This is a genomic window from Williamsia maris (assembly GCF_024171815.1).
Taxonomy (GTDB): domain Bacteria; phylum Actinomycetota; class Actinomycetes; order Mycobacteriales; family Mycobacteriaceae; genus Williamsia_A; species Williamsia_A maris.
On sequence record NZ_JAMTCJ010000003.1, the window covers coordinates 346,030 to 571,735 of the forward strand.

Genomic DNA, 225,706 nt, shown 5'->3' on the forward strand with positions numbered 1-225,706 from the left:
GTACTGCGGCGTGAGATCGGCGGTCGTGCCGAGTTCGAACGTCGCCAGGTCAGGGCCGTGGGCTCCGAACATGTTGTGCAGACTCGCCCCTCCCGGCAGGAAGCCCTCGGCCTTCGAGTCGTGGACGCCGTAGATCAGCCCCATGAACTCGGTCATCACGTTGCGGTGGAAGTGCGGCGGCCGGAAGGTCCTCTCCGCGACCATCCACCGCGGCGGGAACGACACGAAGTCGACGTTGGCCTGGCCCGGTGCTCCCGACGGCGAGGTCAGCACGGTGAACACCGACGGGTCGGGATGGTCCACGTTGGCGTTGGTGATGGAACTGAACGCCGCGAGATCGTAGACGTGGCATCCGTGGTTGCCGTGCCAGGCGACCACGTCGAGGGGCGAGTGGTCGAGTTCGGTGGCCCAGAGGTGCCCGCCGAACTTCACGACGCGTTCGGTCGTCCGGGTGCCCTCCTCGTACGCGGCCACCGGGTGACGGAAGTCGCGGGCGTGGGCCAGGCCGTTCGCGCCGATCGGGCCCAGGTCGGGCAGCACGAACGGCGCGCCGTAGTTCTCACAGATGTAGCCGCGGATCGGGCCGTCGAGGAGGTCGACGGCGAAGGTGATGCCGCGTGAGATGAGGGCGATCTCGCCCGGACCCGCCTCGAGGACACCGAGCTCGGTGCGGACACGGATCCGACCGGTCTCGGGGACGATCAGGAGTTCGCCGTCGTTGTCGGCGAAGTACCGGTCCCCCATCGACCTCGAGGCGGTGTAGAGGTGCACGCCGATCCCACTGCGCGCCAGTACGTCTCCGTTGGCGCCCATCGTGTAGAGACCGTCGACGAAGTCACCGGGTGCCGACTCGAGCGGCAACGGATCCCAGCGCAGCCGGTTGGGGTTCGCAGGGCCGCTCAGCGGTGCGGTCGCCAGGGTTCCGTCGTCGATGCGGTGGTAGGCGCCGTGGGCTGCGGTCGGCAGGATGCGATACATCCACGTGCGCCGGTTGAGGTCGCGGGGCTCGGTGAACGCGGTACCCGAGATCTGTTCGGCGTACAGCCCGAACGGTGCACGCTGCGGTGAGTTCTGGCCCCAGACGAGCGCCCCCGGTACGGCCTCGGAATGGTGCTCGTTACCGAAGCCCCGGAGGTAGTCGAGAGACGTGTTCGTCGGGGCGGTCGGCTCGTCGGTCGGACGATCGGCGATCTGTGTCATCGGGTGCCTCTCTGCGATGAAGTGGTGTCGGGGGTACGGGGCGTCAGCGACGCAGCGCGCCCGACGCGTCGAATTCGGCCTCGCGCCCGTCCATCTGGGCGTGGTACCAGCTCTCGCGGTGTCGGCGCATCCACTTCTCGTGGACCCGGCCGACGACGGGAATCCGCCGCGCCGTCTCGACCACCGCAACGAGCGGCACACGACCCACCACCCACAGCAGCCACGGGAAGGCCGAGGGCATGTCGTAGCGACGGTAGGTCTGCGGCATCATGAACAGCCGCGCGTAGGCGGCGTAGACGCCGCCGTTGTAGGTCTCGCGGAGTCGGCGGAACCCGGTGTGTCCGTCGCGGGGCGCGAATGCCCTGGGGAACGACGTGATCAGTTCGGCGCCATGATCTCCGGCGTCGTGGCTCCGGGCCACCGACACCAGCGCGAGCAGTCGCAACGAGTCGGCGATGGTCTGCGGGTACCAGCGGCTGCGCACCCCGACCACGTGTCCGAGGTACCGCTGGAACGCGATGAGCTGGTAGATCTCCGAGCGCGTGGTCTGGATACCGGTGGTCCACAACGCCAGTGCCGGAGCAACACTCCCACCGAGCAGGGTCATCATCATGTACGACTGGCTGATCGGGATACCCCACCTCGAGGTGTCCCATTCGGGGTGCTCGGCGACGCGTCGGCGTACCGAGACGTGCATGACGCGCACCATCATCGCCGTTGCTCGACCGGTCGAGCCCGGTGTCAGCAGAGCCCCGGGTTCGGAGACGTCGATCCAGAATCGCGCCGTCTCGAGGAACCGACGCAGTGCGTTGTCCCCCGCGTACCCACCCGCCAGTGACAGTGGGGTCGCGACCGCGGCCTCGGTGTACATCTCCAGGGTGATGCCACCGGCGACGCTGAACAGCATGGTCCCCCAACGCCGCCAGACGCGCGCCCCCGCCTCGACCACCTCCGGGTCCACCCAGTCGGGCACCTTCTCGAACTCGTCGAACAGCGCCACCATCGACGGTGGCGGATCCTGGATCGAGGAGAGTCCCTCGGCGAGCGCCTGTTTGAGCATCGCTCGGCCGCGCACCGGACCGATCTCGCCGTAGAACACCTCGTCGACGAAGCGTTCGGCCACCGGGTCCGCGGCGAACATGTCGGCGCAGAAGGCGTCGATCTGATCCTGGGTGGGGAAGATGTCCTTGCCCGTCACGCGACGTACGACCCTGCGTGCGCGGAGCATCCCCGGGGTGTTCATGCCCTTGCGGTACGGGAAGGCGGTGGCCACGTCCGGGTGGACGAGGTCGTCGAAACCCGAACGCTCGGCGGCGGGCTCGCCCGGCGCCGGTACTGCGGCTCGGGTCCCGGTGCTCTTCTCGGTGTTCGTGCTCATGAGATCTCCGCTCTACGGTGGTTCCGGTGCTCGCCGGTGGCGAATCCGCGGGTCGGGAGCCAGTCCCCGATGGTCTCGGCGATGCGGTCGACACCGTCGGGTTGATCGACGAGATAGTGGTTCAGACCCTCGAGTTCGACGTGCGACACCTCGGTGTCGGCCGACGCGGCCGCCATGTCGCTCGAGTCGCTGACGAACGCCGCCTGGTCGGCGCGCAGGCAGACGACCTGGGTGGGTGTGGTGACCGTCTGCAGGTTGCGCAGGGCGTCGGCGTTCGTGCGGTCGAAGCTCCACGTGCTCAACCAGCTGCGGACGGTCGAGAACCGCGCCAAACCTCCCGCGGCCGAGTTCGCCGCCTGCGGATCGCCGTGCATGCTGCCGACCTGCCGATCACTCGGGTCGAGAGTTATGTCGACGAAGCGCGGGTCACCCACGGTGCGGTGTACGACGAATGCGCGATCCGACGCCCCCACCCGATCGAGTCGGTCGATCTCGGCCTGTGCCCAGTCGTCGATTCGCCGTATGCGATCGAGTTGCGCGGCGCGGTAGGAGTCGACCCAGTCCCGGTCGAGGGGCACCGCACGTCCGGGTCGGTAGAGATCGAGCTCGGGATCGGTGGCGACGGGATCGGCCTCGTCGGTGACAGCGCCGTCGATCCAGTGCCGGAGCACCCGTGCCCGGCCCGGATGGGCGCCCACGAGAATCAAACCGTCGGCCGGGCCGCACTCGGAGAGATCGACCGGATCTCCGGCCGGGGTCCGCGTCACCGCCTGGCCCCGGGCCAGCGCCTGCGACTGGTAGAACGACGCCAGCGACCCACCCCCGGAGAACCCCAGCAGGATCACCTTCTCGAACCCGAGCTCCTCGCGCATCCACCGGACACCCCTGCCCAGGTCGTCGGCCGCACGCTCCATGATCAGGGCGGGTTCGTTGGTCGCGTAGCGGGTGTTGACGGCCATCGTCGGCAGTCCCCGCTCGGCGAGCCCACGCAGCAAGAAATGCGTGAGGAAGTTCGACGCCGGGTGCGCCATGATCAGACCCACATCACGGGAGTACGTCTGCCCGGCAACGAAATTCGCCGGAAGCGTCGGGTAGTGACGGGTCAGGCCCGAATGGCTCTCCACCCGTCCGTCCGTCGCGGGGCGGAAGGGTATGCGTTGAAACCGATCGACGACGTCTGCGATCACCGGCGAACCTCCTCGTCGGGTCGGAGGTCGCGCTGTACGACCACTGCCAGGGGTACCACACCGTACGGTCTGGTATGTATTTTGTTCCCCGGTGCGCCGATCATGCGATCACGCGGTAGCGCAGCATCATGTCGTGGTCCTCGTGGTCGAGGATGTGGCAGTGCCACACGTATCCCTGCAGGGTGCTCGGGTGCACGTGCGGTCCGGACGCCATGTGCATCCCGCCCATGTCGTCATGGCCCGGGTGCCCGGTCTCCGCGGGAGGCGGTGCGGGCATCGCCGTCGTCGCCTCCGATGCGGGTGGACTCGGCGGGACAGGCGGCTGCGGCACAACGGTTCTCGACGACCGCGCCGATCCGGTGGTGTCGAGCGTGCCGGCGAGCGGGTCGGCGGGGAACGTGGCGTCGGGATCGAATCCGAGTTCCTCGGCGGTCGGGAACCGCACGACCACCTGGGTCACCGTTCCTCCGTCGGTGCGAACGGTGTCCTTCCACCCGGCCTCCCAGGCGGCGGGCCCATGGGACGGCCCGCCGTAGAACCGGTCGGGTGCCGGTGCCCACCGCACGCCGATCGCCGGCTGCGGGTGTGCCGCCTGGTATTCGACGGTGCGCAGCGGACGCCGACCGAGCACCCGGAAGTTGACGAGGTGGATGTGGATGGGGTGCGGATCCGGCGTGATGTTGATGATGTTCCAGATCTCCGTGGTCCCCTGCCGCGGCTTCTCCATGTCCGGGTCGGCGTAGCGAAGATTGTTGAGCGACATGATCGCCGGGGGCAGTCGCAGCGCGTAGGGCTGACTCACGGTGACGTTGCGGACACGCGCGGTCCGCGCCAGGGGTGGCAACACGGACGGCCGGCCGGGCCCACCACGGAGCCGCCGGGGAACCGAGCCACGGAAGCCCCGGCGAGCCGACGCCACGAACCGACCGAACACCGGCATGATCACCTCGCCCAGCATCGCGGCCTGGAACGGTGGCTGCTCCCGATTGCACAGGTCGACCGACTCCCCGGGCCGCAGACCGGAGAAGTCGACGAGCACGTCATAGCGCTCGCCGGGCGCCATCCGGAACGACCGGACGCGAGCGGGCGCGTCGAGCAGACCGCCGTCGCTGCCGAGGATCCAGAACGGCATGTCGTTCGAGAAGTGCAGTGTCCAGACGCTGTAGGAGCCGGCGTTGAGCATGCGGAACCGGTAGAGACCCCGGTCGACGGTGATCTTCGGCCACGCCGTGCCGTTGATCATCCCGACGTCACCGACGGCGCCACCCTCCCAGCGCCCCTGCGGGACAACCGGGGTGGAGCGGATGCTCATGTGCCCGTCGTCGGTGAAGATCTTCTCCTGCAGGATCAGCGGGAACTCGTACTCCCCCGACGGCAGACCCAGGCGATTCGAGGCGTCTCCCGTGTCGAAGTCGTCGCGGAGCAGGAAGTTGCCCGCGAGACCGGCGTACACGTTCGTGCGCGTGATCCCCATCGAATGGTCGTGGTACCAGAGGTGGCCGGCCTCTTGCCGATTCGGGTAGTGATGAACCGCCGTGCCCACCCGCGGCATCAGCAACCGCTCGGGATTGCCGTCGCTGTCGGGTGCGGTGACCGCGCCGTGCAGGTGCAGGCTGTTCGGAGGTCGATCGCGGTAGTCCTCGCTGACCCCGTGCACCGTCGTGTCGATGTCCTTCGCGAACGGGTGGCGCAGCAATTCGTTCCGATACCGGATGGTGGTCGACTCGCCGACCCGCCCCTCGATGGTGGCGCCGAGGTAGGCCATGTCGGAGTAGCCGAACGACGGCACCGACGGGAGGTCCCTGTGCATCCGGGCGCGTCCGGAGCGCGCCGTGACGGCGAGCTCCCCGACCCCCGATCGCACGCCGGGCCGGACCATCTCGTCGACGAACTTCGCCAGCGGCGGTGAGTGGAACACCGAGGGCAGCGGGAACGGGAACGCGGGCGGATAGTCCGGACCGGCCACGGCACGGGGGGCCAGACCGCCCACCGCGGCGAGGCCGCCGACGGCGGCGACGCCGCGAAACAGCCTCCGCCGATTGATCTCTTGTGACACCGGTCCCTCATCTCGTCGATCCGAACTCGGCCGACAGTACCATCCGGTATGGTTTGTTGGTGACGTTCATCGAATTCGACATCGCTCGCCGGCCACACCGACCTCCCGCCCGCCGGTGGCCACGGGTCGCGGTGATGCTGGCGGTGATCGTCGCGACGGTGGCGGTTCCCGCGCCGTCGGCCGCCCGCCCTGATGACTGCGCCCGGCCGGTGGTGCTGGTGCACGACCTCGCCGCGGGAACCGCGAGCATGAACCCGCTGCGCACCGCACTGGAAAGATCCGGAGCGTGCGTCACCTCGGTGGCCTACGGGTCGACGCCTGCGGCGCGCGCACTCTCGCGAGCCGGCGGGCCCGACCTGGGCGGACTCACCTCGCTGGAAGAGTCGGGCGCGGAGTTGGCGCGTCGTCTCACGTCGTCATCCGCTCCCGCGGGACCACTGACCGTCGTCGCACACGGTGCGGGCGCACTCGCAGTGCAATACGCGCTGCAGCACGGTGTCCCCGGGACGCGCGTCCGGGCACTCGTGACGATCGGCCCGCTGTGGAACGGGACGAACCCGGCAGGACTGGCCGACGTCGAACAGATCAGCCGCCGCCTGGGCACCTTCGACACGATCCTGCGACTCGAACGCCCCGTCGTCGACCCGATCTGCGCGAGCTGCCGGGAGATCGTGACCGGCTCGGATTTCCTTGTCGCCCTGCGAAGGACGGCGTTCCCGACCCCTGGTGTGCGCTACATCGACATCGTCTCGCGCACCGACGGACTGGTCACCGACCCCGAGGCGTCGACGGCGCCGGGTGCGTCGGTGACGGTGCTGCAGAGGATCGACCCGCGGGCGGCCTCCGATCATTTCCGTCTCCCGGCCGATAAGCTGGTGCGGTCGCTGGTCGTCGACGCCGCGCGCGGGTGATCGGCCGGCGCTTAACGACCCGAGACCGAACAGAGTGACCACGATGCCGTCGACCCGTCGGAAGACCGCCCGCCTGACCGCGGACGACTGGATCGCTGCCGCCTTCGACCTGTTGACGAGCGACGGTGTCGCCGCGGTCAAGGTGGTGACCCTCTGTCAGCGGCTCAAGGTGACCAAGGGCAGCTTCTACTGGCACTTCACCGACATCAACGCTCTGTTCGAGGCGATGGCCGGGGCGTGGACGGACGAATCCGACTCCTACCTACGGGGTCTCACCGAGCTGGGGACGGCGCCGCCGGCCGAACGCATCGAACAGATGACCAAACGACTGGTCGATCACCGAACCTGGGCGCGCGAGTCGGCCGTCCGCGAATGGGCTCGGTCGAACCCCACGGTGGCGACCGCGGTTGCGGCACTGGACAACCGGATCTTCGAGGTCGTGCAGGACACCCTCGTCGAACTCGGTCTCGGTGCCGCCGACGCACGCATCCGCGCCGGCCTGCTGGTCTACGCAGGCATCGGGTTCGTCGAGAGCCGGGGCAGCCTGCCCACCCCGACCCCCGACCAGATCCACAAGATGATCGAGATCATCTTCGACTGAGCCGCCGCGTCTCGCGTCGACTAGGCCAGTCGGGTGATCTCCACGACCACGTCGAGGTCGGTGGCGCCGCCGCCGGTGTAGATGCCCTTCAGCGGAGGGACGTCGGAGTAGTCGCGTCCGATGCCCACCGAGACGTGCTGTTCGTTGATCGGGACGTCGTTGGTCGGGTCGTAGCCCCACCAGGCGCCGGTCCAGGCCTCGATCCACGCATGGCTCTGACCCTCGACCACCTGGTCGATGGCGGCGTCACGGCTCGGGTGCAGATAGCCCGAGACGTACCGGGCCGGGATCCCGAGACTGCGCAGCATCAACAACGTCAGGTGGGCGTAGTCCTGGCACACGCCCTTGCGCTCGCTCCACGCGTCGACCGCACTGGTGTGTACGCCGGTGGTGCCGGGGACGTACTGCATCTCCGAGTGCACCCAGCTGCAGATCGCCACGACCGCCGAGCTCGGGTCGAGGCCCTTCGACAGCTTGCGTGCCGTCGCCGCCAGCGGACGGTTGCGGGGCACGTAGTCGGTCTTGCCGAGCACCTCGTCGAAGCGGTCGATCACGTACTCGGTCTTGAGGTCGTCCCAGTCGGTCTGCTCGGCCTCGGTCGGCCGGTTGCCCGCCTCGGTCTCCACCACCGACGACCCCGACACCTCGAGCTCCTCGTGGGGCGCATGGAGGTCGAAGGCGGTGACCGCGGTACCCCAGTAGTCGGTGTAGCGGTACGAACGCGTGGCGGGCACCGTCTCGACGCGGTTGACGATCACGTTCTGGCGGTTGTCGCTGCGCGGCGTCAGACGCGCCTCGTTGTACGACGAGGTCACCGGTGCGTTGTAGGCGAATCCGGTGGAATGCACGACCCGCAGGCGCCAGCTCACAGTTCACTCTCCTCGATGAAGTGGTCCTCGGCGGAGCTCGCCCGGACGTCCGCCCATGCCACGTACGGAGTGACGTGGAAATACTGCAGTGTCACAGCCTCGTTCAGGTCCCGACAGGTCTCCTGCAGGGCCAGCAACCGGTCCTGGAGGTCGTCGAGCAGCAACCCGGGCTGCATGAACTCCAGCGAGCTGCGTGCGCGACCCAGGAGACGCTGCGCCTCGGCGCGTGCGCCGACTCGGCTGTTGGGGCGGTTGTCGAGCTCCATCAACGATTCCTCGGCGAGGGTGATCGCATGGAACACCGACCGCGGGAACAACCGGTCCAGCAGCATGAACTCGACCACGCGGCTGGCGTCGAGCGCACCGCGGTAGGTGCGCAGATAGGTGTCGTGGGCACCCGCCGAACGCAGCACGGTGACCCAGGCGGGCGATCCCGACCGGTCCCCGGCGCGCGACAACAACATCCGGATCGTCATGTCCACGCGCTCGATGGATCGGCCCAGCAACAGGAACCGGTAGCCGTCGTCGCGACTGAGCGTGGCGTCGGCCAGACCCGCGAACATCGCCGCCCGGTTCTTCACGTAGGAGAGGAACTCGTAGGGCCCCAGTTTGCGGGCGGCCCGCTCGGCCTCGGTGAGTCCGTTGTAGGTGGTGTTGAGGCATTCCCACATCTCGCTGGACGTGACCTCCCGTGCGCCACGGGCGTTCTCACGCCCGGCACCGATGCAGTCGACGATCGACCCGTGGCCCTTCTTGTCGTAGGCCACGCGTTCGGTCAGCGACCAGACGTCGAGCTTGTCGACGTCGGCGGGCGGCTCCATGCCCAGCACCTGCAGCACCAGCCGGCACGTACGATCCGGGTCGACGGTGGCGTCCTCGAGCAGCTGATGCACCGCGACGTCGAGGATCCGGGCGGTGTCGTCGGCCCGCTCGACGTACCTGCCGATCCAGTACAGCGACTCCGCGTTACGCGCCAACATCATTCGGTGCCCCCCTGAGACTGGAACTGCATGTCGGATCGACCCTGCTGCTGTTGTTGCTGCTGCTCTTTCTGCTGGTGGGCCGTGGCCTCCGGACCCTGCTCGGTCTGCTGGGACGGCGGCAGGTCCTTGCCGCTCACCAACTCTTCACCGCCGAGCTCGCGTTCGGATTCCGACGTGCGGGAGGCCAGCACCCAGGTGTCCTTGGAACCACCGCCCTGGCTGGAGTTGACCACCAGAGACCCCTCCGGCAGCGCGACGCGGGTGAGACCACCGGGCAACACCCACACCGACTCACCGTCGTTGACGGCGAACGGACGCAGGTCGACGTGGCGCGGTTGGAGCTTGTCACCGATCTTCGTCGGCACCGTGGACAGCTGGACCACCGGCTGCGCGATCCACCCGCGGGGGTCGTTGCGCACCTTGCGGGCCAGGGTGTCGAGCTCCTCGGAGGTGGCGTCGGGCCCGAACACGATCCCGTAACCGCCGGATCCCTCAACGGGTTTGACGACCAGCTCGTCGATCCGGTCGAGGACCTCCTCGCGCTCGTCGTCGAGCCAGCAGCGCAGCGTGTCTACGTTGCCCAGACTCGGCTTCTCGCCGAGGTAGTACTGGATGATCTCCGGCACGTAGGTGTAGACGAGCTTGTCGTCGCCGACGCCGTTGCCCACGGCGCTGGAGATGACGACGTTGCCCGCGCGGGCGGCGTTGAGCAGACCGGCCACGCCCAGCATCGAGTCGGGACGGAACTGCATCGGGTCGAGGAAGTCGTCGTCGATGCGTCGGTAGATCACGTCGACGCGCTGCTCACCCTCGGTGGTGCGCATGTAGACGACGTTGTCACGACAGAACAGGTCGCGGCCCTCGACGAGCTCGACACCCATCTGGCGCGCGAGCAGCGAGTGCTCGAAGTACGCCGAGTTGGCGACACCGGGCGTAAGCACAACGACATTCGGGTCGGCCTCGTTGAACGCGGCGGAGGCACGCAGCGCCTTGAGGAGCTGGCTGGAGTAGTCGGCGACCGCGCGGACCCGGTGGCTGGAGAACAGGTCGGGGAACACGCGCGCCATCGTGCGGCGGTTCTCCATCACGTACGAGACGCCCGACGGCGACCGCAGGTTGTCCTCCAGGACGCGGAAATCGCCGTGCTCGTCGCGGATCAGGTCGATGCCCGCGACGTGGATTCGAACCCCGTTGGGCGGCTTGATCCCGACCGCCTGCCGGTGGAAGTGCTCACAGGAGGTGACCAGGCGCTTGGGTACGACCCCGTCGCGGAGGATCTCCTGCTCGCCGTAGATGTCGTCGAGGAACATCTCCAGCGCCTTCACACGCTGGGTGATCCCGCGCTCGAGCTTGGCCCACTCGCTCGCCGAGATGACCCGGGGCACAACGTCCAACGGGAAGGGACGCTCCTGCCCGGAGAGCGAGAAGGTGATGCCCTGGTCGATGAACGCACGGCCCAGTGCGTCCACGCGGGTGTTGAGGTCGGCCCGGTCCGACGGCGCCAACGCCTTGTGGATCCCGCGGTAGGGCGCACGGACCTCGCTGTTGCCGTCGAACATCTCGTCGAAGGCCTCGGCGTAGGGGCCCTTGGTGTAACCGGAGAAGATGCCGGTGGCGCCGTTCGCGGCCTTCGTCGAGCCCGTCGACTTGGCCGCGGTGGACTTGGCCGGGGCGTCGGACGACTTGGCTGCCGACCGCGTGCTCTTCGCCCCCACGGTCCGGCGGGCGGCGGGTGCGGCGCTCGGCTTGCGGTCGGGCGCGGCGACCTTCCCCGCCTTCGCGGCCGGCGTCGCCTTCTTGGCGCCGCCAGACGACGACTTGGCAGGACGCGATCGACTGTCCGAGGACCGGGTGTCGGTGTTCTCGGAGGAGGTTCCGGGGCTCATAACCAACCATGTTGCCCCACATGGGCCGACTCGGCATGGGGTTGCCGGTGATCGCGTCGATCAGACGCAGGTGAGGGTGGTGATCGTCAGGGCCGGCGGCGGGCGCGGCGAGCAGCACGAACGCCGAGCAGTGGTCGCGCCGCACCGCGGAGGACGGCTTTGGCGCGGGTCCTCACCCGTGGCCGGTCGATGGGCAACGGCATCGTCGCGAGCACGTCGGCGAGCGCGGACACCGCGACGTCGAGGGTCTCCTCGATGCCCGGTTCACCGGTTCCCGCGGCCGTCACCCGTGCCACCCGAAGGTCCTCGATGTCGCCGACGACGTCCCATCCGGACGCCTCGATGTCGGCGATCATCGAATCCGACTGCGCCGCGGCCCACTCCGACTGCTCCGGCGACAACGACCGTCCCGCCCGTCCCGGCGTGCCGAACAACACCGAGCCGATCAGGATCCGTTTGACCGCCGTCTCGTAACGCGCCCACTCGACGCGGTCGGGCTGCAGGTGCTCGTTGAGTCGTCGCAGCAGTTCGACCTGGGCCGGTGACAGCGCGGCGTTGCTCGGCGGGACCGGACGGTCGAGGGCGTCGCCGTCCGCGTCGAGCAGACCGACGAAGCGATCCCACAGCGACGTCGGGTCCGATCCCCCGCCGGCCCGCGGCACCGTGACGAGATGGACGTTGCCCGGGGGCAGATGGGCGCCCCACGTCCGCAGTATCCGACCGTGATCCTGGAACTCCCAGAACGGTTCCTGTTCGGCGAGGGGCCGGGTGCGCAGCGAGTCGACGAAACCGTCGAGTGTGGAGCGGTGTTGGTTCTTGATGTTCTCCTGCCACACCGACGGGATCTGGCGGGCCAGGTCACGCACCGTCACCACCACGTGCACGTCGGCGAAGTCGAGATCGGCGATGACCGAGGCGGCCTGGACGTCGGTCGCGGTCGAGAACAGTTCGTGGGAGACGACCGAGGTGCCCGGCCACGCACGCATCTGTTCGACGAGGGCACGCCACACGCCGGCGTGCGCGGGATCGACCCAGTCGAGGTAGCGGTCGGGTTGCAGGTGCACCGCGGCGTGGAAGTGGTCCTGCATCGTCGTGCCCGGATAGAGCAGTCCACTGGTCCGCATCGCGATGTCGCGGTTACGCCAGAGGCGGTCCTGCAGATAGGTCGTCCCGGTCTTCGGCAACCCGACGTGGACGAAGATCCGGGGCCTGTCCGGTGCCATCAGTGGCAATCGAGCGGTGGGGCGACCGAGGTGACTACGTTCATAGACGTCCGACTGTATCGGAGCGTGTCCAGATCTGCGTTCGCACTGATCGCAACCCCGGACCGCCTGGACGGGCCCGCGACGATTTGGGTGGGTTCGGGCCGTGGGGTAATATCCATCGCTGGTGCTCGTGACGGTTTTTCGGTGACAACCCGATCATCTCGCGAGCAGGTGCGAACTCGACCATCGAGGGACCGCCGACAACACTTTTCCCACAGATCAATGCGGGGCCCTCGGGGTCGTGCACAACCGAGCAAAGAGGTACCCAGGCGTGGCAAACATCAAGTCGCAGATGAAGCGGAACAAGACCAACGAGATCGCGCGTCAGCGCAACCAGTCGGTCAAGTCGTCGCTCCGCACGGCCATCCGCAACTTCCGCGCGGCCGTCGCCGCCGGCGAGAAGGACAAGGCGTCGGAGCTGCTCGTCAGCACCGCCCGCAAGCTCGACAAGGCCGCCAGCAAGGGCGTCATCCACTCGAACCAGGCCGCCAACAAGAAGTCCGCGATGGCGGTCGCGGTCAACAAGCTCTGAGCTGATCGCTCGGCCTGAGGGCCGCGTGCAGATCTCACCCCGGTGACGTGTGATGTCACCGGGGTGATCTGTCTGTGCCCTCGGGGCAGCTCAGCGGTGGCGGGTGGGTTTGAGATCGGCGACCAGGCCCACCGCGCGCTGCAGGCTGTAGTCGGCGTCGGCCGCCTGGCCCTTGACGTCACCGTTGAGGGTCGAGACCACCATCAGTGCACTCGCGATCGACTCCGCGTTCCACGCGCGAGCCTGCGACTGCACCCGCTTGAGACGCCCCGGGGACATCCCCACCTCCGATGCCGCCGAGTACTGGTCCATCGTTCCCAGACCCTTGACCCGGGCGATGGCGTGGACGGCCTCGCCCAACGCGTCGGCGATGACCACGTGCGGGACACCGTGGTGCTCGGCCCACGAGAGGGTCTCGAGCGCTCCCGCCTTGTCCCCGGTGATCGCGCGGTCGGCGACGTCGAATCCCTTGGTCTCGGGGCGACCGGAGTAGTAGGTCGCGATGGCGGCCGCGTCGACCTTGCCGCCGGTGTCGGAGACCAGCTGGCCACAGGCGGCGGCGAGTTCCCGCAGATCGGCACCCACCGATTCGACGACCTGCGCGACGACCTCGGCCGACACGCGCACCTTGAGTCGGGCGAACTCGGCCTTGACGAAACGGACCCGCTCCTCCGGCCACTTCAGCCCGACACATTCGTGTACCTGGGCGCCCGCGCTCTTCAACGCCCCGACCATCGACTTGGTCCGTCCGCCACCGGTGTGCGCCACCAGCAGGGTGATGCCCTCGGGCAGCGACTGGGCGGCGGAGGTGATCAGCGCGGCCGGCTCCTTGCCCGCGTCGGCCGCGGACTCCACGATGACCATCCGCTCGTCGGCGAACAGCGACGGGCTCAGCATCTCGGCGAGCTCGTATTCGCTGACGTCACCCGCCCGGACCCGGGTGATCGGCACGTCGGTACCGGTCTCGGCGTTCACCTGCTTGCGGATCGCCGCGGTGGCGCGCTCGACCAGGAACTCGTCGTCGCCGAGCAGGAGGTGGAGTCGGTCGGTCACGTCGGCCATCGTGCCAGACCCCACCGACGACACCGGCCCGGCCGTGGCCCGTCCTGCGCCACAGCCACACCCCCACGGCCGGTGCGGCGACGACCAGCGCGACCCACAGCGCCCCGCCGACGCCGTCGGGCACCGACACCGATGCACCCGGGACACGGGCGAGAACGTCGGCGGTGCGCACCATCCACCACAGCTCGGGCTCGCAGAACCGGATCAGGAGCTCGCCGACCCGCGGTGACAGACCCACGATCGCGGCGGCGACCGTGCCGAGAACTGTGATGGGCGCGACCGCGAGGGCGACGGCGAGGTTGGCCGCCACCCCCACCACGTTGACCGTGCCCGCGATCATGGCGATCAGGGGTGCGGTGACGATCTGCGCGGCCAGTGCGATGGCCAGCAGGTCGGCCACGCCGCGTGGGATCCCGGCGGCGCACAACCGATCCCGGAGGGTCGGCGCCAGCAGGATCAGGGCCGCGGTGGCACAGACCGACAGGGCGAAACCGGGATCGACGGCGAGCGCGGGCCAGACACCGAGCGCCATGATCACCGCGGCACACAGTGCCGGGATCGCCGCGGAGCGCCGCCCGGCGACCAGGGCGAGAAGTCCGACCGCACCCATCACCGCCGCCCGCACCACGCTCGGCGACGGACGCACCAGCACCACGAAGCACGCCAACACGATCGCGGCGAGGACGGCCGAGGTCCGACGTCCGACGCCGACCGCCTGCAGCACGAGGAGCACCGCACCACAGACGATCGCGAAGTTCGCACCCGACACCGCGGTGAGGTGGGTCAGGCCGCAGCGCGTGAAGTCGTCGGCGACGTCGGCACCGAGTCCGGACACGTCGCCGAGCACCAGGCCCGGCAGCAGGCCCGACTCGGCTGCGGGCAGGGCGCGTCGGGACCTCTCGGCGAACCGGAGTCGAACGGTCGACGCCCAGCGCTGATACCCCGGTGGTCGCGACACCGCGCGCGGCGGTCCGGTCGCCCGCAGCGACGCGACGGTCAGGTCGGCGCGATACGGCCGGTCGACGGTGACCACCGCGGTGACACGTTGTCCGGGAACCAGATCCGACCATCCGTCGAGCGGTGCGGTCAGTGTGGCCGCCGCGCGGTCCGACGGCGGCGACAGGACCGACGCGGCGACCGGCACCCGGATCCGGGGCGGTCCCGGTCCGCGCAGCACGCGCGGGTCGTCACCGATGAGCAGCTCCGCCGTCGTCTTGTGTCCGACGAGGTCGGCCGCGGCCATCGGGTGCTGCTGCAGGTCGATGACGCGGGCGGTGACAGCCGCACCGAAGCCCGCCGACACCCCTGCGGTCGCGATGACCAGCAGCATCACCGGTCGTAGGGCATGCGCACGCTCGCCACGGCGCACCACGAGGACCGTCGTCGTGAGGACCACGGCGCACAGGGCCGTCGCGACGCCGCCTGCCCACACCCCGCCGACCGCGCCGGTGATCGTGACCGCCCAGCACCCGGCCGCGGGCGCGAGCAGGCGGAGATCCGCTCCGACCGCGTCAGACCGTGACGCGATCACGCAGCTTCGCCAGGCGTCCAGGGCCGATTCCGTCGACCTCGGCGAGCTGATCGACCGACGTGAATCCGCCGTTGCGCGAACGCCAGTCGATGATCGCCTTCGCGGTCACCGGCCCCACACCGGGCAGGGTGTCGAGCGCCGCCTCGTCTGCGGTGTTGAGGTTCACCGGTGCGCTGTCCCCGGCGGACGCCGGGCCGGGGGCACCGCTCGTCGCGGGTGGCGCACCCGGGGACGCCGCGGCTCCGGCAGCGCCTGGCCCGGACGACGACGCGGAGACGATCGCGCTGCGCATGCCCGCTCCCCCGGCCGGGTCGGCGAACCCGACCAGGATCTGATCGCCGTCGCGGACCGGTTGCGCCATGTTCAGGCTCAGCAGGTCGGCGCCCGGTCGGCCGCCGCCCGCGCGGGCGATCGCGTCGGCGACCCGGGCCGTGCCGGTCAGTCGCACCAGGCCCGGCGTCCGGACCAACCCGACGACACTGACGACCAGCTCGTCGGCCGGCGCGGGCCGGGCGGGCGACGACGCAGAGGCCGACGACGAGCTCGGCTCCGCGGACGAGCCGTTGTCGGCCGGACGCCCGGACTGCCCGGGTGTGGTTGTCGAGGGGGCTGCGGCGCCGGCCGAGGCCGGGAACGCCACCCGCGCGGCCGCGGGGGAATCGTCGGAAGGTCCACTGAACACGGTGTAGGCGGTCACGACGCAGGCCAGCACGCCGACCGCGATCAGCGCTATCGCGGCGGGCGGTGCGACGACCGGCATCCGCCGTGTGGGCGGTCGGCGCACGGAGACCGACCGATCCGACTGCGCCGCAGCGACATCGCCGTCCGATGATTCGTCGAGCCATCGCGGCGGGGGCGTCGTACCCCACAGTGGCTCGTCATGGACGGTTCGGGGCACGGCCCCGACCGCCCGCTCGGGTGACACGGCGAGGTCGTCATCGCCCGGGACACCGACACCCACCTCCGGGACCCAGGGCGCCGGCTCCGACCGCAGGCGCGACAGGGCATCGGGTCGACGGTCACGCCCAGAGCTGCTTGCCATGTCGTCACGGTAGGCAGCACCCCGGACGCGACCTCACGATCAGGGGTCGGTTCGCCCTCGAGCTGTGCAGAGGGCCGCACCTGTGGAGAAGGTGTTCAGTCGGCGTCGGGTGCGAAGCCCTCGATCGGTCCGACCTCCGAGCACACCGCGATCCCGACCGCCCCCGAACCGACGTGACAACTCAGGACCGGGCCCATGTCCGAGGTGATCAACGAGGTGATCGAGCGCAACCGTCCGCGCAGTCGTGTGGTGATGTCGGCAGCCGCCTCGGGCGCCTCACAGTGCAGGACACCGACGGTCACCGGCCTGCCCTCGGTGGCCTCGACGGCGGCGTCGACCATCTTGCCGACGGCCTTGGAGAAGGTGCGCTGTTTCTCGGTGAGGACCAGCATGCCGTCGACCATCCGCAGGACCGGCTTGATGGACAACGCCGATCCGAACAGCCTGGTCGCCGCGCCGATCCGACCGCTGTTGCGCAGGTTGTCGAGCTGGGCGACACACAGCAGCGACTCGGTGGTCGAGCCCGCGCGGATGGCGGCCTCGTACACCCGGTCGCGGTCGGCGCCGCTCTGCGCGGCCTGCGCGGCGGCGATCGCGCCGAACCCGACGGCGATGCCCACCGACCGCGAGTCGACCACCCGGATCCGTCCTGGATGGCGGTCGGCAGCGAGTCGGGCCGAACTCCAGGTGCTGCTGAGTCGGCGACTCATGAGCACGGCCACGACACCGTCGCCGTCGCTGTCCTCGACCGCGCGACCGAACGCGGCCTCGAGGTCTGCGGGGACGGCCCCGGAGGTGGTGGTGCCGGGATCGTCGAACAGTTCGGGACCGATCTCGTCGACGTCCTCGGCGAGGTCCTGCTCACCGTTCAGAACGTGCAACGGGACCTGCCGGATGTCGTACATGTCTCTGATCGACGCGGGCAACCGCGCCGACGAATCGGTCACAACGACGACGGCCACGCCGATCAGCGTAGGGGGTCGTCGCCGCGAACGGCACCGGCGGTCGGGACGTCGTCGCCGATCCCGAGCGCCGAGCGCAGACCGGTGATCGTCACCTCGGCGACCTCGCGGTGACACCCGAAGCCCCAGTGGATGCCGTCGGGGTTGTGATCAGCGGCGATCAACCGTTCCGCGGGCGCGCTGCTGTCGAAGTCGGCGAAGTGGGCCGCGGTCGGCGGGTAGAAATCGACGGTCGGGACGTCGTGCTCGGCGGCCCAGCGTCGGGCGGCCGCGGTCGCCGGGGCCCGACCGGTGTGCACGTGCCCGTAGTACGGACTGCGGTGCGTCGGCGACAGGCAGAGGATGACCGGCAGATCGGGTCGGACCATGGCCAGCGCGGCGCGGATCTTCTCGAGGTAGTCCACCGTCACCGCGGGCGGCAACGCGACCGGCCACCCGAGCGGCGACAACCGCGGCTGCAGCCATTGGTAGGCGGTGCGCACGGCCTGGCGTAGCGGCGCCGGGCGCAGATAACGGATCTGTTCGCGCAGCGCGGTCGGCAGCGGTGACGGCAGCGTGTCCATCCCGCCGATCGCCAGCACCACCACCCGGGCGTGCGGGACCGCCGCCCAGATCCGCGGGTCCTGGGTCAGCGCCCACCAGACGTCGCGCGTCGTCCATCCGATGCGGCCGAAGAGTTCGGCCCGCCCTCCCACCGCCGACGCGGCGATGTTGGGCCAGATGCGGTCGTCGTCGGCGGGCAGTCCGCCCTCGGGACCGTAGTAGGCGAGCGAGTCCGACAGCACCAGGACGGAACCGGGCCGTGTGTCGGTCACTGCACCCCTGCGTCGGCGACCTCGGCCGAGGCGTTCCACACGTCGAGGCGCCATGTCGGGGTGTCGCCGTGGCCGCTCAGCTGGACCCAGCTGGTGTTGGCCAGGCCCCCGAAGACGGGCCAGTTGCGCACCGGCAGATCCAACAGTCCCGCGGTGAGCGCGGCGATGGCACCACCGTGGGCGACGAGGACGACCGGGGTGTCCGCGTCGGGTCCCCTGCCCCAGTCCGGCAACCCTTCGACGAGCTCGGCGACCAGCGGCACGCTGCGAGCGGCGACGTCGACGCGACTCTCGCCGTTCGGCGGACGCCAGTGCGCGTCGTCGCGCCACTGTCCCCGCGCACCCGGCATGGCCTCGTCGACCTCGAGGTGGGTCATGCCCTGCCAGTCGCCGAGATGTGTCTCCCGCAGTCGGGTGTCGGTCGTGACGGTCAGGCCGCAGCGGTCGGCGAGGGCGACCGCGGTGTCGCGGGCACGGGTCAGGTCCGAGGAGATGATCAACCGCGGCGCACGCCGGGCGAGGACCGCGCCCGCGGTCGCGGCCTGCTGCACCCCCAGCGCCGACAACTCGGTGTCGAGTTGCCCCTGCATGCGGCTCGCCGCGTTGTACTCGGTCTGTCCGTGCCGGAGGAGGATGAGACGCCGGACGACCGGGGTCATCCGTTCGACACTGCTGTCATGGGTGTCGGGACCACCCATCAGGTGAGCTCGACATCGACGACCGGGCAGTCCTTCCAGAGTCGTTCCAGCGCATAGAAGTCCCGCTCCTCGGAGTGCTGGATGTGCACGACGATGTCGGAGTAGTCCAGCAGCGTCCACCGTCCCTCACGGGTTCCCTCGCGCCGCAACGGCTTGCGCCCCACCTCGCGGAGCTTCTCCTCGATGGCGTCGACGATGGCTCCGACCTGACGTTCGTTGCCCGCCGAGGCGATGACGAACAGATCGGTGATGACCAGTTGTTCGGAGACGTCGATGACGACGACGTCGTCGGCCAGCTTGTCGGAGGCCGCCTGCGCGGCCACCTTGGCCATGGCCAGTGCCTCGGATGTGGCTGTCACTGTGGTCCTTTCGATGAGAGATGATCGTCGGCCCCGGGGAGAGGCTCCGGCTGCGCGGACGGACCCGAGACCCCGGGTGATTCCGGTTGGGGTGTCCGATAGAGCCTGCGTTTGTTGATGTACTGCACCACGCCGTCCGGCACGAGATACCAGACCGGTCGGCCCTCTCCTGCGCGCGTGCGGCAGTCGGTCGACGAGATCGCCAGTGCCGGAACCTCGATGAGGTGCAGGGCGTCGGGCGGCAGGGTCGCCAGGTGCGCGCCCAGATGGCCGGCGTCCAGGTCGTATCCGGGTCGGCTGACGCCGACGAAGCGGGCGAGACCGAACAACTCCTCCCAGTTCTGCCAGGTCAGGATCGAGCTCAGCGCGTCGGCGCCGGTGATGAAGTACTGATCGGCGTCGGGGTGCAGACGGTGCAGGTCCCGCAGGGTGTCGACGGTGTAGGTGTCACCCCGGCGTTCGATGTCGACACGACTCACCGAGAACCGGGGGTTGGCCGCGGTCGCGATGACCGTCATCAGGTAGCGGTCCTCGGCCGGGCTCACCGCGGGGGTGCGGGCACCGTCGTCGACGAGCTTCTGCCAGGGACGCCCGGTGGGCACGAAGACGACCTCGTCGAGATCGAACCGGTCGGCGACCTCGTTGGCCGCGACCAGGTGGCCGTTGTGGATGGGGTCGAAGGTGCCGCCCATCACGCCTATCCGCCTGCGCCGGGCGGGACGGCCGCTCACGTCGGGCGATCCGGTGTCGGGCATGTCTGAGGAGTCTACGGGGCCACCTGCGCGTTTCGACATCTGCTGCGGACGGGGCACTAGACCGGCAGCAGTTCGGCGACGACCCGCGCCAACTGCGCCGCGTTGCGACACTCGTGCATCTCGATGATCGTCGCGTAGTCCGACGCCACCGAATCCCCCGAGTTCCAGATGCTCTCCGCCTCCGGGTTGAGCCAGTAGGCGTGGCGGGCGCGGGTGACCAGTTCGCGCAGCGCACCGAAGCTGGGGTCGTGATAGTTGTTGCGGCCGTCGCCGAGCACCAGCAACGCACCTCGGTGGGTCAGCGAGTCGATGTGGTCCTCGACGAACCCCGACAGGGCGTGACCGTAGTCGGAGTGACCGTCGCGGGTGATCAGACGTGCGGAGCTGAGGATCTGCGCCACCGACGACCCGATGTCGATGTCGTCGGGCCGTCGACTGAAGTACTCGGTCACCTCGTCGACGGTGTCGACGAAGGCGAACACCCGCACGGCCGAGAAATGTTGGCGCAGCGCGTAGACCAGCTGCAGGGTGAACTGCGAGAAACCCGACACCGATCCGGAGACGTCGCACAGGATCACCAGCTCCGGTCGTCCCGGTCGGGGACGGGCGTAGGTGAGCTCGATCGGGACGCCGCCGGTCGACATCGACGCCCGCAGGGTCTTGCGGATGTCGACGACGCCGCGACGGGCGCGACGCCGACGGACCTCGAGCTTGGCCGCGAGCAGACGCGCGAGCGGGTCGACCGTGCGTCGCATCTCGATCATCTCGGCGCGTCCGGCGGAGAGGAAGTTGATGTTCTCGGGAAGGGTCGGGACCGCGTACTCCCCCACGCGGTCACGACCGGCGCGATCGACCATGCGCCTGCGGGTCTCCTCGGAGATCATCGACCCGAATCTCGTGACGCGATCGGCGGCCGAGCGGCGATAACGCGGCTCGGCACCGTCCTGGTCGGCCGAACCCGCCGCCGCCATCGCCGCGGCGATCTTCGCGATCAGCGTCTGCGGCCGGATGGTCGACATCGCCTGATAGGTCGAGAACGCGTCGCCACGGGTGGATCGGTATCCGCCGATCTGGTCCACGATCAGCGAGATGAGTTCGGCGAGCCGACCGTCGTTCTCCGCGTCCGGATCGGCCAGCATCTCGGCGACCATCTCGCGCACGGCGTCGATGTCGACGGCACCGTCGGCGTCGGTGGGCAGTTCCTGAGTGGTGGTCCGCATGCCGGATCCGACCGGGAACCACAGGTCGAACACGGCGTCGAAGACCGCCCGGTGCCCGTGGTCGGTGACCAGCGTGCAGGCCAGTCCCTCGCGAAAGCTGTTGCGGTCGAGCAGGTTCAGCACCTCGGTAGCCGAAGCGGCGTCGATCAACGACGCCGGGCCGACCACGATGCCCCGGGCCCGCAGGTCGTCGACGAAACCCGTGAGGTGGTCCACGAGGTGGTCGGGTGCGACCGTCGACGAGCGCAGCGGCGAGGTCATCGGTCCAGCTTCAGCTCCCTGGCCGCCGTCGCCAGATCGGGTCGGTGCTTGAGGACGACGCCGAGGGTCCGCTTGATCAGTGCGTCGTCGAGACCGCGTCCCGGCTTCTCCCCGATGCCCAACGCCAGCAGGGTGTTGCCCCAGTCGATGGTCTCGGCCACCGACGGCTTCTTGCGCAGATCGAGGCTTCGCAGCACGCCGATGATGCGCACCATCTCGCGGGCGAGCGAATCCGAGAGACCGGGCACCCGCGACGAGAGGATGTCGTGTTCGCGGGCCGCGTCGGGGAAATCGATGTAGAGGTACAGGCAGCGACGTTTGAGCGCCTCGGAGAGCTCGCGGGTCGCATTCGAGGTCAGGAGCACGATCGGGCGTCGCACCGCGGTGACGGTGCCCATCTCGGGGATGGTGACGGCGAAGTCGCTGAGCACCTCGAGGAGCAGTCCCTCGACATCGACGTCGGCCTTGTCGACCTCGTCGATGAGCAGCACGGTCGGCTCGGTGCGCGAGATGGCCCGCAGCAGCGGACGCGGCAGCAGGAACTCCTCGGAGAAGATGTCGGCCTTGGTCTCGTCCCAGCCGCGCTGCCCGGTCGACTGGATGTGCAGGATCTGCTTGGCGTGGTTCCACTCGTAGAGTGCGCGGGCCTCGTCGATGCCCTCGTAGCACTGCAGCCGCACGAGTTCGGCACCCGCGGTCTGCGAGATCGCCCGTGCCAGTTCGGTCTTGCCGACGCCGGCGGGTCCCTCGACGAGGAGGGGTTTGCCGAGTCGGTCGGCGAGGAACACCGCGGTGGCGGTGGCCACGTCGGCCAGATATCCGGTCTCGGCCAGGCGGTCCACCACGTTCGTGGTGTCGGTGAACACCGGTTCCACGCTCGGGCCGCCGAGGGCGATGCCGGGGTTGTCGGTGGGTGTCGGTGTCATGGGCGCGTCTGCCCCCGGCCCCACACGATCCACTTCGTGGAGGTGAGCTCGGGCAGGCCCATCGGGCCACGGGCGTGCAGCTTCTGGGTCGAGATGCCGATCTCGGCACCGAAACCGAACTGCTCGCCGTCGGTGAACGCGGTCGAGGCGTTGACCATCACCGCCGCGGCGTCGACCCGGTCGGTGAACTCCGTCGCGAGCGCGAGGTCGTCGGTGATCACGGCCTCGGTGTGCCCGGTGCCCCAGGTGTCGATGTGGTCGATCGCGGCGTCGACCCCGTCGACGATCTTGATGGCGATGTCGAGGCTGAGATATTCGTCCGCCCAATCAGATTCGGTGGCCGGCTCCATCCCCGGCTCGTCGCCGTGGATCACCACGCCATGGGCCTGCAGCGCCGAGACCAGTCGCGGCAGGGCGACGTCGGCGACCGCGGCGTCGATCAGGACGGTCTCGACGGTGTTGCAGACGCTCGGGCGGCGGGTCTTGGAGTTGACGACGACGTCGGTGGCGATGTCGAGGTCGGCCGAAGCGGAGACGTAGATGTGGCAGTTGCCGGTGCCGGTCTCGATGGTCGGCACGGTCGCGTCGCGGACCACCGACGCGATGAGTCCGGCTCCCCCACGGGGGATCACGACGTCGACGAGGCCGCGGGCCCGGATCAGCGCGGTCACGCTCGATCGGTCGGCGCTGGGCAGCAACGTGACGACGTCGGCGGGCAGGCCGTGGTCGACGAGGACGTCGCGGAGCACCGCGACGAGGGCGGCGTTGGAGTCCGCGGCCGACGATGACCCGCGCAGCAGTACCGCGTTCCCGGACTTGCAGGCGATGCCGAACGCGTCGACGGTCACGTTGGGGCGGGCCTCGTAGACCATGCCGACGACACCGAGGGGGACACGGACCTGGCGCAGGTGCAGCCCGTTAGGCAGCGTCTTGCCGGACACGATGTCGCCGATCGGGTCGGGCAGGGTCGCGACCTGCCGCAGTCCGTCGGCGATCTGGCCGACGCGGTCCGCGGTGAGACGGAGGCGGTCGAGCAGGCTCTCACCGGTTCCGGCGGCCCGGGCGCGGTCGATGTCGCGACCGTTGGCGGCGAGGATCGGCGCGGCCTGGGCGACCAGTGCGTCGGCGGCGGCGAGCAGGACGGTGTTCTTGGTGGCCGTGGTCTGCCGGGCCAGGATTCGCGATGCCCGCCGCGCGGCCCGCGCGGCGTCGGTGACCTGCACCTCGATCGACGGGCCGGGATCCGACGCATCGGCGTCCGCCCGATCCGCGACCGCTGTGTCTGCGGTGGTTGCGCTCATCGGACCAGACTAACGCCGCACCCCGGTGGACCCGCATCGCGCCGTCGCAGGGCAGCACGGGTGCGCCGGGCGCGTCAACACCGCCGCAGGGACCGTCGTAGGACCGGTACCGACGGCGCGTCGACGGACAGGCGGTACGTCGCCACGACCCGTACGAACTGCACCGCGTACTGGCAGGCGAACGCCGCCCGACGCGGCATCCACGCCGACGGCGGCGAATCGCTCTTGTACTGGTTCGACGGACCGTCCACGGCGACGAGGTTGGCGGGGTCGTTCGCGAACCGCAGGCGGGTGGCCGGCGCCCACTGCGACGCACCCATGTCCCATGCGTAGGCCAGCGGCACGATGTGGTCGATCTGGATCGCCGTCCCGCTCGTGCGGCCGCGCCGGAAGTCGATCCACTCCCCGCTGTAGGGGCTGCGCAGTTCCCCGGTCGCCACGGCCCGGGGACACGACGCGACCGCCACGTAGGTCTTGTCGTGCAGGTCGCGGTCGAGCACGTCGTTGCGGGTGTCGCACCCGTTGCCCGCGTCCTGGGCGTCGGACGAATCGGCCCACGCCGAGCCGAACGCGGCGCGGTCGTACCCGCCGGGACGCGCACGTTGCGGCAGGACCGGCACCTGCGCCAGCGCCGCCACCGCGCCGGTCACGTCGACGTCGATCGGTGCACGCGTCTGCGGGGTCCGCGCGATGACCGCCACGAGGACGCAGACCACCGCGAACGCGACGATCGCCACCCACGTCCGTGCCGGCAGCCGACGGCGAGCCCTCACCGACTCACGCCCGACGGGTCAGGACTTCTCCAGGTAGCTGATCCGGCCCGGGCCGAGGACGGCGTCGACCAGGTCGGCCATGGGCCGGTGGTCGAGAAGTGTGAGGTCGCCGGAGACGACCTCGGCGGCCAGCTCCCTGGCGTCGGCGATGACGTCGGCGTCGTCGAGCAGGGAGAGGAACCGCAGCGAGGAGTTGACGCCGGACTGCACCGCACCGAGGACGTCTCCTTCCCGTCGTTGGATCAGATCGATCCGTGCGAGTTCGAATCCGTCATTGGACGCCTCGACCGCCCGTAACCGTTCCATCGCCGACGAGGTCGGTGACACCGCGGTGCGCAGGAAGCATCGACCCGGGAGCCCACCACGGCCGACGCGGCCGCGCAGCTGGTGGAGCTGGCTCACGCCGAAACGTTCGGCGTCGACGATGACCATCGCGTTGGCGTTGGCGACGTCGACGCCGACCTCGATGACCGTGGTCGAGACGAGGATGTCGATCTCGCCACGGGTGAACGCGTCCATGGTGGCCGTCTTGTCGTCGCCGGACATGCGGCCGTGCAGCAGCTCCACACGGTGTCGGCCCAGCGGGCCGCTGCCGATTTGGTCGAACATCTCGACCACCGAGGTGGTCTGTGGGCCCTGTTGCTCGGCGGCACGCTCCTCGGATTTGGCGCCGGCGGCGGTGCCGTCGTCACCGATGCGGGAGCAGACCACGTAGACCTGCCTGCCGAGCCCGACCTCCTCGTCGACGACCTGCCACAGCCGGTTCTCCCACTTCTCCAGCTGGGTGGGCACGACGTTGGTGGTGATCGGTTGCCGGCCCGCGGGCAGCTCGCGCAGCGTGGAGGTCTCCAGATCGCCGTAGACCGTCATCGCGATGGTCCGCGGGATGGGCGTGGCGGTCATCACCAGCATGTGCGGGATCAGGTCGTCGCGTCCCCGGGAGCGCAGGGTGTCCCGCTGCTCGACGCCGAAACGGTGCTGCTCGTCGACGACGATCAGGCCCAGGTTGAAGAAGTCGACGTGGTCCTCGAGCAGCGCGTGCGTGCCGATGACGATGCCTGCGGTGCCGGTGACCGCCTCGAGCAGCGCGGCTCGTTTGCCCGCCGTCTTCATCGACCCGGTGAGCAGGGCGATGCGCGTGGCCGACTCCTCGGCCCCGAGCTCCCCGGCCTGGGCCAGGCCGCCCAGCATCGTCGTCAGACTGCGGTGGTGTTGCGCCGCGAGGACCTCGGTGGGCGCCAACAGGACGCACTGGTAGTCGTTGTCGATCATCCGCAGCATGGCGATGAGCGCCACCAGCGTCTTGCCCGAGCCCACCTCCCCCTGCAGCAACCGGCTCATCGGCTCGCCCGATCCGAGCTGGGTGCAGATCTCGTCGACGACGGTGTGCTGACCGCCGGTCAGCTCGAACGGCAGCCGTCCGAGCAGCGCGTCCTCGAGTCCGTCGTCGACGTGGACCGCGGCCGGACCGCGATGTCCCAGATCGGCGAACCGGCGCTGCGCCAGGCTCAGCTGCAACGCCAACGCCTCGTCGAACTTCAGACGCGCACTCGCCGCCTCGATGTCCTCGGCCGTCTCGGGCAGGTGGATCGCCCGTAGCGACTCGTCGGATCCGATCAACCCGCGCGTGTCCCGATCGGCGTCGGTCAACGGGTCCTCGATGCGCTCGACGACGTCGAGGGCCTTGCGGACCGCGCGCCAGATGTCCCACGTCTGCAGAGCTTTCGTGGCCGGGTAGACCGGGAGGAAGGGGCGATGGAAGTCGGCGAGGTCCGTCGAGTCGACACCGGCGGCGCCACCGTCCGGACCATCCCCGGCCGCGGCGTCGCCACCGGCCATCGACAGCATCATCGACGAGCCCACGGTCTCGATGTCGGCGCCCTCGTCGGGCAGCACCATCCAGTTCGGATGGGTCAGCTGCATCTGCTCGCGGTAGTACGACACCGTCCCGGCGACCATGAAGCGCACGCCGGGTCGCAGGGCGCGCTGGATGGCGTACGGGTTGAAGAACGTGACGCCGAACGAGATCGTGCCGTCGGTTGCCTTGATGGACAACAACTTCCCGCGCTTGTTCCGCATCGGGCGCAGATCGGCCTTCTCCACCCGTGCGACGAGGGTGACCCACTCGCCGTTCTCCGGGCGTCGCGTCGACGACAGCTGTCCCTGCCGCACGTAGCGCATCGGGAAGTACCGGAGCAGCTCACCGATGGTGTGTACCCCGATCTCCTCCCCCAGGATCGTCGCGGTCTTCTCCCCGACCACCTCGGCGAGCGACTCCGCCTGTGCCGCCATCAGCCGACCACCGTCACTCGACACCCACCTGCAGGACCTCGTCGGCCTGTCCCGACTGATAGGCGACGAACTCCACACCCGGATGTGCCGCGGACACATGGCGTTCCAGCCGTTCGAGCACCCCGTCGGCGATGTCGGCGCCGGCCAGCACGGTGACGAGTTCGCCACCGGTGCTGAGCATCAGGTCCACCAGCGCGGTCGCCGCCTCCGCCTGACCGGGCCCGATGACCAACACGTCCATGCCGATCAACCCCAACAGGTCGCCGGCATCGCACGCACCGGCCAGGGTCAGCGCGGGTTCGGTCGCCGTCATCACCGATCCACGACGGGTGGACGCGGCCGCCTCGGCCATGGCGTAGGCGTCCGCGTCGGGAGCGGCGGCGATGTCGTGCACCGCCAGCGCCGAGAGGCACTGCACCATCGACAGCGTCGGCAGGAAGACCACCGTCCGATGCCTCGACCGCGCGTCGGCGGCCACGGTGACCAGATCCTGGGCGGGCAACGCGCCGTTGGCCATCACCACCACGTGTGCGGCGTCGACGGCCAGGATCGCCTGGGCGAGCGCGGCCGCGTCGAGTCCGTCGTCGGAGCGGACGACACTCGCCCCCTCCTGCTCGAACAACTCCGCCGCGCCGTCACCGTCGACCACGGCGACGACCCCACGGGCACGGGCGGCGGGACGATCGTCGGGATCGTGCGAGGCGCGGTGGGCGTCGAGGACGAAGCAGGAGATCCGGATCGCACTGACCCGACCGACCTCGATCCCCGCCTCGACCGCGTCGCCGGGTTCGCAGGTGTGCACGTGGACCGAGAACCGCTCCCCGGCGGTGTTCGAGCTGTCCCCGACGATGACCACGGCGTCGCCGAGACCGTCGAGACGTGCCCGCAGCACCGGAATCTGTTCGGCGGGCGCACCTTCGATGGTGTACATGACCTCGAAGTCCATCTCCGAGGAGTTCGCATCACAGGCCTCTCCCGCCGAGGGGTGCCCGATCGGGTCGCCGCCGCCTGCCAACGCGCCCTGGTACCGACGACGACGGGCCGAGACACCGGTGAGCACCCTGACCATCGAGTCGACGAGCACGAGGAGTCCGCGCCCACCCGCGTCGACGACCCCGGCGCGGGCGAGTTCGGGCAGCTGCTCGGTGGTCCGCTCCAGGTCGTCGGCGCATCCGTCGGCCACCGCGCGCGCCAGATCACCCGGGGACGCGTCGATCAGGTCGGCCGCCGTGGCCGCCGCCTGCCGCAACAGCGTCAGCACCGTGCCGTCGCGGGGCTCACTGACCGCGCGGGTCGCGGCGAGGGCGGCGAGTCCGAGGCCCGACGCCCACAGCCGGTTGAACGGCACCGCGCCGTCGACGGCGTTGATGTCGGCCGCATCGGCGAGACCGACGAGGACCTGCGACAGGATGATCCCGGAGTTGCCGCGGGCCTGCCCGGTGGCGCCGTCGGCTGCCGCGCGGATGACCTGGGTGAGGGTCGCGTCGGGGGCGGTGTCGGCGCAGGCGGTCGCCGCCGCGGTCATCGTGTGCAGCATGTTGCTACCGGTGTCGGAGTCCGGGATCGGGAAGACGTTCAGGTCGTTGATCTCGCCGCGGACCGCGGTCAGCCCCCGGACACACTCCTGGCTCCAGTCGCGCAGCAGCCCGGGATCCATCGGCGCCTGCCGGGTACCGGGTCCGGGCGTATTTGGCCCGTCAGCGTTCATGCCGCTATCCTTGCAGGGTTGTCGTGAGCGGTGTCCGAGAGTGTCGGCGGCCGCAGAAGAGACAACCACCAAACTGTTTCCAACATGAGGAGTTCGACGATGGCTGCCGTCTGTGACGTTTGCGCCAAGGGACCCGGCTTCGGTAAGTCGGTCTCGCACTCGCACCGACGCACCAACCGCCGGTGGAATCCCAACATCCAGACCGTTCGCGCCCAGGTTGCCCCCGGCAACCGCAAGCGCATCAACGTCTGCACGTCCTGCCTGAAGGCGGGCAAGGTCGTCCGCGGCTGAGTGGTTCGCGTCACATAGTCTGCAGTGATGACCTCACTGGCAGACATGAACACCGTCGACATCGTCGACGGTGTTCTTTCTATTCGCATCTCCACCGAGCGCGGTGGTAACTCGCTGGCACCCGATGCCCTGCTCGAGGGCACCGAGGTGCTGCGCGCGGTGGCGGCGGGCGAACACTCGGTCGGGGCCGTCCTGCTGCTCGGGCCGGGCGCGAACTTCTGTGCCGGCGGCGACGTGCGTGCGTTCGCCTCCGCACCCGACCGGCCCGCGTTCGTCGCGGACCTCGCCGATCGGTTCCACGCCTTCATCAGCGCCCTCGCCGAGGCCGACGTGCCCGTCGTCGCGGCGGTACGCGGGTGGGCGGCCGGGGCGGGAATGAGCATCGTCTGCCACGCCGACGTCGCCATCGGCGGACCCGGCACGTCCCTGCGGGCCGCGTACTCGGCCATCGGGTTCTCGCCGGACGGCGGGATGACGTGGGCACTGCCCCGACTGGTCGGTGCTGCCCGGGCCCGCCACATCATCCTCACCAACAGGGTCGTCACCGCGGCGGAGGCGCTCGAGATCGGACTGCTGGCGCAGGTCGTCGACACCGACGAGGAGGTCGTCACCGCGGCCACCGCGGCGGCCCGCGCGATCGCGGCCGGTCCACGACAGTCCCTCCGTGCGACCCGACGACTGCTGACGACAAGCGACGGGGCGACGCTGACCGAGCAGATGGCCGCCGAGGCGGCGTCGATCTCGCAGCTGTCCGGACTGCCCGTCGGCATCGAGGGCGTCGACGCCTTCGTCGCCAAGCGATCGGCCGACTTCAGCGCGAGCAACGACACCTGACCCACGCGGAACCGGTCAGGGCAGGGTCCAGTCGATCGGGTCGGCCCCGAGTTCGCCGAGAGCCGCGTTCGCGCGGCTGAACGGCTTGGACCCGAAGAAGCCCCGACTCGCCGACATCGGCGACGGGTGGGCGGAGGTGATGGTCGGGATCCCGGGCATCCACTGCTGCAACGACCCGGCGTCCTTGCCCCACAGGATCGCGACCAGCGGGGCGTCACGGGCCACCAGCGCCTTGATGGCGCACTCGGTCACGTCCTCCCACCCCTTTCCGCGATGCGACGCGGGAGCGCCCGGGGCGACGGTGAGCACACGGTTGAGCAGCAGCACGCCGCCCTCGCTCCACGGGGACAGGTCACCGCTCGTCGGTCGGGGCAGGCCGAGGTCCTCGACGTACTCGGTGAAGATGTTGCCCAGCGAACGTGGGACCGGTCGCACGTCGGGCGCGACGGAGAAACTCAGCCCGACGGCGTGACCGGGCGTCGGGTAGGGGTCCTGCCCGACGATGAGGACCCGCACCCGGTCCATCGGGGTGGTGAAGGCGCGCAGCACGTTCTCGCCTGCGGGCAGGTAGCGCCGCCCGGCGGCGATCTCCTCGCGGAGGAAGGTCCCCATGGAGGTGATCGTGTCGGCCACCGGTTCGAGGGCCTGCGCCCACCCCGGGTCGATGAGGTCGGTCAGGGGCCGTGGCCCGTCGGCGGCCATCAGTCGATCCGCCGCAGGTGGTCGCGGTAGTACTGGGCGTTCTGGAAGTACATCTCGACGTTGAGGTCGACGTGGCCCTCGGGCACCTCGTGGCCCGGACGGATCTTGGCGGGCACACCGAGTGCCATCGCACGGGCGGGCACGGCGAAGTCGAACGGCACCACCGCACCCGCTCCGACGATCGCCCCGTCGCCGATCGTGGAGCCGTTGAGCACCACCGACCCCGACGCGATCAGGCAGTTGTCGCCGACCGTCGCGCCCTCGACGTGCGCGTTGTGGCCGACGACGCAGTTCGCACCGATCGTCGTGGGATGGATCGGCGTGCAGTGGATGACGGTGCCGTCCTGGATGTTGGTCATCGCGCCGATCGTGATGGTCCCGTAGTCACCGCGGAGCACCGCGCCCGGCCACACCGAGACCCCCGCGGCGAGGGTCACCGCCCCGATCACCGTGGCGTCGGGGTGCACGTAGGCCCCCTCGCCGAGTTCGGGAACGCGATCGTCCAACGCATACACAGCCATTCCGACAATCTAGTGGGCCGTTCTCAGAAGCTCTGCCACCCGGGGACGGCGGGCGCGGAACCGTCGATGCGCACGGGGCGGTCGTCGTCACGGGCGAGGACCGACCCGATCACCGTCCACCCCGCGGGCGGGGCGCCTCCGAAAGCGGCGAGGAGTTGGTGATCTTCGCCTCCCCCGATCGCCCACCCGGCCGGGTCGACGCCGAGTTCCGCGCCGGCCTCGGCGAGTCCGGCGGCCATCGGGATCGACGCCGCCACCACCTCCAGCGACACCCCCGATGCGCGCGCCATCGTCTCCAGTTCGGCGCCGAGACCGTCGGACACATCGGTCATCGCGTGCGCACCGTGTTCGGCCGCGATCACCCCGACGGCGAGGTCGACGACCGGGACCCGATGCGCGGCAACGAGATCCGGATACGAATCGGCCCGGCCGGCCATCAGCAGGGCGAGCCCGGCGGCCGAGGAGCCCAGCGGACCGCTCACGGCGAGACGGTCACCGACCCGCGCACCCGAGACCGGCACCGCGGCGCGGCCGTCCGTCGAGCCGAACACCGTGACGGTCAACACGATCTGATCCGCCGACACCACGTCGCCGCCCACCACACGGGCACCGACGGCGACGGCCGCGCGGTTCAGGCCGTGATTGACGGCGAGAACCCAGTCGACGCCGGTGGACGGCGGGCAGGCGATCGAGACCACCAGCGCCGACACCCGGCCACCCATCGCGGCGATGTCGGCTGCGCTCTGGATCGCCGCGCGGCGTCCGATGTTCTCCGGTGTCGACCACTCGAGGCGAAAATGCCTGTCCTGCACCAAACTGTCGGTGCTGACGATCAGATCCGACGACATCGCGATGACGGCAGCATCGTCGCCCGGACCGATGAGCAGCCGATCCGAATCCGTGGGGAGATCGGCCGCGGCCCGAGTCGACATGGCGGTCAACCGACCGATGAGTGCCTGCTCACCGAGGTCGGCGACCGTGGGACCCGAGCCCGCCGAGACGGATGATCGCGACGTGTCGCCGCCGGAATCATTGGCGCCCACCACCGCGGTTCCTCCGGTCTCGTTGATTCGCGCACCGGCCGGTTCGTCGGTGACAATGTGTGCCAGTCTATTCACCGGCGTGTCGGGTGGGACCTACTGAGGAAGGGGAAGGCCGTGGTTCAGGCATACATTCTGATCCAGACCGAGGTGGGTCGTGCAGCCCAGGCCGCCGCCGCCATCGCGGAGATCGCCGGTGTCGCATCGTCGGAAGAGGTCTCGGGCCCCTACGACGTCATCGTTCGAGTGAGCGTGGACGATGCCCATGACCTCGCGGCCACCGTGGTCCCCCGGATCCAGGAGGTCGTCGGCATCACCCGGACCCTCACGTGTCCCGTGGTCACCGACGTCCGCGCCGTCTGACCCGTGAGCACCGACGAGCCCGACGCAGGCGACCCCGGGAAGTACGACACCGAGCACCCGGATACCGACACCGCGGACACCGACACCCACACGACCGCTGCCCCCGCCGCGCCGGCACGACGCAGCCCGGCCCTGATCGCGACGATCGTCGCGATCCCGGTGATGGTCGTCGTGCTGTTCATCGTCTTCGCCGCCGCCAAGAACACGAGCTCACCGGGGCCGTTGCCGCTGCAGTCGGCGGCCGCTCCGCAGTCGGGCGACCAGGGCTGCGCGCGGCTGATCGCCGCACTGCCCCAGACGTTCGAGAACTTCGGTGAGCGCACCGAGTCCGACGGACTCGTCCAGTGGGCCAAGGGTGGCGACTCGCCCGGTCCGGTCCAGCTGCGCTGCGGCGTGCCCCGACCCGACGATCTCGCGCCGACCTCGGCCCTGCAGACCGTCGACCCGGTGCAGTGGTTCCAGCGTGCGCCGAAGGAGGGCGAGAAGGGTGCGCTCTGGTTCGCCGTCGATCACCGGCCCTACGTCGCGCTGTGGCTGCCGAACAACTCCGGCAACGGCGCCATCTCCGACGTCTCGAAGATCATCGAGCAGATACTGCCGCTCGCACCGATCGATCTGGGTTCCTGAGGCGACGACGCCCACGCCTCACTCCGGCTTGGTGCTGCGACTCAACAGCGCGATGATCGCGTCGCGGACGCCGAGTCCCTCGTGGCATACCCGGTGCACGGCGTCGGTCAACGGCATCTCCACACCGTGACCCGCCGCCAGCGCACGCACCGACGAACACGACTTCACGCCCTCGGCCACCTGACCGTTGGTGGCCTCCTGGGCCTCGGTGAGACTGCGTCCCTCGCCCAGGCGTGACCCGAACGACCGGTTGCGTGACAGCGGCGACGAGCACGTGGCGACCAGATCGCCGACACCGGCCAGACCGGCGAACGTCTCCGGTTTCGCGCCGAGCGCCTCCCCGAGCCGGATGGTCTCGGCCAGTCCGCGGGTGATGATCGAGGCCAGCGTGTTCTCGCCGAGTCCGGCCCCCGAGGCCATCCCACAGGCCAGCGCGATGACGTTCTTGACCGCCCCACCGATCTCGCAGCCCACCACGTCGGTGTTGGTATAAGGACGGAAATAGGATGTGCTGCAGGCGTTCTGGATGTCCATCGCGCGCGCCTCGTCCGGGCAGGCCACCACGGTCGCCGCGGGCTGTCGCTGCGCGATCTCCCGCGCGAGATTGGGCCCGGACAGCACCGCGATGCGGTCGGGATCGGCGCCGGTGACCTGCGCGATCACCTCGCTCATCCGCATCAGCGAGTCGCTCTCCACACCCTTGGCCAACGACATCAACGTGGCGTCCGGCGCGATGGACCACCCGGCGAGGTTGGCGCGCAACGACTGCGACGGCACGGCGCACACGACCAGGTCGGCACCGTCGAGCGCCTCGTCGACCGAACTCACCGCGCGCAGGGACTCGGGCAGTGTGATGCCCGGCAGATAGTCGGGGTTGACGTGGTCGTCGGCGATCGAGCGCGCCAGTTCGGGGCGACGTGCCCACAGGACGGTGTCGGTGCCGGCGTCGACCAGCACCGCGGCCATCGCCGTTCCCCACGACCCCGAACCCATCACGGCAGCACGCACGACGACCTCCTCGACCGGGGCCGTCGACTCCGGCCCGCCACCACCCTAGTGCCCCGCCCGCACCGCGCGACCGTCTCCGAGATCCACCGCGGGGCCGACCTCGGATGACGGGCGGGACCCGGGTTGTCGCATAGTGGGGTGATGCAGCACGGGACACGCGAGGGGACCTCGGCCGCGCCGCGGGCGCGGCCGATCGCCGCGGTCCTCGCGGTCAAAGGGCTGGCCGACGCCAAGACCCGCCTGTCTCCGGTGGTCCCGGCCGACGCACGTCGCGCCCTGGTGCTGGCGATGATGAGCGACACGATCTCCGCCGCCCGGGCCGCCGGCGTCGACGACATCGTCGTGGTCACCCCGGACCCCGACGTCGAGGACACGGCCCGTCGACACGGCGCACGTGTCGTCGCCGATGCGCCCACCGACGCGGCCGATCCCACGACGAGTTCGCTCAACCGCGCCCTCACCCGGGGGATCGACGCCGCGATCGGTCTGCGCGACGCACGCATCGTCGTGTTGCAGGCCGATCTCCCCGCCCTGCGCGCACAGCATCTGAGCGCCGCGCTCGCACGCGCCGACGGTCATCGGCAGGCCATCGTCACCGACCGGTCCGGGTCGGGTACCGCGATGCTCATCATCGGCGACACCACCGACGTCACCCCCCGGTTCGGCGTCGGATCCGCGCAGGCGCACCGGGATGCAGGTGCGGTCGATCTCGTCGCCGAGACCGATGACCTCTGGCCGGACCTGCGCACCGACGTCGACACCGTGGACGATCTCGCCGCGGCCATGACCCTCGGCGTCGGACGCGCCACAGCACAGGTCCTCGCCGACGTCGGACTCGGCTCCCTCGCCTCCACACCGACGCCGCATGCGTCATGATGGTGGCGTGGCTTCCCAGGACAGTTCACCCGTAGATCCATCCGCCGACGCCGACGTCACGACGCGACCGCCGGAGGTCGTGACCCCGGCTCTGCCGGTGGCGCCGCCCGCCGCGACACTCGTCCCCGACGAGGGCGCCGATCTCCCCGAGGACCGCTACCTCAACCGCGAACTGAGTTGGCTCGACTTCAACTCCCGCGTTCTGGCCCTCGCCGAGGACACCTCGCTCCCCCTGCTCGACCGGGCCAAGTTCCTCGCCATCTTCTCCTCGAACCTCGACGAGTTCTTCATGGTCCGCGTGGCCGGGCTCAAGCGTCGCGACGAGACCGGGTTGTCGGTGCGATCGGCCGACGGCCTCTCCCCCCGCGAACAGCTGTCGATGATCGCCAAGCGCACCCAGCAGATCGCCGAGCGGCACGCCCGTGTGTTCATGGACTCCGTCCGGCCCGCACTGGCGGACAACGACATCCACGTCGTGTCCTGGGATCAGCTCGCCGACGACGAGCAGGCCCGGATGTCGGAGTACTTCCACGAGGAGGTGTTCCCGGTCCTCACCCCGCTGGCGGTCGATCCGGCGCACCCCTTCCCCTACATCAGCGGCCTGAGCATCAACCTCGCCGTCACCGTGTCCGACGTCGCCGAGGGCGGCGAGCACTTCGCCCGGGTCAAGGTGCCCGACAACGTGAGTCGCTTCGTCGAGGTCGACAAGCTGATGTCGCGGTCGGGTCGGTCGCAGAGCGACGACGACGGCCCCGCGGCGACGATCCTGCTGCCGATGGAGACGCTCATCGCGGCCAACCTCGGGCACCTGTTCCCGGGGATGGAGATCGTCGAACACCACGTCTTCCGGATCACCCGCAACGCCGACTTCGAGGTCGAGGAGGACCGCGACGAGGACCTCCTGCAGGCCCTCGAACGCGAACTCGCCCGGCGTCGCTTCGGATCCCCTGTGCGACTCGAGGTCGCCGACGACATGAGCGAGCACATGCTCGAACTGCTGCTGCGCGAACTCGACGTCAACCCCGCCGACGTCATCGAGGTGCCCGGCATCCTCGACCTCTCGTGCCTGTTCCAGGTGTTCGCGCTCGACCGCCCGTCGCTCAAGGACCGTCCGTTCGTCCCCGCGACACATCCGGCCTTCGGCGAGCGCGAGACCCCCAAGAGCGTCTTCGCGACGCTGCGTGAGGGCGACGTGCTCGTGCACCACCCGTACGACTCGTTCTCCACGAGCGTGCAGCGCTTCATCGAGCAGGCGGCGTCGGACCCACAGGTCCTCGCGATCAAGCAGACGCTCTACCGCACCTCCGGTGACTCCCCGATCGTCAACGCGCTGATCGACGCCGCCGAGGCGGGCAAGCAGGTGGTCGCCCTGGTGGAGATCAAGGCCCGGTTCGACGAACAGGCCAACATCAAGTGGGCGCGGCAGCTCGAGCAGGCGGGTGTGCACGTGGTCTACGGACTCGTCGGCCTCAAGACCCACTGCAAGACCTGCCTCGTCGTGCGCCGTGAGGGGTCGACGATCCGCCGCTACTGCCACATCGGTACCGGCAACTACAATCCCAAGACCGCGCGGCTCTACGAGGACGTGGGCCTGCTCACCGCGGCCCCCGACATCGGCGCCGACCTGACCGACCTGTTCAACACGTTGACCGGGTACTCGCGCAAGCACGAGTACCGCAACCTGCTGGTTGCACCGCACGGTGTCCGGGCGGGCATCATCGCCCGCATCAACGCCGAGATCGACCACCACCGCGCCGGTGACGAACGCGCCCGAATCCAGTTGAAGGCCAACGCACTCGTCGACGAGCAGGTGATCGACGCCCTCTACCGCGCATCGCAGGCGGGCGTGCCGGTCGAGATCGTCGTGCGCGGCATCTGTGCGCTGCGCCCCAACGTGCCCGGGATCAGCGACAACATCTCGGTCCGTTCGATCCTGGGCCAGTTCCTCGAACACTCCCGGATCCTGCACTTCGGGGCGCTCGACGAGTACTGGATCGGCAGCGCCGACATGATGCACCGCAACCTCGATCGGCGTATCGAGGTGATGGCGCAGGTCCGCGATCAGCGCCTGACCCGGGAGATGGGCGAGATCTTCGCCTCTGCACTCGATCCGACGACACGCTGCTGGGTCCTCGAGGCCGACGGCGGGTGGACGGCGTCCCCCGCGGCCGGCGAAGAGGTTCGCGATCATCAACGGGAGATGATGCGCCGACACCGCAGCAGGGCCGACAACTCCGCATAGCGACGACCCAACGTGATGACGTCACACAGGAAATCGGTGTACGCGGCCGGCGGCGTGGTCTGGCGACCGGTCGTCGACGGCGAGCCCGCGATCGAGGTCGCGGTTATCCACCGACCCCGATACGACGACTGGACCCTGCCCAAGGGGAAGTGCGAGAACGACGAGACCTTCGTCGCGACGGCGGTCCGTGAGATCGCCGAGGAGACCGGCTATTCGGTCCGCCTCGGTCGCCACCTGCGTCGGGTCGACTACGACCTGGGTTCGTCGAGCCGCAAGTACGTGCACTACTGGTCGGCGCGGGTCACCGGCGGTGAGTTCGTCCTGAACGAGGAGGTCGACGAGATCGAGTGGTGCACGCTCGCGGCCGCTCGTGACCGGCTCAGCTACGGCGCCGACCGGAAGGTGTTGGCCGAGTTCGCCCGTCTGCCCGCCGACCTGCACACCGTGCTCGTGGTCCGCCACGCCAAGGCCGGTCGGTCGGCGCGGTATCGGGGCGACGACCGCCTCCGACCGCTCGAACCGTTCGGATGGACCCAGGCCGAACGGCTCGTCGAACAGTTCACCGCCTTCGGCGGTCGGTATCTGCACGCCGCCGACCGGACCCGCTGCCTCCAGACCCTCGAGCCGCTCGCCGTGGCACTCTCGGCGCCGATCCGGGTGGAGCCGGCGCTGTCGGAGGAGAGCTACAAGGAGGATCCGGAGTCCGCTCTGACGCGTGTCCGCGAGATCGCGCGCGCCGACGGTGTGCACGTGATCTGTAGCCAGGGCAAGGTGATTCCCGGCTTGTTGGCGTCGTGGGTCGGTGCCGGGCCCGCGTCGATGCCTCGGACCCGTAACCGCAAAGCGGGGATGTGGGTGCTCACCCTCGACGGTGATGACGTCGTGTCCGTCGACCACATCGACAGTCCGCTGCGCCGCGCCGACTCCGACTGATCCGAGCGCGAACAGCCCCGGACAGCAGGCAACCCCCGACGGCGGGAAGTCCATCGGGGGTTGTCAGCTGGTCGTCACTGCCGATCGTCGAGGACGATCAGCGAGCGCGTGCCTTGCGGGCCGGAGCCTTCTTGGCCGCGGTCTTCTTGGCGGGAGCCGCCTTCTTCGCTGCAGCGGTGGCCTTCTTGGCCGGAGCCGCCTTCTTCACCGCAGTCGTCGCCTTCTTGGCGGCGGCGGTGGCCTTCTTGGCCGGAGCCGCCTTCTTCACAGCGGTGGTCGCCTTCTTGGCGGCGGTGGTGGCCTTCTTGGCCGGAGCCGCCTTCTTCACAGCGGTGGTGGCCTTCTTCGCCGGAGCCGCCTTCTTGGCCGGTGCCGCCTTCTTGGCCGCGGTCTTCGCCGGGGCCTTCTTGGCCGCGGTCTTGGTCGGGGCAGCAGTTCCGCTGCCGCGCTTGACCGCCGGTCCGGAGGCACTCAGCTTCTGCTTGCCTGCGACGACGGCCTTGAACTGAGCGCCGGGACGGAAGGCGGGAACCGACGTCGGGCGGACCTTCACGGTCTCACCGGTGCGCGGGTTGCGCGCGACCCGGGCGGCACGCTTGCGCTTCTCGAAAACACCGAAGCCGGTGATGGTGACGCTCTCACCTTTGTTCACCGCGCGAACGATCGTGTCGACGACGTGCTCGACAGCGTCTGTCGCCGTGCGACGGTCGGTGTCCAACTTCTTCGTAAGCTCTTCGATGAGCTCTGCTTTATTCATGGGTTCAACCTCCGCAAGCTGGTGGCCCACGTTGAGCCAGCTACAGCACACGGTAAACGTGAAAATCGAAAAGTTCCACGTCCTACGTGGATAAAGTTTCGGTGTCGCGATGTACGTAGTCCTCCAAGGACATACGATGTCGACCCTCAGCAGATCCTCAGGCGGGCTTCACAGGGTCACCGGTTTCCATACGGGCCTTGCCTTTTCGAACTCAGAAATGGCCTCTACCTGCCGTAATGTCAATCCGATGTCGTCGAGACCCTCGATCAGACGCCACCTCGTGTAGTCGTCAATCCCAAAGCGCACCACCAGGTCATCGACCGAGACGGTTCGATCCTCAAGGCTGACGGTGATTTCCGTCCCGGGCGTTTCTTCGAGCCTTTTCCAGATCAGATCGACGTCGGACTGCTCCACCTGGGCCGCCACCAGACCCGCTTTTCCGGCGTTCCCGCGGAAGATGTCGGCGAAACGGGACGAGATGACGACCCGGAATCCGAAGTCCGAGAGGGCCCAGACGGCGTGCTCGCGCGACGACCCGGTGCCGAAATCGGGGCCGGCCACGAGGACCGAGCCCCGCGACCACGGCTCGTTGTTGAGGATGAAGTCCGGGTCGTTGCGCCAGGCGGCGAACAGGCCGTCCTCAAATCCGGTGCGGGTGACCCGCTTCAGATACACCGCCGGGATGATCTGGTCGGTGTCGACGTTGCTGCGACGCAGGGGTACGCCGATTCCGGTGTGGGTGGTGAACGGTTTCATGATTCCTCGCGGGTCGTGTGGCGGAACTGGTCAGGCGTTCAGATCGGCGGGGGCCGAGAGCCGCCCGCGAATGGCGGTGGCTGCGGCCACCTCCGGCGAGACCAGATGGGTCCGGCCGCCCTTGCCCTGACGGCCCTCGAAATTGCGGTTGGAGGTCGACGCGCAGCGCTCCCCCGGGGCCAGCTGATCGGGGTTCATGCCCAGGCACATCGAGCAACCCGCCTGTCGCCACTCCGCACCTGCGGCGGTGAAGATCTCGCCCAACCCCTCGGTCTCGGCCTGCGCACGGACCCGCATCGACCCCGGGACGATGAGCATCCGCATGCCCTCGGCGACGGTTCGACCGCGCAGGATCTCGGCAACCGAGCGCAGATCCTCGATCCGCCCGTTGGTGCACGAGCCGACGAAGACGGTGTCGATCGAGATGTCGCGCAGCGGCGTACCGGGGATCAGATCCATGTACGCGAGCGCTTTTTCGGCCGACGTCGCCGCCGACGAGTCGCCGAACTCGGCGGGGTCGGGCACGGTCGCGCTCAGCGGGGCACCCTGCCCGGGGTTGGTCCCCCAGGTGACGAAGGGGGACAACGTGGTGGCGTCGATCCGCACCTCCTCGTCGTACACCGCCCCGGGATCGGTGCGCAGGCTCTCCCAGTGCTCGACCGCGCGATCCCAGTCCGCACCGGTCGGCGCGTTGGGGCGCCCCTGCAGGTAGTCGTAGGTCGTCTGGTCCGGCGCGATCATGCCCGCGCGGGCCCCCGCCTCGATCGACATGTTGCAGATGGTCATTCGCGCCTCCATCGACAACTTCTCGATGGCCGAGCCGCGGTACTCCAGGACGTATCCCTGACCGCCGCCGGTGCCGATCTGGGTGATGATCGCGAGGATGAGGTCCTTGCTCGTGACGCCGAAGGGCAGTTCGCCGTCGACCGTGATGGCCATGGTCTTGAACGGACGCAACGACAACGTCTGCGTGGCGAGGACGTGCTCGACCTCCGAGGTGCCGATTCCCATTGCCAGCGCACCGAATGCACCGTGCGTCGAGGTATGGCTGTCGCCGCACACGATCGTCATACCCGGCTGGGTCAGTCCGAGCTGCGGGCCGATGATGTGGACGATGCCCTGCTCGGCGTCTCCCATGGGGTGCAGGCGGATCCCGAACTCGGCGCAGTTGCTGCGCAGCGTGTCCACCTGGGTCCGCGACACCACGTCCGCGATCGGCTTGTCGATGTCGATGGTGGGGACGTTGTGGTCCTCGGTGGCGATGGTGAGATCGGGTCGACGGACCGGGCGTCCGGCGATCCGCAGCCCCTCGAAGGCCTGCGGGGAGGTCACCTCGTGGACGAGATGGAGATCGATGTAGATGAGGTCCGGATTGTGCTGTCCACTGGCATCGGCCTCGCCGTACTGGACGACATGTTCGGCCCAGACCTTCTCGGCCAGAGTCTTCGCTGTACTCATTGCGTCATCACCACATTCGCGTGCATATCAATATTCGGGAGTCTAGTATCGACCTGTGAGACATATTAGCGCACCGTCGGCGTCCGGTGGGACGGGTTCGGCCATGGTCGTCAGCGGGGTCGGTGTCCTGGACAAGTCGGTCGCGGTGCTGCGGTCGATCGCCGAGAGCCCCTGCAACCTCAACGAACTGTGCGTCAAGACCGGTCTCCCCCGCGCGACGGCCCACCGACTCGCGATGGGCCTCGAGACGCACCGCCTGTTGGTGCGCAACACGGCCGGACAGTGGTGTCCCGGCCCGGCGCTGGCCGAGCTCGCCGCCGAGGCGACCGACACGGTGCGTGAGGCCGCGATGATGGTGCTGCCTCGTCTGCGGGAGATCACCGGGGAATCGGTGCAGCTGTATCGCCGTGAGGGCACCCAGCGGATCTGTGTGGCGGCGATGGAACCGCCCACCGGCCTGCGCGACACCGTGCCCGTGGGCGCCTATCTGCCGATGACCGCCGGGTCGGGGGCGAAGGTCCTGCTGGCATGGGCCGATCCCGCGACCCAGCGGACACTGCTGACCGACAGTGCGTTCGGCGAACGCACCCTGCTGGAGATCCGCAGGCGCGGCTGGGCGCAGAGTGCCGGCGAGCGCGAGGCCGGCGTCGCCAGTGTCTCCGCGCCGGTCCGCGACGCCGCCGGCGACGTCGTCGCCGCGATCTCGGTCTCGGGGCCGATCGACCGCATGGGCCGCCGACCGGGATCCCGCTGGGCCGCGGACCTGCTCGCGGCGGCCGACGCGATCCACAAGCGCCTGTTGCACGCCTGAACTCCCCGCATCACCACCCCCGCAGCATCACCACTGACAGGAGCCCCTCCGATGGGAAACAACCAACGGTCGCAGATCGTGATGGGCGACGAGGAGATCGAGTCGTTCCTCGCGCGCAGCCGCACAGCGACATTGGCGACGCGCTCGGCGACGGGATCGGTGCACCTCGTGGCCATGTGGTACGCCCTGCTCGACGGCGAGATCTGGTTCGAGACCAAGGCCAAGTCACAGAAGGCGGTCAACATCCGCCGCGACCCGACGGTGTCGGTGATGGTCGAGGCGGGCGACACCTACGACACCCTGCGCGGTGTCGCCATCGAGGGACGCGCCGAGATCGTCGACGACCCGGACACCCTGCTGCGCGTGGGGATCAGTGTGTGGGAGCGCTACAACGGCGAGTACTCCGAGGAGGTCAAGCCGTTCGTCGACCAGATGATGAACAAGCGGGTCGCGGTGCGGGTCGTCGGGGAACGCACCCGCAGCTGGGACCATCGCAAGCTCGGTCTCCCCGAGATCCCGTTGGCCGGCAACACCGCTCAGTACCTCTAGGGACACTCGTCGATCGGTCGGTGTCGGTCAGCTCGCCGAACCCGAACCCGAACCCGAACCCGGAGCCGACGCACGTCGCTCGGTCGAACGCCGATCGACAGCGGCGCCCACCCCGTCGATCGCGGCGCGGATGAACCGTCCGTAATCCTCGTCGGGTAACGCCGACACCCGGTCGCGTGCGGCCGCGAGATGGTCGGCCGCCGCGTCGAACGAGGCCAACCGCCGGAGGTCGTCGGAGAGGTTCAGGTGCAGCGACGGATAGAACCCGGCCACCCGCAGGCTCGCATGGTGTTGCTGCGCGCGATCGTCGGTCAGCGCGTCCGCGGCGTCGAGTGCGCGCACATCCCAGATCAGTGCCCGGGCCGGGTCGTCGTACAGATCGGCCAGGTGGTGGGCGAGCGTGCACCGGTGCAGCGCGTCGCCGCCGGCGGTGATCTCCGTCCACAGATCCACCAGAGCCGCGCGCGGTTCGTCGGTGTCACCGGAACGGGCGGCGACGACCGCCATGGTGATCCTGTCCATGACGGGATCAGCAGCGTCGGCGGGGTGCGTGTCGGAGTCGGGCACGCGCGAATCGTAGGCAATTGCACCGACACCGGCGATCGGTGCAACGATGGAGCCGCACGCACTCGCGTCGCCCGGCTGTGAGGACCCACCCCCTGTCATGATCGATCCCCGGCCGCACGTCATCGGCTCCTTCGACGGCGAGTACTCCTACCTCGCGAGCGCGGCACCCGTGCCGACCCCGTTCCGGGGCAACGTCTTCTCGACCAGCGAGCACGCGTTCGCGGCCGCACGGGCCGCGAACCCCGACGACGTCGTCCACCTCCTGTCGGTCGACTCCGCCGAGGACGCCACCGCGTTCGGCGAGACCATCGAGGCCGTCGAGGACTGGGACGTCGACCGGTACGCGGCGATGGAGGTCATCGTCGCCGCCAAGTTCGCCCACAACGCCCACCTGGGTGTGCAGCTCGCGGCCACCATGGGCAGCGTGCTGGTCAACGGGAACACGGTCCACGATCAGATCTGGGGAACGTGTCTCTGTCCGCAGCACATCGACGTCGACGGCGACAACGCCCTGGGCGTGATCCTGATGTCGGTGCGGATGCGGCTGGCCGCCGAGCTGGCCGCTCCCGACCCCCTGGAAACAGAGAATCCGTAGCACTTCGGCTCGCTGAGCGAGACGAACTGCTACGGATTCCTTCTGGTAGCCCCGACGGGATTCGAACCCGCGCTACCGCCTTGAGAGGGCGGCGTCCTAGGCCGCTAGACGACGGGGCCAGGAACTTCATCTGTGTCGAACTCGGTCACGCATTCTCGGGAGAATTTGCAACCTCGCCAGATTACTCGGCAGACGATCGAGAACCAAAATCGATTCTCGTCACCACCGCTCGACGCTGGGGTACCAGGACTCGAACCTAGAACGACGGTACCAGAAACCGCTGTGTTGCCAATTACACCATACCCCAAGGTAGGGCTCCCGCTGCCGATCTACGCCAGCGAAAAGCGCCGAGAAGTAGACTAGCAAAGAGCTGGTCGGGAACCGCAAACCAGCAGCTCAGGCGTCAGATTTGCAATACTTCTCCCGGGCCGCGCGCAGCCGGGCGACGGTACTGTCGCGGCCCAGCAGCTCGATGGACTCGAACAGCGGTGGACTGATGTGCGATCCGGTGACGGCCACCCGGACCGGGCCGAAGGCCTTGCGCGGCTTGAGTTCGAGCCCGTCGACGAGCGCCTCCTTGAGCGCCGTCTCGATCGCCTCGGTGGTCCAATCCCCCACGCCGGAGATCGCGGCGATCGCGGCATCGACGACCGGACCGGCATCGGCACCCAGGTTCTTGGCCGCCGCGCCGTCGTCGATCGTGAGGTCGGCGTCGGAGGTGTACAGGAACGACATGAGCCCCCACGCGTCACCGAGCACCTGGATGCGTGTCTGCACCAGATCGGCGATCACCGGGAACGACGAGGTGTCGGCGGTGGCCGCCAGCAGTCCCCGGTCGACGAGGTAGCCACTCAGCCGGGCGGCGAAGTCCTCCGGTGCCAGCCGACGGATGTGCTCGGCGTTGATGGCCTCCGCCTTCTTGAGGTCGAACCGCGCCGGATTCGAGTTGACCTGCCGCACATCGAAGGCCGCGATCATCTCGTCGAGCGAGAACAGGTCGTGGTCGTCGGCGATGCCCCACCCGAGCAGCGCCAGGTAGTTGAGCAGACCCTCGGGGATGAACCCGCGGTCGCGATGGTGGAACAGGCTCGACTGCGGGTCGCGCTTGGACAGCTTCTTGTTGCCCTCCCCCATCACGAACGGGAGATGGCCGAACTGCGGCACGAACTCGGCGATCCCGATCCGGATCATGGCTTCGTACAACGCGATCTGGCGTGGCGTGGACGACAGCAGGTCCTCACCGCGCAGCACGTGGGTGATCTTCATCGTCGCGTCGTCGACCGGGTTGACCAGGGTGTAGAGCGGGTCGCCGTTGCCGCGGGTCAACGCGAAGTCGGGCACGGTGCCGGCCTTGCTGGTCGTGGGTCCGCGGACGAGGTCGTCGAAGGTGATGTCGTGATCGGGCATCCGCAGACGGATCACCGCCGGACGACCCTGCGCGCGGTACTCGGCGCGCTGGGAATCGGTCAGGTCCCGATCGAAGTTGTCGTAACCGCGCTTGGGGTCGCGACCAGCCGCGCGGTGTCGCTCCTCGACCTCCTCCGGGGTGGAGAACGCCTCGTAGGCCTCGCCCGCGGTGAGCAGTTGGGTGACGACACCACGGTGCAGTTCCGAGCGCTGCGACTGCCGGTAGGGCGCATACGGACCGCCCACCTCCGGACCCTCGTCCCAGTTCAGCCCCAGCCATCGCAGCGCGTCGAGCAGCGCCGCGTAGGACTCCTCGGAGTCCCGCGCGGCGTCGGTGTCCTCGATGCGGAACACGAACTGGCCACCGTTGTGCTTGGCGTATGCGTAGTTGAAGAGCGCGGTGCGGACCAGTCCGACGTGCGGGGTCCCCGTCGGCGACGGACAGAAACGGACACGGACGGCACCAGGTTGGGTCATGGTGGTCAGGTTATCGTCCGCTTCAGGAACTCGATGACGAGCCGGTTCACCTCGTCGGGCTGCTCGAGGTAGCCGTAGTGACCCGCCTTGGCCACCTCGCTGTACTGCGCGCCGGGGATGGCGTCGGCCACCTCTCTGGCCAGGTGCGGCGGCAGGGTGCGGTCGTCGGCGAAACCGACGACCAACGACGGCCGCGTGATGGCGCGGTAGGCCGACAGGCGGTCGGCCTCACCGGCGTGCAACTGCAACTGTGCCCGCACGCCGGGCGAGCGGTCCTGACCGGAGAACTCGATGATGTCGAGCCAGTCGCGGGCGTTGGTGTCGTCGGCCAGCGTGTGCGGCGACAGGTTGAGGTGCGCGGCGATGGCCGCGTGGTAGCTGTCCGGCAGCGTGATCCCCTGATCGATCAGGGCGCGCTCACCGGTCGAGATCGCCTCCTGCATCGGGCCGTTGCGGCCATAGGTGGCCAACATGACGGCGCACCGGACGAGGTCCGGTCGCGTCAGCGTCAACTCCTGGGTGATGCGTGCGCCGAGCGAGGTCCCGACCACCGCGGCCGATCCGGCACCGAGGTACTCGATGATAGCCGCGGTGTCGGCGACCATGTCGGCGAGCGAGAAGCCGTCCGCGCATTCACTCGACGGCGCGATGCCACGGTTGTCGAAGGTGACGACGCGGTACCCGGCCTTCACCAGGGCCGGCTGCTGATGCGCCTTCCACACCCGGCCGGGACTCCCCGTTCCCATCACCATGACGACGAGCGGGCCCGACCCGGCGTCCTCGTAGGACAGCCCGATCCCGTTGACACGCGCGGTCTTCGGTGCGACGACCATTCCTCAGCTCCTGTCCACGACGGGGTTGAGCAGGGTGCCGATCCCCTCGACGGTGACCGAGACCTCCTGGCCCGCGGTCATGGGTCCGATCCCCTCCGGCGTCCCGGTCAGGATCACGTCGCCCGGCAGCAACGTCATGATCGCCGAGATCCACTCGACGATCTCACCGACGTCGTGCAGCATCAGCGACGTGCGGCTGCGCTGCTGCACGACGCCGTCGAGCTCGGTGCGGATCTCCAGGTCGGACGGATCGATCTCGGTCTCGATCCACGGGCCGAGCGGGCAGAAGCTGTCGTAGCCCTTGCCGCGGGTCCACTGCCCGTCGGCCTTCTGCTGATCGCGTGCGGTCACGTCGTTCGCGACCGTGTACCCCAGGATCACGCCTGCGGCCGCGGACGCGGCGACGTCCTTGCAGGGACGGCCGATGACGATGGCGAGCTCGCCCTCGAAGTCGACCCGGTTCGAGCTCGGCGGCCGCACGATGGGGACACGGGGTCCGATGATCGAGGTGTTCGGCTTGATGAAGATGACCGGGTCCTCGGGGGCCACGTCGCCCATCTCGGCCGCGTGCGCGGCGTAGTTCTTCCCGATGCAGACGACCTTGCTGGCCAGGATCGGCGCCAGCAGTCGGACGTCGGACACCGGCCAGGACCGGCCGGTGAACGTCGGGGTGCCGAAGGGGTGTTCGGCGATCTCTCGGGCCTGTGCGGAGTCCCCGTCGCCGTCGATGGCGACGAAGGCCACTCCGTCGGGGCTGGCAATTCGTCCTAGACGCATGGTTGGAGACTATCTCACCAGCCGAGACGGACAGTTTCCCGGGACCGGTCTGCGGTACTAACATATGGGCAAGGCGTCTCACATTGTGAACACACAGACCCGAACGCTCACGCCCACAACGAGAGGGACGACATGGTCGAGGACACGACGGCGCCGTCGGTCGCACGCCGATGGGCGATGTTGGTCGCCTCGATCCTCGGTGCGATGTCGACGACCTGCGCCGTGAGCGGTGCCGGTTTCCTGATCCCCGTGCTGCACACCGACGGCGGCCTGTCGCTGGCCGCGGCGTCGACCCTGGCGACCTTCCCGACCATCGGGTTGATGCTCACGATCATCCCCTGGGGTGCCGCCCTCGACCGGTTCGGCGAACGCACCATCCTGCTGATCTCGCTCTCGGCCACGGTGGTCGCCACCGGGGCCGCCGCCGCGGCGTCCGCCGCCGGACTCGGATACGGGGTGATCGCCGCGACGCTGTTGATCGGGGGCATGGTCTCGGCGGCCACGAACGGAGCCAGCGGCCGGATCGTCGTGGGCTGGTTCCCCCCACGCGGACGGGGCACCGCGATGGGGGTCCGACAGACCGCCCAACCCCTCGGTATCGGACTGTGCGCGTTGACCATCCCCGTGCTCAGCGCCGATCACGGTGTGACGGCCGGCCTCTGGGTCCCGGTGGCGATGTCGGTGGTGGGCCTGATCGCGGTGGCGATCACCGTCATCGACCCGCCCCGCTCGGCCGCGGCCGACACCGGCGTCGACCCGGGCGTGAACCCCTACCGCGCATCGTCGTTCCTGCCTCGTGTGCACGCCGTCAGTGTGCTGCTGGTGATCCCGCAGTCGATGCTGTGGACGTTCGTACCGGCCTGGCTGATCGTGGCCCACCACTGGTCACCCGGGCCGGCCGGCGTCCTCGTCACCGTCAGTCAGATCCTCGGTGCGGCAGGACGGATCGCGGCCGGCCGGTGGTCGGACGTGTGGGGCAGCCGGATGAAACCGATCCGGGTCATCGCCCTCGGTGCCGGGGTCGCGTCGGCGGCGTTGGCCGTCACCGACTGGCTCTCCAGTCCGGCTGCCGCGGTGATCATGGTGTTCGCCACCGTGATCACCGTCGCCGACAACGGACTCGCCTTCACCGGTATCGCCGAGTTCGCCGGTCCGCGATGGAGCGGGCGCGCCCTGGCCATCCAGAACACCGGCCAGTACCTGGCCACCTCGGCCGCGACGCCGACGTTCGGGGCCCTCATCGGCGCCACGGGTTTCCCGGCGGCCTTCCTGGTCATGGCCGTCGCGCCGCTGATCGCGCTGCCCCTGGTGCCGTCCGACCCGCGGCCGATCGAGAAGGTGCCCGACCCCGTTGTCGGACACCCCGCGACGTCGTCACCCGGCCGGGGCGAAGACCACCACTGAGTTGTGTCCACCCATCCCCAGCGACGGCTTGACCGTGATGCCGTCGACCATCGGGGTGGCGCCGTCGAGCAGCAGTTCATGACCCGGTGCGACGCGGGGAGCGGCCGGCACCAACCCCGCCTCGGTTCCCAGTGCCGCGGCCGCGATCTCGACCGCGGCCGCCGCGCCCTGGCAATGGCCCGTCAGCGGCTTGACCGAGTACACACCCGGACGTGCGACACCGAAGATCTCCGACAGGATCGCCGTCTCCGCGACGTCGCACTGCTTCGTCCCGGGACCGTGGGCGTTGAGGTACGCGACGTCGTCGGCCCGCACGTTCGCGTCGGCGAGCGCGTCGGTCACGCATCGCATGATCTGGCCGTGGTCGGGATCCACCGACACGACGTGAAACGCGTCGTGACTCATCGCGCCGCCGAGGATGTCGACGTACCCCGTCGCCGGTGAGGTCGTGACGACGAATCCGACCGACGCCTCCCCCATCGCGAACCCGCGACTGCCCTCCTGGAACGGTCGGCAGGCGTCGAGTGGCTCGGTGTCGACGACCCCGGCGCCGAGCCGGACGAAGTGGCGGACGTTCTCGGGCGTCAACGAGAGGTCGGTCGCGACGCAGACCACGTCGTCGACGATCCCGGCGTCGAGCCACATCTTGGCGGTGATCAGCCCCACGTTCCCGGAACTGCAGGTCGCAGAGACGTTCATCGCGGGTCCGTGGAACCCGAATTCCTGCATGAGGGTCGAGATCGGTGTCGACGGGAGCAGTCGGAGGTAGTCGCGTACTCGACGCTCCCCGTTGTCGACGTGGTAGAAATCGCGCCAGTCCTCAACGTCACCGAGGACGACCGCGTGCACCAACCCCACGCGACGCCCCGGTTCCCAGCCGCGGGCGTACGCATCGGAGATGGCCTCGCGCACCGCGCCCTTCATCGCCCGGGCGAACCGGCTGGGGCTGTCCCCGACCTCACCGCCTGCGGGAACCCTTGCCAACCAGACGTCTTCGTCGGCGTCCTCGCTGTAGCCGCCGTGCAACACCGCCGCGGGCTTCCCACTCGAGACGCCGCGCCAGAGTGCGTCGGCACCCCATCCATAACCGGTGTTCGCGCCGATTCCCACGATGCTCGGAATGATTCTCGACATGATTCATCGCCTTTCTTCTCCGTGAGACGTCCCGTGCTGGAAATCCCCCCGAAGTCGATTAACCTCCATCACCACCGCGAGCACAAAATGAATTCGCTATCCAGATTTTCGATTAGCCAGTCGACACAAAACATGCGCTGGCCTGCACCGTTACTGGTGCACAACAAAGGTGGTTCAATGGTGTCTCCCGATGCGACGTGTGAGGAGGTCTCGGTGTCACCGACGAGTGAACGGTCCGCCCATCCCGCGGACCTCGTCCAGATCGACACCGACCGCGCCGAGCCCGTTCAGGTCGACGCGGACATGGCCGCCATGGGCCGCGAATACCGCATCCTGATCGACCACAGTCCCGACACGATCGTCGTGCACGAGGGCCGCGAGATCGTCTTCGTCAACCCGGCCGGTCTGCGATTGATCGGGGCGACCGACGCGACGCAGGTGGTCGGTCACTCGCTGGCCGAGTTCGTCAGCCAGGAGTCGATCCCGCCCATGGTGGCCCGGATCCGCGACCTCGAGCAGGTCGGCGCGGTCTCCGAACCCACCGAGATGGTCCTGCGCCGACTCGGCGGGCGCCACGTGGAGGTGGAGGCGGTATCGGTGCTCACGCGGTGGGCGGGACGGCACGCCTACCAGGTGGTGCTGCGTGATCTCTCGCCGCAGCGAGAAGCCGAGGCGGCGGCCGCACGGGCCGAACTGCTCTACACCAACGTCGTGTCGAGCCTCGTCGAGGGCGTGATCGTGATGAGTGCGACCGGCGTGATCGAGTCGATCAACCCCGCTGCCGCCGGCATCTTCGGGGTGGACGCCTCGTCGGCGGTGGGCGCGAACCTGACCGATCTGTGGGTCGGCGCGGAAGTCATCGACGCCGACGGCGTCGCCCTGTCACCAGACCAGCACCCCCATGTCCGAACCCAATTGACCGCTGCGCCGGTGACTTTCATGGTGGGTCTGCGATGGTCGGATCGGCCGATCCTGTGGACCTCGGGTACGTGCACGCTGCTCGACTCCGGCGTGAGCTCGCCGATGGTGGTGTCGTTCAGCGACATCACTGACGCGCGCGCCGCGACCGCGCAACTCGAGTACCAGGCCACGCACGACTCGTTGACCGGACTGCCCAATCGTCTGCACGTGGTCACCGACGTCCGGTCCACGTTGACCGATCCGCACCGGCGGACCGAGATGGCCGTGCTGTTCCTCGATCTCGACAACCTCAAGTCGGTGAACGACTCGTTCGGTCACAGCGTCGGGGACGAGGTACTGCGCGAGGTCGCCGATCGTCTGCGGCACACCGTCGACGCCGACAGCCTGGTGGGACGCGTGGGTGGGGACGAATTCGTCGCGGTGCTGGTAGGTGACTCGGCGAGCGTCGACGAGGTCGCAGACCGGATCCACCGCGCGCTGACCGCGCCCATCGAACGATCGGGTGGGACCGTCGCGGTGAGCGTGAGCATCGGCGCGGTGACCGTACCGGTCGGTGACAGCCGGACGATCAACGATCTGCTTCGCGACGCCGACGTCGCCATGTACGCGGCAAAGGCCGCGGGCGGCAACAGGACTCAGCGGTTCACCGAGGTGCTCGGCGAACCGCTGCCCGACGCAGCAGGTGGGCTACAGGCGTCCGCGGATGCGGGCGGCCGTCTCTGAGGTGGTCGACGTGGAGTCGCCGCGTTCGGCGAGATCGGCCGCGACGGCCTGCTCGACGCGAACGGCCGAGGCCTCCTCGCCCAGGTGCCGCAGGAGAAGGGCCACCGACAGGATGGCCGCGGTCGGATCGGCCTTGCCCTGGCCGGCGATGTCGGGCGCGCTGCCGTGCACGGGCTCGAACATCGACGGGTTGGTCCCGGTGGCGTCGATGTTGCCCGACGCGGCGAGTCCGATGCCGCCACTGATGGCGGCGGCGATGTCGGTGATGATGTCGCCGAACAGGTTGTCGGTGACGATGACGTCGAAACGGCCCGGATCGGTGACCATGTAGATGGTCGCCGCGTCCACGTGGCAGTAATCGGTTGCGACATCGGAGTATTCCGCGCCGACCTCGTCGACGGTGCGCTGCCACATCGACCCGGCGAACGACAGGACGTTGGTCTTGTGCACCAGCGTCAGCTTGTTGCCGCGGGTGCGGGCCAGCTCGAAGGCGTAGCGCACCACGCGCTCGACGCCGAAGCGGGTGTTCACGCTGACCTCGGTGGCCACCTCGTGCGGCGTGCCGACCCGGATGGAACCGCCGTTGCCGGTGTAGGGCCCCTCGGTTCCCTCTCGCACGACGACGAAGTCGATGTCGGGGTTGCCCGCGAGCGGCGAGGTGACACCGTCGAATCGGTGGCTGGGCCGCAGATTGACGTGGTGATCGAGCGCGAAGCGCATGGTCAGCAGCAGGCCGCGCTCGAGGATCCCCGGCGGGACCGAGGGATCGCCGATGGCGCCCAACAGGATCGCGTCGTGTGCGCGGATCGAGTCGAGGTCCGCGTCGGTCAGCAGCTCACCGGTCCGGTGGTACCGCCGGGCGCCGAGGTCGTACTCGGTACGTGTGACGTCGGGGTGCACGGCGTCGAGAATGCCGAGCGCCTCGGAGACGACCTCCGGTCCGATGCCGTCGCCCGCGATGACGGCGAGCTTCACGACAGGTCCACCTGCTGGATCAGCGTCGCCGACACCGATTCCCCGATGGCGGTGACCACATCGGACGGGATCTCTCCGTCGACGCGGAGCATGACCGTCGCACCCTTGCCGTCGGCGTCCTGGGACAGGCCGGCGGCAGCGATGTCGATGCCCGCGTTGCCGAGCAGCGTGCCGATCTTGCCCAGCGAGCCGGGCTGGTCGCCGTAGCTGACGACCAGGTTGCGCCCCTCGGCGCGCAGGTCGAAGTTGCGGCCGTTGATGTTCACGATCTTCTCGACCTCGCTGGGTCCGCTGAGCGTTCCCGCGACGTTGACCGTGGACCCGTCACCGAACACGGCCTTGAGGTCGACCAGGCTGCGGTGGTTGGGGCTCTCCGTGGCGGTGGTGACCTCGCTGGTCACTCCGCGGTCGGCGGCCACACCGGGCGCGTTGACGAAGGTGATCGGGTCCTCGAGGACCGCGGAGAACAGGCCGCGCAGTGCGGACAGGCCCAGGACGTCGACCGAACTCGCGGCGAGCTCACCGCGCACGTCGACGGTGATGGCGGTGGGTACCTGGCCGGAGATCGCGCCCACGAGCACACCGAGCTTGCGGGACAGTTCGAGCCACGGCGCGACGACCTCGTCGACGGCGCCGCCGGTGATGTTGACCGCGTCCGGCACGAAGTGACCGGCGAGCGCGAGACGAACGCTCTTGGCGACGTCGGTGCCCGCGCGGTCCTGCGCCTCGGAGGTGGAGGCACCCAGGTGCGGCGTGACGACGACCTCGGGGAGTTCGAACAGCGGGCTGTCGGTGCACGGCTCGGTCGCGAAGACGTCGAGTCCGGCGCCACGCACGTGACCCGACTTGATCGCCTCGGCCAGTGCGGCCTCGTCGATCAGGCCGCCACGGGCGGCGTTGACCACGATGACGCCGGGCTTGGTGCGGGCCAGTTCGGCGGTGCCGATCATGCCGAGGGTCTCGGGCGTCTTGGGCAGGTGGACGGTGAACAGGTCCGCTCGGGACAGCAGTTCGTCCAGTGATACCAATTCGATACCCAACTGTGCTGCGCGGGCGGGCGAGACGTAGGGGTCGTAGGCGATTATCTCGGTCTCGAAGGCCGCCAGACGGGCCGCGACGAGCTGTCCGATACGGCCCAGACCGACCACACCGATGGTCTTGCCGAAGATCTCCACACCGTTGAACTTGGACCGCTTCCAGGTGTGCTCGCGCAGTGTCGCGTCGGCGGCGGGGATCTGGCGGGCGACCGCGAACATCAGCGAGATCGCGTGCTCGGCGGCGGTGTGGATGTTCGACGTCGGCGCGTTGACGACCATGACGCCGCGCGCCGTAGCCGCAGGTACATCCACGTTGTCGAGGCCCACGCCCGCTCGCGCGATGATCTTCACCTTGGGGGCTGCGGCGAGGACCTCGGCGTCGATGGTGGTGGCCGAACGGACGAGGATCGCATCCGCGTCCACGACCGCCTCGAGGAGCTTGGGGCGGTCGGGACCGTCGACCCAACGCACCTCGACGTCGTCGCCGAGTGCCTCGACGGTCGACGGTGCCAGTTTGTCGGCGATCACGACGATCGGTCGGCCAGCTGTGCTCACGCGGATATCTCCTGTTGCTTGTCGGGAACGACTCAGCGATCAGCTTAGAGGGCACTCTGAATCACAATTCGCCCGACCACGGGCGGTCGCGGTCTTCCCGGAGTGGCGGTGTGACGGCGGTTACGGATACATTGCGTCTGGCTCGAGATCTCGGCCGGATTTTTCGTGGGGTCATGTGAAGTGAGAAGAAGTGGAGCACCGATGGTGAAGAAGCTGGTGGCCCTGTTCGCCGCGTGCGCGGCGATGGCGATGATGGTCTGGGGTGCGGGCACCGCATCGGCCAAGCCCGACATTTTCCTCGGCGGCGGTTCGGGGATCGTCGTCCTCAAGGGCGGCAACACCGCCTCCGCGTGCACGCTGACCACGATCGGTCGCGATTCCGCGGGACGCCTCGTCGGCCTCACCGCCGGTCACTGCGGTTCGGTCGGTCAGACCGTCCTGTCCGAGACGTTCAGCAACAAGGGCGCAGCCGGACGGGTCATCGTCTCCAACGACACCCTCGACTTCGACGTGATCCAGTTCGACGCCAACCGCGTCGTCCCGCTGCGCACGGTGCGCGGTGTCACCATCCGCTCCATCCAGACCGCCGCCCCGCAGTTCCCGTCGGTGCTGTGCAAGACCGGTCGCACCACCGGCCAGACCTGCGGCATCACCTTCTTCTCCGACAACCAGTCGCATTTCTCGGCCGTGTGTGTCGCCGAGGGTGACTCGGGCAGCCCCGTCGTCATCGGGGACCGCCTGATCGGCATGGTCAACGCCTACTACTTCACCGCGTGCATCGGCCCGGAGACCGGCTCGAACATCGCGCCGATCCTGCGCGCGATGTCGAACGCGGGCGTGAAAGGTTTCCGCGTCATCTGACGCAGACCACAGACGAGACGAAGGCCCCCACCGGATCCCGGTGGGGGCCTTCGCTGTTGGGCCCTCGTTCTCCGCTGTTGGGTCCTCGTTCTCCGCTGTTGGGCCCTAGTTTCTCTGCGTTGGGCCCTCGTTCTCCGCTGTTGGGCGCTTGTTCTACGCTGTCGCGCGCGGCCGGCGTCGGACGGAGTCGTCTTCGTCCAACCGACGCGAACGAAGACCCACCACACGAGAACCAGAGCCCAACACAGGCGCACAACGGCCCAACACGGACGGTGCGGCTACGGCGAAGGCCCCCACCGGATCCCGGTGGGGGCCTTCGTGTGTGGTGCGGTGGATCAGGCGGTCTCGGTGATCGGCCGATCGACCCAGCTCATCAGATCGCGCAGCTTCTTGCCGGTGACCTCGATGGGGTGCTCCGCGTTGCGCTTGCGCAGGTTCTCCAGCTCGGTGTTGCCTCCCTCGACGTTGGCGACGAGTCGCTTGACGAAGGTGCCGTCCTGGATGTCCTTGAGGATGCCGCGCATCCGCTCCTTGGTGCCGTCGTCGATGACGCGCGGTCCCGACAGGTAGCCACCGAACTCCGCGGTGTCCGACACCGAGTAGTTCATACGGGCGATGCCGCCCTCGTACATGAGGTCCACGATGAGCTTCAGCTCGTGCAGCACCTCGAAGTAGGCCATCTCGGGGGCGTAGCCGGCCTCGACCATGACCTCGAAGCCGATCTTGACGAGCTCCTCGGTACCGCCGCAGAGCACGGCCTGCTCACCGAACAGGTCGGTCTCGGTCTCCTCCTTGAAGGTGGTCTTGATGACGCCGGCGCGCGCGCCACCGATGGCCTTGGCGTAGCTCAGAGCCAGCGCCTCGCCCTCACCCTTGGGGTCCTGGTCGACCGCGATGAGACACGGCACGCCCTTGCCGTCGACGAACTGACGGCGCACGAGGTGGCCGGGGCCCTTCGGGGCCACCATCGCCACGGTGATCGACGCGTCCGGCTGGATCAGGTCGAAGTGGATGTTGAGTCCGTGGCCGAAGAACAGCGCGTCGCCGTCCTTGAGGTGCGGTGCGATGTCCTCGGTGAAGATCTGGGCCTGTGAGGTGTCCGGCGCCAGCAGCATGATGACGTCGGCCCACTCGGCGGCCTCGGCCGCACTGAGGACCTTGAGCCCCTGCTCGGCGGCCTTGTCACGCGACTTGCTGCCCTCGCGGAGACCGATCGCGACCTCGACTCCCGAGTCACGCAGGCTCAGCGAATGCGCATGCCCCTGGCTGCCGTATCCGATGACCGCGACCTTGCGGCCCTGGATGATCGACAGATCGGCATCGTCGTCGTAGAACATCTCGACTGCCACTTATGACTCTCCTTCGGTTTCGATCTTCATTGATCTCGTTGTACTGGGTTTCGTGATCTCAGCGGGTCGCCGAGATGGACTTCGGTCCGCGTCCGAGCGCAACCGCGCCGGACTGCGCGATCTCGCGGATGCCGTACGGGTCGAGCATCCGCAGCAGCGCCTCGAGCTTGTCCGACGTACCGGTCGCCTCGATGGTGACCGATTCGGTGGACACGTCGATCACCTTGGCACGGAACAGATCGACGACCCCGATGACGTCGGCGCGTGTCGAGGCGTCGGCGCGCACCTTGATCATCATCAGCTCGCGGGACACCGACATGTCGGGATCCTGCTCGACGATCTTGATGACGTTGATCAGCTTGTTGAGCTGCTTGGTGACCTGCTCGAGGGGGAAATCCTCCACCGAGACCAGGATGGTCATCCGCGAGACGCCCTTGAGCTCGGTCGGGCCGACCGCGAGCGACTCGATGTTGAACCCGCGACGCGAGAACAACGACGAGACGCGCGCGAGAACGCCGGGGCGGTCCTCGACGAGAACCGACAGGGTGTGCGTCGTCCTCATTCCGCTGCACCTCCGGTGGTCGGCGTGGCCGGATCCATGACGGCGTGGATGTCGATCGGTTCGGCGGCCGACTCGTCGTCGTCGAACAGCGGACGAATTCCCTTGGCCGCCATGATCTCGTCGTTGCCGGTACCGGCGGCGACCATCGGCCACACCTGCGCGTCGGCGCCGACGATGAAGTCGACCACGACCGGTCGGTCGTTGATCGCACGCGCCTGGGCGATGATGTCGTCGACGTCTTCCTCGCGCTCACACCGGAATGCGGCACATCCGAGGGCCTCGGCGAGCTTGACGAAGTCCGGGATGCGGTGCGAGTGGGTCGCGAGATCGGTACTGGAGTAACGCTTGTCGTAGAACAGCGTCTGCCACTGCCGGACCATGCCCAGGTTGCCGTTGTTGATCAGGGCGACCTTGATCGGGATGCCCTCGATCGCGCACGTGGCCAACTCCTGGTTGGTCATCTGGAAGCACCCGTCGCCGTCGATGGCCCACACCTCGGTGTCGGGGGCGGCCATCTTGGCACCCATCGCCGCGGGAACCGCGTAGCCCATCGTGCCGAGCCCACCCGAGTTCAACCACGTACGCGGCTTCTCGTAGGAGATGAACTGGGCCGCCCACATCTGGTGCTGGCCGACGCCGGCGCAGTAGACCGCGTCGGGTCCGGCGGCCTTGCCGACCGAGGAGATGACGAACTCCGGCGACATCGCACCGTCGGAGGGTCGGTCGTAGCTCAGCGGATAGGTGCGACGGATGCCGTCGAGGTAGGTCCACCACTGCGAGATGTCGACCGAGCCTGCGCTGGTCGCCCGCTCGTCGCGCAGGGCCTCGATCAGCTCGACGATGACCGCGCGGCAGTCACCGACGATCGGCACGTCGGCGAAGCGGTTCTTGCCGATCTCGGCCGGGTCGATGTCGGCGTGGATGACCTTGGCGTCCGGGGCGAACGAGTCCAGCTGACCGGTGACCCGGTCGTCGAAACGCGCACCCAGGGTGATGAGCAGATCGCTGCGCTGCAACGCCGCGACCGCCGCGACCGTGCCGTGCATTCCCGGCATGCCGAGGTGCAGGTCGTGGCTGTCGGGGAAGGCGCCGCGGGCCATCAGGGTCGTCACGACCGGGATGCCGGTGAGCTCGGCCAGCTCCAAGAGCTCCGCCGAGGCCTCGGCCTTGATGACGCCGCCGCCGACGTAGAGGACCGGCGAGTGCGCGGCGTTGATCAGTCGGGCGGCCTCGCGGACCTGCTTGCCGTGCGGCTTGGTGACCGGTCGGTATCCGGGCAGGTCGATCTGCGGCGGCCACGAGAAGGTGGTCTGCGCCTGCAGGACGTCCTTGGGGATGTCGACGAGGACAGCACCGGGACGACCGCTCTCGGCGAGATAGAACGCCTCGGCCATCGTCTGTGCGATGTCGGCGCCGTTGGTGACCAGGAAGTTGTGCTTGGTCACCGGCATGGTGATGCCGGTGATGTCGGCCTCCTGGAAGGCGTCGGTACCGATGAGCGCACGACCGACCTGACCGGTGATCGCGACGACCGGGACCGAGTCCATCTGCGCGTCGGCCAGCGGGGTGATGAGGTTGGTCGCGCCCGGACCGGAGGTCGCCATGCAGACGCCGGCACGGCCGGTGATCTGCGCGTATCCGGTGGCGGCGTGACCGGCACCCTGCTCGTGGCGGACCAGGATGTGGCGGACCTTCTTGGAGTCGAGCAGAGGGTCGTACACCGGGAGGATGCACCCACCCGGGAGGCCGAAGACGACCTCTACACCGAGTTCCTCGAGCGAACGGACGACGGCCTGCGCGCCGCTCACGCGCTCAGGGGCCACCGTTGCCGCACCGACGGTGCGGGGGCGGGCCGATAAAGGTGTCGGAGCCACGCGACCCCCCGACGGCGTGGAGCCGTCCTGGGAGCGTGTTGCTGGTGCGCTCACTGCAGTTTCCTCTGCTGGTCATTGGGTGGAGGGACAACAAAAAACCCCCGTCAGCTTCTCAGCTGTACGAGGGTGGCGCGTCGATGCTTGGTGAGGTTCTCGTGGCAAAAACCCGGTCAGGCGTTGACGCGCCGGCCGAGTACGAGAATTTCACTGTGCTTCACGTCTGCAAAGGTAGGACTGCGCAGTTGGTCCAGTCAACTCGCCTCCGAAGCACGTCCCACGATGTGGGACTTCGCTGTCCGGATGCCACAATGACGAGATGCCCGAGAGCGACCAGCCGACGCCTGCCCCCGTCGAGTTGCCCATCCAGTTCCGCATCCAGCCGATGGCGTACTTCGGCGTCTTCATGATGATGGTGACCGCGGTGATCCTCGCCGGTGCGTCACTGACCTACCTCGGCTGGACGCTGGCGCTGCCCGTCATCGGGGGCTACTGGATGTACCGCATCCGCACGGTGGTCACCGTCGACGGCCTACGCGCGGTCGGCACCGTACGCACCACGGAGATCCCCTGGGATCAGCTGAGCGGCCTGTCGTTCCCGCGCTGGGGCGCGGTACGCGCGGTGACCACCGACTCGTCGCGGGTACGCCTGCCTGCAATCGCGTTTCGCGACCTCCCCCTCCTCTCGGCCGCGAGCGCGGGACGCATCCCCGACCCCTACGCCGCCCGCAGCACCGACTGATCGGCCCCGCGGGACGGGAGTACGCTGGCCGGCGCAGATGCGTAGCCGGGGATCAGCCCGCCCGCTGCGCGACCCACCATCGGATCGAGGTACACCATGCCGCCGTTGAGGTCTCGGACCACCACTCACGGACGCAACGCATCCGGAGCACGATCCCTGTGGCGAGCCACCGGGATGACCGACGAGGATTTCGGCAAACCCATTGTGGCCATTGCCAACTCGTACACGCAGTTCGTGCCGGGTCACGTGCACCTCAAGAACGTCGGTGAGATCGTGGCCGAGGCGGTCCGCGCCGCGGGCGGCGTCCCGCGCGAGTTCCACACCATCGCCGTCGACGACGGCATCGCGATGGGACACGACGGGATGCTCTACTCGCTGCCCAGCCGCGAGATCATCTCGGACTCGGTGGAGTACATGGTCAACGCGCACACCGCCGACGCGCTGGTGTGTATCTCCAACTGCGACAAGATCACTCCGGGCATGCTCAACGCCGCGATGCGTCTGAACGTCCCCACGGTCTTCGTCTCCGGCGGTCCGATGGAGGCTGGGAAGTCCGTCGTCGTCGGCGACGTGGTGCACCCGTCGTCCGATCTCATCACCTCCATCTCGGCGTCGGCCAACGATGCCGTCGACGACGAGGCGCTCAAAGCCGTCGAGGAGGCCGCCTGCCCGACCTGCGGTTCCTGCTCGGGCATGTTCACCGCCAACTCGATGAACTGTCTCACCGAGGCGCTCGGACTCGCCCTGCCCGGCAACGGCTCCACCCTGGCCACCCACGAGGCACGGCGGGCACTGTTCAGTCGGGCAGGCACCGTCATCGTCGACGCCGCCACGCGCTTCTACCGCGACGACGACACGTCGGTGTTGCCGCGCAGCATCGCCACCTCCGCGGCCTTCCGCAATGCCATGGCCCTCGATGTCGCGATGGGCGGGTCGACCAACACGGTCCTGCACATCCTCGCCGCCGCGCAGGAGGGTGAGGTCGCCGATTTCGACCTCGACGTCATCGATCAGATCAGCCGCAAGGTGGCGTTCCTGTCGAAGGTCGCGCCGAACTCGGACTACCACATGGAAGACGTGCACCGGGCCGGCGGCATCCCGGCCATCCTGGGCGAACTGCGACGCGCAGGCCTGCTCGACGACACCACCAGCACCGTGCACTCGCCCACGATGGCGCAGTTCCTCGACGACTGGGACATCCGCAGCGGAACGGCCACCGACGAGGCGTTCGAGTTGTTCCACGCGGCGCCCGGCGGTGTCCGCACCACCACGCCGTTCTCCACCGCGAACCGCTGGAGCTCACTCGACACCGACGCCGCGGAGGGATGCATCCGGGATCTCGCGCACGCCTACACCGCCGAGGGCGGACTGTGCGTGCTCCGCGGCAACGTCGCCCAGGACGGCGCGGTGCTCAAGACCGCGGGCATCGACGAGGACCTGTGGCACTTCGAGGGCCCCGCTCGCGTCGTCGAGAGCCAGGACGAGGCCGTGCAGGTGATCCTGAGCAAGACCATCCAGGCCGGCGAGGTCCTCGTGGTTCGCTACGAGGGGCCCGCGGGCGGACCCGGGATGCAGGAGATGCTGCACCCGACCGCGTTCATGAAGGGCACCGGCATGGGCAAGAAATGCGCCCTGGTCACCGACGGACGGTTCTCCGGCGGATCGTCGGGACTGTCGGTCGGACATGTCTCCCCCGAGGCCGCGGCCGGCGGTGTCATCGGTCTCGTCGAGGACGGCGACCCGATCGTCATCGACGTGAAGACCCGTCAGCTGAAGGTGCTCGTCGACGACGAGGTGCTGCTCGAACGGCGGGCCAAGATGGAGGCCTCCGAGCGTCCGTGGCAGCCCCGTGCGGAGCGCGAACGCAAGGTCACCACCGCGCTGCGCGCCTACGCCAAACTCGCCACCTCGGCCGACAAGGGCGCAGTCCGACAGGTCGACTGAGTTCTCGCCGCTCAGTGTCCGGCGGTGACCAACCGCGCACCCGGGTCGTCGAACGTCACCGGCGACAGGTCGAGGTGCTCGCGCAGGGTGTCGGTGGTGTACTCGGTGCGGAAGAGCCCGCGCCGCTGCAGTTCCGGCACCACGTAGTCGACGAAGTCGTCGAACGTGCCCGGGGACTGCGCGGCCGAGAGGATGTATCCGTCGGCCTCTCCCCCGGTGAACCCCGCCTCGATCTCGTCGGCCACATCGCTCGCCGTGCCGACGAACTGGGGCAGCAGCACGCCCTGGGCGTAGAGCTTGCCGATGTCGCGCAACGTGAGGCTGTCCCGCTCGCTCAGCCGGCGGGCCACGTCGAACAGGCCCTGCGTGCCGCTGACCTCGATGTCCTCGACGGGCGCGTCGAGATCGTAGGTCGAGAAGTCGTGGTTGGTGTGCACCGAGAGTGTGATGAGACCCGAGATGGGGTCGGCCAGGTCGTTGTGGAAGGCCTGCTTCTCGCGGGCGATCGACTCCGTCTCGCCGACGAACGGGATGAACGACGGCAGGATCTTGACGTCCTCGGGTCGACGACCGTAGTTCACCGCACGCGACTTCACGTCGTCGTAGTAGGCGCGCCGCCCCTCCGGGGTGGGGTCGATCTCGAAGATCGCCTCGGCCCACCGGGCGGCGAAATCCTTGCCCTTGTCCGACGATCCGGCCTGGATCAGCACCGGGCGACCCTGCGGTGAGCGGGGCACGTTCAACGGTCCCTGTACCCGGAAGTACTCACCGTCGTGGTCGATGGCGCGGACCTTGTCCGGATCGGCGAACACGCCGCCCACCTTGTCCTGGACCAGGGCGTCGGTATCCCAGCTGGACCACAGCGCGAGCGCGGTCTCCACGAACTCCTGGGCCCGGACGTAGCGCAGGTCGTGCGCGAGATGCTCGGTGGCCCCGAAGTTGACGGCCTCGGCCGACGACAGCGACGTGACGATGTTCCAGGCGACCCGACCGCGCGAGAGGTGGTCGAGGCTGGCGAAGATGCGGGCGACCTCGTAGGGGTGGAAGTAGGTGGTCGACTTGGTGATCGCGACACCGAGTTTGGTGGTGACCGCGGCGATGCTCGCCGCGACCAGCGACGGGTCGAGGGTGGCGCTGGCCTGCGTGCCCCGACTCAACGACACGTCGATGCCGGTACCGAAGTTCGTGGGGGTGGCCAGCAGGTCGGCGAAGAAGATGAAGTCGAACTTCCCCCGCTCGAGTGTACGAGCGACGCGGTGGTAGTACTCCGCCGACAGGAAGTTCGGGTCCGAGGCGGGGTGACGCCAGGCGGCGTGTGAATGCGTTACGTGCGAGGCGATCTGGAAGCCGCCCAGGTGGAGTTGACGAGGCATGACAGCAGTTCTACGCACGTAGCCGCGGCTCGACAACGCTTGCGATCAGCGCGGTCGCAACCACGCGGATCGTCGAACTACCGTGGAGGGATGAACGCACCCACGACCACTCACGCCATCGCCTCTCTGCGCCCCGGCCCCGCCGACGCCGCCGACTCCTTCGTCGAGGTCGAGGTGCCGATCGGCGACATCAGGCCGCACGATCTGCTCGTCGAGGTCCGCGCGGTGTCGGTGAACCCGGTCGACCACAAGGTCCGCTCGTCGTTCGACGCCGCCGACTCCCCGAAGATCCTCGGGTTCGATGCAGCGGGAACGGTTGTCGCCGTCGGCGACTCGGTGAGCCGCTTCGCCGTCGGCGACGACGTCTTCTACGCCGGGGTGATCAACCGCTCCGGCAGCAACGCCGCGTTCCAGCTGGTCGACGAACACATCGTGGCCGCGAAACCGACGTCGCTGTCCTTCGGTGATGCGGCCGCACTGCCGCTGACCGGCATCACCGCGTGGGAGACGCTCTTCGAGCGCCTGCGCCTGACGGCCGACAGCGACGGCGTCCTGCTCGTCGTCGGCGGGGCCGGTGGGGTCGGCTCGATGATCATCCAGCTGGCCCGGGCCCTGACCTCGGTCACCGTCATCGCGACTGCGAGCCGGCCCGAGTCCTCGCAGTGGGCAACCGATCTGGGCGCCCACCACATCGTCGACCCGAAGGAGTTGGGCACCGCTGTCCCGGCCATCGCCCCGGACGGTGTCGACCACATCTTCTCGCCCTACTCGGCGGGCAACGTCGAGACCTACGCCGAGATCCTCGGCGTGGGCGGCGCGGTCGTGGCAATCGACGAGCCGGAGGGGCTCGACCTGCTGCCACTGAAGTCGAAGAGCCAGACCTGGCACTGGGAGTTGATGTTCAGCCGGCCGCTGTACACGCCGACCGACGACAGCCAGCACCGACTGCTCACCGAGATCGCCCGACTCGTCGACGCGGGCACCATCCGATCGACCGCGACGACCACCCTGTCCCCGATCGGCGTCGAGACGCTGCGCGAGGCACACACGCGGTCGGAGTCCGGGACGGTCGTGGGCAAGATCGTGATCGTCGCGGAGTAGGGCGCCGGGCCCGCCGCGGGGGTCGATAGGCTGCCGACATGACCGAGTGGAACGCATTTACCGTCGACATCACCGACCACGTCGCCCAGGTGACGTTGATCGGGCCCGGCAAGGGCAACGCGATGGGTCGCGATTTCTGGCGTGAGCTGCCGTTGATCTTCGCCGAGCTCGACGGCGATCCGCAGGTCCGCGCGGTCGTGCTCGCCGCCGCGGGCAAGCACTTCTCGTTCGGTCTCGACCTCGCCGAGATGGGCGGCGATTTCCTGCCGCTGATGGCCGACCGCGCGCTGGCCGGACCGCGGTCCCGATTCCACACCACGGTGAAGTCGATGCAGGCTGCGGTCACCGCCGTCGCCGACAGCCGCGTCCCGGTCGTGGCGGCCGTGCAGGGCTGGTGCATCGGCGGTGGCGTCGACCTGATCGCCGCAGCCGACATCCGCTACGCCTCCGCGGACGCCAAGTTCAGCGTCCGCGAGGCGAAGATCGGCATCGTGGCCGACATCGGTTCGCTGCAACGACTCCCGGCGATCATCGGCGAGGGTCACCTCCGCGAGCTGGCCTACACCGGCAAGGACATCGACGCCGCACGCGCCGCGCAGATCAACCTGGTCAACGAGGTCGTCTCCGACGCCGAGACCGCGCTGGCCGCGGCCCAGCGCACCGCCCGCGACATCGCCGCGAACCCTCCGCTCGTGGTGCAGGGCGTCAAGGACGTACTCGACCGGGAGCGGGCGGGCGTCGTCGCCGACGGCCTGCGCTACGTCGCCGCGTGGAACGCCGCATTCCTCCCGTCGGACGATCTGACCGAGGGCATCAGCGCCGTCTTCGAGAAGCGTCCGCCGAACTTCACCGGCGAGTGATCCCGGATCGCGCTCAGGCCTCGAGTTCGCCGGCCACCGAGCGTTCGATCTGCGCGTAGGCGACGACCGGGAGCGAGACCAGCCCGTCTAGTTCCTCCCGGGCCTTGCGGTAGGCGCTCTGCCGTTCCTGCGGGGTCGACGCGGAGTCCATCGCCATCCGCAACAGGCTCTGCGCCCGGGTCAGCCGATGCTGTTCGGCATCGCTGAAATCGCCCTGCCGCCGACGCTTCGCCTCGGATTCGGCGGCATCGAACGCGACGCCGTAGTCGTGCACCGCGCCGCGGTAGGTGCTCTGGGCGCTGTGGTTGCCGACCAGATCGCCTGCGGTGTCGGGCCGCAGTGAGTCCGCACCCCGCTTGGCACGATGGAACGCGATCGTCAGTGGATCGCGCATGTTCGTCATCAACGGGTATTCGAGCAGATTGATCACGTCGGTCTCGTAGGCGAACCATCGCCGGTCGATCTCGTCGTGTTCGGCGAGCACTTTCGCCATCGCCCGTGTCTCGGCCTCGCGGTCGACGCGTTGTTTGCCCTGCGCCTCGGCCGCGGCGATCTTCGCCTGCTGCTTGAGGCGGAAGCGCTCCTGACGGCGGTCGACACGCCGCGCGTTGGCGGCGCCCACCGCGCGGAACCCACCCGCGACCGTGCCACCGAAGACAAACGCCAGCCACCAGTAATGACCGACGAAGTCCCCTACCGCGTTCATGGGCGCACCATCACCCCACGCTACTGAATCGGCGGATTACCCGGCGACTGGAACGGATTGGTCCCGTTGAACACGATCCAGATCGCCACGGGTGCCGCGATACCCACGACCAACCAGGCCACCGACCCGATGTAGGGCCTCGTCGACCAGCCGCGTCCGAAGTCGAGGGCGATCTTGCCCGGCCCGACCAGGATGATGACCGCCGCGGCGATGCCGAGGAAGACCTCGTACTCGATGCCGGGGCCGTTCTGTCCGGCGGCGAAGAACCAGACGCCGCCCGCCAGCGTCGCCTTGTAGGTCGCCGCGATGATCATCACGCCCAACACAGCGGATCCGGCGATGGGCGTCAGCAGACCCAGCACGAGCATCAGCCCACCCAGCGATTCCGAGAGCGCGCCGACGATGGCCAGCGGCTTCGCGGCGTCACCGTGGAACCCGATGTCGGGGTTGGGCGAGTTGAGCAGGAAGTTCTCGAAGCCGCTGAGCCGCGGGCCGTTCCACCACCCGAACAGCTTCTGCGAACCGTGGGCCATGGCGATCAGCCCGACCGCGACACGGAGCACCAGCAGTCCGAGGTCGGTGGTGCCGCGGCGACCAGCCTTGGCCGCGGCGGCGAGCTCCTCCTCGACGACCGTCGGATCGGCGCGCTTGCGGCGGCGGGAGAACCGCCCACCGGACTCGGAGTCCAGCGCCCTGGTCTCGTCGTCGAAGTCGTCGTCGCGGAAGTCGTCGCGCGTCTGGCCGGACTGCGGCGAGAACACCGCGGTGTCGGTGTCGTCGTCGTAGCTGTCGGTGTCCATGTAGGCGCGCCGGTTGTGTTCACGGTGGAAGTCGTCCCGGTCGACCGCCGGGATGGCCGCTGTCTTCGGAGCGGGGTCGGACTTCGCCGTGTCGGACGCGGCCGCGGACTTCGCGGTGCCTGCCGTGGCGGTGTCGGCGGCCCCCTGCGCCGGGAGCGCGGTGGTCGCGGGAGCATCGTCGTCGCCCCAATAGGGACGCTCACCCGCGGCGCGTTCTCCGGCCGACGCCGTGAGGTGGCCGGGCTCGCCGTCGGCGATCGACCCGCGGGCCGACTCGGCGGACGAGTCGTCGTGATCACCGCGCCGGTAGGGCTGGTACCCGTAGACACCGGTGTCGCCGTCGTCCGGACCGGGCGGGGTCTGCGGGACGCGGAAGGTCTCGGTCGGCTCGTCGTACGGACTCGACCCCTGGGGCCGCTGGTCACGATCTCGTTCGCTCACGCGCACCACCCTATGCGGGAAAGCGCCCCTGTTCGGCGACGCGAACCCCAGCGCGCCGGGTGTGTTCGCGCCTCATCAGTAGGCTGGGCGCATGTTCGACGCCGCGCGCCGTTTCCGCGTCACCGCCGTGGCGCTGGTCGCGACTTCATTCATGCTCGTCGGCGCCGGATGCGCGGACTTCGGGGACGAGGACCGGGCCCGCTCGGCGGGCGAGTTCTCCCCGAACAGCCAGACGCCGGTCATCCCCACCCCGACCCCGCCGTCGAGCCCGTCGAACGGCCCCGAGGGGCCACCGCCGACCGGTCCCTGTGTCGATCCCGACCCCGCCGTCATCGCGACCTGTCTGGGCGCGACCAGCGCGGTCACCGCCGGCGACGCCCAGGGTGAGTCGACGGTCGTCGCCGAACGCACCACCGGACAGATCATCTCCACCCGGCGCAACGGCCCCCGACGCGTCGTCGCCACCGTCCCGGTCGACGCCGACTCCGACGGCGGACTGATGGACTTCGCCCCCTCGCCGACCTTCGAGCAGGACCAGCTGATCTACGCCTACATCTCCACCGCGTCGGACAACCGAGTCGTGCGCATCGCCCCCGGCGACACCCCGAAGCCGATCCTCACCGGGATCCCCAAGGGCGCGACCGGCAACGTCGGGTCCATCCACTTCAAGTCGCCGACCGAGCTCATCGTCGCCACCGGTGACGCCGGCGACCCGGCCGCGGCGGCGAACCCGTCGTCGCTCGCGGGCAAGCTGCTGTCGGTGACCGCGTTGAACAGCGGCAGCACGGCGCCGCCACGGGTGTTGGCCTCGGGATTGGGGGCCAACGCGGTCATCTGTTCCGATGCCGCCGACGGCAGCCTCTACGTCACCGACCGCGCGCCCACCGAGGACCGGCTGCAGATCATCGACACCACCGGAACGCTGCGGCCGCTGTGGACGTGGCCGGACCGGCCCGGCATCTCCGGATGCGCCGCGGCGAACGGCAGCGTCCTCATCTCGACCGCCCGCACTCAGCGCGTCGAGATGTTGAGCGCGCCGACCCGCGAGCGCCCGACCGTCGAACCGCCGGTCGTCGTCATGGAGAAGCGCTACGGCGCCTTCGGCCGCATGGCCGCCTCGGCGTCGGGGGTCTTCCAGGTCGGCACGATCAACAAGCAGGCGGGCCGACCGGTCCCGACCGACGATCGCGTCGTGCGGTTCATGCCGCCCAACGCCTCGCAGAGCCGGCTCTGACCGCCGGTCCTCAGCTGCAGGACGCGAGCACCAGTTCCTTCACTCGCGCCGGATCGGCCTGTCCGCGAGTCGCCTTCATGACGTCGCCGACGATCTTGCCCGCCGCGGCGACCTTGCCCGAGCGGATCTTCTCGGCGATGTCGGGGTTGGCGGTCAGGGCCTCGTCGACGGCCTTCTGCAGCGCCGAGTCGTCACGGACGACCTCGAGACCGCGATCGGCGACGATCGCCTCCGGCTCACCCTCACCGTCGAGCACCGCGACGATGACCTGCTGAGCCAGTTTGTTGGTGAGCTTGCCCGCCTCGACCAGGGCGATGACCGACGCCACCTGAGCCGGGGTGATCGGCAGATCCGCCAGTTCCACCGCGCGGGTGTTCGCCTGCTGCGCGAGGAAACTGACCCACCAGCTGCGCGCCGCCTCGGCCGGGGCGCCGGCGTCGACGGTCGCGATGATCAGGTCGACCGCCCCGACGTTCATCAGGTCACGCATCACCTCGTCGGAGACGCCCCACTCCTGCTGGATCCGCGCGCGACGCAGCCACGGCATCTCCGGCATCGTCGTGGCCAGCTGCTCGATCCAGGCCGGATCCGGTTGCACCGGAGCGAGATCGGGCTCGGGGAAATAGCGGTAGTCCTCGGCGGTCTCCTTGCGACGACCCGCGAGCGTGGTGCCGTCGGACTCCTGGAAGTGCCGGGTCTCCTGGATGATCTCGCCGCCGGTGCGCAGGATGGCGGCCTGCCTGCGCATCTCGTGACGCACCGCGACCTCCACGCTGCGCAGGGAGTTCACGTTCTTGGTCTCGGTGCGCGTGCCGAACTCGGTGGCGTCCTTGGCCATCAGCGACACGTTGGCGTCGCAGCGCAACGACCCCTGATCCATCCGCACGTCGGAGACGTCGAGCGCCTTGAGGAGATCACGCAGCGCGCTGACGTAGGCCCGGGCGACCTCGGGAGCACGTGCCCCGGTCCCCTCGATGGGACGGGTGACGATCTCGACGAGCGGGACGCCGGCACGGTTGTAGTCGAGCAACGAGTGGTCGGCACCGTGAATTCGCCCGGCGCCGCCGATGTGCAGCGACTTGCCGGTGTCCTCCTCCATGTGCGCGCGCTCGATCTCGATCCGCCACGGCGTGCCGTCGGAGAGGACGACGTCGAGGTGGCCGTCGTAGACGATCGGCTCGTCGTACTGGGAGATCTGGTAGTTCTTCGGCTGGTCCGGGTAGAAGTAGTTCTTGCGCGCGAACTGGCTCGACGGGCGGACCGTGCAGTTCAACGCCAGGCCGATGCGGATGGCCGACTCGACGGCCGCGGCGTTGACGACCGGCAGCGACCCGGGCAGCCCGATGCAGACCGGGCAGACCTGGGTGTTGGGCTCGGCACCGAACTCGGTGGGGCAGCCGCAGAACATCTTGGTCGCGGTACCCAACTCGACGTGCACCTCGAGACCCAGAACGGGGTCGAACTCGGCGATGACGTCGTCGTAGTCGATCAGGTCGGCGGTCGGAGCAGTCATGCGCACCAGTTTATGCCGGGCGAGATCGCCGCGCGGCCCCGCATCACCGGGCCGGATTCCAGGGTCGAGATCAGGGCGATCACCGATGCCGCCCGCGTCGGGGATCCCTACCGTCGGTGGTTCACCCCCGACCCACAGGAGCGCTCATGTCCTACTCACCCGTCCCGTCCGACCGCACTCCCCGACTGCGACGGTCCCGGACCCAGTCATGGTTCGGCGGCGTGTGCGGCGGGATCGCCGAACGCTTCGGCCTGAGCGCCGGACTGGTCCGGTTGCTGTTCGTCGTGTCGATCGTGCTGCCGGGACCGCAGTTCCTCGTCTACCTCGCGTTGTGGATCGTGATCCCGCGCGACTGACACCTCCGCACTCACCCGAAGATGACGCGGATCTCCTGATACTGGTCCTGCGGCACGGTCTTGTGGTTGGCGAGGGCCTCGCCGAAGTCGACCCGGACGATGGCCGTACCGCGCAGCGCCACCATGTGGCCCCAGTGCTTGTCGGCGACGAGGTCGGTGACGGCCATCCCGAGCCGGGTCGCGAGTACGCGGTCGAAACCGGTCGGTGATCCGCCGCGCTGGATGTGTCCGAGGACCGTCGACCGGGTCTCGATGCCGGTGCGTTCCTCGATCAACGGGGCCAGCACCTCCGCGATCCCGCCCAGGCGCGGGCGGTTGAAACCGTCGACGCCCTTGGTCGAATGCGCCTGGTCCATGTCCGGGAGGGTGAAGCCCTCGGCGACGACCACCATCGGCGACCGTCCGCGGTTCTTGACGCTGGTCACCCACGCACAGATCTGGTTGAGGCTCTCCGGTTGTTCGGGGATCAGGATCGCGTGCGCGCCACCGGCGATCCCCGAGTACAGCGCGATCCACCCCGCGTGACGACCCATCACCTCGAGCACCATGCAGCGCTTGTGCGAGTTGCCGGTGGTCCGGAGGCGGTCGATGGCCTCGGTGGCGATCTCGACGGCCGTGTCGAAACCGAACGTGTAGTCGGTGGCGTCGAGGTCGTTGTCGATCGTCTTCGGGACGCCCACGATGTTGATGCCGTCCTCGAAGAGGCGCTTGGACGCCGAGGCCGTGCCCTCGCCGCCGATCGCGATGACGCCGTCGATGCCCAGCTCGTCGAGGACCTTCGCGATGTTCTCGGCACCACCGTGGGGTTCGCTGTAGGGCCCGATCCGACTCGTGCCGAGGATCGTCCCGCCCTCGCGGGCCAGGCCGCGTACCGAACTGCGGTCGAGCGGCATCACGTCGCCCTCGACCAGGCCGCGCCACCCGTCGAGGAACCCGACGAACTCCTGTCCGTACACCGTCTCGCCCTTGAGCACGGCACCGCGGATGACGGCGTTCAGGCCGGGGCAGTCGCCGCCGGAGGTGAGAATGCCGATCTTGCCCACGTGGTCGGTTCCCTTCGCAGCGTCTGATGACTCGTGGCTCGAGCGCAGTGCGCCTATCAATGTATGGAACGTCGCGCCCCGGCGCGCAGCGACCGGTCACGAGCCCGGTGAACGTCACGCCGAGCCGGGTTTCGATGCCACCGGTATTGTTGTCGGGATGGGAACGGGACGGATCGACGCGGCACGCATCGCGATCGGCCGTCTCCTCGTGTCGGCCATCATCATCGCCGCCGGTCTCATCGTCACCTCGGTGCTCACCACATCGTCGTCCGCGACGATGTCGGTCCACTCGGCCACCGGGGCGTCCGGCAGCAGCACCCCCACCCAGATCGACGCCGCCGTCCGACTCGGTGACGACACCCCGGCGGGCGCGGCGATCGCGGCCCTCACCGGACCCGACCCGATCCGCGCCCTGGCCCTGATCCCGTCCGGCTTCGCCGCGACGATGGGGTACCGGCCCGTGGTCGACCTCGGGGTGCCCGCCAACCCCGATGGCGGGTGTTCGTCGCCGATCACGCTGCCCGCCTCCTTCGACGCGCCCTGCAAGACCCACGATCTCGGCTACGACCTGCTGCGCTACAGCGCGACCACCGACGAGCCGGTGGGACAGTGGGCGCGGCGCGCGCTCGACTCGCAGTTGGTGCGCCGCATGCATGCGAGCTGCCCCGTCGACAGTTGTTGGGCCGCAGCGGACATCGCCGCCGCGGGCGTCAACGCCAACTCCGAGCGACAGGCCGACGGGGTGCCGCGGAGCGAGACCCGCACCCAGGTGTTCACCTCGGTGATCCGCTGGCTCTGGCAGCCGGTGGTGCACGCCGCGGAGTTCCTCGGCTCGGCGTCGGGCCGCGCGGGTGTCGCCACCCTGATCGCGCTGATCGCGGTGCATCTGCGCCGTCGGTCGCGGCCGGTGTTCGCCGACGGCTGGCCCACCGTGTGGGCGATGCTGCGCCGGTCCTCGATCCGTATCCCCAGTCTGCGGATGCGCCCCGAGCCCGGGCACTGACCGCCACGCGACGCGCTCCTCCCCTTCCCCGCACCACCGTTCCGCGCCCGCGGTTCCGATGTTCCCTCTTGACCGAGCAGTTGTCTGGACTAGTGTCTGGTCTAGAGTTCAGCCGTCCGGTCGTCGCGAGGAGAAACCATGCCCATCCGGGTCGCCCACGTCGGGACCGGCAACGTCGGCCGGTTGGCCCTGCGGCAGTTGATCGACGACCCGCGTTTCGAGGTCGTCGCGGTCGGGGTGCACAACCCGGAGAAGGTCGGACGCGATGCCGGTGAACTCGCCGGACTCGAGGTGACCACCGGGATACGGGCGGTCAGCGGGATCGACGCGGTGCTCGCGAGCACGCCCGAGTGCGTCGTCTACTGCGCCATGGGCGACACCCGCATGGGCGAGGCCACCAAGGACTGCCTGGCCGTGCTCGAGGCAGGCGTCGACCTGGTCGGATCCGCCCCGGTCACCATGCAGTACCCGTGGGAGATCATGCCCGACAAGCTGATCGAGCGGATCGAGAACGCCGGCCGGACGGGCGACGCCAGCATGTACATCACCGGTGTCGACCCCGGCTTCGCCACCGACCTGATCCCCCTGGCCCTGGCGAGCACGTGCCAGAACGTCACCCAGATCACGTGCATGGAAATCGCCGACTACGCCACCTACGACGGCGCCGAGGTCATCTTCGACGTGATGGGCTTCGGCAGCCCGGTCGACGATCCCCCGCTGTTCCTGCAGCCGGGCGTGCTCAGCCTGGCGTGGGGATCGGCGATCCGGATGCTCGCCGACGGCCTCGGCATCACCGTCGACGACATCGTCGACGAGAACGAGAGAGAACCCGCGCCCGAGGATTTCGACATCTCGGCCGGGCACATCGCGAAGGGCACCACCGCCGCGGTGCGGTTCCGGATCAGCGGGATGGTCGACGGGCACGCCGCGATCGTCGTCGAACACGTGACCCGACTCCGTGACGACCTCCGGCCGGACTGGGCGCAGTCGGCGCAGCCGGGCGGGTCGTATCGGGTGGAGATCACCGGCGAACCCTCCTACGTCGTCGACATCTGCCCCACCAGCGTGCACGGCGACCACAACCACGCGGCGATCGTCGCGGCCGCCGGCCGGATCGTCAATGCGATACCCGCGGTGATCGCAGCCGCACCCGGTCTCCGGACCACGCTCGACCTGCCCCTGATCACCAGCCGCGGTGTCTACCGCGCGCCGGCCGACGTGAACAAGTGAGGAACGAAACAGTCATGGGACGTGTAGACGGAAAAGTGGTCCTGATCAGCGGAGGCGCGCGCGGCATGGGCGCCGCGCACGCCCGGGCGCTGGCCGCCGAGGGCGCCTCGGTCGTCCTCGGCGACATCCTCGACGACGAGGGGACCGCGCTGGCCTCCGAGATCGGCGACGCCGCCCGCTACGTCCACCTCGACGTCACCCAGCCCGAGCAGTGGTCCGCGGCTGTGTCGGCGGCGGCGGAGACCTTCGGGTCGCTGACCGGGCTGATCAACAACGCCGGGATCGTCAACGGCTCGACGCTGCAGAAGTTCCGGCTCGACAAGTGGCAGCAGATCCTCGACGTGAACCTGACCGGCACCTTCCTGGGGATGCAGGCGGCCGCGGATCCGATCATCGCCGCGGGCGGTGGGTCGATCATCAACGTGTCCTCGGTGGAAGGTCTGCAGGGCAGCCCGTGGGCACACGGCTACGTGGCCTCGAAGTGGGCGGTGCGCGGCATCACCAAGTCCGCGGCGTTGGAACTCGCCCCGCACAAGGTGCGGGTCAACTCGGTGCACCCCGGCCTCATCCGGACGCCGATGACCGAGACCATCCCCGACGGGATGGTAAAGATCCCGCTGCGGCGATCCGCCGAAGCCGAGGAGGTCTCCGCCATGATCGTCTTCCTGATCAGCGACGAGTCGTCCTATTCCACGGGCTCGGAGTTCATCGTCGACGGAGGCCTGACCGCCGGGGTCGACCCCACCATCTGACCTCGCAAGCACCTCCCCCGGTCGGGGTTCAGCGCACGCCGTTCTCGTACGCGAAGACGACCGCCTGCGCCCGGTCCCGGAGACCCAGCTTGGCGAGCACGTTGCTGACGTGGGTCTTGACCGTCTGCTCGGCGACGAACAGCGCCGTGGCGATCTCCGCGTTCGACTTGCCCTCGGCGACCTGCTCGAGGACCTCCCGCTCGCGGGCGGTCAGGTGCGACAGCACAGTCATCGCCGCGGGCTGCGGTCGGCGACGGCCGGTGACCTCGGCGATGAGCCGACGCGTCACCGACGGCGCCAGCAGGGCATCACCGGCCGCGACGACACGCACCGCGCGGACGAGCTCGTCGGCGGGGGCGTCCTTGAGCATGAACCCCGACGCCCCGATGCGCAGCGCCTCGTAGACGTAGTCGTCGATGTCGAAGGTGGTGAGCATCAACACCTTCGGGGCCGTCGCGGCGTCGGCGAGTACCGACTTGGCCGCGGTGAGACCGTCCATCTGCGGCATCCGGACATCCATGAGCACCACGTCGGGACGCAGTCGGCGGATGCCCGCCACGGCGGCCGCGCCGTCGGCGGCGTCACCGATCACCGAGATGTCGGGCTGTGCCGCCAGCAACGCACCGAATCCCTGACGGACCATCGCCTGGTCGTCGGCGATGAACACCGTGATCGACACCCGTCTCAGCCGATCGCCACGTCGGCGACCGGCACCCGCGTGGGCAGCATCGCCGACACCCGGAACGCCCCCACCCCGTCGGGGCCGGCAACCAACGCACCACCGACGGCCGCGGCACGCTCGGCCATGCCGGGGATACCGTGCCCGCCCGACGACTCCTTCTCCCCCGCGACCTCCACCAGCAGATTCACCACCGTCACCCGGACCGCCGACTCGTCGATCGCGACCTCGACGTCGATCCGTGCGCCGGGGGCATGCCGCGTCGCGTTCGCCAGACACTCCTGCACGATCCGGTAGGCGGTGAGGCCCACGGCTTCGTTCACCGTCTCGGGCGCGCCCCCGATCAGCCGGAGGTCCACGACGATGCCCGCGCCGCGCGTCGCCTCCACGATGTCGGCGATGTCGGCCACCCCGGGGTTGGGTGCCTGCGTGCTCACCTCACCGTCGACCCGGAGGACACCGAGCATCTGCCGGACCTCGTCGAGGGCCTCGCGCGCCATCACGGCGATCGCCTGGAACTCGGCGTCGGCGGCCGGCGTCACGCCGTCGACGCGGAACCTCGCGGTCTGCGCGGCCACGACGACCACCGACATCCGGTGCGCGACAACGTCGTGCAGGTCCCGGGCGATCCGGGTGCGTTCGGCGAGCACCGCGGTCCGCGAGGCCGCGACATCCTTGAGTTCGGTCTCGTGCGCGAGCTCGCGCCGCGACCGCAGCAGCACCCGCAGCAGCCAGCAGGTCACGAACAGCATCGTGACACCGACCGCCCAGCCGGCCGTCGCGCCCGGTGGCGTGGCCCCGACGAAGGCCACCAGCGTGCACAGCCAGTACAGCGCAATCCATCTGACCGGCCCCCGCAGGCACAGCATGACCGAGAGGACGAGGAGCACGATTATGTGGACGACCTGAATCGTCCACTGCCACCCGTGCACTCGGTCGAAGAACAGTCCGATCAGGATGGACGAGGTGATCGAGATCCCCCACCCGAGCAGTGGATTGGCCCACGCCAGCATGAGCGGCAGCGTGGCGAGCGCCGCGACGACCGGGAGCAGAATGGGCATGACGGAGTGCGTGAGGGGCAGAGTCGGCCAGGCGACGGCGAACATGATCAGCGCGATGACGGTGAACAAGATGTTCACGCGTCGACCCACGAAGGCAACTACCGTCGGGTCGGACACCAACTGTGTCTGCCGAACGCGCGCCATCACCTCGTCCCACTCCCTCTGCCCGATCATCATGTCGACCACGGTAGAGCGCCCACCCACTGATGTCCTCATACCTGAGAGGGAGACCCGGTAGCCCGTCGGCGGCAGTTCGACGACGCCGGGCGTGCCTCTCCCGAACCGCCACGGACACAACTTCTCTCCGATGTGGTCGGGTGCCGCACGTTCCTAACGTCAGCTCATGATCATCGCAGCTCGACGAATCACATTGACCCTGTTCACCTTCGGCCTGATCCTCGCGCTCGCACTGGTTGCCGTCCAGGCCCGGGGACTGCCCGGCGCCGACGCCGATCCGATCCCCGCCGACCTGACCACGCCGGCCGGTTCCGCGGTCATGGCGTTGACCGGTCCCCAACCGATGCACGCCCTCACCGATCTGGGCGCGCCGCCGCGCGTCGTGCTGGGCTATGACCCCGTGATCATCGACGGGGCACCGGCGAACCCGCGGGGCGGGTGCTCGACACCGGTACCGCTCCCCGACCGTTTCGAACCGCTCTGCAAGATCCACGACCTGGGGTACGACCTGCTGCGTCTGGCCGCGCGGTCGGGTCGGCCGCTCGGGCCGTGGGCGAGGCAGCGTCTCGACCATGCTCTCGTCGAGGCGATGCATCGCAGTTGCACCGACCCCATCTGCGAGATCGGTGCCGACCTCGCCGACGTCGGACTGCGCGTGAACACCTGGCGTCAACGTGCGGGCGCCCCGATCACACACGAGGGTGTCGGGGCCATCGCACTGTCGGTGGCCGTCCGCGCCGCGGAGACGACGGCGCGGTGACCGGCATGGAGGTGCCCCGACTCCCCCACCCCGCGGGGGTGATCGGCGCGCTCGTCGGCTCCACGATCGCCCTGGCTCCGGGGTCACTGCCCCGGGAGGTGTCGGTGCACGCCGCGCTGCTGGGAGCGTGCCTGCTGCTGGGTGCGGGGATCGGGAGCGTCGTCGGGCGACTGCCGGTGGACCGGGCAGCTGATCCCGCGGCCGACCGCGATCGTCGTGTCCGGGTCGTCGGCATCGCCGCGGTGCTGTTCACCGGCATGGTTCTCGCCAACCTCTGGTGGCAGGACACGCTGCGCACCGGTCTGGATCAACCGGGCGTCGGACTCGGCTGGATCGCGGCGTCGTTCGCGCCGGTGGCGCTGTACGCGGCCGTCGTCGCGGCGCCCGGTCTCACGTCCGTCGCCGTCGTCACCGCAGCGGCGGCGATCGCCGGCCTGGCCCCCGCGTCAGCTGATCCGCAGGACACGGACGTGATCAGAGCGGGGATGAGCAGGGCGGAGGCATTCGCGACGTCCGACGCCACCGCGACGTCGCTTCGTCTGTACTCGCCGCTCGACGGACGGACCGCCGAACGCCGCGCGACCGACCTGGTCGACCGGTGGTCGTCGGCGGGTGGTGCCCGACGCGCGGCGGTCGTGGTGGCCGTCCCCACCGGTTCGGGGTGGGTCGACCCCGATGCCGTACGCGGGTTCGAGGAACGACTCGGCGGCGACGTCTCGGTGATCGCGTTGCAGTACAGCGACATCCCGAGTTGGCGGGCGTTCGTCTCCGGTTCCGACACCGCCCGGACGGGGGCGATCGCCGTGACCGCGGCACTCACCCGGGCCGTCGGGCGTCTGCCGACGGCGGCCCGCCCGCAGGTCTACCTGTACGGACAGAGTCTGGGCGCGATCGGCGCCGACGCGGCGCGCGAGTGGGCAGCCACCCGAGCCGCTGAGGTCTCGGTCTGCGCCACCGTCCTCGCCGGAGCACCGGCGGGAACCGTTGCACCGCAGGCGTCGCGGCGGGTGGTGCTCGCGAACGCCAGTGACCCCGTCGTCCGGTGGTCGCCCCGGTTGCTCTGGCGACCGCCGACACGGTCGACCGCCCGGGCCGACCTACCGCGCCCGGTGTGGTTCCCGGTCGCCGGTTTCATTCAGGCCAGTACGGATCTGCTGGGCGCACTGTCGTTCCCGGCCGGACACGGCCACCAGTACGGCGCCGAGCAGGGCACCACGGCCCCGCTGTGTCCGACCCGGACCGGTGTCGATCAGACCAGCGGTCCGCGCGCCGCCTCGTACGCCGCACCGACGCGGTAGAGACGATCGTCGGCCTGGGCGGGTGCCATGATCTGCAGTCCGACCGGCAGGCCGTCGTCGGCCGAGAGCCCCGACGGCACCGACATCGCGCAGTTGCCCGCGAGGTTCACCGGCAGCGTGCACAGGTCGAACAGGTACATCGCCAGCGGGTCGTCGGCCTTCTCACCGATGGGGAAGGCGGTGGTCGGGGTGGTCGGGGAGATCAGGACGTCCACCGACTCGAAGGCGGTGGTGAAGTCCTGCGCGATCAACGTCCGGACCTTGAGGGCCTGGCCGTAGTACTTCTCGTAGTAGCCCGACGACAGCGCGTAGGTACCGATCATGATGCGGCGCTTGACCTCCGGGCCGAACCCCTGCGCGCGGGTCAGGGCCATCACCTCGTCGGCCGAGTGGCTGCCGTCATCGCCGACGCGCAGTCCGTACCGCATGGCGTCGAAGCGGGCCAGGTTCGACGACACCTCCGACGGGAGGATCAGGTAGTAGGCGCCGAGCGCGTACTCGAAGTGCGGGCACGAGACCTCGACGATCTCGGCGCCGCGCTCGCGCAGCACCTCGACGGCGGCGGTGAACGACGCGAGGACGCCGGGCTGATAGCCGTCGCCCTGCAGTTCGGTGACGATGCCCACGCGCACACCCGCGAGATCCTGTTCGGCGCCGCGGCGTGCGGCTCCGACGACATCGGGGACCGGGGAGTTCAGGGAGGTCGAGTCGCGCGGGTCGTGGCCGGCGATGACCTCGTGCAGCAGGGCCGCGTCGAGCACGGTGCGGGCACACGGGCCGCCCTGGTCCAGCGACGAGGCGCAGGCGACGAGTCCGTACCGCGACACCGCACCGTAGGTGGGCTTCACGCCGACGGTCGCGGTGACCGCAGCCGGCTGACGGACCGAGCCGCCGGTGTCGGTACCGATGGCCAGCGGCGCCTGGAACGACGCGAGTGCCGCCGCGCTGCCGCCGCCGGATCCGCCGGGGATCCGGTCGGTGTCCCACGGGTTGCGGGTGAGCTGGTAGGCCGAGTTCTCGGTGGAACTGCCCATCGCGAACTCGTCCATGTTGGTCTTGCCGAGGATCGGGATGCCCGCCTCGCGGAGCCGGCGCGTGACGGTCGCGTCGTACGGCGGCACCCACCCCTCGAGCATCTTCGACCCGCACGTGGTGGGCGCATCGGTGGTGGTGAAGACGTCCTTGAGCGCCAGCGGGACGCCGGCGAGCGAGGACGCGGGCTTCTCCCCAGCGGCGATGGCGGCGTCGACGGCCTCGGCCGCCGCGATCGCCTGGGTGGTCGTGACGTGCAGGAACGCGCCGAGATCGCCGTCGGTGCGCTCGATCTGCTCCAGATGGGCGCGGGTCACCTCGACCGACGACAGGTCACCGGAGTGGATCCTGGTGGCGAGTTCGGACGCCGACAGGCCCGTGATGGGCCCGGCGTCGCGGATCGCGGTCACTGCTCCTCACCCAGGATCTGCGGGACGGCGAAGCGGGACTGCTCGACCGAGGGGGCGCCGGAGAGCGCCTCGGTCGGGGTCAGTCCGGGGACGATGACGTCGGGGCGCAGGACGTTGGCGAGACCGGCCGGATGCGCGGTGGCGTCGACGCTGTCGGTCCGCACCTCCGAGATCTGCGCGACGTGGGTCAGGATCGAATCGAGCTGGCTCGCATACTGATCGAGTTCGTCATCGGAGAGCGCCAGGCGCGACAGGCGCGCCAGATGGGCTACTTCATCCCGGGAGATGGCTGACAACGATGCGTCCCTTCTACAGAGCAATCGGGTGGATGCCAGGCACGGCGACCACGCAACGAGCCTAGTGGTCGCGCCGTCGGCGGCGACTGTGGCCCGCTCAGCGCAGCCATCGATGCAGTCGGGCGGTGATCCACGGCAGGACGAGGTAGACCATCAGTGGCGTGTTGATCAGGGTCGCGATGAGTGTCTTGAGCACCAGCGGTACGCCGTCGAGATGGGCCACCACGGCAAAGTTGATCAGCAGGCTCAACGGGAAGAACCCGAGCCAGATCGTGATCGCCTGCTTCCAGCGCGCCGGGGGCGCCCCGACCACCCGGACCGCATTGGTCAGCGTCGACTGCGGCTCGAACCATCCCTCGATTCCGGACAACCGGTGCACCGCGGACTCGACGGCGACCCCCTCGCCACGCGAGAGCCACGCGCGCCGGACCGGTGAGCGGACCCAGTCGTCCATCTGCGCCTCGCCGTCGAACCGATAGACCACGTAGTAGTCCGACGAATCCTGCGCCGAGCGCAACCAGCCGCCACCGAGGAACCCGGGGAAGGTCCGGGCCAGGGCCATGCCGGCGTCGGTCCACGCGAGGAAGTCGTGTTCCCGACCGGGCTCGATACGTCGGGCGACCGATGTCGTGACGTGGTCGACGGTGTGCTCGGGGTCGGCGGACTGTTCGGTGTGCTCGGCCATGGGTCAATGGTGGCACCGCCGGCCGCATCTGCCCGACCGAGCGAACGACCACGTGCGCACGATCGGCTCACTAAGATCTGCAGACCATGATCATCGTCACATCCAACGACGTGCCGGGGTACCGCATCGGGTACACCTTCGGCGAGGTCTTCGGCCTGACCGTCCGCTCACGCAACATCGGTTCGAACATCGGCGCCGGGTTCAAGGCCATGGCGGGCGGTGAACTCAAGGGCGTCACCCAACTCCTGCACGACTGTCGCCAGGAAGCGTTGCACCGGTTGGCCACCGAGGCACAGCAGAAGGGCGCGAACGCCGTGGTCGCGTTCCGCTTCGAGACCACCGAGTTCGGCGGGACGGGCATCGAGGTCTGCGCGTACGGCACCGCCGTCGGTGTGGAACCGCTCGATCCGGCCAATCCCGGCGCCGTGCCGACGATCTGAGTGGCGTCGCGACGCCGTCGGCGCGGCGGCGATCCCCACCCGGTGGGACAATGACCAGCGTGTCGTACCTGCTGCGGGTCTACCTGCAAGATCGTCCGGGAAGCCTCGGCCTGCTCGCGGTGTCACTGGGATCGGTGGGTGCCGACATCCTCTCCCTCGACGTCGTCGAGCGCGGCGACACCTACGCGGTCGACGACATCGTCGTCGAGGTGCCGCGCGGGTCGTTGCCGGACACCCTGATCACCGCCGCGGAGAACGTCGACGGCGTCCGGGTGGATTCGATCCGGCCCTACACCGGCGTCCTGGAAACCCACCGCGAACTCGAACTCGTCGACCAGATCGCGTCCGCACCGGCGTCGGAGCGACTACAGGTCCTCGTCGACACCGCCCCGCGCGTCATGCGGGTGTCGTGGAGCACGGTGGTCACCCTCGGCGGTGGCGGGGTGTTGCAGCTGTTCGGCAGTTCCAGTGCTCCCGAGACCCGGCTGACCGAGGTCGACTGGCTCCCGATCGCCCAGGCGGGACAACTCGACCCGGACGCGACGTGGGTACCGCAGTCCTGGAAGGACTCCGACACCCGCCTGGCCGCGGCACCGGTCGGTTCGTCGTCGAAGGCGTTGCTGCTGGGCCGATCCGGCGGCCCGGACTTCCGTCCCTCCGAGATCGCCCGGCTGGGTTATCTGTCCCGGATCGTGACCACGATTCTCGCTATTCCGAAGTCTCGCTGACGCTGTCCGGGGGTCCGTCGGCCAGCAGGGCCTTGAACCCGTCCTCGTCGAGGATGGGGACGCCGAGCTGTTCGGCTTTCTCCGCCTTCGTCCCCGGGGAATCGCCGATCACCACGAAGGCCGTCTTTTTCGACACCGACCCCGACGCCTTGCCCCCGCGCACCAGGATCGCCTCCTTGGCGCCGTCGCGGGAGAAGTCCTGCAGCGAACCGGTCACGACGATGCTCAAGCCCACCAGCGTGCGCGGGATCGACTCGTCGCGTTCGTCGGCCATCTGGACGCCGGCGTCGCGCCACTTGTCGACTATCTCGCGGTGCCAGTCGACGGCGAACCAGTCGACGATGCTCTGCGCCAGGGTCTTCGCCAGACCACCCGTCTGAGCGAGTTGCTCGACGTCGGCATCGCGGATCGCCTCGAGGGTGCCGAATTCGGTGGCCAACGCGCGCGCCGCGGAGGGACCGATGTGTCGGATCGACAGGGCGACCAAGACTCGCCACAACGGTGTCTTCTTCGCCTTCTCGAGGTTGGCGAGCAGCGCCCTGCCGTTGGCCGACAACTCGCCGTCCTTGGTGACGTAGAGGCTCACCCCGGCGAGGTCGTCGGCGGTCAGGGCGAACAGATCGCCCTCGTTCGTCATCGCCCCGGATGCGTATAGCGCGGTGGCGCCCTCGTATCCGAGCGCCTCGACGTCGAACGCCCCACGGCCGGCGATGTAGAAGAGCCGCTCTCGCAGCTGCGCCGGGCAGAACTGACCGTTGGGGCAACGGATGTCGGCGTCGCCCTCCTTCTCGTGGCGCAGCTCGGTGCCACAGTCCGGGCAGTGCGTCGGCATGACGAACTCGGTCTCGCTGCCGTCGCGCAGGTCGACGACGGGTCCGAGCACCTCGGGGATGACGTCACCGGCCTTGCGGATGGTGATGGTGTCGCCGATCCACACGCCCTTGCGCTTGACCTCCGACGCGTTGTGCAGCGTCGCCCTCGACACCGTCGATCCGGCGACCAACACCGGCTCCATGAAGGCGAAGGGCGTGACCCGGCCCGTACGGCCGACACCGACCTTGATGTCGACGAGCTTTGTCGTCGCCTCCTGCGGCGGGTACTTGTAGGCGATCGCCCATCGCGGTGCGCGCGAGGTGGACCCGAGGCGCCGCTGCAGCGCGGTGGTGTCGACCTTGACGACGATGCCGTCGATCTCGTGCTCGACGTCGTGTCGGTGTTCGCCCCAATACGCGATCTTCTCGAGGATCTCGTCGGCCCCGGACAGCTTCGTCGTGTGCTTCGACACCGGCAGGCCCCATGCCCCGAGGGCCAGGTACGCGTCGTGCAGCGACTCCGGCGCCCACCCGTCCAGTTTGCCGATGCCGTGGCAGATCATCCCGAGCCGGCGTCGGGCGGTGACCTGCGGGTTCTTCTGGCGCAGCGACCCGGCCGCGGAGTTGCGTGGGTTGGCGAACGGCGCCTTGCCCGCCTCGACGAGCGACGCGTTGAGCGCCTCGAAGTCCTCGATCCGGAAGAACACCTCGCCGCGGACCTCGAGCAGCGCCGGGACCGGGTAGTCGTCGGAGGGCGTCAGGCGGTGCGGGATGTCGTCGATGGTCTTGGCGTTGAGGGTCACGTCCTCGCCGGTGCGCCCGTCACCACGAGTGGTGCCGCGGACGAGCGTGCCGTTCTCGTAGACCAGTGCGAGTGCGACGCCGTCGATCTTGAGTTCACACAGGTAGTCGAGGCCGACGCCCGCGTCGGCCTGGACCCGATCGATCCAGGTGCGCATCTCGTCGGAGTCGAAGACGTTGTCCAGCGACAACATCCGTTCGAGGTGGTCGACGGCGGCGAACTCGGTCGCGAAACCGCCACCCACCATCACCGTCGGTGAGTCCGGGGTCGCCAGCTCGGGGTGATCGGCCTCGAGCTGTTGCAACCGCTTGAGGAGCGTGTCGAACTCACCGTCGGTGATGACCGGCGAATCCTTCACGTAGTACCGGAACTGGTGCTCACGCACCTCCTCCGCCAGGGCGGACCACTGCTCACGCAGCTCGGCGTCGGGGCTCTCATCCACGGAACAAGGCTAGTCCAGGGCACCGACACCGTTAGAATTTCGCGCACCATGCCGCACCCGATCATGTTCTCCGCCGACGACCCGACGCTGGCCCGCGTACGGGAGATCGCGCTCGCGCTGCCGGAGACGACCGAGGTCGTCGCCCACGGCCGACCGACGTTCCGGTGCGGCAAGATCTTCGCCTACTACGGCGGGTCGGTGAAGGGCGGCGACATGATGGACACCTCGGTGCTGTTCAAGCCGGATCCGACCGAGGCGACGGCGTTGGCCGGGGACGACCGCTTCTTCGTGCCCGCCTATGTGGGCGCGTACGGATGGCTCGGGGTGGACCTGTCGGGCGCACCCGATTGGGACGAGGTCGCCGAGCTGCTCGACGCGAGTTTCCGGCTCGTCGCCCCGGCGAAGGTCATACGACGACTCGACGAGTTGTGAGCTGATACAACGCCCCGCATGGCGAGACCGGCCCCGCGCGGGGTTGTGCCATCCTGGAGGACGTGCCCACATCCCTTCGCGACTACTGGTGGGCGATTCTCATCGTCCCGGTCGCCGTGGTCGTCACCGCGATCCTGGTGACCGGGCTGTTCACCGGGTCGGATCCGTCCTCGGGTCCCGCGGTGGCCGCGGCGGTCACCTCGAACGCCCCCGCACCCACGACCGAGGCCCCGAGCAGCAGCGCCGCGACCGCCGCCGCGGACGCGACCGCGTGTGCGAGCAACACCGGCACCCGGTTGGTCACGGTCAGCATCTCCGAGCAGCGCATGTGGACCTGCGACGGCAGACGGACGGTGTCGGCGTCGGCGGTCACCACCGGGATCGACAACCCCGTGGACCGGACACCGACCGGCACCTGGAAGGTCGTCGCCCGCGACACCGATCGGTTCCTCGTCGGCCCCGACTACCGCGTCCACGTGAACTACTTCCTGCCGTTCTTCGACGACTACGGGTTCCACGATTCGCCGTGGCAGACGTTTCCGTACGGCTCGCAGGACTACCGAACCGGTGGATCCCGCGGATGCGTGCACGTGCCGGGGCCCGCGATGGCTGCTCTCTACAGGTGGGCGGCGGTCGGGACCACGGTCACCGTCCGGGCCTAGCCGGCATCGCGGCGAGACGTCACTGCTGCGGCAGGGCCTGCGCGACGGTGGTCGCCAGCGCCAGGGCCTGTTTCGCCCACGCGGCATCCGCGCCGGCCAGCCCGCACGCCGGGGTGATGATCATCTGATCGGCGAACACCTCGTGTGACAGCCCGATCGTGTCGATGATCTCGGTGACGGAGGCGACGACGTGCTCGGCCGGCAGTTCGCGCCCCGGATCGGTCGACGGGACCGCACCGAGTGCGACCACCGAACCGCCGTCGAGGAACTCACCGAGCCCGTCGAGGTTCGCCGAGCGCACATGGGCCATGTCCAGCGACACGCCCCACAGCTTGGTCTGCGCGACGGTGTGCCAGGGGAAGCGATCACCGCAGTGGTGCAGCAGCACCGGACCGCCGACGACGTCGATGAGTGCGTCGATGTGCTCGGCGACGACCTGCGAGGGCACCGGGTTGATCACGTCGAGACGACTCAGCGGCGCGATGCTGCCCTCGATGACGCGGTCGAGCAGAGGTTCGTCGAACTGCACGAGCACCTGCGCGCCGAGCCTCCGACGGATCTCCGCGGCGTGCGTCGCGGCACCCTCGGCGATCGAGTCGACCAGATCCGACCAGGCCCCGCGATCGTGCAAGGCCTTGTGTCCGCCGCCGATCTCCACCGACGCGGCCAGCGTGAAGGGCCCACACAGCTGCACCTTCACCCAGCGGTCCGGGCCGCCGAGCCCGCGGGTCTCCCAGATCTCCTCGAGCGCGTCGATGTCGATGCGCAGCATGTCCCGCGCCCCGCGACCCATGGTCGAACCACCGGAGCGCAGCCGGTAGCCCGACGGCGTGACGTCCATGGGCATGTCGACGAGCAGGGCGGCGCTGCGACCGATCATGTCGGCCCCGAGTCCGCGTGCGGGTAGTTCGGGCAGGTGGACGAGGCCGACCTCGCCGGCGATGATCTCGGCCGCGGCGCGCGCGTCGGTTCCGGGCATCGAGCCGACGCCGGTGGCCACCCCGGTGGGGGGCAGGTCGGTCGGATCCGTCACGCGGCTGCGATTCGGCCGCAGCCGAGAACGACGTCACCGTCGGAGGGGTCGAGCCGGTAGAGCACCGCGGCCTGCCCGCGGGCGACGCCGGTCAGCGGCTCGGACAGTTCGATCCGGATCCGGGTGCCGTCGTCGACGGCCCGGGCGCGGGCGCGCGCTAGACCACCGTGGGCGCGGACCTGCACGGTGCAGTCGAGGTCCTCGGTCGGGACCGTTCCCGATGTCCAGACCGCGCGGTCGGCGGTGATGGACCAGACGTCGAGATCTTCGGCCGGGCCGACGGTGACGACCGACGTCTCCGGGTCGATGCCGGTGACGTAGCGGGGACGGCCGTCGGCGGCGGGGGCCTCGATGCCGAGGCCCTTGCGCTGTCCGATCGTGAACCCGTGCACCCCGTCGTGTTCGGCGAGGGCGACACCGCTCGAGGCGTCGACGACCATGCCGGGGCGGACGCCGATGCGGGCGCCGAGGAACGCGCGGGTGTCGCCGGTCGGGATGAAGCAGATGTCGTGCGAGTCGGGCTTCTCGGCGACCGACAGCCCGCGACGTGCCGCCTCGGCCCGGATCTCGGACTTCGGGGTGTCACCGATGGGGAACATCGCGCGCGAGAGTTGTCGGGCGGTCAACACCGCGAGGACGTACGACTGATCCTTGTCCTCGTCGACCGCACGTCGGAGTTCACCGTCGACCAGGCGCGCGTAGTGGCCGGTGGCCACCGCGTCGAACCCGAGGGCGATGGCCCGCTCGGCGAGGGCGGAGAACTTGATCTTCTCGTTGCACGACAGGCACGGGTTGGGGGTCTCCCCCGCGGCGTAGGCGCTGACGAACTCGTCGATGACGTCTTCTTTGAACCGGTCGGCGAAATCCCAGACGTAGAAGGGGATGCCGAGGATGTCGGCGACCCGCCGGGCGTCGCCCGCGTCCTCCTTCGAGCAACACCCGCGGCTGCCGGTGCGCAGTGCGCCCGGGGCGGTGGACAGGGCGAGGTGTACGCCGACGACGTCGTGTCCGGCGTCCACCGCGCGTGCGGCGGCCACCGCGGAGTCGACGCCACCGCTCATCGCGGCCAGGATGCGCATCAGCGGTCCCCCGCCGAGACGCTGGCCATGCCCGCGGTGCGGGCACGGTCGACGACCTCGCCGATGACGGTGGCGACGCGGTCCACGTCGGCCTCGGTGGTCGACGGGGCGAGGCTGAAACGCAGACTGCTGCGGGCGTCCGGGGTGGACATGCCCATCGCGATGAGGACATGGCTGGCCTGGGCGACACCGGCGGTGCAGGCCGAGCCGGTGGAACACTCGATCCCGTTGGCGTCGAGCAACATCAGCAGCGAGTCCCCCTCGCAACCGATGAAGGACACATGCGCGTTGCCGGGAAGCCGACGAGAACCCAACGGGCCGTTGACGATGCAGCCCTCGGTGTCCATGAGGGCGCTGAGCAGGCGGTCGCGTAGTGCCGCGACGCGGTGCATCGAGTCGTCGAGCTCGTCGACCGACTGCGTCAGGGCGGCGGCCATGCCGACGGCCGCGGCCGCGTCGGGTGTACCGGAGCGGACATCGCGTTCGTGCCCGCCGCCGTGCAACAGCGGTGCGCAGTCGACATCGCGACGCAGCAGCAACGCACCCGCGCCGTGGGGACCGCCGAACTTGTGTCCGGCGAGGCTCAGCGCGGACAGTCCGCTGGCGGCGAAGTCGACCGGGATGTGTCCGACGGCCTGGATGGCGTCGGTGTGCATGGGGACCGCGAACTCGGCGGCGATCGCGGCGAGCTCGGTGATCGGCTGGATCGACCCGACCTCGTTGTTGGCCCACATGACCGACACCAGGGCGGTGTCGGAGGCGTGGGCGGCGAGCTCGGCCCGCAGATCGGCGGGGTCGACGAACCCGTCGGAGTCGACCGGCAGCAGCACGAGGTCGGCCTCGCCGCGATCGGCCAGCCACTGCGCGGGGTCGATGACCGCGTGGTGTTCCACCGAGGAGATGACGATGCGTCGCCGACGGGGGTCACCGGCGCGGCGGGCCCAGAAGATCCCCTTCACGGCCAGGTTGTCGCTCTCGGTGCCGCCTGCGGTGAAGATGACCTCGGACGGACGGGCGCCCACCGCGGCGGCGATCGACTCGCGCGCCTCCTCGAGGTGTCGACGGGCTCGGCGGCCGGATCCGTGCAGGGATGCGGCGTTGCCCGGATCGCCCAGGATGCGCGTCATCGCCTCGACGGCGCGGGGCAGCATGGCTGTCGACGCGGCGTGATCGAGGTAGACGGTGGGACGGCCGATGGGCGTCCGATCGGTGGTGGGCATGGTGTAGCCAGGATAACGTCCGGGACACCATCGACAATTCCGCGGCGTGCTCAGCCCGCCAGTGACAGCCCGTGCACGCCCTCGTTCACGGTGGGCAGCGGCGGGAGCACCATCGGCCCGAAGACCAGGCGTTCGCATCGCCGGGCGAGTTCCCGACGGTCCGGACCCGGCAGCTGCAGCTCGTGCACCCGGACCCGCACACTCAGCCCGGTGGCCGAGATCACCCGCCGCATCGTGTCGAGCAGGTCGTCGTCACCGATGAAACTCGCGGCGGTGGACACCTCGTCCCCGGGCCCACGGAACCCGACGTGCATCGGGATCACCGGGACCGCTGCGTCGACGGCCGCCTGGAACATGGCCGGTCGGAAGGTCCCGCCGGTGCGTCCACACCACGTGGTGCCCTCGGGGAACACCCCGACGGCGTCGTCGGAGTGCAGTCCGGCGACCGCGGCGTCCACGGTGCCCGGCAGCGACCGCAACGACTCTCGGTCGATGCCGATGACCCCGAGTCGCCGTGCCAGCGTCCCGACGACCGGCCACGCGAGGAGCTCGGACTTGGCGACGAACCGGGCAGGCACGACCGACGCGATGGCCAGGATGTCGAGGAACGAGGTGTGGTTGGCGACGATGAGGCCGGCTCCCCTGCCGACGAACGGCCGGCGGTCGTCGACCTGCACCGCGATGCCCAGCGCCGCGAGCAGGGACCGCGCGGCATGGCGGGTGAACCGGCGCCGTACCGGGCGCGGCAGGGCCGTGACGATCGCCCCGGCGGGGACGAGACGGCAGATGGTCGCCACGACCCGCAGGAGCCGGATGGCGGTCCGTACGCGGTCGTGTGTGCGAGCCGTGGCGGGCACGCAACTCGCATCGCACGGGCTGACGGGGAACCAGGCGTGGGCGCGCCGGGTGGGCGCGGTGTCGACGAGGGTCATCTAGGCCTCCGCGGCGTCGGCGGCCGAGCGCAGTCGGTCGAGGTATCGGGTGTTGGCCTGCTGCTTGTCGATGATCGTGACGAAGTCGGCGACGCCGAACACGAGGTCGTGGGCGGGCTCGCCGCAGATCTGCGCCCCGATCCGCAGGTAGCCGCGCAGCAGCGGCGGCAGCGCCGGCCGGGAGGGCGGAGCGATGTCGTCGAGTCCACGCCCGTCGATGTCGACAGGGGTACGCGGATGAACCTCCCAGGGCGCGCGGTGGCGGTCGCGGACGAGATCGCGGATGCCCCGGATGTGGGCGCCGGGTGCGGTGCCGTCGCCGATGTCGACGGGCACCGAGGTGCACCCGACGGCGTAGCGGTGGCCGGTGTCGTCGAGGTAGCGCAGGATCCCCGACCACATCAGGGCCATCACCGAGCCCGAGCGGTGTTCGACCGCCACACACGCCCGGCCCATCTCGACGGTCTGCGGGGCGATGGGGTCGAGTTCGGCGAGGTCGAACTCGGTGGCGGTGTAGAGGCCGCCCGCGGCGATGGCTCCCGTCGGCGGGAGCATCCGGTAACAGCCGACCACCTCGTCGGTGTCGTTGCGGCGGACGATCAGGTGGTCGCAGAAGTCGTCGAAACGATCCGCGTCCCGACCGTCGGTCACGCCGGCCATCGCCGACGCGAACCCCGGCTCCCGGGAGAACACCGCGAATCGCAGGCGCTGCGCCGCGACGATGTCACGCGGGTCGGCGGTGAGATGAAGGCTGTAGGTCGGTCCGGTGATGAGCGGACGCGCTGCGCTCGGCGGGGTCGGGAGGGGTCGATCGGCCAGCAGTGAGTTGGTCATGGCCACAGGTGTAGTGGCCGATTCGGACAGCACTGCAGCGGCACGGTGTCGTGTCGATGGAGGCGTGATGAACTCCCCCGGCCAGGGTGAACCGGGCCCGACACGCACATGACCCCCGGGAGATCCCGGGGGTCATGTGGTCGTTCAGGTCGTGCTGGAACTCACTTGCGCTTGTTGACGGCCTCGGTGAGCTGGGGTGCGACGTCGAACAGGTCGCCGACGATGCCGAAGTCGGCGATCTCGAAGATCGGCGCCTCCTCGTCCTTGTTCACCGCGACGATGGTCTTCGAGGTCTGCATGCCCGCACGGTGCTGGATGGCGCCGGAGATACCGAGGGCCACGTACAGCTGAGGCGACACGGTCTTGCCGGTCTGACCCACCTGGAACTGGCCCGGGTAGTACCCGGAGTCGACCGCTGCGCGCGAGGCGCCCACGGCGGCACCGAGCGAGTCGGCGAGATCCTCGACGACCGAGAACTTCTCGGCGCTGCCGACACCGCGTCCACCGGAGACGACGATCGACGCCTCGGTGAGCTCGGGGCGGTCGCCACCGACGATGGGCTCGATCTTGGTGATCTTGACGGCGTTCTCGGCCGCGGCCGGGACCTCGACGTCGACGCGCTCGCCTGCACCGGCCTGCGGCTCGGCCTCCACTGCGCCCGGACGGACGGAGTAGATGGGCACGTCACCCTTGGCGGTGGCGTCGACGGTGAACGCGCCACCGAAGATCGAGTGCACCGCGCTGCCATCGGAGTTCAGGCCGACCACGTCGTAGAGGATGCCGGATCCGAGACGGACCGCGAGGCGACCGGAGATCTCCTTGCCGTCGGCGTTCGCCGCGACGATGACGCCGGCGGGCGAGGCCTGCTCGACAACCGCGGCGAGGACGTCGACGCGGGGGCTGATCAGGTAGTTCTCGACGTCGTCGGACTCGGCGACGTAGATCTTCTCGGCACCGGCCTCGGTGAGGCCGGCGATCAGCGCGTCGGCGTTGCCGGGCTTGCCGACGACGACGACGGACGGGGTACCCAGTGCACGTGCTGCCGTGATCAGTTCGCCGGTGACCTTCTTCAGTCCACCCTCTGCGTCCTGCTCGGCAAGAATCAAAACTTCAGCCATGATTTCTACGCTCCTCAGATGATCTTCTGTCCGACAAGGTATTCGGCGACCTTCGTGCCGCCGTCACCTTCATCGGTCACGCGCTCGCCCGCGGTCTTGGGCGGCTTCGGGGTGGACGAGGTGACCGAGGAACCTGCGTTCTCGAGGCCCACGTCCGACGGCTCGACACCGATCTCGGCGAGCGAGAGGACCTGTACTTCCTTCTTCTTCGCCGCCATGATCCCCTTGAACGAGGGGAATCGGGGCTCGTTGATCTTCTCGGTCACGCTCACGATGGCAGGCAGCGTGGCCTCGACGTGGGTGATGCCCTCGTCGGTCTCGCGCTCGCCGGTGAGGGTCTCGCCCTCGACGGTGAGCTTGCGCAGGTGCGTCAGGTGCGGGAGCTCGAGGTACTCGGCGATCATGGCCGGCACCGCGCCGCCACGTCCGTCGGTGGCCTCGTTGCCCGCGATGACGAGCTCGACACCCTCGACGGTGCCCAGCGCACGTGCGAGCACGTATGCGGTCTGGACCGAGTCGGAGCCGTGCATCAGGTCGTCCTTGATGTGGATGGCCTTGTCGGCACCCATGGACAGAGCCTTGCGGATAGCGTCGGATGCGCGCTCGGGTCCGGCGGACAGGATCGTCACCTCGCCCCCGCTCGCCTCCTTGATCTGGAGCGCCTCTTCGACAGCGCGCTCGTTGATCTCGTCGAGCACCGCGTCGGCTGCTTCACGGTCCAGCGTGTAGTCACCATCGGAGAGCTTGCGCTCGGACCAGGTGTCTGGAACCTGCTTGATCAATACGACAGTGTTCGTCATGGTCCTCATCGACCTCCTGCTTGGGGTTCGTCAACTTACCGCCCGGTAAGGATAAGCGTTCCATTCCACTTTAACCCCAACCAGGGGCCTGATTGACACCCGTTCCATGCCAGGTCCGGAGGTGGCCATGACGCTGATCACAACGTCGGCCACTAGGCTCCCGGGGATGATCAACCCAACCGAGCGCCCGGAGTCGACACAGGGGCCCACCCTCGTGCTCACCGGCGAACGCACCGCGCCGGGGATCGCCGAGGAGAACTACTGGTTCCGGCGACATGAAGTGGCCTACGAGCACATCCTCGCGATCTGTACCGACCGTGACGTGCTCGAAGCCGGATCCGGCGAGGGGTACGGAGCGGACATGCTCGCCGATGTCGCGCGGAGCGTGGTGTGCGTCGACTACGACGCCACCGCCGTCGCCCACACCCGGGCCCGGTATCCGCGACTGAGCATCGAACAGGGCAATCTGATCGACCTCCCGTTGGCCGATGCGAGCGTCGACGTGGTGGTCAATTTTCAGGTGATCGAGCACCTGTGGGATCAGCCACAATTCGTCCGGGAATGCGCGCGGGTCCTGCGCCCGGGTGGGGTGCTGCTGATGAGCACACCGAACCGGATCACCTTCTCCCCCGGCCGCGACACCCCGCTGAACCCGTTCCACACCCGGGAGCTGTCGGCCACCGAACTCACCGAACTCCTCACCGACAACGGTTTCGCGGTCTCCGAGATGGCCGGCGTGCACCACGGCGCCGCGCTCCGCGCGCTCGACAAGCGCTGGGGCGGGTCGTTCATCGACGCGCAGATCCAGCGTGCGCTCGACGGTGAACCCTGGCCCACCGCGCTGACGGCCGACGTCGCGAGCATCCGGTCGACCGATTTCGAGATCCACCCCGACGACATCGAGGACAGCCTCGATCTGCTGGCCGTCGCGCTGAAGCCCTCCGAGCAGACATGACCGCCGACCGGGAGGTCCCCGGACAGTTCTCGATCGTTCTGCACTCCCACCTTCCGTGGCTCGCGAACCACGGACGGTGGCCGGTCGGCGAGGAGTGGCTCTACCAGTCCTGGGCCGGCTCCTACCAACCCCTGTTCGCGGCGTTCCGACGGCTGGCCGCCGACGGCCTCACCGGTCAGGTCAGTCTCGGTGTGACCCCGGTGCTCGCGGCGCAGCTCGACGATCCGCACTGCCTGGCGTCGATGTACGAGTGGCTCGCCTCCTGGCAGCTGCGCGCGCAGGAGGCCGCACTCGTACCCGGCGGGGGCTCGGCAGAACTCGGCAGGCGCGAGTACCGCGCCGCCGATGCCGCACTCGACGACTTCGAGACGCACTGGCGCCACGGCGGTTCCGGCGCCCTGCGGGCGCTCGTCGACGCCGGGACGGTGGAACTGCTCGGCGGTCCGCTCGCGCACTCGTTCGGACCGTTGCTCGATCCACGACTCCGACGCTTCGCCCTCGACGAGGGGCTGCACGACGCAGGCGTCCGCGTCGGCTCACGACCGCGGGGCATCTGGGCGCCGGAATGCGCCTTCGCCCCGGGGATGGAGACGGAGTACCGCGACGCCGGTGTCCGACATTTCATGGTCGACGGTCCGGCGTTGCGCGGTGACACCGCGCTGGGGCGCCCGGTCGGCGACAGCGGTGTCGTCGCCTTCGGGCGCGACCTCGACATCAGCTACCGGGTGTGGTCGCCGCGATCGGGGTATCCGGGCCACGGCGCGTACCGGGATTTCCACACCTACGACCATCATTCGGGTCTCAAGCCCGCCCGGGTCACCGGCCGGTCGGTGCCCGGGGACCAGAAGGCACCGTACGAACCGGAGCGGGCGCAGCGCGCGCTGGCGGTCCACGTCGAGGACTTCGTCATGCGGGTGCGCGAGCGACTGATCAGCGAGTCCGATCGGATCGGCCGGCCGGCCCTCGTGGTCGCGGCCTTCGACACCGAACTGTTCGGACACTGGTGGTTCGAGGGTCCGCAGTGGCTCGAGGCCGTGTTGCGGCGCCTGCCCGAGGTCGGCGTCTCCGTCGGCACCCTCGCCGACGCCCACGACGCCGGATTCGTCGGTGCCCCGGTCGATCTCGAGCGTTCCTCGTGGGGGTCGGGCAAGGACTGGCGGGTATGGGACGGGCCCGCGGTCTCGGATCTGGTGGCCCTCAACTCCGACGTGGTCCGTTCCGCGTTGGACACCGTGGCCAAGCGCCTCGACACCCGCGGCGTCGGCCGTGACCGGGTGTCCGATCAGATCCTGCGCGAGGCGCTGCTGACCGTGTCGTCGGACTGGGCGTTCATGGTGTCGAAGGAATCGGCGGCAGGCTACGCACGCGAGCGGGCGTTCAAGCACGCACACGCCACGCGCGAGATCTGTTGGGCCGCAGACGCCGGTCGTGACGGCACGGCCACGCGTCTCGCCGACGGTTGGCACCGCGCCGACACCCTCTTCCCCGGGCTCGATGCCCGCCGCATCCGACGGCACGACTTCTCATGAAGATTCTTGTGGTGTCGTGGGAGTACCCGCCGGTCGTCGTCGGCGGTCTCGGCCGACACGTGCACCATCTCGCCGTCGAGCTCGCTGCCCTGGGCAACGAGGTCGTCGTGCTCACCCGCACACCGACCGGATCCGACGCGGTGACGCACCCGTCGTCGGACGAGGTGGTCGAGGGGGTGCGGGTCGTCGCCGCGGCGGAGGATCCCCCTGCCTTCGATTTCGCGCAGGACATGATGGCCTGGGTTCTGGCCATGGGGCACAGCATGATCCGATCGGGACTGCGGATCCGATCCGCCACCGGCGAGCCGTGGGTACCCGATGTCGTACACGCCCACGACTGGCTGGTCGCGCACCCCGCCGTCGCCCTGGCCGAGTTCCACGACGTGCCCCTGGTGGCCACGATCCACGCCACCGAGGCGGGTCGCCACAGCGGCTGGGTCAGTGGTCGGGTCAATCGGCAGGTGCACTCGGTGGAGTGGTGGCTCGCCGCCGAGGCCGACGCCCTCATCACGTGTTCGGCGTCGATGCACGACGAGGTGACCCGGCTGTTCGGGCCCGATCTCGCCGAGATCCACACCATCCACAACGGGATCGACATCACCACCTGGCCGTTCCGGCCACGCCGCGTCAACACCGGGCCGGCCACCCTGCTCTACGCCGGGCGTCTGGAGTACGAGAAGGGCATCCAGGACGCCATCGCGGCGCTGCCCCGTATCCGGCGGACCCATCCGGGGACGACGTTGATCATCGCCGGCGACGGAACCCAGGAGACCTGGCTCCGCGAACTGGTCCGCACGCACCGCGTGACCAGGGCGGTCACGTTCGCCGGTCCCGTCGGACACGACGGGCTGGTGACGCTCATGCAGGCCTGCGACGCGATCGTCCTACCGAGCCGCTACGAGCCGTTCGGCATAGTGGCGCTCGAGGCCGCGGCCACCGGCGCTCCCCTGGTGACCTCGACGGCGGGCGGACTCGGCGAGGCGGTCACCGACGGGGTGACCGGGTTGTCGTTCGCCGCGGGTGACGTGGCCGGGCTCGCCGCCGCGGTTCGCGGGGTCCTCGCCGATCCCGTTGCGGCACAACAGCGCGCGGTCAACGCACGGGACCGTCTCACCGCCGAGTTCTCCTGGGAGCTCGTGGCCGAACGCACCGCAGGCGTCTATCTCTCCGCCAAGCGACGGGTGCGCCAGCCGCTGGGACGGCCCGTCATCGTCGAGCGCCCCCTCCCCGATCGTGACCTCTCCGGCGGCCTCGACTGACGAGGTGGGCCGCTAGATTGGCCCCATGAGCCCCGACATCGACACCTCCACGCCCGTACTCGTCACCGGTGCCACCGGCTACGTCGCCGGATGGCTGATCAAGGATCTGCTCGCCGCCGGTGTCACCGTGCACGGCACCGTCCGCGATCCCGACAACACCGCGAAGGTCGCGCATCTGACCGCGCTGGCCGACTCGTCGCCGGGCACCCTGCGTCTGTTCCGCGCGCAACTGCTCGAGGACGGCTCGTTCGACGAGGCGATGGCGGGCTGCGGCATCGTCTTCCACACCGCGTCGCCCTTCACGTCGGACTTCGACGACGCTCAGCGCGATCTGGTCGATCCGGCCGTCGAGGGCACCCGCACGGTGCTCGAGTCGGCCGACCGGACCGAGTCGGTCACCCGGGTGGTGCTGACCAGCTCGGTCGCCGCGATCTACACCGACACCGTCGACTGCGCGGACGCCGGCGGCACGCTGACCGAGCAGAACTGGAACACCTCGGCGTCGCTCGACTACGAGCCCTACAACCTGTCGAAGACGTTGGCCGAGAAGAAGGCCTGGGAGATCGCCGACGCTCAGTCGCGCTGGACGCTCGTGGTCATCAACCCGTCGCTGGTCATCGGGCCGGCGCTGGGGCCGGCCCCGACGTCGGAGAGTTTCGCCATCGTCAGCCAGCTCGGCAACGGGATGATGGCGCTCGGTGCCCCGCGGATCAAGATCGGCGTGGTCGACGTCCGCGAGGTCGCCGCGGCGCACGTCAACGCCGCCTACCTGCCCGAGGCCGAGGGGCGACACATCCTGTCCGCTGCGAACACCGATCTGCTCGAGATGGGCCGCGCCCTGCTCCCCCGATTCGGGTGGCGCCGTCCGCTGCCGCGTTTCCCGCTGCCCATCCCGCTGCTGGTCGCCGTGGCACCCCTCGTCGGACGTGACCGACGGTTCGTCAAGCGGTGCTCGGGACGACCACTGCGACTGGACAACTCCAAGAGCCGCAGCGCCCTCGGGATCTCGTACCGGCCGATGCAGGAGTCGTTGGAGGAGATGTTCGCGACGATGCTCGACGCCGGTCAGGTGAAGCTGTTGCGCTAGGCGACCGAGAGTCGGGCGCGCTCAGGCGGAGTGGTCGCGGCCGGGTAGCGCGGCCTTCTTGCGTTCGATGTCGGCGAGCGCGCGCTCGAGCTCGGCGCGTTCGGCGGCGTTGGACGCCCACGCGTCCATCCGGTTCTTGACCACGCGGGCGGGCGCGCCGACGGCGATGGAGTAGTCACCGATCTCGCCCTTGACCACGGCGTGCGAGCCGAGGACGCATCCCCGACCGACGATCGTGTTGCGCAGGACCGACACCTTGGTCGCGACCCAGGTGTCGGCGCCGATCCGGACCGGTCCCTTGACGATGCCCTGATCCTTGATGGGCAGGGTGATGTCGTCCATCTTGTGGTCGAAGTCGCAGACGTAGCACCAGTCGGCCATCAGGGTCGATGCGCCGATCTCGATGTCGAGATAGGCGTTGATGACGTTGTTCTCGCCGAGGACCACCTTGTCGCCGATGCGCAACGATCCCTCGTGGCAGCGGATCGAGTTGCCGTCGCCGATGTGCACCCACCGACCGATCTCCAGCCGTGAGAGCTGCGGCGTGGCGTGGATCTCGACGTTCTTGCCGAGGAAGACCATGCCCCGCAGGACCACATGCGGGTTTGCGGTGCGGAAGCGCCAGAGGCGGAGGTAGCGGATCAGATACCAGGGCGAATAGGCCCGGTGGCTGATCACCCAGCGGAGCGAGTCACGGGTGATGAACCGCGCCTGAGCAGGATCGCGGCGCCGGCCGGCGCGAAGGCGCGAACGCAGTGATGCGTTCCACATGCTCGTCATGGGCTCACACGATAACCGACCCACCTCCGGTGCCGGATTCATCGGTGCGCTCGCGATAGGCTCACCGGTGTTCATCGACGTTCAGGAGCACCATGCGGCGCACGACTACGCGACGATCCGGCCGGGTCGGAGTGGTGGCACGCGCAGCTCTGCTCGCCGTCATCGCGGCGGTGGCCATCAGTTCCTGCTCGGACGGCACCGACGACGTGCGATCGGTGGCCAGCGCCGGGTGGTCCAGCTACGGCGGTAACGCCGCCAACTCGAACTTCGCCTACCCGACGTCGCCGGACGAGCTCGCGTTGTCGTGGACCCGCCCCACCGGCGGACCGATCTCCGCGCCCATCACGATCTCGAGCCGCTACAACATCGGCGTCACCTCCCGCACCGCCGCCGGGTGCAACACCTTCGTGTTGGACTCCCGCGCCGGTCGGAAGAACTTCTGCCGCAGGCTCGGTGTCGGAGCCGAACTCAACTCGATGCTCGTCGACCAGTTCGAGAACATCTACATCGGTGAGGCCGGACAGTTCTACGCCCTCAACGGCGGCGGCGCGGTCCGCTGGAAGTTCGCGACCGTCGGCGTCCCGGTGTCGGCGAAATTCGCGGCCAAGGGTGTCGTCCTCATGGTGACCAACCAGGGCCAGATCCTGCTCCTCAACGCGCAGACCGGTGAACCCGTCGCGCCGGGGATCGCCCTGCGGCCGAACGCCGATCCCACTCAGCCCGCGTTCGGTCTCGGCGACTGCGTCACCGCGGGCCCGAACTGCCCCGTCCCCGCGAGCCCCGCCGTCGACGACGAGCGCGAGCAGTTCTACCTGAACTACTTCCCGGAGAACGCGATCGCCTCCGAGGTCCGGGCCATGCGGTACGACGAGGTCAAGGGGGCCCGCTCGATTCGGCAGAGCTGGGTCGCACAGATCCCCAGCGGCGTCATCGGTACCCCCACGCTGTCCGCCGACCGCAAGACCCTCTACGTGTTCGACCGCCTCGGCAGCATCTACGCGCTCGACGCCGAGACCGGGAAACGCAAGTGGGATTACTTCATCGGCGGCTACGGCTTCGGGACGATGTCGGTGTCGCCGGACGGCACGATCATCCCGACCGGCGTCATCGGTTCACCGTTGATCACGATCAAGGACCGTGGCGATCGGGCCGAGGCCGGCTGGCGTCGCAACGATCTGCAGACGGTCAGCCTGGCGACGAGTACCGCGGCGAAGACCGCCTGGGTGGTGGTCCGTGACCCGAACACCAAGGCGCTCAAGCTGCTCGAGGTGTCGGCCACCGACGGCTCGACCAAGCGCACTCTCGATCTGCCGCAGGCCGTCGGGTTCACGACCGGCGTCGCGGTGTCCCCCGGTGGTGACGTGGCCACGGCCACCAACCTCGGCGAGGTCTACTACTTCGCCCCGCCCAAGAAGTAAGGGCCTGCGGGTTCTGCGGTGATCCTCCCCGCGGTCCGCGACCCTCGTCTGGTGACCATCCGCCGGGGCGGGTCGCTGACCGACGCCGACCACCGCGCTCTTGCGCTGTGGTCGGCCGACTGCGCCGAGCATGTGCTGCCCCTGTTCGAACGCGAACAGACCTCCGACACGCGACCTCGTGACGCCATCGCGGCGGTTCGATCGTGGGCGACCGGGTCGCTGCCCATGATGGACTCCCGAGCTCGCGGCGGGCACGCCATGGGTGCGGCACGACCTCTCACGGGTGCCGCGCGTTTCGCTGCGTACGCAGCCGGTCAGGCCGCCTGCGTCGCGCATGTTCCCGAGCACGACCTCGGTGCGGCGGCGTACGCCATCAAGGCCGCGATGGCGGCCGGTCCGACCGACGACCCGGCCGAGGTGCGGTTGGCCGAACGCGACTGGCAGCGGGCGCAGCTACCAGTCCATTTGCGCAGCCTGGTGTTCGACGACCAGGCCCGCCGGAACAGCATCTGCTGGAATTTGTTCAATTCATGACTCCGAATCACCCACGCCGACCAAGGGGTGCATAGACCGCCGGACGTCGTGGCCAGTTGACGTCGGTGGTGATGGTGGGTCGCGGTATGCGTTTCACGAGGTGATACGCAATCTGATGTTCGATCCCCGCCGACGGTGGCCGTTGGGGTGCAACCGGACTCGACCAGGGATCCTCGTCGGGGGTGGTGACGGGCAGGCTATCGGATTGGCCCCACGGGGAGTCTGGTGCGATGTCGGCAGTGGCCGGTTCCGTGTTCGAGGTGGTCTCACCGGTGTCGGCCCATGGGTCATCGACGGGTCGCGTGTCAGGGGTGCACGGTTCGCCCCATGGGCCGGGCGTGACCTGGCTGTGCCCGTCGAGGAGGTCGCGGATGCGGTGTCGGTGGTTGGCGTGTAATTGGTCGGGTGGGTCGGTGTTGCGGCGCCAGCCGTATCTGCCGCGGTCGGGTCCGGTGGTGATTTTTTCGGTGGTCCATTGGTCGGGTTTGGGTCCGACGGCCCGGTTGTGGGGTCCGCATGCGGGGGCGAGCTGGTTGGCGTCGGTGGTGCCGCCGTCGGCCCAGTCTTTGTCGGCGTGGTGGATTTCGCTGTGTGCGAACGGGGTCGGGCAGTCGGTTGCCCCGCATCCCCCGTATTGGGCGAAGAGGATGAATCGTTGCGCTTGGGATGCCAATCGGTGGGCTCGGCCGAGGAACAGTGGTTCGCCGGTGTGGTCGTCGAACACCGCCAGATGCATCTGCGCGTTCGCGGCGAGGGTGAGGACGTCGCTGATGGGCAGATCGGTGCCGGTCGCGGTGTGGGCGACCCCGGCCCGTTCGCGGAGCTGTTGTTCGGTGATGGAGATGATGATGTGCGGTGGCAGACCACGATGGCTGGCGCCGAGGAGGCCGCCGTCGGCTGCGCACTGCAGCAGGGCTTTCAACGCGTCGTGGTTGCGTTGCGCCACCGACCGCGAATCCCGATCAGCGGCCTCCCGCAGCAGATCTGCGTCGATGTCGGCGTGGTCTCCGCGTGGGGATGACTCGTCGTCGGGGTTGTTCATCCCGGGTGCCGCCCACGCCGCGAGCACCACCTCGAACAGTGCCCGCGTCGTCGGGTCCAGGGTTCCGGAGAGTGTCGACATCAACTGCGCGTCCTGGGATCCGAGGGACAGTTTCCGGTGGCGGGCGCGGTCACGGTCGTCGGTCAGGGTGCCGTCGGGGTCGAGGTAGGCCAGGATCCGGACCCCGAGCTGGGTGATCTCCCGTGGGGTCAACCGGCGGGCTTCGGTGGCGAGGGCGGATTCGGCTTTCGCTGTCTCGGCGGGGTCGACCGCGGCGGGAACTTTCGCGAGTACGTCGAGGATCGCATCGGCATGCTCGGCACCGAGGTGCCCGTCGGCCAGGCCTGCGGCGGTGTTCGGGGCGCGGGGTGGGAGGAGCTCACCGGTCATCGAATGCATCGCTTCGAGGTGTTGCACGGCGCGTAACCGTCTGCGCGGACGGGTGATCCGTAACCGGGTCGACAAGTAATCGGTCAGACTCTTCGACCCCGACACCCGGAACGCGTCCCGATCCGACACATCCAGGATCCGGCGGTTACCGATCGATTCCATCCGCCGCACCACCCGCTCATGCCGCTCGGCCAACTCCGCGACCACCGCATCACCACACGCATCCGACGACCCCGCCGCAATCTCATCCAGGAGCTGTTCGAGCGCAGCATAATTCGCCTCCAATACAGACACGGTATCGGTCTCAGACGTATCGGTGACGGTCACGAAGCACTCCTCCCCAGGCGCGGCTACCCCACCAGAGTATCACAGTATTCGAACACGTGTTCGAACAATCGAAGTCATCTCACTTACTCGGGGTGGTGACAAGCCGCTGACGGTGCGGAAAGCGCGCATCGAGTGTGCGTTGTTCGCAACGTATCTCGCGTGTCGTGGTCAGCACACTCGATGGCGCTTTCCACACAGTCAGCACGTGGGGATGCTTCCGCACAGTCAGCACGTTGCTGGCGCCCTCGTCACCGGCCCTGCCTTTCGACGAAGAGAGAGCCCCGCCGGCCACTACCTCGAGCTGATCACCCAGCCGTACATCTGATCCCGTCGGCATCTCGACGGGGGTCGATCACCGCCCCGTCCGCTACCCGGCGTAGAACAGCAGCAGTGCATGCGCGGGCTCGATGGCGTTGCCGATGTTGGCCGCGGCCAGGATGATCACACCGATCCCGACGATCGCAAGACACGCACTCGCCAGGGCTGTCGTGCGTCGGGTAGCTCGGTCCAACCGGGGTGTACGCACGAACGACCGCCCGATGACCACGCTGAACCCGACAGCGACGCAGGCGAGTACAAGCGCTGCCACCGCAAGCACGGCGTGGTAGGTGCCGAAGTCGGCGACCATGCGCGCAAGGGCCGGCCGCGATGTGTCGCCTGTGCGCAGTTGCTGCTCCACCTGCGCTTGCACCCGCCCCACGGCCGGATCATCGCTCGCCGACGGCACCACTGACAGCAGCGACGACAACGGCGCAACCGCACCCTGAACGTTGGCCATCAGCAGCAGTGCCGCGCCGAAGCCACCCGCGGTCGCTGTTGCTCCCGCCATGCCGGCCATGCGTCGGCGGCGGGTGGCGATCGCACTGTTCACAGTCGGCTTCCACAATCGAACCGCCAGCACTGTCAACACGATCAGCAGCAAGCCCGACAGAACGGCCTTGGCGACGTGATATCTCGTCCAGTACTGCACCAGGTCGTTCATCCCGGTCGGCACTGCCGTATCGCCCGTGTTCCAGAACGCGACGAAGTTGTCCCCGACGGCACGAGTCAACGCCGCGCTGCCGAAGAAACCTTCACCATGGCCGCCTCCGGCCAACCACACCGGCGCGACCACGAATGCGGTTCCGAGCAGCAGAGCGAGACCGGCAAGCATCCAGGACCCACGAGCCCGATCGTGCTCCACCCGCACTCCGTTCAACGAGATCTGCACCGCCACTCCTCATCCGAACCGATCTTCTCGTCGGTCACCGTTTCACAGCACTCACGATTCGGCTCGCGCGAAGCGCCTGCGGGTCGTCGGTCTGCACATCCCCTGTGCCGCTCGTGTATTCGTCGATCACCTCGGCGGCCGACCGGTCGTCAACATCTCCGAAGCCGAGGCCGGCCAGCTTCGCCCTGAGATCGGCCGGTGTGAAATAGCTGAACCAGGGCTCTCCGGCCGCCGCGAGACGATCCGCGCGCTCTCGAAGCCGCGACGCGTCCTCATCACCGGCCGGTGGTTGCAGATAGTCGAACACGACCTCGGACGGCCGTGCCTGACCGGCGATGTAGTCGAGCGTCGCATCGACCGCGTCCGCGGTCAGGTAATACACGACACCGAGCCATACGAAGACCGCCGGATCTGCCCGGCTCATCCCCGCCGACTCCAATTCGCCTGCCAAGAGGTCGGTCTCGAAGTCGACCGGCACGTAGGTCACCGTCTCGGGGACGACCATGTCGGCCTCGGCGAGACGGCGACGCTTCCATGCCTGAGTGGCGGGATGATCCACTTCGAACACCCGCAGCCCTGCATACGGATTCCGGAGCGCGAACGTGTCCATACCCGCACCGAGCACGACGACCTGACGCACACCCAGCTCCCAGGCCGCCGCGACACGGTCCTCGGCGACACGGGCTCGCGCAGCGAAGAACAGGCGCCGCGGCCGCCGCATCGCCCCACCACCGGGATCATCGTCGGACCGCTCTCCCATCGCAGACAGCTCCGCCGGCGTCACTCCGAGGATGCGAGCTGCGTACGGGTCGGTCAGGATGCGCGGACTGTCGACGATCTGGTGGTACGCACGGGCGAACGCGGTCGCGAGCGCCGTCCGACTGGGTCCCGAGTCGTCCATGCCTCGCGAATCTACGCCCTGATGCCGGCGGACCCGGCCCGAACCCCTGCCTCGCAGATGAACGCGACACCGCGCCTGCCGATGCGGGTGATGACGACCGCCAACGATTGCGAACCGCGGAGTTTGAGACGTCCACGCAGTTTGTCGGGATCCACGTCGACACCGCGGACCAGGATCTCGAGGATGCCGCAGTCCAACTCGGTCAGACGACGTTTGAGATGTTTCTCGGAGAAGCCCGACCATTCCAGGACCCGCCACCCACGATCCCCCGGCGGCACCTGATGGCCGGTCAGGTAGGCGATCTGACCGTCGAGCTGCCACAGGTCGTGCCGCTTCGCGTAGTGGCGGACCAGCCCGGCACGCACCACCGCGCCGTCCGGATCGATGATCCAGGTTCCCGGATCCCCCGGCGCGATACCGTCGCCGTCGGCGTCGGTGATCTCGAATCCGGTTCCGTCCGTTCGGATCACCGTCGCGCGGCGCCGGTCCTCGAACTCCCGACCGGTCCACAGGCACGCCTCCCGGACACCACCGTCGAACGAGGTGATCTGGACCTCGCCGGTGTACCCGTAGCGATCGCGGAGCAACTGATAGTCCAACCCCGGCGCGCTCTTGACGAGCAGCGGCCGACCTGCGTAGGTGGTGAGAAGGTCGAACAGCGATGGCTGCAACTGGTCGAGCCGAAAGGTCCGTGACCCACCACTGGTGCGACGCGCCGGATCGGCGATCACGACGTCGGCGGTACTGGTGGGGGTCAACGCATCCGCGGCGAGGAGCGTCGCGGAGGGGACGTTGTGCGCGGCCATGGCAAGTCGCACCCGGTCGATGTCGCTGCCCAGGATCGGGCCGAGCCCCGGTTGGGCGGCGAGCTCCGCGACTTCGGCACCGATCGAGCAGGTGACGTCGTGGATCACCGCTCCCGGGAACCTGGCCGCGAGGTCGGCGGCACGGTGTGCGGCGACCGTCCGGGCTGTCGCCTGCTGGACAGCGGTGTCGGTGAGCAACAGCCGATCGGCGTCACGGAGCTTGCCCGCCGCCTTACGACGCGAACGCACCGTGTCTACGAGCGCGGCCTCGCGACCCGGGTAGCGGGATCGCAGGACGGCGAGGTCGGAGATCAACGTCTCCGGCCGCAACTCCAACGACCCCGCAGTGAGCAGGGCTTTCTCGCCGAAACGCGTACGCAGGTAGGCGACGTCGTCGAGGGTGAAGTCGTAGCCCATCTCAGCCGGCTCGAGTCGCGGTGCGGTTCCGCGTCAGGGCTTGAGCCCGGTGATGACCACGTTGTAGAAGAACTTCGGCGGGACGACCTTGCGGAGCACGTTCTCGTCGAGCCAGGTGAGTCGCTTCCATCCCCCGAACGCGAAACGCGCCCAGCCCCATCCGAGCTTCTCCGGCGGGACGGCCGCCTCGAAGGTGCGGACCGGCCAGCCGAGCATCGCCGCGGCGAACTCCTCGGTGGTCGTGGCGACCTGCACACTGCCGGCGCGGGTCGCGATCGCCTCGAGCTCGGCCGGGTCGAAGGTGTGGATGTCGACGACGGCCTCGAGCGCGGCGGCGCGCGACGACTCGTCGAGTTCGGCCTGCGGACGTCGCCACGACGACAGCGGTCCGAGCTTGGTCACGTTGGTGGTGAGCGCCCAGGTGGCGCGGCTCAGCCAGCGGGCGTAGAAGTCGCCGATGGTCGACGGCTCGCCGGCGAAGATGAAGCGACCGCCGGGCTTGAGCACCCTCAGAACCTCCGACAACGCCTGCTCGACGTCGGGGATGTGGTGCAGGACAGCGTGTCCGACCACGAGGTCGAAGGTGTCGTCCTCATAGGGGATGGTCTCGGCGTCCGCGACCCGGCCGTCGACGTCGAGCCCGAGGTTCTTGCCGTTGCGCAGCGCCACCTTCACCATGCCCGGCGAGAGGTCGGTCACCGAGCCGCGCTCGGCGACGCCGGACTGCATCAGGTTCAGCAGGAAGAAGCCCGTGCCGCATCCCAGTTCGAGGGCGCGTCCGTAGGGCAGCGACTCCGTCGCACCCGCGGCGTCGAATCGTCCACGGGCGTAGTCGATGCAGCGCTCGTCGTAGGAGATCGACCATTTCTCGTCGTAGGTCTCGGCTTCCCAGTCGTGGTAGAGCACCTGCGCGAGCTTGGTGTCCTGCAGGGCGGCCTTCACCTCCGCCTCGGTCGCGTGCGGATTGGGGGCGGGATCGTGCGGTGATGCGGTCATGGAGTCAGCTCACTTCCCGGTGAATTCGGCCTTGCCGGGCCCGTTTTCGACGAACGACTTCATACCGATGGCGCGGTCGTCGGTGGCGAACAGCGATGCGAACACATGCGCCTCGATCTTCAATCCGGTGTCGAGGTCGGTGTCGAGCCCCTCGTCGATCGCGGCCTTCGCCGCGGCGAGGGCGACACTGGCGCCCTTGGCGAACTGCGACGCCCACGTCATCGCCGCGTTGTAGACCTCGTCGGGCGCGACGACCTCGTCGACCAGACCGATCTGCAGCGCCTCGGCGGCACCGACGAACCGGCCGGTGAACACCATGTCCTTGGCCCGCGACGGCCCGATCAGACGTGCGAGACGCTGGGTGCCGCCGCCGCCCGGGATCACACCGAGCAGGATCTCCGGCACACCGAGCTTGGCGTTGTCCCCGGCGATGCGACGGTCCGCGCCGAGCGCGACCTCGAGGCCGCCGCCGAGTGCGTAACCGGTGATCGCCGCGACGGTCGGCTTGGGGATGGCCGCGAGCGCGCCCAGGCCCGACTGCAGCCGACCGGCGACCTTGCTCATCTCGGCGAACGTCATGTCGTTCATCTCTTTGATGTCGGCGCCCGCGGCCAACACCTTCGGTCCGCCGTAGACGACGACAGCCTTGATCGAGTCGTCCTCGGTGGCCGCGAGAGCAGCCTCGGCGAGCTCGGTCTGCACCTGACGGCTCAGCGCGTTCATCGGCGGCCGGTTCAGCAGAATGGTCCCCACTCCGGGGAACTCGTCGCTGGTCTCCAAGGTCACGAATTCAGGCATGTGGGCAGGCTACCGGGTGTGCGAGCCATCCCACACCGTCGGGGCGCGCCGCTGATGGGAGCCCTCGGGGAATGCCGTGAACCCTCCTCGGGGCCGCCCGCCGTCGGAATAGTCTCTGATGGTGCCGACCACCACCGTTCATCCGGACCTGCGTCGCATCCACCGCGTCCTGCCCACCAACCCGATCAACGCGCGGACGGTGCCGCTCGTGCGCGCAGCGACAAAGCTGTTCGCACTCCGACCCGCGAAGGGCGTCGAGACGATTGCGGTCTCGCCGCACGCCACGGTCCGCGTCCATCGCCCACCGATGTCGGACGCACCGGCCCGCGACACCCCCGGGGCGGCGCTGCTGTGGATCCACGGCGGCGGGTACGTCATCGGCAGCGCCGCGCAGGACGACCCCATCTGCGCCCGGTTCGCCCGGGAGCTCGGCATCACGGTGGCCGCGGTCGACTACCGCCTCGCTCCTGACCATCCCTTCCCAGCGCCCCTCGACGACTGCCTCGCCGCCCTGTCCTGGCTGGCTGCGCAACCGACGGTGGACGCGAACGCCATCGCGATCGGCGGCGCGAGCGCCGGGGGCGGTCTCGCGGCCGCGCTGGCCCAGCGGGTACACGACCTCGGCGAGATCCGACCGGCGTTCCAACTGCTCGTCTACCCGATGCTCGACGACCGCACCGCGTCCGCCGAGAAGTCTGACATCCGTGAGCATCGCCTGTGGAGTGCCCGCAGCAACGTCTTCGGCTGGTCGTCCTATCTCGGCGACACCGACCGCGCCGCTGCCGTGCCCGCACGCCGACCCGATCTCGCGGGGCTGCCCCCGGCGTGGATCGGCGTCGGCGGCAACGACCTCTTCCACGACGAGGACCTCACCTACGCGCAGCGGCTCCGGGATGCCGGCGTCGCCTGCGAGACCACCGTCGTTCCCGGTGCCTTCCACGGGTTCGATGCACTCGCACCCCGCGCCGCGGTGTCCCGTGAGTTCTTCGCCGCCCAGTGCGCCGCGCTCCGGGCCGCATTCCCTTAGGGTCGGTAAATGGCATCGGAATCCGCCGGCGCGCCGGTCGAGCTGTCGGTCGGCGATCGCACGGTTCGGATATCCAGTCCCGACCGCGTCTACTTCCCGACCCGCGGCGAGACCAAGCTCGACCTCGTCAACTACTACCTGTCGGTGGGCGACGGCATCGTCCGGGCACTGCGCGACCGCCCCTGCATGCTGCACCGATACCCCAAGGGCGTGACGGGTGCGAAGGTCCACCAGAAGCGCATCCCCAGCGGCGCACCGGACTGGTTGGAGACCGTCGAGATCTACTTCCCGCGGTACGGCAGGACCGCCGACGAGGTGTGCGTGACCGAGCTGGGGAGCGTCATCTGGGCGGTACAGATGTCGACCGTCGAGTTCCATCCCTGGAACTCGCGGCGATTCGACACCGAGAAACCCGACGAGTGGCGCATCGACCTCGACCCGATGCCGGACTGTCCGTTCGACAAGGTCCGGCGCACCGCCCACATCGCCCACGAGGTGCTCGACGAACTCGGCATCCGTGGCTACCCGAAGACCTCCGGCGGATCCGGCCTACACGTCTACGTGCGTATCGAACCCGAGTGGTCCTTCACCGATGTCCGACGAGCCGCACTGGCGTTCGCGCGGGAGGTCGAACGTCGCAACCCCGACGAGATCACCACCACGTGGTGGCGCAAGGACCGCGATCCCACGGCGGTGTTCGTCGACTACAACCAGAACACCCGCGACCACACCATCGCGAGCGCCTACTCGGTCCGCGGGAACGCCGACGCCACCGTCTCCACACCGATCGAGTGGACCGAGATCGACGACGTGGACCCGCGGGAGTTCACCATCGCGACCGTCCCGGAACGCTTCGCGCGCCTCGGCGACCTGCATGCCGACATCGACGACACGGCCTTCCGACTCGACACCCTGCTGGAGTGGGCCGATCGAGACGGACTCGAACCCGACACCGACACATCCACCGACGACACGACCGGAGACGACACGCAGTGACCCCTCAGCGCAGCGCCCGCACCGACGAGCAGACCGGATTGATCGGCCGACGTACGTTCCTCGCCTCCCTGGGCGCGCTGGCCACCATCGGTGTCGCGGCCGCGTGCGGCGACAGTTCGACGCCCGCCAAGAAGGTGACACCGGACCTGTCCGGACTCGATGGGGCCGTCACCCCACAGAACGATCTGTTCCGCCACGTCAACGGCAGCTGGCTGCGCAGCTATCAGATCCCCGCCGACAAGGCGAGCTTCTCCACCTTCGATGAACTCAACGACGAGGCGCAGAAGCACCTCAAGGCCATCATCGAGGGCATCGACTCCTCCGCGTCGGGCGAGGACGCCAAGATCCGCGACCTCTACGCCGGCTACCTCGACACCACGATGATCGAGAAGGCCGGCCTGACGCCGGTGACCCCGATCCTCACCGCCATCACGCAGGCTCCCACCAAGGACGAGCTGACCCGCGGGCTGGCCGAGCTGTCGACGGCGGGCAGCACCGGCATCGTCGACTTCTACGTCGCGCCCGACCAGGAGAACGCCACCCGCTACGTGGCCAACGTCGTGCAGTCCGGGATCGGTCTGCCCGACGAGTCCTACTACCGCGAGGACAGCTACGCCGAGACCCGAACGAAGTACGTGGCGTTCCTCGCCACCCTCGCCCGCCTCGGCGGTCTCCCCGACCCCGAAGGTGTCGCGACCCGGGTCATGGCCATCGAGACCGCCGTCGCGAAGGGACATCTCACCACCGTCGAGAGCCGTGACGCGAAAGCCACCTACAACCCGCGCACCTGGGCCCAGTTCGCCGCCGAGTCGCCGGGGATGAACTGGGAGGCATGGCGATCGGGCATCGGCGCCTCGACCGAGCAGCTCGCACGGGTGGTGGTCACCGGACCGAAGGCCAACGCCGCAGCGGCCCGGGTCTGGGCCGACACCCCCATCGACGACCTGCGCGACTACATGCGCATCTCGGTCCTGCGCTCCTACTCGCAGTACCTGCCGAAGGCGTTCGCGGACGCACGCTTCGACTTCTTCTCCAAGACCCTCAACGGGGTCGAGGCCCAACCCGAACGCTGGAAGCGGGGCGTCGCGCTCGTCGACACCCTGCTCGGTGAGGCATTGGGCAAGAAGTATGTCGCCGAACACTTCTCGGGTGAGGCGAAGACGCAGGCGCGCACGTTGGTCGGCAATCTGCTCGAGGCCTACCGACGCAGCTTCACCACCATCGACTTCTTCAGCGACGCCACCCGTAAGGAAGCGTTCGACAAACTCGGCAAGATCAACGTCAAGATCGGGTACCCCGACAAGTGGCGGGACTACTCCGAGGTGGCCGTCGTGCGCGACGACGTCATCGCGAACTACCGCTCGGGCTATCGGTTCGAGTCGAAGCGTCAGGTCGCCAAGCTCGGGACGGCGGTCAACAAGGACGACTGGCAGATGACACCCCAGACGGTGAACGCCTACTACGACCCGACGTTCAACGAGATCGTCTTCCCCGCGGCGATCCTGCAGTCCCCGTTCTTCGACCCGAACGCCGAGATCCAGGTCAACTACGGCGGTATCGGCGCGGTCATCGGGCACGAGATCGGCCACGGATTCGACGACCAGGGCTCGCAATACGACGGCGACGGCAACCTGCGGGACTGGTGGACCCCGGCCGACCGCGCCGCCTTCACCAAGAAGTCCGACGCGCTGATCGCGCAGTACAACTCGCTGGTGCCCGAGGGACTCAGGCCCGACCAGCACGTCGACGGCGCGCTCACCGTGGGCGAGAACCTCGCCGACCTCGGAGGGTTGTCGATCGCATTGTCGGCGGCGAAGATCGCGGCCGAGAAGGACGGCACGAAGAACCTGGATCTGACCGATCTGTTCCTGTCCTGGGCCCGGATCTGGCGGAGCAAGGACCGTCCGGCGGCGCTGGCCGAGCAGTTGGCCACCGACCCGCACTCACCCGGCGAATTCCGGTGCAACCAGGTCGTCCGCAACCTGCCCGACTTCTACTCGACCTTCCGCGTCGCCACCACCGACAAGCTCTATCTGCCGGAGGCGCAACGGGTTCGGATCTGGTAGCCCACCCCTCCGGTCGGCGGTCTCGGCCCCGGCGGGTTCAGGACAGCCAGGCCATCAACGGCAACCCCCAGAATGGCGCGAGGGCGAACACCAGGGCGAGGGCGCCTGCGATGCTGACCGTCCGCGACCGCGCCGCAGCCGCGATGAAGGCTGCAACGAGTCCGGCGAGCCAGAGCGCCAGCGCGCCGACGAACGCGCCCGACGACGCGGTGACGTCGCCCAGGGCCGACCAGGCGATGACGAACGACATGCCAAGAAGGACGAACGCACAGGCTGCGGCAGCCGACGCCACCTCCGCGGTGCGCTGGGAGCGATCGGTCGGGGTGGGTGCGGGACGGCTCGTGTGTGTCATGCACCGATTCCAGCGGACCAGCGTGCACGCGAACAGCGTGGAACTACTCAATCAGCGGCGGTTGTAGCGCTCGACCCCGTCGAACTCCAGACGCACACTGCTGCCGTCGGAGATCACCGTCGGGCAGATCATCGTGATCTCGCGGGGCGCGGCCAACGCGTCGGCGACGGTGTCGAACCGCCGGAGTTCCTGCAGCTGCGCCCATGTCGGCGGCAGCAGGAACACCCGACCCGCCTCCCACTCGGCGAGGATGTCGTCCACGCGGTGCCAGGTCGCCGACGCGGCCTCGGTGGTGCGATCGTCGGCCTCCTGTCCGCCCGGCAGCGCGGCGAGGAAGAACCGCGTGTCGTACCGGCGGCGTTCGCCCAACGGGGTGATCCAGTGCGCCAGGGGCACGATCAGGTCCGAGCGCAGGATCAGGTCGTGTTCGCGCAGGAATCCGGCCAGCGAGATCGTCTTGTCGACCAGCTGTGCCCGCGCCGGGTGGTACGGCGTCGCGTCGTCCAGCACGGTGTCGGGTGTCCGCCCCGCGAGCAGCACCCCGCATTCCTCGAACGTCTCGCGGACCGCGGCGCACACCAGCGCCTGGGCGGTGGCCTCGTCGGCACCGAAGCGGTCGGCCCACCAGTCGGGGTGCGGGCCGGTCCAGGCGACGTCGGCCTCGGCGTCGCGCGCGTCGACCCCGCCGCCGGGGAACACCGTCATGCCACCGGCGAAGGCCATCTCCTGCACCCGTTGGATGAGGAACACCTCGATCCCGCCCGGCGTCGAGTCGGTGTCAGCGACGTCGCGGATGACCACGACCGTCGCGGCGTCACGCACGGGCACGGATTCGGGATCGTCGACCGGGACGAACCCGGCGCCCGGGCCGGTCATGCCCGGGCCCGTCGGTGGCCACCCGCGCGACGGGCACGCCGGGCGAACCAGCGGCCGTCGAGCCGGTCCAGCGAGATGTTCTGACTGAACGCGGCGGTCAGGTTCTCAGCGGTCAGTACGTCCTCGAGCAGACCCTGGGCGACCACGCCGCCCTCCTTGAGCAGGAGCGCATGGGTGAACCCCTCCGGTATCTCCTCGACGTGATGGGTGATCAACACCGTCGCCGGCGCATCAGGGTCGGCGGCCAGCACACCGAGTCGGGCCACGAGTTCCTCGCGTCCACCGAGGTCGAGGCCGGCGGCGGGCTCGTCGAGCAGCAGCAGTTCGGGATCGGTCATCAGGGCCCGGGAGATCAGCACCCGTTTGCGCTCGCCCTCCGACAACGTCCCGAAGCGGCGATCGGCGAGATGCTCGGCACCCATGGATTCCAGGGTCTCGACGGCCTGCGCACGGTCGACCTCCTCGTAGTCCTCCCGCCAGCGCCCCAGCACCGAGTAACCTGCGGAGATCACGAGATCGGTGACGAGTTCGTGGTCGGGGATCCGCTCGGCCAGCATCGACGACGTCACGCCGATCCGGGTGGACAGGTCTCGGATGTCGGTGTGACCGAGACGCTCGCCGAGCAGGACCGCGGAGCCCGAGGTCGGGTGGGTCTCGGCGGCCGCCATCCGCATCAGGGAGGTCTTGCCCGCACCGTTGGGGCCGATGACGACCCACCGTTCGTCGAGTTCCACCTGCCACGTGATCGGGCCGACCAGGGTCGTACCGTCACGGACCAGGGTCACGTCGGTGAAGTCGATCAGCAGGTCGGGGTCCGGGGTGGGGAAGTCCGTCGTCGAGTTGTCGTCACTGTCGGGCACTCCCCCATCGTGCCGCACGTCGGGGTCACGGCGGTGGTCCGACTCTCCCCGCGAGCCGGTGGGTCTCAGACGAGTCGGAAGTCGGCGAAGTCGAAGCCGGGGACCACGATGCAGCTGACCAACGACGGCGCGTTGTCGAGTGAGCGCGCACGCTGCCACTCGTGGCCGGGCACGACGTGCTGCGGCCGTTGCCCGCCGGTGATGTCGGGGCCGAGCACGACCGTGGTCTCCGCACCGGGCGCGTCGTCGGTACCGCCGAGGATCAGCTCGACCGGTGCGCCCCGGTGATGCAGCCAGATCTCCGCGCCGCGCACCGTGTGCCAGGCCGACTCCGCGCCGGCGGGCAGCAGGAACAGGATGGCGGTCCCGGCCGCGCGGGCGCCCGGATAGTCCTCGGGCAGAACGCCCGTCGGCAGGGTGAGGTCGCTGCGCCAGGTCTCGGTGAACCATCCGCCCTCGGGATGCGGTTGCAGATCCAGGCCCTGAGCCCAATCGGGCAGTTCACTCATGGAGCGAGCCTAGTGTGCGGTCCTGGGGTGCGGTCAGAGCGCGCTCGGCGATCACCGTGACCGAGCCGGGCGCCACCTCGGTAAACCCCGCGTCACGAACGGGGGCAACCGAATCGGGGCCACGGCGCAGCAGGTCAGACCATGCCGCCTCGCTTGCGACGGCGACCTCCAACGGACAGCCGTCCCGCCACCACCGCAGCGCCTCAGCGGTGTCGAAGAGTCCGGCCGCGAGCATCGAGGCGTGGCCCACCTGCGCGGCCAGCTTGCCGACGGTCATGTCGAGGGTCGGGTTGATCCACAGGATCAGCTCACCCGGCGACGTCGGATCGGCGTCGAGGTCGCCGTCGACGTCGGTTCCACCGATCTGCAGCCGGGCGATCCGCTTGTCGAGGTCGCCGACGGGTCCGGGAACGATCGCCCGGGCCTGGGCTTCCCCGGTGTCGACGGTGAGTCCCGCGACCTCCTGGGCCGCGACCCAATGCGCTCCGCGGGCACGGCGGCTGATCTTGCGGATCCGGGCGTCGCACCAGGTCGCGACACCGTCGTGCCAGGGGCCGGGGGCCGGTGGGGCTGCGTTGGGGGTTGCGGGGTCGGGATCTGCGGCATCGGGGGCTACGGCGTCGGCGCGCTCGTCGAGGCAGAGAAGCACCGCCGCGCGGGCCGCGGCCTCGAGCAGGGCACGACGGGGCGGCGGGTCGTTCTTCTCGATGTGCAGCACCACGGGCATCGCCAGCACCTGCGCCGGGTCGGCGGGATCGGCGCCGCCGCCGACGTAGTCGGTCAGCAGCCGATGACGATCGGCGAAGGTCACGTCTACAGCAGCGGGACGCGACGTGAGGTGCCGTCGACCGCGTCGGCCGCCTCGATCTCGTCACGGGTGACGCCGAGGATGAACAGCACGGCGTCGAGGAACGGATGCGACAGCGCCGCGTCGGCGACCTCCTGCAGCGCGGGCTTGGCGTTGAACGCGATACCCAGTCCGGCAGCGGTGAGCATGTCGATGTCATTGGCTCCGTCGCCGACCGCGACGGTCTGCTCCATCGGCACCCCGACCTGATCGGCGAAGGCGCGCAGCGCGACCGCCTTGCCCGGTCGGTCGATGATCTCGCCGATCACGCGACCGGTGAGCTTGTTGTCGTCGTCGATCTCGAGGGTGTTGGCCCGCACGAAGTCGAGTTCGAGCTCATGGGCGAGGCCGTCGATGACCTGCCGGAAGCCACCGGAGACCAGGCCACAGTGGTAGCCGAGGCGGTGCAGCGTGCGGATGGTGGTGCGTGCCCCGGGCGTCAGCTCGAGGGAGCTCGCGACCTCGTCGAGGATCGAGGCGTCGAGTCCGGTCAGTGCCTTCACCCGCTCGTGCAGGGACTCGGCGAAGTCCAGTTCACCGCGCATGGCCGCCTCGGTGACCGCGGCGACCTCGGCTTCCTTGCCCGCCCTGGCGGCGAGCATCTCGATGACCTCACCCTGGATCAGGGTCGAGTCGACATCGAACACGATCAGTCGTTTGGCCCGCCGGGCCAGACCGCCGCGTTCGACGGCGACGTCCACGCCGTGACGCTTGGCCACCTTCGCCAGCCCCTTGCGAAGCGCGACGTCGGCGACGAGGTCGTCCCTCTTGACGCTGACCATCAACTCGAGCCCCGTCACCGGGTAGTCGGCGATCCCGCGGATCGAGTTGATGTTGCCGCGCTGGCCGGCGAGCTCGGTGGCCAGCGCGCTGAACGCCTTGGCGGTCACCGGGTTGCCGAGGATGACCACGACATGCGTCGAGACCGTCCGCACACCGGGATCGGCGCCGACCTCGACGCTGACGACCATGTCGATCGAGCTCATGGCCTGCTCGACGGTCTCCTGCAACGACTCGGGGTCGGTGGCGCAGTTGACCAGGACGCCGAGCGTCAGACGGCCACGGATGACCACCTGTTCGACGTCGAGCAGGATGACGCCGTGACGCGAGAGCGCACCGAGCAGTACCGACGTCACGCCCGGGCGGTCGGGCCCCGTGACGGTGATCAGCACCGCGATCGATGACCCTGCGTCGGCGGTTCCCGGCGCGGGCTCAGGGCTCACGTCAGTTGGGATCGGCTTCTGTCGACGACTCGTGCGTGCCGACGGTCACCGGATCTCGCTTGGCCTCTTCCATGTGCTTGCTCGCCTGGCCGACGTGCGCCTCGGCGTGCATCCGCTCGATCATGTGCGGATAGTGCAGCTCGAACGCGGGACGCTCGGAACGGATCCGGGGCAGCTCGGTGAAGTTGTGGCGCGGCGGCGGGCAGCTGGTGGCCCACTCGAGCGAGTTGCCGAAGCCCCACGGGTCGTCCACGGTCACGACCTCGCCGTAGCGGTAGCTGCGGAAGACGTTCCACAGGAACGGCAGCGTCGACAGACCCAGGATGAACGCACCGACCGTCGAGAAGATGTTCAACGTGGTGAACCCGTCCGACGGCAGGTAGTCGGCGTAGCGGCGCGGCATGCCCTCGTTGCCCAGCCAGTGCTGGACGAGGAAGGTCGCGTGGAAGCCGATGAAGGTCAGCCAGAAGTGGATCTTGCCCAGCTTCTCGTCCATCATGCGGCCGGTCATCTTCGGGAACCAGAAGTAGATGCCCGCGTAGGTGGCGAACACGATGGTTCCGAAGAGGACGTAGTGGAAGTGCGCCACGACGAAGTAGCTGTCGGAGAGGTGGAAGTCCAGGGGCGGGCTGGCGAGCAGCACGCCGGTCAGGCCACCGAAGAGGAAGGTCACGAGGAAGCCCACCGAGAACAGCATCGGTGTCTCGAAGGTCAAGTGCCCCTTCCACATCGTGCCTATCCAGTTGAAGAATTTCACTCCGGTCGGCACCGCGATGATGAACGTCATGAAGGCGAAGAACGGCAGCAACACCGCGCCGGTGGCGTACATGTGGTGCGCCCAGACGGCCACCGACAGCGCCGCGATGGCGAGCGTCGCGTAGATCAGCGTCGAGTAACCGAAGATCGGCTTGCGGGAGAACACCGGGAAGATCTCCGAGACGATGCCGAAGAACGGCAGCGCGATGATGTAGACCTCCGGGTGACCGAAGAACCAGAACAGATGCTGCCAGAGGATCACACCACCGTTGGCCGGGTCGTAGAGATGGGCGCCGAATTGTCGGTCGACCTCGAGTCCCATCAGCGCAGCGGTCAGCAGCGGGAACGCGAGCAGGATCAGGACGCTGGTCACCAGGATGTTCCAGGTGAAGATCGGCATGCGGAACATCGTCATGCCGGGTGCGCGGAGGCAGACCACGGTGGTGACCATGTTGACCGCACCGAGGATGGTGCCGAGACCACCCACGGCCAGGCCCATGATCCACAGGTCGGCGCCGGCGCCGGGCGAGTGGATCGCGTCGGTCAGCGGCGTGTACGCGGTCCAACCGAAGTCGGCGGCACCACCGGGGGTGACGAAGCCGGCGATGACGATCAGTCCGCCGAAGAGGAACAGCCAGTAGCTGAAGGCGTTGAGACGCGGGAACGCGACGTCGGGTGCACCGATCTGGAGCGGGAGCACCACGTTCGCGAAGCCGATGACGATCGGGGTCGCGTACAGCAGCAGCATCACGGTGCCGTGCATCGTGAACAGCTGGTTGTACTGCTCCGTCGACAGGAACTGCATGCCCGGAACGGCCAACTCACCACGCATCAGCAGAGCCATCAGGCCGCCGATGAGGAAGAAGCCGAAACACGTGACCAGGTACATGATGCCGAGCATCTTGTGGTCGGTCGTCGTGATCATCTTGTAGATGAACGAGCCCTTTGGCCCGGTCCGAGCCGGATAGGCCCGATCCGGAACCACCTGGGTGGGCTGGTCGAGGGCGGTCACAGATCCTCCTGCCTGCGTGGCCATACGGCCACCACAACGAACATCGCTACAGCTGATCGTAAACCCTTGCACCCCTGTGAGCCGAGTGGGTCCTACGTTCTGTCGTACACGCCGTTCGACCGGCGGTGCGACGACTCGACGAACACCACTCGCGCCACGACACGCGTCGCAGATCAGCGGTGTCGTCGGTGCTAGCGTGATCCACGATATCCGCGTGCAGAGCGCCCTGATCACGATCGGAAGAATGCAGGTGAACGGTATTTTCCAGCGTCGACGAGCCGTCGTGTCCGTTGTGGCGGTGATCGCGGTGACCGCCCTGGCGGCCGCGGGGTGCGGCGGGTCGTCGATCCCGGGTGGCGAGGGCACGATCGTGACCACCACGACACGCATCGCCGGCGCCGATCTGGTGACACCGGAACGCGCCTTCGACGCCTCCTGCGGAACCGAGTCCGCGGTGGACCCGGGCAAGCCGGACATCGACCGGATCGCCGTGACCGACCCCGCCCTGCTCGACGCGGTCTGCGCCCTCGGACTGCAGACGCGAGTGGTCGCGATCGCCGCCGAGAAGGCCGCCATCCCCCGCTACCTGGGGCCCGCCGTCACCTCGCGTCCCACAATCGGATCCCAGCCCTCGGCCGACGCCGCCCGGGGCGCACGCGCGGACGTCGTGATCGGTTACGACGCGTCGCTGGCCGCACCGTTCGGCGGACGCGCGCTGACCATCGACCGCACCGAGTCGTGGCAGGACCAGTTCGCGGCCGTCGCCGACGGACTCGGACGCAGCGACGAGGGCAAGACCCGGCTCGACGCCTTCGCCGCACAGGCCAAACGCGCGGGGGCCCGTCTCGACGCCTCCCACACCCAGGTCGGGCTGGTCCGCTTCGGCGCCGACAGCGAGACCATCGAGGGCACGAACTCGTACGCGGGCACCATCCTCTCGGCGATGGGCGCGCAGCGGCCGGCCAGTCAGCGGCAGGCCGGTGCGGTCGCGGTGACCGACGACAACTTCACCGACGCGGACGCCGACATCATCTACGTCAGCTTCACCGACACCGCCGCGGAGAAGCACGGCACCTCGGTCATGAAGAGCGATCAGTGGCTCGACATGGGCGCCCCGGGCTGGGGTCGGGTACTCGTCGTCACCGACGACATCTGGTACGGCGGCGTCGGTCTGGCCGCGGCGCCCATCGTGATGGACGACGTGATCCGGTCGCTCAACCGCAGCTCCAGCTGAACCCGACGACGACCGCACTCAGTTCGCGGGCGATTGCGAAATGTTAAACGCGGACTGAACCCAACGGTTCCCAAGCAGATATGCGCAGATCAGCATGTACGCATGACTGTGACCGATGACCTGTTGACCAACAACGCCGAGTACTCCGCCGGGTTCTCCGGCCCGCTCCCCCTGCCCCCGAGCAAGCACGTCGCCGTCGTCGCCTGCATGGACGCCCGCCTCAACGTGTACGGGATCCTCGGCCTGAACGAGGGTGAGGCGCACGTCATCCGCAATGCCGGCGGCGTCATCACCGACGACGAGATCCGCTCGCTCGCGATCAGTCAGCGCCTGCTCGGCACCACCGAGATCATCCTGATCCACCACACCGACTGCGGGATGCTCACGTTCACCGACGACGACTTCAAGCGCGGCATCCAGGACGAGATCGGGGTGAAGCCGGCCTGGTCGGCCGAGGCGTTCCCTGATCTCGACGAGGACGTCAAGCAGTCTCTCGCCCGCATCGAGAACAGCCCGTTCGTCACCAAGACCACCTCGCTGCGCGGCTTCGTCTTCGACGTCGCCACCGGCAAGCTCAACGAGGTCACGCGCTAGCGGTCACGCCTCGGCGTCACAGACGCTCCACTTTTGACGAAACGCTCCGGTTGCAACCGGAGCGTTTCGCTAGAGGTGGAGCGTTTGTCGTTCACTCCGCCAAGAGCGATTCGAACACCGACGCCAACGTCGCCCGCTGATCCGCCGACAACCTCTCGGTGAGGTGCTCTCGGATCGATTCGGCGTGGGCGGGTCGGGCCGGTTTCAGCGCGCGACGGCCCCCGTCGGTGATGCTCACCGTGACCGCCGACGCGTCCTCGGAACTCCGCGTCACCAGGTCACGCTTCTCCATGCGGGTGATCTGGTGCGACAGCCGACTCTTGTTCCAGCGCATGGACGTCGCCAACTCCCCCTGTCGTAGCGAACCGTCGCCGAGATCGACCAGACGCGTCAACACCCCGAACTCCGCGCCGGTCAGATCCGACGCTGCGAGGATGTCGCGTTCAACCGCCGCGTTCACCCTCTCCCCCACCAGCTTGAACTGGTGCCACAGTGCGAGTTCCGTCGGCGTGAGTCGAGCGCTGGATGTCATACGGCCACCGTATCGACCAATGGGTTGTCACGACAACCGATCACGTCTACCGTGGTTGTCATGACAACCAGCACGTACGCCGCAGCCATCGTCACCGGAGGGTCGCGCTCGATCGGCCGAGCCATCTCCGAGCGACTTGCCCGCGAGGGCCACCCCGTCCTGGTGAACTACGCCCACGGCGTCACCGACGCCGAGGCGACGGTGCGATCGATCGTCGACGCCGGCGGACGGGCGATCGCCGCGCAGGGCGACGTCGCGTCGCCGACGGACGTCGAGGCGTTGTTCGCCACGGCACGAACAGAATTCGGCGAGGTCGGCATCCTGGTCAACAACGCGGGCGTCAGCGTCCTCGGGGAACTGTCCGAGCTCGACGACGACGCCTACGACCGTGTCTTCGACGTCAGCGCGCGCGGAACCTACAACGGGCTGCGTGCGGCGGCCCACCACCTCGTCGACGGCGGGCGGATCGTCAACCTGTCGAGCACCGCCATCGCGGTCACCACGCCGCGAATGGGTGTCTACCTCGCAGCGAAGGCGGCGGTGGAGACGTTCACGCGGGTCGCGGCGAAGGAGCTGGCCCCGCGCGGGATCACGGTCAACGCGGTGGCGCCGGGCCTGATCCGGTCGGAGATGTTCTCCGACGGCAAGACCCCCGAGCAGCTCGCCGCGATCGAGAAGGCCTCCCCCGCCGGCCGTCTCGGTGATGTCACCGAGATCGCCGACGCCGTCGCCCTGCTCACCACACCGGAGGCGAGCTGGATCAGCGGGCAGATTGTCCGCGTCAACGGCGGCGCCGCCTGAAATCCACTGCATCCGCTCCGGTTACGACGAAACGCTCCGGCTGCAACCGGAGCGTTTCGTCGAAAATGGAGCGTTTGTCGGTGGGACTCTAGAAATCCCAGTCGTCGTCTTCGGTGTTGACGGCCTTGCCGATGACGTACGAGCTGCCCGACCCGGAGAAGAAGTCGTGGTTCTCGTCGGCATTGGGTGAGAGCGCCGAGAGGATCGCCGGGTTCACGTCGGTCTCGTCGCGCGGGAACATCGCCTCGTAGCCCAGGTTCATCAGGGCCTTGTTGGCGTTGTAGCGCAGGAACTTCTTGACGTCCTCGGTGAGACCGACCTCGTCGTAGAGGGTCTCGGTGTAGTCGGTCTCGTTGTCGTACAGCTCGAACAGCAGCTCGAAGGTGTAGTCCTTGAGCTCCTGACGACGCTCGGGGGTCTGCACCTCCAGCGCGCGCTGGTACTTGTAGCCGATGTAGTACCCGTGCACGGCCTCGTCGCGGATGATCAGACGGATGAGATCGGCTGTGTTGGTGAGCTTTGCGCGGCTCGACCAGTACATCGGCAGGTAGAAGCCCGAGTAGAACAGAAACGACTCGAGCAGCGTCGAGGCGACCTTGCGCTTGAGCGGGTCGTCGCCACGGTAGTAGTCCATGACGATGTTGGCCTTGCGCTGGACGTTGACGTTCTCCTCCGACCAGCGGAACGCCTCGTCGATGTCCTTGGTGGAGCACAGCGTCGAGAAGATCGAGCTGTAGGACTTGGCGTGCACCGACTCCATGAACGCGATGTTGGTGAGCACCGCCTCTTCGTGCGGGGTCGCCGCATCGGGGATCAGCGACACCGCGCCGACCGTGCCCTGAATGGTGTCGAGCAGCGTCAGACCGGTGAACACCCGCATGGTGAGCTGCTTCTCGAGATCGGTGAGCGTGCCCCACGACGGGATGTCGTTGGACACCGGCACCTTCTCGGGCAACCAGAAGTTGCCGGTCAGGCGATCCCAGACCTCGGCGTCCTTCTCGTCGGGAACGCGGTTCCAGTTGATGGCCGAGACCCGGCTGACCAACTTGATCGGCGCGCCGTCGGCAGGCGAATGGCTCTGGGTGGACGTCATCGTGCGCTCCTGCAGGTCGATTCGAAGGTGGGGGTTGCCGAGAGGCGGGTGGTCACAACATGCACGAGACGCAACCCTCGACCTCGGTGCCTTCCAGCGCGAGCTGGCGCAGGCGGATGTAGTACAGCGTCTTGATTCCCTTGCGCCATGCGTAGATCTGCGCCTTGTTGACGTCGCGCGTGGTGGCGGTGTCCTTGAAGAACAGGGTCAGGCTCAGCCCCTGGTCGACGTGCTGCGTCGCCGCGGCGTAGGTGTCGATGATCTTCTCGTAGCCGATCTCGTACGCGTCCTGGTAGTAGTCCAGGTTGTCGTTGGTCATGAACGGCGCCGGGTAGTACACGCGACCGATCTTGCCCTCCTTGCGGATCTCGACCTTCGCGGCCACCGGGTGGATAGAGCTGGTGGAGTGGTTGATGTAGCTGATCGATCCGGTCGGCGGCACCGCCTGCAGGTTCTGGTTGTAGATGCCGTGCTCGCGCACCAATGCGCGCAGCTGACGCCAGTCGTCCTGGGTCGGGATGTGCACGCCCGCGCCCGCGAACAGCTCCGCGACCCGTGCGGTGGCCGGCTCCCAGGCGTGGTCGGTGTACTTGTCGAAGAACTCGCCGCTCGCGTACTTGGACTTCTCGAAGCCGCCGAACGAGTGACCGCGCTCCTTGGCGATCAGGTTCGAGGCACGCAGCGCGTGGAACAGCACCGTGTAGAAGTAGATGTTCGTGAAGTCGATGCCCTCCTCGCTGCCGTAGTAGACGCGCTCGCGGGCGAGGTAGCCGTGCAGGTTCATCTGACCGAGGCCGATCGCGTGAGAGCTGTTGTTGCCCTCCTGGATCGACGGCACCGAGGTGATCGCGGTCTGATCGCTCACCGCGGTGAGGCCGCGGATCGAGGTCTCGATCGTCTGACCGAAGTCCGGCGAGTCCATCGTCTTGGCGATGTTCAGCGAGCCAAGGTTGCACGAGATGTCCTTGCCCACGGTGGAGTAGGACAGGTCGTCGTTGAACGTCGACGCGGTCGACACCTGCAGGATCTCCGAGCACAGGTTCGAATGCGTGATCTTGCCGTCGATCGGGTTGGCGCGGTTCACCGTGTCCTCGAACATGATGTACGGGTAGCCCGACTCGAACTGCAGCTCGGCGAGGGTCTGGAAGAACTCGCGCGCCTTGATCTTGGTCTTACGGATCCGGCGGTCCTCGACCATCTCGTTGTACTTGTCGCTGACGTTGATGTCGGCGAACGGCACGCCGTAGACGCGCTCGACGTCGTACGGGGAGAACAGGTACATGTCGTCGTTGCGCTTGGCCAGCTCGAAGGTGATGTCCGGGATCACGACGCCCAACGACAGCGTCTTGATGCGGATCTTCTCGTCGGCGTTCTCACGCTTGGTGTCGAGGAAGCGGTAGATGTCGGGGTGGTGCGCGTGCAGGTACACCGCGCCCGCACCCTGACGGGCCCCGAGCTGGTTGGCGTAACTGAACGAGTCCTCGAGCAGCTTCATGATCGGGATGACACCCGAGGACTGGTTCTCGATCTTCTTGATCGGCGCGCCGTGCTCACGGATGTTGCTGAGCAGCAACGCGACTCCGCCGCCGCGCTTGGACAGCTGCAGCGCCGAGTTGATCGACCGACCGATGGACTCCATGTTGTCCTCGATGCGCAGCAGGAAGCACGAGACCGGCTCGCCGCGCTGCTTCTTGCCCGAGTTGAGGAACGTGGGGGTGGCCGGCTGGAACCGGCCGGAGATGATCTCGTCGACGAGGGCACGGGCCAGTTCGGTGTCGCCGTCGGCGAGGGTCATCGCGACCATGCACACGCGGTCCTCGAAGCGCTCGAGGTAGCGCTTCCCGTCGAATGTCTTGAGCGTGTACGAGGTGTAGTACTTGAACGCCCCCAGGAAGGTGGGGAACCGGAACTTCTTCTTGTAGGCGTAGCCGAAGAGGTCCTTCACGAACTCGCGGTCGTAGCGCTCGAGGACCTCGGGCTCGTAGTAGTTCTCCTCCACGAGGTAGTCGAGCTTCTCGTCGAGATCGTGGAAGAAGACGGTGTTCTGGTTGACGTGCTGCAGGAAGTACTGGTTCGCCGCCTCACGATCCTTCTCGAACTGGATCTTGCCGTCGGCGTCGTACAGGTTCAGCATCGCGTTGAGCGAGTGGTAGTCCATCTCGCCCGGCTCGTGCCCGGCCGGACCGGCGTGCGCCCCCGACGTACTCGCCGAGGCGTCGGTCGCGTCTTTGACGGGGGTAACGGTTGGCGACACTGGAGCTCCTGTGGGTGGTGGGTCGAATACGTGGGAAGACTGGGACAACTGCGATGACTGTGGGGCGAGATGCGTGTGGCGGGACCCGCCTACCGCACCGAGGTGCGGGTGACGCGCCTCAGGCGGGGACGGTCCGGGCGATCGTGGCGTCGGTGTCGAACTCGCGGAGACCGTCCCGGACGCGGTCGACGTCCTCTGCGGTGCCCATCAGTTCGAATCGGTAGAGGTACGGGACACGGCACTTGGCCGAGATGATGTCTCCGACGTGGCAGAACTCCTCGCCGAAGTTCGTGTTCCCCGCTGCGATGACAGCGCGGATCAGCGAACGGTTGTGCTCGTTGTTCAGGAACTTGACCACCTGCTTGGGGACGAATCCCCCGGTGGCCCGTACCGGTCCGTCGCCGGCCTCCGACGGCTTGCCGCCGCCGTAGGTCGGACAGATCAGGACGTAGGGCTCGTCGACGGTGAACGAGCTGACCCGCTCGGCCCGGTCGACGACCGGGATGCGGACCGACCGGAGGCCGAGCTTCTCGACGAAACGGTGGGTGTTCTCCGAGACGCTGGAGAAGTAGACGATCAACGGCGCGTCGGCGGTACCGTCGGCCGGGCGATCGGAGATGGAGTGGTCCGGGGTCGACATGGTGGACCTCCAGACGTGGAACGGACGAGCGGGATCAGGCAGCGGCGACGGCGAGCGCCTTGATGCGATCCGGGCGGAAACCGGACCAGTGGTCCTCACCGACGACCACGACGGGCGCCTGCAGGTAACCGAGCGCCATCACGTAGTCACGCGCCTCGTCGTCCTGGCTGATGTCGACGATGTCGTAGTCCAGACCCTGCTTGTCGAGGGCCTTGTAGGTGGCGTTGCACTGCACGCAGGCCGGCTTGGTGTAGACGGTGATGCTCATGGGAACTCCTCGATACTCACGATGTGCGGGGTGCTGACGGACTCGCACATCGCGCGGCCTGTCGGTCTGCCAAACACTACACCTAGTGTCTGACATACGTAAGCAACACAAGGGGTTGCGAATAACATTCATGGAAGTCGCAGGTCGCAGGGGTGCGCCCGGGCGTGGCGGAATTCCCTTCGGCGTGTCGCAGGTCACACGGACGACGATGGCGGCACCACATGTCGTGATGCCGCCATCGGGTCGTTCCAGAAGTACACGCAGGGTCAGACAGTGGCCCCCACGGCGCCGACCAGGTCGGCCACGGCGGACCGCACCTGCTCGACCAGTTCGGGCACCTCGGAGACCGGTCGGCCATTGAGTTCGGACGTGGCGATCCCGACCTCGACGCTGTCGACCACCTTGCCGCCGGCGATGCCGACCGACTTGCGCGCGTCCTCCTGCGACCACTTGCCCGCGTACCGGCCCAGCGATGCGCCGATGACGGCGACCGGCTTGTCCTTGAGCGATCCGTTGCCGTACGGACGCGACCCCCAGTCGATCGCGTTCTTCACGACGGCGGGGATGGTGCCGTTGTATTCCGGCGTCACGATCAACACGGCATCGGCGTCGGCCAGCGTGGTGCGCAGGGCGTCGACGGCCGGGTCGAGCGGCTCGACGTCGAGGTCCTCGTTGTAGAACGGGACGGTCGCGAGACCTTCGTAGATCTCGACCGACACCGACTCCGGCGCACCGGCCGCGGCCAGCTCCGCCACCTTGCGGTTGATCGACTCCGCACGCAGGCTGCCCACCAGGGCCACGATCTTGACGGACTCGGACATGTGACATCACTCCTCGGTATCGCTGCGGCCATGTTCGGCGGCCACGACTGAACGGTTCGCACTGCATCAACCGGACCAGGGTCCGTATCTATTCCGCGCACGTCAACCATTACGCTCAGCGGTGTGGCAACCAGTGGCGGGTCGAGATCCTCGGGTACGTCGACGCCGTCCGCGCTGAAACTGACGATGGCCGGTCCGGGCGACTCCGAACGCTCCGACGCGATCCGCAACCGCGCCCTGCTGCTGTCGGCCGCCAAACGACTCATCGACAACCACGGCGCCGCCGCGGTGACCATGGACGCGGTCGCGCGTGAGGCCGGCGTCGGCAAGGGCACCGTGTTCCGTCGGTTCGGTGGCCGCGCGGGGCTGATGATGTCGCTGCTCGACCACTCCGAGACCGAGATGCAGCGCTCGTTCCTGTCCGGGCCGCCACCGCTGGGCCCGGGGGCACCGGCCGTCGAACGACTCGTGGCCTACGGACGGGCCCGTCTGGCGATGGTGTGCGCGCACCTCGACATCCTCATCGAGGCCGACGACGCCTCCGGGCCGGGCCGGCTGGCACATCCGGCCCACCGGGTCGCGGTGATACACGTGCAGACGCTGTTGGCCGACATGGGTTTCGGCGATGCCGTCCCCACCGTCTCACTTGCCCTGCTGGCGCCGCTGGAGGCTGCCTCGGTGCACCACCTGATGGTGCACGAGGGCCTGACCGTCGAGACGATCGGCGATCAGTGGGAGCGACTCGTCGATTCGCTCACGCCGGCCTGATCGCGCTCCTCGGTCCGCGGACCGACGCCGGGTACCAGCGCACGGAAGAACACCGACCGGCTCGAGGCGGCGCGGACCACCACGTCGGGATCGGCGTCGCCGAGCCACGCCGACGACCCCGCCGACACCGACAGCACCCTGCCGTCCGGCGTCCGGATCTCGATCGTCCCGGCGATGACCGTCAGGATCTGCGGGCCCGCGGCGTCGAACGAGATCGACGACGTCCGCTGTAGTCCGGTTCCGTCGAGTTCGACCCGGGAGAGCCGGAACTCGGGCGCGGGCGTGGAGTAGATCCGCTCGGCCCCGAGCGTGTGGATCCCGGGCAGCAGATCCGACGGCGCGGTGGGCGCGAAGTCGAGTACCGCGAGCAGTTCGGGGACGTCCATGTGTTTGGGCGTCAGTCCGCCGCGGAGCACGTTGTCGGAGTTGGCCATGACCTCCACCGCGGTGCCCTGCAGATAGGCGTGCAGGTTGCCCGCGCCGAGGTACAGGCCCTCCCCCGGCTTCAGCCGGATCCGGTTGAGCAGCAACACCGTCAGCACACCCGGGTCCATCGGGTAGGCCTCGCCGAGTTCGAGCACCGTCTGCAACTCATGGGTGAAGCGCCGCTCACCCCGGCCGAGGTAGGCGATCGCCCCGTCGAGAACAGGCGGGATCAGGGCCTGCAGGATCACGTCGGGCAGCGTGAGCCAGGTGGTGAACAGTGCGCGCAAGCCGTCCGAGTCCGGTTGTCCCGCAAGCAGGCCCAGGTAGGGGTCCAGTTCGGCGACCTGCAGGTCCCGGAGCAACTCGACGGTCGTGGCGGGATCGCGGAAGCCGGCAAGGGCGTCGAACTCGGTGAGCGCCACCACGAGTTCGGGCTTGTGGTTGTCGTCGCGGTAGTTGCGGTTCGTCGCCCCGACCGGGATACCGGCCGCGTTCTCCCGGGCGAAGCCCGCACGGGCCTGCTCCAGGGTCGGGTGCGCCTGCAGCGACAGCGGCTCGTCGGCGGCGAGGATCTTGACCAGGAACGGCAGCCGGTTGGCGAAGCCCCGGGCGCACTCGCCGCCGAGTTCGGCCACCGGATCAGTGTCGATGACCGACAGCAGATCGCCGGAGGAATCGGTCGCGTCGTCGGCGACCACGAGCGACGGCGCCCCGGGATGCGCACCGAACCACAGTTCGGCCTCCGGATGCGGCGACGGTGTCGGGTGGCCGCGCAACGCCGCCAACGACGTTCGCGATCCCCATGCGTACGGCCGGATGATGCCCTCGAGCAACCGCATCAGCGCGCTCCCGTCAACCGAAGGTAGATCGCCGCCATCTCGATGCGCAGCGACAGGACCAGCAGGTGGATCAGGTCGTCCGGGGTGTGACCGACCTCGTCGGGACGCCCTGGTTCGGGCAGCCTCGGGTCCAGCCCGGACAGCGCCACCACGTCGGCGTCCGGGAGTATCGACATCCGTTGATGCACCGACCATTCCGACGACGGTGTGGTGATGACCTCGACCCGGACGGGACGTTCGACGGGCCCGTCGAACTCCGGATCGTGGAAGATCGAGTCGACCGGCGCCGACTGGTCCACCGGCCGGCCCGCGGCTCCGGCCACCGCCTGCGCGAGATCACATCCCACGCTGCTCACGCCGGCGATCGTGTACATCGAGCGGGCGGCATGCCCGGCGATCACGGTCGATGCGGGCGTGTCACCGGCCCAGGCGACCGATCGATCGGCGATGCGGGCGGCCAGCCCCTTGGCCGCGTTGTGGAACACCTCGTTGCCCGGGTGTGCCGCGGCGGCCTCGTCGTCGAGAGCCTGCGCCAGCGCACCCATGTCCACCCGGGGGCCGGTCGAGCGCACGGCGGTCAACGCGCCCAGCACCGCGAGGAGGGCCACCACGTGGCCGACGAACCGGAACTCCGGCGGTGCGGGGATGCGGGGCGACAGGTCCAGGGCCGATCCGCCTGCGGCCTCGGCCAGGGGGCCCTCGAGGGGGACGTCGACGACGAGCTCGGCCCGGCGCCGGGTGGCCCGGGCCGCGGCGTCGGCGAAGGTCATGTCACCGGCGTCGTCGCCCACCAGCACCACCAGGTCGAGCGGACCGATCCACCCGGGCAGGGTGCCCGCCACGACGATCGGGACATCGACGCGCGACGCCATCGTCGTGACGACGAGATCGGCGGCGGCCGACGCGGTCCCGCCGCCCACCACCAATACGACGGCGCGGGGCCGCAGGTCGGCGAGCGGCGCGAGCACCCCTTCGCGAACCGCCTCGTCGACGGCTCTCACCTGCGCACCGGTCATCGCGGCCAGCCGTAGGCGACCGTCGACGTCGGCGGCCTGCAGGCTGGTCACGTCGTCGAGATCGGGGGCACCGGTGAGCATGGGTTCTACGGTATCGGCGTCAGGCCCGGACGATGGCCAGGATGCGTTCGACCAGGGCGTCGATCCGCGCGGGATCCGGCGCCTCGGCGTTGAGACGCAGCAGCGGTTCGGTGTTCGACGCCCGCAGGTTGAACCACGAGCCGTCGGTGAGACTGACCGTGACGCCGTCGAGTTCGTCGATGTCGGTGGCGTCGTCGGCGAACGCCGCGACCACCTCGGCCGTGCGGGCGGTGGCGTCGGCGACCGTGGAGTTGATCTCGCCCGACGCGCTGTAGCGCTCGTAGTCGGCGAAGAGTTCCGAGGCCGGCTTGTCGGTGGCGCCCAGTGCCGCCAGGACGTGCATGGCCGCCAGCATCCCGGAGTCGGCGTTGAAGAAATCGCGGAAGTAGTAGTGCGCCGAGTGCTCGCCGCCGAAGACCGCGCCGGTCTGCGCCATCTGTGCCTTGATGAACGAGTGCCCGACGCGGGTACGGACCGGGGTCCCACCGAGCTCGGTGATCAGCTCCGGCACCGCGCGCGAGGTGATCAGGTTGTGGATGATCGTCGCGCCTGGGTTCTTGGCCAGTTCACGGTCGGCGACGAGGCCGGTGACCGCGGACGGCGACACCGGCTCGCCGCGCTCGTCGACGACGAAGCAGCGGTCGGCGTCCCCGTCGAACGCCAGCCCGATGTCGGCGCCGGTCTCACGCACGAAGGCCTGCAGATCGACCAGGTTCTTCGGGTCGAGCGGGTTGGCCTCGTGGTTGGGGAAGGTTCCGTCGAGCTCGAAGTAGAGTGAACGCACAGTGAACACCGGGGAATCCCCCAGTACCGCCGGAACAGTGTGCCCACCCATGCCGTTCCCGGCGTCCACGGCGACCGTCAGCGGTCTGACACCAGAGAGATCGACGAGTTCGTGCAGATACGCCGCGTAGTCAGACAGCACGTCGCGCTCGCTGATCGTCCCCGACGGTCCGTCGTACTCGGGCACCCCGTCGACCAGTTGCTCCGCGATGGTGGCCAGTCCGGTGTCCTGTCCGACCGGCTTGGCGCCGGAGCGGCACAGCTTGATCCCGTTGTAGGCGGCCGGGTTGTGGCTCGCGGTGAACATCGCGCCGGGCTGATCGAGCACACCGGAGGCGAAGTAGAGCTGGTCGGTCGAGGCGAGTCCGATGAGGACGACGTCGAGGCCCTGCGCGCACACGCCGTCGGCGAAGGCCCTGGCCAGCGTCGGGGACGACTCGCGCATGTCGTAGCCGACGACCACCGAGGTCGAGCCCTCCGAGTGCATGAGTCCACCGAACGACCGTCCGACGTCGGCGACGAACTTCTCGTCGATCTGCTCTCCGACCAATCCGCGCACGTCGTAGGCCTTCACCACGGCGGCCACGGACTCGGTCGTGCGGTTCGTGGTGGCGTTGGGCACCCTGGTCGGGTCTGGCACGTCGGTGCTCCTCGGTTCGGTTCGATCTCGTCTGGTCGATCTGCGCTCAGCTTAGTGGTTGGACGACGTCGATGACCGATGTCCAATCACCTCCGACACAGCCGCAGTCGTCGGGGACGACCTCGACACCGTCGACCCGCCTGGTCCGTCTGCGGTATGCCGCGATCACAGTGTGGGCCTTGACCCTTGCCGTGCTGACGGTGACCCGCGTGATGTCGTTCGATTTCCTGTGGATCCTGATCGCGGTGGGTGCCGGCCTGGTGGCCACGAGCATCGGCCGACGCAACCCGCTGCTGGTGGTCCGCGACTGGCTCCCGTTCGGGCTGGTGCTGTTCGCCTACGAGTCCACCCGTGGCGTCGCGGCGTTCCTCGGCATGCCGACGCGATGGAACCTCGCCGTCGACGCCGACCGGTGGATGTTCGGCGTCGTCCCGACGGTGTGGCTGCAGGAACACCTCAAGCACGCCGATCCGCAGTGGTGGGAGGTCATCACCAGCGCGGTGTACATGTCCTACTTCATCGTCCCCTACGCGCTCGCCGCATGGCTGTGGCTACGTGACCGCACGTCATGGCGACGTTTCGTCACCCGCTTCGTGGTGCTGTTCCTGCTCGGGCTGGTCGGGTACATCCTGGTACCCGCCGCTCCCCCGTGGGCTGCCGCGCAGTGCACCCAGTCGCAGATCGCCGACGGCCCCGCGTTTCCCGCATGTCTCAAGACGAGTCCCGACGGCGTCGCCGACGGCGGACTGCTCGGCACCGTGGCGCCCCGCGAGGACGGCGCCCCGTTCGTCGAGCGCATCTCGAGCCGAGGCTGGGATGTCCTGCACATCGGACCGGTGCGCGACGTCGTCGAGGTCGGCCAGGAACGGTCCAATCAGGTCGCGGCGATCCCGTCGTTGCACGCGGGGCTCACCGGGCTGCTGGCGATGTTCATGTGGCGTCGTACCCGCAAGCTGGGCCGGACACTGTGGGTCGGCTACGCCGCGGCGATGGCGTTCACACTCGTGTACTCCGCCGAGCACTACGTCTTCGACCTCATCCTGGGATGGGGACTCGCGGCGCTGGTGATGGTGGGTTGCGGTGCGGCCGAACGATGGTGGAGCCGCCGGAAAGCGCAGGAACCGGGGTCAGTCGACCGGGTCGGGCAGCACGCGTAGATGTCCGCGGCGGCCCGGCCGGGGCCGGTTGGCCGCGGAGACGGGCGCGGGCGGGGTGTGCCACGCGGAGTGCTGAGCGGATCGGGTGGCCACGTCGGCCCCCGACGCACTGCGTAGGCCGCCGGCCTCGCGCACGGCCTCGGCCAGCGCGGTCAGATCGTCCTCGTCGCCGAACGGGGCGGCGAAACCACCCTCGCTGCGCATCATCTCCCAGCCGCGCGGGACGGTGATCCGACTGGCGTGCAGGTCGCACAGGTCCCACGAGTGGGGCTCGTCGGACGTGGCGAGCGGACCGACAACCGCGGTCGACTCGGCGTAGACGAACGTCAACGTGGCGACCGCCGGTTGGGCACAACCGGGCCTGCAGCACTGACGGGGGAGCCTCACCATGCGAGATTAGCCCGACGGGCCGCACGGACACCGCAGACACACCCGGCGTGGCGCCACCGACACGCCATCGTGACACTCGCGTGGCGCAGGAGTGGTCGTGTCTACACTCTCGCCATGGCCAGGACTCTGCATCCACTCGACGCGCGCGACCGCGGATCGCTGCGTCGCGACCGTCGTGGTCACCGTCGCGACCGTCGCGGTCGGGGTCTGCGGTCGACGCTGCTGCCACCAGGGGTGCCCGCGGCGAACACGCGGTCGGAGTCGTTCGACCTGGTCGTGTTGGAGGCGTTCGCCGAGATCGACGCTCAGTGGCATGACCAGTTGGGCAATCTCGATCTCGCGGTGGACGAGATCCCGCGGATGCTCCCCCGCGATCCGGAGACGGTGCAGTGGCCCGACGAGGTCACCGCGGACGGCCCGATCCCCCTCGCACGACTGCTGCCCGCCGGGATCGACACGGCCGGACGGCCGTCGAAGGCCCGCATCGTGCTGTTCCGCCGCCCGCTGGAATCGCGGGCCGACAAGGGTGCCGATCTGCTCGACCTGGTGCACGAGGTGCTGGTGCAGCAGGTGGCGACGCACCTCGGTGTCGACGAGGACACCATCGACCCGAGCCCCCAGTAGATCGAGCTCGACCCGAGAGACGTTGTCGCTCAGTCGATCAGATGATGCCGCGCTTGAGGCGGCGACGTTCGCGTTCGGAGAGACCGCCCCAGATGCCGAAGCGCTCGTCCTTGTGCAGGGCGTACTCCAGGCATTCGGGCTTGACCTCGCATCCCTGGCAGATGCGCTTGGCCTCGCGGGTCGATCCGCCCTTCTCGGGGAAGAACGCCTCGGGGTCGGTCTGAGCGCATAGGGCGCGGTCCTGCCACTGATCTTCGATGTTGTCGAACAACGCATCGAAGTCGTCGGGGACAATGCTCAGGTGGGGTGTCTGTGGTGCGGGCGCGTGCGAATGAAGGCCGTTGCTCATCAGGTGCTCAGAAGTCATCGCCGGGCCTCCTCATCTCGGATGGAAAGTGTGTGGGGTGTCGCCTGTGTCGTAATCTGCCCGGATTCGAACATGTGATCGAATTCGAAGCGGCTCAACGATTCTCGATCACGAAACGATAATGACACTGATGTGATTAGACACGTCGGGCACTGGTGCGGTCAAGCGGAACAGCCAAATTCCCAATACCACCCTGCACCGACGATTCGGCGTCTCGACACGACGGGTGTGTCGCGGAGCACATTCGCCGGTCCGTGCGGGCCGCTCGTCGCACGCGGACCGTCACCCGCGTCGGCACCGCACTAGAGTAGGTCGTCGTGAAGACAACGGTTCTCGTCGGCGGCGTCGGGGGCGCACGATTCCTCGACGGCGTGCGCCACCTCCTCGGACCGACCCCGTTCCCGGCCGGCGCCGACGGTGGTGCGGACGGCGGCGGCTCGACGAACACGGTGACCGCGGTGGTCAACGTCGGTGACGACGCCTGGATGCACGGCGTGCGGATCTGCCCCGACCTCGACACCTGCATGTACACCCTCGGCGGCGGCATCGACACCGAGCGCGGGTGGGGACGACTCGACGAGACGTGGAACGCGAAGGAGGAACTCGCCGCATACGGCGCCGACCCGGATTGGTTCGGTCTCGGGGATCGCGACCTCGCAACACATCTCATCCGCACCCAGATGCTCGACGCGGGCTACCGCCTGTCCGACATCACCGAGGCGCTCTGCAAGCGGTGGCAGCCCGGCGTGCGACTGCTGCCCGCCACCGACGACCGCCACGAGACGCACGTGGTCGTCAATCGCAGTGGCGACCCCGACGACGACAAGGTCGCGATCCACTTCCAGGAGTGGTGGGTGCGCTACCGCGCCAAGATCCCGACGCACGGATTCGCGCAGGTCGGCTCCGACGACGCCACGCCCGCACCCGGCGTGCTCGAGGCCATCGCCGACGCCGACATCGTCCTGCTGGCCCCGAGCAACCCGGTCGTCAGCATCGGCGCGATCATCAGCGTCCCCGGCATCCGCGCGGCGTTGCGCACGACGTCGGCGCCCGTGGTCGGCATCTCCCCCGTCATCGGCGGCGCACCCCTGCGCGGGATGGCCGACGAGTGCCTGTCGGTGATCGGGGTCGAGACGACCGCCGAGGCCATCGGCGCGCACTACGGCGCACGATCGGGCACCGGCATCCTCGACGGCTGGCTCGTCGCCCCCGGCGACACCGCCGACATCCCCGGGGTCGCCACCCGTGCCGTTCCGCTGTTGATGTCCGAGCCGAGCGTGACCGCCCAGATGGTCCGCGACGCCTGCGATCTCGTGGGCGTCCCCGTGACCCCGGCATGAGCACCACCGGCACGAGCGACCCCACCCCGGCCGAACACGCCCCGTCCGGTGGCCCCGCTGCCGACCACGCGGCCACCGGCGAGATCACCCTGATCGCGGTGCGCGGACTCCCCCGTTTCACCACCGGTGACGACATCGCCGCCGAGATCGCCCGGGCGGCGCCGGATCTGCGCACCGACGACGTCCTCGTGGTCACCAGCAAGATCTTCTCCAAGGTCGAGGGTCGCATGGTCACCGCGCCGAGCGACCCCGACGAACGGGACGCGTTGCGCCGCAGGCTCGTCGAGAACGAGTCGGTGCGCGTCCTGGCCCGGAAGAACCGCACCCTGATCACCGAGAACGCCCTCGGCATCGTGCAGGCGGCCGCCGGCGTCGACGGCTCGAACGTCGACACCGACCAACTCGCGCTGCTGCCGGTGGATCCCGACGCCAGCGCGCTTGGCCTGCGCACGGCGATCGCAGAACTGCTCGGAGTGCAGGTCGCCGTGGTCGTCACCGACACCATGGGTCGCGCCTGGCGCAACGGTCAGATCGACGCGGCGATCGGTGCCGCGGGCATCGCCGTCACCCACCCCTACGACGGGACCGTCGACCGCCACGGCAACGAGTTGGTCGTGACCGACATCGCCGTCGTCGACGAGATCGCGGCCGCCGCCGATCTGGTCAAGGGCAAGCTCGGCGAGACCCCGGTCGCCATCGTGCGCGGGCTACATCCGCGCGACAACGGTTCCACCGCGCGCGATCTCGTCCGTCCCGGCGAGGACGACCTGTTCTGGCTGGGGACCAACGAGGCCATCGAACTCGGCCGCGGACAGGCCCTGCTGACGCGGCGGTCGGTGCGCGCCTTCGCCGACACCCCGGTCGCCGAGGACGTGATGAACGCCGCCTTCGCCGAGGCGCTCACGGCGCCGGCGCCGCACCACACCCACCCGGTGCGCTTCGTGTGGGTTCGCGACCCCGCCCGTCGCCGACGCCTGCTCGACGCAATGGCCGACCGTTGGCGGATCGACCTCGAATCCGACGGGAAGTCGACGGAGTCCGTCGACCGTCGGATCAGTCGCGGTCAGTTGCTCTACGACGCGCCCGAACTCGTCGTCCCGATGCTGACGATGGACGGCGCGCACGACTATCCCGACTCCGCACGGGCGACGGCCGAGCACACCATGTTCACCGTCGCCGTCGGTGCCGCCGTCCAGGGGTTGCTGGTGGCGTTGTCGGTACGCGGTGTCGGCAGTTGCTGGGTGGGCTCGACGATCTTCGCCCGCGACGTCGTCACCACCGAGCTCGACGTGCCGATCGACTGGGAACCGTTGGGCGCGATCGCCATCGGCCATCCGGTCGACGCACCCACCCTGCGCGGGCCGGCCGTGACCGACGGTCTGGTCGAGATCCGATGAGCACCGCGAGTCTGCACACGTCGGCGACGCGGCTGCTCACCGATTGGGACACCACCGACCGGTCACAGGATTCGATGCGGCACACCGTGCTCGCGTTCCTGGCCGCGCGCGACGACGCGTGCCTGCGCAGTTGCGCCCCCGGCCACCTCACTGCGTCGACGCTGATCCTGGACCACACCGGCACCCACACCCTGCTGACGCTGCACCCACGGGTCGGTGCGTGGATCCAGGTGGGTGGGCACTGCGAGGAGTCCGACGACACCCTGCACGACGCCGCGGCACGAGAGGCGCGCGAGGAGTCGGGTATCGGAGATCTGGCGTTGTCGACGAACCCGATTGCGCTGCACACGCACCCGATCACCTGCTCGCTGGGGATCCCGACCCGGCACCTCGACGTCCGGTTCCTGGGGATCGCACCGGAGGTCGACGGCGGTGGACTGCCCGACATCGTGCGCAGTGACGAATCGGTCGACCTGCGGTGGTGGCCGGTCGGCGACCTGCCCGACGACACCCATCGGCCCGAGATGACCGACCTGGTGGCCGCGGCAATCGCCGCGGCCGGAGGCGTCAGCCCAGTCTGACGCCCTTACCGACGGCGACCACACCGCCCGCACTGACCGCGTACTTCTCGCGGTCGCGTTCGAGTTCGACACCGAGGATCTCACCGGGGCCGACGACGACGTTCTTGTCCAGGATCGCCTTGCGCACCACTGCACCTCGACCGATCCGGACGCCGGGCATGAGGACGCTGCCCTCGACCGTGGCGCCGTCCTCGATGATCACGTTCGAGCTGAGCACCGAGTTGCGCACCGTCGCCGCGGAGATGATGGATCCGGCGCCGACCACCGATTCCTGCGCCAACCCACCGTGCACGAACTTGGCGGGGGCGAGGTTCTCGGCGGCACCGCGGATCGGCCACCGACGGTTGTAGAGGTTGAACACCGGGTGTACCGAGACGAGGTCCATGTGCGCGTCGTAGAACGCGTCGAGCGTTCCCACGTCGCGCCAGTAGCCCTTGTCGCGCTCGGTGGCCCCGGGGACCTCGTTGTCCTTGAAGTCGTAGACGTGGGCCTCGCCCCGGTTGACGAAACCCGGGATGATGTCGCCGCCCATGTCGTGGTCGGAGTCGCTGTCGTCGGCGTCGGCGCGGATCGCCTCCACCAACGCCGAGGTGGTGAACACGTAGTTGCCCATCGAGGCGAATGTCGCCTCGGGATCGTCCGGTGTGCCCGGCGGGTCCTTCGGCTTCTCGAGGAACTGCGTGATCCGACCGGACTCGTCGGCGTCGATGCACCCGAAGGCGAACGCCTCGCTGCGCGGGACGCGGATACCCGCGACCGTCGCCGCCGCACCGGACTCGATGTGCGCCTGGACCATCTGCTCAGGATCCATCCGGTACACGTGGTCGGCACCGAAGACCACGATGTAGTCCGGCTCCTCGTCGTAGACGAGGTTCAGGGACTGGAAGATCGCGTCGGCGCTGCCGGTGTACCAGCGGGGTCCGAGGCGCTGCTGCGCCGGGACGGGCGTGATGTATTCGCCGTTGAACCCCGACAACCGCCACGTCTGGGAGATGTGCCGGTCGAGCGAGTGCGATTTGTATTGCGTCAGCACGCACAGACGTTGATACCCGGCGTTGACCAGGTTGCTGAGGACGAAGTCGATGAGGCGATAGGCGCCACCGAACGGGACGGCGGGTTTCGCGCGGTCCATGGTCAAGGGATACAAACGCTTTCCCTCGCCGCCGGCGAGCACGATCCCGAGCACGTGCGGCTGTGATCTCACACCGCCCAACTTATCCGCCATCGGAGTTCCCGGCTACGTTCTGCGACGATCCGAGGTGTTCGCCGACGCCATGGCAGGTCCTGTGATGGCGAGATCCCGCGCACCGGGATAGCGTCGGGGCATGCGAGTGGCGATGATGACGCGCGAGTATCCGCCCGAGGTCTACGGAGGCGCGGGTGTCCACGTCACCGAGCTGGTCCGCCACCTGCGGTCGTTGGCCGAGGTGGACGTGCACTGCATGGGCGCCCCGCGCGACACCGCGCAGGTCTACACCGCCGACCCCGGATTGACCGGTGCCAACGCCGCCCTGACGACGTTGTCGGCCGATCTGCGGATGGTCGCGGGCGCGGCCGACGCCGAGGTGGTGCACTCGCACACCTGGTACACCGGGCTCGCCGGCCACCTGGCCGCGCAGCTCTACGACGTGCCGCACATCCTCACCGCGCACTCTCTCGAACCACGGCGTCCGTGGAAGGCCGAGCAGCTCGGTGGCGGGTACCGGGTGTCGAGTTGGGCCGAGCGCAACGCGATCGAGTACGCCGACGCGGTGATCGCGGTCAGCGCCGGGATGCGGGTGGACGTCTGTGACGCCTACCCCCGGCTCGACCCCGAGCGGGTCCACGTGGTGCGCAACGGCATCGACACCGACATCTGGTTCCCCGAACCCGACCCGTTCGCCGGGGAGTCGACGCTGACCGCACTCGGCATCGACCCGAATCGGCCCATCGCGGTGTTCGTCGGGCGGATCACCCGACAGAAGGGGGTCCGACACCTCGTCGCGGCCGCCCACTCCTTCGACCCCGACCTTCAGCTGGTGCTGTGCGCGGGCGCTCCCGACACCGCCGAGATCGGTGCGGAGATCGCCGCCGCGGTCGACGAGCTGTCGGCCACCCGCGACGGTGTGCACTGGATCCAGGAGATGCTGCCCACCGATCGGATTCGCGAGATCCTCTCGGCTGCGGTCGTTTTCATCTGCCCGTCGATCTACGAGCCGTTGGGCATCGTCAACCTCGAGGCAATGGCCTGCGGCACCGCGGTGGTCGCCTCCGACGTCGGCGGGATCCCGGAGGTCGTGCGCGATCAGGTCACCGGACTGCTCGTGCACTACGACGTCGCCGACGAGACCGCGTTCGAGGACGCACTCGCCTCCGCGGTGAACACCCTGGTCGCCGATACCGCCCGCGCGACGGAGATGGGCGCGGCCGGCCGGGCACGGGCGATCGCGGAGTTCTCGTGGGGTTCGATCGCCGAACAGACCATCACCGTCTACAACGCGGCCCTCTCGGCCCGCTAGCGCGTCTGCCCCGCGAGCCCGTCTGTCCCGCCGGCCCGTCTACGCGGGCCGGTTCGCCTCGTAGCGCGACACCGTCACCGAGCAGGCCACGTCGACGGTGTCGGGGAGTGCCTCGGCACGATCGGTGATCTCGTTCTCGGACAGGTGATACGCCGACGGGCCCATCGTCACGATGTCGGCGACGAGCGCACGGTCGAGAGTCATGGTGTGGTCCACCGAGATCCGCTCGGTACGGGTGAAGGCGGCACCGAGAGTGTTGCCGATCCGTTCGGGCTTGGCCGGGTCGACGCCGATCATGCCCATGGGCTCGACGATCTCGGCGAGGTGTCGGGGGGTCGGGGTCACCACCACCAGCGCGCCGCCGGGCACCAGCACGCGCGCGAACTCGGCGACGTTGCGCGGCGCGAACACCGACAGCACGGTGTCGACGGTGTCGTCGCGCAGCGGAAGTCGTTGCCAGGCATCGGCGATGACCGAGCCGATTCGGGGATGGGCGCGGGCGATCGCCCGCGCTCCCGCCTTGGACAGGTCCAGACCGACGCCGCGCGCGTCGGGACCGACCGCGGCGAGACACCGGGCGAGGTGGTGACCGGTGCCCGCGCCGACGTCCAGCGTCACCGGGCCGAGGGTCAGCTCGGCGACGGCGTCGCTGATCGGGTCGTAGAGGCCGGATCCGAGCACACGCTCACGCGCCGAGACCATCGCGACGGAATCGGAATGGAGCTTCCCGGCGGAGCCGGACAGCAAGGACACGTACCCCTGACGGGCGATGTCGAAGGTGTGCCCGCGGTCGCAGATGACCGTGGACTCATCGATGTCCAGGTCGCCCTGGCACACCGGACAATCGAGAAGATCGATGATCGCCGACAGCATGTCGGCGTCTCAACGGCGAGCCGCGGCGGGCCGGTCAGCCCGCGACGACGCCACGCAGTTCTTCGCCGAGTGCAGCGGCCTCGTCCGGAGTGAGTTCGACAACGAGCCTGCCACCACCCTCGATGGGTATCCGTACGACGATTCCTCGCCCTTCCTTGGCTGCTTCAAGGGGACCGTCGCCGGTCCGTGGCTTCATCGCCGCCATGTCACATGCTCCCTTGTCGATCCTCGCCGATCACGGCACGGAATCTGATTCTATGCGGTTGAACTGGTCTGTCGGACCCGACGCATCGCACTCACCGCGGGTCAACCATGTCAATGATACGGCTCACGTCTCGTCGACCTGCGCCGCATCCGGTTCGCGCCGCGAAAAGTCGTTGGCGTCGCGGCCCTGGAGGTCGATGATCACCGTGCGCAGCTCGTCGACCTCCCTGGCCAACTTCTCCAGGGCCCAGTCGACCTCGGACTGTTTGTAGCCCCGGAGCACCAGCGCGAAACGCAGTCGGCGGACGTCGTCGCCCGAGATGCCCGCTCGCGGCAGGCGTGTCAGCGTCGCGTCGCGCTCGAGCGGGGGCAGGTCCTCGCCGCGTCCGAAGGCGAACCAGACGACGGCGAACACCACGGCGACCACCACCGCCATGACGAGGAGATAGAGCAACAGGGTCTGCACGCCCCCGATCATCCCAGATCGGCGGGCTCCGGCGATCTCAGACGGTCTCGGCGTCGCCGAACGTCATGGTGAACGCACCCACCGACGAGCTCATCAGCGTGCGCCCGATGTCGAGTGCACGCAGCTCGTCGGCGAAGGGGTGCGCACCCAGGGTGAGCGACGCCCCGCCGGGGCGCGTCCGTGTCTGCGCCGCGCGCATCGACCACGGGGTCGCGCGGGTGACCCCGTCGAGATGCGAGTACGCGGTCAGGGTGGTCGCCGACGGCGAATCGGGCACCGACACCCCCGGCGACACCTCCAGCGACGCGATCAGCGCGCCGTCGGCCCGCAACGAACCGCGCTTGACCGGCGCCTCGTGATCGACGTCGAACTCCGCCAACGTCTTCGGGAACCCCCAGATCCCACGGCCGGCCGCGAGGGTGAAGTCGCCGTCGACGGGCAGACGATGAATGTAGGCGCACCCCTGCCCGCGCACCAACGACCTCAGATCGGAGAGGACACCGCCGCCGCGACGGCCGTGACCGCGCACCAGCAGGCACACACCGAACTCGTTGTAGGGACCCAGATCGCCGTCGACGTAGTCGACGAACACGAGCACACAGACCGCACGGCCGGGTCGCCAGCGCAGCACCTGTAGCCCCGTGTGGTCGATGAGTCGCTGGGCGGCGGCCGCCGACACCGACACCATCGACGTGAAGGCGGTGGCGGCCCGGATCTGCACCGGCATCGATACCTCTCGACCGAGGACCTCGTGCGTGCTCGCCGTCATGCCCACCCGGCCCCCCTCATTCGACGACACCGCGCAGCCCCTCGGCGCCGAAGACACCCTCGAGCATCGAGCTGTAGTCGGGTCCGCGGCGCAACATCTGGCCACCGTCGACATTGATGATCTGTCCGGTGATCCAGCTCGAGGAGTCGCCGAGCAGGAACACCGCGAGGGCGGCGATGTCGGCGACCTCACCGACCCGCGGCAGCGGCGTGGCCTCGCGGTAGTCGCCGCTCAGTTCGGGTGAGTCCAGCACGATCTGCACGAGCTCGGTTCGGGTCAGGCCGGGCCGGATCCCGTTGACGCGCACGTTGCTGGCGCCGAGTTCGTCCGCACCGAGCCGGACCAGGTGGTCCACACCGGACTTGGTGACCCCGTACGCACCGAACCAGCGGTGGGTGTTGGACGCGGCGATCGACGAGATCGCCACGAACGATCCCCCACCGCCGCGGACGAGTTCTCGGGCAGCGTGTTTGAGCGTGTACATCGTCCCGTTGATGTTCAGGTCGACGGTGTTGCGCCATGCGGCGCTGTCGATCTGGGTCACCGGTCCGATGGTCTCGCTGCCACCCGCGCACGCCACGACGCCGTCGAGACGGCCGGTGTGGGCGGTGGCGGCCGCGACGGCCGCGGCGACCTGGTCCTCGTCGGTGATGTCGGTGGACACCGTGTGGACCGTGCCGGCGCCGGACAGGCCGACGGCCGCGGTGTCGAGGCGCTCCTGACTGCGGCCGGCGATCGTCACCGTCGCCCCCTCGGCGACGAGGGCCGCGGCGATGCCGAGGCCGATGCCGCTGCCACCGCCGGTGACGAGGATCGATTTACCGGACACGGACTCATTCGCCACGAGGGCTCCCATCGTCAGAACTGGAACACGTTCTAGTGATGAGACCACGTCGGCGAGCCGATGACCAGCCTCGCGGCCGGTCGGGACCTCAGGAGGCGCGGACCCCTCGGGGTACACGCGGACGGAGGGTGTCCATTGCCGGTCGGTCGGCCAGGTAGACGTCGGTGGTGTGCGGGGTGAAGGTGCCGTCGGCCTCGGCGGTGAACTGGGTGAGCCCGACACCGGAGTCGGCGATGCCGCAGCGACCCATCAGGGTGCCGACGATCTGCCTGCTCATCACGCCGAGCTCGATGAGCGGGCGGTTGCGGTGCGTACGGACGCCGAGGTTGACCTGTCCGATGCCCGCCATGCCGTACCGGTCGTAGGTGTCGACGAGCAGGCCGATCTCCACGCCGTAGCCGGGCGCGAACGGGACCGCCGACAGCAGTTCACGGGTACCCGCGTACTCGCCGCCGAGCGGCTGCAGGACCGAGGTGAGGTCCGGCTTGAGAGAGGCCAGCAGAGGCCGGGCGACGAGTTCGGTGACCCGACCGCCGCCGTTGGGATCCTGCGCCCCACCGGTGCGCAGCGGACGCCGGTAGTAGCCCTTGACCAGTTGGATGTCGGAGTCGAGCAGGAGCGGGCCGAGCAGCTTGGGCACGAACATCGGGTCGGGGTCGATGAGGTCGGAGTCGACGAAGGCGATGATGTCGCCGGTGGTGGCCGCGATGGACCGCCACAACACCTCACCCTTCCCCTTGACCGGGGCGAGTTCGGGGACGGCCTGTTCGCGGCTGATGACCCGGGCGCCGGCCGCGGTTGCACGCTCGGCGGTTGCGTCGGTCGACCCGGAGTCGAGCACGATGAGCTCGTCGACCAGGGTGCCGAGCAACGGACGGATGGAGGCGATGACCGTCGCGACGGTCTCCTCCTCGTTGAGTGCGGGCAGCACCACCGAGACGGTCCGTCCGGCCTTGGCCGCGACCAACTCGTCGATCGACCAGTCGGGCTGTTCGAAGGTGTGGCTGTCGGACCAGGCCAGCGTGTCCGCGTCGGTGTCTGCGGGCGCGGGCCAGATCTGCGTGGCGCGTCGGACGGTGCCCGAAGGCTTGTTCATTGCGGTCATGCCAATCCCCTGACTGTTCGTTCGGGTGGCCGGGTACCCGCTATCGCGGCCACCATGTCGACCACTCGGCGGGTGGCGGCAACCTCGTGGACCCGAAACACTCGCGCTCCCTGCGAAGCGGCGAGTGCAGTCGCGGCCAAGGTTCCCTCCAACCGTTCTTCCAGGCGTACACCCAGAGTCTCCCCTATGAAGTCCTTGTTGCTCAGTGCCATCAGCACTGGCCAGCCGCTATTAACGAGATTGTTCACGTGGCGTAACAAGGCGAGCCCGTGGTGGGTGTTCTTGCCGAAATCGTGGGTCGGATCGACCAGGATCGAGTCCGGCGCGACCCCCGCGGTGGCCGCCCGCGACGCCGCGGCGGTCAGATCCCGCGCGACCTCGGCGACCACGTCGACGTAGCGCACCCGGTGCGGGCGCGTCCGCGGGACGGCTCCCCCGGTGTGCGAGCAGACGATGCCCGCGCGCGCCTCGGCGGCGGCGTGGACCAGTTCCGGGTCGGTGCCCGCCCAGGTGTCGTTGACCAGATCGGCCCCGGCGGCGCACGCGACGCGCGCCACCTCGGCGCGCCAGGTGTCGACGCTGATGATCAGATCCGGGTACTGCCCGCGCACCCACTCGATGAACGGCACGACCCGGGCGATCTCCGCGGCGGCGTCGACGTGCTCACCGGGCCCCGCCTTCACCCCGCCGACGTCGACGAGGTCGGCCCCCTCGGCGACCACCTGATGAACCCGCGACATCGCCGCGGCGTCGGTGAAGCTCGCCCCACGGTCGTAGAACGAGTCCGGTGTCCGGTTGACGATCGCCATCACCAGTGCACGGCCGGTGTCCACCGGCCGTCCGCACAGCGTCGGCGACCACGACTCCCACGCCCCCACCGACGCATCTCCCCCGAGCGCGTTCACATCAGTTGCGCGGTGCCTTGGCGCCTGCCACGTCGTCGACGTATCCGTCGTAGTACTCGACGTACCCATCCGACTTGCCCGACAGCACGTACAACGGGTCGTCACCGACGTCGGAGTAGCCCTGCTTGCGTAGTTCGACCTTCATCGTCTTGAAGGTGGAGGTCTGCTCCAGCGACTCGACCACCCGGACGAACAGCGGCAGCGCGTAGCCGGGCAGCGAACCGTAGAGGTGCTCGGCGAGCTTGCCGGGCTCGAGCTTGTCGCCGGACTTCAGCGTCACCGCGGCCATTCCCGCCTTGCCGTCGGTCTCCGGGATCTCGACCCCGAACACCACCGACTGCCCGATCTGCGAGTCGGCGTCGAGCGCCCCCTCGACCTCGGTGGTCGCGACGTTCTCGCCCTTCCAGCGGAAGGTGTCGCCGAGACGGTCGACGAACGCGACGTGGGAGAACCCCTGGTCGCGGACGAGGTCGCCGGTGTTGAACCACTTGTCGCCGTCGGCGAACGCATTCGCCACGATCTTCTTCTCGGTGGCCTTGGGGTCGGTGTAGCCGTCGAACGGGATGCGGTCGGTGATCTCCGAGATCAGCAGACCCGGCTCACCCTTCTTCGCCTCCATCACGCGGCCCTCGTCGTTGCGCAGCGGGTCACCGTTCTCGCCGTCGTACTGCACGATCTTGTACGGCAGCGGGCAGAAACCCACGGTGCGCTTGACGTTGAAGATGTTGATGAACGCCAGATTCGACTCACTCGCCGCGTAGAACTCCACGATCCGGTCGATGCCGAAACGCTCGGAGAAGGTGTCCCAGATCTCCGCGCGCATGCCGTTGCCGACCGCGACGCGCACCGAGTGCTTCCGGTCGGTGTCCTTCTCCGGCTGCGCCAACAGGTAGCGACACAGTTCACCGATGTAGCAGAACGCGGTCGCGCGGTTGAGGATGATGTCGTCCCAGAACTTCGACGCCGAGAACGACCGGCCGATGGCCAGGCACGCGCCGGAACCGAGCACCGACGAGAGCGAGACCGTCAGCGCGTTGTTGTGATAGAGCGGCAGGCATGCGTAGAGGGTGTCGTTGTGCCGCAGACGAACCCCCATGCCACCGATGCCCGACAGGCCCGTGAGCCAACGGAAGTGCGACATGACGCTGGCCTTGGGCATCCCGGTGGTGCCGGAGGTGAAGATGTAGAACGCCTTGGTCGACGCGGGCAGGGTGTCGGTGACCTCGGGGTTGCTCTCCGAGAGCGACGCGGACTGCTCGTCGACGTCACCGAACAGCAGCACGGACTCCGGCACGGCCGAGGCGGGCACCGAGTCCAATGCCTCGGCGGCGTCGGGGTCGACGATGATGACGCGGGCGTCGAGCACGCCGAGGCTGTGCTCGAGGACGTTTCCGCGCTGGTTGTAGTTGAGCATCCCGGCGATGGCACCGAGCTTGACGATGGCCAGCATCGACAGCAGCGTCTGCGGGTCGTTCTTCGCCAGCACGCCGACGACGTCGCCGGTCTGCACGCCCTTGTCGGCGAGCAACGCGGCGTAGCGGTTCACGCGTCGGTTGCACTCGCCATAGGTGAGCGACTTGCCCTCGAACCGCAGGAACGGCCGATCCGGGTGTGCCCCGGCACGCTTCTGGAACATGCTGCCGATGGTCGCGGTGCTCGTCGGCTTGCGGAGGGCGAGGCCGGGCGCATTGCGCAACATGATCGTCGCGTCGGAGGCCAACCCCACAACCCCCTTGGCCATGTCGGTCAATCCAACGCGGGAACGAGTCTCAGTCGTCACTCACAGCTCCTGGTGCCTGGCGGTCGGTATCGGAGACGAGGTTACCGGCTGGTAGCCAGCTCTATGGCGCGGGTCACTGAATCGGTGACCCGGAGTGCCTTCATCGACCTCTCCGAGACGAATCCGGTGGTCGTCAGATCGTTCAACCACGTCAGCAACGGCTCATAGAACCCGAACGGATCGAGCAGCACCACCGGCTTGTCGTGCATGCCCAGATAACCGCCCGTCCAGGTCTCGAACAGTTCCTCGAGGGTGCCGATCCCGCCGGGCAGGGTGATGAAGCCGTCGGCGCGGTCGTCCATGAGCTGCTTGCGCTGCCGCATCGTGTCGGTGACCACCAATTCGTCCGCGTCGACGTCGGCGACCTCCCGGTCGACCAGCGCCCGTGGGATGACGCCCACGGTGGTGCCGCCGTTCTCCCGTGTCGCCCGCGCCACCGCGCCCATCATCGACACGTTGCCCCCACCGGAGACGAGCGTGTGCCCGCCCCGCCCCAGGGCCTCACCCACCTGCGTGGCGAGCTGCAGGTAGCGGTCGTCGACCGGCCCCGACGCGCAGTACACGCAGACGGCACTCATCGCGCCGACTCCTCGCGTCGGGCGCGCTCGGCGGCCGCGGTGGCGATGATGTCGACGGTCTCGGCGACGCTGTCGGTGACGTGCAGCAGCGACACGTCGGCCTCGGACACCTTGCCGTCGGCGACCAGGGTCGTGGTGATCCAGTCGACGAGGCCTCCCCAGAACGCCGTGCCCAGGAGCACGATCGGGAAGCGCGTCACCTTCTTGGTCTGCACCAGCGTCAGTGCCTCGAACAGTTCGTCCATGGTCCCGAAACCACCGGGCAGGCACACGAACGCCTGGGCGTACTTCACGAACATGGTCTTGCGCGCGAAGAAGTAGCGGAAGTTCACACCGAGGTCGACCCAGTCGTTGAGACTCTGCTCGAACGGCAACTCGATGCCCAGCCCGATCGACTGACCGCCCGCCTCGCACGCGCCCTTGTTCGCCGCCTCCATCGCGCCGGGCCCGCCGCCGGTGATCACCGCGAAGCCGGCGTCGGCCAGCGCGGTCCCCAACTCGACGCCCAGGGCGTACTCGGGTGACTCCCGCGGGGTCCGGGCCGACCCGAAGACGGTGACCGCGCTCGAGACCCGCGACAGGGCGTCGAAGCCGGCGACGAACTCGGACTGGATGCGCAGCACGCGCCACGGATCCTTCTCGGCGCGGTCGCGGTGCCAGGACGTGGTGTCGGGTTCCTCGTCGAGTAACCGCCGATCGGTGGTGGTCTCGATCGTCGCCGCATCGACGCGGAAACGCGTTGCGCCGGAATAGGTGACCTGGGTGTCGCGGTCACCCGGGGTCCGATCGCCGGGGTCCCGATCCCCGGGGTTCGGATTGGTGTGGGCCATCAGCAGACGCTAGCAATCAGGCCGGGGCGGCCAGGTATCGGCGCAGCGTGTCGGTCACCGCGGTGATCTGCGCGGTCGGCACCCGCTCGTCACGCCGGTGGGCGAGGTTGGGGTCGCCGGGGCCGAGGTTGACCGCGGGGATCCCCATCGCGGCGAAGCGGGAGACATCGGTCCAGCCGTACTTCGCGCGGACCTGACCGTGCGCGGCGGCGACCAACGCCTGCGCCGCCGGGTGCGACAGTCCGGGCAGCGCACCGGGGGCCGAGTCGGTGAGCTCGACCTCGACTGCGCCGGAATCGATCTGGCGGGCGAAGACCTCCAGCACGTGCGCGTACGCCGCCTCGGCGGAGCGGTCGGGGGCGAAGCGGAAGTTCACGTCGAGCGTGGCGGCGTCGGGGATGACGTTGCCGGCCACGCCGCCGGTGATCGCGACCGCGGACAGTCCCTCGCGGTATTCGCATCCGTCGATGTCGACGCGGCGGGGGCGGTAGTCGGCCAGCACCTGCAGCACGTCACCCAGTTTGTGGATCGCGTTGTCCCCCATCCACGATCGTGCCGAGTGCGATCTGGTCCCGCGCGCGGTCAGCCGGACCCGCAGGGTCCCCTGGCAGCCGGCCTCGATCAGCCCGGCGGTGGGCTCGCCCAGGATGGCGACGTCGCCGACGAGCCAGTCCGGCAGTTCACGCTCGATGAACCCGAGACCGTTGTGGACCGCCGCGATCTCCTCGCAGTCGTAGAAGATCAGCGTCAGATCGTGCGCGCAGTCGGCCATGGTCGCGGCCAGGTGTAGGAACACCGCGTCGCCGGACTTCATGTCGACCGTGCCGCACCCGTGCAACACGTCGCCCTCCGGACCGTCGGACTCGCGGCGAGAAGGCACGTTGTCGGCGATCGGCACGGTGTCGAGATGACCGGCCAGGATCACCCGGGAGGCCAGACCGCGATTCGTCCGGGCCAGCACCCGATTGCCATGACGCAGCACCTCGAACCCGCTCGTCTGCTCACGGATCGCGAGTTCCACGGCGTCGGCGATGACCGCCTCGTCGTGCGACTCGCTGGCGATGTCGACCAGCGCGGCGGTCAGATCGATGGGATCGGCAGACAGATCCAGCGGGATGGCGGCGGTCATGGTCTACGAGGCTAATCGACCCCCGCGGGGTGACCGTGGGAGGGAATAGTCGTCGTCGGCCCGCGGGTTGCACCGGGCATGACATCACTGGCGATCATCGGAGCGGGAGCAGGACTCGGAGCAGCTGTGGCACGGAAGTTCGGTGCCGAGGGATATTCCGTGGGACTGATCTCGAGAAACCAGGGGCGGGTGGACGCGCTCGCCGACAGCCTCGCGAAAGACGGTGTGTCGGCACGCGGTTTTGCCGCCGACGTCCGGGACCCGGCGTCCGTCGCGCACGCGTTGGAGCAGGTCACCGAGACCCTCGGACCGATCGAGGTGCTGCAGTACAGCCCGCTGCCACAGAAGGACTTCATGCGTCCGGTGCTCGAGACGACGCCCGCCGACATGGTCGGTCCGGTCGAGTTCTCGATCTACGGGCCGATCGCGGCCGTGCATCAGGTGCTGCCCGGCATGCGATTCCTCGGCGAGAACAAGGGCACCATCCTGTTCGTCAACGGCGGCTCGGCGGTCAAGCCCGGACGCGCCGTCACCGGTACGTCCATCGCCTTTGCCGGTCAGGCCGCCTACGCGCAGCTGCTCAACGAGCAGCTGGCCGAGGAGGGCATCCAGGTGTCGCAGCTGATCATCGGCGGCGCCATCACCGCCGACGACCCGGACAAGAGCCCCGAGGCACTCGCCCAGCACCTCTGGGATCTGCACACCAAGCGCGACCGTTTCCGGATTCAGGTCAGCGAGGACTGAGGCTCCCGACGGCAGGCATGTCCGAAACGTTCATGACGGTGGTCGGTGTGCGGCCCTAGTGTCGCCGCCATGACCACCATCACGAACGTCATCGGACTGTCCGTCGTCGTCACCGACATGGCCCGCGCGCTGGCCTTCTACCGCGCCCTCGGCATCGACGTACCCGCCGGTCAGGACGGCCAGCCGCACGCCGAGGCGGTGCTCGGCAACGGGTTCCGCCTCATGTTCGACACCGTCGACGTCATCACCTCGTTCGACCCGACGTGGACCACGCCCGGCGGCGGCCACCGTGCGGCGCTCGCGGTCGAGTGCACCGATCCGGCTGCCGTCGACGCGCTGTACGACGCTCTCGTCCGCGACGGACACAGCGGTCACCTGGCCCCGTTCGACGCGGTCTGGGGTCAGCGTTACGCCGTGGTCGACGACCCGGACGGCAACCCGATCGATCTGTGCGCCCCGTCGGCCTGACCTGCTGACACGTCGTCGAGAACTCCGTCGGCCCGGAAGTCGGTCGGTGCTGCCCCGGCCACCGACCGGAAGTCCCGGAACATGTGTGCGTAGTCGGCGTAACCGTGCCGATGCGCGGTGTCGCTGAGGGCGGTTCCGGCGCGTAGCGACCGCATCGCGTCGTCGACCCGCAGGATCCGTTGGAGCATCTTGGGGCCGTACCCGAAATGGTCGACGCATCGACGATGTAACTGGCGGGCGCTGAGCCCGAGTCGGTCGGCGACGTCGGCGACCGATGCCCCGGTTCGCACCGCGGTGACGGTCGGCGGGATCCACCCCGGCACCCCGCCGGCATGGGCGACGGCCCGCGCCGCCAGTGCCTCCAGAGCGTTTCCCGGTGTCGGGGAGGTCGCGACGAACTCCTCCCACCCCGACGCCATCGCGGCGGAGATGTCGGCGACATCGACCCGCCGGTCACGGAACTGCGCTGCCGGTACACCGAGCACGAGCGGCGCGATGCCGGGGGCGAACCGGATGGCGGTCAGTGTCGTGGGCTCGGTCGTCTCGTGGCGCTGCGGGACGGTGTCGGGTCCGGCGACGAAGATTCTCGATCCGTCGACGATGAGGTCCATGCAGCCGTCCGGACGCACCGTCGACGCCCCGGGCGGGCACCATCGGCTCCAGATCGTCGCGGGAAGTCGCGACGACCGGCGCTCGCGGTAGCCGATGGCGTCGTTCACCACCCCAGTATCGCCGGTAAGGTTGCGACCCGTGAGTGAAGCATCGTCTGCGACCGGGCACGGAATTGCCACCATCACCGACAGCGGTCAGGTGCTCGACACCTGGTTCCCCGCGCCCGAACTGGGGGCGAGCGGATCCACCGGCACCACGGCGCTGACCGGTGACGACGTCCCCGCGGACCTGCGGGCCCTGATCGGCACCGACGAGGCGCGCGGCGTGCGCACCGTCGCCGTCACCACCACGATCGCCGACCTGGGCGCGGCACCTGTCGACGCGCACGACGTCTACCTGCGCCTGCACCTGCTGTCGCACCGCCTGGTCACCCCGCACGGGTTGAACCTGGACGGCACCTTCGGGCTGCTGAGCAACGTGGTGTGGACCAACCACGGCCCCTGCGCCGTCGAGGGTTTCGAGCTCACCCGCGCCCGACTGCGCGCCCGTGGCCCCGTCGCGGTCAACAGCATCGACAAGTTCCCGCGGATGGTCGACTACGTGGTGCCCAGCGGCGTGCGCATCGGCGACGCCGACCGCGTCCGCCTCGGTGCACATCTGGCGAGCGGCACCACGGTCATGCACGAGGGTTTCGTGAACTTCAACGCCGGCACGCTCGGCAACTCGATGGTCGAGGGGCGCATCTCGGCCGGTGTCGTCGTCGGCGACGGCTCGGACGTGGGCGGCGGCGCATCGATCATGGGCACGTTGTCCGGCGGTGGCACACAGGTCATCTCGCTCGGTGAGCGCTGCCTGCTCGGCGCGAACTCCGGCTGCGGGATCTCGCTCGGGGACGACTGCGTGATCGAAGCGGGTCTCTACGTCACCGCGGGCACGAAGGTCACCGGGCCGGACGGCACCGCGGTCAAGGCGCGCAATCTGTCCGGGACGAACAACCTTCTGTTCCGTCGCAACAGCGTCAGCGGTGCGGTCGAGGTCGTGCCCTGGAAGGGCGACGGCATCGCCCTCAACGCGGCCCTGCACGCCAACGACTGATCCCGCCAACCGTGCCCTGACCACCCGCCCACCGTGCCGTAGGCGCGTACCGACCGTGCCGATATCGAGTACCGGCTGATACGTCGCGCTTTTCAGCCCGTTCGAAGGGTCGTTTCGGCACGGTCGGGGCGTCGTTTCGGCACGCTCGGCGGGTTGTTTGGGCCCGCTCGGCGGGTTGTTTGGGCCCGCTCGGCGGCGGTCAGGCGGGGGCGAGACGCGCGGCCGCGGCTGCGATGCGCTCGTCGGTCGCGGTGAGTGCGAGTCGCACGTGCTTCGTCCCGGACGGTCCGTAGAACTCCCCCGGCGCGGCCAGGATCCCCTTGTGCGCCAGCCACTCGACGGTGTCGCGGCACGGTTCGTCACGCGTCGCCCACAGGTACAGGCCGGCCTCGGAATGGTCGATCCGGAACCCCGCGTGGCGCACTGCGGTGGACAGGACCACCCGCCGGTTGAGGTAGCGCTCTCGCTGTGCGTCGACGTGACGGTCATCGGTCAGCGCCGCGATCATCGCGGTCTGGACCGGATACGGCACGATCATGCCCGCGTGTTTGCGGACCGCGAGCAGTTCGCGGACCAGATCCGGATCACCGGCGAAAAACCCGGCCCGGTACCCGGCCAGGTTGGAGATCTTCGACAGCGAGTGCACCGCGAGCAGACCGGTGACGTCGCCGTCGCACACCCGGGGATCCAGGATCGAGATCGCCTCGGCGTCCCAGGCCAGGCCCAGATAACACTCGTCGGAGATGACGACGGTCCCACGCTCGCGCGCCCAGGCGACCACCTTGCGCAGATGCTCCACCCCGAGCACCTTGCCGGTCGGGTTCGACGGCGAGTTGATGAAGATCGCACCCGGCCGCGTCGGGCCGAGGGCGAGCAGGGAGTCGGCGCGGACCGGACGCGCACCGGCCAGCAGCACCCCCACCTCGTAGGTCGGATAGGCGACCTCGGGGATGACGATGTCGTCGCCGGGACCGAACCCCAGCATCGAGATGACCGAGGCGATGGCCTCCTTCGTCCCGATGACCGGCAGCACCGCCGACTCCTCGACCGACCCGATGCCGTACCGCCGCTTCAGGGCCGCGACCGCGGCCACCCGCAGATCGGTGGTCCCGGCAGTCGTCGGGTACCCGGGAAACGACGCACCGTCATCGAGACCGCGCCGGATGATCGGATCGATCGTGTCGACCGGGGTGCCCACCGACAGGTCGACGATCCCCTCCGGGTGCGCGGCTGCGAGCGCCTTGGCGTCGGTCAGCGAGTCCCAGGGGAAATCGGGCAGGCCCGCACTGACCGCCCGCCGGGTGGCCCGGGGTGTCTGCTGCTCGGTCACTCGCCGGGCGTTTCCGTCAGTCTTCTTCGGTGTTCATCGGGGGCAGGCCCTTGATGAACGCGGGATCGTGCGACGTCTTGCCGACCTTGCTCGCGCCACCGGGCGAGCCCAGGTCGTCGAAGAAGTCCACGTTGGCGTTGACGTAGGGCTCCCACTCGTCGGGAACGTCATCCTCGTAGAAGATGGCCTCGACCGGGCAGACCGGTTCGCAGGCGCCGCAGTCGACGCATTCGTCGGGCTGGATGTACAGCATCCGGTCGCCCTCGTAGATGCAATCCACCGGGCACTCCTCGACGCAGGCCCTGTCCAGCAGGTCCACACACGGCTCGGCGATGATGTACGTCAACTCGGTTCTCTCCTCACGTATCGCGCGTAGGGCAGTACGCGCCCGCAACGGAACCCTGGTGTAGGGCCACGTGTCCACCCACCAGTATCCGTCCGCCCCGGTCGTGGTCACAAACCGGGGGCACCCGCGCGGCCGTCCTCGCGCACGTCAGACGGCCGAGGTGAGACGAACAGCACCCGCGAGGCGGTGCCCGCCGCGGCCACCTTCGAATCAGGGTGCACCTAACCCTCGTCCCGACCGTCGTCTGCAGGCACTCTGACCTGGTGATCCACCACCCGACGTCCGGACGCTGTCGCAGCTGAGCACCCCGACCTGTCCACCTGCGACTCACGGAGTTCACGACGATGACCACGACCCTGGGACCGATCCCGAAGTTCGACCGCCCCACCTCCACTCTTCCGACGCGACTGCGTCCCGCCGATCTGTTGCGCCTGACCGACCAGACGGCCGCCGATGTGCTCGATGGACACTACGACCACGTGCTGCCCGACCGATGGGACGAGGTGTCACGCTGGTCGACCCGCCTGCACGCCGACGACGATCTCGACCTGTGGCTGATCAGCTGGACCCCGAACGTCTCCACCGAGCTGCACGATCACGCCGGCTCGTTCGGCGCGTTGACGGTGTTGTCGGGGTCGCTCACCGAGTACCGCTGGACCGGACGCGATCTGCGGGCACGCACCCTCGATGCCGGCGATCAGGCATCCTTCCCGCTCGGATGGGTGCACGATGTGATGCGTAATCCGGCCACGCCGAGCGGTGCCGAGCCGACGTTGAGTGTGCACGCCTACTCACCGCCGCTCACCGCGATGTCCTACTACGAGGTCACCCCGGCGCAGTCGATCCGACGTGTGCGCACCGAGTTGACCGACGTGCCCGAAAAAGACTGAAGGACTGATGACCACGATCGACGACCTGCTCCTGACCGCCCGCGACTCACTCGTGCGGTTGCCCGCCGAGAAGGTCCGCGACGAACTCGCCGCGGGCGCGATCCTCGTCGACATCCGTCCGGCCGCGCAGCGTGCCGCCGAGGGCGAGGCGCCCGACGCCCTGGTCATCGAACGCAATGTCCTCGAGTGGCGGTGCGACCCCGCCAGTGACGCGAAGATCCCCGAGGCGACCGATCATGACGTCCGGTGGATCGTGTTGTGTCAGCAGGGGTACACCTCGAGCCTGGCGGCAGCGGCGTTGCAGCAGTTGGGATTACATCGCGCGACCGACGTGATCGGCGGCTACGAGGCGCTCGTCGAGGCCGGCGCCGTCTGAGGCATGGGCGCAACCGGGTCTTGCGTTCGTAGACCGCACGTGTCACCGTTGTCGCCATGACCACAGGAAAGGCGGATTCCGCCACCATCGCGTGAGCGCCGCACCGATTCGCACGGCCACCCGATCGCCGCGAATCCCAATCCCCACCCGCACCATTCCCGACTCCGGGCCGATACCTGATCTGCACGCGTATCGCGACGCCTGGCTCACCTTCGGCACCCTCGCCCAACCCTCGGATCGCATCACGGCGGAATCTGCTGTTGCAGAACTTTATCGACGATCCGGGTGTAGCGAACCCGAGTTCGTCTGGACGACCTCACCCCCGGCGGCCCAGGAACTGATGTCCACGATGGGCCGGGCCGACGTGATGTCCATCAGCATCGACAGCCTCGAACGTGCACCTGCTCGTATCGCGGCCATGCTCTCCGCGTCCCGCGTCCCGCGCCCGCATGGACGCACGGATCGCGGGCGCCCATCGCACCGCCTGGGGCGAGCGACAGATGACGGCGAACCTGGGAGTTCCCTCGTGGCAGATCTCGGAGGACATAGCCAGGAGCACGTATCGCTTTGTGCGTGAATCAATCTGGGATTCTCTGCGTACCAGTCTGTGCGATGGCGTGGCCTCCGGGATACGAACCCTGATGCCGCCTTTCGTCGGGGCGGTGACCTGGTACGGGCAGCAGGAGGCCCACCGCGTCGCGTACTACGACTACTACCGACGCACCGGCCTCGCAGAGTTCCGGCCCGAGGACGTCGACATTCTCGACGTGCTCGCCGGTCTCACCCGCGCAACCGGATGGTGGTGGGCCTTCGATGACGTGTGCGTCATGGCGGAGCGACCGACCGCCCTGCACACCGAGCCCGCGCCGAACGGACAGTTCGACCAACAGCGTCTGCATCGCGACGACGAGCCGGCGATCGAGTTCGCCGACGGTCACGAGGTTTTCGCCCATCACGGGACGATCATCCCGGCATGGGTCGTGCGCGAGCCGACCGTCGAGCGCATCGCCCGCGAACGCAATGTCGAGGTCCGCCGATGCGCGATCGAACGCATCGGGTGGGACACCTACATCGACGCCGCCGGGCTGGACCAGATCGACCAGACCGATGATCCCGGCAACGGCGGCAACCCGTTACGCCTCTACGCGACGCCCGACGGCTGGGGACGTCCCGAACGAATCCTACTGGTGGTCAACGGATCCGCAGAACGCGACGGGCAACGCCGACGGTACGGGCTGCGCGTGCCGCCGTGGATCAGGTCCGCGCTCGACGCGGCGGGCTGGACGTACGGCATCCGCGGCTCCGACTACGCCCAGCTGGCCCGCCGAACATGACCACATCTCACGCCACTCCCGACCCGACAACCCAAGGTGCCCCCATGAACGTCATGACCCTGTCCACTCTCACCGACCTCACCGGACTCGAGGTCCTCGATCATCTCGACCGCTCGGTGTCCATCCCCGTGATCGACGGGCTCCAGGCCCAAGGCGATCTCATCGTGGTCCCGCATCGACTCCTGCGCGAGGCGGTCACGACCGGTCGGTGGACTCGGACGTCCGCGGTGCCGCTGTCCGGAATCGAGTTGCTGCGCAGCGCAGCCGGTGGCAATCCGCACAGTCTCGTCGGCGACGCAGGGATCTGCACCTGGTCGACCCCCGTGCACGACACCCGCGGCCTCGCCCTGGGAATCCTCGACACCGAGGTCGTCGCGTATCTGATCCACCCCGAGCACGGGGCGACCGGAATCGCCCCGGGACGTTACGTGATCGGACGTCAACGCGAAGGCGGCACCGAGGTCCATCTCGGATCGCGAGTCCAGCTGGTGGCCGACTGACCCACGCCGGATACGCCTGTCGACGTCATGACCGTTCGTGTGTTGGGCCCTCGTTCTCGCGCGTTGGGCCGTCATGACGCAGTTCCCTGCGACAACGGCCCAACAGCGGCGAACGAGAGCCCAACAGCGGAAATCGCGCGATGATGGTTCGCATGACCGTACGGATGAACACCGTCGCGCGGATGGTTGTCGCCGTGGTGACCGTCGCGGCGTGCATTGTCGGGTGTTCGACGTCGGACACCGCCGGCCCGTCGGACCTCTCGATGTCGACGGTCCCGATGGAGTCCCTGGCGTCCACCGACGACGTGTCAGCGTCCACCACCGGTGCGACGCGTCTGCTCGGCGACCTCACCGGCCGTGAGATGTATCCGGCCGCCCTCTCGCCCGACGGCACCCGCGTCGCCGCCGTCGTGGAGTCACTCGCCGGACGGGTGGTCACGCCGATCGCCGGATACGGGACCGGTTCGGCCGTGACGCGCTACGGACCCACCGAGCTGTGGGTCTGGGACGCACGATCCGGCGCCCGCGTGCTGAGCGCCCCGATCCCGCGGCCCACGTCCATGGCGTTCACCCCCGACGGATCACGGGTCGTCACCGATGACCCGCATCAGCGCGGCGCGCTCCTGCGCGCGTGGGACATCGTCACGGGCCGCCTCGTCGCGACCTACACCCGACCCGGGGAGGGCAATCCGGACGGCACCGACGGCGGCGGCCCGAGCGGGAACACCCCCGCCACCCGCTCGATGTTCGCGGTCGGTCCTGACGGAGCGCAGATCACCACCTACGCGGGCAACGACTTCGCCGGGCCGCCGGGAGAGCCCTACGACGGCATCCGGCGGATCGTCCGCCTGTGGAACACAGGTACAGCCACCATCGACCACACCCTGGAATCCATCACCGGGGCTCGCATCGCGTTCCCACCGGCGTTGGCCTACACACCCGACGGCCAGACGATCGTCGCCGGTTTCACGTCCCCTCGACCCGGCGCGCAGAGCACGTCGACGACCTTCGCCGGTGTCACCACGTGGTCGGCGGCGACGGGCAGACTCCTCACGCGCACCGACATCGACAACGGCAGCGGCACCGCGCAATCCACGATCCGGGATGTCGCAGTACGAGAGGGGAAGCCGGTGGCGGTCGGGCAGACGGTCTCGCCACCGGCGGGGCCTGGCCAACCGGCGGCCGGCACCGCCGTCTGGTTGTACGACACCTCGCGCGGGCGCCAGACGACGCTCGCCCGGTCGGGCGGCGCAGGCGACGGTTTCGACACCGCCGTGAGTCCGGACGGCACGTCGATTGCGGTGCTCACGACCCAGAACGTCTCCACCACAGGGGATCAGGACCCCTACCGACGCCAGGTGCTGACGACTTTCGACGCCACGGCGCCCCGCCGATCCCACGACGTCGCGCTCCCCGACCCGCCGCAATGCACCACCGAGTTCTCGACGCCGGGGACCACCGTCGAGTACAGCCCGGACGGGACGACATTCATGATCGCGGGATGCGGGCTCACGGTGTACGACAGCGCCGACCCGACCCACCGGCGAACCCTGCAGGCGGCCGGCGACGCGCAGCAGTGCGATCTCGGCACCACCGCGCAGTACTCCGGCGACGGGACCCGCATCGTGGGATCGGGTCCGTGCGGAATCCGCCTGTACGACAGCGTGACCGGGCGAGTTGTTGCCGCCACCGGGTGACCGGCGCGCGATCAGCCACGAACGGGATCAGACGCGTACCGGCGCTCGCAGACTGGCCACGGCGGCCTCGGCCGCGCGGCGCAGGGCCGACCGCTCCCCCACGTAGTCGGCGACCGCACCCACCACCGGCAGCGCACTGAGCAATCGCCACGGCTGCTTCGGCGACGGCCGGTGCGACAGGACATCGGAGATCGACCGCAGCAACGCCACCGTCGCCCACACCGACTTCACGATGCCGGCCGGACTCAGCGACCGCTTGCGTTCACGCGCGGCGTCGACCGCCTTCTCGATGTCGGCGGAGGCGCTCGCCGAGTCGTCGGCCGGCTGCGACAACAACCGCCGGGAGTCGACGATCCGATCGCAGAGCACGGCGACGAGCTGGTCGGTCTGCTCGTTCCGGTCGTGGACACCGTGCACCCGCTGGACCGCGCAGATGACGAACGCCTGCTGCGCGAAGCCGAGCAGATCCTGCAGCGGCAGCCGATTCGAGATCGCCCCGAAGACACCGGGATAGGCCACCAACACCGTGCTGAGGCGACCGACCCGGCCGACCCACCACTCGGTGCGCTGCTCGACATTCCATTTGTCCCAGGTCGCGGTGCCGGGCAGACCGGTGTGGTCGGTGACCCAGCGCAGCGAGTCGGTGGCCTTGGCGATCAGGGAGTCGTCGTCGGCCGAGTCGGTGAACGTCAGACGTTTCACGCCGAGCACGTCGCAGCCCTCGAGGACGTCGAGCACCGGATTGATCACCCCGGTCGCGGTGTGGAGCACCCGTGCGATGTCGCGGTCGCTGATCGTGCGCTGCGCCATCAGGCCGCGGTCTCGCGGCGGGCGTGGACGGTGGTCCGCTCCCGCGCGGGGCGACCGATCTGTTCGGCGATCGACCGCAACTCGGCCACGGTCTTCTCCGACCCGTGCTGCGACCCGGCCATGCGCGAGATGGTCTCCTCCATCAACGTGCCGCCGAGGTCGTTGGCGCCGCCCTGCAGCATCACCTGGGTACCGGCGGTACCGAGCTTGACCCAGCTGGTCTGGATGTTGTGGATGCGCCCGTGCAGCATCACGCGTGCGAGGGCGTGCACCGCACGGTTGTCGCGGTGGGTCGGGCCCGGACGCGACGCTCCCGCGAGGTAGAGCGGCGAACTCTGGTGCACGAACGGCAGCGGCACGAACTCGGTGAAACCGCCGGTGCGGTCCTGGATCCCGCGCAGGATGTTCAGATGCCCCACCCAGTGTTTCGGGGCATCGACGTGGCCGTACATCATCGTCGAGCTCGACCGCAGTCCCACCTCGTGCGCGGTGGTGACGACGTCGATCCAGGACGCGGTGGGCAGTTTGCCCTTGGTGAGCACCCAGCGGACCTCGTCGTCGAGGATCTCCGCCGCGGTACCGGGGATGGTGTCGAGTCCGGCCTCACGCAGCTGGGTCAGCCACTCGCGCACGCTCTGTCCGCCGCGCGACGCACCGTTGACGATCTCCATCGGCGAGAACGCATGGACGTGCATCGAGGGCACCCGGGCCTTCACCGCCCGCACCAGATCGGCGTAGCCGGTGACCGGCAGCTCCGGGTCGATGCCGCCCTGCATGCAGACCTCGGTGGCGCCGGCGACGTGCGCCTCCCACGCCCGGTCGGCGACCTCGTCGGCCGAGAGCGTGTACGCGTCGGCGTCACCCTTGCGCTGGGCGAACGCACAGAACCGGCATCCGGTGTAGCAGATGTTGGTGAAGTTGATGTTCCGGTTGACGACGTAGGTGACGTCGTCGCCGTTGACCTCCTTGCGCAGCGAGTCGGCGAGTGCCACAAGCGCTTCGAGTCCGTCACCGTCGGCCGTCGCGAGCGCGAGGTAGTCGGCGTCGCTGCAGGCGGCGGGGTCCTTCTCGGCGTTGCGCAGTGCGGTCAACACGTCGGCGTCGAGGCGGGCGGGCGCCGCCGCGGCGTCGGCCGAGAGGGCCAGCACCTGCTCGCGCACGGTGTCCCAGTCGCCGAATGCGCTGCCGAGATCGCTACGGGTCTCGGTGTTGCGGCCCTCGGAGTCGATGGCGGTGTGCAGGTCGACGCGTCCGGTGGACTGCCAGTCCTCGTCGGGCTCCTGCCAGGGCAGACCCACCGGGATGACGTCGGCGGCGAGACCGGTGACCGGATCGGACAGGGCGCGCACGTGTCCGGTGATCCGCGGATCGATCCAGGGCTGCCCGGCCAGGACGTACTGCGGCTGCGCCGCAACACGTTCGGTCAGCGTGTAGCCGGTGTCGGCGGTGATCTGGGCGAGCGCGTCGAGGTTCGGCCACGGCCGCTCGGGGTTCACGTGATCCGGGGTCAGCGGCGAGACTCCACCCCAGTCGTCGACGCCGGCGGCGATCAGTGCGGCGCACTCGTCGGCCGAGACCAGGTTCGGCGGCGCCTGGATCCGCATCGACGGTCCGAGCAGGACCCGGGCGACGGCGACCGCGGCGATGAACTCGTCGATGTCGGCGTCGGGCACCGAGCGCATCGCCGTGTCCGACTTCGCCCGGAAGTTCTGGATGATCACCTCTTGGATGTGACCGAAAGCCTTGTGCGTCGAGCGGATCTCGAGAAGCGACTCCGCGCGTTCGTGCCGCGTCTCGCCGATCCCCACGAGGATCCCGGTGGTGAACGGCACCGACAGCCGGCCCGCGTCGACCAGGACGCGCTTGCGCACCTCGGGGTCCTTGTCGGGACTGCCGTTGTGGCACTCCCCCTTGTCGGTGAACAGGCGCCGCGAGGTGGTCTCGAGCATCATGCCCATCGACGGGGCGACCGGCTTGAGGCGCGAGATCTCCTCCCACGTCATCACCCCGGGGTTGAGGTGCGGCAGCAGACCGGTCTCCTCGAGGACCCGGATCGACGCCGCGCGCACGTAGTCCAGGGTCGAGTCGTAACCACGCTCGTCGAGCCACTGGGCGGCCTCGGGCCACCGGTCCTCGGGGCGGTCGCCGAGGGTGAACAAGGCCTCTTTGCATCCCAGCTCGGCGCCGCGACGCGCGATGTCGAGGACCTCGTCCATCTCCAGGAACGCGCCGTGTCCCTCGCGGGCCAGCTTTCCGGGAACGGTGACGAAGGTGCAGTAGTGGCACTTGTCGCGACACAGTCGGGTCAGCGGGATGAACACCTTGCGGGAATAGGTGACCTGGTGGTCGCGGCCCTGCGCGGTCAGACCCGCATCGCGGACCCGTCCCGCCGACGTGGACAGGTCGGCTAGGTCGTCACCACGGGCGGCGAGCAGCACGGTCGCCTCGTCGACGTTGATCGTCGCGCCGTCACGAACGCGTCGCAACGCGCGCCGCATGGCCGACGGGGTCGGTGCGGGTTCGTCGGGCGACGGGGCCGCGGCAACGGTCACGGGGTCGGTGTGCGCCGCTGTCGGGGAGCCGACGAAGGTGGGCGCGGGGAGATCGGTTGACTCACGGTGTTCGGATGTCACCCTCCGATCATGCGCCATCGGAGCGGTGGGCGGTCATTCCCGCCCCCTGATCCGCCCTAGGAGGTGCCGCGCGGCTGCGGTAGACGTCCCGACCAGGACACCACCACCGGGATGCCGGCACCGAAGACGACCAGCAGCAACGTGCGCCAATCGGTGTACAACAGGGCGTCCCCACCGGGGCCGGCGAACAGTCCGAACCCCATTGCGATCACCCATCCGCCCAACGGGAGCATGCGCGCCGGGGTGCCGGTGTGTCCGGCGGCCAGCCACAGCAGGACGCCGTTGGCGAGGCCACCGATCAGGGCGGTCGCCGGAACCGGGACGGAACCGACATAGACGTTGAGGAACGCCACGCTGAGCAGGCCGACGATGAACCCGTCGAGGGTGAGCACCCCGAGCAGCACGCGGTCGACCGGACGCATCGTCACGCGTCCACGGTCGACGGCCCGAACAGATCGGTCTCACGCTCGCCGGGGGCGGGCGGTTCGAGTTCACCCTCGACGAGGATGAAGTGCTCTTCGGGGTGGATGGGCTGGACGATGTTGTTCGACAGCGCGTACTCGGTGCGGCTCGGCGCCACCGTCACCTGGGTGGCGTGGGCGGCCAGGGCGTCGACCTTGCGCTCGAAGACGGCGCGGACGTCGATGCCGGTGGTGATGTCGGTGTCGGGGTAACGCGGCAGCTCGTCGGCCAGCGGCATCCGCCAGCCGTCGGGAACCCGCGCGTCGACGCCGTCGAGTCCGCGCTCGAGCGCGGACGCCTCGGTGACCGACCAGTAGTGCTTGGCCACCGACCACCCGCGGGTGCGGGCCTCGTCGATCGCGGCGCCGCAGATGCGGTGGACCTCGACATGGTCGGGATGGCCGTAGGTCCCCGCGGGGTCATAGCCGACGAGCACCTGCGGGCGCAGCGCCACGATGAGGTCGGCCAGCGCGGCGACGGGCTCGGCCGGCGCGGCGTTGGTGAACGCACGAGGGTGTTCGGCCGCGGGCGAACCGGCCATCCCGGAGTCACGCCACCGACCGGCACCACCGAGGAAGGTGGGGACGAGAGAAGTGCCCGGCGCGGCGAGCGCGTCGAGCGCGCGGGTCAGTTCCAGCACGCGGTAGCCGCCGAGTTGGTCGGCACCCCCGTCGGCGGCGAGCCCGGCCCACCGATCGCCGATGACCTCGCCCTCCTCGCCCAGGGTGCAGGTGACGACGGTGACCTCGGCGCCCGCGGCCACATACCGGGCGATGATCCCGCCGGTCATGATCGATTCGTCATCGGGATGGGCGTGCACGACCATCAGTCGGCGCGATCCCGACCCGTGTGTTGTAGACGTCATCGCTGGGCGATCCCCCAGGTGCCGGAGTTGCCGAAGATGCCGGTGGCCACGGGACCGTCGAGGCGCACGTTCGTCGTCCCCGGGCCGACCGCGGTGAGCAGCGAGTCCTGATAGATCGGCAGGTAGACGTGCTGGGCGGCGACGGCGGTCTCCGCCTCACGGAGCGCGGCCGACGGGTCGGCGACGCTCAGGGCACGGTTGGCCAGGCTGCCCAGCGTGGGGTCGCAGAGTCCGGAGACGTTGCTGGCGTAGCGCTCGTCGTCCGTGGCCGACGACCGGTCGGGGGTGGTCGTCTGCGATGCGCTCGGCGCGACGGAGGTGGGGACGGCGCCACTCGGGGTCGGTGTCGCCGACGTGGTACCGGTGGCACCGGATCGCGGGACGTCGCACTCGGTGCTCGACGCGAGCCGGGTGGCCGGCGAGACCCCCGCCGACTGCCACCCCACGACGATGTCGACGCCGGGATCGGTGAGTGCGGTGCCGTAGAGCTCGGGCGCGGGCAGCGCGCGCACCTCGGCGAGGATGCCCGCCCCACGCAGCTGATCGCTGAGGCTGTCGGCGACGGCGCGTGTGCGGACGTCACCGGCGACGACACCGATGCGTACGGCCAGCGTCGTACCGCCGCGCTGCAGCGGCACGACGCCCTGCGGCAGGGTCGCGGTGGTCGACGACCCGCCGTCGGTGGTGGACGTCGTGGTTGTCGGGGCCGCCGACTGGTCGGTGGCAGGTGCGCTCGCACCGCTCGACGACGGCGGTGTGGTCGACGCCGCGGCGGGGACCGGGAAATAACCGCCCGTCGCGAAGTACCCGGCGACGGTCGCCGCGTCCGGGGCGGGGCGGTCGGTGGCGAAGTACCCCGGGTCCGACGGCTGGTAGACGGTGTTCGCGAACGGCGTGACCGTGGCCTCGCCCGCACCGGCGTCGATGAGCACCTGCGGATCGACCACGCCGAGGATCCCCTGCCGCACGGCGACATCGGACATGATCGGACTCCGCGTGTTCAGGGTGATGCCGAGCGATCGACCGACCGCGGTCCGTCCGGTGACGACGCCGGGGATGGCCCCGAGACTCCCGGCGAGGGCGGGCCCGCCGGCCAGGGCGACGACGCGGGTGTCGCTCGAACGGAGTGACTCGGCGAGCTGGGTGGACGTACCCACGCGGTGCAACACGATCTGGTCGACGACCGCGGGGGTGCGCCAGTACCGGTCGTTGCGCTGCAGGCGGATCTCGTCGCGGCTGGAGTCGATGCCGCTGATCGCGAACCGGCCTGCCGAGACGGGCATCCCGGTGTCCATTCCGGTCTGGAAACCGTTGGGGACGCCGCGCAGGGCGTGGGACGGCAGCAACGAGGTGAACAGCTCACGCCAGGCCGGGTAGGGGGCCCGGAACCGGACCACCGCCTCCTTGCCGCCTGCACGGGACGTGACGTCGTCGATGAGCCGGTAGCCGGCGGGTGCCACGGTGCCGGGCTGACGCGACATCTGTTCCCAGAGGTACGAGAAGTCCTCGCCGGTGACGGGCAGGCCGTCGGACCACTGGGCGTCCTGGGCGATCCGGTAGGTGACCGTGAACGGCGACTGCGACGTCACCTCTGCGCCGATGAGCACCGCGGGGTCGAGAAACCACGCCACCCCCGTCGGCGTGGCGACGGGAGTGAACGCGCTCGGCAGGGTCATCGCGGCGACCGCCGCGGTGACCGGACTCTGATCCGCCGACAGATGCGGGTTGAAACCCACCCCGATCGTGTCGGTGGCCACCGAGATCGTCTGTCCCTGCGGGACATCGGTCGGCGGCGGCGGGGCCTCCGACTGCTGCACCGGGGGCGGCGGGTCGGCGGTGCACGCCGCGGTCGCGACCGCGACGACGCACCAGAGCGCGAACATCACCCGCGCGGCACCCCGGCGGCTCATCGTCGCGAACACCTCAGCATTGTCGCCGATGCTCCGATCAGACGTTCGCGTTACGTGCCTTGGCACGCGACCGCTCGCGGCCACGGGTGGTGGCGTCGAGGTCGACCTTGCGCACGCGGACGACCTCGGGGGTCACCTCGACGCACTCGTCATCGGTACAGAACTCCATCGCGGCCTCGAGCTCGAGCTTGATCGGCTTGGCGAGGGTCTCCATCACGTCGGCGGAGGACTGACGCATGTTGGTCAGCTTCTTCTCCTTGGTGACGTTGATGTCGAGGTCCTCCATGCGCGGGTTGATGCCCACGACCATGCCCTCGTAGGTGTCGGCACCCGGCTCCACGAAGAACGTGCCGCGATCGGCGAGCTGGATCATCGCGAACGGGGTCACCGAGCCCGCGCGGTCGGAGACCAGCGAACCGGTGTGGCGGGCGCGGATCTCGCCGGCCCACGGCGCGTAACCGTCGAACACGGCGTTGGCGATGCCGGTACCGCGGGTCTCGGTGAGGAAGTCGGTGCGGAATCCGATGAGTCCGCGCGACGGGACGATGAACTCCATGCGGACCCAGCCGCTGCCGTGGTTGGTCATGTCACCCATGCGACCCTTGCGGGCGGCCAGCAGCTGCGTGACGGCGCCCAGGTACTCCTCGGGGACGTCGATGGTCAGGTGCTCGAAGGGCTCGTGCAGCTTGCCGTCGACCTGCTTGGTGACCACCTGGGGCTTGCCCACGGTGAGCTCGAAGCCCTCACGACGCATCTGCTCGACGAGGATCGCGAGCGCGAGCTCACCACGGCCCTGGACCTCCCAGGCGTCCGGGCGGCCGATGTCGAGGACGCGCAGCGAGACGTTGCCGACCAGTTCGCTGTCGAGACGGTCCTTGACCATGCGCGAGGTGAGCTTGTGGCCCTTGACCCGACCGACCAGCGGCGAGGTGTTGGTGCCGATGGTCACCGAGATCGCGGGCTCGTCGACGGTGATGCGGGGCAGGGCGATCGGGTTGTCCACGTCGGCGAGGGTGTCGCCGATCATGATCTCCGGCATACCGGCGACGGCGACGATGTCGCCGGCCACGGCGGTCTCACCCGGGGTGCGTGCCACGCCGACGGTGACCAGGAGCTCGGTGATCTTCGCGCGCTCGGTGACGGGCTCGCCGTCGACCTCACGCATCCAGGCCACGGTCTGCCCCTTCTTCAGGGTGCCCGCGTACAGACGGACCAGCGCGAGGCGGCCGAGGAACGGCGACGCGTCGAGGTTGGTGACGTGGGCCTGCAGCGGCGCGTCGAGATCGCCCTTGGGCGCGGGCACGTAGGACAGCAGCATGTCGAACAGCGGATCGAGGTTCTCGCCCTCGGGGACGTTGCCGTTCTCGGGTGCGACGGTGCTGGCGATGCCTGCGCGGCCCGATGCGTAGAGGACCGGCAGGTCGAGTGCCAGCTCGGCGGCCTCGGCGGCCTCCTCGTCGACGTCGGAGGCCAGGTCGAGGATGAGGTCGTGGCTCTCGGAGACCACCTCGGCGATGCGGGCATCAGGGCGGTCGGTCTTGTTCACCAGCAGGATCACCGGCAGCGAGGCAGCGAGGGCCTTGCGCAGCACGAAGCGGGTCTGCGGGAGCGGGCCCTCGGAGGCGTCGACGAGGAGCACGACACCGTCGACCATGGACAGTCCGCGCTCGACCTCGCCACCGAAGTCGGCGTGGCCGGGGGTGTCGATGACGTTGATGACGACCTCGGTGCCGTCGGGCTGACGACGGTGCACGGCGGTGTTCTTCGCGAGAATGGTGATGCCCTTCTCGCGCTCGAGGTCACCGGAGTCCATCACCCGGTCGACGACCTCTTCCCGCTCGGTGAAGACACCGGACTGTCGAAGCATCGCGTCGACCAACGTGGTCTTGCCGTGGTCGACGTGCGCCACGATCGCGACGTTACGGAAGTTCGGAGCAGCATTCACTGGGCGTGTCTTTCGGGTATTGGACATACGAAAACGACCGGGCACGGCGCCTGACCGTTGTCCAGGGTATCGGTAGGGCCGTTGAGATGACCGTCACAGAGGCTCAGAAGGTCGATGAACGCTCTGCTAATGTCTGCCGACATAGGGTGTGCTTACCTAAGTTCGACCCGGCAACGCAGTGATCCGACAGTGAGGTCTTCTCAGTTCCATGGCAAAGGTGACGGCCGCGACCTTCACGAAGGTGAAGCCCAAGAAGAAGTGCTGCCGCAAGTCGACGCGGTGTGCTGTGTGCCCCGTCGTACTGCACCGTCTGGGCAAGATGGATGCGCACGAGTTCTCGAACAAGCAGTTCACCAAGGCCCTGAAGAAGGCCCGCGCCGCCTGAATCCGACGTACCTCCCGAAAAGGGTCGACATCGAGTCGCTCACCAGTACGATTCCCCGCAGTTGTTCATCGCCCCGACCGTCACCGACGCGTCACTCGGTCTTCTGACGAGAGCGGGCACGGGGAGGGGTCCTGGATGAGGTTTCGTTCGATTCTCGCTGTCGTCACCACCGCGAGCGTCACGCTCTCGGTCGCGGCCACCATCGGGGTCTCCGCGCCCGCCTCGGCGGCACCGTGCGGCAACCGCGGGATCTTCGGGTCGAGCCTGGCCTTCGGCAGCAGCCTGGGCGGCCTTCTCGGTCGACGCAGCGACCAGAAGCCGCTGCCGCGGGTGCCGACCGGCAACACGCGGACCGTCGGGTGGGTCACCGGCGCGCTCTCGCAGAATCACACCGACACCCGCTTCGGGATCTCCGGCACCGACCTCGGCATCTCGTGGGACAACGGGTCCGGGCAGACCCTGATGGCGTTCGGCGACACCTATGGCGACTGCAACGCCCCCGGACAGCAGTGGCGACACAACACGATCCTGCGGACCTCCGACACCACCCCGGGCGACGGCGTGGGCATCCCGTCCGGCGTGCCCGGCAACGTCCGTTCGGGCGCGTCGGTGTCGTCGTCCACACCCCGCAGGGCGTCGGAAAGCGTTCCGTCCCCCGGCATCCCGGGTGTCGCGATCACGACGATCCCGACCGCGGGGATCGCCATCAACGGCATCCAGTTCATGAACTACATGTCGGTGCGGTCATGGGGCGACGCCGGACGATGGGTGACCAACTACTCGGCCGTGGCGGTCTCGCGCGACAACGGCCAGACCTGGACGACGGCGCAATCGACCGTGCGACCCAACCTGATCTCGCCGTCGGCGGGGGCGAAGGTCGTCGACGACAGCAACGGCAAGTTCCAGCAGAGCGCCTACCTGACGGGCCGCGACGGCTTCATCTACCAGTACGGAACCCCGAACGGGCGTTTCGGCGCCGCGTTCGTCACACGCTTCCGCCCCGCCGACATCCTCGACCTGAAGAAGTACGAGTACTTCACCGGCGACAAGGCCAGGCCGTGGTCGCCCGATCAGACGAGGTCGAAGGCCATCGTCCGCGAACCCGTCGGCGAGATGTCGGTGGCGTGGAACGCCTATCTGGGGCGCTACCTCATGCTGGCGGGCAACAACGGCAACGGGTCGTTGGCGCTGCGCACCGCGACCGCCCCCGAGGGACCGTGGAGCGCCCCGACAACCCTGCTGAACTCGAGGCAGCTCAGCGGCGTCTACGCGCCGTACATCTACGCCGGCTCCCCCAAGGGCGGGCAGTACCTGTACTTCACGGCCTCGCGCTGGCAGGACTACAACGTGATGATGCTGCGCACCGATCTCACCAGGATCCCCGTCCGCTGACCTGCGGTACGTCGTAACGATCCGGCATCTGTTCGGTCGCAATCGATCTCTCGATACGGGCTCGGGCACAGCGGCCGGGGATCATCGTCGGGTAAATCCCACTAGCCCCATCAGTCACACGAGTCACAGAGATGTGACGGGGATCAGACGATGGCGGGCTCGGTACCGAGGAGTGTCATGTCCGCCCTACGTCGCAGCGTCGTCCTGTTGACCACCGCGTGTACCGCCGCGGCCACCCTCGCCGGCGTCGGCCTCGCCGGGCCCGCGTCCGCCGCACCCTGCGGCAACGAGGGCCTGCTCGGCTCCTCTCCGCTGGGCCAGGCGCTCGGCAACGCATTCGGCAGCAGCGGCGCCGGCCCCCTGTTGGGCAGGAGCAGCGCCCAGGGGGCGCTCCCGGTCGTCGACTCCGGCAACACCCGTCCGGTCGCGTGGGTGACCGGCGGCAGGTCGCCGAACCGCACCGACACCCGCTTCGGGATCACCGGCACCGACCTCGGGATCTCCTGGGACAACGGTTCGGGGCAGACGCTGATGGCGTTCGGCGACACGTTCGGCGACTGCAACGCCCCGCGGCAGCAGTGGCGGCACAACCTCATCCTGCGCACCACCGACACCGACCCCGCCGACGGTGTCACCATCGGCGACGGGGTGCCCGGTGACGTCCGGTCCGGCGCCGTCGTCGCCTCGGCCACACCGCGATACGCGAGCGAGTCCATCCCCGCCCTGGAGGTGTCCGGCGTCGAGGTGACCACCATCCCGACCGCGGCGATCGCGATCGACGGCGTGCAGTACATGAACTTCATGTCGGTCCGTCAGTGGGGCGGGCCCGGTCGGTGGGTGACCAACTCCTCGGCCATCGCTGTCTCCCGCGACAACGGTCAGACGTGGGCCACCGACCCGAAGACGGTGCGGCTCAACCTCCCGGTGTCGATCCCCGGCGTCGAGCAGATCGACGACAGCAACGGCAAGTACCAGCAGAGCGCCTACCTCCGGGGACACGGCGAGGACCAGTACATCTACCAGTACAGCACCCCCAACGGTCGCTACGGCGCGGCCTTCTTGTGCCGGTTCCTGCCCGGCAACATCCTGGATCTGAGCAAGTACCAGTACTACACCGGCGACGCGGGCGATCCCTGGTCATCGGAGACCACGAAGTCGAAAGCCGTTGTCACCGAGCCGGTCAGCGAGCTGTCGGTGTCCTGGAACAAGCGTCTGCAGCGGTATCTGATGCTCTACGGCAACGAGGCGAACGGCACCATCGCGATGCGCACCGCGACCCGGCCCGAGGGGCCGTTCAGCGCACCGGTCACGCTGCTCACGCGTCAGCAACTCGGCGGCGTCTACGCGCCGTACGTCTACCCGTCCACCGGCGGCGACGACCGGTACCTGTACTTCACCGCCTCACGCTGGCTCGACTACAACGTGATGATGCTGCGCACCGACCTGTCCCAGATCGCCGTCGGCTGAGCCGTTCTCAGCAGTCGTTGGGCTCGTCGGTCTTGACCACCGACAGCACCGCGTCACCCTCACCGATGCGCGAACCCGGTGCGGGCGACTGCGACACCACGATCCAGTTCCGGTCGAACAGCTGGGCCCGGCCCTTGCCGGTCGCGTCCTCGCTGCGGGAGTAGAAGACCCCGGTCTTCTGGATGCGATCTTGCGCCGCTTGCAGATTCATGCACACCACATCGGGCATGATGCCCGCTCCGTCGGCCGCCGACGCGGTGGGCCGCGGTGCGACCGAGCTGCTCGACGGGGTGGTCGGGGTCGGGGCCACCGTCCGTTCGACGGTGACGGTGCTCGCGACCGCGGGCGTCGCCGGGGTGTCGTCACCTCCCCCGCTCGCGACGACCACCGCGATCACGACGACGAGGAGCACCACCGCGGCCCCCAGGATGATCCATGCGGCCGCGTTGCGTCGCGGGGACGGGTGGTCCTGCTTGTCGAACGGGTCGGTCTCGTCCCCGTGATCGAAACGGCTGGTCGGCGGCAATGACATGAGACCTATTCTCCTCGTAACAGCGCATCGAGATCGGGCAGCCACGCGGTGTCGGCGGGAACGACGACACCCCGCGCACACAGCGCGGCGAGCTCGTCGGCGTCGACCCACGCGATCGCGAGATGCTCTCGCGGCTGCGGTGTACCGGTGACGAGTTCGGCGCGCAGCGCGACGAGGTCGACCCCGGCGGCGACCTCGACCGGTGCGCCGATCGCTTCGCCCACCGTGACCTCGACGCCCAGTTCCTCGTCGAGTTCACGACGCAGCGCCTCGGCGGTGGTCTCCCCCGGCTCGACTTTCCCGCCGGGCAGCTCCCACAGACCCGCGAGATGTTCCGGACGTGCGCGCTGCGCCAACAGGAGTCGGCCGGCGTCGATGACCGCACCCGCGACGACGATCCGACTCATCCGATCACCGCGATGCGGTCCGGGTCGAGGGTGACCGCGACCTCGTCGCCCACCGACACCGCCCGGTCCGACACCGCCGCGTACTGCGCGCCGGACGACAGACGGATCTGCAACAGGTACTCCTCGGGCAATGCCGCGACCGATTCCACCCGCGCGAGCACCTCCGACGTCGACGTGACGACCAACGACCGGGGTCGCAACCCCAACTGTCGTTCGGCCCCGGTCTCGGCCGCTCCGCGCTCCGGCAGCGAGACGCGCCCGACCGCGGTGACCGCGACGTCGCCGTCCATCTGCGCGGTCACGACGCTGGTGCAGCCGACGAACCGTGCGACCCACTCGCTGATCGGGGTGCGCCAGACGACGTCCGGTGTGCCCGACTGCACGATGGACCCCTCGGACATGATCGCGATCCGATCGGCCAGCACCGCGGCCTCCTGATGGTCGTGCGTCACCAGGATCGTGGGTGTGCCTGCCGCCCGGAGGATCTCGGCGATGTCGACGGCGAGACGTTCCCGCAGGCGGCGATCCAGCGAGGAGAGCGGCTCGTCGAGCAGGAGGAGTCGCGGACGTGGCGCCAGGGCGCGCGCGAGGGCGACGCGCTGCGCCTGACCACCGGAGAGCTCGGAGACCGGCCGGTCCTCGAGACCGGGAAGGCCCACCAGGTCGAGCAGTTCACCGACCCGCTCGGTCGTCGCCGACCGGGACCATCTGCGCGCGCGCAGACCGTAGGCGATGTTGGCCGACACCGTTCTGCCCGGCAGGAGTTGACCGTCCTGGAACACGACGCCGAAGTCGCGGCGATGGGTGGGCACGTCGGCGAGATCGACGCCGTCGAAGCTGATCACGCCGGACGTGGGGCGTTCGATGCCGGTGATGGCGCGGATCAGCGTCGACTTGCCGCACCCGGACGGGCCGAGCAGCGCGGTGACCACCGACCCGTCGGTGCCGATGGACAGGTCGAGGCCGTCGAGGACGATCTGATCGCGGTAGGCGACCCGGAGCGATCGGATGTCGAGCATCTAGAACTCACTGCCTTCCACGCCGCGCAGGGACTCCATGATCACCACGACGACGGCCGTCGCCGCGATCAACAGCATCGAGCACGCCATCGCGGTCGCGAGGCTGTCGGCGCCGGGTCGGTTCAACGCGGATCCGATGAGCACCGGCAGCGTGGTGGTGCCCGGCCGGGCCACGAAACCCGTCGCCCCGAACTCGCCGAGCGCGATGATGAACGCGAACGCTGTTGCCACGCCGAGGGATCGCCAGATCAGCGGTAGATCGACCGTGCGCCAGACCCGCCAGGGCGAGGCGCCGAGACTGGCCGCCGCGTGCCGCAGCGATGTCGGGACCGCCGCGAGGGCCGGAGCGATGATCCGGATGACGATCGGCGCCGCGATGAGCGCCTGGACCGCGGGGACCACCCCGGGCCACGCGGCGACCTCGGCGGGCAGCGACGCCAGCACGACGAGGTAGCCGAATCCCACGGTCACCGCGCTCACCCCCAATGGCAGCAGGGCCAGGCCGGCGCCGACGGTCGCGACGGCGCCGCGCGACCGCTGCAGCGCGAGGGCTCCGAGCAGTCCGACGATCATCGCGAGCACGGTCGCCCACAATGCACTGATCGCGCTGTACTGCAGGGTCTGCAGTGGCGTCTCGCCGTTGACCGACTCGGTCAGCGATCGATACCCGGACAAGGTCCACGAGTCGGGATCGGTCACCGACCCGCCGGAGGTGGGGCGGACCGAGCGCAGCGCCACCACCGCGAGGGGACCGACGAGCAGGATGACCGCCCACACCGTCGCGCCCGCGGCCGACACCGCACGCAGGCCGGCCAACGGCGTCGGGGCGGCGGCCCTCGCCGCGACCGCCTCGGTGCGGGGTGTGAGCACACGGGCCGCACCGACGACGATGACGACCAGGACGATCTGCACCATCGAGAGCGCGACCGCCGCGGGTATGTCGAAGTAACCGATGGCCTGGGTGTAGATCGCCGTCTCCAACGTCTGCCATCTGCCGTTGCCCAGGATGAGGACCACGCCGAAGCTGCTGGCGCAGAACAGGAACACCAGCGCTGACGAGGCGAGGACGGGGACGGCCAGCCGCGGGAGGACCACGGTGCGAAAGGCACGCCAGGGCGACGCGCCCAGGGTGCGCGCGGCCTGCTCGGCGCGCGGATCCATCGTGCGCCACACCGACCCCACGACCCGGACGATCACCGCGACGTTGAGAAAGGCGTGGGCGGCGAGGATCGACCACACCGATCCGTCCCATCCCAGCCCGGCCAGCGGGCCACCGCGGCCGAGCAACGCGCGAAAGGCCATGCCGACCACCACGGTGGGCAGCACGAACGGCACCGTCACCAGGACCATCAGGGCCGTCGACCAGCGCGGCGCCGCCACCGCGACCAGCCAGACGATCGGGGCGGCGACGATCAGGGCGACCACGGTCGACCCGGCGGCCTGCGCGAGGGTGAAACCGAGCAGTCCCCACGCGTCGGTCCGCGCGAGCAGCGTCCCGAGTCCGGCACCGTCGGACACGTCGAACGCACGCCGGATCAGGGCGCCGACCGGCCACACGAAGAACACACCGAGGAACAGCAGGGGGACGACCACGATCGCGCCCACCCCGACCGAACGGAGTCGCCCGGACGCGCCCGACGTCAGTTGACCAGCGAGAATGTCAGCGCCCCATGATGGTTCGCCACTGCTGCTGCCAGCTCTCACGGTTCTTGGCGATGGACGCCGCCGACAGGTCGACCGTCGACTCCGGCAGTGGCGCGTTCTTGGCCCACGACTCGGGCAGCGGGGTGTTGTCGCGCACCGGGTAGACGTACATGGAGTCGGGCAGGGCGGCCTGCACCTGCTCGCCGAGCATGAAGTCGACGAGCTTCTTCGCGCCCTCGGTGTTCGCGGCGCCGCGCAGGACACCGATGTACTCGACCTGTCGGAAACAGCTGTCGAGCAGTGCCTTGGTGGCCGGGTTCGCGGCCGGTGACGACGCGTAGGAGACGACGATGGGCTTGGGACCCTTGCCCTCTCCGCCGGAGAACTGCTGGTTGTACCCGGTGTCCCAGCCGGCCTCGACCGAGACGTCGTTGGTGCGCATCGCGCGCCAGTAGTTCTGCCAGTCCGCGGGGAACTGCGCGATGGTCGCGAGCAGGAAGCCCATGCCCGGCGACGACGTCGCCGGGTCCATCACGACGGTGTCGCCGGAGTAGCGCGGGTCGGTCAGGTCGTTCACCGATGTCGGCGCGGGGATGTTGCGTTGGGCGAACCAGGCCGTGTCGACGTTGATGCACACGTCACCGCGGTCGACCGGGGTGAGCTGGTCCTTCGCTGCGCCGGTCAGCGAGTACTCCTGCGCACCGCCGGTCAGAGCGGGTGATCGGTACGCCTCGAGCGCGTTCGCCGACACCGGTCGCGAGGCGAAGGTGTTGTCGATGCCGTAGACCGCGTCGACCTTGGGCCGGCCGGGGGTGAGTGAGATCGTCGACGCGAGCTGCCCGGCGTCGCCGGATTTGGCGATCTTGAGGGTGAGGCCGGACTGCTTCTCGAAGTCGGCGATCACGTTGTCGGGGAGGGCGAACGAGTCGTGGGTCAGCAACGTGACCTCGTCGGAGGTGTCCGAACTGCCGCACGCCGAGGCGAGTGACGCGACCAGTACCGCCCCGAGGGCGATCGCGACCGCATTTCGACCCCACCGCTGTTCCCGCTGTTGCCGACCCCACCGCTGCACCCGATTGACCTCCTGCTCGACACTGCGCTACCCAACGATCTAACCAGCCGCCGGCGAACGCGGCGTGTCGGCGGTGTCACGGTGCCACCATGGGTTTCATGACTGCTTCACACGACAAGTCCGGCGACGAGCTCCTGAGCGCCGACCGCATCTCCGCGGTGGCGGCCGTACTGCCGGAGTGGGAATTCGGCGACCGCGTCATCCGACGGGATTTCTCGGCACCCACCTTCCTCGACGGCATCGCCTTCGTCGGTCGGATCGCCACCGAGGCCGAGAACCGCGACCACCACCCCGACATCGACATCCGCTGGCGAACGGTGACGATCGCGCTGAGCACGCACTCGGCAGGTGGGCTGACCGAGCTCGACGTCGCACTCGCCGGCGCGATCGACGACCTGTTCCACGAGATGTTCGACGCCGTCGAGGACTGACCGGTCGGGGTGTCGATCGGGTGTGGACCGAGTAACAATCGGATCAACAGTCTCAACTGTCACTCCTGTACCAGGCTAGGGTCCCTGGACGGCCGCGGACACGCGGTCACCACCTACACTGACGCCCGACGCTCTGCGTCGGGGGAAGTGACAACGACAAACGGTCTGCGCCCACGGGGCGACCACGGTTCGCCGTCAGCGCGGACCGAACACACGATGGGATGTAATTGTGCGTTTTGGTGACGTGCGTCCGGGGTCCTGGACCCGCCGGGCCGTCTGCGTAACCGCTCTGGCCGCCGCGACCGCTCTGTCGGCCCCGGCCGTCGCGTCCGGCGCTCCGGCACCCGCCGTGCCCAAGGTCGACCAGCAGACGCTGAGCTCGCTCGGCGCCTTCGTGCCCGCGATCGTCGGCTCGGTCGCCACCGCAGGACCCGACGGCAAGGTCAACGCCGACATCGCCTCGCAGGCGAAGGCACTCGCCTCGGTCCCGGGCATGCCACCGGCCGTCGGCGAGATCTGGAACACCGTGGTCGGGTTCCTCGACAACACCGCGAAGCCGTCCCAGGTCGCGAAGGTCGCCGCCAAGAACGACCCGATCATCCCGACCGGTCCGAACGCCCCGCGCATCCAGCAGTTCCTGTACCCGACCATCGGTATCGGCTGCCTGCCCGACGGCAACTCCGTCGGCACCGCACTGGTGACCGCGGGCCCGCAGAAGGCCCCGACCCCCGGCCCCGGCCGCGGCCAGGCCGGCTTGGTCTACACGAGCCTCGGCACCGGTCCCGCGGTCGACAACAACCGCGCCCCGCTGATCGCGATCTGGATCAACATCGACACCGGTCGGACCGGCCAGATCAACCTCAAGCGCAACGAGAAGATCAACGCCGTCAACGGTCCCGGTACGTTCACCGCGATCGCGAACACCGGTAAAGGCCGCGTGCTGTCGGCGATCTACGGCAACGTCACCACCAAGATCAAGGGCAAGAACGTCGGGTGCACGATCGTGCCGACGGTGGGTCTCGCCTACATCTGATCTCGCAGAACTGATCTCCACGACGCCGGGCGTCTCCGCAACCGCGGGGGCGCCCGGTTCTCGTCGGCCTCCCCGGTGACGCTGCTCCCGGTTCGATAGCGGTTGCGTCTCATAACGGAAACGCGCCTTGTCACCGGTCTCGACGCCGTGCGACCGTTGCTCTCAAACACCATCCGTCACATCAGTAACAGGACTGTCTCGCCATTCTCGCGCGACGGGCCGCCCGCAGAGGAGCACCATGTCCGCGTCTCGTCCGTCGTCCGTCCGCCGCGCACTCGCGGCCGCCGCCATCTGTGCCGCAGGTCTGTCGATCACCACCGGCGTCGGTCCCGCCTCGGCGGACCCCGCGGTGAGCGCCGCCGATGCGGCCACCATCGCGCAGACCCTGTCCGGGGCGACGCCGTCGGCGGCGTCGGGTGCCGACGTCCTCACCCTGCTCTCCGAGGCCAACGCCGCCCTGCGCAAGCTCGGGATCCAGCCGTTCCTGAACCCCTCGGTGGCGTTCAACTGCGTCGCCCCCACCGCCTCGAACCCGCTCGGGATCGCACCGGCCGCCGGCGGGGCCATCGCCGGACCCTGGGCGGCACCGGGGATCGCACTGCCGAAGATCCCGTTCGTCGACATCGACCCGAACGTGGTCAAGGACGGGCAGACGCTCTACGGCTTCGTCCCCGCCGGCGTCACCAGCGACCCGACCGCCACCGGCATGCAGGTCGCCTGGTTCAACGCCAACACGGGCAAGTACGGCCTCGCCGGTATGGGCAAAGCCGGGCAGACGCTGACCGATCAGTGGCTCGCGAACATCCCCGCCGGTCCGGTGAAGACCGGTGCCACCATGGTCCTGGGCAACCTCGTCAACGCGCTGGCCCCCGCGGGCAGCCGCCTCGCCCCGGTCGACACCGGCAAGGGCACGGTCCTCTCGGCGGTCTTCGGCACCGTGAACAACGGTGCCCGCAGTTGCTTCTTCCTCCCGATGGTGGGTATCACCAACGCCTGAGCGCGGCCTCCACCGAGGTCTCCGGGAGCAGGTTCAGGAGACCTCGGTGGGGATCGTCTTGCCGCTGCGCAGATCCCCCATGGACTCGAGTTCCATGCCGTTGGTCTCGGGCACCTTGAACTGCACGTAGAAGTACGAGATCAGGGCGCACAGCGCGAAGAACCCGTAGACGTAGGCAAGTCCGAGGGACTCGCTGACCTGCGGGAAGAGCAGCGAGATGGCGAAGTTCGCGATCCAGTTCATGGCCGTACAGACGCCGAGCGCGACGCCGCGGATCCGGTTCGGGAACATCTCGCCGAGCATCACCCACATGACCGGACCCCAGGTGGCCGCGAACGCGACGACGAACAGGTTGGCGCCGATCAGGGCGAGGGTGCCGTAGGTGTCCGGGAGTGTGACGCTATCGCCGGAGCCCTGCTGCTGGGTGAACGCGATACACGCCAACACGAGTCCGATGAACATGCCGACCGAACCGATCTTCAAGAGTCGGCGACGGCCGATGCGATCGACGAACAGGATCGCACCGAAGGTCATCACCACGTTGATGACGCCGGTGATGACCGAGGTCTTGAACGACTCGCTCTCGGAGAAACCCACGGACTGCCACAGGGTCGTCGAGTAGTAGAAGATCGCGTTGATACCGACGAACTGCTGCAGGACGGCGATCCAGATACCGACCCACACCAGCGGGTGCAACCCGAACGACGGGCCGCGGATGTCCTTGAGCGAGACGGTGGACTCGCGCTTGAGCGTCAGCCGGATCTCCTTGACGCGGTTGAGCGGATCCTTCTCGCCGGTGATGTCACGCAGGATCCGGGCGGCTTCCTCGTCGAGGTTGTTGCCGACCAGGTAACGCGGGGACTCCGGGATCATCAGCGCCAGGACGCCGTACACGATGGCGGGGATGACGCCGACAAAGAACATCCAGCGCCAGGCCTCGATGCCGAACCACAGGTCGTTCGACGCACCACCCGCACTGTCCTGCAGGAGCGAGTCCGACAGCAGCGCGATGAAGATGCCGATCGTGATCGCCAGCTGCTGCATCGACCCGAGCGCACCGCGGAACTTCGCGGGTGCGATCTCGGCGATGTAGGCGGGTGCGATGACCGACGCGATGCCGATGCCGAGGCCACCCAGCACGCGCCAGACGATGAGATCGGGGACGCTCCAGGCGAATCCGGTTCCGATCGACGAGATGAGGAACAGGAACGAGCCGACCAGCATGACCGGCTTGCGGCCCCACTTGTCGGCGAGGCGGCCTGCGAACCAGGCGCCGAGAGCGCAGCCGAGCAGCGCGACGGCAACGGCGAAGCCCTTGAAGAACTCGCTCAACTCAAAGTGTGAACCGATCGAGTCGACGGCGCCGTTGACGACGGAGCTGTCGAAGCCGAACAGGAAGCCGCCCACGGCGGCGGCGACCGTGACGCCGATGACCTTCGCGACGTGTTGGTCCTTGGTGGTGGCCGGGCTCGTGGTGCTCATCTGGCTGCCCCGATCTGCGCAGTAGGTATGTGTCGGGCACGCACGACCGCGATCTGCGTAGGTCGGCATACGTGCCGCGCAAAACGCTACTCCGCACGCAAACTCGATGGACACGCAATCGCCCCACGACTCGCGGTCGAGTTCTTTTCCCGCGGTTTAGGATCTCCTGCATGGTCACGCTGCAGATCGCCCAGGACCCCGCCGCCGACGAACTCCTCTCGAACGATCCGTTCGCCCTGTTGGCGGGCATGTTGCTCGATCAGCAGTTCCCGATGGAACGGGCGTTCGCCGGGCCCGCCACGGTCCTCGACCGTTTCGGCACGCTGGACCCCGAGAAGATCGCGCTGGCCGACCCCGAGGGGTTCGCCGATCTCTGCGCCACTCCCCCGGCGATCCACCGCTACGGGCGGTCGATGGCCAAGCGTCTGCAGGACCTGGCGAACGTGATCGTCGCCGAGTACGACGGCGACACCACCCGCATCTGGACCGAGGCGACCAGCGGAGCCGATCTGGTGGCGCGCATCAACGCGCTCCCGGGCTTCGGCGAGCAGAAGGCCAAGATCTTCACCGCGCTGCTGGCCAAGCAACTCGATGTCAAGCCCAAGGGGTGGACGACCGCGGTCGGCGACTACGGCAAGAAGGGGTTCCGGTCGGTGGCCGACGTGGTCGACGAGGAGTCGTTGAACAAGGTGCGTGCGTTCAAGAAGGCGGCGAAGGCGAAGGCCAAGGCCGGCGCCTGATCGACCCGCGACGTGTCCGGTTCGCTAGCATCACGCCACGTGACGATGCGAACACTCGCTGTGGCGATGACACTCTCCGCGCTCGCGGCTCTGACCGCCTGCGGCAGCGACGACGACGGTGGTTCGAGCAACCGTGGGTCGGGAACCGAGACCGATCCCATCTCGGTGGAGAACGTGTTCGTCGTCCCGGCGGCCGTTCCCGGGAACTGCACCGTCCAGATCGGCGGCACGGCGGCCCTGAGGTACGTCGTGTCGAACTCCTCGTCGACCACGCCCGACCGCCTGGTCTCGATCTCGACCGCGCAGGCCGAGCGGGTCGAGACCGCGCCCGCGCTACCGGTCGACATCCCGGTGAACACCACGACCGGCTCCGGACAGCCCGCGCGCGGGGCCGACGCGTTGACCACCCGGCTCGTCGGGTTGCGCGACGCGGCTGCGCCCGGCGTGTCCTTCGACGTCAGGTTCACGTTCGCCACCGCGGGCGAGATCACGGTTCGTGTGCCGGTGGAGGCCTGCCCGGTCCGGTGACGAGTCAGCCGAACCGACTGATGTTCGCTGGGTCACACCGCTATGGCATAGCCTGTCATCCATGGATGTAAAGCTCGCCGTGGAGCTCCCGTTCAAGGTCGGCTTCGCCATCACCAGCGTGGCGTTGGCCGCTGTCGAGTCGAGCGTGACCATCGCCCGCCTGACCTTCGAGAACGTGGCGCACGAGGTCAACGGTGTCCTCGGGGTCGAGGACGAGAACTTCTCCGCGCGGACACCGTTGGCACTCATCAGCCAGGTCGCCGAGATGCTCGGTCCGGACCGGCCGATCGGCAGGATCCTCTCCGCCGACGGTGCGCTGGATCGTCTCCTGGCCCCCGGTGGGGTCGTCGACCGCCTCACCGCGCGTGACGGCTCACTGGAGAAACTCACCGCCACCGGCGGTCTGCTCGACCAGATGGCCGAGGACAACGGGATCCTGATCCGGCTCACATCGAAGGACGGTCCGCTCGACCGGTTGAGCCGCAAGGGCGGCGTGATCGATCAGTTCACCGAGAACGAGGGCATCCTCGAACGCCTCACCAGCGAGGGCGGGATCATCGACAAGCTGACCGCCGAAGAGGGTCTGCTGAACAAGATGACCGCCGAGGGCGGCATCATCGACCGTCTCGTGGTCGAGGGCGGTCTGCTCGACCAGTTGGTCGGCGAGGGCGGGGCCGTCGAACGGGCGATCGCGCCCAACGGTCCCCTCGACCGCATCACCGAGCTCACCGACACCATCGGCCAGCTCGCCCCCAGCATCATGGCGATCCAGGAGACGGTTCACGAGCTGCGTGACGCGGTGGACGTCCTCAACCACGCGGTCACCCCGCTCGGCGATCTCGCGGGTCGCCTGCCCAAGCGGCTGGTCCGCGGCGGCAACAAGCAGCACGAACTCAACGGGCACGACCACCACCACGACTGACCGTCACGGTCGGGGTTGACCTCAACCTCACTTGAAGTCGGATCCTGGTCGTATGACGACGACCACCCATCATCCGACCCTCGACCACCGGGATCTGCCACACCTCCTCTCGCGCATGACCGGCGACGAGAAGCACGATCCCGCTTCGCAATCCACCCTCGACGTCGTGTGGGTGCTCTACCACGACGTCCTCTCGCTCACGCCGGACCGCGTCGACGATCCCGACCGGGACCGGTTCTACCTGTCCAAGGGACACGGCCCGATGGCGTTCTACGCGACGCTGGCGGCACACGGATTCTTCCCGGCGGAATGGCTCGACGGCGCGATGGCGTTCGACTCCCCACTCGGCGCCCACCCGGACCGCACGCTGATACCGGGGTGCGAGATCTCCGCCGGTTCGTTGGGGCACGGTCTGCCGTTGGCGGTCGGGACGGCGCTCGGTCTGCGTGCCCGCGGCAGTGACGCACGCGTCTACGTCCTGGTCGGCGACGCCGAACTCGACGAGGGCTCCAACGACGAGGCCATCGCGTTCGCCGGCGCCATCGGACTCGACAACCTCACCGTCGTCGCCGTCGACAACTCGTCGTCGACCCACAACCGGCCGCATCGCCTCGCGCGGCGCTTCGACGTCGAACAGTGGTCGACCACCGAGATCGACGGGCACGACCACGACGCCATCCGATCCGCACTCACCCGCTCCGCGGGCCGCCCCGCGTTCATCGCCGCACTGGTCGAGAGGAAGTCATGAACGACCCCCGCGAACAATTCGCCGCCACCGCAGTAGATCTCGTCGACACGCACGCCGACACCGCCATCGTCTACGCGGAGATCGCCGGGCAGTACCTGGGCGCCGCGCAGCGTCGCCATCCCGACCGCGTCATCAACGTCGGCATCCGCGAACAGCTGATGGTCAACGTGGGTGCGGGGCTGTCGCTCGCCGGTGTCTTCCCGATCGTCCACACGTTCGCGCCGTTCCTCGTCGAACGCGCCTACGAACAGATCAAGTTGGGCTTCGCCCATCAGGACACCGACGGGATGCTCGTGTCCACCGGCGGCTCGGTGGACATGGCGGCCGTCGGTCGCACGCATCAGACCAGCGCCGACGTCGCGCTGATGGGTGCGGTCCCGGGATTCACGGTGCACGTTCCCGGCACCGCGGCGGAGGTCGACCAGGTGATGCGGCGCGGACACGTCACCCGCGGTCGGAGCTACGTGCGCGTGACCGCGCAACAGAATTCGCGTTCGTTCGACGTCGGCGACGGCCGCCTGCACCGCGTGCGGAACGGATCGAACGGTCTCGTGGTGATCGCGGTGGGTCCCGTGCTCGACGCGGTCCTCGCCGCGACCGAGGGACTCGACGCCACCGTCTGTTACACGGCGACGGTCCGTCCGTTCGACGGCGCCGGCGTGCGCGCCGCGCTCGGCGACGCGGTGCCCGACGTGGTTCTCGTCGAGCCCTACATGGCCGGGACCTCGGCCCATCAGGTGGGCTCGGCGCTCGCGCACCGGCCACACCGACTGCTGTCGCTGGGATTCGGTGTCGACGAACTGCGCAACTACGGGACTGCCGCGCAACATCTTTCCGCCGCCGGGTTGGATGCGGCCGGGTTGGCCGACTCGATCCGCTCGTGGCGGACGCCGGTTGCCGTGTGAGGGGGGCGGGCCTACGGTGGGTGACACCGGAACGAATGGGAGAACCCGTCATGGGACAACCGATACCCGCGCCACCGCCGCCCGAGCCGGAACCGGCACCCGAGCCCTTCTCACCTCCGGTCCCGGAACCGTCACCCGTGCCCGCGCCGACGCCGGAGCCGACGGTTCCGTCACCGGAACCGGGACCGGGCCCCACGCCGCCGGATCCGCAACGACCCGTCACGATCTGATCAGCCGAGTGCGTCGACGACCCGGTCGCGGTATCCGTCGAGGTCGGTGACCACGTCGGGCGACGCGGTGATCGAGATCGCCACGGTGTCACCGATCCCGTGGACGCCGTGGGTGAGCGACTGCACCGGCGAGAGCGCCGGGAACCCGGCCGTGAAGCGGACCGTCCCCCCGCCGAGGGTCAGATCGGCCGCGCCTCGGTCAACGCTGGACACCACGGTGTGGCCGGTGACCAGTTCGGGCACCACAGTGGTGTCGAAGGACCGTGCCCCCCAGTGCAGCAGTGCCGCGGGGACCGATCCCATCGCCGCGGACTCCGCCTCGGTGAGGTGATGATCCGTGCGGCGCCGTGCGGCGTCGAGGTCGGCGCGAATCGCCCGCGCCCGGCGGGTCGGATCGGTCTCGTCGACGTGTAGACCGACCCCGGCGTTGCGAAAGTGGTTGCGCGCGCGGGCCGGTCCGGGTTTGGCGATGGTCACCTCGGCCCGCAGCTCGGTGTCCTTTCGCACGGACAGGTGGCGATCGAGTGCCCGACCGATCACGACGAGTGCACCGACGGTCACGCTCCCGCCGATCTCTCGGAGCCGATGCGTCGAGGTGAGCACCACCCGCACGTCACGCCGCTGGCCCGGGGCGGCGTTGATCGGTGACCTCGGACCGCCGGGCTGCGGCGCCGCGCGGACGCCCGCGGCGATGTCCCGCTCGAGGTCGCGATGGGCGAGATGGGCACGCCGACCCCGACGCATCAGCGAGACGAGTTGCAGCGGCAGGCGAGCGATCCCGAGCCCGGCCAGGACCGTCGATCCCACGCCGTACCCGGTGGTGGACGAGGCGGGGTCCGCCGAGCCGATCGGGCGACTGTCGAACAACTCCCGGGCGATGCGCGTGGCCCGGGAGCCGTCGGCGAGGGCATGCGCGATCTGCAGGACGGCGACGACCATGGTGTCCCCGTCCACACCGGGTGCACCCGGCACGGCGTCGTAGAGATGGACCCGCCAGCCCTGCGTGGTGGCGTCGAGTTGAGTGGCCATCCGTCCGGCGAGGTCGGCCAGACACGCGTCCCACCCGGACACCCTGCGGTGGATCCGGATCTGATCGGCGGTCACCGGCGCCGACACCCAGTACGGATGATCGAGCGTGGCGGGCACCTCACGAACTCGGATCCGCAGATCGGCGATGGCCGACGCCCGCCCCTCGAGGTCGGCCGCGATCCGTTCGATCGGCGCGTACACCCCGACGAAACCGAACAGCAGGAACTGATCGTTGGGGATCTTGGCCGACATCCAGTGGGTCTGGGCGTCGGTGGCCGTCATGCGCTCCACGCCACGCACGCTAACACCGCGATCCCGTGCGCGGCCCGTGGTTACGAGGTGCGGCTACCCGCGCTCCACGCGTACGGCAGTTCGTCGTCGTTGAGCACGTGCGCGCCGATCGACTGCAGCTTGTAGATCAGCGGGTTGTGCACCGAGATGGTGCGGGCGTTGCGCCAGTGCCGGTCGAGACGGAGTCGCTCGGAGACGATCGACGCCCCACCCACCTCGAAGAGCTGGCTGGTGGCCGCGAGGACCTGCTCGATCACGGTGGCCTGCGCGCGCGCCGACGCCAGTTCGGCGGCGTCGAGCTGGGCGTCGTCGAACGCGCCGGTCTGCGCCGCGTGGTCCAGGGCCACGTCGAGGGTGTCGGCGACGGCGAGGACGGTGACGCGCGCCGAGTAGGCGGCGGCCGAGAGACGGCCGATGACCTGCTGGACCAACGGATCGTGTCGGGGCAGATCGGCGGTGGCGTGGGTGTAGCTGCGGGTCCGGGCGCGCACCCACGCGGCGGCGTCGTCGGTGGCCCGCTGCGCGATGCCGGCGAGCACGGCGAGCTGGACCAGCTGTAGGTAGGACGTGCCGTACGTGCGGCCCGCGGCCCCGTAACCGGCGCCGAGCAGTCGGTCCTCGGATACACGGACGTCGACGAACTCGGTTGTGCCACTGGCGGTGAGCCGCTGGCCGAAGCCGTCCCAGTCGTCGTGCTGGGTGACGCCGTCGGCGTCCCCGTCGACCAGCACCGAGACCCGCTCACCGTCGAGGTCGGCGGCGACGAGGATGTGGTCGGCGTAGAGGCTGCCCGTGCTGTAGTACTTCGTGCCGTTGAGAACCAGTCCGTCGGCGTCGCGTGTCACGGCAGTCCGGTAACGGTCCACCGCCCCGACGCCGGGCTCGGTGATCGCGTTGCCCACCAACCGGCCGTCGGCGACGGCACGCAGCCAGCGCTCACGGGCCTCGGCGTCGGTCGACAGCCGCTGGTCCTCGACGAAGCTCCAGTGCACCCGAAGCGCCTGCGGCAGGTTGGATTCCGCCGACGCGAGGTCGATGAGCAGGTCGAACACCTGACGCACGGTGGCGCCGAACCCCCCGAACTCGACCGGGACGCGCAGAGCGCCGAACCCGGCCTCGCGCAGCCATCCGGCCTCGTCGTAGGCAAGGCGGCGATCGATCTCGCGCTCGACCGCCCCTTCGGCGATGCGGGCGAAGATCGGGTCGAACCTGGCGTGCAGGTCGGCGTCGGATGTGGTGGCGGCGATGGAGATGGTCACGACCGCAAAGTATCGCCGCCGCCGGCGGGACAGGACAGACATGCGATCACGGTGAACGAAACGCCGTACCGACGCGCGTCCGACGGCGCCGTATTCTCGCGGCATGCGCCACGGAATCGCGATCCTTCCCGAGTACCGCTGGACCGACGCCCGTCCCCTGTGGGAGCGGGCCGAGGAACTCGGCTTCGACCACGCGTGGACCTACGACCACGTGGTGTGGGGTGGGCTGCCCGAGTCGGAGTGGTTCGGCGCGATCCCCACGCTGACCGCGGCCGCCACGGTCACCTCCCGGATCTCGCTCGGGATCTTCGTCGCCTCACCGAATTTCCGTCATCCTGCCCCCTTCGCGCGTGAACTCCAGACCGTCGCCGACGTGTCCGGCGACCGCCTGCTGGTCGGCCTCGGAGCGGGCGGGGACCCCGACTCCACCATCCAGGGCGGGGAGGCGCTGTCGGCGAGACACCGCGTCGACCGCCTCCAGGAGTTCACCGAACTGCTCGACCAGGTGCTGAGCGCCGACCACGTGACGTCAGAGGGACGGTGGTTCTCCACCACCGACATGCGGCTGCGCGGCACGCCGATCCGGCCGCGGAATCCGTTGCTGCTGGCGGGCAACGGCCCCCGATCGGTCGACTATGCGGCGCGCACCGGGGACGGATGGATCACCACGGGTCCGCGGGCCGATGACCTCGACGCGTGGTTCGACGCGGTGGCGGTCAGCTCCGCGAAGCTCGACGACTCGTTGGACCGCGCGGGCCGCGCCCGGGCCGATTTCCCGACCTACCTGAGCCTCGACTCGTCACCGGTGGCGTCACTGTCGAGTCTCTCGCTCTACGGCGACATGACCGGCCGGGCTGCCGAACTCGGTTTCAGCGACGTCATCTGTCACTGGCCGCGCGACACCGACCCCTACCGCGCGTCGGTCGAGGTGCTCGACGAGGTCGCCGAGCAGTTCCTGCGACGCTGAGCCGTCCATCCATCCGACATGTCGCGGCCGGTGGGTTGACAGTTCTCACCCGGCCCTGTTGACTGGTCCTCGGTTCAAGTTTTTGTGTTCGATTGTCGCTCGCAAGAATTTACACAAGAGCGCGTCGGGACATTCTAAAAAATTCCTTTCGCACCCGTTGTGGTAGTACCCGATGTCTCACACGAGGTGAGACGTCGATCTTACGGAAACAAAGGAAACATCCCATGACTCAGGGAACTGTCAAGTGGTTCAACGCCGACAAGGGCTTCGGCTTCATCACCCCGGATGACGGCGGCAAGGACGTCTTCGTCCATTACTCCGAGATCCAGGGTGGCGGATTCCGCAGCCTGAACGAGAACGATCGCGTGAGCTTCGAGACCGAGCAGGGCAACAAGGGCCCGCAGGCCGTCGGCGTCACCGCCGTCTGACCCTCGCTTTCTCCGATCAACCCCGTTCGCAGCCGATTTCGGCAGCGGGCGGGGTTGATTGCTGTTCTGGGTCGACCGTCGCGCGCGGCGGTCACCGCGCCGGCGGCATCAGATCCGCACGGTGGACGAACGCCGCCGCCCCGACCAGCGGGGCGGTGTCGCCGAGGCCGGCAGGCACGACCCGCACCCGCGCCACGTACTCCAGCGGGTGTTGCGCGACCCGCGCGCCGATGAGCTCGACGAGGTCGGGCGCGACGCGGGCGAACCCGCCCCCGACCACCACCAGGTCGATGTCGAGGAGCGCAGCGGCACTCGAGATGCCCTGCCCCACAGCGTCCGCCAGCCGCGCGACCGCTCGGTCCGCCACCTCGTCGCCGGCGGCCCGGTCGCGAGCCAGATCTTCACCCGTCGCCCCGGTCCACCCCTGCGTACGGGCCCACTCGACGAGGTGCGGACCCGACGCCACCGACTCCAGCGTCGTACGGCGTCCCAGGCTGAGCTCGCCGGTGAACTCCGAGACCTCGATCTGACCGATGTGTCCGGCGTTGCCGCCGATGACCCGGCCGCCGAGGATCATCCCGCCACCGATGCCCGTGGAGATCACCATGCCCAGCATGTTCGCCACCCCACGGCCCGCGCCCACCCAGTGCTCGGCGAGCGCGATCGCCACGCCGTCCCGGGCGAACGCCACCGGAACATCCGGTGAACGTCGAGCAACGAAGTCCGACACCACATCTCGCAACGGGTGTCGGCGCCAGGCCGTCAGGTTGATCGGACTGACGGTGCCGTCACGTTCGTCGACCGGCCCGGCGCAGGAGACGCCGACGCCGATGAGGCGTTCGACACCCCGCTGATCGAGAACCCGATCGAGCACCTCGGTCACCGCTGCGTCGAGTTCGTCGGCGGTGCGGGTCGGGCCGGTCGGCGCGCGGAAGCGGGACCCGTCGATCACAGATCCGGTCGAGTCCACAAGCGCAGCCTCGGCTTTGGTTCCGCCGACATCGACGGCGAGGACAACGGGGCCGGTCACAGGGCCAGTCTAGGCGAGCGGCCGGCACCACCGACCGCGATCGAGGTGTCGGCGAAGGGCGGTAACGTGCGAACGATGACATCGGCAACGCACGACCCCGCACTCTGGACGCAGGAGCGGGCACAGACCGCGGCCACCGTCATCGCCGCCCTCGCCGGTCCCGACGCCGCACTCCGCGAGGACCAGCTCACAGCCGTGGCCGCGCTCACCGAACCCGGCGCCCGTGTCCTGGTCGTCCAGGCCACCGGGTGGGGCAAGTCCGCCGTGTACTGGGCGGCCACCGCGATCCTGCGGTCCGAGGGCGCGGGTCCGACGCTGATCGTGTCGCCGTTGCTGTCGCTGATGCGTGATCAGGTCGCCGCCGCGCAGCGCGCCGGACTGACGGCGGCTACGGTCAACTCGTCCAACGTCGGGGACTGGAACGCGATCGAGGAGGATCTGCGGTCGGGCAGCCTCGACGTCCTGCTCGTCTCCCCCGAACGGCTGGCCAACCCGGGCTTCGGCCGGCGGGTACTCGACGCGGTCTCGGACACGCTGGGCCTGCTGGTCATCGACGAGGCGCACGCCATCTCCGACTGGGGTCACGACTTCCGGCCCGACTACCGCCGCGTCGCCGACGTGCTCGCGAGCGTCAACACGACCATGCCGGTCCTGGCCACCACCGCCACCGCCAACGAGCGTGTGACCGCCGACGTCGCACGTCAGCTCGGCCCGGCGACCCTCGTTCTGCGGGGACCGCTCGCCCGGACATCGTTGCAACTCAACGTCATCGACTCGATGAGTCCCATCGAGCGCTACGGCTGGGTGGTCGACCACATCGCACGCCTGCCCGGCTCGGGAATCGTCTACGTCCTGACCGTCGCCGACGCCCAGCGGCTCGTGGACGCGGTACACGCCGTCCACGGCGACGAGATCCCGATCGCCGCCTACACCGGCCAGCTCGACGCCGACACCCGCCACCGCCTCGAGGACGGTCTGCGCGCCAACGAGCTGAAGGCGCTCGTCGCCACCTCCGCTCTCGGGATGGGCTACGACAAGCCCGATCTCGGGTTCGTCGTGCACGTCGGCTCGCCACCGTCGCCGGTGTCGTACTACCAGCAGGTCGGCCGTGCGGGACGCGCCATCGACCACGCCGTGGTCGCGCTGTTGCCGTCGCCATCGGACACCGGCATCTGGGACCACTTCGCCACCGCGACCATCCCCGACCCCGAACAGATGACGAAGGTGCTCGCAGAACTGGACGCGTCCGACGAGCCGCCGTCGGCGATCGCCATCGAGGCGTCCACCGGCATCCGACGCACCAAGGTCGAGCTCATGCTCAAACAACTCGCGGTCGACGGCGCGGTCGACCGCGTCGAGGGAGGGTGGCGGTCGACCGGCACACCCTGGACTTACGACGCCGAGCACTACGACGGCATCATCGCCACCCGACGCCGCGAGGCCGACATCATGCGCGCCTACACCCGCGGCGAACGGTGTCTGATGGCGTTGCTGGTGGAGTCACTCGACGACCCCGAGGTACAGGCGTGTGGCCGGTGCTCGGTCTGCCGGGGCGCGCTGTCGGAAGGGCTGCAGGGCCGCCCCGCCGACGAGACCGTCCGCGCCGTGTCGTCGACCCTGCGCACCGGCGCGCACGAGATGGAGCCCCGCAAGATGTGGCCCGGCGGCGCGTTCGGCGCCAAGGGCCGGATCCCGGCACAGTTGGGCGCCGAGACGGGCCGCGTCCTCGTCCACGCCGACGCCCCGGAGTGGACCGACACCCTCGAGGGTGCGCGCCGCGGGGACACCGCCGCCGTCGCCGACGTGGCCGCCGCGGCGGTGTCGGCCCTGTCGGCATGGCGATCGAGTTGGGTGTCGCGACCGGACACCGCGATCTCGCTGAGCCTGACCTCGTCGGCGCTGTGCGCGACGATCGCCGACCATCTGGCGCAGGTGGGAAAACTGGACCGTGACGTGTTGCCGATCGAGTCGTCGGACACCCCCGGCCGGGATGCGTCCGGCGCCGACGAGGCCGCGTTCTGGCGCACCGCGCTGGGATCACCGCCCGACGTCGTCGACAAATCGGTTCTGCTGGTGGTCGATTCGACACGGACCGGATGGCCGGTCACCGTCGCGGCCGCCAAGCTCCGCGAGGCCGGCGCCACCGCGGTGTTGCCCCTCGTCATCCACCGCCCGGCGTGACCACCGACTCCCCACACGGACCGACCCGACAGAGTAGGACCACACGATGACCGACGCACTGCTGACCGAACGCACCGATCAGGTGGTCACCTGGACGCTGAACCTGCCCGAGAGTCGTAACCCCATCTCCGACGACGAGATCATCGACGCGCTGGTCGACGCGGTCGAGGCCGCCAACGCCGACGACGACGTCCGCGTCGCCATCCTCACCGGCGCGGGCAGCGCCTTCTCCTCCGGCGGCAACGTCAAGCACATGCGTGACGGTGTCGGCATGTTCGGTGGTACCGCCGCCGAGCTCCGCCAAGGGTACCGGCGCGGGATCCAGCGCATCCCGAAGGCGCTGTACCACTGCGAGATCCCGACCATCGCCGCGGTGAACGGTCCCGCCATCGGCGCCGGCTGCGATCTGGCGCTGATGTGCGACATGCGGCTCGCGTCGACGACCGCGGTGTTCGCCGAGAGCTTCGCCAAGGTCGGCATCATCCCCGGGGACGGCGGGGCGTGGCTGCTGCCGCGCGCGATCGGACTCGCCCGGGCAAGCGAGATGGCGTTCACCGGGGACCCCATCGACGCGACCACCGCGCTCGACTGGGGCCTGGTGTCGCGGGTGTGTGAACCCGACGAGCTCCTCGCCCAGGCCCACGCCCTCGCGGCCCGGGTGGCGTCGAACCCGCCGCACGTCCTGCGGATGACGAAGCGACTCCTACGGGAGGGACAACAGCAGAGCCTGGAAAGTCTGTTGGAACTGTCGGCCGCCATGCAGGCGATCGCCCATCAGACCGACGACCACCACGAGGCGGTCGACGCGATGCTCGAACGTCGCCCGCCCCGCTTCACCGGCCGCTGACCGACTCCGGGCAGGCCCTCGTCAGTCCCGCCACGCCCCACGCGCGTACTGCGGGCGGTACGGCGCCTCGTGATGTGTGAGCCCCAGGTCGTGGGCAGCTCGCAGCGGCCACGCGGGATCGCGCAGCGCCGCACGGGCGAGGAAGACCGCATCCGCCTGCCCCGTGGCGACAATGGTCTCGGCCTGCTCTGGATCGGTGATCATGCCGACCGCGGCGGTGGCGATGCCGGCCTTGTCGCGGACCTGCGCGGCGAACTGCACCTGGTAGCCCGGACCCACCGGGATGTCGGCGAGCACGTTGCCGCCGGTGGATGCGTCGACGAGATCGACGCCTCGGTCACGCAGGATCTGCGCGAGCGCGACGGAGTCGTCGCCGGACCAGCCGCCCTCGGTCCAGTCGGTGGCCGAGATGCGGACGAACAGCGGCTTGCTCCAGACGGCGCGGACCGCGTCCACGACCTCGAGCAGTGCCTTGGTACGCCCCTCGAAGTCGCCACCGTAGGCGTCGTCGCGCGTGTTCGACAGCGGCGACAGGAACTCGTGCAGCAGGTATCCGTGCGCGGCGTGGATCTCGACGACGTCGAATCCGGCGTCGTCGGCGCGGCGTGCGGCATCGGTGAACGCCGTTGTGATGTCGCCGATCTCGTCGATGGTCAGTGCACGCGGGGTCGCGTAGCCCTCGAAGGCGACGGCCGACGGGGCGACCGTCGGCCAGCCACCGTCGGACTCGGGCACCGATCCCTCCGCCTCGGCGAAGGGCGAGTAGGTGGAGGCCTTGCGGCCGGCGTGGGCGAGCTGCGTGCCGATCAGCGAGCCCTGGCCGTGGACGAAGTCGACGACGCGCTTCCACGCGGCGCCTTGCTCGTCGTTCCAGATGCCCGCGTCCTCCGGGCTGATCCGACCGTCGGCGGTCACCGCGGCCGCCTCGGTCACGATCAGACCGAACCCGCCGATGGCGTGCGAGCCGAGATGCACGAGATGCCAGTCGGTGGGCACGCCGTCACGGTCGAAGCAGCTGTACTGGCACATCGGTGAGAGCCAGACGCGGTTGGAGATCGTGAGATCGCGGACTGTGATCGGGGTGAACAAGGTGGGTGAGGTCACGATCGAGTCCAACAGGATCTGACTGCCGCATCATTCCCGGCTGTGGCGTTGCTCACCCGGGGGACGGCGTCAGTCCCGCCGGAAGGGCACGTCGACGCCTTCGGCGAGGACGACGTAGACCCGTCGCCACGGCGCCGAGTCGTCCAGGGTCCAGGTGTGGCCCGATCCGGTGGTGTCCTCGGCGAGCAGTACGTCGCCGGGTGTCAAGGTGAAGTTCTCTCCGTCGCGGGTCGCGAAGTGCAGGACACCGCTCAGGGTGATGACGAACTGCCTCCTCGGTGCGGGATGCCAACTGAACTCATGACCGGCGGTGGTCTCCTGGAACTTCACCGACGTCGCCGGGATCGCTCCGGTCATCAGAGCGCCGGGGTCGTCCCCCAGGTCGATGACCCCGTGCTCGACGTGCGAGTCACCGTCGTCTCCGGTCCACAGTCTCCAGCACTCGATCACGGGTCGTCCTCTCGCGGGTGTCGTCACGGGCGAGGTCAACGGTAGGCGAGTTCGGAGATCTCCATCGCGATCCGGTGTCGGACCGGCGGCAGGCTCAGCCCGGCGCGGATGAGGGTGTTGCGGACGAACCGGGCGCCCCCGAGATCGACGGTGGCCGCACGGGTCATACGGTCGGTGAGCCGCAGCACCCGCCGGGCGACGGGGCGACGGAGGCGTTCGTAGGAGTCCGGGTCGCCGCCGTCGGCGAGGATACCGACGAGCGCGATCGCGTCCTGGATCCCGGTGTTCATGCCCTGACCGCCGGCCGGGGAGTGCACGTGCGCGGCGTCGCCGACGAGGAACACCGCACCGCGACGATAGGTCTCGGCGAGTCGGTGGTGGATCCGAAAGCGCCCGCTCCACGCGACATCGCTGACGTGGGCGCGGCCCGCGCGACGCCTCAGCAGTGACCCGATGTAGTCGGCATCGGGCTCGGTGGGCGGATCGTCGGCGGTGGCGACCACCCGGAACCGGTTGTCGGGCAACGGCGCGACCACCGCGAGTCCCTCGGGCGCGAAGGTCAACGAGACGGTGTCGCGGGGCACCGGCCACTCCATCGCGACGTCGGCGAGCACGAACGACTGCTCGTACCCGGTTCCGGGGAACCCGATCCCGACCGCATCGCGCACCGCGCTGTGCATGCCGTCGGCGCCGATGACGACGTCGGATCGGACCGTGCTGCGGCGCCCGGACGTGGTCACCACCTCCGCCCGACCGTCGGCGTCGAGACCCTCGAGTCGGGTCTTCCACTCGACGCCAACGCCCAGCTCGCCGAGACGCTCGCGCAGGATCGTCTCGGTGTCGGCCTGCGAGATCATGGCGGTGAACGGGTAGTCGGTCGTCAGGCTCGAGAAGTCTAACTGTGCAATGGATCTGGATCCGTCGCGGATGTCGAACCTGGGGACGCGTACGGCGCGATCGAGGATCCGAGACGTCACCTCGATGTCCTCGAGCACCTCCAGGGTGCGCGGGTGCACCACCGCCGCACGCGAGGTGTTGGCACCCTGCGCCGCCGCGTCGATCACCCGGACGTCGATGCCGCGCGAGGCGAGGGCCGCCGCGGCGGTCAGACCGGTCGGTCCCCCGCCGACCACCAGAACCGAGCTCGTCGAAGTCAACATGCGTTGACTTTAACCCCGCCCGGTCGAGAGGTCAACGCTTGTTGACATATGCTGACCGGCATGACCGATCCCCTGCCCGGCGCCGATCCCGCGCGCAACGCGCCCCGCACGCGCGCGGCACTCGTGTCCGCGGCGCGGAAGCGTTTCGCCGACGACGGTTTCGCGGCGACCACCGTGCGGGCCGTCGCCGCCGACGCGGGCGTGGACGCCGCCCTCGTGATGCGGTACTTCGGCAGCAAGCGCGGACTGTACGAGGCGGCGACCGAGGTCGACCTGCATCTGCCCGACTTCACCGCGGTCCCGCGGCGTCGGCTGGGTGCGGTGATCGTCGAGACCTTCCTGAACCGATGGGAGGGTCCGGAAGGGGAACCGCTGCGCGTCCTGCTCGCCTCCGCGGCCACCGAACCCACTGCGGCCGAGCAGATGCGGGCCATCTTCGCCGGGCAGGTACGCCCGGCGGTGACCGCCGCCGGCGCCGATCCGGACGTCCACATCGAGGTGATCGCTTCCACCCTCATCGGCATGGCGATGATGCGGTACGTCCTGCGCGTCCCCGATGTCGTCGCGCTCGGCCCGGCCGAGATCGTCGAGCGATTCGGCCCGGCCCTGCAGCGACAGCTGGTCCGGCGCTGACTACAGCTCGGGACCGTCGGCTCGCAGGGAGTCGACCTCGTTCATGGCCTCGCGCAGCTTGCCCAACCACTCGTCGGTGTGGGTTCCCACCAGCTTGACCGACCACACCAGCGCGTCGGCACGCGATCGGGCGACGCCGGCGTCGACGAGGGTGTCGAGGACCTGACGTTCAGGCTGGCGAAGACGCGTCATCACCGGGACGGCGATGTGCGTGAACAGGATTCGTTCGACACCCACCTGCACTCCCCACGACACCTTGCGGGCGTACCGGGTCTGCGCCTCGTCGGCGATGATCATGCGCTGATCGCGGGTGTCCTCCCGGAATCGTGAGGCACGCCCCTGCGCCGCCGCACTGCCACCGTCGCCGGACGGCTCGGCGAGCGTCCCGATCACGGTGATCTCGTCACGGTCGACGATCACCTCGGGCTTGCCGTCGAACCATCCGTCGGGTAGGCGACCGACGAACCACGCCGAGGCATCGCCCGCGTCGGGCAGCTCGGCCTGCTGCCAGCCGCCGCGGCGTCCTCCACCGCGATTGTTCTCCTTCATCATGCTCACTCCTTTGTCGGTGATTACATGATTACACGCTTACACAATGCAGCGGACGGACTTCGCTGACAGCAGACGCCAGTTGGGCACGTACTCGCATCGGTTGGGCACCGCTGACCGCTCGCTGCCCAACTGATGGTGTTAGGTGCCCAACTGGCGTGTTTACGTGCCCAATTGGCGGTGTCACGTGCCCAACTGGCGGGGTGGACGACACAGGATCGGCGAGTGGGCAGCAGCCGAATACAGTCGGGCGCATGCCCACACCTGACTTCATCCTGGAACTTCGCGAGCACATCGGGCACGCGCCGCTGTGGTTGTCCGGGGTCACCGCGGTGGTCATCCGGGACGACGAGGTCCTGCTGGTACGCCGTTCCGACAACGGCGCGTGGACGCCGGTGACCGGCATCATCGACCCCGGCGAGGAGCCCGCCGTGGCGGCGACGCGGGAGGTCGCCGAGGAGGCCGGGTGCGTGGTGACGCCGCAGCGCCTGGTGTCGGTGCACGTCACACCGCCGGTCACCTACCCGAACGGCGATGTGTCGCAGTACCTCGACCTGACGTTCCGGATGACCTGGGTGTCGGGCGAACCCACGGTCAGCGACGACGAGAACAGCGAGTGCGGATGGTTCCCGCTCGACGATCTACCCGCGATGTCCGACGAGATGACCTATCGGATCGGCACGGCCGTCGACAACGAGCCGGAGGCTCGCTTCCGGACCTGACCGATCAGGGAACCGGGACGCAGGTCGCGACCGCGGTCGGACCCGGCGCCGCGGCGGCCGTCGCGCACGGGACCGTCGAGCTTCCGGTGGCGGTGTCGGGCACCGCTGCCGCGCTCGGGGCCACCGACGCCGATGACGGCACCGACGGAGCGGTGGTCGATGCGGAGACGTCGGTGCTCGCGCCCGGTGTCGACGACGGCGTCGACTCGCTCGAACTCGACGGTGTCGAACTCGATGCGGCCGAACTCGACGCGGCTGAGCTCGAGGGTGCGCCGGATTCGGTCGACGAGGTCGGCGTGGGCGATGCGCTCGACGACGACTCGGTCGTACCGATCTTGTTCGCGGCGAGCACCACGGTCTTCGCGGTGACCGGCGGGGTCGCCTTCAGCGAGTCCAGCATGTTCTGTTTGCCCGCGGCGAGCGCGCGACCCCAGTTCTCCCAGGTGTGGCCGCCGTAGTTCGGGATGGTGACGACCGAGACGCCGGCCTGCGCGGCCTGCAGCTGAAGGAGCACCGTGGACACCGCGGACAGGGCCTCGAGCAGGATCGCGCTGATCTGGTCGGCCGGCTTGAGCTTGGCCATCTCCTGCGGGGAGAGGAACGCGTTGCCCGACGAGATGATCAGGACCTGACCGTTCTCCTTGAGCTTCGCGAGGTTCTGCGACGCATCGTTCTGCTGCCACTGCGCGCTGCCGGGAGCGCCCCACATGTTGATGATTCCGTTGGTGTAGTTCGAGACCATCGACTGCGTCGCGAAGACGCCGAGCGCGCCGAGCGGGTTGTTGGTCTGGTAGTACCCGGACATCGCCTGGACGACTTTGAACTGCTCGGGGTGCTTCTCGGCCAACGTCACCGCGGGTCCGGCGGACATCGACAGCCCCACGATCGCGTTGCCGGACTTGGCGACACCGAAGTTCTGCTGCAGGAAGTCGGGCAGCTCCGAGGTGAGGAAGGTTTCCTGCTTGAAGTTGGTGTTCGCGCCGGCCGGGCCGTTCCAGTCGGTGTAGAACGACGACGCGCCGCCCACGGGCATGACCAGGGTGGTGTCGGACTTGCCGTCGTAGACCTTCGCGGCCTGCACGTCGGTGGTCCAGGCGGAGCGGTCCTCGCGCGCACGCATGCCGTCGAGGAGGTAGACGCCCTGGGTGCTGCCGCTCGACGCACGGATCTGGACGATGATCGTCTTCCCCGAGGCCTTTGAGTAGACCTTGCAGTTCTGGACGTAGTTGCCCGACGAGTCCCAGGTGCAGCCCTTGCGGAGAACCTCGGGGTGCCCGGTCAGCGCCTGCGCCTTGTTGTCGGTGGTCAGCAGCGCGGTCAGCGCGAAGATGACGACGCTCACCGCGATGATGATCGCCGCGGGTCGCACCACCGCGGGACGGAGCACCGCGGCGCTCCATCCGGTCGCCGGTGATCGGTTCTCGTCAACAACGGTCCAGCCCATACAAAGTGCCCCTCGTGATCCCGACGTGCCTACACACCGGAGTCGTCACGAGATCGCAAAACGTTACCGACCCGATTGCGCGGCCCGGTCCGCTCCACTTTTGTCCAGACGCTCCGGTTGCAACCGGAGCGTTTCCACACAAGCGGAGCGGATCGAGCTGGTGCCCGGTTGAGGGCATCAGCCCGTCATCATCCGGATGGCCTCGTCGGTGTCGACGACGTCGGCGTACTTGGCGGCGAGGTCGGTCAGGTTCGCCGCCTGGATGGCCGGCGTCCGGTCGCCGCACGCGTCGGCGACGACGATCGGTCGGAACCCGAGTTGCAGCGCGTCGGTGGCGGTGGCCCGGACGCAGCCGCTGGTCGACAGCCCGCAGATGACCACGGTGTCGATCCCCCGCGCGGTCAGCGTCGCCGCGAGCGATGTCCCGCTGAACGCGCTCGCGTACTGCTTGGTGACCACCACCTCGGCGCCGCGAGGTCGCGGATCGTCGACGAAGTCCGCCAACGGCGACCCCTCGGCGAACACTCGCAACGACGGGATCTTCGCGACGAACAACCCGCCGTCGACGATCGCGCCGGTCTCCGGGTCGAGCCGGTAGCTCACCCGCGTGAAGATCACCGGCACCGACAACCCGCGCGCGGCGGCGACGAGCCGGGCCGAGGCCGCCACCGCCGACTCGACCGGCGCACGCAGCGGCGAGGAGTCGTCCACGTAGGCGCGGGCGAGGTCGATGGCCAACACCGCCGGCCGCTCCCCGAACCCCACCGATCCCGCGAAACCGGACCGGCGGTAGTCGTCGAGCGGGTCGGGCACCCCGTCGGTCATCGAGCCGCGGACCGGGCCACGCTGACCGGCGGCTTCGGGGCAGGCAATCCGGTCTCCTCCTCGCAGCGTTCGAGGATCTCGGCGATCGACGGTCCCATGTCGAAGGTCTGCAGTTCGCCTCGTCCGGACCGGATCTCCTGCCGACGGGTCTCCGTGGCCGCGGTGTCGACGACCCCCTGGTCGTCGCAGACCACGCCGTATCCGCCCGTCGCACCCTCGACGGTGACGAGCCCGCGCCGCACCTCGAGTGCGACCAGTTCGGGGTCGCGGGTCAGCGGATCGCCCCATCCCCCGCCACCCCAGGTGACGAAGTGCAGGACGTCACCCGGGTAGACCGGCGCGTCATGGATCTTGCTGGGCAGGATGTCGATCTCGCCGTTCTTCCGCACGATCCACTTGCGTCCGCGGGCGCCGGGCTTGCCGCCGTTGACACCCCAGGGATAGGTCAGCCAGCGGTCGTCATGGATCGCGATCGTGCCCGGCTGCTCGAAGTAGTAGGCGACGTCGACGCCGTTGCCACCACGGTGAACCCCCGCACCGCCGGTGTCGGGCAGGGTCTCCCACCGCTCGACCCGCAACGGGTAGTACGACTCGAGGTACTCGCACGGGATGTTGACGAACGACGGCCACAGCGAGTGCCCGTCCGGCCCGTCGCCGATCGGCCGCCCGGGGATGCCCCCGAATCCGATCGAGTACAGCTGGAACCACTCGCCGTCGCGCGGACCGCCGTCGTAGTGACCGGAGTACATGAAGTGCGGCGACGACGAGAACCCGGCGGCGTTGAGGATCTCCGGATTGTTCTGTCCCAGAAGCCCACCGAACAGGTCGAACACGCGACCGATGCCGTGGTTGCGACCGTTGAGCGCCGCCGGGTAGGCCGGTTTCCAGAACGAGTTGTCCGGGATGGTCACGTCGATGAGCGGATAGAAGCCGTCGTTCCACAGGATCTGCGGGTCGGCGATGGTGATCACGTAGATGCCGAAGAACATCCGGACGAGGTTCTCGTTGATGAAGTAGTTGATCGGCCCGACGGCCTGCGGTGCGTGTTCGGAGAAGTCGAGGTGGATCTTCTCGCCGTGGCGGGTCAGCTTGATGGTGAGTTCGTAGGGGCCGTAACCACACCCGTCATCGCAGATGTAGTCGCTGAACTCGATGGTCTCGCCGTCGACGAACAGCGTCGCCAGCAGCACCTTCATGGCCTGGTAGTTGCGGTCGAGCAGCGCGTCGAGCGCCGACAGGTACACCTCGACGCCGAACCGGTCGCACAGTTCGACGATCCGCCGCGACGCGGTGGTACACGCCGCGACCAGACCGTTGAGGTCGGCGCGGTTCCAGTCGGGCATGCGCACCTGGTTGAGGATGATGTCGAGGGCGGTCTCGTTGAGCGTGCCCTGGTCGTAGAGCTTGAACGGCGGGATGACCACGCCCTCTTCGAAGATGGTGCGCGCGTCGGCGGGCATCGACGACGGCGTCTTGCCGCCCACGTCGGACATGTGGCCGAACATCGACGACCACCCGACGACCCGCCCGCTGTGGAAGATCGGCAGCACGATGAGCCAGTCGTTGGCGTGGCTGATCGCTGCGCCGCACGCGTAGGGGTCGGAGGTCAGCAGGATGTCGCCGTCACCGACGGTGCCGTTGAAGTTGTCGAGGAAGTCGGGGACGGAGAGCCCGAACTGACCCACGACCATCTTGCCGCTCGGATCGGCGATCAGCGGGAACTCGTCGTGCTGTTCCCGGATGCCGGGCGACAACGCGGTGCGGAACAGCACCTCGTCCATCTCGTAGCGGGCGTTGCGCAGTGCGTTCTCGATGATGTCGAGGGTGACCGGGTCGACGGAGGTCTTCGCGACCGGGTCGGTGGCGGTTTCGATGATGGTGGCCATCGTGGTTCTCCTGTGCTGGGAGGGAGGGTGTGTCGGGGCTCGGTCTGCTCAGACCGGTCGGATGATGAGGCTGCCGCTGGGGTCGACGGTGGCGGCGTGGCCGGAGAGCACGAGCGTCGTGGAGTCCATCTCGGTGACGATGGCCGGTCCGGTGACGACGTTGCCCGCCAACAGCTTCTCGCGGTCGTAGATGCCTGCGGTCGTGTGGGCGCCGTCCATCCACACCTGAGATTCGTTGAGCAGCGCCGCCGACGGATCCTCCGAGCCCTGCGCCAGTTCGGTCCAGGCGACCTCGGGTCGCGGCCCGCTCACGGTGACGCGCAGGTTGATGACCTCACGCTCGTTCTTGAGCAGGAAGGAGAACAGTCGCTTGTGTTCGGTGTCGAAGGCGCTGCCCAACTCCGTCAACAGGTCTCCGGTGCCGGTGAGCACGTCGGGGTCGAGGTCGACGGGGATCTCGAATCCCTGGCCGTGATAGCGCAGGTCCACCTGGTAGGTCGCGGTCTGCTCGGCCCGCGGCACACCTTCGGTCTCGAGGCGTTCGGTGGCCACCTCGGCGAGATCGGCGATGACCGAACGCAACTCGTCGCTGGTGAGGTCGACGAAGGCACGGATGAGGGTGCGGGCGCTCTCCGCGCGCAGGCAGGTCGTGGCATCGCCGTACGCGCAGAGGACTCCGGGCGACGGCGGGATGATGACCGGCCAGGCACCGGTGAGCCGGCCGAGCGCGTTCGCGTGCAACGGCCCGGCGCCTCCGAACGACACCAGGGCGAAATCGCGGGGGTCGTAGCCCTGCTGGACGCTCACCAGGCGCAGTGCGCCGAACATGTTCTCGTTGACGATGTCGACCACCCCGGACGCCGCGGCCTCGGGGGACGCGAGTCCCATGGCGTCGGAGATCGTCGCGACCGCTGTGCGGGCGGCGTCGACGTCGAGCTTCACCTCACCACCGGCGAGGTCGCTGGGCAGGTAGCCCAGGACGACGTTGGCGTCGGTGACGGTCGGTTCGGTGCCGCCGTTGCCGTAGGCGGCCGGGCCGGGATCGGCGCCCGCCGACTGCGGTCCGACCCGCAGCGCCTTGGTCAGCTCGGGGACGTGCGCGATGGAACCGCCACCGGCGCCGACGGTTCGGACGTCGACACTGGTCGCGCGGACCGCGAGGTCACCGACCTTGGTCTCGCGGCCGATGCGCGGTTGACCGTCGAGGACGAGCGCGACGTCGGTGGACGTGCCGCCCATGTCGAAGGTGAGGAAGTCGGAATACCCGGCCTGCTGGGCGAACCACACCGCACCGGTCACACCGCCGGCCGGCCCCGACAGCAGCAGCGACACCGGGTCCTCGGCGGCCTTGCTCGCCTGGACCAGGCCGCCGTCACTGCGCAGGATCGACAGCGGCGCCGTGATCCCCTTCTCCTTGAGCGACGAGTCGAGGTTCTTGACGTATCGCGAGACCTCCGGCTGCACATAGCTGTTGGCGACCGTGGTCAGGGTGCGCTCGTATTCGCGCATCTCCGGCAGGACGTGCGACGACAGCGAGATCGGGATGTCGGGTAGCTCCTCGGCCACCCATCGTCCGACCTGTTCCTCGTGGTCGCTGTTCGCATAGGAGTTGATCAGCGACACCGTGATCGCCTCGACGTCCGCGCCGGCGAGCTTGCGCAGTTCGCCGCGGGTCTGCTCCTCGTCGAGCGGGGTGATCTCACCGCCGTCGGCGCCGATCCGGCCGATCACCTGCACAGTGTGCTCGAGCTTGGCCAGCGGTTCGGGTTTCGGCCAGATGATCCACCCGGCGAGTCCGCCGGGTACGAACGACCGCGCGATCTGCAGGACCTGACGGAACCCGTCGGTGGTCACCAGACCCACACGGGCACCGCGACCCTGGAGGATCGCGTTGGTCGCGACGGTGGTCCCGTGCAGTACCTGCTCGATCTGTTCGGGGTCGATGCCCGCGTCGGTGCACACCTTGGTCACGCCGTTGAGCACACCGATGGATTGATCCGCCGGGGTCGAGGGGGTCTTCGCGCGGTAGGTGCTGCCCGAGGTCTCCTCCAGCAGCAGCACATCGGTGAACGTCCCGCCGACGTCCACTCCGAGTCGGTATCGCATTGCAGATCTCCTAGTTGTTTCGACGCCGGTGGGCGGTGGGGGTCAGATGATGCTGCGGCGCGCGAGGTCAGCACGTCGGTCGTCGGACAGGTCGAGCAGGTGTCGGTAGATCTCGTCGTTGTGTTCGCCGAGTTCGGGACCGAGATGCCGGACGGCACCGGGGGTGTCCCCGAGCTTCGGGAAGACGTTGTGCGTGGGGAACTCGCCGAAGTCGCGGTGCGCCAGCCGCACGATCGCGTCGCGGGCGGCGAAGTGCGGGTCGTCGAACATGTCGCGCGCCGTGAAGATTCGACCGGCGGGCACACCACCGCCGTGCAGGGTCTGCAGCAGCTCCTCGGTGTCGAGGTCGGCCGTCCAGGCGGCGATGATGCCGTCGAGTTCCTCCATGTTCTCCCCGCGGGCCGCGTGGTCGGCGAACCGCGGTACCGACACCAGGTCCTCGCGCCCCATCACCGCGGCGAGACGCGCGAAGACGGTGTCCTGGTTCGCGGCGATGAGGATCATCTCGCCACCCCGGGTGGGATAGACGTTGCTGGGCGAGACGTTCGGCAGCACCGAGCCGGTGCGCTCCCGTTGGTATCCGGCCACCGCCCACTCCGGCAGCATCGACTCCATCATCGCCAGGACCGACTCGTAGATCGCCGCGTCGACGAGCTGCCCGCGGCCGGTGACCGATCGGCTGTGCAGGGCGGTGAGCACGCCGATGGTGGCGAACACCGCGGCCAGCGAGTCGCCGAGGGAGATCCCTGCACGCGACGGGGCGTTGTCGGGATCACCGGTGACGTAACGGATCCCGCCCATCGCCTCGCCGATCGATCCGTAGCCGGCACGCGAGGAGTACGGACCGGTCTGTCCGTAGCCGCTGACGCGCGCCATGATGAGCCCGGGGTTGTCGGCGCGGAGTTCGTCGAATCCCAGGTTCCAGCGTTCGAGGGTGCCGGGCCGAAAGTTCTCCACGACGATGTCCGAGCGGCCGATGATGTCGCGCGCGAGTTCCTGCCCCTCGGGCGTGCGCATGTTGCAGGTGACCGACTTCTTGTTGCGCGCCACCACCGGCCACCACAGCGATTTGCCGTACGGCTTCTCGCGACCCCACTGCCGCATCGGATCTCCGACACCCGGCGCCTCGAGCTTGATGACCTCGGCGCCGAAGTCGGCCAGGAGTTGTCCGCAGAACGGACCGGCGAGCAACTGGCCCATCTCGACCACCCGGAGGTCGGCCAGCGGGCCGGTCGCGGTGGGGGGTGGGGTGTCGTGTGCCGTGGTCATGAGAAGACTCCGCTCTGAGCCGGTTGGGCCGTCGTATGCCCGGGTTGGGCCGTTGTTTCCGTCGGTTGGGCCGTTGTCGTCTGCTCTTCGTCGGCCCGGACCGACGCGAGCAGTACTGCCTTGGCCGCACGGACGTGCGACCGCATCACCGCGTCGGCCCACACCTCGTCACGAGCGCGCAGGGCGGCGATGAGTTCACGATGGTGTCCGGCGCTGCGGTGCAGGTCCTCGGGTGCGTACCGATGGAAGGTCCGCATCATCAACGGCAGCTGGATCACGGCGCTGAGCATCGAGGTGAGACGGGTGCTCGCCGAGGCGGCGCGAACGATCGCGTGGAACTCCATGTTGGCCGTGGCCACGAGTTCGAGGTCGTCGTCGCGGGCGGCGGCTTCCATGTGGTCGCAGAGATCGGTCATCTGATCGAGCTGCTCGGTGGTGATCCGTGGGGCGGCGCGGCCGGCCGCCAGTGCCTCCAACGTCATGCGGAGGTCGTAGATCTCCTCGAGGTCGTCGGAGGTGAACTGGTAGACGCGGGCACCGCGATGCGGCAGCACCTCGACGAGGCCTTCGACCTCCAGTTGCCGCAACGCCTCTCGCACCGGGGTGCGGCTGGCCTGGGCGACCTCCGCGAGTTCCGACTCACCCAGCCGCGATCCCGGCGCATACCGACCGTCGAGAATGGCGGCTCGGATGTGGGAGTACACCCGGTCGACTGCACGTTCCACTACGACCCCGTTTCGCTGGTTTGTATGCAACGTAGGCGGCTGTAGGCGTCCTGTCTCGATAAACCGCAGATTTAACCGCGAATCAACACGTCCTTGTATGCAATACCTGGTGGGGTGACAATGGGCGCATGACGAACACGACCCATGCCGGAACCCATGTGGTGGAAGTCGGACCGCGCGACGGCCTGCAGAACGAACGAACCGCCCTGTCGGTGGACACCAAGGTCGACTTCATCACCCGCGCCGTCGACGCCGGGATGCGGCGGATCGAGGCCGTCAGCTTCGTCAATCCCAAGCGCGTGCCCCAGATGGCCGGTGCCGAAGAGGTGATGGCGGCACTCCCCCGTCGCGACGACGTCGACTACATCGGCCTGGTGCTCAACGAGCGCGGACTCGAACGCGCGCTCGCCGCGGACGTCGACGAGGTGAACGTCGTCGTCGTCTGTTCCGACGAGTTCAGTCAGCGCAACCAGGGCTGCGACGTCGAGGAAGGCCTGGCGCGCTGGAAGCGGATCGCCGCCGAGTCACGCGCCGCAGGCATGTTCACGACGGTCACTTTCGCGGTCTCGTTCGGATGCCCGTTCAGCGGCGAGATGCCCGCCGAGCGCGTCATCGACCTGATGGCCCGGGTCGCGGAATCGGGACCCGACGAGATCGCCATCGCCGACACCATCGGGGTCGGCGTGCCCGCCCAGGTTCGCGCCCTGCACGCGGGAGCGCGGCGGGTCGCACCCGACGTCGCGCTGCGGTGGCACTTCCACAACACCCGCAACACCGGTTATGCCAACGCGCTGACCGCATTCGATCTCGGCGACTGCGCGTTGGACGCCAGCATCGGCGGGTTCGGCGGATGTCCGTTCGCCCCCAACGCGACCGGCAACATCGCCACCGAAGACCTGAACTACGCGTTGCAGCGGTCGGGCGTCGACACCGGTATCGACGGTGCCGCCATCGCCGACGCGGCAACATGGATCGGTGCGCAGCTGGACTCACCCGTCCCCGCATTGTTCGGAAGAGCAGGTCCGTTCCCGAGCTGAGCGACACTGAGGTCTCCGCGTTTCGCGCTCCACTTCTGCTGAGACGCTCCACATGCAAGCGGATCGCGACTGGACAACCGGAGCGCGAACGTCAACGGCGGGTGAGTCGCCCGCGGTTCAGACTGCCGACACCGCACAATCATGGTCATGACGAGGACGAAGGTGTGGCTCATCAGCGGGGTCACTCAGCAGATCGCGTGGTGGACGTTCCTGGTGTCGTCCCTGTTCGCGGGCGGGGTGACCTGGCTGGGTGGACGGGCCGGTCAGCCACTCGTCCCCGAGGACGAGTTCACCGTCTACCACGGGTCGTATCAGCCGCTGAACGGCGCCACGGTGTCCAAGGCGTACGAGACGTCGCTCGAGATCAACACGGACATCGGTTCCCCGACAGCGGATGTGGTGCGCACGGTCTCATTGTCGAGCTTCGTGATCCTGCTCATCGCGTCGGTGGTCCTGGCCGCACTTCTCCGCCGTCCCGTGCCGTCAGCCGGAGCCGTCGTCGTACCGCTCGTCGCGGCCACGATCGTCGCCGTCGCCTTGCCGGGTGGCAGATGGGGTGCGGGCCTGGACAACACCTGGTCGATGGTCGTGGTGCTGGCAGCGGTCGCACTACATCTGCTGTGGACGCACATACTGCGCACCCGATTTCAGCAGGCGACCGCGACCGCGACCACGTGACGCCAACGGCGGGTGAGTCCAGGAGGACCCACCCGCCGTGTGCGGTGTTCTAGGAACTGCGCCTAGCGATCAGTTGACGAATTTCGCGCGGGCCGCCGCCTGGTCACCGATGACGAACTCGGGGTTGGTCACGTGCACATCGAGGGTGTTGTTCGGGCCCGCGATGATGGCGTTGAGCACGCCGGCGAACGGTCCGCAGTTCTGGAACGGCGGGATCGTGTAGGTGCCCTTGATGTGGGCGTCGGCCTGCGGCACGTCTCCGCCGAGAAGCTTGGTGGCGTCGAGCGATCCGGTCAGCTTGGCGGTGGTGGGTGCGGTGACACAGCTTCCGTTGGCCGGCACCAGGTTCAGGCTGGCCGAGCCGCTGTCGATGTTGAGCGGCTGCACCGAGTCGATCCGGATCTGGAAGGTCTGCGACACGTTCAGGTCCAGAGCAGGCGCGGTCTCCGTGCCACCCTGCGTGATGGTTCCGGTGACCTGCGACGGGTTGATGACCGAGATCTTGAAATTGGCCAGAGTGAACGGACCGAGCTTGAGCTTGGCGGCGGCCTGCGGGAGGTTGAGCGTTCCCTCCAGGTTGGTCAGGTCAGTACGCGTCACCAGCTTGGTCTTGGGGAACACGACGGGCTGCTGGGTCTTGGAGATGATGGTGGTTGTGTCCGCGTCGAAGTTGATGCCGAGGCTGTTGGACGGGTCCAGCGCGGCCTGCGCCTGGGTGGCCGACACCGTTCCCAGCGCCGCGGCGGCCATCACGGCCACGGACAGGGCGACCAGCCGATTACGAATCTTCATTCACTTGCTCCCGCTATTCCTGGGGCACCTCGTTAGTGCCGACGAAACGGACACTAGTGATCACAGTTAAGACACAGTTCAATATCAGAGAAGGTTGGTTTAACTCACTACTGAGCGGTCTCGCGGTCGTATGAATGTCCAGTCGGTGCGGACGCACACATCTCGAAGTGGTCGAGCACGGGTCAGACCCGTTCCTGCGTAGCCAGATTCACGAATCGAACCGAACGATCGATCGCTCCCGCCGCCAATCCGCACAACCTTGTCGGCCGCCTGTCATCGGCGCACGGAACGACGCGCCCACTTGTACTCTTCGTTCGTACGTACGGGGAGACGTGCGATCGATTGACGCTGCGGAACGAGGAACGACCGTGAACCCTGATCCGCCGCTGTTCGGTCAGACACCACCCCATCAGTGGGATCAGCCGGGCCAGTGGCCCGGACCGCCACCACCACCGCCACCCCGCCGCAGTGACCGCGCGAAGTTGCTCATCGCAGCAGCCGTTGTTGTGGTCATCGTGCTGATCGGGGCATTGGCGATGACCCTGTCGACCGGAGGCAGCAGACCGTCGACCACGGCGGAGTCGACATTCCAGAAGGCACCCGGCGTGGGCGACTGCGTCGAGTTCTCGACCTTGCCCTCGGGGACCGAGACGACCACCGTGCGGTCGTGCTCCGCGGTCGAGGCGACGCTGCAGGTGACCCAGACATTCCCGCCCGCCGACGGCGAGACAACCGGGACCTGCCCGAAATCCGAGTTCTCGATCACCAGCCCGACCTACACACGAGGGGCAGCAAGACGGAGCACCGGCGACTTCATCACCTGCTACCAGCCGAACTTTCGTGAGGGCCAGTGCTATTTGCTGGATGCAGGCCAGGAACAGGAGTCGTCGTTCGCAAATCTCCGCAGCGTCTCCTGCGCCACGGGGTCGCTCCGGGTCATCCGGCGAGTCGACGGCGACGCGACGGACGCCGCCTGTCGGGGACTGCAGGGGAAGTACACAATCCAGAACTTCACGCGTCCGGCGCGAACGTTTTGCTACGCCGAGAACAAGTGACCGACCTCCGCCACGCTGTCCCAGGCGGTTAGCGTGACGCCATGACCTCGTCCCGCGCTCTGCGCGTGGTGCTCACCTCCGACACCCATCTCCCCAAACGCGCGAAGGTACTTCCCGATGAGTTGCTCGTCGCGATCGACGACGCGGACGTGGTGATCCACGCCGGCGACTGGGTGGACCTCGCGACGTTCGAGCTGCTCGACGCGCGGTCGGAACGGCTCATCGCCTGCTGGGGGAACAACGACGGACCGGAACTGCGGGCGCAGATGCCCGAGCGCGCCGATGTCACCATCGACGGTCTGCGAATCACGGTCACCCATGAGACCGGCGTCTCGACCGGCCGCGACCACCGGATGTCGCTGGCGTACCCCGACACCGACATCCTCGTGTTCGGCCACAGCCACATCCCATGGGACACCACCACCGACACCGGACTGCGTCTGCTGAACCCGGGCTCCCCCACCGATCGACGACGCCAACCACACTGCACCTACATGACGACCACCATCGCCGACGGCGTCCTCGGCGACGTGCGCCTCCACGAGCTGTAGCCGGACACGACGCGGTCGATACGCTGGGCCACGGAGGCCCACACATGAACCCGCTCACCACAGCCGTCGACGTCCTGCTCGATCGGACGGTCATCCCCGGTTACTCGCGCATCGGATCGTCGGTGCGCAGTCGTTTCTGGGCACCCGACCCGGAACCCTTCGACAGTCCCGTCGACATCGTCGTGACCGGCGGCAGTTCCGGCCTGGGGGCTGCGGCCGCCACCGAGCTTGCCCGACTCGGCGCGCGCGTGCACCTCGTCGGCCGCACCGCCGAGCGGCTCGGGTCGTCGGCGCAGAAAGTCCGGCGCCAGGTCCCCGACGCGGAGGTGACGATCCACGAGTACGACATCAGCGACCTCGACGCGGTGTCACGGCTGGTCGCGGCACTCACCACCGACCTCACGCGCGTCCACGCCGTGATCCACAGTGCCGGGGTGATGCCGCCCGAGCGGACGCTCTCGGCGCAGGGACACGAGTCGGCGTTCGCGACCCATGTGCTCGGCCCGGTCGCGCTGACCGTCGGTCTGCGTCCGTTGTTCGACGCGACGTCGCGGGCCGTGTTCGTCTCCAGCGGTGGGATGTATCCCGTGCCGCTGCAGACCACGGACTTCGAGTTCACCGAGGGCACCTACTCCGGACTCACCGCCTACGCGCGCACCAAACGCATGCAGGTGGTGGTCACCGAACAACTGGCGCAACGGTTCTCGGGGCCAGATGACGCCGTCGTGCACAGCATGCACCCCGGATGGGCGGCGACACCCGGTGTCACCGACTCGATCCCGGGATTCGGCAGCGTCATGAAGCCGATCCTGCGCACCGCGCAGGCCGGCGCCGACACCATCGTGTGGCTGGCGGCCTCCCCCGAGGCCGTACAGACCACCGGCAAGTTCTGGCACGACCGCGCCGTACGCCCCACGCACTACCCGTCCTGGCGCAAGGACTCGCCGAGCGCGCGAGAAGCGTTGTGGCAGGCGGTCGTGGACGCAACCGGCATCGAACAGGCGTAGCCACACGTCCCGGTGAGCGGCCCTTTCCGCTACCGATTCAACTGGCGCGCGTGGGTCAGATCGAGGACGAACAGCGCGGCACCCTGTACGACGACCGCTGCCCCGTGTCCGCGAGCCTGCTCGGCGGTGATGCGGCCGCGGAAGCTCGGTGTGTGTGCGATGAGATGGGCTCCGCCCGTGACGTACCCGACGTCGAGACCGGTGTTGATCAGCAGCAGTCGGCGCAGCTTAGGTGTGGTGGGCGGGGTCGACTGCAGGGTGGACACGGCTGCGATCGCGACATCGATCGCACCCCACATCGCGTTCTGGAGTCCGAATGCGCGGCTGCGCTCCGAGCCTCCCAGCAACGCCAACGCCCCGCCACCGACGACGGACGCACCGCCCCACAGCGTCAGGCGGCGGGTCAGGCGGCGTGAGACATCGGGCGCGAGATCGTCTGGAGTCGCGCCGTTGTCCGCCATGCCTCTGATCATGCCAAGTCTCACATGTCCGGTCAGCGGGGTCGGCGCCATCGCGCGACGGCGCCGACGACCACGACGGCAATCGAGATGGGCCAGACGACGGCTGCGAACAACGCCGCCAACGCCAACTGCACCGCGCGGGAGAATCCGTCCTCTCCCCGGGAGCGCGCGACAACAACGATCACGGCGACGAGGCCACAGATCGCACCGAGCGCGACTCCCTGGAGGTACCAGAGGGGTAGAGAAGGACCGACATCGCCGCCGCCTAACGACAGCTCGCACGTCGTGGTTGCCGGTCCGTTCACCGGGCCCATGATGCACCCGGACGACGTCATTCATGCGTCGACGGCGCGGTCACGCGGAGCCCCCGGCGGTCTCGTCGGGCCACCAGCGCGCGCGTCCGACGTCGACGATCCCGCGCCGCAGTGGCGTGCCCTCGCTGTGCCACTGCGTCTGCGCCTCGACCATCAGATGGGCGGGCAGGGTTCCGGTGGCGCGCACGACCCGCCACCACGTGACCGACGGTCCGTACCGCGCCATGACACCACCGACGCCGCGCGGTCCGCCGCGCTGCAGATGTTCGGCGATGTCGCCAAAGGTCATCACACGACCACTCGGAATGCGGTCGACGACATCGAGCACCTCGATGGCGAAGTCGTCCCGGGCATCGCTCATCGGACTCCCCTCCTCGCGTCGGTTGCAGGTTCGCCGGCGGCGTCGAACGCCCCGGCCATCACCGAGGAGTTCGGATCACCGTCACCTCGCCTTCGTCGGAGGTGGGGGCCTCGAAAGCCGAGCGATACGCCTCCATCGTGCCCTCGTCGACCACGACATCATCAGGGTGCGATCCCCGACGCCGGGTCAGCCGGTCGCGTACCAGTGACGCATCGGTGTCAAGAAAGACGACCTCGACCTCCGCCCGATGCGTTCGCCCCAGCTCCCGATACTCGTCGCGCATCGCGCGTGACGGGAACGCGTAGTCGACGACGACATCAGCACCTGCACCGAGGGCGTCCGAGATGGCCACACGCTGACCCGCGCGAATGTCGGCGGCGACCTCGGGCGGCACCGCCGAAGACCCCGTGAAACCCCTGCCCCACGCCTCGGCATCGATCGAGAAGCGGACCCAACCACGATCCTCCAGAGTTCGCGCATAGGTGGACTTGCCGGCGCCCGCCATTCCGCACATCAGGATCAGACGACTCATCCTCGGCTCTTCCTCAACTCCTGGACAAACATGACGATGATGCCCCATGCATCATCCGTAGCAGTTCGTGTCGCCCAGCGATACGAACTGCTACGGATTCGACCAGGACGGAGTCGTCAGACGTTGAAGCGGAACTCGACCACGTCGCCATCGGACATGACGTAGTCCTTGCCCTCCATGCGCACCTTGCCTGCGGCCTTGGCCGCGGCCATGGTCCCGTTGGCGTCGAGGTCGTCGAACGACACGATCTCGGCCTTGATGAAGCCCTTCTCGAAGTCGGTGTGGATCACGCCGGCCGCCTTGGGGGCGGTGTCGCCCTTGTGGATCGTCCACGCGCGCGACTCCTTCGGCCCCGCGGTGAGGTAGGTCTGCAGCCCGAGGGTGTGGAATCCGGCGCGGGCCAACGAGTGCAGGCCGGGCTCGGTCTGACCGATAGAGTCCAGCAACTCCTGTGCGTCCTCGGCGTCGAGTTCGAGCAGCTCGCTCTCGACCTTCGCGTCGAGGAACACCGCGTCGGCGGGGGCGACCGCGGCGCGCAGCTCGTCCTTGCGCGCGTCGTCGGTGAGCACCGACTCGTCGGCGTTGAAGACGTAGAGGAAAGGCTTGGTGGTCATCAGGTGCAGATCCCGCAGCGACGCGAGGTCGATCGAATCCTGCTGCGAGAACAGCGTCTTGCCGCTGTTGAGCAGCTCCTGCGCCTTCTGGGCCGCGGCCAGCGAATCGGCCAGGCTCTTGTCCTTGCGCGCGTCCTTCTCCAGACGCGGGATGGCCTTGTCCAGCGTCTGCATGTCGGCCAGGATCAGCTCGGTCTCGATGACCTCGATGTCGGCGAGCGGATCGACCCGGCCGTCGACGTGCACCACGTCGTCGTCGGCGAAGACCCGGACGACCTGACAGATGGCCTCGGCCTCGCGGATGTTGGCCAGGAACTGGTTGCCCATCCCCTCGCCCTCCGAGGCACCCTTCACGATCCCCGCGATGTCGACGAACGACACCGTCGCGGGCAGGATCTTCTCGCTGGAGTGGATCTCCGCGAGACGGGCCAGGCGGGAATCGGGCAGTTCCACCATTCCCACGTTCGGCTCGATGGTGGCGAACGGGTAGTTCGCAGCCAGCACATCGTTGCGGGTCAGGGCGTTGAACAGGGTTGACTTGCCGACGTTGGGCAGTCCGACGATTCCAAGGGTGAGGCTCACGAGGTACCAGTCTAGTTTTCGCGACCGGCCCAGCTCGCACCCGTGGCCTCAGGTGGCCGGTGCGGGGTCCCCGTCGGACGTGTCGGTGGTCGTTTCGGCACGTTCGACGGGTTGTTTCGGCCCGCTCGGCGGAGCGGCGCCCTTCTCCTCGGCGTCCTCTGCATCGGAGTCACCGTCACCGACCGCGACGTCCTCGCCCGTCCGCTTCGACACCTGCTCGCCGTAGTAGCGCAGGACGACGGCCAGCGACGCCGCGACCGGCACGGCGAGGAACGCACCGATGATGCCGAACGCGGTACCGCCCAACGTGACCGCCAGCAGGACGATGACCGCGTGCAAATTCATCGACTTCGACTGCAGCCAGGGCTGGAGGATGTTCCCCTCGAGCTGCTGCACCGCCAGGATGATGGCCAACACGATCAGCGCGGTGACCACGCCGTTCGACACGAGTGCGATCAGCACCGCCAGACCGCCGGCGACGAACGCACCGACGATCGGGATGAAGCCACCGATGAACGTGATGATCGCCAACGCATACGCCAGCGGCACACCGAGAATCACCAAACCGATACCGATCAACACCGCGTCAACGAGGCTGACCAGGGCCTGGGTCCGGATGAAACCGCCCAGCGTCGCCCACACCCGGCTGAGCACCTCGGCGAGATGCGGGGCGGCGGGCATGCCGACGGTACGACGCAGCCACGGGATGAACCGCGGCCCGTCCTTGAGGAAGAAGAACGTCGCGACGACCGCGCTGAACAAGGTCACGAGCGCCGACGTGGCCGCACTGACGCCGGTGAACAGACCGGACGCGATCTGCGAACTACTCGACTGCAGTCGGTCGGTGATGGCGGCGACCGCGGAGTCCAGCTGGTCGTCGCTGACGTTGAGGGGCGGTCCGTGCAGCCAGTCCTGCACCTGGACCACGCCCTGTGACGCGCGGTCGGCCAACTCGGTGGACTGGTCGACGATCCCCGGCGCGACCGCCGCGATCACGCCGGCCACGACGCCGACCGCGATGAGCAACACGATCAGGACCGCGAGAGCCGGCGGCAGTCCCTTGCGGCGCAACCATTTCACCGGCGGCCACAGGACCGTGCACACGATGATCGACAGCACGACCGGCAGGATGATCACCCATCCCTTGCCGATGAGCCATCCGACGATCCACAGTGCCGCCGCGACGGCGACGAACTGGACGGCGATCAACGAACTCGATCGGAGATGCGTCGCGAAGATCGATCCCCGAGTCGGAGGTGTCATGGACCAATCGTCACACATCGGTCAGTTCGCGAGCGACCGGACTTTCTCGATCAGATCGGACTCGCAGACGGCGAGGAACCCGTCGACGTCGGGGCCGGCGTTCAGCAGGGACAGGTGGTCGAAACCCGCGTCGACGAACTCCTTCGCGCCCTGCACGTGCGCGTCGAGGTCGGGACCGCAGGACATTCCGTCGGCGATGTCGGAGTGCCGCACCAGTGCGGTCGCGGCCTCGAAGTTGATCGGATTGGGCAGTTCCGCCTGCACCTTCCACCCGGTGAGTCCGAACCGGAACTTCTCGTGTGCCGACGCCACCGCGGTGTCGACGTCGGTGGCCCAGGCCATCGGCACCTCGGTGTAGCGCGGACCGGAGCCGCCGCCCTCGCCGTAGGCCGAGATCAGATCCGCCTTCGGCTCGGTGGTGAACAGCCCGTCGCCGATCTCCCCCGCGAGCGCCGCGGACTCCTTGCCGCCCGCCGCCACCACGATCGGCGGCAGCGTGTCCGGGATGTCGAAGACCCGGGCGTCGTCGAGGGTGATGTGCTGCCCGCGATACGAGTGGTAGCCGTCGGTCCACAGCAGGCGCATCACCTCGATCGACTCGCGCAGCATCTCCTGACGGATGTGCGCGCTCGGCCACGGGGCGCCGGTGATGTGCTCGTTGAGTCGTTCGCCCGTTCCGAGACCCAAGGTGAAGCGCCCGTCGGCCAGGATCTGCGTCGTCGCCGCGGCCTGCGCGATGATCGCCGGGTGATACCGGATGAACGGACAGGTGACGCCGGTCGCGAGCTCGAGTCGGTCGGTCTGCACCGCGATCGCGGCGAGCATCGACCAGGCGAACCCGGAGTGCTTGTGGCTGTAGAGCCACGGATGGAAGTGGTCACTGATCTCGACGAAGTCGAAACCCGCGCGTTCGGCCGCGACCGCCTGACGGACGATCTCCTTCGGGTCGAAGGTCTCGGCCATCAGCTTGAACCCGACTTTCAACGGCATGGGTCAGCTCGCCGCGAAAACCGAGGTCAGCTTCGCGCAGAACGCGGGCAGGTCATCCGGGTTCCGGCTGGAGACCAGCGTGTTCGGCCCTGCGGTGCACTCGACGACCTCCTCGTCGACCCAGGTGCCACCCGCGTTGCGGATGTCGGTCTGCAGGCTCGGCCACGAGGTGATGGTGCGGCCGGCGAGGACCCCGCCCTCGATCAGCGTCCAGGGTGCGTGGCAGATCGCCGCCACCGGCTTGCCCTCGTCGAAGAAGCTGCGGGCGAACGCGACCGCGGTGTCCTGGGTGCGTAGGTAGTCGGGGTTGGCGACGCCACCGGGCAACACGAGACCGTCGAAATCACCGACCGAGACCGACTCGACGGTGTCGTCCACCGGGAAGGTGTCGGCGGCGTCGAGATGGTTGAAGGCCTGCACGGTGCCCGAGACGGTGGACACCAGCCGAGGCGTCCCACCGGCCTGCTTCACGGCCTCCCAGGGCTCGGTGAGCTCCACCTGCTCGATTCCCTCGGGGGCAACGAGGAATGCAATGGTCTTGCCGTTCAGATCGTCGGTCATCGACTGTTCCTTACTTCTCGACCGCGTGGGCGTACGCCAGCGGTGGGTGTCAGTGGTCGCGGAGCAGATCGACGAGGTCGGACTTGTTCATGTCCGAGTACCCATGCAGATCAAGCTCTTTCGCGCGGGATTTGAGTTCGTCGACGGTCCATTCCTCGTACGACGGCGACGTCCCGCCGGAATGTCCGACGTCGGATCGCCCACGGTTCGCCGCGGCGTTGGAGATGCGGGCCGACTTCTCCTTGGAGTTGCCGTCGTCCCGCAACTTCTCGTACAGATCCGGGTCCTTCAGCTGAGGCTGAGACTCCGCCGATTCCTTCTCGGGCATCTGTTGTCCTCCTACGAGTCCGAACACCGACCGCGACGCCACCCGGCGCCGAATCGTGTGAGGTCTGGAGCGAGATCTCGTGCCGCCGCCGACGGCCATGCGCGACACGGGCTTACGCGAAACAGGTGTTCAGCAGCGTTCTCGGCTGACCTTTCGACGCTACACGACAAGGTCAGGAAAGGCAGCGGCCTCGAGTGCACGTGTACTTTCGAGGGGGTGATGCGATTCCCGACAATCCCGGCAGGCGGCGGCCGCGCGGCGGTCGCGACGGCCACCACCGCGGCGTTCCTCCTGGTCGCGGCCTGCGGCAACGGCTCGAGTGACACCTCCCCGACCTCGGCCTCCCCCGGGGCGTCCGGCTCAGCAGGCAGCGCGACCCCCACATCCGGCGAGGCCCGGGTCACCGATGTGATGACCGGCCTCGATCACCCGTGGGATGTCGCGATCGACGGTGACGGGAACATCGTGACCGGCGAACGATCCGGCCGGATCATGATGCGGCACAACGATGGCCGCGTCGCCCAGGTCCAGGCCGACACCTCCGGCGTCGACGCCAAGGGCGAAGCCGGGTTCATGGGTCTGGCGCTCGCCGACGACTTCGCGCAGAGCCGATCGGTCTACACGTGTTTCGCCAGCACCGCCGGTGACGTCCGCGTGGTCCGGTGGACGGCGGCAGCAGACTGGTCGTCGATGCGTCAGGTCGCCGACGTGGTCACCGGGATCCCGCTCGGGTCGTCCGGACGGCACAGCGGATGTCGGATCCTGCCGGCTGCCGACGGCACACTGTTCGTGTCCACCGGCGACACCGCGAACCCAACCGCGCCCCAGGATCTGAAGAACCTGGGCGGCAAGGTCCTTCACGTCAACGCCGACGGCACCCCGGCCGCGGGCACGTTCGAGGGCAGCATCGTCTACGACTACGGTCACCGCAATCCGCAGGGACTCGCCTTCGCCCCCGGAACCGATCGCCTGTACGTGACCGAACACGGGCCCGACATCGACGACGAACTCAACCAGGTTCTGCCGCAGGCGAACTACGGATGGGATCCGAACACCGGGTCCGGTTCCTACGACGAGTCGGTGCCGATGACCGACACCGACCGGCACCCCGGCTCGACACCGGCCATCTGGTCCTCGGGCGACCCGACGCTGGCGATCTCCGACGTGGACTTCCTCGGACCCGCGTGGGGTCGTTACAGCGGGATGGTCGTCATGGGCGCACTGAAGGCGAAGCGACTCGTCCTGCTGCGGCTCGGCGCCGACGGCACGACGACCACCGAGCGGGTGGATCTGCTCGACGACGCCGAGGGTCGATTGCGGTCGATCACCCCCATGCCCGACGGTTCGCTGTTGGTCACCACCGACAACGGCGGTGGACAGGACAAGGTCCTGAAGGTCAGCCCCGCCTGATCCTGGGGGTCAGCGACCGCGACGCATGCGGCGTACGCGGGCGAACACCGACGACACGGCGTCGAATTCCGCCGCCTCCGAACCGGTCGTCTGGGTCTCGGTGCTCGGCGCCTGCGACGACGGGCGATGTCGCTCCGGGGTCGCGGGTTCCGACGACAACGCGGTCTTGACCTGCTCCTCGCCGTAGAGGCCCATCATGATCTCGAGCCCCCAGCCGGGGAACTCGGCGAGCGGGCGATCCTGCTCCTTCTTCCGTGTTACGCGCATGTTACGAGAATGGCACGTCCACTCGGATCTGTCGCGTATTTCGCTGGTGACGATCAACAACGACGGCCCTCGAAGTCCCCGATAACGCACCGGTATAGTGACGCGCGCCACACAATGGCCGCCCACACCGCCGAGGGGATCCCGTGACACTCGCTCCAGAACGTCCGCACAACCCGGACATCGACCTCATCAAGAACGACCCGGACCGCCCGCCCGTGGCGATCGTCGACCGCTCTCCGATGACCGTCGGGAAACGCCTCCTCTTCGCCGTCATCGGTCTCGTCGGAGCGGTCTCGTGGGCCGTCATCGCCATCGTGCGGGGCGAGAACGTCAACGCCGTCTGGTTCGTGCTCGCCGCGCTGTGCACCTACGTCATCGCGTACCGGTTCTACGCGCGACTGATCGAGACCAAGGTCATCAAGCCTCGCGACGACCACGCGACACCGGCGGAGCTCCTGGACAACGCCAAGGACTACATGCCGACCGATCGGCGGGTGCTGTTCGGTCACCACTTCGCCGCGATCGCCGGCGCGGGACCGCTCGTCGGACCAGTCCTCGCGGCGCAGATGGGTTACCTGCCCGGGACCATCTGGATCATCGTGGGCGTCGTCTTCGCCGGTGCGGTCCAGGACTACCTGGTGCTGTCGATCTCCACCCGACGCCGTGGACGCAGTCTGGGTCAGATGGCCCGTGACGAACTCGGCAACGTCGGAGGGTTCGCCGCGATCATCGCGGTGTTCGTCATCATGATCATCCTGATCGCGGTGCTCGGACTCGTCGTCGTCAACGCGCTGGCGGAGAGCCCGTGGGGCGTCTTCTCGCTCGCGATGACGCTTCCCATCGCCGTGTTCATGGGTGTCTATCTGCGGTTCCTGCGCCCCGGCAAGATCTCCGAGGTGTCCGCCATCGGCTTCGTCCTGCTGATGCTGGCGATCATCTCCGGCGGCTGGGTCGCCGAGACCAGTTGGGGCGAGGACTGGTTCACGCTCTCGCCGGTCTTCCTCAGCTGGGCCATCATCATCTACGGTTTCGCCGCCGCCGTGCTGCCGGTGTGGCTCGTCCTCGCACCGCGCGACTACCTGTCGACGTTCATGAAGGTCGGCACCATCGCGCTGCTCGCGGTGGGCATCGTCATCGCGCAGCCGGTCATGAACGCTCCCGCGGTCAGCGAATTCGCCTCCAACGGCAAGGGTCCCGCCTTCGCCGGCTCCCTGTTCCCGTTCCTGTTCATCACCATCGCCTGCGGTGCACTGTCGGGATTCCACGCCCTGATCGCCTCGGGCACCACCCCGAAGCTGATGGAGAAGGAGAGTCAGGCCCGGGTCATCGGCTACGGCGGCATGCTCGTCGAGTCGTTCGTCGCGATCATGGCGCTGATCACCGCGTGCATCCTCGACCAGCACCTCTACTTCGCCATGAACGCGCCCAAGGGCGTCACCGGCGGAACCGCCGCGAGCGCGGCCGATTACACGAACAACACGCTCAACCTCTCGGGACCACCCACGTCGGGCGCAGAGCTGCAGGCCTTCGCCGACGGCGTCGATGAACCGTCACTCATCTCCCGCACCGGCGGTGCCCCCACCCTCGCCATGGGTATGTCCGAGACGCTGCAGAGCGCCTTCGGCGGGTCCTCGTTGAAAGCGTTCTGGTACCACTTCGCGATCATGTTCGAGGCCCTGTTCATCCTGACCACGGTCGACGCGGGTACCCGTGTGGCGCGGTTCATGCTCTCCGACGGCCTGTCGAACATCAAGGGCGGCAAGCGGTTCGCCGACCCGTCGTGGCGTGTCGGCGCGTGGGTGTGCACCTTCGTCGTCGTCGCCGGATGGGGCGCGATCCTGTTGATGGGCGTCACCGACCCGCTCGGTGGCATCAACACGCTCTTCCCGCTGTTCGGCATCGCGAACCAGTTGCTGGCCGCGGTCGCTCTGACCGTCGTGCTCGTCGTCGTGGTGAAGAAGGGGCTGTTCAAGTGGGCCTGGATCCCCGGGCTCCCATTGGTCTGGGATCTCGCGGTCACCATGACCGCGTCGTATCAGAAGATCTTCTCGTCCAACGAGGCGATCGGATACTGGGCCAACCACAGCGCCTTCCAGAACGCCAAGGACGCCGGCGAGACGATGTTCAAAACAGCGAAGACACCGGCCGAGATCGACGCCGTCATCCGCAACACCTTCATCCAGGGAACCCTGTCGATCGTGTTCGCGGTGTTGGTCATCATCGTCGCCCTCGCGGGCGCATGGGTGTGCGTCAAGGCGTTCCGCGCCGGCGGCCTCCCGACCACCGAGGACGAACCCGTGCCGTCGAAGCTCTTCGCGCCCAGCGGCATGATCGCGACCCCGACGGAGAAGGCGGTCGAGAAGGAATGGGTCGAGTTCCGCGCATCGTCGGCCGGGGCCGACCATCCCACGGAGTCGCTCAAATGACCGACCGCAGCACGACCGACCGCAGCACGACCGACCGCCGCGGAAACGGCCAGGCCACCCTGGCCCGGGTACTGGCGAGAGCCTGGTCGTATGTGGGGGCGGTGATGGGCGATCACGACTATGAGCGCTACGTCGCCCACCACGACGCCAGGCACCCTGGCGTTCCGACGCTGTCCGAACGCGACTACTGGCGGATGCGTCACGACGAGCAGGAGGCGAATCCCCAGGGTCGGTGCTGCTGAGGAGCACCGCGACCCCGGCGTCCGATTCCCGCTAGTACATCGGGGCGGCCACTGACACAGTGGAGTCATGACACCGTCCGTGGCCACGTCGGCCGACCTCGACTTCGAGCGGTGCTACCGCGCCCTCTCGTCACGGGACACCCGCTTCGACGGACAGTTCTTCGTCGCGGTCCGCACCACCGGGATCTACTGCCGCCCATCGTGTCCTGCGGTGACCCCGCACCCGGAGAACGTCGACTTCGTGATCACCGCGGCCGCCGCCCAGCAGGGCGGCTTCCGCGCGTGCCGTCGCTGTCTGCCCGACGCGGTCCCCGGTTCACCGCGCTGGAACCTCAATTCCGATCTCGCCTCGCGCGCGATGCGCCTGATCGGCGACGGTCTGGTGGATCGAGCCGGGGTGGACGGTCTGGCCACCGCATTGGGCTACTCGTCACGGCAACTCAACCGGGTGTTGACCGAGGAGCTCGGTGCGGGCCCACTCGCGTTGGCCAGGGCCAACCGCGCGACCAACGCCCGCATCCTCATCGAGTGCACCCCGATGTCGATGGCCGACATCGCCTTCGCCGCCGGCTTCGCCAGCGTGCGGCAGTTCAACGACACCATCCGCGAGGTCTTCGCGCTGAGCCCCACCGAGCTGCGGCGACGGCGTGGTCGACACCCCGTCCGCCGCGCATCCGACGATCACACACCGGTCCGCGTCAGCCTGAGACTGAGCGTGCGTCAACCCTTCTCGTCGGCCTGGCTCAGCTGGTTCCTCGCGGGACACGTGATCGACGGACTCGAGGACTTCCGGGACGGCACCTATCACCGGGCGATCGCCCTACCGAATGGGCCGGCCGCGGTGTCGGTCACGCTGCACGACGACCACGTCGTCGCCGACATCGCCCAGGTGGACATGCACGACCTGGGCACCGCGGTGCACCGGTTGCGCCGGATGCTCGATCTCGACGCCGACATCGCCGCGGTCGACGACGCGCTCGTCGGCGATCCGCAGCTGCGTCCGTTGGTCGCGAACTGTCCCGGGATCCGTGTACCGGGTGCCGTCGACCCGGTGGAGATGCTGATCCGCACGATGCTGGGCCAGCAGATCAGCCTGGCCGCCGCCCGCACCCATGGACGGCGGTTGGTCGCCGCTCTCGGCGAGCCCCTGACGACCCCGCACGGACAGGTGACCCACCTGTTCCCCACCGCCGCGGCGATCGCCGAGCGGGGGTCGGAGGTGCTGGCCGGACCCCGTCGCCGGGTCGCGGCGATCATCGACGTCGCCCGAGCCGTCGCCGACGGCGGCGTCGCCCTGCACTCGGCGATGCCCGCCGACGAACTGAGGACGTCACTGATGGCCCTGCCGGGTATCGGCCGGTGGACCGCCGACTACGTCGTCATGCGGGTACTCGGCGACCCCGACGTCCTGCTCGACACCGACCTCATCCTCAAACGCCGGGCCGATGCGATCGGGGTGGACCTGACCGACTCGCACCGATGGTCGCCGTGGCGGTCGTACGTGTCGATGCACCTCTGGCACGACGCCCTGCGCGAGACGGAACCACTTCTGCGTTCCGCGCGTCCATTCATGACGACACCGTCAGACCCCGAACCTTCACCCCCAGAGCCTTCACCCACCGAGGAGAACCCATGAGCACCGCACACTGGACGACCATCTCGCTGTCGACCGGACCGTTCACCGTCATCGCGGCCGACGGCACCGTCCTGGCCTCGGGGTGGACGGAGGACCCGGAGTACCTGACCGCGTTGATCCATCCGGCCCTGCGTCCCGGAACACTCACGCACATCGACGATCTCGGCTCGATCAGCACCGCCGCGGTCCGGTACGACGAGGGCGATGTCACCGCCATCGACGACGTCCCGGTCCGGCAGCTCTCGGGCGACTTCGTCACCCACGCCTGGGACGTGCTGCGCCGCGTCACGCCGGGCAAGCAGGTCACCTACAGCGAATTGGCCGAACGCGCAGGCAACGGTGCCGCACACCGCGCTGCGGCGACCACCTGCGCCCGCAACGCGGCGGCCCTGTTCGTGCCGTGCCACCGCGTGCAGCGCCGGGACGGGACGCTCGGCGGATTCCGCTACGGACTCGACATCAAACGGGCACTGATCGCCCACGAGGCCGAGCACACCGCGGAGGCGGCCGCCTGACCGCGCCCATCGACCGCCGCGCTCAGCCCACCTGCTCCTTGAGCACGCCGATGTGATGGACGTTCCCGGACAGACCGGGGACCTCCTTCGAGGGAGACCAGGTCTTCAGCCCGTCGGTGCTGTCGGAGTAGAAGTACTTGTTCTCGCGGTAGGCGTCGTAGTAGATCCGCCATGTGCCGTCGGGCAGCTGGGTCACCGCCGGTCCCTCACGGAGCGTGCCCCACTTCCCGGCCGGGATGTACCGGTAGGGACCCGTCAGCGACGGGGCGACCGCGTGATCGATGATCTTCTTCGTCTCGTTCTTGGTGAACGCGTGGTAGGTCGATCCGACCTTGACCACGGTGGTGTCGATGTGGTCGGCGTTGATGCCGGTCATCAGTCGGGGTAGTCCCCAGCGTCGCAACGACGAGTCCAACGCCGTCATCACGTACGGCACGAACCCGCCGCCGGTGGACAGCGACAGGATCACGCTGACCTGGCCGCCCTCGACGAACCAGTCCGGTGCCCACGCCTTGGTCACGAACGGCGACAGCGACGGCCCGCCCTTGAAACCGGCGGAGCCGGTGAACGGGAACGGCAGGCTCAGGCCCTTGCCGTCCCCGGTGCCGGGCAGGAAGGCACAGCAGAACGGGACGGGCAGGTCGCCGGTCGAGGTCCAGTTGAGGCGGTCGGTGCTCTCCGCGAAACCGATCTTCGCGCCGCCCGTGGTGTAGGTCAGGTGATAGACCCCGTCGGCGCTGCGGAAGATGCTCGGGTCGCGCACCGCTCCGGCTGCGGGCCGATACGCGCCCTTGCGGGCGAGGTCGAACTGCGTGCCGTCGCTCGACTCGTACACGTCCATGCTGCGGGCGTTGGCCGAGTCGAAGCCCACCACGGTGTACCGCAGACCGGTCGGCGCGGCGTTGCTGACGGCCGGTGTCGCGATCAGCAGACCGGCGATGACGAGCACCACCGCGGACACGGCGGTGGCACTGGCAGTTCTCAGTCGGATCACCGGTGAAGTATCACGCACGACCCGCCACTCTCGCCACATTCGTACAGAATTGCAACAAGAGTCATCGCCGGTGCTCCTGACGACTGTCACACCTCACGGGCACCATGTGCACCATGGATGTCTCCACCGTTGTCGCCCTGGCCATCGGACTGGCTCTCGGATTCGGGGCCGGATGGTGGGTCTACGCGATGCGCACCACCGCGATCCGGGAAAGTCACGCGTTGCTGTCCCAGGCGCTGGCCTCGGCGAGCGAGGACGCGGCCCGCCGACAGTCCGGTGCCATCGGCTCGCAGGTCGCGCACATCGTCGGCCCGCTGCACGAGACGCTCGACCGGCTCTCCGACGAACTGCGACGGGCCGAGCGCGGACGGATCAGCTCGTTCGCCGGGTTGAGCGAGCAGGTCACCGGGATGCGCGCCGCGTCGGCGCAACTCGGGGCGCACACACAGCGCCTCGCCAATGCCCTGCACACCCCGCAACTCCGGGGTCGGTGGGGCGAGATGCATCTGCGGAAGGTCGTCGAGGCGGCCGGTCTCAGCAAGTACTGCGATTTCACCGAACAACAGACCACCGCATCGGGCGCCCGACCCGATCTGGTGGTGCACCTCCCGGCCGAGCGGGACATCGTCATCGATGCGAAGGTGCCGCTGCAGGCCTACCTGGAGGCGGTCGCCACCGACGACACCGTCGCCGAGCGCCGTTTCCTGGCCGACCACGCACGCGCGATGCGCGCACACGTGACCGCACTCTCGGCAAAGGAGTACTGGCGGGAGATGGCCCGGTCGCCGGAGCTGGTGGTGCTGTTCATCCCCAGCGACCAGATGCTGGAGGCCGCCTGTCGCGTCGACCTCGACCTGGTCGAATACGCCTTCGGTCGCAACGTCGTACTGGCCACTCCGGGCAGTCTCGTGGCACTGCTGCGCACCGTGGCGCTGTCGTGGCGACAGGACGCGATGGCCCGCGACGCCGAACAGATCCATGCCCTCGGACGCGAGCTGTACCACCGGCTCGCCACGATGACATCGCACCTCGACCGTCTGGGCGGATCCATCGGCCGCGCGGTCGAGTCGTTCAACGCGACCGTGGGCGCCATGGAATCGCGGGTGATGGTCACCGCCCGCAAGCTCGGCGACCTCGACGCGTTCTATGGATCCGGCGACGACGCACCGTCCACCGTCGAGCCCATCGATTCCGACGTGCGCGCCGTTCGCGGGGCCGACATGCACTGACGTCGCCGATCGCGCGTGGTCATACGGGGATTCTCAGCGTCTACCGGTACCGTCTAGACGTGCTCTCTGCCCAAAAGACGCGTTCCGGGATCCCCACGGAACAGCAATCGGTACTCCCGACTGTGCGCGGTGTGCCCTGGTGGGGCGCCGTTCTCGTCGCTCTGGTGCCCACCGTGATCGGTGCGGTCATCGACGGGTCCGGACAGAGCGAACTCGCGACCACCTTCCGCGTCCTCTACTTCATCGGCTGTGTGGCAGCTGTGTTGCTCGTGCGCCGCCGGTCGTTGTTCACCGCCGTCACCCAGCCACCGCTGATCGCGTTCGGTGTCGCAGTGATCACGTTCTATCTGGTGAAGCCCGGAGCAGAAGGCGGACTCAAGGACCTCATCATCAACGTCCTGCTGCCGATCGCGAAGCTGTTCCCGCTGATGGCGTGGACGTTCGTCGTCGTTCTGCTGCTGGGGCTCGGTCGCTGGTTCCTCACCCGATCGCTCGCCGAGAAGGCGCCGAAGCGCGCTGCGAGTCGCCGCGCGGACCGGCCGACGGCGACGACCAGGGCCCGCTCCACACGCTCTGAGACCGCGAACACAGGCGCCCGGTCGGGCGCTCGCACCGCCGGCGCGCGTCGCGACGACGGCGCCGACGCCCCCAGCCGCTCCCGACGCCGCGAAGCCCCCACCGCGTACGCCGCCGACGGGGTCGGTCGCGCGTCGCGCCGGTCGGCCGACGAACCCACCCGCGTCCAGCCGCCGGCCCGACGTCGGGTCGACAGCCCGAGCGGATCCCGCGAGCCGCTGCGTTCGGCCGTGCCGCGCGACCGCGACGGAGCCAGGAACCGGGACAGGGACCGCGATGATCTGTCCCGCGAACCGCGCCCCCGTCCGAGCGGCCACCGGCGCTCCGCCGACAGTCCCCCTGCCGAACCCGTGCGTGATCAGCCGGGCGGGCGACTGCCGCCACGTCGGCCGCGTCCCGAACCCCTCGACGATCTTCGACCGCCGTCGGCGCCGCGTGCGCGATACCGCGGCGTCAATCCCTGAGGGAAGTCATCTCACGATCCCTGGGCGTCACAGCGCGAGGGTCGCCCGCGCCGCAGCACCCAACGAGGCGCCGTATACGGGCCCATGACCCGCGGCGTGGACGGCGAGCGGATGGAGTTGATGCAGCGGAACCCGCTGCTCCCACCCCGATTCCAGCGGTCGCCTGCTCTGATACCCCTCGATGATCTGCCCGAGCAACGGGCATCCGAACAGGGCCAGCATGGCCAGATCGGTCTCCCGGTGTCCGCCGTGTGCAGCCGGGTCGATCATGACCACCCCGTCGGGCGTCCACAGCACGTTGCCCGTCCACAGGTCGCCGTGGAGGCGAGCGGGTTTCTCGTCGGGCCCGCCGGGTGCGGGGTCGAGGTCGCCGGAGGCGATGCGGTCGCAGGCCTCGCGCACCGCGGCCTCGTCCGACCGGGTGAGATTGCCCGCGGCCACGGCCGGGTCGACGAAGGCCAGCACCCGCGTCCGCGCGTAGAACTCGCCCCAGGAGTCGGTGGGGACCGACTCCTGCTCCCGACTCCCGATGAAGGTCTGGCCGGTGAATCCCTCCGGTGGACTCCCGAAGTGGTCGGCGCCGGCGTCGTGCATCGCCGACAGGGCGACACCGAAACGCTCGGCCGCCGCACGCGTCGGGGCGACGTCGTGCAGTCGGCGTAGTTCGATCCGGTCGGCGGCCACACTCACCACCTCCACCACCGGCGCACCGGCGGCGGCGAGCCATCGCAGACCGGCGGCCTCGGCGGCGAAGAAGTCGGGGTGGACGTCGGATCGGCGTTTGGTGTGGACATCGCTGCTCATCGACTCCAGCGTGCCACGCCCACCGTGATTACCATGGGGAAGATGAGGCCTCTGCAGAAGTCCATCATCACCGAACTCGAGGTCACGGCCGAGATCGATCCGGCCGCGGAGATCCGGCGCCGGGTCGATTTTCTCAAGGCCTACCTCGTGGCCAGCGGCGCCAAAGGCTACGTCCTGGGCATCAGCGGCGGCCAGGACAGCACGCTGGCCGGCGCACTGTGCCAGAGCGCGGCGGCGGAATTACGTTCGGAGGGAACCGAAGCCACCTTCGTCGCGGTGCGCCTGCCCTACGGCACGCAGGCCGACGAGGACGACGCCCAGATCGCGCTCACCTTCATCGCGCCGGACCGATCGGTCGTGGCGAACGTGAAGCCCGGGGCCGACGCGACCGCCTCGGTCGCCGGTGACGCGGTGGGCGCACCCCTCCGGGACTTCGTGCGCGGCAACATCAAGGCCCGGCAGCGGATGATCCTGCAGTACGCGATCGCCGGCCAGGAATCCCTGTTGGTGGTCGGCACCGACCACGCCGCGGAGGCGGTCAGCGGGTTCTTCACCAAGTTCGGCGACGGCGGTGTCGACCTCACCCCACTGACCGGTCTGAGCAAACGACAGGGCGCACAGATCCTGCGGCATCTCGACGCCCCGGACTCGGTCACCTCCAAGGTGCCGACGGCCGACCTCGAGGACGACCGGCCTGCGCTACCGGACGAGGAGGCGCTGGGCGTGACCTACGCACAGATCGACGACTACCTCGAGGGCCACGACGTCGACGACCACGTCGCCGAGCGGATCGAGTCGCTGTTCACCGCCACCCGGCACAAGCGCACCGTCCCGGTCACCCCGTTCGACGACTGGTGGACGACTCCACCGCGCTGAGCCGCGCCAGGCGGTCGAACCGGTCGTTGGCGACCCGCATCGCGATCTCGTAGGGCAGCGCGAATTTTCGCGACATCCAGTATCCGAACCGGATGTCGGTGGAGGTGTAGACGAGGAACCGGTTCTTCGCGACGCCGGCCAGCAGCGCGTGCGCCGCCTTCTCCGGACTCACGGCGCGCTTCTCGAAGTGGTGGATGGCCGCCTTGATCCGCGGGTTCTCCTTGTCGACGCCGGCGATGTCGACCGTGCCGACCAGCGGCGTGGCGACCGCACCGGGACAGACCAGCGACACCCCGATGCGATGTCGGCGCAGATCGAAACGCAGCACCTCCGAGACGCCGCGGATGCCGAACTTGCTGGCGCTGTAGGCAGAGTGCCACGGCAACGCCAGCAGCCCGGCGGCCGAGGAGACGTTCACCAGGTGTCCGCCCTGCCCGCGACGGACCATCCCCGGGACGAAGCACTCGATGAAGTGGATAGGTCCCATCAGGTTGATGTCGACCATCTTCTTCCACGTCTCGTGCGTGAGGTTCTCGACGGTCCCCCAGGCCGAGACGCCGGCGACGTTGCACAACACGTCGACGACCCCGTGCTCGGACTCGACGCGTTCGGCGAAGCCGCGGACCCAGTCGATGTCGGTGACGTCACCGGCCTCGGAGTGGGCGACCGTGCCGCCTGCGGAACGGATCTCGTCGACCGTGGACGCGAGTTGTCCGGCGTTGATGTCGGTGACGACCACCCGCGCACCACGTCGCGCCGCCTCGAGGGCGGTCGCGCGGCCGATCCCCCCTGCGGCTCCGGTCACCACGACGTACTTGTCGTTCAGTGACGGCACCGGGGGGGCCATGACGAGGAGATCACGCACGCTCATGCCTGCAGCGTAGATGCTCGTGTGGGGCGAGCACGTGACCCTGATCGGCCGACGGCGTGGACCGCGCTCAGATCGGGAGCTTGCCGCCGAAGGCCGAGTAGACCACCGACAGCAGCGACTTGAGCACCTGTGACGACGCGTCCTGGCCCTGGGTCTGCAGCAGGCTCAGGATCGCCGACGGGTCCTTGGTCGAGACGAGCTGGCCGATCAGGGGGATCAGCGCCTGCAGTCCACTGAGGTCGAGACCGTTGGACGGCGACGTCGTCGTCGGCGGGGTCTCACCGGTGGACGGCGTGTTCTCGCTCCCCTGCGGGAGGCTCGGGCTCAGCAGCGAACTCTTCGGCGCGGCCAGCAGCGTCTTGGCGATGCCGTCGATGATCGCGACGGCGTACTTGACCTGTCCGGTCTTGCCCGCCAGCGCGTCGGCCTCGGCGGGGTTGGCCAGGTTGCCCATCTCGATGAAGACGTCGGGGACCTTGGTGAGGTTCACCGCGGCAATGTCGGAACGCGCCTGCAGGCCGTCGTTCACGCCCGCGTAGTTGGCGGGCGGGAAGCCGGCCGCCTTGAACGAGTCGCGCATGGTCTCGGCGGCCTT

At 68.8% G+C, this 225,706-nt stretch carries 226 protein-coding genes and 2 tRNA genes (2 of these 228 running past the window's edge); 87 read left to right on the forward strand and 141 right to left on the reverse strand.

Annotated elements, in window-relative coordinates; all coding sequences use genetic code 11:
* The 4 genes from hmgA to LX13_RS14980 form a co-directional block, all read right to left on the reverse strand.
* Positions 1 to 1,200, reverse strand: the 5' portion of a protein-coding gene (hmgA, locus tag LX13_RS14965; RefSeq protein WP_253662113.1) for a homogentisate 1,2-dioxygenase. 147 nt of this gene lie to the left of the window's left edge; 1,200 of the gene's 1,347 nt are visible here — the first part of the coding sequence; its start codon is at positions 1,198 to 1,200; its stop codon lies beyond the left edge, outside the window.
* Positions 1,201 to 1,243: 43 nt separating this feature from the next.
* On the reverse strand, positions 1,244 to 2,443 hold the full coding sequence (locus LX13_RS14970) for an oxygenase MpaB family protein (protein WP_253662773.1): 1,200 nt from the start codon (positions 2,441 to 2,443) through the stop codon (positions 1,244 to 1,246).
* Positions 2,444 to 2,574: 131 nt separating this feature from the next.
* Positions 2,575 to 3,702, reverse strand: a complete 1,128-nt coding sequence (locus tag LX13_RS14975) for an alpha/beta hydrolase (protein WP_253662114.1) — start codon at positions 3,700 to 3,702, stop codon at positions 2,575 to 2,577.
* 163 nt (positions 3,703 to 3,865) lie between these two features.
* Entirely contained in the window at positions 3,866 to 5,821 is a 1,956-nt protein-coding gene (locus LX13_RS14980) for a multicopper oxidase family protein (protein ID WP_253662115.1), read from the reverse strand.
* A gap of 59 nt (positions 5,822 to 5,880) precedes the next feature.
* On the opposite strand from LX13_RS14980, the gene LX13_RS14985 reads away from it, so the two are divergent.
* Both LX13_RS14985 and LX13_RS14990 read left to right on the forward strand, forming a co-directional pair.
* Entirely contained in the window at positions 5,881 to 6,732 is an 852-nt protein-coding gene (locus tag LX13_RS14985) for an esterase/lipase family protein (RefSeq protein WP_253662116.1), read from the forward strand.
* Positions 6,733 to 6,775: 43 nt separating this feature from the next.
* The gene (locus LX13_RS14990) at positions 6,776 to 7,333 is read left to right on the forward strand and encodes a TetR/AcrR family transcriptional regulator (RefSeq protein WP_253662117.1); all 558 of its coding nucleotides are present in this window, start codon (positions 6,776 to 6,778) and stop codon (positions 7,331 to 7,333) included.
* Positions 7,334 to 7,353: 20 nt separating this feature from the next.
* On the opposite strand, the gene LX13_RS14995 is transcribed toward LX13_RS14990, so the two are convergent.
* From LX13_RS14995 to LX13_RS15010, 4 genes are all read right to left on the reverse strand, one after another.
* Complete coding sequence (locus LX13_RS14995; protein ID WP_253662118.1) at positions 7,354 to 8,202, reverse strand: transglutaminase family protein; 849 nt, start codon at positions 8,200 to 8,202, stop codon at positions 7,354 to 7,356.
* Complete coding sequence (locus tag LX13_RS15000; RefSeq protein ID WP_188489987.1) at positions 8,199 to 9,185, reverse strand: alpha-E domain-containing protein; 987 nt, start codon at positions 9,183 to 9,185, stop codon at positions 8,199 to 8,201. Before LX13_RS15000 ends, LX13_RS14995 begins: the two co-directional genes overlap by 4 nt.
* The gene (locus tag LX13_RS15005; RefSeq protein WP_253662119.1) at positions 9,182 to 11,071 is read right to left on the reverse strand and encodes a circularly permuted type 2 ATP-grasp protein; all 1,890 of its coding nucleotides are present in this window, start codon (positions 11,069 to 11,071) and stop codon (positions 9,182 to 9,184) included. The genes LX13_RS15000 and LX13_RS15005 overlap by 4 nt, the downstream gene beginning before the upstream one ends.
* An 86-nt stretch (positions 11,072 to 11,157) precedes the next feature.
* On the reverse strand, positions 11,158 to 12,294 hold the full coding sequence (locus tag LX13_RS15010; protein ID WP_253662120.1) for a sulfotransferase family protein: 1,137 nt from the start codon (positions 12,292 to 12,294) through the stop codon (positions 11,158 to 11,160).
* A 313-nt stretch (positions 12,295 to 12,607) separates the two neighbouring features.
* Between LX13_RS15010 and rpsT the strand changes: the two genes are divergently transcribed.
* Complete coding sequence (gene rpsT / locus LX13_RS15015) at positions 12,608 to 12,868, forward strand: 30S ribosomal protein S20 (RefSeq protein WP_253662121.1); 261 nt, start codon at positions 12,608 to 12,610, stop codon at positions 12,866 to 12,868.
* A 90-nt stretch (positions 12,869 to 12,958) separates the two neighbouring features.
* On the opposite strand, the gene holA is transcribed toward rpsT, so the two are convergent.
* The 14 genes from holA to LX13_RS15085 form a co-directional block, all read right to left on the reverse strand.
* A complete protein-coding gene (gene holA / locus LX13_RS15020; RefSeq protein ID WP_253662774.1) occupies positions 12,959 to 13,900 on the reverse strand; it encodes a DNA polymerase III subunit delta in 942 nt (313 codons plus the stop codon).
* Complete coding sequence (locus LX13_RS15025) at positions 13,791 to 15,461, reverse strand: ComEC/Rec2 family competence protein (protein WP_253662122.1); 1,671 nt, start codon at positions 15,459 to 15,461, stop codon at positions 13,791 to 13,793. The genes holA and LX13_RS15025 overlap by 110 nt, the downstream gene beginning before the upstream one ends.
* Positions 15,442 to 16,503, reverse strand: a complete 1,062-nt coding sequence (locus tag LX13_RS15030; RefSeq protein ID WP_253662123.1) for a ComEA family DNA-binding protein — start codon at positions 16,501 to 16,503, stop codon at positions 15,442 to 15,444. The genes LX13_RS15025 and LX13_RS15030 overlap by 20 nt, the downstream gene beginning before the upstream one ends.
* 95 nt (positions 16,504 to 16,598) lie before the next feature.
* Positions 16,599 to 17,465, reverse strand: a complete 867-nt coding sequence (locus LX13_RS15035) for a DegV family protein (RefSeq protein ID WP_253662124.1) — start codon at positions 17,463 to 17,465, stop codon at positions 16,599 to 16,601.
* A 5-nt stretch (positions 17,466 to 17,470) separates the two neighbouring features.
* Positions 17,471 to 18,334, reverse strand: a complete 864-nt coding sequence (gene octT, locus LX13_RS15040; protein ID WP_372499915.1) for a diglucosylglycerate octanoyltransferase — start codon at positions 18,332 to 18,334, stop codon at positions 17,471 to 17,473.
* Positions 18,277 to 18,981 (reverse strand): histidine phosphatase family protein, encoded by a 705-nt coding sequence (locus LX13_RS15045; RefSeq protein WP_301301385.1) that lies wholly within the window; start codon positions 18,979 to 18,981, stop codon positions 18,277 to 18,279. Before LX13_RS15045 ends, octT begins: the two co-directional genes overlap by 58 nt.
* Complete coding sequence (gene rsfS / locus LX13_RS15050; RefSeq protein WP_253662127.1) at positions 18,978 to 19,337, reverse strand: ribosome silencing factor; 360 nt, start codon at positions 19,335 to 19,337, stop codon at positions 18,978 to 18,980. Before rsfS ends, LX13_RS15045 begins: the two co-directional genes overlap by 4 nt.
* Positions 19,334 to 20,092, reverse strand: a complete 759-nt coding sequence (nadD, locus tag LX13_RS15055) for a nicotinate-nucleotide adenylyltransferase (protein ID WP_301301273.1) — start codon at positions 20,090 to 20,092, stop codon at positions 19,334 to 19,336. Before nadD ends, rsfS begins: the two co-directional genes overlap by 4 nt.
* A 56-nt stretch (positions 20,093 to 20,148) precedes the next feature.
* Positions 20,149 to 21,573 carry a vWA domain-containing protein gene (locus LX13_RS15060; RefSeq protein ID WP_253662128.1) on the reverse strand — a complete coding sequence of 475 codons (1,425 nt, stop codon included), beginning with the start codon at positions 21,571 to 21,573 and terminating at the stop codon, positions 20,149 to 20,151.
* Entirely contained in the window at positions 21,570 to 22,499 is a 930-nt protein-coding gene (locus tag LX13_RS15065; RefSeq protein ID WP_253662129.1) for an AAA family ATPase, read from the reverse strand. Before LX13_RS15065 ends, LX13_RS15060 begins: the two co-directional genes overlap by 4 nt.
* Entirely contained in the window at positions 22,496 to 23,800 is a 1,305-nt protein-coding gene (locus LX13_RS15070; protein ID WP_253662130.1) for a glutamate-5-semialdehyde dehydrogenase, read from the reverse strand. Before LX13_RS15070 ends, LX13_RS15065 begins: the two co-directional genes overlap by 4 nt.
* A gap of 74 nt (positions 23,801 to 23,874) precedes the next feature.
* A complete protein-coding gene (locus tag LX13_RS15075) occupies positions 23,875 to 24,537 on the reverse strand; it encodes an HNH endonuclease family protein (protein ID WP_253662131.1) in 663 nt (220 codons plus the stop codon).
* Positions 24,538 to 24,591: 54 nt separating this feature from the next.
* Entirely contained in the window at positions 24,592 to 26,865 is a 2,274-nt protein-coding gene (gene recG / locus LX13_RS15080; protein ID WP_253662132.1) for an ATP-dependent DNA helicase RecG, read from the reverse strand.
* Positions 26,866 to 26,878: 13 nt separating this feature from the next.
* Positions 26,879 to 28,573 carry a DAK2 domain-containing protein gene (locus tag LX13_RS15085; protein WP_253662133.1) on the reverse strand — a complete coding sequence of 565 codons (1,695 nt, stop codon included), beginning with the start codon at positions 28,571 to 28,573 and terminating at the stop codon, positions 26,879 to 26,881.
* 99 nt (positions 28,574 to 28,672) lie between these two features.
* Here LX13_RS15085 and rpmB point away from each other — a divergent pair, with 99 nt between their 5' ends.
* Positions 28,673 to 28,864 (forward strand): 50S ribosomal protein L28, encoded by a 192-nt coding sequence (gene rpmB, locus LX13_RS15090; protein ID WP_188489972.1) that lies wholly within the window; start codon positions 28,673 to 28,675, stop codon positions 28,862 to 28,864.
* A 27-nt stretch (positions 28,865 to 28,891) separates the two neighbouring features.
* Positions 28,892 to 29,698: an enoyl-CoA hydratase/isomerase family protein gene (locus tag LX13_RS15095; protein WP_253662134.1), complete on the forward strand. Its 807-nt coding sequence runs from the start codon at positions 28,892 to 28,894 to the stop codon at positions 29,696 to 29,698.
* 15 nt (positions 29,699 to 29,713) lie between these two features.
* Here the strand turns inward: LX13_RS15095 and LX13_RS15100 are convergent, their stop codons facing one another.
* The 3 genes from LX13_RS15100 to LX13_RS15110 are packed head-to-tail and all read right to left on the reverse strand — an operon-like array spanning position 29,714 to position 31,964.
* Positions 29,714 to 30,400 carry a uracil-DNA glycosylase gene (locus LX13_RS15100; RefSeq protein ID WP_253662135.1) on the reverse strand — a complete coding sequence of 229 codons (687 nt, stop codon included), beginning with the start codon at positions 30,398 to 30,400 and terminating at the stop codon, positions 29,714 to 29,716.
* Positions 30,400 to 30,921 (reverse strand): gamma carbonic anhydrase family protein, encoded by a 522-nt coding sequence (locus LX13_RS15105; RefSeq protein WP_253662136.1) that lies wholly within the window; start codon positions 30,919 to 30,921, stop codon positions 30,400 to 30,402. Before LX13_RS15105 ends, LX13_RS15100 begins: the two co-directional genes overlap by 1 nt.
* Before the next feature lie 23 nt (positions 30,922 to 30,944).
* Entirely contained in the window at positions 30,945 to 31,964 is a 1,020-nt protein-coding gene (locus tag LX13_RS15110; protein WP_253662137.1) for a thiamine-phosphate kinase, read from the reverse strand.
* Between the two features lie 114 nt (positions 31,965 to 32,078).
* Here LX13_RS15110 and LX13_RS15115 point away from each other — a divergent pair, with 114 nt between their 5' ends.
* Together LX13_RS15115 and LX13_RS15120 are read left to right on the forward strand one after the other, a co-directional pair.
* The gene (locus tag LX13_RS15115) at positions 32,079 to 32,324 is read left to right on the forward strand and encodes an Lrp/AsnC ligand binding domain-containing protein (RefSeq protein WP_253662138.1); all 246 of its coding nucleotides are present in this window, start codon (positions 32,079 to 32,081) and stop codon (positions 32,322 to 32,324) included.
* Between the two features lie 3 nt (positions 32,325 to 32,327).
* The gene (locus tag LX13_RS15120; RefSeq protein WP_253662139.1) at positions 32,328 to 32,951 is read left to right on the forward strand and encodes a DUF3515 domain-containing protein; all 624 of its coding nucleotides are present in this window, start codon (positions 32,328 to 32,330) and stop codon (positions 32,949 to 32,951) included.
* 18 nt (positions 32,952 to 32,969) lie between these two features.
* Here LX13_RS15120 and LX13_RS15125 read toward each other — a convergent pair whose 3' ends face one another.
* A complete protein-coding gene (locus LX13_RS15125; RefSeq protein WP_253662776.1) occupies positions 32,970 to 33,944 on the reverse strand; it encodes an NAD(P)H-dependent glycerol-3-phosphate dehydrogenase in 975 nt (324 codons plus the stop codon).
* A gap of 156 nt (positions 33,945 to 34,100) precedes the next feature.
* Between LX13_RS15125 and cofC the strand changes: the two genes are divergently transcribed.
* The 3 genes from cofC to LX13_RS15140 are packed head-to-tail and all read left to right on the forward strand — an operon-like array spanning position 34,101 to position 38,010.
* Positions 34,101 to 34,835, forward strand: a complete 735-nt coding sequence (cofC, locus tag LX13_RS15130) for a 2-phospho-L-lactate guanylyltransferase (RefSeq protein ID WP_253662140.1) — start codon at positions 34,101 to 34,103, stop codon at positions 34,833 to 34,835.
* Entirely contained in the window at positions 34,825 to 37,077 is a 2,253-nt protein-coding gene (locus LX13_RS15135) for an RNA degradosome polyphosphate kinase (RefSeq protein ID WP_372499916.1), read from the forward strand. Before cofC ends, LX13_RS15135 begins: the two co-directional genes overlap by 11 nt.
* Positions 37,078 to 37,092: 15 nt before the next feature.
* The gene (locus tag LX13_RS15140) at positions 37,093 to 38,010 is read left to right on the forward strand and encodes an NUDIX hydrolase (RefSeq protein WP_253662141.1); all 918 of its coding nucleotides are present in this window, start codon (positions 37,093 to 37,095) and stop codon (positions 38,008 to 38,010) included.
* A 97-nt stretch (positions 38,011 to 38,107) separates the two neighbouring features.
* Here LX13_RS15140 and LX13_RS15145 read toward each other — a convergent pair whose 3' ends face one another.
* From LX13_RS15145 to leuC, 3 genes are all read right to left on the reverse strand, one after another.
* Positions 38,108 to 38,767, reverse strand: coding sequence for an HU family DNA-binding protein (locus tag LX13_RS15145; protein ID WP_253662142.1), 660 nt, complete (start codon positions 38,765 to 38,767; stop codon positions 38,108 to 38,110).
* 168 nt (positions 38,768 to 38,935) lie between these two features.
* Positions 38,936 to 39,523, reverse strand: a complete 588-nt coding sequence (leuD, locus tag LX13_RS15150) for a 3-isopropylmalate dehydratase small subunit (protein ID WP_253662143.1) — start codon at positions 39,521 to 39,523, stop codon at positions 38,936 to 38,938.
* Between the two features lie 30 nt (positions 39,524 to 39,553).
* On the reverse strand, positions 39,554 to 40,981 hold the full coding sequence (leuC, locus tag LX13_RS15155) for a 3-isopropylmalate dehydratase large subunit (RefSeq protein WP_253662144.1): 1,428 nt from the start codon (positions 40,979 to 40,981) through the stop codon (positions 39,554 to 39,556).
* Positions 40,982 to 41,084: 103 nt separating this feature from the next.
* On the opposite strand from leuC, the gene LX13_RS15160 reads away from it, so the two are divergent.
* Both LX13_RS15160 and LX13_RS15165 read left to right on the forward strand, forming a co-directional pair.
* Positions 41,085 to 41,792 (forward strand): IclR family transcriptional regulator, encoded by a 708-nt coding sequence (locus LX13_RS15160; protein WP_188490560.1) that lies wholly within the window; start codon positions 41,085 to 41,087, stop codon positions 41,790 to 41,792.
* A gap of 51 nt (positions 41,793 to 41,843) precedes the next feature.
* Positions 41,844 to 42,341 (forward strand): pyridoxamine 5'-phosphate oxidase family protein, encoded by a 498-nt coding sequence (locus LX13_RS15165; RefSeq protein WP_253662145.1) that lies wholly within the window; start codon positions 41,844 to 41,846, stop codon positions 42,339 to 42,341.
* A 27-nt stretch (positions 42,342 to 42,368) separates the two neighbouring features.
* Here LX13_RS15165 and LX13_RS15170 read toward each other — a convergent pair whose 3' ends face one another.
* Positions 42,369 to 42,863, reverse strand: a complete 495-nt coding sequence (locus tag LX13_RS15170; protein WP_372499946.1) for a hypothetical protein — start codon at positions 42,861 to 42,863, stop codon at positions 42,369 to 42,371.
* 142 nt (positions 42,864 to 43,005) lie between these two features.
* Here LX13_RS15170 and LX13_RS15175 point away from each other — a divergent pair, with 142 nt between their 5' ends.
* Complete coding sequence (locus LX13_RS15175; RefSeq protein ID WP_253662146.1) at positions 43,006 to 43,503, forward strand: NADAR family protein; 498 nt, start codon at positions 43,006 to 43,008, stop codon at positions 43,501 to 43,503.
* A gap of 43 nt (positions 43,504 to 43,546) precedes the next feature.
* On the opposite strand, the gene LX13_RS15180 is transcribed toward LX13_RS15175, so the two are convergent.
* The 5 genes from LX13_RS15180 to LX13_RS15200 form a co-directional block, all read right to left on the reverse strand.
* Positions 43,547 to 43,622: transfer RNA gene (locus LX13_RS15180), tRNA-Glu, on the reverse strand.
* 116 nt (positions 43,623 to 43,738) lie between these two features.
* Positions 43,739 to 43,810: transfer RNA gene (locus tag LX13_RS15185), tRNA-Gln, on the reverse strand.
* A gap of 89 nt (positions 43,811 to 43,899) precedes the next feature.
* Entirely contained in the window at positions 43,900 to 45,387 is a 1,488-nt protein-coding gene (gene gltX, locus LX13_RS15190; protein ID WP_253662147.1) for a glutamate--tRNA ligase, read from the reverse strand.
* Positions 45,388 to 45,392: 5 nt separating this feature from the next.
* Positions 45,393 to 46,220 carry an alpha/beta fold hydrolase gene (locus LX13_RS15195; protein ID WP_253662148.1) on the reverse strand — a complete coding sequence of 276 codons (828 nt, stop codon included), beginning with the start codon at positions 46,218 to 46,220 and terminating at the stop codon, positions 45,393 to 45,395.
* Positions 46,221 to 46,223: 3 nt separating this feature from the next.
* Positions 46,224 to 46,997, reverse strand: coding sequence for a fumarylacetoacetate hydrolase family protein (locus tag LX13_RS15200; RefSeq protein ID WP_253662149.1), 774 nt, complete (start codon positions 46,995 to 46,997; stop codon positions 46,224 to 46,226).
* 132 nt (positions 46,998 to 47,129) lie between these two features.
* On the opposite strand from LX13_RS15200, the gene LX13_RS15205 reads away from it, so the two are divergent.
* On the forward strand, positions 47,130 to 48,401 hold the full coding sequence (locus LX13_RS15205) for an MFS transporter (RefSeq protein WP_253662150.1): 1,272 nt from the start codon (positions 47,130 to 47,132) through the stop codon (positions 48,399 to 48,401).
* Here the strand turns inward: LX13_RS15205 and LX13_RS15210 are convergent.
* Complete coding sequence (locus tag LX13_RS15210; RefSeq protein ID WP_253662151.1) at positions 48,372 to 49,535, reverse strand: beta-ketoacyl synthase N-terminal-like domain-containing protein; 1,164 nt, start codon at positions 49,533 to 49,535, stop codon at positions 48,372 to 48,374. The two genes, LX13_RS15205 and LX13_RS15210, sit on opposite strands and share 30 nt — an antisense overlap.
* 177 nt (positions 49,536 to 49,712) lie before the next feature.
* Here LX13_RS15210 and LX13_RS15215 point away from each other — a divergent pair, with 177 nt between their 5' ends.
* Positions 49,713 to 51,179, forward strand: a complete 1,467-nt coding sequence (locus tag LX13_RS15215) for a diguanylate cyclase domain-containing protein (protein WP_253662152.1) — start codon at positions 49,713 to 49,715, stop codon at positions 51,177 to 51,179.
* Here LX13_RS15215 and LX13_RS15220 read toward each other — a convergent pair.
* Positions 51,144 to 52,154: a 3-isopropylmalate dehydrogenase gene (locus LX13_RS15220; protein ID WP_253662153.1), complete on the reverse strand. Its 1,011-nt coding sequence runs from the start codon at positions 52,152 to 52,154 to the stop codon at positions 51,144 to 51,146. The two genes, LX13_RS15215 and LX13_RS15220, sit on opposite strands and share 36 nt — an antisense overlap.
* Positions 52,151 to 53,746, reverse strand: a complete 1,596-nt coding sequence (gene serA / locus LX13_RS15225) for a phosphoglycerate dehydrogenase (RefSeq protein ID WP_253662154.1) — start codon at positions 53,744 to 53,746, stop codon at positions 52,151 to 52,153. Before serA ends, LX13_RS15220 begins: the two co-directional genes overlap by 4 nt.
* A gap of 201 nt (positions 53,747 to 53,947) precedes the next feature.
* Between serA and LX13_RS15230 the strand changes: the two genes are divergently transcribed.
* Positions 53,948 to 54,607: a chymotrypsin family serine protease gene (locus tag LX13_RS15230; RefSeq protein ID WP_253662155.1), complete on the forward strand. Its 660-nt coding sequence runs from the start codon at positions 53,948 to 53,950 to the stop codon at positions 54,605 to 54,607.
* 335 nt (positions 54,608 to 54,942) lie between these two features.
* Here the strand turns inward: LX13_RS15230 and ilvC are convergent, their stop codons facing one another.
* The 3 genes from ilvC to LX13_RS15245 form a co-directional block, all read right to left on the reverse strand.
* Positions 54,943 to 55,944, reverse strand: a complete 1,002-nt coding sequence (ilvC, locus tag LX13_RS15235; protein WP_253662779.1) for a ketol-acid reductoisomerase — start codon at positions 55,942 to 55,944, stop codon at positions 54,943 to 54,945.
* A gap of 70 nt (positions 55,945 to 56,014) precedes the next feature.
* Entirely contained in the window at positions 56,015 to 56,518 is a 504-nt protein-coding gene (gene ilvN, locus LX13_RS15240) for an acetolactate synthase small subunit (protein ID WP_253662156.1), read from the reverse strand.
* Positions 56,515 to 58,392, reverse strand: a complete 1,878-nt coding sequence (locus tag LX13_RS15245) for an acetolactate synthase large subunit (RefSeq protein WP_253662780.1) — start codon at positions 58,390 to 58,392, stop codon at positions 56,515 to 56,517. Before LX13_RS15245 ends, ilvN begins: the two co-directional genes overlap by 4 nt.
* A 316-nt stretch (positions 58,393 to 58,708) precedes the next feature.
* Between LX13_RS15245 and LX13_RS15250 the strand changes: the two genes are divergently transcribed.
* Positions 58,709 to 59,131 (forward strand): PH domain-containing protein, encoded by a 423-nt coding sequence (locus LX13_RS15250; protein ID WP_253662157.1) that lies wholly within the window; start codon positions 58,709 to 58,711, stop codon positions 59,129 to 59,131.
* Here the strand turns inward: LX13_RS15250 and LX13_RS15255 are convergent.
* Positions 59,107 to 59,256 carry a hypothetical protein gene (locus tag LX13_RS15255; RefSeq protein ID WP_253662830.1) on the reverse strand — a complete coding sequence of 50 codons (150 nt, stop codon included), beginning with the start codon at positions 59,254 to 59,256 and terminating at the stop codon, positions 59,107 to 59,109. The genes LX13_RS15250 and LX13_RS15255 overlap by 25 nt on opposite strands.
* Between LX13_RS15255 and ilvD the strand changes: the two genes are divergently transcribed.
* On the forward strand, positions 59,228 to 61,075 hold the full coding sequence (gene ilvD, locus LX13_RS15260; RefSeq protein ID WP_253662158.1) for a dihydroxy-acid dehydratase: 1,848 nt from the start codon (positions 59,228 to 59,230) through the stop codon (positions 61,073 to 61,075). The genes LX13_RS15255 and ilvD overlap by 29 nt on opposite strands.
* An 11-nt stretch (positions 61,076 to 61,086) precedes the next feature.
* Here ilvD and LX13_RS15265 read toward each other — a convergent pair whose 3' ends face one another.
* Complete coding sequence (locus LX13_RS15265) at positions 61,087 to 62,448, reverse strand: LLM class flavin-dependent oxidoreductase (RefSeq protein ID WP_253662159.1); 1,362 nt, start codon at positions 62,446 to 62,448, stop codon at positions 61,087 to 61,089.
* 90 nt (positions 62,449 to 62,538) lie between these two features.
* Here LX13_RS15265 and LX13_RS15270 point away from each other — a divergent pair, with 90 nt between their 5' ends.
* Both LX13_RS15270 and LX13_RS15275 read left to right on the forward strand, forming a co-directional pair.
* Entirely contained in the window at positions 62,539 to 63,549 is a 1,011-nt protein-coding gene (locus LX13_RS15270) for a zinc-binding alcohol dehydrogenase family protein (RefSeq protein WP_253662160.1), read from the forward strand.
* Positions 63,550 to 63,587: 38 nt separating this feature from the next.
* Positions 63,588 to 64,409: a crotonase/enoyl-CoA hydratase family protein gene (locus LX13_RS15275; protein WP_253662161.1), complete on the forward strand. Its 822-nt coding sequence runs from the start codon at positions 63,588 to 63,590 to the stop codon at positions 64,407 to 64,409.
* A 13-nt stretch (positions 64,410 to 64,422) separates the two neighbouring features.
* Here the strand turns inward: LX13_RS15275 and LX13_RS15280 are convergent, their stop codons facing one another.
* Together LX13_RS15280 and LX13_RS23515 are read right to left on the reverse strand one after the other, a co-directional pair.
* A complete protein-coding gene (locus LX13_RS15280) occupies positions 64,423 to 65,115 on the reverse strand; it encodes a hypothetical protein (RefSeq protein ID WP_253662162.1) in 693 nt (230 codons plus the stop codon).
* Positions 65,116 to 65,135: 20 nt separating this feature from the next.
* Positions 65,136 to 66,356, reverse strand: a complete 1,221-nt coding sequence (locus LX13_RS23515) for a DoxX family protein (protein ID WP_253662163.1) — start codon at positions 66,354 to 66,356, stop codon at positions 65,136 to 65,138.
* A gap of 91 nt (positions 66,357 to 66,447) precedes the next feature.
* Here LX13_RS23515 and LX13_RS15290 point away from each other — a divergent pair, with 91 nt between their 5' ends.
* Complete coding sequence (locus LX13_RS15290) at positions 66,448 to 67,590, forward strand: PQQ-dependent sugar dehydrogenase (protein ID WP_253662164.1); 1,143 nt, start codon at positions 66,448 to 66,450, stop codon at positions 67,588 to 67,590.
* A 10-nt stretch (positions 67,591 to 67,600) separates the two neighbouring features.
* Here LX13_RS15290 and gatB read toward each other — a convergent pair whose 3' ends face one another.
* The gene (gene gatB, locus LX13_RS15295) at positions 67,601 to 69,103 is read right to left on the reverse strand and encodes an Asp-tRNA(Asn)/Glu-tRNA(Gln) amidotransferase subunit GatB (protein ID WP_253662165.1); all 1,503 of its coding nucleotides are present in this window, start codon (positions 69,101 to 69,103) and stop codon (positions 67,601 to 67,603) included.
* A 146-nt stretch (positions 69,104 to 69,249) separates the two neighbouring features.
* On the opposite strand from gatB, the gene LX13_RS15300 reads away from it, so the two are divergent.
* A complete protein-coding gene (locus tag LX13_RS15300; RefSeq protein ID WP_253662166.1) occupies positions 69,250 to 69,459 on the forward strand; it encodes a PspC domain-containing protein in 210 nt (69 codons plus the stop codon).
* An 11-nt stretch (positions 69,460 to 69,470) separates the two neighbouring features.
* On the opposite strand, the gene LX13_RS15305 is transcribed toward LX13_RS15300, so the two are convergent.
* A complete protein-coding gene (locus LX13_RS15305) occupies positions 69,471 to 70,502 on the reverse strand; it encodes a 6-phosphofructokinase (RefSeq protein ID WP_253662167.1) in 1,032 nt (343 codons plus the stop codon).
* Between the two features lie 157 nt (positions 70,503 to 70,659).
* Here LX13_RS15305 and LX13_RS15310 point away from each other — a divergent pair, with 157 nt between their 5' ends.
* The 3 genes from LX13_RS15310 (at position 70,660) to LX13_RS15320 (ending at position 73,487) form a co-directional block, all read left to right on the forward strand.
* The gene (locus tag LX13_RS15310; RefSeq protein ID WP_253662168.1) at positions 70,660 to 71,505 is read left to right on the forward strand and encodes a hypothetical protein; all 846 of its coding nucleotides are present in this window, start codon (positions 70,660 to 70,662) and stop codon (positions 71,503 to 71,505) included.
* Between the two features lie 138 nt (positions 71,506 to 71,643).
* Entirely contained in the window at positions 71,644 to 72,735 is a 1,092-nt protein-coding gene (locus LX13_RS15315; protein ID WP_253662169.1) for an NAD(P)H-dependent amine dehydrogenase family protein, read from the forward strand.
* 14 nt (positions 72,736 to 72,749) lie between these two features.
* Positions 72,750 to 73,487, forward strand: coding sequence for an SDR family oxidoreductase (locus tag LX13_RS15320; protein ID WP_253662170.1), 738 nt, complete (start codon positions 72,750 to 72,752; stop codon positions 73,485 to 73,487).
* A gap of 28 nt (positions 73,488 to 73,515) precedes the next feature.
* Here the strand turns inward: LX13_RS15320 and LX13_RS15325 are convergent, their stop codons facing one another.
* Complete coding sequence (locus LX13_RS15325) at positions 73,516 to 74,166, reverse strand: response regulator (protein WP_253662171.1); 651 nt, start codon at positions 74,164 to 74,166, stop codon at positions 73,516 to 73,518.
* 5 nt (positions 74,167 to 74,171) lie between these two features.
* On the reverse strand, positions 74,172 to 75,404 hold the full coding sequence (locus LX13_RS15330) for a sensor histidine kinase (protein WP_253662172.1): 1,233 nt from the start codon (positions 75,402 to 75,404) through the stop codon (positions 74,172 to 74,174).
* A 166-nt stretch (positions 75,405 to 75,570) separates the two neighbouring features.
* Here LX13_RS15330 and LX13_RS15335 point away from each other — a divergent pair, with 166 nt between their 5' ends.
* Both LX13_RS15335 and LX13_RS15340 read left to right on the forward strand, forming a co-directional pair.
* Positions 75,571 to 76,164 carry a hypothetical protein gene (locus LX13_RS15335; protein WP_253662173.1) on the forward strand — a complete coding sequence of 198 codons (594 nt, stop codon included), beginning with the start codon at positions 75,571 to 75,573 and terminating at the stop codon, positions 76,162 to 76,164.
* A gap of 5 nt (positions 76,165 to 76,169) precedes the next feature.
* On the forward strand, positions 76,170 to 77,462 hold the full coding sequence (locus LX13_RS15340) for an alpha/beta-hydrolase family protein (RefSeq protein ID WP_253662781.1): 1,293 nt from the start codon (positions 76,170 to 76,172) through the stop codon (positions 77,460 to 77,462).
* Here the strand turns inward: LX13_RS15340 and gatA are convergent.
* The 3 genes from gatA to LX13_RS15355 all read right to left on the reverse strand — a co-directional run bounded on the left by gatA (position 77,414) and on the right by LX13_RS15355 (position 79,885).
* Entirely contained in the window at positions 77,414 to 78,904 is a 1,491-nt protein-coding gene (gatA, locus tag LX13_RS15345; RefSeq protein WP_253662174.1) for an Asp-tRNA(Asn)/Glu-tRNA(Gln) amidotransferase subunit GatA, read from the reverse strand. The two genes, LX13_RS15340 and gatA, sit on opposite strands and share 49 nt — an antisense overlap.
* Positions 78,901 to 79,200: an Asp-tRNA(Asn)/Glu-tRNA(Gln) amidotransferase subunit GatC gene (gatC, locus tag LX13_RS15350; protein WP_253662175.1), complete on the reverse strand. Its 300-nt coding sequence runs from the start codon at positions 79,198 to 79,200 to the stop codon at positions 78,901 to 78,903. The genes gatA and gatC overlap by 4 nt, the downstream gene beginning before the upstream one ends.
* A gap of 97 nt (positions 79,201 to 79,297) precedes the next feature.
* On the reverse strand, positions 79,298 to 79,885 hold the full coding sequence (locus LX13_RS15355; RefSeq protein WP_253662176.1) for an antibiotic biosynthesis monooxygenase: 588 nt from the start codon (positions 79,883 to 79,885) through the stop codon (positions 79,298 to 79,300).
* A gap of 86 nt (positions 79,886 to 79,971) precedes the next feature.
* Here LX13_RS15355 and LX13_RS15360 point away from each other — a divergent pair, with 86 nt between their 5' ends.
* Together LX13_RS15360 and LX13_RS15365 are read left to right on the forward strand one after the other, a co-directional pair.
* Positions 79,972 to 80,325: a YbjQ family protein gene (locus LX13_RS15360; protein ID WP_253662177.1), complete on the forward strand. Its 354-nt coding sequence runs from the start codon at positions 79,972 to 79,974 to the stop codon at positions 80,323 to 80,325.
* 50 nt (positions 80,326 to 80,375) lie between these two features.
* On the forward strand, positions 80,376 to 81,053 hold the full coding sequence (locus tag LX13_RS15365) for an ACT domain-containing protein (RefSeq protein WP_253662178.1): 678 nt from the start codon (positions 80,376 to 80,378) through the stop codon (positions 81,051 to 81,053).
* Here LX13_RS15365 and ligA read toward each other — a convergent pair.
* A complete protein-coding gene (ligA, locus tag LX13_RS15370) occupies positions 81,034 to 83,109 on the reverse strand; it encodes an NAD-dependent DNA ligase LigA (RefSeq protein WP_253662179.1) in 2,076 nt (691 codons plus the stop codon). The two genes, LX13_RS15365 and ligA, sit on opposite strands and share 20 nt — an antisense overlap.
* Before the next feature lie 48 nt (positions 83,110 to 83,157).
* Here ligA and LX13_RS15375 point away from each other — a divergent pair, with 48 nt between their 5' ends.
* Both LX13_RS15375 and LX13_RS23520 read left to right on the forward strand, forming a co-directional pair.
* Complete coding sequence (locus tag LX13_RS15375; protein WP_253662180.1) at positions 83,158 to 83,541, forward strand: MmcQ/YjbR family DNA-binding protein; 384 nt, start codon at positions 83,158 to 83,160, stop codon at positions 83,539 to 83,541.
* 62 nt (positions 83,542 to 83,603) lie between these two features.
* Positions 83,604 to 84,203 (forward strand): L,D-transpeptidase, encoded by a 600-nt coding sequence (locus tag LX13_RS23520; protein ID WP_253662181.1) that lies wholly within the window; start codon positions 83,604 to 83,606, stop codon positions 84,201 to 84,203.
* 19 nt (positions 84,204 to 84,222) lie between these two features.
* On the opposite strand, the gene LX13_RS15385 is transcribed toward LX13_RS23520, so the two are convergent.
* The 7 genes from LX13_RS15385 to LX13_RS15415 all read right to left on the reverse strand — a co-directional run bounded on the left by LX13_RS15385 (position 84,223) and on the right by LX13_RS15415 (position 91,219).
* The gene (locus tag LX13_RS15385; protein ID WP_253662182.1) at positions 84,223 to 85,236 is read right to left on the reverse strand and encodes a uroporphyrinogen decarboxylase/cobalamine-independent methonine synthase family protein; all 1,014 of its coding nucleotides are present in this window, start codon (positions 85,234 to 85,236) and stop codon (positions 84,223 to 84,225) included.
* Positions 85,233 to 86,315 carry a tRNA 2-thiouridine(34) synthase MnmA gene (gene mnmA / locus LX13_RS15390; protein WP_253662183.1) on the reverse strand — a complete coding sequence of 361 codons (1,083 nt, stop codon included), beginning with the start codon at positions 86,313 to 86,315 and terminating at the stop codon, positions 85,233 to 85,235. Before mnmA ends, LX13_RS15385 begins: the two co-directional genes overlap by 4 nt.
* A complete protein-coding gene (locus LX13_RS15395; protein ID WP_253662184.1) occupies positions 86,315 to 87,535 on the reverse strand; it encodes a cysteine desulfurase family protein in 1,221 nt (406 codons plus the stop codon). Before LX13_RS15395 ends, mnmA begins: the two co-directional genes overlap by 1 nt.
* A gap of 50 nt (positions 87,536 to 87,585) precedes the next feature.
* Entirely contained in the window at positions 87,586 to 88,467 is an 882-nt protein-coding gene (locus tag LX13_RS15400; protein ID WP_253662185.1) for a lysophospholipid acyltransferase family protein, read from the reverse strand.
* The gene (locus LX13_RS15405) at positions 88,468 to 89,301 is read right to left on the reverse strand and encodes a GNAT family N-acetyltransferase (protein ID WP_253662186.1); all 834 of its coding nucleotides are present in this window, start codon (positions 89,299 to 89,301) and stop codon (positions 88,468 to 88,470) included.
* Positions 89,302 to 89,462: 161 nt separating this feature from the next.
* Positions 89,463 to 90,419 carry an electron transfer flavoprotein subunit alpha/FixB family protein gene (locus LX13_RS15410; RefSeq protein ID WP_253662187.1) on the reverse strand — a complete coding sequence of 319 codons (957 nt, stop codon included), beginning with the start codon at positions 90,417 to 90,419 and terminating at the stop codon, positions 89,463 to 89,465.
* A 14-nt stretch (positions 90,420 to 90,433) separates the two neighbouring features.
* Positions 90,434 to 91,219: an electron transfer flavoprotein subunit beta/FixA family protein gene (locus LX13_RS15415; protein ID WP_253662188.1), complete on the reverse strand. Its 786-nt coding sequence runs from the start codon at positions 91,217 to 91,219 to the stop codon at positions 90,434 to 90,436.
* Positions 91,220 to 91,385: 166 nt separating this feature from the next.
* Between LX13_RS15415 and LX13_RS15420 the strand changes: the two genes are divergently transcribed.
* The 4 genes from LX13_RS15420 to LX13_RS15435 are packed head-to-tail and all read left to right on the forward strand — an operon-like array spanning position 91,386 to position 96,049.
* Positions 91,386 to 92,174, forward strand: coding sequence for a class I SAM-dependent methyltransferase (locus LX13_RS15420; protein WP_253662189.1), 789 nt, complete (start codon positions 91,386 to 91,388; stop codon positions 92,172 to 92,174).
* Positions 92,171 to 93,703: a 1,4-alpha-glucan branching protein domain-containing protein gene (locus LX13_RS15425; RefSeq protein WP_253662190.1), complete on the forward strand. Its 1,533-nt coding sequence runs from the start codon at positions 92,171 to 92,173 to the stop codon at positions 93,701 to 93,703. Before LX13_RS15420 ends, LX13_RS15425 begins: the two co-directional genes overlap by 4 nt.
* Positions 93,700 to 94,962 carry a glycosyltransferase family 4 protein gene (locus LX13_RS15430; protein ID WP_253662191.1) on the forward strand — a complete coding sequence of 421 codons (1,263 nt, stop codon included), beginning with the start codon at positions 93,700 to 93,702 and terminating at the stop codon, positions 94,960 to 94,962. The genes LX13_RS15425 and LX13_RS15430 overlap by 4 nt, the downstream gene beginning before the upstream one ends.
* A gap of 25 nt (positions 94,963 to 94,987) precedes the next feature.
* Positions 94,988 to 96,049: an NAD-dependent epimerase/dehydratase family protein gene (locus tag LX13_RS15435; protein ID WP_253662192.1), complete on the forward strand. Its 1,062-nt coding sequence runs from the start codon at positions 94,988 to 94,990 to the stop codon at positions 96,047 to 96,049.
* Positions 96,050 to 96,070: 21 nt separating this feature from the next.
* Here the strand turns inward: LX13_RS15435 and LX13_RS15440 are convergent, their stop codons facing one another.
* Positions 96,071 to 96,829 (reverse strand): acyltransferase, encoded by a 759-nt coding sequence (locus LX13_RS15440; RefSeq protein WP_253662193.1) that lies wholly within the window; start codon positions 96,827 to 96,829, stop codon positions 96,071 to 96,073.
* 92 nt (positions 96,830 to 96,921) lie between these two features.
* Between LX13_RS15440 and LX13_RS15445 the strand changes: the two genes are divergently transcribed.
* Both LX13_RS15445 and LX13_RS15450 read left to right on the forward strand, forming a co-directional pair.
* Positions 96,922 to 98,247 carry a PQQ-binding-like beta-propeller repeat protein gene (locus LX13_RS15445; RefSeq protein ID WP_253662194.1) on the forward strand — a complete coding sequence of 442 codons (1,326 nt, stop codon included), beginning with the start codon at positions 96,922 to 96,924 and terminating at the stop codon, positions 98,245 to 98,247.
* An 18-nt stretch (positions 98,248 to 98,265) separates the two neighbouring features.
* Positions 98,266 to 98,781 (forward strand): putative immunity protein, encoded by a 516-nt coding sequence (locus tag LX13_RS15450; protein WP_253662195.1) that lies wholly within the window; start codon positions 98,266 to 98,268, stop codon positions 98,779 to 98,781.
* Between the two features lie 7 nt (positions 98,782 to 98,788).
* On the opposite strand, the gene LX13_RS15455 is transcribed toward LX13_RS15450, so the two are convergent.
* From LX13_RS15455 to LX13_RS15480, 6 genes are all read right to left on the reverse strand, one after another.
* A complete protein-coding gene (locus LX13_RS15455) occupies positions 98,789 to 100,540 on the reverse strand; it encodes an HNH endonuclease signature motif containing protein (protein WP_308214753.1) in 1,752 nt (583 codons plus the stop codon).
* Between the two features lie 367 nt (positions 100,541 to 100,907).
* Positions 100,908 to 101,654, reverse strand: a complete 747-nt coding sequence (locus LX13_RS15460; protein ID WP_253662197.1) for a hypothetical protein — start codon at positions 101,652 to 101,654, stop codon at positions 100,908 to 100,910.
* Positions 101,655 to 101,784: 130 nt separating this feature from the next.
* Positions 101,785 to 102,651, reverse strand: a complete 867-nt coding sequence (locus LX13_RS15465; protein WP_253662198.1) for a class I SAM-dependent methyltransferase — start codon at positions 102,649 to 102,651, stop codon at positions 101,785 to 101,787.
* A gap of 11 nt (positions 102,652 to 102,662) precedes the next feature.
* Complete coding sequence (locus LX13_RS15470; RefSeq protein WP_253662199.1) at positions 102,663 to 103,874, reverse strand: THUMP-like domain-containing protein; 1,212 nt, start codon at positions 103,872 to 103,874, stop codon at positions 102,663 to 102,665.
* Between the two features lie 33 nt (positions 103,875 to 103,907).
* Positions 103,908 to 104,870 carry a class I SAM-dependent methyltransferase gene (locus LX13_RS15475; protein ID WP_253662200.1) on the reverse strand — a complete coding sequence of 321 codons (963 nt, stop codon included), beginning with the start codon at positions 104,868 to 104,870 and terminating at the stop codon, positions 103,908 to 103,910.
* Between the two features lie 9 nt (positions 104,871 to 104,879).
* Positions 104,880 to 105,668, reverse strand: coding sequence for an enoyl-CoA hydratase/isomerase family protein (locus LX13_RS15480; protein WP_253662201.1), 789 nt, complete (start codon positions 105,666 to 105,668; stop codon positions 104,880 to 104,882).
* Positions 105,669 to 105,789: 121 nt separating this feature from the next.
* Between LX13_RS15480 and LX13_RS15485 the strand changes: the two genes are divergently transcribed.
* The 3 genes from LX13_RS15485 to LX13_RS15495 are packed head-to-tail and all read left to right on the forward strand — an operon-like array spanning position 105,790 to position 109,757.
* Positions 105,790 to 106,695: an alpha/beta hydrolase gene (locus LX13_RS15485; RefSeq protein ID WP_253662202.1), complete on the forward strand. Its 906-nt coding sequence runs from the start codon at positions 105,790 to 105,792 to the stop codon at positions 106,693 to 106,695.
* Positions 106,696 to 106,704: 9 nt separating this feature from the next.
* The gene (gene ligD / locus LX13_RS15490) at positions 106,705 to 107,691 is read left to right on the forward strand and encodes a non-homologous end-joining DNA ligase (RefSeq protein ID WP_253662203.1); all 987 of its coding nucleotides are present in this window, start codon (positions 106,705 to 106,707) and stop codon (positions 107,689 to 107,691) included.
* Positions 107,688 to 109,757, forward strand: coding sequence for a M13 family metallopeptidase (locus LX13_RS15495; RefSeq protein ID WP_253662204.1), 2,070 nt, complete (start codon positions 107,688 to 107,690; stop codon positions 109,755 to 109,757). The genes ligD and LX13_RS15495 overlap by 4 nt, the downstream gene beginning before the upstream one ends.
* A gap of 37 nt (positions 109,758 to 109,794) precedes the next feature.
* On the opposite strand, the gene LX13_RS15500 is transcribed toward LX13_RS15495, so the two are convergent.
* The 7 genes from LX13_RS15500 to ctaD form a co-directional block, all read right to left on the reverse strand.
* Entirely contained in the window at positions 109,795 to 110,109 is a 315-nt protein-coding gene (locus tag LX13_RS15500) for a hypothetical protein (protein WP_253662205.1), read from the reverse strand.
* Positions 110,110 to 110,160: 51 nt separating this feature from the next.
* Positions 110,161 to 110,985 (reverse strand): NUDIX hydrolase, encoded by an 825-nt coding sequence (locus LX13_RS15505; RefSeq protein WP_253662206.1) that lies wholly within the window; start codon positions 110,983 to 110,985, stop codon positions 110,161 to 110,163.
* Positions 110,982 to 111,845: an ABC transporter ATP-binding protein gene (locus LX13_RS15510; RefSeq protein ID WP_253662207.1), complete on the reverse strand. Its 864-nt coding sequence runs from the start codon at positions 111,843 to 111,845 to the stop codon at positions 110,982 to 110,984. Before LX13_RS15510 ends, LX13_RS15505 begins: the two co-directional genes overlap by 4 nt.
* A gap of 65 nt (positions 111,846 to 111,910) precedes the next feature.
* On the reverse strand, positions 111,911 to 112,354 hold the full coding sequence (locus tag LX13_RS15515) for a cupin domain-containing protein (protein ID WP_253662208.1): 444 nt from the start codon (positions 112,352 to 112,354) through the stop codon (positions 111,911 to 111,913).
* Positions 112,347 to 113,165, reverse strand: coding sequence for an aminoacyl-tRNA hydrolase (locus LX13_RS15520; RefSeq protein ID WP_253662209.1), 819 nt, complete (start codon positions 113,163 to 113,165; stop codon positions 112,347 to 112,349). The genes LX13_RS15515 and LX13_RS15520 overlap by 8 nt, the downstream gene beginning before the upstream one ends.
* A gap of 2 nt (positions 113,166 to 113,167) precedes the next feature.
* Positions 113,168 to 114,424 carry a phosphoserine phosphatase SerB gene (serB, locus tag LX13_RS15525; RefSeq protein ID WP_253662210.1) on the reverse strand — a complete coding sequence of 419 codons (1,257 nt, stop codon included), beginning with the start codon at positions 114,422 to 114,424 and terminating at the stop codon, positions 113,168 to 113,170.
* A 1-nt stretch (position 114,425) separates the two neighbouring features.
* Positions 114,426 to 116,192, reverse strand: coding sequence for an aa3-type cytochrome oxidase subunit I (ctaD, locus tag LX13_RS15530; RefSeq protein WP_253662211.1), 1,767 nt, complete (start codon positions 116,190 to 116,192; stop codon positions 114,426 to 114,428).
* 283 nt (positions 116,193 to 116,475) lie between these two features.
* Between ctaD and LX13_RS15535 the strand changes: the two genes are divergently transcribed.
* The gene (locus LX13_RS15535) at positions 116,476 to 117,426 is read left to right on the forward strand and encodes an ABC transporter substrate-binding protein (RefSeq protein WP_253662212.1); all 951 of its coding nucleotides are present in this window, start codon (positions 116,476 to 116,478) and stop codon (positions 117,424 to 117,426) included.
* A 102-nt stretch (positions 117,427 to 117,528) separates the two neighbouring features.
* Complete coding sequence (locus LX13_RS15540; RefSeq protein ID WP_253662213.1) at positions 117,529 to 118,020, forward strand: beta-class carbonic anhydrase; 492 nt, start codon at positions 117,529 to 117,531, stop codon at positions 118,018 to 118,020.
* 91 nt (positions 118,021 to 118,111) lie between these two features.
* Here LX13_RS15540 and LX13_RS15545 read toward each other — a convergent pair whose 3' ends face one another.
* Entirely contained in the window at positions 118,112 to 118,552 is a 441-nt protein-coding gene (locus LX13_RS15545; protein WP_253662214.1) for a MarR family winged helix-turn-helix transcriptional regulator, read from the reverse strand.
* 60 nt (positions 118,553 to 118,612) lie between these two features.
* Between LX13_RS15545 and LX13_RS15550 the strand changes: the two genes are divergently transcribed.
* Positions 118,613 to 119,353, forward strand: a complete 741-nt coding sequence (locus LX13_RS15550; RefSeq protein ID WP_253662215.1) for an SDR family oxidoreductase — start codon at positions 118,613 to 118,615, stop codon at positions 119,351 to 119,353.
* Between the two features lie 88 nt (positions 119,354 to 119,441).
* Here the strand turns inward: LX13_RS15550 and nrdF are convergent, their stop codons facing one another.
* The 5 genes from nrdF to LX13_RS15575 all read right to left on the reverse strand — a co-directional run bounded on the left by nrdF (position 119,442) and on the right by LX13_RS15575 (position 124,429).
* Positions 119,442 to 120,446 carry a class 1b ribonucleoside-diphosphate reductase subunit beta gene (gene nrdF / locus LX13_RS15555; protein ID WP_253662216.1) on the reverse strand — a complete coding sequence of 335 codons (1,005 nt, stop codon included), beginning with the start codon at positions 120,444 to 120,446 and terminating at the stop codon, positions 119,442 to 119,444.
* Positions 120,447 to 120,498: 52 nt separating this feature from the next.
* The gene (nrdE, locus tag LX13_RS15560; RefSeq protein ID WP_253662217.1) at positions 120,499 to 122,700 is read right to left on the reverse strand and encodes a class 1b ribonucleoside-diphosphate reductase subunit alpha; all 2,202 of its coding nucleotides are present in this window, start codon (positions 122,698 to 122,700) and stop codon (positions 120,499 to 120,501) included.
* A gap of 118 nt (positions 122,701 to 122,818) precedes the next feature.
* Positions 122,819 to 123,340: a class Ib ribonucleoside-diphosphate reductase assembly flavoprotein NrdI gene (gene nrdI / locus LX13_RS15565; protein WP_253662218.1), complete on the reverse strand. Its 522-nt coding sequence runs from the start codon at positions 123,338 to 123,340 to the stop codon at positions 122,819 to 122,821.
* Positions 123,341 to 123,374: 34 nt separating this feature from the next.
* Positions 123,375 to 123,608, reverse strand: a complete 234-nt coding sequence (gene nrdH / locus LX13_RS15570; protein WP_188489847.1) for a glutaredoxin-like protein NrdH — start codon at positions 123,606 to 123,608, stop codon at positions 123,375 to 123,377.
* A gap of 266 nt (positions 123,609 to 123,874) precedes the next feature.
* Entirely contained in the window at positions 123,875 to 124,429 is a 555-nt protein-coding gene (locus LX13_RS15575; protein WP_253662219.1) for an NAD(P)H-dependent oxidoreductase, read from the reverse strand.
* 186 nt (positions 124,430 to 124,615) lie between these two features.
* Between LX13_RS15575 and LX13_RS15580 the strand changes: the two genes are divergently transcribed.
* Complete coding sequence (locus tag LX13_RS15580) at positions 124,616 to 125,197, forward strand: TetR/AcrR family transcriptional regulator (protein WP_253662782.1); 582 nt, start codon at positions 124,616 to 124,618, stop codon at positions 125,195 to 125,197.
* Here the strand turns inward: LX13_RS15580 and manA are convergent.
* From manA to LX13_RS15595, 3 genes are read right to left on the reverse strand one after another with little or no spacing between them, the layout of a single operon-like run.
* Entirely contained in the window at positions 125,158 to 126,462 is a 1,305-nt protein-coding gene (gene manA / locus LX13_RS15585) for a mannose-6-phosphate isomerase, class I (protein WP_253662220.1), read from the reverse strand. The two genes, LX13_RS15580 and manA, sit on opposite strands and share 40 nt — an antisense overlap.
* A complete protein-coding gene (locus LX13_RS15590) occupies positions 126,462 to 127,559 on the reverse strand; it encodes a hypothetical protein (protein ID WP_253662221.1) in 1,098 nt (365 codons plus the stop codon). Before LX13_RS15590 ends, manA begins: the two co-directional genes overlap by 1 nt.
* 19 nt (positions 127,560 to 127,578) lie before the next feature.
* On the reverse strand, positions 127,579 to 128,982 hold the full coding sequence (locus LX13_RS15595) for a phosphomannomutase/phosphoglucomutase (protein ID WP_253662222.1): 1,404 nt from the start codon (positions 128,980 to 128,982) through the stop codon (positions 127,579 to 127,581).
* Positions 128,983 to 129,053: 71 nt separating this feature from the next.
* On the opposite strand from LX13_RS15595, the gene LX13_RS15600 reads away from it, so the two are divergent.
* Positions 129,054 to 130,139 (forward strand): phosphatase PAP2 family protein, encoded by a 1,086-nt coding sequence (locus LX13_RS15600; RefSeq protein WP_253662223.1) that lies wholly within the window; start codon positions 129,054 to 129,056, stop codon positions 130,137 to 130,139.
* Here LX13_RS15600 and LX13_RS15605 read toward each other — a convergent pair.
* Positions 130,110 to 130,526, reverse strand: a complete 417-nt coding sequence (locus LX13_RS15605) for a DUF3499 domain-containing protein (RefSeq protein ID WP_253662224.1) — start codon at positions 130,524 to 130,526, stop codon at positions 130,110 to 130,112. The genes LX13_RS15600 and LX13_RS15605 overlap by 30 nt on opposite strands.
* Positions 130,527 to 130,643: 117 nt before the next feature.
* Here LX13_RS15605 and LX13_RS15610 point away from each other — a divergent pair, with 117 nt between their 5' ends.
* On the forward strand, positions 130,644 to 131,153 hold the full coding sequence (locus LX13_RS15610; protein WP_253662225.1) for a metallopeptidase family protein: 510 nt from the start codon (positions 130,644 to 130,646) through the stop codon (positions 131,151 to 131,153).
* 37 nt (positions 131,154 to 131,190) lie between these two features.
* Here the strand turns inward: LX13_RS15610 and LX13_RS15615 are convergent, their stop codons facing one another.
* A complete protein-coding gene (locus LX13_RS15615) occupies positions 131,191 to 131,520 on the reverse strand; it encodes a WhiB family transcriptional regulator (protein WP_253662226.1) in 330 nt (109 codons plus the stop codon).
* 317 nt (positions 131,521 to 131,837) lie between these two features.
* Between LX13_RS15615 and cofD the strand changes: the two genes are divergently transcribed.
* From cofD to LX13_RS15630, 3 genes are read left to right on the forward strand one after another with little or no spacing between them, the layout of a single operon-like run.
* Positions 131,838 to 132,860, forward strand: a complete 1,023-nt coding sequence (cofD, locus tag LX13_RS15620) for a 2-phospho-L-lactate transferase (RefSeq protein WP_253662227.1) — start codon at positions 131,838 to 131,840, stop codon at positions 132,858 to 132,860.
* Positions 132,857 to 134,257, forward strand: coding sequence for a coenzyme F420-0:L-glutamate ligase (locus LX13_RS15625; RefSeq protein WP_253662228.1), 1,401 nt, complete (start codon positions 132,857 to 132,859; stop codon positions 134,255 to 134,257). Before cofD ends, LX13_RS15625 begins: the two co-directional genes overlap by 4 nt.
* On the forward strand, positions 134,254 to 134,838 hold the full coding sequence (locus LX13_RS15630) for an NUDIX hydrolase (protein ID WP_253662229.1): 585 nt from the start codon (positions 134,254 to 134,256) through the stop codon (positions 134,836 to 134,838). Before LX13_RS15625 ends, LX13_RS15630 begins: the two co-directional genes overlap by 4 nt.
* Here LX13_RS15630 and glgC read toward each other — a convergent pair.
* Positions 134,825 to 136,042: a glucose-1-phosphate adenylyltransferase gene (glgC, locus tag LX13_RS15635; protein ID WP_253662230.1), complete on the reverse strand. Its 1,218-nt coding sequence runs from the start codon at positions 136,040 to 136,042 to the stop codon at positions 134,825 to 134,827. The two genes, LX13_RS15630 and glgC, sit on opposite strands and share 14 nt — an antisense overlap.
* A gap of 121 nt (positions 136,043 to 136,163) precedes the next feature.
* Between glgC and glgA the strand changes: the two genes are divergently transcribed.
* Positions 136,164 to 137,336 carry a glycogen synthase gene (glgA, locus tag LX13_RS15640; RefSeq protein WP_253662231.1) on the forward strand — a complete coding sequence of 391 codons (1,173 nt, stop codon included), beginning with the start codon at positions 136,164 to 136,166 and terminating at the stop codon, positions 137,334 to 137,336.
* A 39-nt stretch (positions 137,337 to 137,375) separates the two neighbouring features.
* On the opposite strand, the gene LX13_RS15645 is transcribed toward glgA, so the two are convergent.
* The 11 genes from LX13_RS15645 to dapE all read right to left on the reverse strand — a co-directional run bounded on the left by LX13_RS15645 (position 137,376) and on the right by dapE (position 146,819).
* Complete coding sequence (locus LX13_RS15645) at positions 137,376 to 138,209, reverse strand: putative RNA methyltransferase (RefSeq protein WP_253662232.1); 834 nt, start codon at positions 138,207 to 138,209, stop codon at positions 137,376 to 137,378.
* 34 nt (positions 138,210 to 138,243) lie between these two features.
* A complete protein-coding gene (locus tag LX13_RS15650) occupies positions 138,244 to 138,414 on the reverse strand; it encodes a DUF3117 domain-containing protein (protein ID WP_188489822.1) in 171 nt (56 codons plus the stop codon).
* Positions 138,415 to 138,537: 123 nt separating this feature from the next.
* Positions 138,538 to 138,879, reverse strand: coding sequence for a DivIVA domain-containing protein (locus tag LX13_RS15655; protein ID WP_372499918.1), 342 nt, complete (start codon positions 138,877 to 138,879; stop codon positions 138,538 to 138,540).
* Positions 138,880 to 138,916: 37 nt separating this feature from the next.
* A complete protein-coding gene (locus tag LX13_RS15660) occupies positions 138,917 to 139,648 on the reverse strand; it encodes an acetoacetate decarboxylase family protein (RefSeq protein WP_253662233.1) in 732 nt (243 codons plus the stop codon).
* 16 nt (positions 139,649 to 139,664) lie between these two features.
* Positions 139,665 to 140,504 carry an SDR family oxidoreductase gene (locus LX13_RS15665; protein ID WP_253662234.1) on the reverse strand — a complete coding sequence of 280 codons (840 nt, stop codon included), beginning with the start codon at positions 140,502 to 140,504 and terminating at the stop codon, positions 139,665 to 139,667.
* A 76-nt stretch (positions 140,505 to 140,580) separates the two neighbouring features.
* Complete coding sequence (locus LX13_RS15670) at positions 140,581 to 141,597, reverse strand: glucosyl-3-phosphoglycerate synthase (RefSeq protein WP_253662235.1); 1,017 nt, start codon at positions 141,595 to 141,597, stop codon at positions 140,581 to 140,583.
* Positions 141,594 to 142,406 (reverse strand): dihydropteroate synthase, encoded by an 813-nt coding sequence (gene folP, locus LX13_RS15675; RefSeq protein WP_253662783.1) that lies wholly within the window; start codon positions 142,404 to 142,406, stop codon positions 141,594 to 141,596. Before folP ends, LX13_RS15670 begins: the two co-directional genes overlap by 4 nt.
* A 97-nt stretch (positions 142,407 to 142,503) precedes the next feature.
* Positions 142,504 to 144,282 (reverse strand): long-chain-acyl-CoA synthetase, encoded by a 1,779-nt coding sequence (locus LX13_RS15680; protein ID WP_308214754.1) that lies wholly within the window; start codon positions 144,280 to 144,282, stop codon positions 142,504 to 142,506.
* Positions 144,283 to 144,323: 41 nt separating this feature from the next.
* Positions 144,324 to 144,860, reverse strand: a complete 537-nt coding sequence (locus LX13_RS15685) for an LOG family protein (protein WP_253662237.1) — start codon at positions 144,858 to 144,860, stop codon at positions 144,324 to 144,326.
* The gene (locus LX13_RS15690) at positions 144,857 to 145,690 is read right to left on the reverse strand and encodes an LOG family protein (RefSeq protein WP_308214755.1); all 834 of its coding nucleotides are present in this window, start codon (positions 145,688 to 145,690) and stop codon (positions 144,857 to 144,859) included. The genes LX13_RS15685 and LX13_RS15690 overlap by 4 nt, the downstream gene beginning before the upstream one ends.
* A gap of 16 nt (positions 145,691 to 145,706) precedes the next feature.
* Positions 145,707 to 146,819 carry a succinyl-diaminopimelate desuccinylase gene (gene dapE, locus LX13_RS15695; protein ID WP_253662238.1) on the reverse strand — a complete coding sequence of 371 codons (1,113 nt, stop codon included), beginning with the start codon at positions 146,817 to 146,819 and terminating at the stop codon, positions 145,707 to 145,709.
* A gap of 78 nt (positions 146,820 to 146,897) precedes the next feature.
* On the opposite strand from dapE, the gene LX13_RS15700 reads away from it, so the two are divergent.
* Complete coding sequence (locus LX13_RS15700) at positions 146,898 to 147,563, forward strand: SDR family NAD(P)-dependent oxidoreductase (RefSeq protein ID WP_253662239.1); 666 nt, start codon at positions 146,898 to 146,900, stop codon at positions 147,561 to 147,563.
* Between the two features lie 69 nt (positions 147,564 to 147,632).
* Positions 147,633 to 148,031 carry a VOC family protein gene (locus LX13_RS15705; protein WP_253662240.1) on the forward strand — a complete coding sequence of 133 codons (399 nt, stop codon included), beginning with the start codon at positions 147,633 to 147,635 and terminating at the stop codon, positions 148,029 to 148,031.
* On the opposite strand, the gene LX13_RS23525 is transcribed toward LX13_RS15705, so the two are convergent.
* Positions 147,971 to 148,750 carry a helix-turn-helix domain-containing protein gene (locus LX13_RS23525; protein ID WP_253662241.1) on the reverse strand — a complete coding sequence of 260 codons (780 nt, stop codon included), beginning with the start codon at positions 148,748 to 148,750 and terminating at the stop codon, positions 147,971 to 147,973. The two genes, LX13_RS15705 and LX13_RS23525, sit on opposite strands and share 61 nt — an antisense overlap.
* Before the next feature lie 31 nt (positions 148,751 to 148,781).
* Here LX13_RS23525 and dapD point away from each other — a divergent pair, with 31 nt between their 5' ends.
* The gene (dapD, locus tag LX13_RS15715) at positions 148,782 to 149,738 is read left to right on the forward strand and encodes a 2,3,4,5-tetrahydropyridine-2,6-dicarboxylate N-succinyltransferase (protein WP_253662242.1); all 957 of its coding nucleotides are present in this window, start codon (positions 148,782 to 148,784) and stop codon (positions 149,736 to 149,738) included.
* A 199-nt stretch (positions 149,739 to 149,937) separates the two neighbouring features.
* Here dapD and dapC read toward each other — a convergent pair whose 3' ends face one another.
* On the reverse strand, positions 149,938 to 151,068 hold the full coding sequence (gene dapC / locus LX13_RS15720) for a succinyldiaminopimelate transaminase (RefSeq protein WP_253662243.1): 1,131 nt from the start codon (positions 151,066 to 151,068) through the stop codon (positions 149,938 to 149,940).
* Between the two features lie 16 nt (positions 151,069 to 151,084).
* On the reverse strand, positions 151,085 to 151,414 hold the full coding sequence (gene fdxA, locus LX13_RS15725) for a ferredoxin (RefSeq protein ID WP_188489800.1): 330 nt from the start codon (positions 151,412 to 151,414) through the stop codon (positions 151,085 to 151,087).
* A 344-nt stretch (positions 151,415 to 151,758) separates the two neighbouring features.
* On the opposite strand from fdxA, the gene LX13_RS15730 reads away from it, so the two are divergent.
* From LX13_RS15730 to LX13_RS15750, 5 genes are all read left to right on the forward strand, one after another.
* Positions 151,759 to 152,304, forward strand: coding sequence for a cysteine dioxygenase (locus tag LX13_RS15730; RefSeq protein WP_253662244.1), 546 nt, complete (start codon positions 151,759 to 151,761; stop codon positions 152,302 to 152,304).
* A 7-nt stretch (positions 152,305 to 152,311) separates the two neighbouring features.
* Positions 152,312 to 152,680, forward strand: coding sequence for a rhodanese-like domain-containing protein (locus tag LX13_RS15735; protein WP_253662245.1), 369 nt, complete (start codon positions 152,312 to 152,314; stop codon positions 152,678 to 152,680).
* Between the two features lie 641 nt (positions 152,681 to 153,321).
* Positions 153,322 to 154,014, forward strand: coding sequence for a DUF6745 domain-containing protein (locus LX13_RS15740; RefSeq protein ID WP_253662246.1), 693 nt, complete (start codon positions 153,322 to 153,324; stop codon positions 154,012 to 154,014).
* A gap of 44 nt (positions 154,015 to 154,058) precedes the next feature.
* Positions 154,059 to 154,514, forward strand: coding sequence for a DUF8820 family protein (locus LX13_RS15745; protein WP_253662247.1), 456 nt, complete (start codon positions 154,059 to 154,061; stop codon positions 154,512 to 154,514).
* Between the two features lie 152 nt (positions 154,515 to 154,666).
* The gene (locus LX13_RS15750) at positions 154,667 to 156,211 is read left to right on the forward strand and encodes a WD40 repeat domain-containing protein (RefSeq protein WP_253662248.1); all 1,545 of its coding nucleotides are present in this window, start codon (positions 154,667 to 154,669) and stop codon (positions 156,209 to 156,211) included.
* 27 nt (positions 156,212 to 156,238) lie between these two features.
* On the opposite strand, the gene LX13_RS15755 is transcribed toward LX13_RS15750, so the two are convergent.
* From LX13_RS15755 to typA, 6 genes are read right to left on the reverse strand one after another with little or no spacing between them, the layout of a single operon-like run.
* Positions 156,239 to 157,021, reverse strand: a complete 783-nt coding sequence (locus tag LX13_RS15755) for a hypothetical protein (RefSeq protein WP_253662249.1) — start codon at positions 157,019 to 157,021, stop codon at positions 156,239 to 156,241.
* Positions 157,021 to 159,672, reverse strand: coding sequence for a bifunctional FO biosynthesis protein CofGH (locus LX13_RS15760; protein ID WP_301301278.1), 2,652 nt, complete (start codon positions 159,670 to 159,672; stop codon positions 157,021 to 157,023). Before LX13_RS15760 ends, LX13_RS15755 begins: the two co-directional genes overlap by 1 nt.
* Before the next feature lie 38 nt (positions 159,673 to 159,710).
* Positions 159,711 to 160,076 carry a facilitated glucose transporter gene (locus LX13_RS15765; RefSeq protein WP_253662786.1) on the reverse strand — a complete coding sequence of 122 codons (366 nt, stop codon included), beginning with the start codon at positions 160,074 to 160,076 and terminating at the stop codon, positions 159,711 to 159,713.
* Between the two features lie 2 nt (positions 160,077 to 160,078).
* Entirely contained in the window at positions 160,079 to 160,981 is a 903-nt protein-coding gene (mshB, locus tag LX13_RS15770) for an N-acetyl-1-D-myo-inositol-2-amino-2-deoxy-alpha-D-glucopyranoside deacetylase (RefSeq protein ID WP_253662250.1), read from the reverse strand.
* Complete coding sequence (locus tag LX13_RS15775; protein ID WP_253662251.1) at positions 160,978 to 162,891, reverse strand: ABC transporter family substrate-binding protein; 1,914 nt, start codon at positions 162,889 to 162,891, stop codon at positions 160,978 to 160,980. Before LX13_RS15775 ends, mshB begins: the two co-directional genes overlap by 4 nt.
* 37 nt (positions 162,892 to 162,928) lie before the next feature.
* Positions 162,929 to 164,836: a translational GTPase TypA gene (gene typA / locus LX13_RS15780; RefSeq protein ID WP_188489784.1), complete on the reverse strand. Its 1,908-nt coding sequence runs from the start codon at positions 164,834 to 164,836 to the stop codon at positions 162,929 to 162,931.
* A 208-nt stretch (positions 164,837 to 165,044) separates the two neighbouring features.
* On the opposite strand from typA, the gene LX13_RS15785 reads away from it, so the two are divergent.
* The 3 genes from LX13_RS15785 to LX13_RS15795 all read left to right on the forward strand — a co-directional run bounded on the left by LX13_RS15785 (position 165,045) and on the right by LX13_RS15795 (position 168,080).
* Positions 165,045 to 165,221 (forward strand): hypothetical protein, encoded by a 177-nt coding sequence (locus LX13_RS15785; protein WP_253662252.1) that lies wholly within the window; start codon positions 165,045 to 165,047, stop codon positions 165,219 to 165,221.
* 135 nt (positions 165,222 to 165,356) lie between these two features.
* Positions 165,357 to 166,613 carry a glycoside hydrolase family 183 protein gene (locus LX13_RS15790; RefSeq protein ID WP_253662253.1) on the forward strand — a complete coding sequence of 419 codons (1,257 nt, stop codon included), beginning with the start codon at positions 165,357 to 165,359 and terminating at the stop codon, positions 166,611 to 166,613.
* A 177-nt stretch (positions 166,614 to 166,790) separates the two neighbouring features.
* The gene (locus LX13_RS15795) at positions 166,791 to 168,080 is read left to right on the forward strand and encodes a glycoside hydrolase family 183 protein (protein WP_253662254.1); all 1,290 of its coding nucleotides are present in this window, start codon (positions 166,791 to 166,793) and stop codon (positions 168,078 to 168,080) included.
* A gap of 7 nt (positions 168,081 to 168,087) precedes the next feature.
* Here LX13_RS15795 and LX13_RS15800 read toward each other — a convergent pair whose 3' ends face one another.
* From LX13_RS15800 to LX13_RS15820, 5 genes are all read right to left on the reverse strand, one after another.
* Complete coding sequence (locus LX13_RS15800) at positions 168,088 to 168,612, reverse strand: PASTA domain-containing protein (RefSeq protein WP_253662255.1); 525 nt, start codon at positions 168,610 to 168,612, stop codon at positions 168,088 to 168,090.
* 5 nt (positions 168,613 to 168,617) lie between these two features.
* The gene (locus LX13_RS15805; protein WP_253662256.1) at positions 168,618 to 169,019 is read right to left on the reverse strand and encodes a (deoxy)nucleoside triphosphate pyrophosphohydrolase; all 402 of its coding nucleotides are present in this window, start codon (positions 169,017 to 169,019) and stop codon (positions 168,618 to 168,620) included.
* The gene (locus LX13_RS15810; protein ID WP_253662257.1) at positions 169,016 to 170,038 is read right to left on the reverse strand and encodes an ABC transporter ATP-binding protein; all 1,023 of its coding nucleotides are present in this window, start codon (positions 170,036 to 170,038) and stop codon (positions 169,016 to 169,018) included. Before LX13_RS15810 ends, LX13_RS15805 begins: the two co-directional genes overlap by 4 nt.
* Positions 170,039 to 171,631 carry an ABC transporter permease gene (locus LX13_RS15815; RefSeq protein WP_253662258.1) on the reverse strand — a complete coding sequence of 531 codons (1,593 nt, stop codon included), beginning with the start codon at positions 171,629 to 171,631 and terminating at the stop codon, positions 170,039 to 170,041. It lies immediately after the preceding gene.
* Between the two features lie 67 nt (positions 171,632 to 171,698).
* Positions 171,699 to 172,754, reverse strand: coding sequence for a thiamine ABC transporter substrate-binding protein (locus LX13_RS15820; protein ID WP_253662259.1), 1,056 nt, complete (start codon positions 172,752 to 172,754; stop codon positions 171,699 to 171,701).
* Positions 172,755 to 172,852: 98 nt separating this feature from the next.
* Between LX13_RS15820 and LX13_RS15825 the strand changes: the two genes are divergently transcribed.
* The 3 genes from LX13_RS15825 to LX13_RS15835 all read left to right on the forward strand — a co-directional run bounded on the left by LX13_RS15825 (position 172,853) and on the right by LX13_RS15835 (position 175,215).
* Entirely contained in the window at positions 172,853 to 173,185 is a 333-nt protein-coding gene (locus LX13_RS15825) for a 4a-hydroxytetrahydrobiopterin dehydratase (protein ID WP_253662260.1), read from the forward strand.
* 229 nt (positions 173,186 to 173,414) lie between these two features.
* Positions 173,415 to 174,218, forward strand: a complete 804-nt coding sequence (locus LX13_RS15830) for an Rv1157c family protein (protein ID WP_253662261.1) — start codon at positions 173,415 to 173,417, stop codon at positions 174,216 to 174,218.
* A 238-nt stretch (positions 174,219 to 174,456) separates the two neighbouring features.
* Positions 174,457 to 175,215 carry a hypothetical protein gene (locus LX13_RS15835; RefSeq protein WP_253662262.1) on the forward strand — a complete coding sequence of 253 codons (759 nt, stop codon included), beginning with the start codon at positions 174,457 to 174,459 and terminating at the stop codon, positions 175,213 to 175,215.
* Positions 175,216 to 175,248: 33 nt separating this feature from the next.
* Here the strand turns inward: LX13_RS15835 and LX13_RS15840 are convergent, their stop codons facing one another.
* A complete protein-coding gene (locus LX13_RS15840; protein WP_253662263.1) occupies positions 175,249 to 176,697 on the reverse strand; it encodes a sugar porter family MFS transporter in 1,449 nt (482 codons plus the stop codon).
* A gap of 170 nt (positions 176,698 to 176,867) precedes the next feature.
* Between LX13_RS15840 and LX13_RS15845 the strand changes: the two genes are divergently transcribed.
* From LX13_RS15845 to LX13_RS15865, 5 genes are all read left to right on the forward strand, one after another.
* A complete protein-coding gene (locus tag LX13_RS15845) occupies positions 176,868 to 177,437 on the forward strand; it encodes an HhH-GPD-type base excision DNA repair protein (RefSeq protein WP_253662264.1) in 570 nt (189 codons plus the stop codon).
* A 45-nt stretch (positions 177,438 to 177,482) separates the two neighbouring features.
* Positions 177,483 to 177,965 carry a copper chaperone PCu(A)C domain-containing protein gene (locus LX13_RS15850; protein ID WP_486389601.1) on the forward strand — a complete coding sequence of 161 codons (483 nt, stop codon included), beginning with the start codon at positions 177,483 to 177,485 and terminating at the stop codon, positions 177,963 to 177,965.
* Between the two features lie 61 nt (positions 177,966 to 178,026).
* Positions 178,027 to 178,887, forward strand: coding sequence for a hypothetical protein (locus LX13_RS15855; protein WP_253662266.1), 861 nt, complete (start codon positions 178,027 to 178,029; stop codon positions 178,885 to 178,887).
* Positions 178,888 to 178,939: 52 nt separating this feature from the next.
* Positions 178,940 to 179,635 (forward strand): thiamine pyrophosphate-binding protein, encoded by a 696-nt coding sequence (locus LX13_RS15860; protein ID WP_253662267.1) that lies wholly within the window; start codon positions 178,940 to 178,942, stop codon positions 179,633 to 179,635.
* Positions 179,632 to 180,540 carry a transketolase family protein gene (locus tag LX13_RS15865; RefSeq protein WP_253662268.1) on the forward strand — a complete coding sequence of 303 codons (909 nt, stop codon included), beginning with the start codon at positions 179,632 to 179,634 and terminating at the stop codon, positions 180,538 to 180,540. The genes LX13_RS15860 and LX13_RS15865 overlap by 4 nt, the downstream gene beginning before the upstream one ends.
* Before the next feature lie 230 nt (positions 180,541 to 180,770).
* On the opposite strand, the gene LX13_RS15870 is transcribed toward LX13_RS15865, so the two are convergent.
* Both LX13_RS15870 and LX13_RS15875 read right to left on the reverse strand, forming a co-directional pair.
* Positions 180,771 to 182,081, reverse strand: a complete 1,311-nt coding sequence (locus LX13_RS15870) for a WS/DGAT domain-containing protein (RefSeq protein ID WP_253662787.1) — start codon at positions 182,079 to 182,081, stop codon at positions 180,771 to 180,773.
* A 50-nt stretch (positions 182,082 to 182,131) separates the two neighbouring features.
* Positions 182,132 to 183,391 (reverse strand): acyl-CoA dehydrogenase family protein, encoded by a 1,260-nt coding sequence (locus tag LX13_RS15875; RefSeq protein ID WP_253662269.1) that lies wholly within the window; start codon positions 183,389 to 183,391, stop codon positions 182,132 to 182,134.
* Positions 183,392 to 183,452: 61 nt separating this feature from the next.
* Here LX13_RS15875 and LX13_RS15880 point away from each other — a divergent pair, with 61 nt between their 5' ends.
* Complete coding sequence (locus LX13_RS15880) at positions 183,453 to 184,316, forward strand: LLM class flavin-dependent oxidoreductase (protein WP_253662270.1); 864 nt, start codon at positions 183,453 to 183,455, stop codon at positions 184,314 to 184,316.
* A gap of 224 nt (positions 184,317 to 184,540) precedes the next feature.
* Complete coding sequence (locus LX13_RS15885) at positions 184,541 to 184,744, forward strand: cold-shock protein (protein WP_188489746.1); 204 nt, start codon at positions 184,541 to 184,543, stop codon at positions 184,742 to 184,744.
* Between the two features lie 91 nt (positions 184,745 to 184,835).
* On the opposite strand, the gene LX13_RS15890 is transcribed toward LX13_RS15885, so the two are convergent.
* The gene (locus LX13_RS15890; protein WP_253662271.1) at positions 184,836 to 185,774 is read right to left on the reverse strand and encodes an ROK family protein; all 939 of its coding nucleotides are present in this window, start codon (positions 185,772 to 185,774) and stop codon (positions 184,836 to 184,838) included.
* Between the two features lie 75 nt (positions 185,775 to 185,849).
* On the opposite strand from LX13_RS15890, the gene LX13_RS15895 reads away from it, so the two are divergent.
* Together LX13_RS15895 and LX13_RS15900 are read left to right on the forward strand one after the other, a co-directional pair.
* A complete protein-coding gene (locus tag LX13_RS15895; protein ID WP_253662272.1) occupies positions 185,850 to 187,955 on the forward strand; it encodes a RecQ family ATP-dependent DNA helicase in 2,106 nt (701 codons plus the stop codon).
* A 46-nt stretch (positions 187,956 to 188,001) separates the two neighbouring features.
* Positions 188,002 to 188,802: a crotonase/enoyl-CoA hydratase family protein gene (locus LX13_RS15900; protein ID WP_253662273.1), complete on the forward strand. Its 801-nt coding sequence runs from the start codon at positions 188,002 to 188,004 to the stop codon at positions 188,800 to 188,802.
* Positions 188,803 to 188,823: 21 nt separating this feature from the next.
* Here the strand turns inward: LX13_RS15900 and LX13_RS15905 are convergent, their stop codons facing one another.
* The 3 genes from LX13_RS15905 to LX13_RS15915 form a co-directional block, all read right to left on the reverse strand.
* Positions 188,824 to 189,906, reverse strand: coding sequence for an NADH:flavin oxidoreductase/NADH oxidase (locus LX13_RS15905; RefSeq protein ID WP_253662274.1), 1,083 nt, complete (start codon positions 189,904 to 189,906; stop codon positions 188,824 to 188,826).
* A gap of 69 nt (positions 189,907 to 189,975) precedes the next feature.
* The gene (locus tag LX13_RS15910; RefSeq protein WP_253662275.1) at positions 189,976 to 190,356 is read right to left on the reverse strand and encodes an AraC family ligand binding domain-containing protein; all 381 of its coding nucleotides are present in this window, start codon (positions 190,354 to 190,356) and stop codon (positions 189,976 to 189,978) included.
* A 35-nt stretch (positions 190,357 to 190,391) separates the two neighbouring features.
* A complete protein-coding gene (locus LX13_RS15915; protein ID WP_253662276.1) occupies positions 190,392 to 191,516 on the reverse strand; it encodes an FAD-dependent oxidoreductase in 1,125 nt (374 codons plus the stop codon).
* 60 nt (positions 191,517 to 191,576) lie between these two features.
* On the opposite strand from LX13_RS15915, the gene LX13_RS15920 reads away from it, so the two are divergent.
* On the forward strand, positions 191,577 to 192,149 hold the full coding sequence (locus LX13_RS15920) for a TetR/AcrR family transcriptional regulator (RefSeq protein ID WP_253662277.1): 573 nt from the start codon (positions 191,577 to 191,579) through the stop codon (positions 192,147 to 192,149).
* On the opposite strand, the gene abmR is transcribed toward LX13_RS15920, so the two are convergent.
* Positions 192,150 to 192,701, reverse strand: coding sequence for an ATP-binding transcription factor AbmR (gene abmR / locus LX13_RS15925; protein WP_372499919.1), 552 nt, complete (start codon positions 192,699 to 192,701; stop codon positions 192,150 to 192,152).
* 251 nt (positions 192,702 to 192,952) lie between these two features.
* Between abmR and LX13_RS15930 the strand changes: the two genes are divergently transcribed.
* A complete protein-coding gene (locus LX13_RS15930; RefSeq protein ID WP_253662278.1) occupies positions 192,953 to 193,420 on the forward strand; it encodes an NUDIX hydrolase in 468 nt (155 codons plus the stop codon).
* A gap of 4 nt (positions 193,421 to 193,424) precedes the next feature.
* Here LX13_RS15930 and LX13_RS15935 read toward each other — a convergent pair whose 3' ends face one another.
* From LX13_RS15935 to LX13_RS15960, 6 genes are all read right to left on the reverse strand, one after another.
* Positions 193,425 to 194,864: an alpha/beta hydrolase gene (locus LX13_RS15935; RefSeq protein WP_301301283.1), complete on the reverse strand. Its 1,440-nt coding sequence runs from the start codon at positions 194,862 to 194,864 to the stop codon at positions 193,425 to 193,427.
* A gap of 177 nt (positions 194,865 to 195,041) precedes the next feature.
* Complete coding sequence (locus tag LX13_RS15940; protein WP_253662280.1) at positions 195,042 to 195,689, reverse strand: isochorismatase family protein; 648 nt, start codon at positions 195,687 to 195,689, stop codon at positions 195,042 to 195,044.
* Positions 195,686 to 197,575: a hydantoinase B/oxoprolinase family protein gene (locus LX13_RS15945; protein WP_253662281.1), complete on the reverse strand. Its 1,890-nt coding sequence runs from the start codon at positions 197,573 to 197,575 to the stop codon at positions 195,686 to 195,688. The genes LX13_RS15940 and LX13_RS15945 overlap by 4 nt, the downstream gene beginning before the upstream one ends.
* 48 nt (positions 197,576 to 197,623) lie before the next feature.
* On the reverse strand, positions 197,624 to 199,681 hold the full coding sequence (locus LX13_RS15950) for a hydantoinase/oxoprolinase family protein (RefSeq protein ID WP_253662282.1): 2,058 nt from the start codon (positions 199,679 to 199,681) through the stop codon (positions 197,624 to 197,626).
* A gap of 42 nt (positions 199,682 to 199,723) precedes the next feature.
* Positions 199,724 to 200,950 carry a CaiB/BaiF CoA transferase family protein gene (locus LX13_RS15955; protein ID WP_253662283.1) on the reverse strand — a complete coding sequence of 409 codons (1,227 nt, stop codon included), beginning with the start codon at positions 200,948 to 200,950 and terminating at the stop codon, positions 199,724 to 199,726.
* The gene (locus LX13_RS15960) at positions 200,947 to 201,675 is read right to left on the reverse strand and encodes a GntR family transcriptional regulator (protein WP_253662284.1); all 729 of its coding nucleotides are present in this window, start codon (positions 201,673 to 201,675) and stop codon (positions 200,947 to 200,949) included. The genes LX13_RS15955 and LX13_RS15960 overlap by 4 nt, the downstream gene beginning before the upstream one ends.
* Before the next feature lie 128 nt (positions 201,676 to 201,803).
* Between LX13_RS15960 and LX13_RS15965 the strand changes: the two genes are divergently transcribed.
* Together LX13_RS15965 and LX13_RS15970 are read left to right on the forward strand one after the other, a co-directional pair.
* Positions 201,804 to 202,712, forward strand: coding sequence for a hydroxymethylglutaryl-CoA lyase (locus LX13_RS15965; protein ID WP_253662285.1), 909 nt, complete (start codon positions 201,804 to 201,806; stop codon positions 202,710 to 202,712).
* Positions 202,713 to 202,859: 147 nt separating this feature from the next.
* On the forward strand, positions 202,860 to 203,390 hold the full coding sequence (locus LX13_RS15970) for a hypothetical protein (protein WP_253662286.1): 531 nt from the start codon (positions 202,860 to 202,862) through the stop codon (positions 203,388 to 203,390).
* Between the two features lie 69 nt (positions 203,391 to 203,459).
* Here LX13_RS15970 and LX13_RS15975 read toward each other — a convergent pair whose 3' ends face one another.
* Positions 203,460 to 204,182, reverse strand: coding sequence for a hypothetical protein (locus LX13_RS15975; protein ID WP_253662287.1), 723 nt, complete (start codon positions 204,180 to 204,182; stop codon positions 203,460 to 203,462).
* 418 nt (positions 204,183 to 204,600) lie between these two features.
* Complete coding sequence (locus LX13_RS15980; RefSeq protein WP_253662288.1) at positions 204,601 to 204,948, reverse strand: hypothetical protein; 348 nt, start codon at positions 204,946 to 204,948, stop codon at positions 204,601 to 204,603.
* A 330-nt stretch (positions 204,949 to 205,278) separates the two neighbouring features.
* Here LX13_RS15980 and LX13_RS15985 point away from each other — a divergent pair, with 330 nt between their 5' ends.
* Complete coding sequence (locus tag LX13_RS15985) at positions 205,279 to 205,788, forward strand: metallophosphoesterase family protein (RefSeq protein WP_372499920.1); 510 nt, start codon at positions 205,279 to 205,281, stop codon at positions 205,786 to 205,788.
* Between the two features lie 44 nt (positions 205,789 to 205,832).
* Complete coding sequence (locus LX13_RS15990) at positions 205,833 to 206,795, forward strand: SDR family NAD(P)-dependent oxidoreductase (RefSeq protein ID WP_253662289.1); 963 nt, start codon at positions 205,833 to 205,835, stop codon at positions 206,793 to 206,795.
* A gap of 29 nt (positions 206,796 to 206,824) precedes the next feature.
* Here the strand turns inward: LX13_RS15990 and LX13_RS15995 are convergent, their stop codons facing one another.
* The 9 genes from LX13_RS15995 to LX13_RS16035 all read right to left on the reverse strand — a co-directional run bounded on the left by LX13_RS15995 (position 206,825) and on the right by LX13_RS16035 (position 212,801).
* On the reverse strand, positions 206,825 to 207,256 hold the full coding sequence (locus LX13_RS15995) for a DUF6992 family protein (protein WP_253662290.1): 432 nt from the start codon (positions 207,254 to 207,256) through the stop codon (positions 206,825 to 206,827).
* Positions 207,257 to 207,288: 32 nt separating this feature from the next.
* Complete coding sequence (locus tag LX13_RS16000) at positions 207,289 to 207,561, reverse strand: hypothetical protein (protein ID WP_253662291.1); 273 nt, start codon at positions 207,559 to 207,561, stop codon at positions 207,289 to 207,291.
* 49 nt (positions 207,562 to 207,610) lie between these two features.
* Complete coding sequence (locus LX13_RS16005; protein ID WP_253662292.1) at positions 207,611 to 207,931, reverse strand: MGMT family protein; 321 nt, start codon at positions 207,929 to 207,931, stop codon at positions 207,611 to 207,613.
* A 58-nt stretch (positions 207,932 to 207,989) separates the two neighbouring features.
* Positions 207,990 to 208,511, reverse strand: a complete 522-nt coding sequence (locus LX13_RS16010; RefSeq protein WP_253662293.1) for a P-loop nucleotide/nucleoside kinase family protein — start codon at positions 208,509 to 208,511, stop codon at positions 207,990 to 207,992.
* Between the two features lie 68 nt (positions 208,512 to 208,579).
* Positions 208,580 to 209,659 (reverse strand): redox-regulated ATPase YchF, encoded by a 1,080-nt coding sequence (gene ychF, locus LX13_RS16015; protein WP_253662294.1) that lies wholly within the window; start codon positions 209,657 to 209,659, stop codon positions 208,580 to 208,582.
* A gap of 48 nt (positions 209,660 to 209,707) precedes the next feature.
* Positions 209,708 to 210,922, reverse strand: a complete 1,215-nt coding sequence (locus LX13_RS16020) for an AI-2E family transporter (protein WP_253662295.1) — start codon at positions 210,920 to 210,922, stop codon at positions 209,708 to 209,710.
* Between the two features lie 21 nt (positions 210,923 to 210,943).
* Entirely contained in the window at positions 210,944 to 211,906 is a 963-nt protein-coding gene (locus LX13_RS16025; protein WP_253662790.1) for a TIGR03557 family F420-dependent LLM class oxidoreductase, read from the reverse strand.
* A 9-nt stretch (positions 211,907 to 211,915) separates the two neighbouring features.
* Positions 211,916 to 212,473 carry a type 1 glutamine amidotransferase domain-containing protein gene (locus LX13_RS16030; RefSeq protein WP_253662296.1) on the reverse strand — a complete coding sequence of 186 codons (558 nt, stop codon included), beginning with the start codon at positions 212,471 to 212,473 and terminating at the stop codon, positions 211,916 to 211,918.
* A gap of 49 nt (positions 212,474 to 212,522) precedes the next feature.
* Positions 212,523 to 212,801 (reverse strand): DUF7218 family protein, encoded by a 279-nt coding sequence (locus tag LX13_RS16035; RefSeq protein ID WP_253662297.1) that lies wholly within the window; start codon positions 212,799 to 212,801, stop codon positions 212,523 to 212,525.
* 219 nt (positions 212,802 to 213,020) lie between these two features.
* On the opposite strand from LX13_RS16035, the gene LX13_RS16040 reads away from it, so the two are divergent.
* Positions 213,021 to 214,211: a PQQ-dependent sugar dehydrogenase gene (locus LX13_RS16040; protein WP_253662298.1), complete on the forward strand. Its 1,191-nt coding sequence runs from the start codon at positions 213,021 to 213,023 to the stop codon at positions 214,209 to 214,211.
* A gap of 9 nt (positions 214,212 to 214,220) precedes the next feature.
* Here LX13_RS16040 and LX13_RS16045 read toward each other — a convergent pair whose 3' ends face one another.
* Positions 214,221 to 214,478 (reverse strand): hypothetical protein, encoded by a 258-nt coding sequence (locus LX13_RS16045; RefSeq protein ID WP_253662299.1) that lies wholly within the window; start codon positions 214,476 to 214,478, stop codon positions 214,221 to 214,223.
* A 143-nt stretch (positions 214,479 to 214,621) separates the two neighbouring features.
* Between LX13_RS16045 and LX13_RS16050 the strand changes: the two genes are divergently transcribed.
* From LX13_RS16050 to LX13_RS16065, 4 genes are all read left to right on the forward strand, one after another.
* A complete protein-coding gene (locus tag LX13_RS16050) occupies positions 214,622 to 216,904 on the forward strand; it encodes a carbon starvation CstA family protein (protein ID WP_253662300.1) in 2,283 nt (760 codons plus the stop codon).
* Positions 216,901 to 217,146 (forward strand): YbdD/YjiX family protein, encoded by a 246-nt coding sequence (locus LX13_RS16055; protein WP_372499921.1) that lies wholly within the window; start codon positions 216,901 to 216,903, stop codon positions 217,144 to 217,146. Before LX13_RS16050 ends, LX13_RS16055 begins: the two co-directional genes overlap by 4 nt.
* Positions 217,147 to 217,213: 67 nt before the next feature.
* Positions 217,214 to 218,782: an AlkA N-terminal domain-containing protein gene (locus tag LX13_RS16060; RefSeq protein WP_253662301.1), complete on the forward strand. Its 1,569-nt coding sequence runs from the start codon at positions 217,214 to 217,216 to the stop codon at positions 218,780 to 218,782.
* Positions 218,779 to 219,297, forward strand: coding sequence for a methylated-DNA--[protein]-cysteine S-methyltransferase (locus tag LX13_RS16065; RefSeq protein WP_253662302.1), 519 nt, complete (start codon positions 218,779 to 218,781; stop codon positions 219,295 to 219,297). The genes LX13_RS16060 and LX13_RS16065 overlap by 4 nt, the downstream gene beginning before the upstream one ends.
* Positions 219,298 to 219,319: 22 nt before the next feature.
* On the opposite strand, the gene LX13_RS16070 is transcribed toward LX13_RS16065, so the two are convergent.
* Positions 219,320 to 220,309 (reverse strand): glycoside hydrolase family protein, encoded by a 990-nt coding sequence (locus LX13_RS16070; RefSeq protein ID WP_253662303.1) that lies wholly within the window; start codon positions 220,307 to 220,309, stop codon positions 219,320 to 219,322.
* 95 nt (positions 220,310 to 220,404) lie between these two features.
* Here LX13_RS16070 and LX13_RS16075 point away from each other — a divergent pair, with 95 nt between their 5' ends.
* Together LX13_RS16075 and LX13_RS16080 are read left to right on the forward strand one after the other, a co-directional pair.
* Complete coding sequence (locus LX13_RS16075) at positions 220,405 to 221,520, forward strand: DNA recombination protein RmuC (protein ID WP_253662304.1); 1,116 nt, start codon at positions 220,405 to 220,407, stop codon at positions 221,518 to 221,520.
* A 59-nt stretch (positions 221,521 to 221,579) separates the two neighbouring features.
* On the forward strand, positions 221,580 to 222,560 hold the full coding sequence (locus tag LX13_RS16080) for a DUF6542 domain-containing protein (RefSeq protein ID WP_253662305.1): 981 nt from the start codon (positions 221,580 to 221,582) through the stop codon (positions 222,558 to 222,560).
* Positions 222,561 to 222,587: 27 nt separating this feature from the next.
* Here LX13_RS16080 and LX13_RS16085 read toward each other — a convergent pair whose 3' ends face one another.
* Positions 222,588 to 223,364: a fructosamine kinase family protein gene (locus LX13_RS16085; RefSeq protein WP_253662306.1), complete on the reverse strand. Its 777-nt coding sequence runs from the start codon at positions 223,362 to 223,364 to the stop codon at positions 222,588 to 222,590.
* Between the two features lie 42 nt (positions 223,365 to 223,406).
* Here LX13_RS16085 and nadE point away from each other — a divergent pair, with 42 nt between their 5' ends.
* A complete protein-coding gene (gene nadE / locus LX13_RS16090; RefSeq protein ID WP_253662307.1) occupies positions 223,407 to 224,240 on the forward strand; it encodes an NAD(+) synthase in 834 nt (277 codons plus the stop codon).
* On the opposite strand, the gene LX13_RS16095 is transcribed toward nadE, so the two are convergent.
* Positions 224,200 to 225,111, reverse strand: coding sequence for an SDR family oxidoreductase (locus tag LX13_RS16095; protein WP_253662308.1), 912 nt, complete (start codon positions 225,109 to 225,111; stop codon positions 224,200 to 224,202). The two genes, nadE and LX13_RS16095, sit on opposite strands and share 41 nt — an antisense overlap.
* A gap of 67 nt (positions 225,112 to 225,178) precedes the next feature.
* Positions 225,179 to 225,706 carry the 3' end of an N-acetylmuramoyl-L-alanine amidase gene (locus LX13_RS16100; RefSeq protein ID WP_372499948.1) on the reverse strand. Its footprint extends 546 nt past the window's final position, so 528 of the gene's 1,074 nt are visible here — the last part of the coding sequence; its start codon lies off the right edge, out of view — the gene reads right to left on this strand; its stop codon occupies positions 225,179 to 225,181.

Coding starts and splice junctions, on each gene's coding strand:
- LX13_RS14970 (WP_253662773.1), bottom strand. CDS start 2,443: ATGAACACCCCGGGGATGCTCCGCGCACGCAGGGTCGTACGTCGCGTG.
- LX13_RS14990 (WP_253662117.1), top strand. CDS start 6,776: ATGCCGTCGACCCGTCGGAAGACCGCCCGCCTGACCGCGGACGACTGG.
- LX13_RS15000 (WP_188489987.1), bottom strand. CDS start 9,185: ATGATGTTGGCGCGTAACGCGGAGTCGCTGTACTGGATCGGCAGGTAC.
- LX13_RS15005 (WP_253662119.1), bottom strand. CDS start 11,071: ATGAGCCCCGGAACCTCCTCCGAGAACACCGACACCCGGTCCTCGGAC.
- LX13_RS15010 (WP_253662120.1), bottom strand. CDS start 12,294: ATGGCACCGGACAGGCCCCGGATCTTCGTCCACGTCGGGTTGCCGAAG.
- LX13_RS15030 (WP_253662123.1), bottom strand. CDS start 16,503: ATGGCAAGCAGCTCTGGGCGTGACCGTCGACCCGATGCCCTGTCGCGC.
- octT (WP_372499915.1), bottom strand. CDS start 18,334: ATGGCGCCTCGACGTGTGGAACGCCTCGGCCGAGGTCGCCGACGCAGG.
- nadD (WP_301301273.1), bottom strand. CDS start 20,092: ATGCCCGACACCGGATCGCCCGACGTGAGCGGCCGTCCCGCCCGGCGC.
- LX13_RS15060 (WP_253662128.1), bottom strand. CDS start 21,573: ATGACCTCGCCGCTGCGCTCGTCGACGGTCGCACCCGACCACCTCGTG.
- LX13_RS15065 (WP_253662129.1), bottom strand. CDS start 22,499: ATGACACCGACACCCACCGACAACCCCGGCATCGCCCTCGGCGGCCCG.
- LX13_RS15070 (WP_253662130.1), bottom strand. CDS start 23,800: ATGAGCGCAACCACCGCAGACACAGCGGTCGCGGATCGGGCGGACGCC.
- recG (WP_253662132.1), bottom strand. CDS start 26,865: ATGGCGGCACAGGCGGAGTCGCTCGCCGAGGTGGTCGGGGAGAAGACC.
- LX13_RS15085 (WP_253662133.1), bottom strand. CDS start 28,573: ATGAACGCTGACGGGCCAAATACGCCCGGACCCGGTACCCGGCAGGCG.
- rpmB (WP_188489972.1), top strand. CDS start 28,673: ATGGCTGCCGTCTGTGACGTTTGCGCCAAGGGACCCGGCTTCGGTAAG.
- LX13_RS15095 (WP_253662134.1), top strand. CDS start 28,892: ATGACCTCACTGGCAGACATGAACACCGTCGACATCGTCGACGGTGTT.
- LX13_RS15100 (WP_253662135.1), bottom strand. CDS start 30,400: ATGGCCGCCGACGGGCCACGGCCCCTGACCGACCTCATCGACCCGGGG.
- LX13_RS15105 (WP_253662136.1), bottom strand. CDS start 30,921: ATGGCTGTGTATGCGTTGGACGATCGCGTTCCCGAACTCGGCGAGGGG.
- LX13_RS15125 (WP_253662776.1), bottom strand. CDS start 33,944: ATGGGTTCGGGGTCGTGGGGAACGGCGATGGCCGCGGTGCTGGTCGAC.
- cofC (WP_253662140.1), top strand. CDS start 34,101: ATGCAGCACGGGACACGCGAGGGGACCTCGGCCGCGCCGCGGGCGCGG.
- LX13_RS15135 (WP_372499916.1), top strand. CDS start 34,825: ATGCGTCATGATGGTGGCGTGGCTTCCCAGGACAGTTCACCCGTAGAT.
- LX13_RS15140 (WP_253662141.1), top strand. CDS start 37,093: ATGACGTCACACAGGAAATCGGTGTACGCGGCCGGCGGCGTGGTCTGG.
- LX13_RS15145 (WP_253662142.1), bottom strand. CDS start 38,767: ATGAATAAAGCAGAGCTCATCGAAGAGCTTACGAAGAAGTTGGACACC.
- leuD (WP_253662143.1), bottom strand. CDS start 39,523: ATGAAACCGTTCACCACCCACACCGGAATCGGCGTACCCCTGCGTCGC.
- leuC (WP_253662144.1), bottom strand. CDS start 40,981: ATGAGTACAGCGAAGACTCTGGCCGAGAAGGTCTGGGCCGAACATGTC.
- LX13_RS15160 (WP_188490560.1), top strand. CDS start 41,085: ATGGTCGTCAGCGGGGTCGGTGTCCTGGACAAGTCGGTCGCGGTGCTG.
- LX13_RS15165 (WP_253662145.1), top strand. CDS start 41,844: ATGGGAAACAACCAACGGTCGCAGATCGTGATGGGCGACGAGGAGATC.
- LX13_RS15170 (WP_372499946.1), bottom strand. CDS start 42,863: ATGGACAGGATCACCATGGCGGTCGTCGCCGCCCGTTCCGGTGACACC.
- LX13_RS15175 (WP_253662146.1), top strand. CDS start 43,006: ATGATCGATCCCCGGCCGCACGTCATCGGCTCCTTCGACGGCGAGTAC.
- gltX (WP_253662147.1), bottom strand. CDS start 45,387: ATGACCCAACCTGGTGCCGTCCGTGTCCGTTTCTGTCCGTCGCCGACG.
- LX13_RS15195 (WP_253662148.1), bottom strand. CDS start 46,220: ATGGTCGTCGCACCGAAGACCGCGCGTGTCAACGGGATCGGGCTGTCC.
- LX13_RS15200 (WP_253662149.1), bottom strand. CDS start 46,997: ATGCGTCTAGGACGAATTGCCAGCCCCGACGGAGTGGCCTTCGTCGCC.
- LX13_RS15205 (WP_253662150.1), top strand. CDS start 47,130: ATGGTCGAGGACACGACGGCGCCGTCGGTCGCACGCCGATGGGCGATG.
- LX13_RS15210 (WP_253662151.1), bottom strand. CDS start 49,535: ATGTCGAGAATCATTCCGAGCATCGTGGGAATCGGCGCGAACACCGGT.
- LX13_RS15215 (WP_253662152.1), top strand. CDS start 49,713: ATGGTGTCTCCCGATGCGACGTGTGAGGAGGTCTCGGTGTCACCGACG.
- LX13_RS15230 (WP_253662155.1), top strand. CDS start 53,948: ATGGTGAAGAAGCTGGTGGCCCTGTTCGCCGCGTGCGCGGCGATGGCG.
- ilvC (WP_253662779.1), bottom strand. CDS start 55,944: ATGTTCTACGACGACGATGCCGATCTGTCGATCATCCAGGGCCGCAAG.
- ilvN (WP_253662156.1), bottom strand. CDS start 56,518: ATGAGGACGACGCACACCCTGTCGGTTCTCGTCGAGGACCGCCCCGGC.
- LX13_RS15250 (WP_253662157.1), top strand. CDS start 58,709: ATGCCCGAGAGCGACCAGCCGACGCCTGCCCCCGTCGAGTTGCCCATC.
- ilvD (WP_253662158.1), top strand. CDS start 59,228: ATGCCGCCGTTGAGGTCTCGGACCACCACTCACGGACGCAACGCATCC.
- LX13_RS15265 (WP_253662159.1), bottom strand. CDS start 62,448: ATGCCTCGTCAACTCCACCTGGGCGGCTTCCAGATCGCCTCGCACGTA.
- LX13_RS15270 (WP_253662160.1), top strand. CDS start 62,539: ATGAACGCACCCACGACCACTCACGCCATCGCCTCTCTGCGCCCCGGC.
- LX13_RS15275 (WP_253662161.1), top strand. CDS start 63,588: ATGACCGAGTGGAACGCATTTACCGTCGACATCACCGACCACGTCGCC.
- LX13_RS15280 (WP_253662162.1), bottom strand. CDS start 65,115: ATGAACGCGGTAGGGGACTTCGTCGGTCATTACTGGTGGCTGGCGTTT.
- LX13_RS15290 (WP_253662164.1), top strand. CDS start 66,448: ATGTTCGACGCCGCGCGCCGTTTCCGCGTCACCGCCGTGGCGCTGGTC.
- gatB (WP_253662165.1), bottom strand. CDS start 69,103: ATGACTGCTCCGACCGCCGACCTGATCGACTACGACGACGTCATCGCC.
- LX13_RS15300 (WP_253662166.1), top strand. CDS start 69,250: ATGTCCTACTCACCCGTCCCGTCCGACCGCACTCCCCGACTGCGACGG.
- LX13_RS15310 (WP_253662168.1), top strand. CDS start 70,660: ATGGGAACGGGACGGATCGACGCGGCACGCATCGCGATCGGCCGTCTC.
- LX13_RS15315 (WP_253662169.1), top strand. CDS start 71,644: ATGCCCATCCGGGTCGCCCACGTCGGGACCGGCAACGTCGGCCGGTTG.
- LX13_RS15320 (WP_253662170.1), top strand. CDS start 72,750: ATGGGACGTGTAGACGGAAAAGTGGTCCTGATCAGCGGAGGCGCGCGC.
- LX13_RS15330 (WP_253662172.1), bottom strand. CDS start 75,404: ATGATGATCGGGCAGAGGGAGTGGGACGAGGTGATGGCGCGCGTTCGG.
- LX13_RS15335 (WP_253662173.1), top strand. CDS start 75,571: ATGATCATCGCAGCTCGACGAATCACATTGACCCTGTTCACCTTCGGC.
- LX13_RS15340 (WP_253662781.1), top strand. CDS start 76,170: ATGGAGGTGCCCCGACTCCCCCACCCCGCGGGGGTGATCGGCGCGCTC.
- LX13_RS15355 (WP_253662176.1), bottom strand. CDS start 79,885: ATGGCCGAGCACACCGAACAGTCCGCCGACCCCGAGCACACCGTCGAC.
- LX13_RS15360 (WP_253662177.1), top strand. CDS start 79,972: ATGATCATCGTCACATCCAACGACGTGCCGGGGTACCGCATCGGGTAC.
- LX13_RS15365 (WP_253662178.1), top strand. CDS start 80,376: ATGACCAGCGTGTCGTACCTGCTGCGGGTCTACCTGCAAGATCGTCCG.
- LX13_RS15375 (WP_253662180.1), top strand. CDS start 83,158: ATGCCGCACCCGATCATGTTCTCCGCCGACGACCCGACGCTGGCCCGC.
- mnmA (WP_253662183.1), bottom strand. CDS start 86,315: ATGCGCATCCTGGCCGCGATGAGCGGTGGCGTCGACTCCGCGGTGGCC.
- LX13_RS15395 (WP_253662184.1), bottom strand. CDS start 87,535: ATGCCCACCACCGATCGGACGCCCATCGGCCGTCCCACCGTCTACCTC.
- LX13_RS15400 (WP_253662185.1), bottom strand. CDS start 88,467: ATGACCCTCGTCGACACCGCGCCCACCCGGCGCGCCCACGCCTGGTTC.
- LX13_RS15405 (WP_253662186.1), bottom strand. CDS start 89,301: ATGACCAACTCACTGCTGGCCGATCGACCCCTCCCGACCCCGCCGAGC.
- LX13_RS15410 (WP_253662187.1), bottom strand. CDS start 90,419: ATGGCTGAAGTTTTGATTCTTGCCGAGCAGGACGCAGAGGGTGGACTG.
- LX13_RS15415 (WP_253662188.1), bottom strand. CDS start 91,219: ATGACGAACACTGTCGTATTGATCAAGCAGGTTCCAGACACCTGGTCC.
- LX13_RS15420 (WP_253662189.1), top strand. CDS start 91,386: ATGATCAACCCAACCGAGCGCCCGGAGTCGACACAGGGGCCCACCCTC.
- LX13_RS15425 (WP_253662190.1), top strand. CDS start 92,171: ATGACCGCCGACCGGGAGGTCCCCGGACAGTTCTCGATCGTTCTGCAC.
- LX13_RS15430 (WP_253662191.1), top strand. CDS start 93,700: ATGAAGATTCTTGTGGTGTCGTGGGAGTACCCGCCGGTCGTCGTCGGC.
- LX13_RS15435 (WP_253662192.1), top strand. CDS start 94,988: ATGAGCCCCGACATCGACACCTCCACGCCCGTACTCGTCACCGGTGCC.
- LX13_RS15440 (WP_253662193.1), bottom strand. CDS start 96,829: ATGACGAGCATGTGGAACGCATCACTGCGTTCGCGCCTTCGCGCCGGC.
- LX13_RS15445 (WP_253662194.1), top strand. CDS start 96,922: ATGCGGCGCACGACTACGCGACGATCCGGCCGGGTCGGAGTGGTGGCA.
- LX13_RS15465 (WP_253662198.1), bottom strand. CDS start 102,651: ATGGACGACTCGGGACCCAGTCGGACGGCGCTCGCGACCGCGTTCGCC.
- LX13_RS15470 (WP_253662199.1), bottom strand. CDS start 103,874: ATGGGCTACGACTTCACCCTCGACGACGTCGCCTACCTGCGTACGCGT.
- LX13_RS15475 (WP_253662200.1), bottom strand. CDS start 104,870: ATGACCGCATCACCGCACGATCCCGCCCCCAATCCGCACGCGACCGAG.
- LX13_RS15480 (WP_253662201.1), bottom strand. CDS start 105,668: ATGCCTGAATTCGTGACCTTGGAGACCAGCGACGAGTTCCCCGGAGTG.
- ligD (WP_253662203.1), top strand. CDS start 106,705: ATGGCATCGGAATCCGCCGGCGCGCCGGTCGAGCTGTCGGTCGGCGAT.
- LX13_RS15500 (WP_253662205.1), bottom strand. CDS start 110,109: ATGACACACACGAGCCGTCCCGCACCCACCCCGACCGATCGCTCCCAG.
- LX13_RS15505 (WP_253662206.1), bottom strand. CDS start 110,985: ATGACCGGCCCGGGCGCCGGGTTCGTCCCGGTCGACGATCCCGAATCC.
- LX13_RS15515 (WP_253662208.1), bottom strand. CDS start 112,354: ATGAGTGAACTGCCCGATTGGGCTCAGGGCCTGGATCTGCAACCGCAT.
- LX13_RS15540 (WP_253662213.1), top strand. CDS start 117,529: ATGACTGTGACCGATGACCTGTTGACCAACAACGCCGAGTACTCCGCC.
- LX13_RS15545 (WP_253662214.1), bottom strand. CDS start 118,552: ATGACATCCAGCGCTCGACTCACGCCGACGGAACTCGCACTGTGGCAC.
- LX13_RS15550 (WP_253662215.1), top strand. CDS start 118,613: ATGACAACCAGCACGTACGCCGCAGCCATCGTCACCGGAGGGTCGCGC.
- nrdF (WP_253662216.1), bottom strand. CDS start 120,446: ATGACGTCCACCCAGAGCCATTCGCCTGCCGACGGCGCGCCGATCAAG.
- nrdI (WP_253662218.1), bottom strand. CDS start 123,340: ATGTCGACCCCGGACCACTCCATCTCCGATCGCCCGGCCGACGGTACC.
- nrdH (WP_188489847.1), bottom strand. CDS start 123,608: ATGAGCATCACCGTCTACACCAAGCCGGCCTGCGTGCAGTGCAACGCC.
- LX13_RS15575 (WP_253662219.1), bottom strand. CDS start 124,429: ATGTCCGAGTCCGTCAAGATCGTGGCCCTGGTGGGCAGCCTGCGTGCG.
- LX13_RS15580 (WP_253662782.1), top strand. CDS start 124,616: ATGGCCGGTCCGGGCGACTCCGAACGCTCCGACGCGATCCGCAACCGC.
- manA (WP_253662220.1), bottom strand. CDS start 126,462: ATGCGGTTGCTCGAGGGCATCATCCGGCCGTACGCATGGGGATCGCGA.
- LX13_RS15590 (WP_253662221.1), bottom strand. CDS start 127,559: ATGCTCACCGGTGCCCCCGATCTCGACGACGTGACCAGCCTGCAGGCC.
- LX13_RS15600 (WP_253662223.1), top strand. CDS start 129,054: ATGACCGATGTCCAATCACCTCCGACACAGCCGCAGTCGTCGGGGACG.
- LX13_RS15610 (WP_253662225.1), top strand. CDS start 130,644: ATGGCCAGGACTCTGCATCCACTCGACGCGCGCGACCGCGGATCGCTG.
- LX13_RS15615 (WP_253662226.1), bottom strand. CDS start 131,520: ATGACTTCTGAGCACCTGATGAGCAACGGCCTTCATTCGCACGCGCCC.
- LX13_RS15625 (WP_253662228.1), top strand. CDS start 132,857: ATGAGCACCACCGGCACGAGCGACCCCACCCCGGCCGAACACGCCCCG.
- LX13_RS15630 (WP_253662229.1), top strand. CDS start 134,254: ATGAGCACCGCGAGTCTGCACACGTCGGCGACGCGGCTGCTCACCGAT.
- glgA (WP_253662231.1), top strand. CDS start 136,164: ATGCGAGTGGCGATGATGACGCGCGAGTATCCGCCCGAGGTCTACGGA.
- LX13_RS15645 (WP_253662232.1), bottom strand. CDS start 138,209: ATGCTGTCGGCGATCATCGATCTTCTCGATTGTCCGGTGTGCCAGGGC.
- LX13_RS15650 (WP_188489822.1), bottom strand. CDS start 138,414: ATGGCGGCGATGAAGCCACGGACCGGCGACGGTCCCCTTGAAGCAGCC.
- LX13_RS15660 (WP_253662233.1), bottom strand. CDS start 139,648: ATGACGGCGAGCACGCACGAGGTCCTCGGTCGAGAGGTATCGATGCCG.
- LX13_RS15665 (WP_253662234.1), bottom strand. CDS start 140,504: ATGGGAGCCCTCGTGGCGAATGAGTCCGTGTCCGGTAAATCGATCCTC.
- LX13_RS15670 (WP_253662235.1), bottom strand. CDS start 141,597: ATGACCGCAATGAACAAGCCTTCGGGCACCGTCCGACGCGCCACGCAG.
- folP (WP_253662783.1), bottom strand. CDS start 142,406: ATGGCGATCGTCAACCGGACACCGGACTCGTTCTACGACCGTGGGGCG.
- LX13_RS15685 (WP_253662237.1), bottom strand. CDS start 144,860: ATGAGTGCCGTCTGCGTGTACTGCGCGTCGGGGCCGGTCGACGACCGC.
- LX13_RS15690 (WP_308214755.1), bottom strand. CDS start 145,690: ATGGCCCACACCAATCCGAACCCCGGGGATCGGGACCCCGGCGATCGG.
- dapE (WP_253662238.1), bottom strand. CDS start 146,819: ATGACCGCCGCCATCCCGCTGGATCTGTCTGCCGATCCCATCGATCTG.
- LX13_RS15700 (WP_253662239.1), top strand. CDS start 146,898: ATGACATCACTGGCGATCATCGGAGCGGGAGCAGGACTCGGAGCAGCT.
- LX13_RS15705 (WP_253662240.1), top strand. CDS start 147,633: ATGACCACCATCACGAACGTCATCGGACTGTCCGTCGTCGTCACCGAC.
- LX13_RS15730 (WP_253662244.1), top strand. CDS start 151,759: ATGACCACGACCCTGGGACCGATCCCGAAGTTCGACCGCCCCACCTCC.
- LX13_RS15735 (WP_253662245.1), top strand. CDS start 152,312: ATGACCACGATCGACGACCTGCTCCTGACCGCCCGCGACTCACTCGTG.
- LX13_RS15740 (WP_253662246.1), top strand. CDS start 153,322: ATGCCGCCTTTCGTCGGGGCGGTGACCTGGTACGGGCAGCAGGAGGCC.
- LX13_RS15745 (WP_253662247.1), top strand. CDS start 154,059: ATGAACGTCATGACCCTGTCCACTCTCACCGACCTCACCGGACTCGAG.
- LX13_RS15750 (WP_253662248.1), top strand. CDS start 154,667: ATGACCGTACGGATGAACACCGTCGCGCGGATGGTTGTCGCCGTGGTG.
- LX13_RS15755 (WP_253662249.1), bottom strand. CDS start 157,021: ATGGCGCAGCGCACGATCAGCGACCGCGACATCGCACGGGTGCTCCAC.
- LX13_RS15760 (WP_301301278.1), bottom strand. CDS start 159,672: ATGGCGCATGATCGGAGGGTGACATCCGAACACCGTGAGTCAACCGAT.
- LX13_RS15765 (WP_253662786.1), bottom strand. CDS start 160,076: ATGCGTCCGGTCGACCGCGTGCTGCTCGGGGTGCTCACCCTCGACGGG.
- mshB (WP_253662250.1), bottom strand. CDS start 160,981: ATGACGTCTACAACACACGGGTCGGGATCGCGCCGACTGATGGTCGTG.
- LX13_RS15775 (WP_253662251.1), bottom strand. CDS start 162,891: ATGAGCCGCCGGGGTGCCGCGCGGGTGATGTTCGCGCTCTGGTGCGTC.
- LX13_RS15785 (WP_253662252.1), top strand. CDS start 165,045: ATGGCAAAGGTGACGGCCGCGACCTTCACGAAGGTGAAGCCCAAGAAG.
- LX13_RS15790 (WP_253662253.1), top strand. CDS start 165,357: ATGAGGTTTCGTTCGATTCTCGCTGTCGTCACCACCGCGAGCGTCACG.
- LX13_RS15795 (WP_253662254.1), top strand. CDS start 166,791: ATGTCCGCCCTACGTCGCAGCGTCGTCCTGTTGACCACCGCGTGTACC.
- LX13_RS15800 (WP_253662255.1), bottom strand. CDS start 168,612: ATGTCATTGCCGCCGACCAGCCGTTTCGATCACGGGGACGAGACCGAC.
- LX13_RS15805 (WP_253662256.1), bottom strand. CDS start 169,019: ATGAGTCGGATCGTCGTCGCGGGTGCGGTCATCGACGCCGGCCGACTC.
- LX13_RS15810 (WP_253662257.1), bottom strand. CDS start 170,038: ATGCTCGACATCCGATCGCTCCGGGTCGCCTACCGCGATCAGATCGTC.
- LX13_RS15825 (WP_253662260.1), top strand. CDS start 172,853: ATGACTGCTTCACACGACAAGTCCGGCGACGAGCTCCTGAGCGCCGAC.
- LX13_RS15835 (WP_253662262.1), top strand. CDS start 174,457: ATGTCCGCGTCTCGTCCGTCGTCCGTCCGCCGCGCACTCGCGGCCGCC.
- LX13_RS15840 (WP_253662263.1), bottom strand. CDS start 176,697: ATGAGCACCACGAGCCCGGCCACCACCAAGGACCAACACGTCGCGAAG.
- LX13_RS15845 (WP_253662264.1), top strand. CDS start 176,868: ATGGTCACGCTGCAGATCGCCCAGGACCCCGCCGCCGACGAACTCCTC.
- LX13_RS15850 (WP_486389601.1), top strand. CDS start 177,483: ATGCGAACACTCGCTGTGGCGATGACACTCTCCGCGCTCGCGGCTCTG.
- LX13_RS15855 (WP_253662266.1), top strand. CDS start 178,027: ATGGATGTAAAGCTCGCCGTGGAGCTCCCGTTCAAGGTCGGCTTCGCC.
- LX13_RS15860 (WP_253662267.1), top strand. CDS start 178,940: ATGACGACGACCACCCATCATCCGACCCTCGACCACCGGGATCTGCCA.
- LX13_RS15865 (WP_253662268.1), top strand. CDS start 179,632: ATGAACGACCCCCGCGAACAATTCGCCGCCACCGCAGTAGATCTCGTC.
- LX13_RS15870 (WP_253662787.1), bottom strand. CDS start 182,081: ATGACGGCCACCGACGCCCAGACCCACTGGATGTCGGCCAAGATCCCC.
- LX13_RS15875 (WP_253662269.1), bottom strand. CDS start 183,391: ATGTCTGTCCTGTCCCGCCGGCGGCGGCGATACTTTGCGGTCGTGACC.
- LX13_RS15880 (WP_253662270.1), top strand. CDS start 183,453: ATGCGCCACGGAATCGCGATCCTTCCCGAGTACCGCTGGACCGACGCC.
- LX13_RS15885 (WP_188489746.1), top strand. CDS start 184,541: ATGACTCAGGGAACTGTCAAGTGGTTCAACGCCGACAAGGGCTTCGGC.
- LX13_RS15895 (WP_253662272.1), top strand. CDS start 185,850: ATGACATCGGCAACGCACGACCCCGCACTCTGGACGCAGGAGCGGGCA.
- LX13_RS15900 (WP_253662273.1), top strand. CDS start 188,002: ATGACCGACGCACTGCTGACCGAACGCACCGATCAGGTGGTCACCTGG.
- LX13_RS15915 (WP_253662276.1), bottom strand. CDS start 191,516: ATGTTGACTTCGACGAGCTCGGTTCTGGTGGTCGGCGGGGGACCGACC.
- LX13_RS15920 (WP_253662277.1), top strand. CDS start 191,577: ATGACCGATCCCCTGCCCGGCGCCGATCCCGCGCGCAACGCGCCCCGC.
- abmR (WP_372499919.1), bottom strand. CDS start 192,701: ATGATGAAGGAGAACAATCGCGGTGGAGGACGCCGCGGCGGCTGGCAG.
- LX13_RS15930 (WP_253662278.1), top strand. CDS start 192,953: ATGCCCACACCTGACTTCATCCTGGAACTTCGCGAGCACATCGGGCAC.
- LX13_RS15935 (WP_301301283.1), bottom strand. CDS start 194,864: ATGGGCTGGACCGTTGTTGACGAGAACCGATCACCGGCGACCGGATGG.
- LX13_RS15940 (WP_253662280.1), bottom strand. CDS start 195,689: ATGACCGACGGGGTGCCCGACCCGCTCGACGACTACCGCCGGTCCGGT.
- LX13_RS15945 (WP_253662281.1), bottom strand. CDS start 197,575: ATGGCCACCATCATCGAAACCGCCACCGACCCGGTCGCGAAGACCTCC.
- LX13_RS15950 (WP_253662282.1), bottom strand. CDS start 199,681: ATGCGATACCGACTCGGAGTGGACGTCGGCGGGACGTTCACCGATGTG.
- LX13_RS15955 (WP_253662283.1), bottom strand. CDS start 200,950: ATGACCACGGCACACGACACCCCACCCCCCACCGCGACCGGCCCGCTG.
- LX13_RS15965 (WP_253662285.1), top strand. CDS start 201,804: ATGACGAACACGACCCATGCCGGAACCCATGTGGTGGAAGTCGGACCG.
- LX13_RS15970 (WP_253662286.1), top strand. CDS start 202,860: ATGACGAGGACGAAGGTGTGGCTCATCAGCGGGGTCACTCAGCAGATC.
- LX13_RS15975 (WP_253662287.1), bottom strand. CDS start 204,182: ATGAAGATTCGTAATCGGCTGGTCGCCCTGTCCGTGGCCGTGATGGCC.
- LX13_RS15985 (WP_372499920.1), top strand. CDS start 205,279: ATGACCTCGTCCCGCGCTCTGCGCGTGGTGCTCACCTCCGACACCCAT.
- LX13_RS15990 (WP_253662289.1), top strand. CDS start 205,833: ATGAACCCGCTCACCACAGCCGTCGACGTCCTGCTCGATCGGACGGTC.
- LX13_RS15995 (WP_253662290.1), bottom strand. CDS start 207,256: ATGGCGGACAACGGCGCGACTCCAGACGATCTCGCGCCCGATGTCTCA.
- LX13_RS16005 (WP_253662292.1), bottom strand. CDS start 207,931: ATGAGCGATGCCCGGGACGACTTCGCCATCGAGGTGCTCGATGTCGTC.
- LX13_RS16010 (WP_253662293.1), bottom strand. CDS start 208,511: ATGGGGCATCATCGTCATGTTTGTCCAGGAGTTGAGGAAGAGCCGAGG.
- LX13_RS16020 (WP_253662295.1), bottom strand. CDS start 210,922: ATGACACCTCCGACTCGGGGATCGATCTTCGCGACGCATCTCCGATCG.
- LX13_RS16030 (WP_253662296.1), bottom strand. CDS start 212,473: ATGACCGACGATCTGAACGGCAAGACCATTGCATTCCTCGTTGCCCCC.
- LX13_RS16035 (WP_253662297.1), bottom strand. CDS start 212,801: ATGCCCGAGAAGGAATCGGCGGAGTCTCAGCCTCAGCTGAAGGACCCG.
- LX13_RS16040 (WP_253662298.1), top strand. CDS start 213,021: ATGCGATTCCCGACAATCCCGGCAGGCGGCGGCCGCGCGGCGGTCGCG.
- LX13_RS16045 (WP_253662299.1), bottom strand. CDS start 214,478: ATGCGCGTAACACGGAAGAAGGAGCAGGATCGCCCGCTCGCCGAGTTC.
- LX13_RS16055 (WP_372499921.1), top strand. CDS start 216,901: ATGACCGACCGCAGCACGACCGACCGCAGCACGACCGACCGCCGCGGA.
- LX13_RS16060 (WP_253662301.1), top strand. CDS start 217,214: ATGACACCGTCCGTGGCCACGTCGGCCGACCTCGACTTCGAGCGGTGC.
- LX13_RS16065 (WP_253662302.1), top strand. CDS start 218,779: ATGAGCACCGCACACTGGACGACCATCTCGCTGTCGACCGGACCGTTC.
- LX13_RS16075 (WP_253662304.1), top strand. CDS start 220,405: ATGGATGTCTCCACCGTTGTCGCCCTGGCCATCGGACTGGCTCTCGGA.
- LX13_RS16085 (WP_253662306.1), bottom strand. CDS start 223,364: ATGAGCAGCGATGTCCACACCAAACGCCGATCCGACGTCCACCCCGAC.
- nadE (WP_253662307.1), top strand. CDS start 223,407: ATGAGGCCTCTGCAGAAGTCCATCATCACCGAACTCGAGGTCACGGCC.
- LX13_RS16095 (WP_253662308.1), bottom strand. CDS start 225,111: ATGAGCGTGCGTGATCTCCTCGTCATGGCCCCCCCGGTGCCGTCACTG.